Annotated in this window: 221 protein-coding genes and 7 tRNA genes (1 of these 228 cut by a window edge); 111 read left to right on the top strand and 117 right to left on the bottom strand. The window is 45.4% G+C overall.

Translation table 11 applies throughout. The features are described 5' to 3' along the window. The 3 genes from IDJ77_RS09515 to IDJ77_RS09505 all read right to left on the bottom strand — a co-directional run. Positions 1–2,111 carry the 5' portion of a ribonucleoside-diphosphate reductase subunit alpha gene (locus tag IDJ77_RS09515; RefSeq protein WP_191188708.1) on the bottom strand. 265 nt of this gene lie to the left of the window's left edge, so the window shows 2,111 of its 2,376 coding nt (coding positions 1–2,111); it begins with the start codon at positions 2,109–2,111; the stop codon falls past the left edge of the window. 137 nt (positions 2,112–2,248) lie between these two features. Then, positions 2,249–3,223: a ribonucleoside-diphosphate reductase small subunit gene (locus IDJ77_RS09510; RefSeq protein WP_191188707.1), complete on the bottom strand. Its 975-nt coding sequence runs from the start codon at positions 3,221–3,223 to the stop codon at positions 2,249–2,251. 654 nt (positions 3,224–3,877) lie between these two features. Next, complete coding sequence (locus IDJ77_RS09505) at positions 3,878–4,249, bottom strand: methionine-R-sulfoxide reductase (RefSeq protein WP_191188706.1); 372 nt, start codon at positions 4,247–4,249, stop codon at positions 3,878–3,880. Positions 4,250–4,464: 215 nt separating this feature from the next. Between IDJ77_RS09505 and IDJ77_RS09500 the strand changes: the two genes are divergently transcribed. Further along, complete coding sequence (locus IDJ77_RS09500; protein WP_191188705.1) at positions 4,465–4,941, top strand: hypothetical protein; 477 nt, start codon at positions 4,465–4,467, stop codon at positions 4,939–4,941. 187 nt (positions 4,942–5,128) lie between these two features. Here the strand turns inward: IDJ77_RS09500 and IDJ77_RS09495 are convergent, their stop codons facing one another. Then, positions 5,129–6,649 (bottom strand): serine hydrolase domain-containing protein, encoded by a 1,521-nt coding sequence (locus tag IDJ77_RS09495; protein WP_191188704.1) that lies wholly within the window; start codon positions 6,647–6,649, stop codon positions 5,129–5,131. A 237-nt stretch (positions 6,650–6,886) separates the two neighbouring features. Continuing rightward, positions 6,887–7,765 (bottom strand): succinate--CoA ligase subunit alpha, encoded by an 879-nt coding sequence (gene sucD, locus IDJ77_RS09490; RefSeq protein ID WP_191188703.1) that lies wholly within the window; start codon positions 7,763–7,765, stop codon positions 6,887–6,889. A 283-nt stretch (positions 7,766–8,048) separates the two neighbouring features. Between sucD and IDJ77_RS09485 the strand changes: the two genes are divergently transcribed. After that, positions 8,049–8,255, top strand: coding sequence for a hypothetical protein (locus tag IDJ77_RS09485; protein WP_191188702.1), 207 nt, complete (start codon positions 8,049–8,051; stop codon positions 8,253–8,255). A gap of 203 nt (positions 8,256–8,458) precedes the next feature. Beyond that, a complete protein-coding gene (locus IDJ77_RS09480) occupies positions 8,459–9,226 on the top strand; it encodes a peptidase associated/transthyretin-like domain-containing protein (RefSeq protein WP_191188701.1) in 768 nt (255 codons plus the stop codon). Between the two features lie 275 nt (positions 9,227–9,501). Here the strand turns inward: IDJ77_RS09480 and IDJ77_RS27625 are convergent, their stop codons facing one another. The 4 genes from IDJ77_RS27625 to IDJ77_RS09460 all read right to left on the bottom strand — a co-directional run bounded on the left by IDJ77_RS27625 (position 9,502) and on the right by IDJ77_RS09460 (position 13,724). Then, a complete protein-coding gene (locus tag IDJ77_RS27625; RefSeq protein ID WP_224751030.1) occupies positions 9,502–9,612 on the bottom strand; it encodes a cysteine peptidase family C39 domain-containing protein in 111 nt (36 codons plus the stop codon). Positions 9,613–9,616: 4 nt separating this feature from the next. Continuing rightward, entirely contained in the window at positions 9,617–11,173 is a 1,557-nt protein-coding gene (locus IDJ77_RS09470; RefSeq protein WP_191188700.1) for a TlpA disulfide reductase family protein, read from the bottom strand. 177 nt (positions 11,174–11,350) lie between these two features. Next, positions 11,351–12,586, bottom strand: coding sequence for a C4-dicarboxylate transporter DctA (dctA, locus tag IDJ77_RS09465; RefSeq protein ID WP_191188699.1), 1,236 nt, complete (start codon positions 12,584–12,586; stop codon positions 11,351–11,353). Positions 12,587–12,884: 298 nt separating this feature from the next. Next, the gene (locus IDJ77_RS09460; protein WP_191188698.1) at positions 12,885–13,724 is read right to left on the bottom strand and encodes a sulfite exporter TauE/SafE family protein; all 840 of its coding nucleotides are present in this window, start codon (positions 13,722–13,724) and stop codon (positions 12,885–12,887) included. 272 nt (positions 13,725–13,996) lie between these two features. Here IDJ77_RS09460 and IDJ77_RS09455 point away from each other — a divergent pair, with 272 nt between their 5' ends. The 3 genes from IDJ77_RS09455 (at position 13,997) to dapA (ending at position 17,513) form a co-directional block, all read left to right on the top strand. Continuing rightward, a complete protein-coding gene (locus IDJ77_RS09455) occupies positions 13,997–15,835 on the top strand; it encodes a UbiD family decarboxylase (RefSeq protein WP_191188697.1) in 1,839 nt (612 codons plus the stop codon). Positions 15,836–15,853: 18 nt separating this feature from the next. Next, complete coding sequence (locus tag IDJ77_RS09450; protein WP_191188696.1) at positions 15,854–16,387, top strand: GNAT family N-acetyltransferase; 534 nt, start codon at positions 15,854–15,856, stop codon at positions 16,385–16,387. 247 nt (positions 16,388–16,634) lie between these two features. Continuing rightward, positions 16,635–17,513: a 4-hydroxy-tetrahydrodipicolinate synthase gene (gene dapA, locus IDJ77_RS09445; protein ID WP_191188695.1), complete on the top strand. Its 879-nt coding sequence runs from the start codon at positions 16,635–16,637 to the stop codon at positions 17,511–17,513. Positions 17,514–17,608: 95 nt separating this feature from the next. On the opposite strand, the gene IDJ77_RS09440 is transcribed toward dapA, so the two are convergent. From IDJ77_RS09440 to mraZ, 16 genes are all read right to left on the bottom strand, one after another. After that, positions 17,609–17,785, bottom strand: a complete 177-nt coding sequence (locus IDJ77_RS09440) for a histone H1 (RefSeq protein ID WP_128531787.1) — start codon at positions 17,783–17,785, stop codon at positions 17,609–17,611. Between the two features lie 369 nt (positions 17,786–18,154). Then, positions 18,155–19,399: an aminotransferase class I/II-fold pyridoxal phosphate-dependent enzyme gene (locus tag IDJ77_RS09435; protein ID WP_191188694.1), complete on the bottom strand. Its 1,245-nt coding sequence runs from the start codon at positions 19,397–19,399 to the stop codon at positions 18,155–18,157. 286 nt (positions 19,400–19,685) lie between these two features. Further along, positions 19,686–21,302 carry a cell division protein FtsZ gene (ftsZ, locus tag IDJ77_RS09430; RefSeq protein ID WP_191188693.1) on the bottom strand — a complete coding sequence of 539 codons (1,617 nt, stop codon included), beginning with the start codon at positions 21,300–21,302 and terminating at the stop codon, positions 19,686–19,688. Positions 21,303–21,485: 183 nt separating this feature from the next. Continuing rightward, positions 21,486–22,832, bottom strand: coding sequence for a cell division protein FtsA (gene ftsA / locus IDJ77_RS09425; protein ID WP_191188692.1), 1,347 nt, complete (start codon positions 22,830–22,832; stop codon positions 21,486–21,488). Between the two features lie 4 nt (positions 22,833–22,836). Next, complete coding sequence (locus IDJ77_RS09420; protein ID WP_191188691.1) at positions 22,837–24,054, bottom strand: cell division protein FtsQ; 1,218 nt, start codon at positions 24,052–24,054, stop codon at positions 22,837–22,839. After that, entirely contained in the window at positions 24,047–25,402 is a 1,356-nt protein-coding gene (gene murC, locus IDJ77_RS09415) for a UDP-N-acetylmuramate--L-alanine ligase (RefSeq protein ID WP_191188690.1), read from the bottom strand. The genes IDJ77_RS09420 and murC overlap by 8 nt, the downstream gene beginning before the upstream one ends. A gap of 53 nt (positions 25,403–25,455) precedes the next feature. After that, on the bottom strand, positions 25,456–26,646 hold the full coding sequence (gene murG, locus IDJ77_RS09410; RefSeq protein ID WP_191188689.1) for an undecaprenyldiphospho-muramoylpentapeptide beta-N-acetylglucosaminyltransferase: 1,191 nt from the start codon (positions 26,644–26,646) through the stop codon (positions 25,456–25,458). Between the two features lie 47 nt (positions 26,647–26,693). Continuing rightward, positions 26,694–27,887 (bottom strand): FtsW/RodA/SpoVE family cell cycle protein, encoded by a 1,194-nt coding sequence (locus IDJ77_RS09405; protein ID WP_191188688.1) that lies wholly within the window; start codon positions 27,885–27,887, stop codon positions 26,694–26,696. Positions 27,888–27,967: 80 nt separating this feature from the next. Then, positions 27,968–29,326, bottom strand: coding sequence for a UDP-N-acetylmuramoyl-L-alanine--D-glutamate ligase (murD, locus tag IDJ77_RS09400; RefSeq protein ID WP_317174322.1), 1,359 nt, complete (start codon positions 29,324–29,326; stop codon positions 27,968–27,970). 48 nt (positions 29,327–29,374) lie between these two features. Then, positions 29,375–30,616 carry a phospho-N-acetylmuramoyl-pentapeptide-transferase gene (gene mraY / locus IDJ77_RS09395; protein ID WP_191188916.1) on the bottom strand — a complete coding sequence of 414 codons (1,242 nt, stop codon included), beginning with the start codon at positions 30,614–30,616 and terminating at the stop codon, positions 29,375–29,377. A 147-nt stretch (positions 30,617–30,763) separates the two neighbouring features. Further along, entirely contained in the window at positions 30,764–31,105 is a 342-nt protein-coding gene (locus IDJ77_RS09390) for a four helix bundle protein (RefSeq protein ID WP_191188687.1), read from the bottom strand. Positions 31,106–31,170: 65 nt separating this feature from the next. After that, entirely contained in the window at positions 31,171–32,631 is a 1,461-nt protein-coding gene (locus IDJ77_RS09385) for a UDP-N-acetylmuramoyl-L-alanyl-D-glutamate--2,6-diaminopimelate ligase (protein WP_191188686.1), read from the bottom strand. Continuing rightward, positions 32,628–34,730: a penicillin-binding protein gene (locus IDJ77_RS09380; protein WP_191188685.1), complete on the bottom strand. Its 2,103-nt coding sequence runs from the start codon at positions 34,728–34,730 to the stop codon at positions 32,628–32,630. The genes IDJ77_RS09385 and IDJ77_RS09380 overlap by 4 nt, the downstream gene beginning before the upstream one ends. Further along, positions 34,727–35,140, bottom strand: coding sequence for an FtsL-like putative cell division protein (locus IDJ77_RS09375; RefSeq protein WP_191188684.1), 414 nt, complete (start codon positions 35,138–35,140; stop codon positions 34,727–34,729). The genes IDJ77_RS09380 and IDJ77_RS09375 overlap by 4 nt, the downstream gene beginning before the upstream one ends. After that, positions 35,137–36,039: a 16S rRNA (cytosine(1402)-N(4))-methyltransferase RsmH gene (rsmH, locus tag IDJ77_RS09370; protein WP_191188683.1), complete on the bottom strand. Its 903-nt coding sequence runs from the start codon at positions 36,037–36,039 to the stop codon at positions 35,137–35,139. The genes IDJ77_RS09375 and rsmH overlap by 4 nt, the downstream gene beginning before the upstream one ends. Then, positions 36,032–36,493, bottom strand: coding sequence for a division/cell wall cluster transcriptional repressor MraZ (gene mraZ, locus IDJ77_RS09365; RefSeq protein WP_191188682.1), 462 nt, complete (start codon positions 36,491–36,493; stop codon positions 36,032–36,034). The genes rsmH and mraZ overlap by 8 nt, the downstream gene beginning before the upstream one ends. Before the next feature lie 134 nt (positions 36,494–36,627). On the opposite strand from mraZ, the gene IDJ77_RS09360 reads away from it, so the two are divergent. Then, entirely contained in the window at positions 36,628–37,059 is a 432-nt protein-coding gene (locus IDJ77_RS09360) for a hypothetical protein (protein ID WP_191188681.1), read from the top strand. Between the two features lie 513 nt (positions 37,060–37,572). Continuing rightward, complete coding sequence (purU, locus tag IDJ77_RS09355) at positions 37,573–38,397, top strand: formyltetrahydrofolate deformylase (RefSeq protein ID WP_191188680.1); 825 nt, start codon at positions 37,573–37,575, stop codon at positions 38,395–38,397. A gap of 9 nt (positions 38,398–38,406) precedes the next feature. Here purU and IDJ77_RS09350 read toward each other — a convergent pair whose 3' ends face one another. From IDJ77_RS09350 to IDJ77_RS09330, 5 genes are all read right to left on the bottom strand, one after another. After that, positions 38,407–38,841: a hypothetical protein gene (locus IDJ77_RS09350; protein WP_191188679.1), complete on the bottom strand. Its 435-nt coding sequence runs from the start codon at positions 38,839–38,841 to the stop codon at positions 38,407–38,409. A 60-nt stretch (positions 38,842–38,901) separates the two neighbouring features. After that, positions 38,902–39,327, bottom strand: a complete 426-nt coding sequence (locus tag IDJ77_RS09345; protein WP_191188678.1) for a hypothetical protein — start codon at positions 39,325–39,327, stop codon at positions 38,902–38,904. Between the two features lie 121 nt (positions 39,328–39,448). After that, a complete protein-coding gene (locus tag IDJ77_RS09340) occupies positions 39,449–39,886 on the bottom strand; it encodes a tail fiber domain-containing protein (RefSeq protein WP_191188677.1) in 438 nt (145 codons plus the stop codon). Positions 39,887–39,961: 75 nt separating this feature from the next. Beyond that, on the bottom strand, positions 39,962–40,288 hold the full coding sequence (locus tag IDJ77_RS09335) for a hypothetical protein (RefSeq protein WP_191188676.1): 327 nt from the start codon (positions 40,286–40,288) through the stop codon (positions 39,962–39,964). A 148-nt stretch (positions 40,289–40,436) separates the two neighbouring features. Continuing rightward, entirely contained in the window at positions 40,437–40,862 is a 426-nt protein-coding gene (locus IDJ77_RS09330; RefSeq protein ID WP_191188675.1) for a VOC family protein, read from the bottom strand. 58 nt (positions 40,863–40,920) lie between these two features. On the opposite strand from IDJ77_RS09330, the gene IDJ77_RS09325 reads away from it, so the two are divergent. Further along, the gene (locus IDJ77_RS09325; protein WP_191188674.1) at positions 40,921–41,286 is read left to right on the top strand and encodes a DUF1304 domain-containing protein; all 366 of its coding nucleotides are present in this window, start codon (positions 40,921–40,923) and stop codon (positions 41,284–41,286) included. 54 nt (positions 41,287–41,340) lie between these two features. Here IDJ77_RS09325 and IDJ77_RS09320 read toward each other — a convergent pair whose 3' ends face one another. The 10 genes from IDJ77_RS09320 to IDJ77_RS09275 form a co-directional block, all read right to left on the bottom strand. Next, the gene (locus IDJ77_RS09320; RefSeq protein ID WP_191188673.1) at positions 41,341–41,736 is read right to left on the bottom strand and encodes a hypothetical protein; all 396 of its coding nucleotides are present in this window, start codon (positions 41,734–41,736) and stop codon (positions 41,341–41,343) included. A gap of 287 nt (positions 41,737–42,023) precedes the next feature. Beyond that, positions 42,024–43,880, bottom strand: coding sequence for a CocE/NonD family hydrolase (locus IDJ77_RS09315; protein ID WP_191188672.1), 1,857 nt, complete (start codon positions 43,878–43,880; stop codon positions 42,024–42,026). 77 nt (positions 43,881–43,957) lie between these two features. Further along, positions 43,958–44,395, bottom strand: a complete 438-nt coding sequence (locus tag IDJ77_RS09310; RefSeq protein ID WP_191188671.1) for a GNAT family N-acetyltransferase — start codon at positions 44,393–44,395, stop codon at positions 43,958–43,960. Continuing rightward, positions 44,386–44,925 (bottom strand): DUF308 domain-containing protein, encoded by a 540-nt coding sequence (locus IDJ77_RS09305; RefSeq protein ID WP_191188670.1) that lies wholly within the window; start codon positions 44,923–44,925, stop codon positions 44,386–44,388. Before IDJ77_RS09305 ends, IDJ77_RS09310 begins: the two co-directional genes overlap by 10 nt. Positions 44,926–44,956: 31 nt before the next feature. After that, positions 44,957–45,430 (bottom strand): DUF2314 domain-containing protein, encoded by a 474-nt coding sequence (locus IDJ77_RS09300; RefSeq protein WP_191188669.1) that lies wholly within the window; start codon positions 45,428–45,430, stop codon positions 44,957–44,959. A 67-nt stretch (positions 45,431–45,497) separates the two neighbouring features. Beyond that, on the bottom strand, positions 45,498–46,688 hold the full coding sequence (locus IDJ77_RS09295; protein WP_191188668.1) for a phosphoglycerate kinase: 1,191 nt from the start codon (positions 46,686–46,688) through the stop codon (positions 45,498–45,500). Positions 46,689–46,786: 98 nt separating this feature from the next. Further along, positions 46,787–47,221, bottom strand: a complete 435-nt coding sequence (locus IDJ77_RS09290) for a GNAT family N-acetyltransferase (RefSeq protein ID WP_191188667.1) — start codon at positions 47,219–47,221, stop codon at positions 46,787–46,789. Further along, the gene (gene gap, locus IDJ77_RS09285) at positions 47,218–48,216 is read right to left on the bottom strand and encodes a type I glyceraldehyde-3-phosphate dehydrogenase (RefSeq protein WP_191188666.1); all 999 of its coding nucleotides are present in this window, start codon (positions 48,214–48,216) and stop codon (positions 47,218–47,220) included. Before gap ends, IDJ77_RS09290 begins: the two co-directional genes overlap by 4 nt. A 65-nt stretch (positions 48,217–48,281) precedes the next feature. Then, the gene (locus IDJ77_RS09280) at positions 48,282–49,382 is read right to left on the bottom strand and encodes an MraY family glycosyltransferase (protein WP_191188665.1); all 1,101 of its coding nucleotides are present in this window, start codon (positions 49,380–49,382) and stop codon (positions 48,282–48,284) included. Positions 49,383–49,448: 66 nt separating this feature from the next. Then, positions 49,449–50,195, bottom strand: coding sequence for a glycosyltransferase family 2 protein (locus IDJ77_RS09275; RefSeq protein ID WP_191188664.1), 747 nt, complete (start codon positions 50,193–50,195; stop codon positions 49,449–49,451). 159 nt (positions 50,196–50,354) lie between these two features. On the opposite strand from IDJ77_RS09275, the gene IDJ77_RS09270 reads away from it, so the two are divergent. The 43 genes from IDJ77_RS09270 (at position 50,355) to IDJ77_RS09060 (ending at position 91,028) form a co-directional block, all read left to right on the top strand. Further along, positions 50,355–51,071 (top strand): polysaccharide biosynthesis/export family protein, encoded by a 717-nt coding sequence (locus IDJ77_RS09270; protein WP_191188663.1) that lies wholly within the window; start codon positions 50,355–50,357, stop codon positions 51,069–51,071. Then, complete coding sequence (locus tag IDJ77_RS09265; RefSeq protein WP_191188662.1) at positions 51,072–53,498, top strand: polysaccharide biosynthesis tyrosine autokinase; 2,427 nt, start codon at positions 51,072–51,074, stop codon at positions 53,496–53,498. A gap of 14 nt (positions 53,499–53,512) precedes the next feature. Then, positions 53,513–54,028, top strand: coding sequence for a UpxY family transcription antiterminator (locus tag IDJ77_RS09260; RefSeq protein ID WP_191188661.1), 516 nt, complete (start codon positions 53,513–53,515; stop codon positions 54,026–54,028). A 122-nt stretch (positions 54,029–54,150) separates the two neighbouring features. Next, complete coding sequence (gene asnB, locus IDJ77_RS09255) at positions 54,151–55,935, top strand: asparagine synthase (glutamine-hydrolyzing) (protein ID WP_191188660.1); 1,785 nt, start codon at positions 54,151–54,153, stop codon at positions 55,933–55,935. After that, positions 55,928–57,046 (top strand): glycosyltransferase family 4 protein, encoded by a 1,119-nt coding sequence (locus IDJ77_RS09250; RefSeq protein ID WP_191188659.1) that lies wholly within the window; start codon positions 55,928–55,930, stop codon positions 57,044–57,046. The genes asnB and IDJ77_RS09250 overlap by 8 nt, the downstream gene beginning before the upstream one ends. A gap of 37 nt (positions 57,047–57,083) precedes the next feature. Beyond that, positions 57,084–58,361 carry an ABC transporter ATP-binding protein gene (locus tag IDJ77_RS09245; RefSeq protein WP_191188658.1) on the top strand — a complete coding sequence of 426 codons (1,278 nt, stop codon included), beginning with the start codon at positions 57,084–57,086 and terminating at the stop codon, positions 58,359–58,361. After that, positions 58,355–58,759, top strand: coding sequence for a sugar 3,4-ketoisomerase (locus IDJ77_RS09240; RefSeq protein ID WP_191188657.1), 405 nt, complete (start codon positions 58,355–58,357; stop codon positions 58,757–58,759). Before IDJ77_RS09245 ends, IDJ77_RS09240 begins: the two co-directional genes overlap by 7 nt. Further along, positions 58,728–59,171, top strand: a complete 444-nt coding sequence (locus IDJ77_RS09235) for a sugar 3,4-ketoisomerase (RefSeq protein WP_224751028.1) — start codon at positions 58,728–58,730, stop codon at positions 59,169–59,171. Before IDJ77_RS09240 ends, IDJ77_RS09235 begins: the two co-directional genes overlap by 32 nt. After that, positions 59,172–59,708: a GNAT family N-acetyltransferase gene (locus tag IDJ77_RS09230; protein ID WP_191188656.1), complete on the top strand. Its 537-nt coding sequence runs from the start codon at positions 59,172–59,174 to the stop codon at positions 59,706–59,708. Position 59,709: 1 nt separating this feature from the next. Continuing rightward, positions 59,710–59,946 (top strand): acyl carrier protein, encoded by a 237-nt coding sequence (locus IDJ77_RS09225; RefSeq protein WP_191188655.1) that lies wholly within the window; start codon positions 59,710–59,712, stop codon positions 59,944–59,946. A gap of 2 nt (positions 59,947–59,948) precedes the next feature. Further along, the gene (locus tag IDJ77_RS09220) at positions 59,949–61,007 is read left to right on the top strand and encodes a ketoacyl-ACP synthase III (protein ID WP_191188654.1); all 1,059 of its coding nucleotides are present in this window, start codon (positions 59,949–59,951) and stop codon (positions 61,005–61,007) included. After that, positions 61,000–61,746: an SDR family NAD(P)-dependent oxidoreductase gene (locus tag IDJ77_RS09215; RefSeq protein ID WP_191188653.1), complete on the top strand. Its 747-nt coding sequence runs from the start codon at positions 61,000–61,002 to the stop codon at positions 61,744–61,746. Before IDJ77_RS09220 ends, IDJ77_RS09215 begins: the two co-directional genes overlap by 8 nt. Further along, on the top strand, positions 61,746–62,750 hold the full coding sequence (locus IDJ77_RS09210; protein ID WP_191188652.1) for a ketoacyl-ACP synthase III: 1,005 nt from the start codon (positions 61,746–61,748) through the stop codon (positions 62,748–62,750). Before IDJ77_RS09215 ends, IDJ77_RS09210 begins: the two co-directional genes overlap by 1 nt. Continuing rightward, positions 62,751–63,866, top strand: coding sequence for a DegT/DnrJ/EryC1/StrS family aminotransferase (locus IDJ77_RS09205; protein WP_191188651.1), 1,116 nt, complete (start codon positions 62,751–62,753; stop codon positions 63,864–63,866). Further along, positions 63,859–64,410 (top strand): glycosyltransferase family protein, encoded by a 552-nt coding sequence (locus IDJ77_RS09200; protein WP_191188650.1) that lies wholly within the window; start codon positions 63,859–63,861, stop codon positions 64,408–64,410. The genes IDJ77_RS09205 and IDJ77_RS09200 overlap by 8 nt, the downstream gene beginning before the upstream one ends. Further along, positions 64,397–64,954 carry a hypothetical protein gene (locus tag IDJ77_RS09195; RefSeq protein ID WP_191188649.1) on the top strand — a complete coding sequence of 186 codons (558 nt, stop codon included), beginning with the start codon at positions 64,397–64,399 and terminating at the stop codon, positions 64,952–64,954. The genes IDJ77_RS09200 and IDJ77_RS09195 overlap by 14 nt, the downstream gene beginning before the upstream one ends. A 23-nt stretch (positions 64,955–64,977) precedes the next feature. After that, positions 64,978–65,970: a glycosyltransferase gene (locus IDJ77_RS09190; RefSeq protein ID WP_191188648.1), complete on the top strand. Its 993-nt coding sequence runs from the start codon at positions 64,978–64,980 to the stop codon at positions 65,968–65,970. After that, on the top strand, positions 65,963–67,051 hold the full coding sequence (locus tag IDJ77_RS09185; RefSeq protein WP_191188647.1) for a glycosyltransferase family protein: 1,089 nt from the start codon (positions 65,963–65,965) through the stop codon (positions 67,049–67,051). Before IDJ77_RS09190 ends, IDJ77_RS09185 begins: the two co-directional genes overlap by 8 nt. Before the next feature lie 3 nt (positions 67,052–67,054). Continuing rightward, positions 67,055–67,918: a hypothetical protein gene (locus IDJ77_RS09180; protein WP_191188646.1), complete on the top strand. Its 864-nt coding sequence runs from the start codon at positions 67,055–67,057 to the stop codon at positions 67,916–67,918. Positions 67,919–67,925: 7 nt separating this feature from the next. Continuing rightward, the gene (locus IDJ77_RS09175) at positions 67,926–68,855 is read left to right on the top strand and encodes a glycosyltransferase family 2 protein (protein ID WP_224751027.1); all 930 of its coding nucleotides are present in this window, start codon (positions 67,926–67,928) and stop codon (positions 68,853–68,855) included. 126 nt (positions 68,856–68,981) lie between these two features. Further along, positions 68,982–70,253 (top strand): MBOAT family O-acyltransferase, encoded by a 1,272-nt coding sequence (locus IDJ77_RS09170; protein ID WP_224751026.1) that lies wholly within the window; start codon positions 68,982–68,984, stop codon positions 70,251–70,253. Beyond that, positions 70,253–71,365, top strand: coding sequence for a hypothetical protein (locus tag IDJ77_RS09165; RefSeq protein WP_191188644.1), 1,113 nt, complete (start codon positions 70,253–70,255; stop codon positions 71,363–71,365). The genes IDJ77_RS09170 and IDJ77_RS09165 overlap by 1 nt, the downstream gene beginning before the upstream one ends. Further along, positions 71,362–72,234 carry a glycosyltransferase family 2 protein gene (locus IDJ77_RS09160; RefSeq protein ID WP_191188643.1) on the top strand — a complete coding sequence of 291 codons (873 nt, stop codon included), beginning with the start codon at positions 71,362–71,364 and terminating at the stop codon, positions 72,232–72,234. The genes IDJ77_RS09165 and IDJ77_RS09160 overlap by 4 nt, the downstream gene beginning before the upstream one ends. Further along, complete coding sequence (locus IDJ77_RS09155; protein WP_191188642.1) at positions 72,231–73,445, top strand: glycosyltransferase family 4 protein; 1,215 nt, start codon at positions 72,231–72,233, stop codon at positions 73,443–73,445. The genes IDJ77_RS09160 and IDJ77_RS09155 overlap by 4 nt, the downstream gene beginning before the upstream one ends. Further along, on the top strand, positions 73,439–74,362 hold the full coding sequence (locus tag IDJ77_RS09150) for a glycosyltransferase (RefSeq protein WP_191188641.1): 924 nt from the start codon (positions 73,439–73,441) through the stop codon (positions 74,360–74,362). Before IDJ77_RS09155 ends, IDJ77_RS09150 begins: the two co-directional genes overlap by 7 nt. Beyond that, positions 74,362–75,222 (top strand): hypothetical protein, encoded by an 861-nt coding sequence (locus IDJ77_RS09145; RefSeq protein ID WP_191188640.1) that lies wholly within the window; start codon positions 74,362–74,364, stop codon positions 75,220–75,222. The genes IDJ77_RS09150 and IDJ77_RS09145 overlap by 1 nt, the downstream gene beginning before the upstream one ends. Continuing rightward, positions 75,222–76,184, top strand: coding sequence for a glycosyl transferase (locus tag IDJ77_RS09140; RefSeq protein ID WP_191188639.1), 963 nt, complete (start codon positions 75,222–75,224; stop codon positions 76,182–76,184). Before IDJ77_RS09145 ends, IDJ77_RS09140 begins: the two co-directional genes overlap by 1 nt. Next, positions 76,181–77,107 carry a hypothetical protein gene (locus IDJ77_RS09135; RefSeq protein WP_191188638.1) on the top strand — a complete coding sequence of 309 codons (927 nt, stop codon included), beginning with the start codon at positions 76,181–76,183 and terminating at the stop codon, positions 77,105–77,107. The genes IDJ77_RS09140 and IDJ77_RS09135 overlap by 4 nt, the downstream gene beginning before the upstream one ends. Beyond that, entirely contained in the window at positions 77,089–78,048 is a 960-nt protein-coding gene (locus IDJ77_RS09130; RefSeq protein ID WP_191188637.1) for a glycosyltransferase family 2 protein, read from the top strand. The genes IDJ77_RS09135 and IDJ77_RS09130 overlap by 19 nt, the downstream gene beginning before the upstream one ends. Before the next feature lie 24 nt (positions 78,049–78,072). Continuing rightward, complete coding sequence (locus tag IDJ77_RS09125; RefSeq protein ID WP_191188636.1) at positions 78,073–78,777, top strand: FkbM family methyltransferase; 705 nt, start codon at positions 78,073–78,075, stop codon at positions 78,775–78,777. A gap of 28 nt (positions 78,778–78,805) precedes the next feature. Further along, positions 78,806–79,576, top strand: a complete 771-nt coding sequence (locus IDJ77_RS09120) for an FkbM family methyltransferase (RefSeq protein ID WP_191188635.1) — start codon at positions 78,806–78,808, stop codon at positions 79,574–79,576. Then, a complete protein-coding gene (locus IDJ77_RS09115) occupies positions 79,573–80,739 on the top strand; it encodes a glycosyltransferase family protein (protein ID WP_191188634.1) in 1,167 nt (388 codons plus the stop codon). Before IDJ77_RS09120 ends, IDJ77_RS09115 begins: the two co-directional genes overlap by 4 nt. A gap of 3 nt (positions 80,740–80,742) precedes the next feature. Then, positions 80,743–81,768 carry a glycosyltransferase family 4 protein gene (locus tag IDJ77_RS09110; RefSeq protein ID WP_191188633.1) on the top strand — a complete coding sequence of 342 codons (1,026 nt, stop codon included), beginning with the start codon at positions 80,743–80,745 and terminating at the stop codon, positions 81,766–81,768. After that, complete coding sequence (locus IDJ77_RS09105; protein ID WP_191188632.1) at positions 81,765–82,985, top strand: glycosyltransferase family protein; 1,221 nt, start codon at positions 81,765–81,767, stop codon at positions 82,983–82,985. Before IDJ77_RS09110 ends, IDJ77_RS09105 begins: the two co-directional genes overlap by 4 nt. Continuing rightward, positions 82,982–84,265, top strand: a complete 1,284-nt coding sequence (locus IDJ77_RS09100) for a glycosyltransferase (RefSeq protein WP_224751025.1) — start codon at positions 82,982–82,984, stop codon at positions 84,263–84,265. Before IDJ77_RS09105 ends, IDJ77_RS09100 begins: the two co-directional genes overlap by 4 nt. Positions 84,266–84,292: 27 nt before the next feature. Then, positions 84,293–85,444, top strand: coding sequence for a glycosyltransferase family 4 protein (locus tag IDJ77_RS09095; RefSeq protein ID WP_191188631.1), 1,152 nt, complete (start codon positions 84,293–84,295; stop codon positions 85,442–85,444). Between the two features lie 50 nt (positions 85,445–85,494). After that, positions 85,495–86,889: an exosortase Y-associated Wzy-like protein gene (locus IDJ77_RS09090; protein WP_394368030.1), complete on the top strand. Its 1,395-nt coding sequence runs from the start codon at positions 85,495–85,497 to the stop codon at positions 86,887–86,889. Then, positions 86,886–88,019 carry an XrtY-associated glycosyltransferase XYAG1 gene (locus IDJ77_RS09085; RefSeq protein ID WP_191188629.1) on the top strand — a complete coding sequence of 378 codons (1,134 nt, stop codon included), beginning with the start codon at positions 86,886–86,888 and terminating at the stop codon, positions 88,017–88,019. The genes IDJ77_RS09090 and IDJ77_RS09085 overlap by 4 nt, the downstream gene beginning before the upstream one ends. Next, positions 88,016–88,636 (top strand): class I SAM-dependent methyltransferase, encoded by a 621-nt coding sequence (locus tag IDJ77_RS09080; protein WP_191188628.1) that lies wholly within the window; start codon positions 88,016–88,018, stop codon positions 88,634–88,636. Before IDJ77_RS09085 ends, IDJ77_RS09080 begins: the two co-directional genes overlap by 4 nt. Further along, on the top strand, positions 88,633–89,502 hold the full coding sequence (locus tag IDJ77_RS09075) for a glycosyltransferase family 2 protein (protein ID WP_191188627.1): 870 nt from the start codon (positions 88,633–88,635) through the stop codon (positions 89,500–89,502). The genes IDJ77_RS09080 and IDJ77_RS09075 overlap by 4 nt, the downstream gene beginning before the upstream one ends. Then, positions 89,486–90,043 (top strand): exosortase Y, encoded by a 558-nt coding sequence (xrtY, locus tag IDJ77_RS09070; RefSeq protein WP_191188626.1) that lies wholly within the window; start codon positions 89,486–89,488, stop codon positions 90,041–90,043. The genes IDJ77_RS09075 and xrtY overlap by 17 nt, the downstream gene beginning before the upstream one ends. Then, a complete protein-coding gene (locus IDJ77_RS09065) occupies positions 90,030–90,581 on the top strand; it encodes a WcaF family extracellular polysaccharide biosynthesis acetyltransferase (RefSeq protein ID WP_191188625.1) in 552 nt (183 codons plus the stop codon). Before xrtY ends, IDJ77_RS09065 begins: the two co-directional genes overlap by 14 nt. Before the next feature lie 3 nt (positions 90,582–90,584). Next, positions 90,585–91,028: a hypothetical protein gene (locus IDJ77_RS09060; RefSeq protein ID WP_191188624.1), complete on the top strand. Its 444-nt coding sequence runs from the start codon at positions 90,585–90,587 to the stop codon at positions 91,026–91,028. Positions 91,029–91,033: 5 nt separating this feature from the next. On the opposite strand, the gene obgE is transcribed toward IDJ77_RS09060, so the two are convergent. The 3 genes from obgE to IDJ77_RS09045 form a co-directional block, all read right to left on the bottom strand. Beyond that, a complete protein-coding gene (gene obgE, locus IDJ77_RS09055; protein WP_191188623.1) occupies positions 91,034–92,032 on the bottom strand; it encodes a GTPase ObgE in 999 nt (332 codons plus the stop codon). A gap of 108 nt (positions 92,033–92,140) precedes the next feature. Next, positions 92,141–92,713 (bottom strand): adenylate kinase, encoded by a 573-nt coding sequence (locus IDJ77_RS09050; protein WP_191188622.1) that lies wholly within the window; start codon positions 92,711–92,713, stop codon positions 92,141–92,143. Between the two features lie 106 nt (positions 92,714–92,819). After that, positions 92,820–92,893, bottom strand: a tRNA-Arg gene (locus IDJ77_RS09045). Positions 92,894–93,102: 209 nt separating this feature from the next. On the opposite strand from IDJ77_RS09045, the gene IDJ77_RS09040 reads away from it, so the two are divergent. Further along, positions 93,103–94,203: an acyltransferase family protein gene (locus IDJ77_RS09040; RefSeq protein WP_191188621.1), complete on the top strand. Its 1,101-nt coding sequence runs from the start codon at positions 93,103–93,105 to the stop codon at positions 94,201–94,203. 46 nt (positions 94,204–94,249) lie between these two features. Here IDJ77_RS09040 and IDJ77_RS09035 read toward each other — a convergent pair whose 3' ends face one another. Continuing rightward, positions 94,250–94,711: a redoxin domain-containing protein gene (locus IDJ77_RS09035; RefSeq protein WP_191188620.1), complete on the bottom strand. Its 462-nt coding sequence runs from the start codon at positions 94,709–94,711 to the stop codon at positions 94,250–94,252. 153 nt (positions 94,712–94,864) lie between these two features. Between IDJ77_RS09035 and IDJ77_RS09030 the strand changes: the two genes are divergently transcribed. From IDJ77_RS09030 to IDJ77_RS09010, 5 genes are read left to right on the top strand one after another with little or no spacing between them, the layout of a single operon-like run. Then, a complete protein-coding gene (locus tag IDJ77_RS09030) occupies positions 94,865–95,704 on the top strand; it encodes an ABC transporter ATP-binding protein (RefSeq protein ID WP_191188619.1) in 840 nt (279 codons plus the stop codon). 11 nt (positions 95,705–95,715) lie between these two features. Further along, on the top strand, positions 95,716–96,513 hold the full coding sequence (locus tag IDJ77_RS09025) for a hypothetical protein (protein WP_191188618.1): 798 nt from the start codon (positions 95,716–95,718) through the stop codon (positions 96,511–96,513). A gap of 1 nt (position 96,514) precedes the next feature. Beyond that, positions 96,515–96,904, top strand: coding sequence for a GntR family transcriptional regulator (locus tag IDJ77_RS09020; protein WP_191188617.1), 390 nt, complete (start codon positions 96,515–96,517; stop codon positions 96,902–96,904). After that, positions 96,894–97,628 (top strand): hypothetical protein, encoded by a 735-nt coding sequence (locus tag IDJ77_RS09015; protein WP_191188616.1) that lies wholly within the window; start codon positions 96,894–96,896, stop codon positions 97,626–97,628. Before IDJ77_RS09020 ends, IDJ77_RS09015 begins: the two co-directional genes overlap by 11 nt. Before the next feature lie 4 nt (positions 97,629–97,632). Next, positions 97,633–98,670: an NAD(P)H-quinone oxidoreductase gene (locus IDJ77_RS09010; RefSeq protein ID WP_317174319.1), complete on the top strand. Its 1,038-nt coding sequence runs from the start codon at positions 97,633–97,635 to the stop codon at positions 98,668–98,670. 82 nt (positions 98,671–98,752) lie between these two features. Here IDJ77_RS09010 and IDJ77_RS09005 read toward each other — a convergent pair whose 3' ends face one another. Both IDJ77_RS09005 and IDJ77_RS09000 read right to left on the bottom strand, forming a co-directional pair. Next, a complete protein-coding gene (locus tag IDJ77_RS09005) occupies positions 98,753–100,081 on the bottom strand; it encodes an SGNH/GDSL hydrolase family protein (RefSeq protein ID WP_191188615.1) in 1,329 nt (442 codons plus the stop codon). An 18-nt stretch (positions 100,082–100,099) separates the two neighbouring features. Continuing rightward, entirely contained in the window at positions 100,100–101,320 is a 1,221-nt protein-coding gene (locus IDJ77_RS09000; RefSeq protein WP_191188614.1) for an OmpP1/FadL family transporter, read from the bottom strand. Positions 101,321–101,527: 207 nt separating this feature from the next. Here IDJ77_RS09000 and atpD point away from each other — a divergent pair, with 207 nt between their 5' ends. The 3 genes from atpD (at position 101,528) to IDJ77_RS08985 (ending at position 103,645) form a co-directional block, all read left to right on the top strand. After that, the gene (gene atpD / locus IDJ77_RS08995) at positions 101,528–103,033 is read left to right on the top strand and encodes a F0F1 ATP synthase subunit beta (RefSeq protein WP_191188613.1); all 1,506 of its coding nucleotides are present in this window, start codon (positions 101,528–101,530) and stop codon (positions 103,031–103,033) included. A gap of 79 nt (positions 103,034–103,112) precedes the next feature. Then, positions 103,113–103,361, top strand: a complete 249-nt coding sequence (gene atpC / locus IDJ77_RS08990) for an ATP synthase F1 subunit epsilon (protein ID WP_128531870.1) — start codon at positions 103,113–103,115, stop codon at positions 103,359–103,361. A gap of 113 nt (positions 103,362–103,474) precedes the next feature. Continuing rightward, a complete protein-coding gene (locus IDJ77_RS08985) occupies positions 103,475–103,645 on the top strand; it encodes a hypothetical protein (protein ID WP_191188612.1) in 171 nt (56 codons plus the stop codon). Between the two features lie 166 nt (positions 103,646–103,811). Here IDJ77_RS08985 and IDJ77_RS08980 read toward each other — a convergent pair whose 3' ends face one another. After that, entirely contained in the window at positions 103,812–104,735 is a 924-nt protein-coding gene (locus tag IDJ77_RS08980) for a DUF6263 family protein (RefSeq protein WP_191188611.1), read from the bottom strand. A 478-nt stretch (positions 104,736–105,213) separates the two neighbouring features. Between IDJ77_RS08980 and ilvD the strand changes: the two genes are divergently transcribed. From ilvD to ilvA, 12 genes are all read left to right on the top strand, one after another. Continuing rightward, positions 105,214–106,926, top strand: coding sequence for a dihydroxy-acid dehydratase (ilvD, locus tag IDJ77_RS08975; RefSeq protein ID WP_191188610.1), 1,713 nt, complete (start codon positions 105,214–105,216; stop codon positions 106,924–106,926). Between the two features lie 75 nt (positions 106,927–107,001). Further along, positions 107,002–108,756: a biosynthetic-type acetolactate synthase large subunit gene (ilvB, locus tag IDJ77_RS08970; protein WP_224751024.1), complete on the top strand. Its 1,755-nt coding sequence runs from the start codon at positions 107,002–107,004 to the stop codon at positions 108,754–108,756. Positions 108,757–108,805: 49 nt separating this feature from the next. Further along, positions 108,806–109,411, top strand: coding sequence for an acetolactate synthase small subunit (gene ilvN, locus IDJ77_RS08965; protein ID WP_191188609.1), 606 nt, complete (start codon positions 108,806–108,808; stop codon positions 109,409–109,411). Between the two features lie 157 nt (positions 109,412–109,568). After that, complete coding sequence (gene ilvC, locus IDJ77_RS08960) at positions 109,569–110,627, top strand: ketol-acid reductoisomerase (RefSeq protein WP_191188608.1); 1,059 nt, start codon at positions 109,569–109,571, stop codon at positions 110,625–110,627. Positions 110,628–110,841: 214 nt separating this feature from the next. Further along, positions 110,842–112,257 (top strand): 3-isopropylmalate dehydratase large subunit, encoded by a 1,416-nt coding sequence (gene leuC, locus IDJ77_RS08955; protein WP_191188607.1) that lies wholly within the window; start codon positions 110,842–110,844, stop codon positions 112,255–112,257. Beyond that, positions 112,254–112,844: a 3-isopropylmalate dehydratase small subunit gene (gene leuD, locus IDJ77_RS08950; protein ID WP_191188606.1), complete on the top strand. Its 591-nt coding sequence runs from the start codon at positions 112,254–112,256 to the stop codon at positions 112,842–112,844. The genes leuC and leuD overlap by 4 nt, the downstream gene beginning before the upstream one ends. A 215-nt stretch (positions 112,845–113,059) precedes the next feature. Beyond that, positions 113,060–113,857: a methyltransferase domain-containing protein gene (locus tag IDJ77_RS08945; RefSeq protein ID WP_191188605.1), complete on the top strand. Its 798-nt coding sequence runs from the start codon at positions 113,060–113,062 to the stop codon at positions 113,855–113,857. Between the two features lie 139 nt (positions 113,858–113,996). Continuing rightward, a complete protein-coding gene (leuB, locus tag IDJ77_RS08940; protein WP_191188910.1) occupies positions 113,997–115,070 on the top strand; it encodes a 3-isopropylmalate dehydrogenase in 1,074 nt (357 codons plus the stop codon). A gap of 10 nt (positions 115,071–115,080) precedes the next feature. Beyond that, a complete protein-coding gene (locus tag IDJ77_RS08935) occupies positions 115,081–115,455 on the top strand; it encodes a hypothetical protein (protein ID WP_191188604.1) in 375 nt (124 codons plus the stop codon). A 15-nt stretch (positions 115,456–115,470) separates the two neighbouring features. Then, positions 115,471–116,226, top strand: coding sequence for a class I SAM-dependent methyltransferase (locus IDJ77_RS08930; RefSeq protein ID WP_191188603.1), 756 nt, complete (start codon positions 115,471–115,473; stop codon positions 116,224–116,226). Between the two features lie 90 nt (positions 116,227–116,316). Beyond that, a complete protein-coding gene (locus tag IDJ77_RS08925) occupies positions 116,317–117,483 on the top strand; it encodes a 2-isopropylmalate synthase (protein ID WP_191188602.1) in 1,167 nt (388 codons plus the stop codon). Between the two features lie 5 nt (positions 117,484–117,488). Beyond that, positions 117,489–118,739 (top strand): threonine ammonia-lyase IlvA, encoded by a 1,251-nt coding sequence (ilvA, locus tag IDJ77_RS08920; protein WP_191188601.1) that lies wholly within the window; start codon positions 117,489–117,491, stop codon positions 118,737–118,739. 181 nt (positions 118,740–118,920) lie between these two features. Here the strand turns inward: ilvA and IDJ77_RS08915 are convergent, their stop codons facing one another. Then, positions 118,921–120,405 carry a phytoene desaturase family protein gene (locus tag IDJ77_RS08915; protein ID WP_191188600.1) on the bottom strand — a complete coding sequence of 495 codons (1,485 nt, stop codon included), beginning with the start codon at positions 120,403–120,405 and terminating at the stop codon, positions 118,921–118,923. A gap of 81 nt (positions 120,406–120,486) precedes the next feature. Here IDJ77_RS08915 and IDJ77_RS08910 point away from each other — a divergent pair, with 81 nt between their 5' ends. Genes IDJ77_RS08910 through IDJ77_RS08895 form a run of 4 tightly spaced genes read left to right on the top strand, consistent with a single transcriptional unit; the run spans position 120,487 to position 122,815 of the window. Beyond that, positions 120,487–121,320: a phytoene/squalene synthase family protein gene (locus tag IDJ77_RS08910; RefSeq protein WP_191188599.1), complete on the top strand. Its 834-nt coding sequence runs from the start codon at positions 120,487–120,489 to the stop codon at positions 121,318–121,320. 7 nt (positions 121,321–121,327) lie between these two features. After that, complete coding sequence (locus IDJ77_RS08905) at positions 121,328–121,900, top strand: hypothetical protein (protein ID WP_191188598.1); 573 nt, start codon at positions 121,328–121,330, stop codon at positions 121,898–121,900. A 1-nt stretch (position 121,901) separates the two neighbouring features. Continuing rightward, a complete protein-coding gene (locus tag IDJ77_RS27935; protein ID WP_191188597.1) occupies positions 121,902–122,579 on the top strand; it encodes a lycopene cyclase domain-containing protein in 678 nt (225 codons plus the stop codon). Continuing rightward, complete coding sequence (locus IDJ77_RS08895) at positions 122,576–122,815, top strand: cytochrome b5 domain-containing protein (RefSeq protein ID WP_191188596.1); 240 nt, start codon at positions 122,576–122,578, stop codon at positions 122,813–122,815. Before IDJ77_RS27935 ends, IDJ77_RS08895 begins: the two co-directional genes overlap by 4 nt. A 309-nt stretch (positions 122,816–123,124) precedes the next feature. Here the strand turns inward: IDJ77_RS08895 and IDJ77_RS08890 are convergent, their stop codons facing one another. The 3 genes from IDJ77_RS08890 to IDJ77_RS08880 all read right to left on the bottom strand — a co-directional run bounded on the left by IDJ77_RS08890 (position 123,125) and on the right by IDJ77_RS08880 (position 126,653). Continuing rightward, on the bottom strand, positions 123,125–123,661 hold the full coding sequence (locus tag IDJ77_RS08890; RefSeq protein ID WP_191188595.1) for an RNA polymerase sigma factor: 537 nt from the start codon (positions 123,659–123,661) through the stop codon (positions 123,125–123,127). A gap of 269 nt (positions 123,662–123,930) precedes the next feature. Beyond that, entirely contained in the window at positions 123,931–124,950 is a 1,020-nt protein-coding gene (murB, locus tag IDJ77_RS08885) for a UDP-N-acetylmuramate dehydrogenase (protein ID WP_191188594.1), read from the bottom strand. Between the two features lie 29 nt (positions 124,951–124,979). After that, the gene (locus tag IDJ77_RS08880) at positions 124,980–126,653 is read right to left on the bottom strand and encodes an ArnT family glycosyltransferase (RefSeq protein WP_191188593.1); all 1,674 of its coding nucleotides are present in this window, start codon (positions 126,651–126,653) and stop codon (positions 124,980–124,982) included. A 126-nt stretch (positions 126,654–126,779) separates the two neighbouring features. Here IDJ77_RS08880 and IDJ77_RS08875 point away from each other — a divergent pair, with 126 nt between their 5' ends. Further along, positions 126,780–127,367, top strand: a complete 588-nt coding sequence (locus tag IDJ77_RS08875) for a hypothetical protein (RefSeq protein WP_191188592.1) — start codon at positions 126,780–126,782, stop codon at positions 127,365–127,367. Continuing rightward, positions 127,367–128,137 carry a hypothetical protein gene (locus tag IDJ77_RS08870; RefSeq protein ID WP_191188591.1) on the top strand — a complete coding sequence of 257 codons (771 nt, stop codon included), beginning with the start codon at positions 127,367–127,369 and terminating at the stop codon, positions 128,135–128,137. The genes IDJ77_RS08875 and IDJ77_RS08870 overlap by 1 nt, the downstream gene beginning before the upstream one ends. A 5-nt stretch (positions 128,138–128,142) precedes the next feature. On the opposite strand, the gene IDJ77_RS08865 is transcribed toward IDJ77_RS08870, so the two are convergent. Further along, positions 128,143–129,123, bottom strand: a complete 981-nt coding sequence (locus IDJ77_RS08865) for a glycosyltransferase (protein ID WP_191188590.1) — start codon at positions 129,121–129,123, stop codon at positions 128,143–128,145. A 113-nt stretch (positions 129,124–129,236) separates the two neighbouring features. Between IDJ77_RS08865 and IDJ77_RS08860 the strand changes: the two genes are divergently transcribed. The 3 genes from IDJ77_RS08860 to IDJ77_RS08850 all read left to right on the top strand — a co-directional run bounded on the left by IDJ77_RS08860 (position 129,237) and on the right by IDJ77_RS08850 (position 132,089). Beyond that, a complete protein-coding gene (locus IDJ77_RS08860; protein WP_191188589.1) occupies positions 129,237–130,526 on the top strand; it encodes a sugar MFS transporter in 1,290 nt (429 codons plus the stop codon). Between the two features lie 18 nt (positions 130,527–130,544). After that, positions 130,545–131,183, top strand: a complete 639-nt coding sequence (locus IDJ77_RS08855; RefSeq protein ID WP_191188588.1) for a hypothetical protein — start codon at positions 130,545–130,547, stop codon at positions 131,181–131,183. A 132-nt stretch (positions 131,184–131,315) separates the two neighbouring features. Beyond that, complete coding sequence (locus IDJ77_RS08850; protein WP_191188587.1) at positions 131,316–132,089, top strand: DUF2310 family Zn-ribbon-containing protein; 774 nt, start codon at positions 131,316–131,318, stop codon at positions 132,087–132,089. Position 132,090: 1 nt separating this feature from the next. Here the strand turns inward: IDJ77_RS08850 and IDJ77_RS08845 are convergent, their stop codons facing one another. Both IDJ77_RS08845 and lpdA read right to left on the bottom strand, forming a co-directional pair. Continuing rightward, complete coding sequence (locus tag IDJ77_RS08845; RefSeq protein WP_224751022.1) at positions 132,091–132,516, bottom strand: sterol desaturase family protein; 426 nt, start codon at positions 132,514–132,516, stop codon at positions 132,091–132,093. Between the two features lie 110 nt (positions 132,517–132,626). After that, positions 132,627–134,030, bottom strand: coding sequence for a dihydrolipoyl dehydrogenase (gene lpdA, locus IDJ77_RS08840; RefSeq protein WP_191188909.1), 1,404 nt, complete (start codon positions 134,028–134,030; stop codon positions 132,627–132,629). A 1,124-nt stretch (positions 134,031–135,154) separates the two neighbouring features. Here lpdA and IDJ77_RS08835 point away from each other — a divergent pair. From IDJ77_RS08835 to IDJ77_RS08825, 3 genes are all read left to right on the top strand, one after another. Then, a complete protein-coding gene (locus IDJ77_RS08835) occupies positions 135,155–137,020 on the top strand; it encodes a CocE/NonD family hydrolase (RefSeq protein ID WP_191188585.1) in 1,866 nt (621 codons plus the stop codon). 186 nt (positions 137,021–137,206) lie between these two features. Further along, positions 137,207–138,859, top strand: a complete 1,653-nt coding sequence (locus IDJ77_RS08830; RefSeq protein ID WP_191188584.1) for a M1 family metallopeptidase — start codon at positions 137,207–137,209, stop codon at positions 138,857–138,859. A 246-nt stretch (positions 138,860–139,105) separates the two neighbouring features. Beyond that, a complete protein-coding gene (locus IDJ77_RS08825) occupies positions 139,106–139,810 on the top strand; it encodes a head GIN domain-containing protein (protein WP_191188583.1) in 705 nt (234 codons plus the stop codon). Positions 139,811–139,912: 102 nt separating this feature from the next. On the opposite strand, the gene trxA is transcribed toward IDJ77_RS08825, so the two are convergent. Continuing rightward, the gene (gene trxA / locus IDJ77_RS08820; RefSeq protein WP_191188582.1) at positions 139,913–140,233 is read right to left on the bottom strand and encodes a thioredoxin; all 321 of its coding nucleotides are present in this window, start codon (positions 140,231–140,233) and stop codon (positions 139,913–139,915) included. Positions 140,234–140,412: 179 nt separating this feature from the next. Here trxA and IDJ77_RS08815 point away from each other — a divergent pair, with 179 nt between their 5' ends. Further along, positions 140,413–140,766 (top strand): hypothetical protein, encoded by a 354-nt coding sequence (locus tag IDJ77_RS08815; protein WP_191188581.1) that lies wholly within the window; start codon positions 140,413–140,415, stop codon positions 140,764–140,766. Here IDJ77_RS08815 and IDJ77_RS08810 read toward each other — a convergent pair. Further along, a complete protein-coding gene (locus tag IDJ77_RS08810) occupies positions 140,761–141,516 on the bottom strand; it encodes an SDR family oxidoreductase (RefSeq protein ID WP_191188580.1) in 756 nt (251 codons plus the stop codon). The two genes, IDJ77_RS08815 and IDJ77_RS08810, sit on opposite strands and share 6 nt — an antisense overlap. A 130-nt stretch (positions 141,517–141,646) precedes the next feature. Here IDJ77_RS08810 and IDJ77_RS08805 point away from each other — a divergent pair, with 130 nt between their 5' ends. Continuing rightward, positions 141,647–142,039: a winged helix-turn-helix transcriptional regulator gene (locus IDJ77_RS08805; protein ID WP_191188579.1), complete on the top strand. Its 393-nt coding sequence runs from the start codon at positions 141,647–141,649 to the stop codon at positions 142,037–142,039. A gap of 1 nt (position 142,040) precedes the next feature. On the opposite strand, the gene IDJ77_RS28020 is transcribed toward IDJ77_RS08805, so the two are convergent. The 4 genes from IDJ77_RS28020 to dnaE form a co-directional block, all read right to left on the bottom strand. After that, positions 142,041–142,358, bottom strand: a complete 318-nt coding sequence (locus IDJ77_RS28020) for a type II toxin-antitoxin system RelE/ParE family toxin (protein WP_191188578.1) — start codon at positions 142,356–142,358, stop codon at positions 142,041–142,043. A gap of 6 nt (positions 142,359–142,364) precedes the next feature. Then, positions 142,365–142,586 carry an addiction module protein gene (locus IDJ77_RS08795; RefSeq protein WP_191188577.1) on the bottom strand — a complete coding sequence of 74 codons (222 nt, stop codon included), beginning with the start codon at positions 142,584–142,586 and terminating at the stop codon, positions 142,365–142,367. 87 nt (positions 142,587–142,673) lie between these two features. After that, on the bottom strand, positions 142,674–143,078 hold the full coding sequence (locus tag IDJ77_RS08790; RefSeq protein ID WP_191188576.1) for an EthD family reductase: 405 nt from the start codon (positions 143,076–143,078) through the stop codon (positions 142,674–142,676). Positions 143,079–143,161: 83 nt separating this feature from the next. After that, on the bottom strand, positions 143,162–146,752 hold the full coding sequence (gene dnaE / locus IDJ77_RS08785) for a DNA polymerase III subunit alpha (protein ID WP_191188575.1): 3,591 nt from the start codon (positions 146,750–146,752) through the stop codon (positions 143,162–143,164). 66 nt (positions 146,753–146,818) lie between these two features. Here dnaE and IDJ77_RS08780 point away from each other — a divergent pair, with 66 nt between their 5' ends. The 5 genes from IDJ77_RS08780 (at position 146,819) to IDJ77_RS08760 (ending at position 155,542) form a co-directional block, all read left to right on the top strand. Beyond that, positions 146,819–147,028 (top strand): hypothetical protein, encoded by a 210-nt coding sequence (locus IDJ77_RS08780; protein ID WP_191188574.1) that lies wholly within the window; start codon positions 146,819–146,821, stop codon positions 147,026–147,028. A 4-nt stretch (positions 147,029–147,032) separates the two neighbouring features. Next, a complete protein-coding gene (locus tag IDJ77_RS08775) occupies positions 147,033–147,479 on the top strand; it encodes a Zn-dependent protease (RefSeq protein WP_191188573.1) in 447 nt (148 codons plus the stop codon). 163 nt (positions 147,480–147,642) lie between these two features. Next, positions 147,643–152,766: a translocation/assembly module TamB domain-containing protein gene (locus IDJ77_RS08770; protein ID WP_191188572.1), complete on the top strand. Its 5,124-nt coding sequence runs from the start codon at positions 147,643–147,645 to the stop codon at positions 152,764–152,766. After that, positions 152,763–155,021, top strand: a complete 2,259-nt coding sequence (gene tamL / locus IDJ77_RS08765) for a translocation and assembly module lipoprotein TamL (RefSeq protein WP_191188571.1) — start codon at positions 152,763–152,765, stop codon at positions 155,019–155,021. Before IDJ77_RS08770 ends, tamL begins: the two co-directional genes overlap by 4 nt. 95 nt (positions 155,022–155,116) lie before the next feature. Next, complete coding sequence (locus IDJ77_RS08760) at positions 155,117–155,542, top strand: aspartyl protease family protein (protein WP_191188570.1); 426 nt, start codon at positions 155,117–155,119, stop codon at positions 155,540–155,542. 21 nt (positions 155,543–155,563) lie between these two features. Here the strand turns inward: IDJ77_RS08760 and IDJ77_RS08755 are convergent, their stop codons facing one another. Then, a complete protein-coding gene (locus IDJ77_RS08755; protein ID WP_191188569.1) occupies positions 155,564–156,316 on the bottom strand; it encodes a tetratricopeptide repeat protein in 753 nt (250 codons plus the stop codon). A gap of 402 nt (positions 156,317–156,718) precedes the next feature. Here IDJ77_RS08755 and map point away from each other — a divergent pair, with 402 nt between their 5' ends. After that, positions 156,719–157,483, top strand: coding sequence for a type I methionyl aminopeptidase (gene map / locus IDJ77_RS08750; RefSeq protein WP_191188568.1), 765 nt, complete (start codon positions 156,719–156,721; stop codon positions 157,481–157,483). 113 nt (positions 157,484–157,596) lie between these two features. Here map and gyrB read toward each other — a convergent pair whose 3' ends face one another. Then, positions 157,597–159,555 carry a DNA topoisomerase (ATP-hydrolyzing) subunit B gene (gene gyrB / locus IDJ77_RS08745; RefSeq protein ID WP_191188567.1) on the bottom strand — a complete coding sequence of 653 codons (1,959 nt, stop codon included), beginning with the start codon at positions 159,553–159,555 and terminating at the stop codon, positions 157,597–157,599. A gap of 187 nt (positions 159,556–159,742) precedes the next feature. Here gyrB and IDJ77_RS08740 point away from each other — a divergent pair, with 187 nt between their 5' ends. Together IDJ77_RS08740 and IDJ77_RS08735 are read left to right on the top strand one after the other, a co-directional pair. Further along, positions 159,743–160,342 (top strand): OmpH family outer membrane protein, encoded by a 600-nt coding sequence (locus IDJ77_RS08740; protein WP_191188566.1) that lies wholly within the window; start codon positions 159,743–159,745, stop codon positions 160,340–160,342. Positions 160,343–160,463: 121 nt separating this feature from the next. Beyond that, positions 160,464–160,934 carry a nucleoside deaminase gene (locus IDJ77_RS08735; protein WP_191188565.1) on the top strand — a complete coding sequence of 157 codons (471 nt, stop codon included), beginning with the start codon at positions 160,464–160,466 and terminating at the stop codon, positions 160,932–160,934. 85 nt (positions 160,935–161,019) lie between these two features. On the opposite strand, the gene kdsA is transcribed toward IDJ77_RS08735, so the two are convergent. From kdsA to IDJ77_RS08705, 6 genes are all read right to left on the bottom strand, one after another. Beyond that, positions 161,020–161,799 carry a 3-deoxy-8-phosphooctulonate synthase gene (gene kdsA, locus IDJ77_RS08730; protein WP_191188564.1) on the bottom strand — a complete coding sequence of 260 codons (780 nt, stop codon included), beginning with the start codon at positions 161,797–161,799 and terminating at the stop codon, positions 161,020–161,022. Continuing rightward, positions 161,786–162,526, bottom strand: a complete 741-nt coding sequence (gene kdsB, locus IDJ77_RS08725; protein ID WP_191188563.1) for a 3-deoxy-manno-octulosonate cytidylyltransferase — start codon at positions 162,524–162,526, stop codon at positions 161,786–161,788. The genes kdsA and kdsB overlap by 14 nt, the downstream gene beginning before the upstream one ends. A gap of 7 nt (positions 162,527–162,533) precedes the next feature. Continuing rightward, on the bottom strand, positions 162,534–163,469 hold the full coding sequence (locus IDJ77_RS08720) for a KpsF/GutQ family sugar-phosphate isomerase (protein ID WP_191188562.1): 936 nt from the start codon (positions 163,467–163,469) through the stop codon (positions 162,534–162,536). Positions 163,470–163,645: 176 nt separating this feature from the next. Then, positions 163,646–164,941, bottom strand: coding sequence for a nucleotide sugar dehydrogenase (locus IDJ77_RS08715; RefSeq protein ID WP_191188561.1), 1,296 nt, complete (start codon positions 164,939–164,941; stop codon positions 163,646–163,648). A gap of 502 nt (positions 164,942–165,443) precedes the next feature. Beyond that, a complete protein-coding gene (locus tag IDJ77_RS08710; protein WP_191188560.1) occupies positions 165,444–165,863 on the bottom strand; it encodes an RNA-binding S4 domain-containing protein in 420 nt (139 codons plus the stop codon). Positions 165,864–165,880: 17 nt separating this feature from the next. Beyond that, positions 165,881–166,240: a hypothetical protein gene (locus IDJ77_RS08705; RefSeq protein ID WP_191188559.1), complete on the bottom strand. Its 360-nt coding sequence runs from the start codon at positions 166,238–166,240 to the stop codon at positions 165,881–165,883. A gap of 265 nt (positions 166,241–166,505) precedes the next feature. Here IDJ77_RS08705 and IDJ77_RS08700 point away from each other — a divergent pair, with 265 nt between their 5' ends. The 6 genes from IDJ77_RS08700 to miaA all read left to right on the top strand — a co-directional run bounded on the left by IDJ77_RS08700 (position 166,506) and on the right by miaA (position 172,371). Continuing rightward, complete coding sequence (locus tag IDJ77_RS08700; protein WP_191188558.1) at positions 166,506–167,321, top strand: 2,3,4,5-tetrahydropyridine-2,6-dicarboxylate N-succinyltransferase; 816 nt, start codon at positions 166,506–166,508, stop codon at positions 167,319–167,321. Between the two features lie 144 nt (positions 167,322–167,465). Then, positions 167,466–168,593, top strand: coding sequence for a glycosyltransferase family 4 protein (locus IDJ77_RS08695; protein WP_191188557.1), 1,128 nt, complete (start codon positions 167,466–167,468; stop codon positions 168,591–168,593). Next, on the top strand, positions 168,586–169,152 hold the full coding sequence (locus tag IDJ77_RS08690) for an L-threonylcarbamoyladenylate synthase (RefSeq protein ID WP_191188556.1): 567 nt from the start codon (positions 168,586–168,588) through the stop codon (positions 169,150–169,152). The genes IDJ77_RS08695 and IDJ77_RS08690 overlap by 8 nt, the downstream gene beginning before the upstream one ends. A gap of 57 nt (positions 169,153–169,209) precedes the next feature. Continuing rightward, the gene (locus IDJ77_RS08685; protein ID WP_191188555.1) at positions 169,210–170,622 is read left to right on the top strand and encodes a CCA tRNA nucleotidyltransferase; all 1,413 of its coding nucleotides are present in this window, start codon (positions 169,210–169,212) and stop codon (positions 170,620–170,622) included. A gap of 37 nt (positions 170,623–170,659) precedes the next feature. Continuing rightward, entirely contained in the window at positions 170,660–171,307 is a 648-nt protein-coding gene (locus IDJ77_RS08680) for an IS1096 element passenger TnpR family protein (protein ID WP_191188554.1), read from the top strand. Positions 171,308–171,438: 131 nt separating this feature from the next. After that, positions 171,439–172,371 carry a tRNA (adenosine(37)-N6)-dimethylallyltransferase MiaA gene (miaA, locus tag IDJ77_RS08675; RefSeq protein ID WP_191188553.1) on the top strand — a complete coding sequence of 311 codons (933 nt, stop codon included), beginning with the start codon at positions 171,439–171,441 and terminating at the stop codon, positions 172,369–172,371. A 139-nt stretch (positions 172,372–172,510) separates the two neighbouring features. Here miaA and rfbA read toward each other — a convergent pair whose 3' ends face one another. The 23 genes from rfbA to IDJ77_RS08560 all read right to left on the bottom strand — a co-directional run bounded on the left by rfbA (position 172,511) and on the right by IDJ77_RS08560 (position 194,091). Then, on the bottom strand, positions 172,511–173,374 hold the full coding sequence (gene rfbA, locus IDJ77_RS08670; protein WP_191188552.1) for a glucose-1-phosphate thymidylyltransferase RfbA: 864 nt from the start codon (positions 173,372–173,374) through the stop codon (positions 172,511–172,513). A 13-nt stretch (positions 173,375–173,387) separates the two neighbouring features. Then, on the bottom strand, positions 173,388–174,251 hold the full coding sequence (gene rfbD / locus IDJ77_RS08665; protein ID WP_191188551.1) for a dTDP-4-dehydrorhamnose reductase: 864 nt from the start codon (positions 174,249–174,251) through the stop codon (positions 173,388–173,390). Positions 174,252–174,307: 56 nt separating this feature from the next. Beyond that, on the bottom strand, positions 174,308–175,243 hold the full coding sequence (locus IDJ77_RS08660) for a GDP-L-fucose synthase family protein (protein WP_191188550.1): 936 nt from the start codon (positions 175,241–175,243) through the stop codon (positions 174,308–174,310). A 79-nt stretch (positions 175,244–175,322) separates the two neighbouring features. After that, entirely contained in the window at positions 175,323–175,640 is a 318-nt protein-coding gene (locus IDJ77_RS08655; RefSeq protein ID WP_191188549.1) for a DUF3467 domain-containing protein, read from the bottom strand. A 66-nt stretch (positions 175,641–175,706) separates the two neighbouring features. Further along, positions 175,707–179,993 (bottom strand): DNA-directed RNA polymerase subunit beta', encoded by a 4,287-nt coding sequence (gene rpoC, locus IDJ77_RS08650; protein WP_191188548.1) that lies wholly within the window; start codon positions 179,991–179,993, stop codon positions 175,707–175,709. 92 nt (positions 179,994–180,085) lie between these two features. After that, entirely contained in the window at positions 180,086–183,889 is a 3,804-nt protein-coding gene (gene rpoB, locus IDJ77_RS08645; RefSeq protein ID WP_191188547.1) for a DNA-directed RNA polymerase subunit beta, read from the bottom strand. Between the two features lie 204 nt (positions 183,890–184,093). Continuing rightward, complete coding sequence (rplL, locus tag IDJ77_RS08640; protein ID WP_067190371.1) at positions 184,094–184,477, bottom strand: 50S ribosomal protein L7/L12; 384 nt, start codon at positions 184,475–184,477, stop codon at positions 184,094–184,096. A gap of 61 nt (positions 184,478–184,538) precedes the next feature. Beyond that, on the bottom strand, positions 184,539–185,057 hold the full coding sequence (gene rplJ / locus IDJ77_RS08635) for a 50S ribosomal protein L10 (RefSeq protein ID WP_191188546.1): 519 nt from the start codon (positions 185,055–185,057) through the stop codon (positions 184,539–184,541). Between the two features lie 2 nt (positions 185,058–185,059). Further along, a complete protein-coding gene (gene rplA / locus IDJ77_RS08630; protein WP_191188545.1) occupies positions 185,060–185,758 on the bottom strand; it encodes a 50S ribosomal protein L1 in 699 nt (232 codons plus the stop codon). A gap of 99 nt (positions 185,759–185,857) precedes the next feature. Then, complete coding sequence (gene rplK, locus IDJ77_RS08625; protein ID WP_191188544.1) at positions 185,858–186,298, bottom strand: 50S ribosomal protein L11; 441 nt, start codon at positions 186,296–186,298, stop codon at positions 185,858–185,860. A gap of 157 nt (positions 186,299–186,455) precedes the next feature. Continuing rightward, complete coding sequence (nusG, locus tag IDJ77_RS08620; RefSeq protein WP_191188543.1) at positions 186,456–186,998, bottom strand: transcription termination/antitermination protein NusG; 543 nt, start codon at positions 186,996–186,998, stop codon at positions 186,456–186,458. A gap of 13 nt (positions 186,999–187,011) precedes the next feature. Then, positions 187,012–187,206 carry a preprotein translocase subunit SecE gene (gene secE, locus IDJ77_RS08615; RefSeq protein ID WP_191188542.1) on the bottom strand — a complete coding sequence of 65 codons (195 nt, stop codon included), beginning with the start codon at positions 187,204–187,206 and terminating at the stop codon, positions 187,012–187,014. An 18-nt stretch (positions 187,207–187,224) separates the two neighbouring features. Beyond that, positions 187,225–187,295: transfer RNA gene (locus tag IDJ77_RS08610), tRNA-Trp, on the bottom strand. A gap of 124 nt (positions 187,296–187,419) precedes the next feature. After that, the gene (tuf, locus tag IDJ77_RS08605; protein ID WP_191188541.1) at positions 187,420–188,607 is read right to left on the bottom strand and encodes an elongation factor Tu; all 1,188 of its coding nucleotides are present in this window, start codon (positions 188,605–188,607) and stop codon (positions 187,420–187,422) included. A 66-nt stretch (positions 188,608–188,673) separates the two neighbouring features. Then, positions 188,674–188,745 (bottom strand) — tRNA-Thr (locus tag IDJ77_RS08600). 97 nt (positions 188,746–188,842) lie between these two features. Next, positions 188,843–188,915: transfer RNA gene (locus tag IDJ77_RS08595), tRNA-Gly, on the bottom strand. Between the two features lie 86 nt (positions 188,916–189,001). After that, a tRNA-Tyr gene (locus IDJ77_RS08590) sits at positions 189,002–189,082 on the bottom strand. 68 nt (positions 189,083–189,150) lie between these two features. Continuing rightward, positions 189,151–189,223 (bottom strand) — tRNA-Thr (locus tag IDJ77_RS08585). 456 nt (positions 189,224–189,679) lie between these two features. Continuing rightward, entirely contained in the window at positions 189,680–190,027 is a 348-nt protein-coding gene (gene hpf / locus IDJ77_RS08580) for a ribosome hibernation-promoting factor, HPF/YfiA family (protein ID WP_191188540.1), read from the bottom strand. Positions 190,028–190,039: 12 nt separating this feature from the next. Beyond that, on the bottom strand, positions 190,040–190,936 hold the full coding sequence (locus IDJ77_RS08575) for a tyrosine-type recombinase/integrase (RefSeq protein WP_191188539.1): 897 nt from the start codon (positions 190,934–190,936) through the stop codon (positions 190,040–190,042). Between the two features lie 90 nt (positions 190,937–191,026). After that, entirely contained in the window at positions 191,027–191,218 is a 192-nt protein-coding gene (gene rpsU, locus IDJ77_RS08570) for a 30S ribosomal protein S21 (protein ID WP_128531938.1), read from the bottom strand. 113 nt (positions 191,219–191,331) lie between these two features. Next, entirely contained in the window at positions 191,332–192,018 is a 687-nt protein-coding gene (locus tag IDJ77_RS08565) for a peptidase associated/transthyretin-like domain-containing protein (RefSeq protein WP_191188538.1), read from the bottom strand. Between the two features lie 108 nt (positions 192,019–192,126). After that, on the bottom strand, positions 192,127–194,091 hold the full coding sequence (locus IDJ77_RS08560; RefSeq protein ID WP_191188537.1) for a M1 family metallopeptidase: 1,965 nt from the start codon (positions 194,089–194,091) through the stop codon (positions 192,127–192,129). A gap of 313 nt (positions 194,092–194,404) precedes the next feature. Between IDJ77_RS08560 and IDJ77_RS08555 the strand changes: the two genes are divergently transcribed. After that, positions 194,405–194,950: an REP-associated tyrosine transposase gene (locus tag IDJ77_RS08555; RefSeq protein ID WP_191188536.1), complete on the top strand. Its 546-nt coding sequence runs from the start codon at positions 194,405–194,407 to the stop codon at positions 194,948–194,950. A 201-nt stretch (positions 194,951–195,151) separates the two neighbouring features. After that, on the top strand, positions 195,152–196,585 hold the full coding sequence (locus tag IDJ77_RS08550) for a protein kinase domain-containing protein (protein WP_191188535.1): 1,434 nt from the start codon (positions 195,152–195,154) through the stop codon (positions 196,583–196,585). 501 nt (positions 196,586–197,086) lie between these two features. On the opposite strand, the gene IDJ77_RS08545 is transcribed toward IDJ77_RS08550, so the two are convergent. After that, positions 197,087–197,977: a helix-turn-helix domain-containing protein gene (locus tag IDJ77_RS08545; protein WP_191188534.1), complete on the bottom strand. Its 891-nt coding sequence runs from the start codon at positions 197,975–197,977 to the stop codon at positions 197,087–197,089. Positions 197,978–198,242: 265 nt separating this feature from the next. Beyond that, entirely contained in the window at positions 198,243–199,061 is an 819-nt protein-coding gene (locus IDJ77_RS08540; RefSeq protein ID WP_191188533.1) for an oxidoreductase, read from the bottom strand. Positions 199,062–199,202: 141 nt separating this feature from the next. Between IDJ77_RS08540 and IDJ77_RS08535 the strand changes: the two genes are divergently transcribed. Then, a complete protein-coding gene (locus IDJ77_RS08535; RefSeq protein WP_191188532.1) occupies positions 199,203–199,589 on the top strand; it encodes a hypothetical protein in 387 nt (128 codons plus the stop codon). A gap of 62 nt (positions 199,590–199,651) precedes the next feature. Here IDJ77_RS08535 and IDJ77_RS08530 read toward each other — a convergent pair whose 3' ends face one another. From IDJ77_RS08530 to IDJ77_RS08520, 3 genes are read right to left on the bottom strand one after another with little or no spacing between them, the layout of a single operon-like run. Continuing rightward, positions 199,652–200,260 carry a dihydrofolate reductase family protein gene (locus IDJ77_RS08530; protein WP_191188531.1) on the bottom strand — a complete coding sequence of 203 codons (609 nt, stop codon included), beginning with the start codon at positions 200,258–200,260 and terminating at the stop codon, positions 199,652–199,654. 51 nt (positions 200,261–200,311) lie between these two features. Further along, positions 200,312–200,818, bottom strand: a complete 507-nt coding sequence (locus tag IDJ77_RS08525; RefSeq protein ID WP_191188530.1) for an SRPBCC family protein — start codon at positions 200,816–200,818, stop codon at positions 200,312–200,314. Then, on the bottom strand, positions 200,808–201,134 hold the full coding sequence (locus IDJ77_RS08520; RefSeq protein WP_191188529.1) for an ArsR/SmtB family transcription factor: 327 nt from the start codon (positions 201,132–201,134) through the stop codon (positions 200,808–200,810). Before IDJ77_RS08520 ends, IDJ77_RS08525 begins: the two co-directional genes overlap by 11 nt. Before the next feature lie 208 nt (positions 201,135–201,342). Here IDJ77_RS08520 and IDJ77_RS08515 point away from each other — a divergent pair, with 208 nt between their 5' ends. Beyond that, a complete protein-coding gene (locus IDJ77_RS08515; protein WP_191188528.1) occupies positions 201,343–202,374 on the top strand; it encodes a sugar phosphate isomerase/epimerase family protein in 1,032 nt (343 codons plus the stop codon). On the opposite strand, the gene IDJ77_RS08510 is transcribed toward IDJ77_RS08515, so the two are convergent. The 8 genes from IDJ77_RS08510 to IDJ77_RS08475 all read right to left on the bottom strand — a co-directional run bounded on the left by IDJ77_RS08510 (position 202,353) and on the right by IDJ77_RS08475 (position 211,419). Then, a complete protein-coding gene (locus tag IDJ77_RS08510; RefSeq protein WP_224751021.1) occupies positions 202,353–202,850 on the bottom strand; it encodes a CPCC family cysteine-rich protein in 498 nt (165 codons plus the stop codon). The two genes, IDJ77_RS08515 and IDJ77_RS08510, sit on opposite strands and share 22 nt — an antisense overlap. A 16-nt stretch (positions 202,851–202,866) precedes the next feature. After that, positions 202,867–203,211 carry a Spx/MgsR family RNA polymerase-binding regulatory protein gene (locus IDJ77_RS08505; protein ID WP_191188527.1) on the bottom strand — a complete coding sequence of 115 codons (345 nt, stop codon included), beginning with the start codon at positions 203,209–203,211 and terminating at the stop codon, positions 202,867–202,869. 175 nt (positions 203,212–203,386) lie between these two features. After that, complete coding sequence (locus IDJ77_RS08500) at positions 203,387–205,831, bottom strand: outer membrane beta-barrel family protein (RefSeq protein WP_191188526.1); 2,445 nt, start codon at positions 205,829–205,831, stop codon at positions 203,387–203,389. A gap of 422 nt (positions 205,832–206,253) precedes the next feature. Then, positions 206,254–208,644, bottom strand: a complete 2,391-nt coding sequence (locus tag IDJ77_RS08495) for an outer membrane beta-barrel family protein (protein ID WP_191188525.1) — start codon at positions 208,642–208,644, stop codon at positions 206,254–206,256. A gap of 236 nt (positions 208,645–208,880) precedes the next feature. Beyond that, positions 208,881–209,441 (bottom strand): aminoacyl-tRNA hydrolase, encoded by a 561-nt coding sequence (gene pth / locus IDJ77_RS08490; protein ID WP_191188524.1) that lies wholly within the window; start codon positions 209,439–209,441, stop codon positions 208,881–208,883. Between the two features lie 140 nt (positions 209,442–209,581). Continuing rightward, on the bottom strand, positions 209,582–210,166 hold the full coding sequence (locus IDJ77_RS08485) for a 50S ribosomal protein L25/general stress protein Ctc (RefSeq protein ID WP_191188523.1): 585 nt from the start codon (positions 210,164–210,166) through the stop codon (positions 209,582–209,584). A gap of 96 nt (positions 210,167–210,262) precedes the next feature. Continuing rightward, entirely contained in the window at positions 210,263–211,207 is a 945-nt protein-coding gene (locus IDJ77_RS08480) for a ribose-phosphate pyrophosphokinase (RefSeq protein WP_191188522.1), read from the bottom strand. A 141-nt stretch (positions 211,208–211,348) separates the two neighbouring features. Next, positions 211,349–211,419: transfer RNA gene (locus IDJ77_RS08475), tRNA-Gln, on the bottom strand. 214 nt (positions 211,420–211,633) lie between these two features. Between IDJ77_RS08475 and IDJ77_RS08470 the strand changes: the two genes are divergently transcribed. Both IDJ77_RS08470 and IDJ77_RS08465 read left to right on the top strand, forming a co-directional pair. Then, the gene (locus IDJ77_RS08470) at positions 211,634–214,771 is read left to right on the top strand and encodes a glycosyltransferase family 117 protein (protein ID WP_191188521.1); all 3,138 of its coding nucleotides are present in this window, start codon (positions 211,634–211,636) and stop codon (positions 214,769–214,771) included. 118 nt (positions 214,772–214,889) lie between these two features. Continuing rightward, positions 214,890–216,272: a serine hydrolase domain-containing protein gene (locus tag IDJ77_RS08465; protein ID WP_224751020.1), complete on the top strand. Its 1,383-nt coding sequence runs from the start codon at positions 214,890–214,892 to the stop codon at positions 216,270–216,272. Positions 216,273–216,534: 262 nt separating this feature from the next. Here the strand turns inward: IDJ77_RS08465 and IDJ77_RS08460 are convergent, their stop codons facing one another. Next, entirely contained in the window at positions 216,535–217,491 is a 957-nt protein-coding gene (locus tag IDJ77_RS08460; RefSeq protein ID WP_191188520.1) for an acetyl-CoA carboxylase carboxyltransferase subunit alpha, read from the bottom strand. Positions 217,492–217,536: 45 nt separating this feature from the next. After that, a complete protein-coding gene (locus IDJ77_RS08455; RefSeq protein ID WP_191188519.1) occupies positions 217,537–218,037 on the bottom strand; it encodes a hypothetical protein in 501 nt (166 codons plus the stop codon). 125 nt (positions 218,038–218,162) lie between these two features. Here IDJ77_RS08455 and IDJ77_RS08450 point away from each other — a divergent pair, with 125 nt between their 5' ends. Continuing rightward, a complete protein-coding gene (locus tag IDJ77_RS08450; protein WP_191188518.1) occupies positions 218,163–218,525 on the top strand; it encodes a hypothetical protein in 363 nt (120 codons plus the stop codon). A 49-nt stretch (positions 218,526–218,574) separates the two neighbouring features. Here the strand turns inward: IDJ77_RS08450 and IDJ77_RS08445 are convergent, their stop codons facing one another. From IDJ77_RS08445 to IDJ77_RS08420, 6 genes are all read right to left on the bottom strand, one after another. Further along, on the bottom strand, positions 218,575–220,332 hold the full coding sequence (locus IDJ77_RS08445) for a family 43 glycosylhydrolase (RefSeq protein ID WP_191188517.1): 1,758 nt from the start codon (positions 220,330–220,332) through the stop codon (positions 218,575–218,577). A 132-nt stretch (positions 220,333–220,464) separates the two neighbouring features. After that, positions 220,465–221,925, bottom strand: coding sequence for a glycoside hydrolase family 30 protein (locus IDJ77_RS08440; RefSeq protein ID WP_191188516.1), 1,461 nt, complete (start codon positions 221,923–221,925; stop codon positions 220,465–220,467). A gap of 225 nt (positions 221,926–222,150) precedes the next feature. After that, the gene (locus IDJ77_RS08435) at positions 222,151–222,999 is read right to left on the bottom strand and encodes a ThuA domain-containing protein (RefSeq protein WP_191188515.1); all 849 of its coding nucleotides are present in this window, start codon (positions 222,997–222,999) and stop codon (positions 222,151–222,153) included. A 45-nt stretch (positions 223,000–223,044) separates the two neighbouring features. Continuing rightward, positions 223,045–223,512 (bottom strand): lipocalin-like domain-containing protein, encoded by a 468-nt coding sequence (locus IDJ77_RS08430; protein ID WP_224751019.1) that lies wholly within the window; start codon positions 223,510–223,512, stop codon positions 223,045–223,047. A gap of 96 nt (positions 223,513–223,608) precedes the next feature. Continuing rightward, complete coding sequence (locus IDJ77_RS08425; RefSeq protein WP_191188514.1) at positions 223,609–223,992, bottom strand: DUF3037 domain-containing protein; 384 nt, start codon at positions 223,990–223,992, stop codon at positions 223,609–223,611. Then, positions 223,970–224,764 (bottom strand): HipA family kinase, encoded by a 795-nt coding sequence (locus tag IDJ77_RS08420; RefSeq protein WP_191188513.1) that lies wholly within the window; start codon positions 224,762–224,764, stop codon positions 223,970–223,972. The genes IDJ77_RS08425 and IDJ77_RS08420 overlap by 23 nt, the downstream gene beginning before the upstream one ends. A 153-nt stretch (positions 224,765–224,917) precedes the next feature. Here IDJ77_RS08420 and IDJ77_RS08415 point away from each other — a divergent pair, with 153 nt between their 5' ends. Then, positions 224,918–225,478: a YeeE/YedE family protein gene (locus tag IDJ77_RS08415; RefSeq protein ID WP_191188512.1), complete on the top strand. Its 561-nt coding sequence runs from the start codon at positions 224,918–224,920 to the stop codon at positions 225,476–225,478. Further along, positions 225,475–225,885 carry a DUF6691 family protein gene (locus IDJ77_RS08410; RefSeq protein ID WP_224751018.1) on the top strand — a complete coding sequence of 137 codons (411 nt, stop codon included), beginning with the start codon at positions 225,475–225,477 and terminating at the stop codon, positions 225,883–225,885. Before IDJ77_RS08415 ends, IDJ77_RS08410 begins: the two co-directional genes overlap by 4 nt. A gap of 156 nt (positions 225,886–226,041) precedes the next feature. Here IDJ77_RS08410 and IDJ77_RS08405 read toward each other — a convergent pair whose 3' ends face one another. Then, positions 226,042–226,755, bottom strand: a complete 714-nt coding sequence (locus IDJ77_RS08405) for a hypothetical protein (RefSeq protein WP_191188510.1) — start codon at positions 226,753–226,755, stop codon at positions 226,042–226,044. A gap of 238 nt (positions 226,756–226,993) precedes the next feature. Between IDJ77_RS08405 and IDJ77_RS08400 the strand changes: the two genes are divergently transcribed. Further along, a complete protein-coding gene (locus IDJ77_RS08400) occupies positions 226,994–227,176 on the top strand; it encodes a hypothetical protein (protein WP_191188509.1) in 183 nt (60 codons plus the stop codon). Here IDJ77_RS08400 and IDJ77_RS08395 read toward each other — a convergent pair. The 4 genes from IDJ77_RS08395 to IDJ77_RS08380 form a co-directional block, all read right to left on the bottom strand. After that, the gene (locus IDJ77_RS08395; RefSeq protein WP_191188508.1) at positions 227,173–227,928 is read right to left on the bottom strand and encodes a DUF72 domain-containing protein; all 756 of its coding nucleotides are present in this window, start codon (positions 227,926–227,928) and stop codon (positions 227,173–227,175) included. The two genes, IDJ77_RS08400 and IDJ77_RS08395, sit on opposite strands and share 4 nt — an antisense overlap. 176 nt (positions 227,929–228,104) lie before the next feature. After that, positions 228,105–228,614 carry a hypothetical protein gene (locus IDJ77_RS08390; protein WP_191188507.1) on the bottom strand — a complete coding sequence of 170 codons (510 nt, stop codon included), beginning with the start codon at positions 228,612–228,614 and terminating at the stop codon, positions 228,105–228,107. A 22-nt stretch (positions 228,615–228,636) separates the two neighbouring features. Next, positions 228,637–229,878, bottom strand: coding sequence for an RNA polymerase sigma factor (locus IDJ77_RS08385; RefSeq protein WP_191188506.1), 1,242 nt, complete (start codon positions 229,876–229,878; stop codon positions 228,637–228,639). A gap of 135 nt (positions 229,879–230,013) precedes the next feature. Beyond that, on the bottom strand, positions 230,014–230,367 hold the full coding sequence (locus IDJ77_RS08380; RefSeq protein WP_191188505.1) for a YciI family protein: 354 nt from the start codon (positions 230,365–230,367) through the stop codon (positions 230,014–230,016). Positions 230,368–230,686: the final 319 nt, after the last annotated feature.

Raw genomic sequence — 230,686 nt, 5'->3', positions numbered from 1 at the left:
TGCGACTGGCAGATGTACGCGCCCCTATCGGCAGCCATATCGATGATGTTACGCATTTTGATCTCCCAAACGGTTTTGTAAAGCTCCTTGATGTCGGCAGGAATTTCTGCAATGTTCTGGATAGAACCGTTTGCGGTGATGATCTTATCTTTAATGCTGTTGTTCCATAGGCCCAGGTTAACCAGATCGCGCAGCAGGTGTTTGTTTACAATAACAAACTCTCCGCTTAATACACGGCGGGTGTAAATGTTTGAGGTGTATGGTTCAAAGCACTCGTTGTTACCCAATATTTGTGATGTTGACGCAGTTGGCATCGGCGCTACTAACAGCGAGTTACGCACACCATGGTTCATTACATCCAAACGCAGGTTTTCCCAATCCCAACGGTTGCTTGCCGGTTTTTCGTTCCACAGGTCGAACTGGAATTTACCTTGTGATAGCGGTGAACCTTTAAAGGTTTCGTAAGCGCCATCCTGTATAGCCAGATCCTTAGAAGCCGTCATGGCTGCAAAGTAAATGGTTTCGAAGATCTCTTTGTTCAGCTGTTTTGCAGCTTCGCTTTCGAATGGTAAACGCAGCAGGATAAAGGCATCGGCCAAACCTTGTACGCCTAAGCCAATCGGGCGGTGGCGCAAGTTGCTGTAACGTGCTTCTTCTACCGGGTAATAGTTGTTATCGATGATCTTATTCAGGTTTAAAGTAGCCTGGTAAGTTACCTCGTACAATTTATTGTGGTCGAATTCGCCGTTGATCACGTAACGTGGCAATGCCAACGATGCCAGGTTACAAACCGCAACTTCTTTATCAGAAGTGTACTCGATGATCTCGGTACAAAGGTTAGAGCTTTTGATAGTACCCAGATTTTGCTGATTAGATTTCGCGTTGGCAGCATCCTTGTACAACAGGTATGGTGTACCGGTTTCTACCTGGCTATCCAAAACGGCAAACCAAAGTTCCTGTGCTTTAATGGTTTTGCGGGCACGGCCTTCACGCTCGTAACGGGTGTACAGTTCTTCAAATGCTTCGCTGTGGCAATCGGCTAATCCCGGTGCTTCATGCGGGCAGAAAAGGCTCCAGTCCTCGTTGGCCTCAACGCGTTTCATGAATAAGTCGCTTACCCAAAGAGCGTAGAACAGATCGCGGGCACGCATTTCTTCTTTACCGTGGTTTTTACGCAGATCCAAAAATTCGAAGATATCTGCATGCCAAGGCTCTAAATAAATAGCGAAAGCGCCTTTACGCTTGCCGCCGCCCTGATCTACATAACGGGCAGTATCGTTAAATACCTTTAGCATTGGGATAATGCCGTTGCTGGTACCGTTTGTACCGCTGATGTACGAGCCTGTAGCACGCACGTTGTGGATGCTTAAACCGATACCACCGGCGCTCTGCGAAATTTTCGCAGTTTGTTTTAATGTATCGTAGATCCCCTCGATGCTGTCATCCTTCATGGTTAACAAAAAGCATGATGACATCTGTGGTTTTGGTGTACCCGAGTTAAACAAGGTTGGCGTAGCGTGTGTAAACCAGCGCTCGCTCATCAGGTTGTAGGTTTTGATAGCGCTATCGATATCCTCTTTGTGGATCCCAACCGATACACGCATAAACAGGTGCTGCGGGCGCTCGGCTATTTTACCGTCGATCTTTAACAGGTACGATTTCTCCAAAGTTTTAAAACCAAAGTAATCGAAACCGAAGTCGCGATCGTAAATGATGCTGCTATCCAGTATCTCGGCGTTATCGCGGATGATCTCGTAAACATCGTCGGCTAATAAAGCGGCGTTTTTGCCTGTTTTTTTGTCAACGTACTCGTACATACGTTTCATGGTTTCCGAGAACGACTTGGTGGTATTTTTGTGCAGGTTACTTACCGCAATACGCGAAGCCAGCAAAGCATAATCTGGGTGCTTGGTAGTTAACGATGCCGCCGTTTCTGCTGCAAGGTTGTCCAATTCAGAGGTGGTAACCCCATCGAACAAACCCTCAATAACTTTTTTGGCCACATCAATTGGGTCCACCAGGTTAAATCCGTAACACAGTTTTTCAATCCGAGCTGTGATCTTGTCGAATTTCACTGATTCTTTTCTGCCGTCGCGTTTTAGTACAAACATATTGGTTAGTATTTAATAGTTAGTGTCAAAGTAAGGGAGTACTTTAAACCAACAGTATATATATAATTAATTAAGGGTCGTGTTGTTATTAATGCATTTCTAAAGCCCTCTCCTTTGGAGAGGGTTGGGTGAGGCATCTAAAAATCTTCGTCTAAAGAGAATGATTTGTTCTCCGGCGTACCATTAAGCACCCCGCTCTTTTGGTAATCGCCTACACGTTTCTCAAAGAAGTTGGTTTTACCCTGCAGGCTTATCATCTCCATAAAATCAAACGGGCACGATACATTGTAAACTTTAGGATAGCCCAATTCATCCAGCCACCTATCGGCAACAAATTCGATGTACTGGCTCATCATTTTGGCGTTCATGCCTATCAGACTTACCGGCAGCGCGTCGCTTACAAATTCTTTCTCTATCTCTACAGCATCGGTAATAATTTTGGTTGCAGCTTCGGTAGAAAGTTTAACATCCAGCATTTTGTACAGCAGGCAGGCAAACTCGCAGTGTGAACCTTCGTCGCGAGAGATCAGCTCATTGCTGAAAGTCAATCCCGGCATTAGGCCGCGTTTTTTCAGCCAAAAGATAGAGCAGAAACTGCCCGAGAAGAAAATGCCTTCCACAGCAGCAAAAGCTACCAAACGCTCGGCAAAGCTGCCATTGTTTATCCAACGCAGTGCCCACTCCGCTTTTTTGGTTACGCAAGGGATAGTATCTATCGCGTGAAACAAACGGTCTTTTTCGGCCGGATCCTTTATATAAGTATCAATTAATAAAGCATAGGTTTCCGAATGGATGTTCTCCATCATGATCTGGAAACCGTAGAAGCAGCGTGCCTCGGGCAGTTGCACCTCGCTCATGAAATTGATGGCCAGGTTCTCATTTACAATACCGTCGCTGGCGGCAAAAAAGGCCAGGATGTGCGATATAAAATGTTTTTCGCCCGGGTTAAGGTTCTCCCAGTGTTTCAGGTCGTCTGATAGATCTATCTCCTCGGCGGTCCAGAAACTGGCCTCTGCTTTTTTATACATTTCCCATATCGCGGGATACTTGATGGGGAGGATAACAAAGCGGTCCTTGTTCTCTCTCAGCAATAATTCGGTTTCCTCTGGCATCTCGTATTTGTATGTTTTAATTTCTAATTTTCAGTCCCTTTTTTCGCTCTTATAGCTATTTTGCGTACGGCAAGTTTGCAGACAGGTATGCCACACGAGTTTTAAAATGACAGACAAAAGCTGCCCTTAATTACTCGTCCCAAACACCCTCACTTATCTGCTATTAAACTTTTATTTAATACACATAGCCCATGAACTTAACATGGTTTTATTCCTGTTTTACCGACGGTAGAGAGCGGTAAACGGATAGCGTTGAAAGAACTTATAAGCCAAAGATAGGGTATCGTGCTGTTTGCTGTTAGTCTAAGTTTTTAACACCCCCTATAAGTTATAAACAACAGAAAATATTTTTTGATATTATTGCTGATCCCACTCAAATTTCAACCTGCTAAGCACCAATGTATTAGTGCGGCTACCTAAACCCAGTTTGCGCAAAAGTTGGTAACATTCGCATTACATTAACTTCATTTTTAGTTTACCTTAAACAGACAATTCGACGGTAAAAAAAAGTGCCAATCAGGCCAAATTAAGCGCTTTATGAACCAGGTAGAAATACGGTATTTTGCTCCCTCCTGTTCACATCATAAATTGTGGAAAACAAAAATTCCTGCCATTTTCTGTGGCAGGAATTTTATTAAAATTTTGCCACGCCAATTATTTTACATCATCCGCCGAAACGAATTTCATCGACAGGGAATTTACGCAGTGCCGGGTGTTTTTTGGTGTTAAATACTCCCCCTGGAAAACATGGCCCAGGTGAGCGCCGCAGTTGGCGCAAAGGATCTCGGTACGGCGGCCGTCGGCATCGGTTTCCCAGCGTACAGCGCCGGCTATCTCGTCGTCAAAGCTCGGCCAGCCGCAATGCGATTCGAATTTTGACTCGGAGGTGTACAGGGGCGCGTCGCAGCGCTTGCAAACGTACAGGCCCTGCGCCTTATTATTTAATAAGCCCCCGGTAAAGGGGCGCTCGGTTCCTTTATGTAGTATTACGTATTCTTCTTCGGGTGTTAGCTTGTTGTATTCCATTGATAATTTTGAATGAGTGAATTAGCGATTGAGTGAATAAAAAGCTTTCCGCTTTTACCTTTACCCTCTCTGCTTTCTACATAAATATACGACAATCAATGCGCATTAAATATTCTGAAAGCCGATGTTTACACTGGTTTGACGGACGCAGGATAGCCTTTTATTTCCACAACAATAGCGCTGCAAATCCGTTCAACAGGTATAAATTAAGGCTTATGAATTTTATACTGATACTGGCTTTTTTCTTTCCGATCCCTCAGCACACAACAACAGCTACCTTAATACAACAAAAGACCGATACAGCATCTATAGACACCTCCAGTTATGCTGTGTTGCCCTTCAATCCAAACCGCGACAGTTTCATCTTTAGTGAGCATTTTAAACCGGCAAACATTTCTGCAGACGATATTAAAAAGATAGAAAAGATCATTTCCGTAACCGTTGCCGAGCATAATAAGCAATCAAAAAGCATCATCAGCAAACCCGGAAAATACTACAAGCAGATCATCGCGGTTACCAATGCAAACGGACAAAAAGAAGTTTGGGTAAACTGCTTTTGCACCCCTTACGAAAAGCGGCACTGGCGCAAAGGGGTTGTATTGGTCTTAGACGGCGGCCCTTGCTTTTTCAACATCAAAATAAACCTGAGCACCACTACTGTAATGAGTTTGGCGGTGAATGGGGTGGCGTAGCGGCTTCTTTTAAAATCCCGTCATTGCGAGGCACGAAGACAACCGACCAAAGGGAGCTCATTGATGCCTTAAAGAAAAAATTAAAACGTCAATAATCTCTACGCAGGACAAGCCGCCTTGCAAATCCGACCTACTTATCGGGAGATTGCTTCGTACCTCGCAATGACGCTGAGGAGAGGACTGGCGGCTATGGCGTTACCACATCCAAATGATACTCCTGTATCAACGGCGGATTCTCGGGCGTAAGCGTAAAGCTTACGCGGATGTTGGCCTTCTCGCCTTTGATGATAAAATACCCGCGTAGCTGGTTCTCGGCAACAATTTCACCTATGCTTACGGTTTTACCCGCTTTGGCGAAGGCATCATCGGCAGCAACTTTCAGTTTATCGGGAAAGTAATCTAAAAAGAAGTTATCGGCAAATATGCCGCTGGCTTTGGCGGTGTTCCAATCAGCAATAACTTTTAGCAGTTCTGCTTTGCGTTTGTTGAGGATAGCGGATGGCGGCAGCGTACGCGGTTTGATACCCGAGAGCATCAGCAGAGTATCCAGCGCTGCATTGTTGATAGGCGCTGCACGTGCGTACGTTACGTTACCAAAGGAGACGATCCCTACACCATAATCGGGCATTACGTTCCACTGGCTGCCGAAACCGGGCAGGCCGCCGGTATGCCCCACGTAAATGCGGTTATCGCAATCCTTCATCCACCTTAATCCATAGGCGTATGCGGTAACATTGGGGCATGGCCTGCCGGTTGGGGTTTTAGCGTTGGCGGTTAAATAGTTTACATCCCATGGGTATTGCATCTCACGCACCGAACTGCGTTTAACCGGGCCGGTCTCCGCGTCATTTCTTGGCGGCCAGGCATCCAGGTGCAGGGCCATGTATTTGCTAAAATCTTCTATGCTGGTAATAAGCCCGCCCATGGCACCGTAGGCGCCATCGTGCAGCAGGGGTTGCTCTACCCATTGCCCATCCAGCCAGCGGTAACCGTGGGCCAGCTTATTTTTGGGTACCTTATCATACTCCCAATAGGTATGCAGCATACCCAGCGGCTTTAAAATATTATCGGTGATATAGGTTTGATACGTTTTGCTGCTCACCTTTTTGATGATGTAGCCCAGCGTAGCAAAACCCAAATTGCTGTACTCGTAACCTAAGCCGGGGTTGGTAGAAAACTGTACGCCTTTCTTATAAATAGCAATCAATTGGGCATCGCTAACGGCCAGTTGCCTGTCGCCCCAGGGGTTATCCTCAGGGTAGCCGGCGGTGTGCGTAAGCAGGTTTTTAATGGTGATGGGCGTAGCATCTTTGGTGAGGTATTTAGTACCCTTCATTTCGGGGATGTACAAATACGCCGGATCATCCAGCTTTAGCTTCCCTTCATCGCGCAGCTTTAATATGGCCATGGCGGTGAGGCTTTTGGTCATGCTGGCAATGCGGAACTCTGACGTAGCATCCACCGGGAGTTTTTTGGCGATATCGGTATAGCCTATGCCGCCGGTATGCACCAGCTTGCCATCCACCACAATGCCATAGGCCGTGCCGGGCCAATGGTTTTTCTCGGCATAGTCTTTATATAACTGATCGATAACCGGGTAGGTAGCTTCGATCTTTTTCAACCGGTCCGCATCGGTAAAGGCAGCCGGTTTGTATTGGGCTATGGCTAAAGTTGGGAGGAATAAAAGGAGGCAGAGGGATTTGCGCATGGTGATTATAGTCTGAATCAGAATTTACCGAATTTAAGAATTTTCAGAATATTGTCTGAACTCGAATTAAACGAATTTATAAAATTGGCAGAATACTAACCTGCTCAACAAATTCTGCTCATTCGACAAATTCGTTTAATTCGAGTTCAGACCACAAAAAAAGCCCCGGTTTCTCAACCAGGGCTTCAAATATATTAGTGAAGGTGCAGATCACCTTTCAGCTTTAACCTTTTACCTTTAAACTAACTTCGCCAGTTCCTCTGCCATGGCAGCGCCAATTTCGGCAGGAGATTCTACTACGCGGATACCGCACTCGCGCATGATAGCCATTTTCGCAGCTGCAGTATCATCGGCACCGCCAACAATTGCACCTGCGTGGCCCATACGGCGGCCCGGAGGCGCTGTTTGGCCGGCAATAAAGCCAACCACCGGTTTGGTACCGTTTTCTTTTATCCAGCGGGCAGCTTCGGCTTCCATGCCGCCACCTATCTCGCCTATCATAATAATACCGTGGGTATCAGGGTCGTTCATTAACAATTCAACTGCTTCTTTGGTTGGGGTACCAATAATTGGATCGCCACCGATACCGATAGCGGTGGTGATACCTAAACCGGCTTTAACTACCTGGTCAACCGCCTCGTAAGTAAGCGTACCCGATTTTGAAACTACACCCACATTACCTTTTTTAAAGATAAAGCCCGGCATAATGCCAATTTTGCTTTCGTCAGCAGTGATAACGCCCGGGCAGTTTGGCCCGATAAGGCGTGCATCTTTGTCTGATAAGTATTCTTTCACTTCGATCATATCCTTTGTAGGGATGCCTTCGGTGATACAAACAATAACCTTAATGCCCGCTTCCGCAGCTTCCATAATAGCATCGGCACCAAAAGCCGGTGGTACAAAAATGATAGAAACATCGGCACCGGTTGCAACAACCGCGTCTTTTACGGTATTAAAAACAGGCCTGTCTAAATGGGTTTGGCCACCTTTGCCGGGTGTAACACCACCTACCAACTGGGTACCATACTCAATCATCTGCTCTGCATGGTAAGTACCTTCTTTACCGGTAAAACCCTGCACTATTACTTTAGAATCTTTATTTACGAGAACGCTCATCGGCTTTTTGATTTTTGTATGGCAAAGCTAAGTTTATTGCCATTAAAGTCAAATTAAATTTTGCGCCCCACGTATTTTTTACATCCGTGTGAAAGGCGGCGCTTCCACGTCTTTTTCAAAGTACGTAACATATCTCCCGCCGGGCGGTTCAGTCCATAAAGCGGTGCCTTATTCAAAAATTCGACGAAGATTACAGGTGGATATGGACAAAGCACGCTTATCCCTAAACAGGCCTAACCAACAGGCTACGCGAAAAACAACTTAGCTAAAGGTAACTGAAGGCATGGTTAACCAACAATTAACAACAAGCCTGCTCAACAAAAACTATTGTATCGGGTCGCTGAGTTTAAGATACGCCAAGCGCCGTTCATTAGCTACTGCCGGCTTGCGGACAGCAACGGCTACCGGCTTATCATATAAATTAAACACCAGTAAAATAAGCAAGGGAACGATAAAAAGCATAAGCAAAACCAAACATATCACTACATAAATAATGCGGGATAGCTGGGGGTGAAAGCCGCGTTCATGGTTAGATGTTGTATTCATATTTGTAGGCTGATGTACTTAATTACACCGAACTGGTAACTAAATAACCATCAGTTAAATAAATTGTTTACACAAGGTTAAATATTTGTTGTTAAAGTGTGTTAAACTTTATTGCTCATACTATTTAGATGTTACTTTTATACGCAAATGAAACACCTGATGTTTGTGCCGCTGCTTTTTTTATTTAAGTATGCCGGCGCGCAGGTAGTCACCGGCAAACTGATTGATAAAGACACCCGCCTGCCAATAAAGTACATTTTTATCGCATCAAACTCGGGCAGCGCCTTTGCCGATGCTAACGGCGCATTTACGCTAAAGATATCTAATATTCTTGATACAATACGCATAAATTCTATGGGTTATAAACCTTTTAAATTAGCCGCCGCCAACTGGGGCAATTTCAGCCGCACCATTGAGTTGGAAGTAAAGTATACCCAGTTAGGCGAGGTAACTATTAAGGCGAAGAAAAACTACTATAAAGATTCGGTAAGCCTGCGGCAGGAATATGCCAAACAGTTCAATTTCAGAGGACCGCGCTTCAACGAGATCATACGGATGCCCTCAACGACCATGCCCTTTGCCGGCGTCAGCATTGATGTGGGCAACCTGTTTAGGGCCATCAACAAAAAACACACCCGCGATTATAAATTACAGCAGGTGCTATTACGTGATGAGCGCGAGGCTCACGTAAGCGCCCGTTTTACCAAAACGCTGGTAGCCGGCATCACCAAATTACAGGGCGATTCGCTGGAAACCTTTATGGGCAGCTACCGGCCAACGGCCTCGGCGCTGGATAAGCTGAGCGATTATGATTTGATACGGTATATCAAAAGTAATTTGGAACGGTTTAGGCTGAGTGGGGGAAAGAAGAATGTGCTGCCAAGGATGTTGAAGGATGGGGAATCGTTGGAGTAGTGGGTTTGGTATAGGTTATACTACCGTCATCGCAGGGTCTCTCGAAGAGGACCCTCCGGCCGAAGGACAGTATTGAACATGCATTAGCAATGCCTGGTTCGATATGCCATACGTGAATGCTCTGTTTCCGCAGGGTCCTTTTTCAAAAAGACCCTGCGGAAACAGAAACCACTATCATATACTTTCAATTAAAATAATAGCGACCTGAAGCCCACTTTTTCCGCCGCATCGCTGATGCCTAAAAGCGACCCCCCTTCGCGGTTGATCTCGCAAAGTTACCTTAAGGTTTGTAGCCTTATGTTGCGCCCAAAATGTTTGGCTACCATACGAAGGCAGGTGGGGCCGCAGTCCATTTGATCGGGTTGTTTGTAAAAGGGGAATGGCATGATATTACAAACCAACATTATTAAACAACGAGATCTTCGTTATCATTTCTTCCAGCATTTCCTGGTTCCTATCATTTATAAAAAAGTCAGAGAATATCACTCTGCCTTTACCATCAAAGAGATAGTTGGTAGGTGCACTAAATACCCGGGGAAGATTTCCCTTCATATTATTTGGTTCATCTCTCAATGGAATAAATGTATATCCCCCATTATTTCTTATTGGCAAAACATGGTTTTCTTCTATATTATTCAAATTAATGGCCAAATAAACCACCTGTTTTTTATCGAATTTCTGCAGAACTTTTTCAAATTTCGGAAACTCGGCCAAGCACGGAAAACAGCCTGGAAACCAGTAGGTAAGTAGCACCACTTTTCCTTTATAATCGGAGAGAGAGATCTGTTGATTGTCGATGTAGCTTCTAAGCGAAAAATTTGTAGGTTGCCACGCATTTTTTTCAAATTGCTGATAAATAAGTTTATCCAAAGCACAACTATCGATCTCTAATTTTTTCGCATAACGAAGCATTTCGCCATAAATTTTTTTTGAAGGCCGAACGGAGTATAATGCCATTAAGGTATCAATACCCTCACGGGTTTGGCCTGCAGCATCCATCACTTCCGCCTTTAACTTTGTCAGACCCTCCTCTGCGTCAATGGTAATTCCTAATATTTTACTATTACCTAATGAAGCTTTTTTTATAGTAGCAAGAGCCTCCTGCACAGCATTCTCGTTTAACAATTTCCGTGTTTCAATAAAGCTTCTGGCGACCTGTAGTCTTTTTTTCCATAAATCTCTGTTGGTGTTGATCTTTAAAGACATTTGTAAAGCGACGTTGAACGCTTCCTCTGGGTTTGAACCTAATAATTCTTCAAAGTAGGTTTGTAAAGCGACATTTACCCAAGGTAATTGAGCCTTTTGATCCATTTTTAATAACGCTTCAAAGTATGCACTTTTTACATTTTTATTGATCGGCTCCCCGGCCGCAAAATACAAAGCTTCAGCAGCCTTCTCCGAATTAGGAAACCTGGAAGCTAAGTCAATCAATAATGAATCATAGGTTATTTTATTCTCGTCTCTATATGATAAAGCATATAGAAATGCGTAATTCACATTTTTTGCTTCAAGCGATTTTGCCCTGGAGAGGTATTTTTGTGCAATTTTCTTGTTATTCAAGCCATACTGATAAAGAGATAGCTCGTACCAGGCTGGCGCAAGTGCTGTATCAATAGCCACAGCCTTTAACAAATAGCGTTCACAAGCACTATTGTTACTTCTTTGTAAAGCTTTACCTATAGCGAAAGCCGCTATGGCATTTTGAGGGTCTTTACTCAACCATCTATCGTACCGCTGCATCACAGGAGAATCGATAACGTTAAAAAAATTTAAAAACTTTTCGTGAGCCCCCAGATCATGCGGAGTTTTATTTACGAGTTTAATTAATTCATTTTCCCTCTGCTTATCGAATTTAGTAAGGGGCCTGCTTTTCTTCTGCGCGACGGCACTGTTAATAAAGCAAGAAAAGAGAAAAAATACACAAAGAATCAGCCTGTAGAATTTCATAACCTTAGGATGTAGAAATAAATAATAAACCGGGAGACTGGTCTCCCGGTTTGTGAATTGACCTTTAGAAAACTAAAGATATAAATAACTGATTTAGAGAGCGAAGATTATAAGTATTTGTTCCTCCCGGCTGCGCAATTTATATGGCAAACGATTCAAAAACTACGGTCGGTATTATCACCGCGCCGCCACCGGCTCTACAAACTCCTTCTCACTCTTCGCCACCACAATAGTAGCCACGCCATTGCCTATCACATTGGTAATGGCCCGCGCTTCGGACATAAACCTGTCAACCCCTAACAGTATCGCCACACCTTCTACCGGGATAACTTTAATGGCTGCCAGCGTTGAAGTAAGCACAATGAACCCGCTGCCGGTTACGCCTGCCGCGCCTTTGGAGGTGATCATGAGGATGCCGATAATCGTGAGTTGCTGGGCAAGCGACAGGTCGATCTTAAACACCTGCGCCAAAAATATAACCGACATGCTGAGGTAGATAGTGGTACCATCCAGGTTAAAAGAATACCCTGCCGGGATCACCAGCCCCACTACGGATTTGGAGCAGCCGAATTTTTCCAGTTTCTCCATCATCCCGGGCAGGGCCGATTCTGAAGAGGACGTGCCCAATACGATAAGGATCTCCTCTTTAATATGCTTGAGGTATTGCCACAGGCTGAATTTGTACAGGTAGCAAATAAAGTTGAGCACTACAAAAATGAACAGTGCCATAGTGATGTATACCGATGCCATTAGCAAAGCCAGCGGCTGCAGCGTTTTGATGCCATAGGTGCTGATGGTGTACGCCATCCCGCCGAAAGCGCCCAAAGGTGCCACCCGCATTACTATCTTCATGATATTGAAGAACACCTTGGAAAGTTTTTCGAAGGTATGGATAACCGATTGTCCCGCCTCTCCCATCCGGCTTAGTCCGAACCCGAAAAGGATGGCGAAGAATAGGATCTGCAGAATATCGCCTTTGGCAAAGGCCTCGAAAACGTTGCCGGGTACAATATGCGCCAGAAAATCTATCCACTTCATATCAGCTGCGGCTTTTTCATAAGCGGCCAGTTTGCTGGCATCAACCGGCGCATGGGTATTAATAAAACCTGCACCAGGTTTCACCAGGTTGGCTACTGTAACACCAATGATGAGCGCCAGGGTGGTTACCAGTTCGAAATAAAGCAATGCCTTGCCGCCTACCCTGCCCACTTTTTTCATATCGCTCATGCCGGCGATGCCCAGCACAATGGTGAAGAAAATAATGGGGGCGATAAGCATGGTAATTAAACTGATAAAAGTTTTGCTGATCACCTGCGCCGTGGGCGCGAAGCCCTTAAAATATAAACCCACCACTACGCCCAAAAAAATAGCGAATAAAACCTGGAAGGTAAGGTTGCCGAGGATACGTTTCATCAAAACAATAATACGATTATTTTGGGGGAGTGGTGAGTAGGGAATTGTGAGTGGTGAGGGAGTGGTTACGGGCCATTGCCGGCCTGAAAAAAGTGGTTTTCAGGCAGCGCCAAAAGGGAAGAAAAACATTCCTAAAAAATTGAAAAAAATGCAAAAACACGCAGATTTTCGGAAGTAAAAACACGATGTCGCAAATGGCCCGCGGCGGGGTGTTCAATGGTGTCCAGGTGCGTTCAGGGGTGTCCACTGCGTCCATATTTTAAAAATTGGACACTTAAACACCGTTGATTTGAGCATGTTATATTTTACCGGTAAAACCGTTGTAGATCATTTGCCCGGCCAAAAACGTAACCACAATGGCAAACACCCAACGCAGCCAGCCGGAAGATTTGGTATGCACCAGGATCTTAGAACCCGTGAGCGCCCCCAGCAATACGCCGATAACCACCGGCATGGAGATGCCCGGCTCGATGTACCCCCGTTGCAAATAAACCACCGCGCTGGCAGCAGCGGTAACGCCTATCATAAAATTACTGGTAGTGGTTGATACCTTGAAGGGGATCTTCATGATGGTATCCATGGCTATCACCTTCAGCGCGCCGGAGCCAATACCTAGCAAACCCGAGATCACCCCGGCAAACAGCATCATAAAAAAGCCCCCGCCTACATGGGTAACGCCGTACTGTATCATGTGCCCATCGCCATCAGGGTAGCTGCCTTTCAGCTTTAGTTTTTCGGCCAAATAACTGGGCTCCAGCACAATTTTCTCCTCCTTTTTACGCAGCGACATGATAGCCGAAAAGATAAGGATCACCCCAAAAAGTATAGCGATATAATGGGTAGGAATATAAATGGCCAGCATGGCCCCCGCCAGCGCGCCAAGCGTGGTAGCGATCTCTAAAAACATGCCCAGGCGGATATTGGTGATACCCTCTTTTACATACGCCGCCGCCGAACCGCTCGAGGTAGCAATAACTGATACCAGCGAAGCACCAATAGCGTAATGGATGTCGACGCCTAATAAAAGTGTAAGTAATGGAATAATAACCACCCCGCCGCCAAGCCCCGTAAGCGAGCCTAAAAGGCCTGCAACATAGGCACCAATAAGTATGATCAGCGTAAATAAAATTACCGACATAAGGCAGATAATGGTTTACACCGTAAAAGTAATATAAGTTTTTACAATGAATAAAAGAAGTAAACCTACCTGTTTACTTATCTTTTTTGCTAACCAGTCAATTCAAACAACTCAAAACTCTCTTTTACAAGATGTTATTTGAAAAATCACATTGCTTTTTTATAATAAATATCTTGATATTAAATCAATTTTTCCCGGTCTGCCGTAAGGCTGCGGTTCATTACTTAAACATGATCTAAAAATCAATTATTCTGTAATATCTTTGAAGCCTAATGGCATACAAAAGTTTACAGGACTGCATCACCGATCTGGAAAAGAACAAGCACCTTATCCGCATAAAAGAAGAGGTTGACCCCTACCTGCAAATGGCGGCGATACACCTGCGCGTATTTGAAAACGAGGGGCCGGCCATCCTATTCGAAAACGTAAAAGGCAGCAAATTCCCGGCGGTATCTAACCTGTTTGGCACGCTGGACAGGTCGCGGTTTATTTTCCGTGATACGCTGGAGAAGATCAAGACCCTGGTGGACATTAAAAACGACCCTATAAAAGCCATCAGGCATCCTTTTAAATACGCTAATACTGCATTAACCGCCCTGTCTGCCCTGCCAATGAAAGTTGGCAAAGGCGCTCCGATCAATTTCAGCCGTACCACCATTGGCGAACTGCCTCAAATAGTAAACTGGCCTAAAGATGGTGGCCCCTTTGTCACCATGCCCCAGGTTTATACAGAGGATATGGATCTGCCCGGCATCATGAACGCTAACCTGGGCATGTACCGTATCCAGCTTGGCGGCAACGATTATATACCTGATAAAGAGATTGGCCTGCATTACCAGCTTCACCGCGGCATAGGCGTGCACCAAACCAAAGCCAATGCCAAAGGGCAGCCTTTAAAGGTGAGCATATTTGTAGGCGGCCCGCCGGCGCACCCGGTTGCAGCTGTAATGCCACTGCCCGAGGGCTTATCAGAAATGACCTTCGCCGGGGCGTTGGGTAATCGCCGTTTCCGTTATTTTTATGATGCGGAAGGGTTTTGTATCTCTGCCGATGCTGATTTTGTGATAACCGGTACCGTGATGCCGATGGAAAATAAACCAGAAGGGCCCTTTGGCGACCACCTGGGTTATTATAGCCTGGCGCACCCCTTCCCGCTGTTAAAAGTGCATAACGTTTATCACCGTAAAGATGCGGTATGGTCGTTCACGGTGGTGGGCCGGCCGCCGCAGGAAGATACCAGCTTTGGCGCCCTCATCCACGAGATTACCGGCAGCGCCATCCCGAAAGAAATCCCCGGCCTGCACGCCGTAAACGCGGTTGACGCAGCCGGTGTACACCCTTTGTTATTTGCCATTGGCAGCGAGCGTTATACGCCGTACGTAAAAGAACGCCATCCGCAGGAGATCATCACCATTGCCAACCATATTTTGGGTAAAGGTCAGCTTAGCCTGGCCAAGTATCTCTTCATTGCAGCCAAAGAGGACGACCCGAATTTGAATGTGAACGACATAGGAGGCTTCCTGAAACACATCCTGCAGCGTATCGATCTTACCCGCGATCTGCACTTCCAAACCAAAACCTCTATAGATACGCTGGATTACAGCGGTGAAGGCCTCAATAGCGGCAGCAAAGTTGCTATTACAGTTGCCGGCGATATTAAACGCGAGCTCTGGAGCGAAATACCGTCTTCCTTTAGCCTGCCCCGCCCTTTTGTGAATTATAAAATGGTGATGCCGGGTATAATGGCAGTAGAGGTGCCCAAAAACATCCGGACCAGTGATATGCCTTTGATGCTGGAGATCCTACAAGAACATCTTGGTGAAACCGACCTGAGCGGACTACCGCTTATTGTACTGTGCGACGATGCCGCATTCACCGCTCAAACCATCAATAACTTTGTTTGGGTAACCTTTACCCGCAGCAATCCTTCGCACGATATTTATGGTATCAACAGCTTTACCGAGCATAAACACTGGGGCTGCCACGGCCCATTAATGATAGATGCCCGTATAAAACCGCACCATGCACCGGTTTTGGAGAGAGACCCGGTGGTAGAAAAATTGGTGGATAAAATGGGTGAAAAAGGCGGTGCGCTGCATGGAATAATTTAGGCCCATCTACATTGTGATATGGAAATTTTTGAACTTAGATCAACAAAATTAGAGAACGAACTAATAGCGCTGCAGTTAGTACAAGAGACGGATTTCGACAAATTATTTGAAGTAGCGGCCGACCCTTTGATATGGGAACTACACCCGGCCAAAGACAGGTATAAAAAAGAAGTTTTTCAGCTTTACTTTAACGATGCCCTTGCATCGGAAAGTTCGTTTTTAGTAATTGATAAAGCAACGGGTGACATTATAGGCTGCACCCGGTTATATGATATAAGGCCGGCACAATCCAGCGTAGCCATTGGGTATACTTTTTTGGCCAGGAAATATTGGGGCGGGGTTTACAATTCGGCTATGAAAGGTTTGCTAATGGAGCATGTATTTAAAGTGGTTAACAATGTGATGTTCCACATCGCAGCTACCAACATCCGGTCGCAAAAGGCTATTGGCAAATTGGGGGCGACCAAAGTAAGTGAGGTTGACTTCGATCACTACGGCACAAAATTGCTTCATTACGAATACAGGATAACTAAATACGATTATTATAAATAGCTACGCGATCTCGTAATTGCGCGGGAGTAGCGTTACCTGCGAATCGACACAAGCTATCGCGAGATTAGCGCAGCGCATCTCGTAATTGGCATGGTGCAAGCTTCCAGCTTGCGTCAGCTAAAAGCTGACACAATGCACACCACGAGTTAAAAATTCGCGGTAGCCTCTGAACCCTAATCTGCACATCTGAAATTTGCACATCCGTACATCTACTAATTTGCTATCTTAGCATCCTTTTATTAAAGCTATGAACAGATTTTACGGGACAGGGGTAGCAATGGTAACTCCTTTTCAGGCCGACGGGCAGGTAGATTACCCTGCACTCGAAAGGCTTATCAACCACCTTATTGAAGGTGGGGTGGAATATTTAGTGTCGTTAGGCACAACAGGCGAAAGCGCTACTTTGAATAAGGACGAGAAGAAGCAGGTTTTTGCCTTTACTGCCAAAACCGTAAATAAACGCGTGGCCCTGGTGGCCGGCATAGCAGGTAACAATACCTTAGAGGTTGTTGCCGAAATTAAAGCATTTGATATTACCGGTTACGACGCCATATTATCGGCAAGTCCGCATTACAATAAACCAACCCAGGAGGGCATTTACCAGCATTATAAAGCTATTGCGGAGGCATCGCCCTTGCCAATTATTTTATACAATGTACCCAGCCGTACCGGTAGCAGCGTAAGTGCGGAAACCACCGTTAGGTTGGCTAAGGATTTTGAAAACATTATTGGCATTAAAGAAGCATCGGGCAATTTTGAACTCATGAATCAACTGGTGCGCGATAAACCGGAAGGTTTCCTGCTGATATCAGGTGATGACCCAATTACGCTGCCTATGATAGCCATGGGTGCTGTTGGGGTAATATCGGTTACAGGTAACGCGCTGCCAAAACAAGTATCTGATAAAGTTAGGCTTTGCTTGCAGGGCGATTTTAAAGCCGCGCAAGCCGCCCATTATGGTTTAATTGAATTCACCCGTTTAATGTTCAGCGAAGGAAGCCCCGCCGGTGTAAAATCGGCTTTAAAGCACCTGGGCGTTTGTGGCGATACTTTACGCCTGCCCCTTGTGCCCGTAAGCGAAGAGACCGCGGAGAAGATTAAAGAACAGATAAAACTGATAGGTTAGACGTTACGATCAACATCTTTTTCAAGATCCAACAAAAAACCCGGCCTTTAAAACCGGGTTTTTTAATGAAGTAAACAATTTTTTCTCGGGGGAGATTACTCTTTGTTTTTAGCTTCCTGAACTTCCAGGCGGATAGCCTGAGCTAAGTTCTTAAGGTCCTGCATACCTTTACGAACACGAGTGCCCGCTGCGCTGTTGCCCTTGTTATAAAATTTGTCGGCATCAGCTTCAAGGGATGCAACCAGCTCTTTTACTTCAGTAAATTTTTTCATTGTGAACTTCTTTTAAATTTTGAGGTTTATTGTTTAAATTAAAGCTAATCTAAAGGATTTTTTTTAAATAAAAATTTAAAAAGGATAAAAATAGTGCCTTAAAAGTGGTTTTTTCCACATTTTTAGCCTGCAGGGATTGAAAGGGGGCATTAAAATCTCAGGCAAAAAAGTCACGCATTCACTTCCAATTAAAACATCGGGCCATAAATTAACTCAAATGAAATTAATTTAATCAAAAACACATCAACTTAGATTGTAACCTTTCCTTAGTCGCTTATTGTTTTACAAGCACCGCTATGCGCTATAAAAGAAAAACCCCGCAACTACGCGGGGTTTTCTAAATATATCATACAAACTTATAGCGATAAATTAAGCTATAGCCATTTTATTCTCTTTGTAATAACCTGCCTTCAACTTCTCCGCAACTTCGCTAAAGGCATCCAGCGTACGTTCTACATCCGCTAAAGTATGCATGGCGGTAGGTATCAACCGTAACTCAATTAAGCCCTTAGGGATTACCGGATAAACCACAATGGAACAAAAGATGCTATAGTTCTCGCGCAGATCCATGGTGAGGCTGGTCGCTTCGTTCAGTTCGCCTTTCAGGAAAACCGGGGTAACCATGGTATTGGTAATACCGATATCAAAGCCATGCTCCACCAGGCCATTTTGCAGGGCCTTGGCAATTACCCATAACTGTTCGCGCAGTGCGGGGTTGGTTTTAAGTAACTCAAAACGTTTTTTTAAGCCCAATACCATTGGCATAGGCAATGCTTTGGCAAAGGTTTGCGAGCGCATATTATAGCGCAGGTAGTTGATGATCTCGTTATCAGATGCTACAAAAGCGCCTATCCCCGCCATGGATTTTGCAAAGGTACCGAAGTAAACATCTACACCCTCAATACAGTCTTGCTCCTCGTGCGTGCCGGCACCGGTTGGGCCCATGGTACCAAAACCATGTGCGTCATCTATCAGCAAACGGAAATTATATTTTTCTTTTAGCGCGATGATCTCTTTAAGCTTACCCTGCGCTCCCGACATGCCGAAAACACCCTCGGTAATTAACAATATGCCGCCGCCGGTTTGTTCTGTCAGCTTCGTAGCGCGTTCCAGCTGCTTTTCGCAGCTTTCGATATCGTTGTGCTGGTACACAAAACGTTTACCCATGTGCAGGCGAACACCGTCTACAATACAAGCGTGCGACTCGGCATCGTAAACAACAACATCGTTACGGTCTACCAGTGCATCTATGATAGATACCATCCCCTGGTAGCCATAATTCAATAAAAAGGCTGCATCCTTACCCACAAATTCGGCCAAGTTATTCTCCAGCTCTTCGTGGTGTTTGGTATTTCCGCTCATCATTCTGGCACCCATCGGGTAGGCCATTCCGTAGTCGGCAGCGGCTTGGGCATCTGCTTCCCTTACTTCGGGATGGTTAGCCAAACCAAGGTAATTGTTGAGGCTCCAAACGAGGTGTTCTTTGCCATTGAACATCATGTGCGGATGTATCTCCCCCTCCAGGCGCGGGAACGAAAAATACCCGTGCGACCATTTCTGATGCTGCCCTATCGGGCCGCCCATGTTTTTATTTATTTTATCAAACAGATCCAAATTGCAAATCCTTTAATGGTAATTATATTTTATTGCAAATATACCCATAAAACGCCCCCTATCAAACGTTATTACTTTTTATGATAGTTTATAACTGAGGGGTTCATAGGTGATGGTTTATGGTTCATAGTAAGATTTTTGTTGGCGATGGTTTATAGTTCAAAGTAGTTAATTCAAAAGTAATAGTGGCATGGCGTTCCAAACCACTATCAACAAAAAAAGAGGCACGAATACGCACCTCTTTCTTTTTACTATGAACCATCAACTATGATCCATGAACCAAAAACTAATCTACGTTATCATGCAGAAAAGAATTGTTGTTCTTTATTTCTGTTTTACCATCGCTATCGGTCATTAAGGAGAACCTGGAGATCTGGCTTTCGTCCGACTGCGGGGTTTGCTGTAGCGCTACTTCCTTTCGTTTGTAGGCTGGTACATTCTCCATCTCCTGGATATTTCCGTTACGCAGTTTCATGCTCAGATCTTTTAAGCGCATGATACGCTCGCGCGATTTACGCAGCTGCTCTTCTATCGATTCGTCGGTTTTGTTTTCGTCCGCGTTTACAACAGGTTCCGGCTCCGGCTCAGGTTTCCTTTCCTCAACTACCGGCGGCGGGGTAAAGTCCATCACCGTTTCGGTTATCTTAAAGGTAAAGCCCGATTCATCCTGTGGTTCTTCGGCAACCTCTTCCGGCTCTTCTTCGGTTAAGTTAAAACGTACAACTTCGCGTTGCTCTGCTTTATCCTGCTCTTCTGCTTTCGCAAACAGATCGAACAAACCGGTTTGCTTAGGCGCATCCTTCATTTTCATGAAAGGCTGTGCAGCCATCTCCGCATCAGGTTTTACGGCATTGATAAACTCGTTAACCGGTTTTACCATCGGTGCAGGCTCGGGCATTAACATGCTCACCACCTTTTTATTGCTATGCTCTTTCTCGCGCTCGTCCTTAGTTTGGAAACCGGTTGCAATAATGGTAACCGATAAGGCTTCGCCCAAATTATCATCCTTACAATTACCCCATATCAGGTCTGCAGCCAAACCGGCTTCTTCTTGTATGTAATCGGTAATGATGGTCACCTCATCCATTGTCACTTCGTTTTCGCCCGAAGTGATATTCAGCAGGATATAGCGTGCACCTTCAATTTCGTTATCTTTTAATAATGGAGATGCCAATGCGCCTTCCACTGCTTTTAAAGCACGGTTCTCGCCATCGGCAGTACAGCTCCCCATGATAGATACACCGCTGTCTTTCATTACGGTGCGCACATCCTTAAAGTCAACGTTGATATAACCGGGCAGGGTGATGATCTCGGCAATGCCTTTTGCGGCAGTTGTTAAAATATCATCTGCCTGGCCGAATGCCGAGCTCATGGTTAAGTTACCAAAGATCTGGCGCAGCCTGTCGTTAGAGATCACCAGGAACGAATCCACGTACTTTTTCAGCTCTTCCATACCTTCCTCGGCCTGCATCCGGCGGCGTTTGCCTTCGAATGAGAACGGAGTGGTGATGATACCTACCGTTAAAATATCCAGTTCGCGTGCGGCTTTGGCAATGATAGGGCTTGCGCCTGTACCTGTACCACCGCCCATACCTGCTGTAATAAACAGCATTTTGGTATTTGAACCGAGCATCTGTTTGATATCGTCGATATTCTCGATTGCCGAGTTTTTGCCCACTTCGGGTATCGAGCCTGCGCCCATACCTTCGGTTAAGCTTGCGCCCAATTGTACCTTGTTGGGGATAGGGCTAAGCTCCAATGCCTGTGCATCGGTATTACATATAATGAAGTCGACACCCTTGATACCTTGCCTGTACATGTGGTTAACAGCGTTGCCGCCACCACCGCCAACACCAATTACCTTGATGATCGCCGATTTTTCCTTTAACATCTCAAACTGCATAATCCTTGTTTTTCAGTTGTTTGTGGATTGATGATTAGATAGAATTCCTTAATGTAATGATAGGGGTTTTTCCACAGGGTTTTTCCACAAATGTGTACTATGTGGAAAAGTTAATTAATGTGCATAAAAATTAACTCACCAAGCCTCACCCCAACCCCTCTCCAGAGGAGAGGGGCTTTTTTCCTATTTCAAAAAGTCCTCGTCCTTGATATCATCCTTAATAAATTTCTTACCCGACTCTAATATTTTGCCCAGCAGGCCAAATTTACGGTCGTCGGTATACTTTGCTTTTTCTATTTTGGCCGCTACCGGTTCTGCCTGTACTATTCCGTTGTACTCCATTTTCTGGATTCCTTTTATCAGAAGGCCTATACCGGTGGCGAATGTCGGGCTCTGCAGATCCTCATACACATTCTTAGGCAGGCTTTCATTTTTGGCCAGGTGTTCGTTAGGATAACCTATGCGGCAATCCAGCCCGGTTACAAACTCTATCAGCTGGGTTAAGTGCTTTAACTGGGCACCACCACCTGTTACTACGATACCACCAATCAGTTTCTTTTCGTACCCTGATGATTTTATCTCGTAGTAAACGTGCTCTATAATTTCCTCCATACGGGCCTGTATTACAAAGGCCAGGTTTTTAACCGAGATCTCTTTGGGTTCGCGGCCGCGTAAACCGGGTACACAAACTATCTCGTTCTCTTTATTCTCTTCTGCCAGTGCCGAACCAAACCTTACTTTTAGTTGCTCCGCGATGTTGCGCATAACCGAGCAACCCTCGCGGATATCTTCGGTAACGCTGTTACCACCAAAAGGGATAACTGCTGTATGGCGAATAATTCCTTCATGGAAGATGGCCACATCCGTTGTACCACCACCGATATCAACCAATACGATACCGGCTTCTTTTTCCTCATCGCTCAATACCGATTCAGAGGATGCAAGCGGCTCCAGTATCAGTTCCTGGCTCTCGAGTTGTGCCTTGGTAACGCATTTTACAATGTTTTTGATAGCCGTAACCTGGCCGGAGATAATGTGGAAATTAGCTTCCAAACGCACTCCTGCCATACCAATAGGGTCCTTGATGCCCGGTTCGCTGTCTACCGTAAATTCCTGCGGCAACACGTGGATGATCTCCTCGCCCGGGGGCATTACCAGGTTGTACATGTCCTCAACCAGTTTATCTATATCCTTACGGCCTATTTCGGTGTTCAGGTCCTTACGGGTTATCAGCCCGCGGTGCTGCAAGCTTTTTATATGCTGGCCGGCAATACCTACGTTCACTATTCTTATCTCCACGTTTGATTGCGCGCCGGCCACATCTACTGCCTGGGTAATACCCTGCACCGTTTTATCGATGTTTGATACCACGCCGCGCGTAACACCCGCCGATTCGGCTTTGCCGATACCCAGCACTTCAATTTTGCCGTTTTTGCTTCGGCGACCAACAATAGCACAAATTTTAGTAGTGCCAATATCCAGCCCCACTACAATTGGCGAACTTTTTTCTTGTGTTGAACTTTTGTCCATATTGTTATTTTTTAATAGATGTCTTTTTATCGGTTTTCTTCTCTGCGGCTTTCTTTACCACCGGCTTAGCCGCTGCCGGTTTATTCTCTGCCGGTTTATCAGCTTTTTTGGCTGCAGGCTTATGTGCCGGCTTTTTGCTTGCCACGTAACTGGCAATTACATCCTCTGCTGCCGGGGGCTTATGCGCCACCGGTTTGGGCACTATTGTTTTATGCACCACTGGCTTGGTTTCAACCGTTTTATGCTCTGCCGGCTTTATGGCAAGCGGTTTGTTTTCAACAGGTTTATTTTCAGCAGGCTTTTCGTCCGCAGGGTTATCCACTTCGTTAACTATGGGCTCGGCAACAACCGGCTCACTTTTCACCACATTAATCCTTACCGCACGGGCAGAATCTTCGGAGGCGCGCTTAGCCTTTTCTTTCGCCGCATTCAAGGAATCTACCAGGCTCTGGTTTTTAACCCCTATTACCTGGTTATTGTATTTGATATTGATCACCTTATAAGCATCCCAACCAACCATGGGCAGGGCCTTTTTGTAAAAGGCTTTTAGGTTACCAAACCGTAGTTCCAATGAATCCGCGGTTCCCAATAAGATCCTTTGGTTACCTACTCGGGGGATCAATTCTATCTCATGATCTTTGTTGATATAGATCTGTGCTATCTGCGCATCCCAAAGCGAATCGTTCCGGATAAAATCTGCCGTTTTGAAAAGATCTTTGGCCAATGCTGTATGTAATGAGTCTACCTTGTTAGCAAACAGCTCATCAATAAAACCATTGGCGGCAATTACCCTCGCGGTAAAGTTTTGCGATAGCGGCATCTTTAAGCCATGCTGATCAACATAAAAATCCTGGTCGAAACGGTTCATCACCCTTAATATCGGCTGGCGCTGGCTCACTTCTACCTGTATTACGCCATCCATATCGGCATAAACCTTGGCCGATTCTATAAAAGGATTACTCTTCAGCTTGGTTTCCAGGTCATGCAGGTCGATATTCTCAATCCGGCGGCCAATTAGTGTATGGCTGTCCATTTGCAAAATATGATCAACTTCCTGCCTGTCTATAAAATAATGGCTGCCCGGTATATAAACCTTAATGGCCGAACAAACCACCTCGCTTTTCTTTACGGATATGAAACTCATCAGCACCACCAAACCGGCCAGGCTGAATGTCCAGCCTAATCCAATTAAAAGTGGTTTCCAAATACGTTTCTTAAACATGTGCTAAAATCTCTTTTAAAGGGTTTACCAATGTATCTATATCGCCCGCGCCTACGGTTAACAGCAGCTCGGGCTTTTCATTTTTGATGATGTCGAGGCTTTCCTGTTTGCCAACAAGGCGCTTGTTTTCCAGCTTCATCAGGTTCAGTACCATGTTGCTATCTACACCCGGTATCGGCAATTCGCGGGCGGGGTAAATCTCCAGCATCAACAGTTCATCGGCCATATCCAGCACTTCGGCAAAGCCGTCCACAAAATCGCGGGTGCGGGTAAACAAATGCGGCTGAAACATCACTGTTAGTTTTTTATCCGGATAAAGCCTTTTTACCGACGTAATGGCCGCCCGCAATTCCTCCGGATGGTGCGCATAATCATCAATATAGATATGCGCCTCATTCCTTACGATGTACTCGAACCTGCGCTTTACGCCTTTAAACGAACCCAGGGCTTCGCGGATCGCATCGCCCGAGATCTCTAATCGTAAAGATGCTTCGATAGCCGCTACTGCGTTTTCGATATTGTGCAGGCCCGCAATCCCCATCCTGATATTTGGGATAGCAGTTGAGCCATTGTCAAAATCGAAATGGAAGTTACCATCCTCGATACGGATATTGCTACCCATTGCGCCGGCTTCGCCGTTTACCGTATAGGTAAAACCTTCGGCCAGCGGCAAGCCTTTTTTGTAGATGAGCATGCCGCCCGGTTTTATCTGCGAGGCAAACAGCCTGAACGATTCCTCGAGGTGCGAATGGTCGCCATAGATGTCCAAATGATCGGCATCCATGGAGGTGATGATGGCAATATCCGGACTCAGGGTTAAAAACGACCTGTCGTACTCGTCTGCCTCTACCACCACAATATCATTTTTGCCATACAGCACATTGGTATTATAGTTTGATGATATGCCGCCCAAAAACGCCGAGCAATCTTTGCCCGAATCCTTCAGGATATGCGCTATCATACAGGAGGTAGTGGTTTTACCATGGGTACCAGCCACGGCTATGGTGAACATGCCCCTGCTGATGATACCCAATACCTGCGAGCGTTTCTGCAGATCGAACCCTTTGGTTTTAAAATAGTTCAGTATTTCAGAATCCTTTGGGATGGCTGGTGTATAGATCACCAAGGTGCCATCGCAAGGTTGCTGAAAACTCATCGGGATCCAATCCAGCCGGTCCTCAAACACCACGCGGATGCCTTCGTTATGCAGGGCATCGGTTAAGGGTGTGCTGGTTTTATCGTATCCACATACAACACAACCCAAATGATGGAAGTAGCGCGCAAGGCCGCTCATGCCTATGCCGCCTATGCCTACCAGGTAAACCCGCTGTATGTTTTTTAGTTCCATTTTCTTTCGTTTAAAAAAAGGCTATCCCCGCGTTCTACGGGGATTAGCCAGATCTAATTGTTGTTTGTTATTTGGATAACCTCTTTCGCAATAACTTCATCGGCATTGGGCATGGCCAGCCTGCCAATGTTATCGCTTAATTTCTTTTGCAAATTTTTATCGTTCAATAGTTCCAATGCTTTATCAACCAGCTTTAACTCGGCATCGCGGTCGGCCACAAATGCAGCGGCATCTTCTGTTACCAGGGCCAATGCATTTTTGGTTTGATGATCCTCCGCCACGTTTGGCGAGGGCACCAGTATCACCGGTTTCTTTATCACACACAGCTCGGCAATAGTACCTGCACCGGCGCGCGAGATGATGACATCCGCAGCGGCAAAGGCGAGGTCCATCCGGTTTAAGAATTCCACCACGCAAATATTAGGGTGGATGTTATCGCCCAGTTGCTCTTTGATGCCTTTGTAATAAAACTTACCCGTTTGCCATATCACCTGTACATCGGCCTTAATAATTTTATCAAGGCCTGCCATGATGCTTTTATTTAAAGTGCCGGCACCAAGGCTGCCGCCCGTTACCAGTATCGTTTTTTTGCGCGATGAAAGTTTATACAACTCCAGCGCCTGCATTTGCTTGCCCGCAATATCTACCGATTCCTTACGGATTGGGTTACCTGTTTTAATGATCCTACCTGCAGGGAAGAATTTCTCCATACCATCAAAAGCAACACAGATCTTTTTGGCTTTTTTGCCCAGCCATTTATTAGTGATACCCGCGTAAGAGTTTTGCTCCTGTATCAAAGTAGGGATGCCCATCACACCTGCCGCGTACAACAGCGGGCCGCTTGCATAACCACCCACGCCAACACAAGCATCGGGTTTAAAATCTTTGATGATCTTAACGGCCTTGCGCACACTACCCAGCAGCTTTATCGGGAACATCAGGTTTTTAAGGATAGACTTGCGTTGCAATCCCTGAATATCCAAACCAATAATTTCGTAACCGGCAGCCGGAACTTTTTCCATTTCCATACGGCCACTGGCTCCCACAAATAAAATCTCGGTAGCAGGGTTGAGCTTTTTCAAGGCATTAGCAATAGCAATAGCCGGGAAGATATGCCCGCCTGTACCGCCGCCGCTAATGATGATACGGCGAGCCCTCCCCGCCCCCTGAAGGGGGAGCTTAGCCTCCCTAACTCCCTGAAGGGGGAGTTTTGGGTTGTTTGCTATGTCCTGGTTCCTGCTCATCGATATCTTATTTCTTAAACTTCTGTTCCCCCTTCAGGGGTTGGGGGTTACGCTTCCCTTATCTCCCCTACTACTACTTTCTTCGGTTCATCAATATCCCTGCTTACCGATAATATGATACCGAACGCTATACTGGTAAACAATATGGATGTACCACCCATGCTTACCAACGGTAACGATACACCTGTTACCGGGCCCAAACCCACCGCCACCGCCATATTGGCAAATGCCTGTATGGTTAAGCTAAAACTTAAGCCTGCCGCCAGCAGCGCGCCAAATGCCTTGGGTGCCTTTGTTACTATTTTTATACATCGATACAGCAGGAACAGGTAGATGCTGATCACCACAATACCGCCAAATAAACCGTACTCTTCTACAATAATGGCGAAGATCTCATCGGAGAATGCCTCCGGCAGGTAATTACGCTCGGTACTGCGGCCCGGGCCTTTGCCAAAGAAGCCGCCGGTTGCAATAGCAATTTTGGCATGGTTTCCCTGGAACAATTTATCCTGATCGGCCAGTTCGGGGTGAAAAAATGCTTTTACCCTGGATATGTGTGTAGCACGGCGCGAGCCCAAGAAGAGCATCGCCGTAAGCAGGAACATGCCTGCTACGCATACCACAGCTATCTGCTTTACGCTGATACGGCCCATAATGAGCAGCAAGATACTTACACCAAAAAGCATCAGGCCTGTCGACAAGTTAGCCGGACCGATCAGTGCAAATATGACGCATACCGAACCCATGATAGGGATAAACGATTGCTTAACATCTTTAATATTCTCCTGCTTGCGCGATAATATACGTGCCAGGTAGGTGATCAGCGCCAGCTTGGCCAGATCGGATGTTTGGAAGCTAAGCCCCGTACCCGGTATGGGTAGCCACCTGCTTGCATGGTTAATGTGCGACCCAAAGAACAACGTGAACAATAGCAAGGGTATGGTAATGATCATCAGGATCTTGGAGATACCGGCATAGTACCTATAATCCAGCCTGTGCGAAATATACATCAGGATGATCCCCGCAATGATCATGAACATGTGCTTCATCAAAATAGATTCCACCCCCACGCCCCTGGTATACGCCAGCGTACCAATTGAACTATACACCGCCAGCATAGAGATCATCGACAGCATGATGACGATAAGCCATATCCAGCGGTCTCCCTTTACATTGGCGAGCAGGCCCCCGACTCCCAGGAGAGAAGGTTTTTGATTTGCTGTGTTGTCTGGCGTTTCCATATTTATAATGATTTCACCGATTTAATTCGATTCCACCGATTTACTTATTCTTTCTTGATTCTTATGTCTTGCTTCTAAACCTACAGTTCCTTCACCGCATCTTTAAACTGCCTGCCCCTGTCCTCATAATTCTTAAACAGGTCGAAACTTGCACACGCCGGTGATAACAATACCGTATCGCCTTTTTCGGCTAAGTGATATGCTACCTGCGCGGCTTCTGATGCTGAACCAGTGTTTACAATGATCTCGGTATCATCTTCAAAAGCATCGTGGATGCGTTTGTTATCTTTACCTAAACATACTATCGCCTTTACCTTTTGCCTTACCAGCTCTTTCAGCATGCTGTAGTCGTTACCTTTATCTACACCTCCTAAAATCAAAACCACAGGGCTGCTCATGCTTTCCAGCGCGTACCAGGTAGAGTTTACATTGGTAGCCTTAGAATCGTTGATGAAAGCAATGCCCGAAATTTTGGCAACAAACTCCAAACGGTGTTCGATATTGCGGAAATTCCCCATGCTTTCGCGCATTGTTTCGTTGCGCAACTCCAGCACTTTTGCTACAATACCCGATGCCATTGAATTGTAAAGGTTGTGTTTACCCTGCAGGGCCAGTTCGGTGATCGACATTTGAAAATGTTGTTGGTGTATGTTTATGACAATATTGTCCTTATCGAGATATGCTCCCGTTTCAATCGTTTTTTCTATGGAGAAGGGCAGCTGCTGCGCGGCTATCGTTTTGCCTTCCATTACTTTCAGCGTTTCAGCATCATCGGCGCAGTAGATAAAATAATCTGCTGCGGTTTGATTCTGCGTTATCCTGAATTTGGATGCGGCATAATTCTCCAGTTTGTAATCGTACCTGTCCAGGTGGTCGGGTGTAATGTTTAACAGCACACTTATATCCGCCTTAAAGTGGTAAATGTTATCCAGCATAAAGCTGCTTATCTCCAGCACGTAGTACTCGTAACTTTCGGTAGCTACCTGGTAAGCAAAGCTTTTGCCTATGTTACCTGCCAGCCCAACATTCAACCCGCCATCCTTCAGGATGTGATAAGTAAGGCTTGCGGTAGTAGTTTTACCATTACTGCCCGTGATGCAGATCATCTTAGCATCGGTATACCTCCCTGCAAACTCTATCTCGGATATCACCGGGATATTGGCTTCTATCAGCTTCTTCACTATAGGTGCCTTATCCGGGATCCCCGGGCTTTTCACCACCTCAACGGCGCTGAGTATCTCCTCGTAAGTATGGCCGCCTTCTTCAAAGCGGATGTTCCAATCCTGCAGCTGCTTTTTGTAGTTATCCGCTATCGCCCCAAAATCAGAAACAAAAACATCATAACCCTTCTGCTGAGCCAGGTACGCCGCACCCACACCGCTTTCACCAGCGCCGAGAATGGCGAGCCTTTTTGCTGATATGTTGTTCTGTTCGCTCACGTTAATTTTTTGTCTTTATTCTTTTGTCTTGATTCTAACTTCTTATTTCTAACGAAGTTTAAGCGTTATCACTGTTATAATGGCCAGCATAATGCAGATGATGTAAAACCGCGTCACGATCTTCGATTCGTGGAAGCCTTTCTTTTGGTAATGGTGATGCAAGGGTGCCATTAAAAACACCCTGCGGCCTTCGCCAAAACGCTTTTTTGTCCATTTAAACCAGCCCACCTGTATAATAACCGACATGTTCTCCACCACAAAAACTCCGCATAAAACAGGTATCAGTAATTCCTTGCGGATAACGATGGCAAACACCGCGATGATGCCGCCGATGGCCAAACTGCCGGTATCACCCATAAACACCTGTGCCGGGTAAGCGTTGTACCATAAAAAGCCTACGCAGGCACCAACAAATGCACCGGCAAAAATTACCAGTTCACCCGAGTTGGGGATATACATAATGCTGAGGTAATCGGATATGATGATATTACCCGATACGTACGCCAGTATGGCCAGCGTTAACCCAATAATAGCCGAGGTACCCGTCGCCAACCCGTCGATACCGTCGGTGAGGTTGGCACCGTTGGATATGAACGTAATGATGATAATGGTAAAAAACATAAATACCATTAGTGCATAGTGCTCGTAACCGGGGCCTATAAACTTCAGTACCTTGCCGTAATCAAACTCGTTGTTCTTATAAAACGGCATGGTAGTTTTGGTAGATTTTATATCCTGGGTGTAAACCTGTTTATCACCACGCATATGAAAACCAACCGGAACATCATATTTTACCGGCAGCTTTACTTCCTGGCGCATGGTGATATTGCTGTTAAAGTACATGGTATAACCAATAAACAGCGCCAACCCAACCTGCCCGGTGATCTTAAATTTGCCTGCTAATCCTTCTTTGTTCTTTTTAAATACTTTAATATAATCATCTAAGAAACCAATACCACCCAACCAAACGGTGGTCACCAGCATCATAATGATGTAGATATTATCTAATTGGGCGAACAATAAAGTGGGCACCAGTATACCCAGCAAAATAATGATACCCCCCATGGTAGGCGTACCCGATTTTTGCATCTGCCCTTCTAAACCCAGGTTACGCACGGTTTCGCCAACTTGCTTAAAGCGCAAATAATCGATAAGCCTGCGGCCATAAACCGTAGTGATGAGCAACGATACAATTACCGCCATAGCCATCCTGAACGTGAGGTATTGAAATACCCCCGCACCCGGGATACTGTAATTTTTATTTAAATAGCTAAACAGGTAATATAGCATGCGCTTCGCTTTGATGTGCAGATGTGCAGATTTCAAATGTGCAAATTTTTAGATATGCAGATTTTAGATGTGCAGATATGCAGATTTATGTTTAATTGGTTATTTGTCTATTTAATATTCTTCTCTTTCTTGTTATTTGCACATCTGCTAATTGGTCGAGGAAATTATCTTTCCTAACACTTTAACTATCGATTCTATGTCATTTAACATTGCTGGCTCAAACGGATAACTGTCTGCTTTCTCGCATAATCTTAACCAGTATCTTGTTTCTTCCGCTTCCTTGTAAGCCACTTTGCATTTATGTTTAAAATCAACCTTACTCTGTGCGCCCTGTGCTTCGCAAACATTTGCACCTATCGATGTGCCGCTTCTAAATAACTGATTAGCCATGTTGAACTTCCTTTGTGCTTCCAGTTTTTCTGTGAACTCTATTATCTTAAGAGAAAAAGCAAAAGTCAGGTCAACAATTAGGTTAGGCTTCTCATTCATTGTTAATATCTAATCATTAGCTTCTTTTCTTCATCTGCACATTTGCACATCTGAAATCTGCACATCTACAACATTTCTTTAAACTGCCCCAGTAACTCTTCCATATCATCGAAGTGATTTTTCACGCCGTTAATATCCTGGTACTTCTCGTGGCCTTTTCCTGCCAGCAGGATGATGTCTCCCGGTTGTGCGAACATACACGCGGTTTTTATAGCTTCTCTTCTATCCGCAATGCTCACGGTATGCCTTTTAAATGCCGGATCGATACCCGCTTCCATATCTTTAATGATCTGGGCCGGATCTTCCGTACGCGGGTTGTCCGACGTCAGTATCACCTTGTCGCTCCATTCGCTTGCAACTTTTGCCATAATGGGGCGCTTGGTTTTATCCCTGTCGCCGCCACAGCCTATTACGGTTATTACCTTTTCTTTTCCCTTACGGATATCGTGTATGGTACTCAATACATTTTGCACAGCATCAGGCGTGTGGGCATAATCTACAATACCTATTACCTTGTTTGCTGCAACAATATATTCAAAGCGGCCTTCGGCTCCTGTTAGTTTGCTCAGGCTCACCAATACTTTGCTCCTGTCCTGCTCCAGCAATAAAGCCGCGGCGTAAACTGCCAGCAGGTTGTAAGCGTTAAAGGTGCCTACCAGCTTAAACCAAACTTCGTCGTTATCTATATTTAAAAGCAGGCCGCCAAACTGGTTCTCAATAATGCGTGCCCTATAATCGGCCATACTTTTTAAGCCGTATGTTTTTTTGTGTGCCGATGTATTCTGCAGCATCACGTTACCATTTTTATCGTCGCTGTTTGTTAACGCAAAAGCGCTTTTTGGCAGGTTATCAAAGAATGTCTTTTTCGCTTTCAGATAGCTATCAAAGGTTTTATGATAATCCAGATGATCGTGCGTTAAATTCGAAAATATCCCGCCCGAAAACTTCAATCCTTCTATCCTATACTGTGAAATAGCATGCGAACTTACTTCCATAAAGCAATAATCGCAGCCTTCCTCAACCATATCGCTCAGCAGCTTGTTCAATGCAACCGGGTCGGGCGTGGTGTGGGTAGACGGAATAACACGACCGTTCACCTGGTTCTCCACGGTAGAAAGCAAGCCGCATTTATAACCCATATCCCTAAACAGCTTATAAAGCAGCGTAGCAATGGTGGTTTTACCGTTGGTGCCGGTAACCCCAACCAATTTTAAGTTTGATGAAGGATTTTCGTAAAAGTTAGCGGCAAGCGTACCCAGGGCCTTAGCCGAATTGTTCACCATTAAAAAATCAACCTCGGTGGCGGTATGCGCCGGCAGATCTTCGCAGATCACCGCTACAGCACCATCCCTAACGGCCTGCTCAATATAATCGTGCCCGTCTACAACGGTACCTTTTAAGGCCACGAACAACGAACCCGGCACAACTTTGCGCGAATCGAACACTACTGCAGATATCTCCACATCGGCACTACCCTGTAATTCGGTAAATGCTACACCCTCCAACAAATCGCTCAAATATCTCATTGCAGTTCTATTGTTATTTTAGATCCTTTTGGTATCTGGCTGCCCCCGGTAACCGACTGGCTGTTAACCGAGCCGCTACCACGCACCGCAACCTTATAGCCCGCGTTACCCAAAACATATAGCGCATCGCTTAAGCCCATGCCGGTAACATTTGGCACCGTACCGGCTTTCACTTTATTTTCCTCAAAAGCAATGCCGCTACTGGTATCTATCCCGCTTGCAGCCGCATTTAATGATGCGTACAGCGGCTTAACGCCCAATTGCCCGTAAACCTGTTTCAGCGCCCTGGTGTTGCCCTGTTTGGTTTGCGGCAAAGTTGTATTGCCAACATAACGCACCGGCGGATGCGTTATCCCCAGGCTGCTGGCGTAAACCTTTTCGCAGATCTCTTTAAAGGCCGGCCCTGCTGTTGAAGCTGCGTAATAGCCGTTCTTCGGGTCGTTTATAACCACTATGAGCGAATACTTTGGATGCTCTGCCGGGAAGTACCCGCAAAACGACGACTGATACTGTTTTTTGCCTTTATAACCTTTACGCCCGTCGGCCACCTGCGCGGTACCTGTTTTACCGGCTATGGTGAACAAGCTGCTTTTTACATTGGTTTTAGCAGTACCTTCGCTCACCACCCCCTCCAGCATTTCCTGCATTTTCTTCAGGGTAACATCCGAGCACATTTTAGGGTTGATCGTTTTCGCTTCGAAACGCTCGATGGTGTTGCCTAAGCGCCTGATCTCCTTTACAAAAATTGGCGATATGTATTTACCGTTGTTAGCTATCGCGTTATAAAACGACAGCATCTTAAGCGGCGTTAACTGCATCTCGTAACCATAGGCCATTTGCGGCAGCGTCATATATTTATTCCAGCTGGCGTTTTTTGGGTTTTTTACCACAGGCTGCGCCTCGCCCGGTATCTGCAAACCAAACTTCTCATTCAGGTGCCATTTGTACAGGTGATTGGTAAACTTAGCCTGGTTGTTGGTATAATACCTGTTCACCAATGAAGCGACCGCCGCGTTTGACGACATCTCGAAAGCCTTTTTTACCGTAACCGTTCCAATACTACCGTGAGAATCTTTTATAATATGGCTATTGCCCGGGATCTTATAATTTTCGGTACTTACCAGGTTATTGGTATCTACCATTTTATCTTCCAGCAGGGCCATATACGATGCTACCTTGAATGTAGAACCCGGATCCTGGTTACCGGCAATGGCGTAATTAAATTGCTCTTTAAAAGTACCATCGGGCATTTTGGTGTAATTGGCTATCGCACGCACTTCGCCGGTAGCAACCTCCATTAAAATAACGGTACCGTGGTCGGCATCGCTTGTTACCAATTGCTTTTCCAGCGCGCTTTGCGCTATGTCCTGGAAATTGATATCGATGGTGGAAATAATATCAGCCCCTTCTTTCGGAGCAATATCATCCTCTTCATTAACCGGGATCCAAACACCACCCGCAAGGCGCTGCTCTAAACGCTTGCCGCTTTCGCCGTTGATATAATTCATATAGGCGCCTTCCAAACCAACGCCGTTCTTTACGTTCTCGTTTTTATAGCCGATAGTACGCTGAGCTAATGATTTAAATGGCAGGATGCGCTTATTTTGCGGCTCAACTATTAACCCGCCTTTGTATTTACCCAGGTTAAACACCGGGAACTTGCGGATATCTGCCAGTTCGCGATAGCTTACTCTACGCCTGATAAGCTGGTAGCGCGACCGCTCTTTCCTCGCTTCGCGGAAGATCCTCGAATATTCTTTGGCCGGCCTGTCTTTAAAATATTTGGACATCACCATGGATAATGAATCTATCTTTTCATCAAACACTTTATCATCGGCAATACCCGCCGCGGTCATATCCAGGTGCAGATCGTACTCCGGCACCGAAGTTGCCAGCAAGCTACCGTCCGAAGAGAATATATTACCCCTTGCAGCCTCTATGGTTTTATACCGCGTAGAGTTTTCCTGCGCCATCGCTTTCCATTTATCGCCCTGCACCAACTGCACGCGGCACAGCTGAAAAATCACCGCACCCGCAAACAGCAGTATCAACCCAAAAGCCAGGTAAACCCTTAGCAATATGTTAGTTCTTATACTCATTCCTGTTCACCCTCCTTTACTACAATTTTTTGCGGTGGCTGCTCCGGCTGGCGGATCCCTATCGAATCTGCCTCGGCGCGTTTTGCCACTTCGGTTAATGTACTTTTAAATGCCAGTTCGGCTTTAGTGCTTTTATACTCCCAGCTCAGCTCTTTTACCTGCTTGCCTACCTTATCAATATCGCGGATGTTATTATCAGATACGTGCCTTAACCCTATATACACCATGCACAAAAAAGCGATGTAAAAAACAAATGGCAGCGCACGTGTAACATCCTCCGAAGTAACCACCCCGTTTTTTAAGAATTGCGTTAAAAAGTTATCGGGGAGGCCCTTTGACGGTTTCTCCTCTACAATAAGCTCCTGTTCGGCTTCTTCTTCCTGAATTTCTGTACGGAAACGGTTACTCATTTTTTTACAGCTATTCTCAGTTTTGCACTGCGTGCCCTGTTATTCCCAACTATTTCTTCTGCTGATGCGGTGATGGCACCACGGCTTACCGCATCAAACGGTTTATTATCATTACCATAAAAATCCTTCTCCACCTCGCCGCTAAACTTGCCTTTGGCGATGAAATTCTTCACCAGCCTGTCCTCCAGCGAGTGGTAAGACATTACTACCAACCTGCCGCCAACCGCCAGCACCTCTGCCGATTGCACCAAAAAATCCTTTAGGGCTTCCAGCTCCTGGTTCACCTCTATCCTCAGCGCCTGGAAAACCTGCGCCAGGTATTTATTCTCCTTCCCTTTCGGGATGCGGTTGCTTATGGCGTTCTTCAGATCGGCCACGGTAACTATGGGGCCGTTAAGCCGGGCCGTTACAATAGTATTGGCCAGCGATTTGGCATTCTGTATTTCGCCGTACATGCCAAAAATGCGGTGCAGATCAGCCTCACTGTAGGTGTTTACCACTTCCTTTGCGCTCAGATCCGATTGCTGGTTCATGCGCATATCCAGCTCCGCATCAAAACGGATAGAAAAACCACGCTCAGCCTGGTCAAATTGGTATGATGATACACCCAGGTCAGCCAGGATCCCATCCACCGGGATAGCGCCATGCAGGCGGCTAAAATTCTTCAAATAGCGAAAATTCTGATCGATGAAAGTAAAGCGCTCATCATCAATCATATTTTGCTGCGCATCGGCATCCTGGTCAAAAGCAAGCAGTCGCCCGTCTTCGCCAAGGTGTTTCATGATCTCGCGCGAGTGACCACCACCGCCAAAAGTTACATCCACATAGGTACCGTTTGGCTTAATAGCTAAGCCTTCAATACACTCGTGCAGCATAACAGGGGTATGGTAATTACTCATTTACTCGTTTTTTGTTACCCATTACTTCTTCGGCCAGTTCGGCAAAATTCTCGGGCTCGTTGGCTATCATTTTCTTGTGCGCCACGCTATCCCAAACCTCAATTTTATTCAGCATACAGGTAAGCACTATATCGCTGCCAATTCCGGCATGCTCAAACAGGTTTTTCGGAAGATTAACCCTCCCCGCGCTATCCGGTATCATTACTGTGGCACCGGCAGTAAAATATCGCACAAACTGGATGGCTTTCCTGTCGAATTCGTTAAGTTTGCTTAGTTCATCCAATTTTTTGTCCCATTCTTTTTTGGTGTATATAACCAGGTAATTCTCGAGGCCACGATTGATCACAAGACCCTCAGAGTCAGCTTCGGGAAGCTGCTTTTTGAGGCCCGCGGGGATCATCATCCGCCCCTTGGCATCCAGTTTACATTCGTATTCACCTGTTAAATAGGACATTCGTATTGGTTAACATTTTTAGTAATGTAAAAGTATAGGTTTTCTCCACTTTTTAACACTTTTTCCCACCAAAAAGTTTTCAACATTTTTTGGCCTGTTTTTTGTATATTCGATTTCTGAAAACCTAACCTTAGATGAATAAGAAACTAATACTAAGCCTTTTAGCAATCCTGCTTCTTACCACCTGTAAAAAAGAAAAAACGGCTGAAATAGACGCGGTTGGCACGTATAGCCTGTACTCCTGGAGCGCCTTTTCTTCCGCTACTTACAGCATTGAAAACACGCCATGCCTCGCTGATAATATGCTAATCTTAAGAGCAGATAATACATCATGGGCCTTTTATAAAGGTTCATCGCCATGCCGCCCCAACTCAACTTTCACCGTTGGCAGTACAGATACCACCCGGACCGCATGGCACGTGGACAACGGAAGATTCTACTTCAACAGTAAACAAAAGGGCGAGATAACCACGGTAAACGGGAAACTACAGATCACCACCCGCGACACGATAACATCTGCAGGCGGGAGCAGCGGGATAATTATAGCTGTTTTTAAAAAGCAATAGTCGCAGCGGCCCGCCGTGAAAATGAAATTTGAATTTTCATTTTGAAAAAAGCAGGCTTAAGCAGTGCATTTGGTGGTAGGATGTGGGAAGAATTTGGCCAAAAATCGTTTTTGCGTAACAACACCCGAGCAATTGCAGCAAATTCACGCTACCTGCTTAGGGTCCGGGTATTTTACCTTGAATGTTCGAAACATGGCACAAATGTCCGCGTCGCGAGTTGACTTCCCCCTGCCTACCGGCAGGCAGGCCCCGCCCCCTTCTCTGCTGCGCAAAGAGGGGGAGAAATTGGGGCCATTTGCTTTTTATCCCTCTTTCCGCTTGCGGAGAGAGGGTCGACCAGCGATAGCGGAGTCGGGGTGAGTCAAATATGTGAGCGACAAGAAACGAATGCAAAGGTTTCGAACGCCCAGGGAAATTTTACCTACCGATATTTACCCAATTAATTCCAAAAAATTCGTTTAATTCGAGTTCAGAAAAATTAACAGTACCTAATTATTTAAACGATTTTTTCAGATGATCATAGTAATACAATGTACCGACCGTATTGGGCTGGTAGCGGGCATTTCGGGCCTGCTTTCGCAAAAGCAATTCAATATTATTTCGATGCAGGAGCATGTAGACAATGCCGAGCAGCTTTTTTTTATGCGCATTGAGGTGGATAAAACAAACGGAACCGCCCAACTGGAAAAGGATATGCTGCAGATACTACCCGAGGGCGCTATCGTTAAAATAAACCCTGATACCGAAAAGAAAGTTATTGTGCTGGTAACCAAAGAGTACCATTGCCTGGCTGATATACTGGTGCGCAATTATTTTAACACGCTGGGCGCTACGGTGCAATGCGTAATTGGCAACCATGCCACCCTGCAGGATATTTGCCGCCGGTTTAATATCCCTTTTTACCCTGTACTGTTTGAGGGCGATAACAGAGCTTTTGAAGATAATCTCCTGGAGATAATTGAGCAATACGAATACGACTATATTGTACTGGCCAAATTTATGCGGATCCTATCGGCAGATTTTGTGGGGCATTTCGGCAAAAGGATCATCAATATCCATCACTCGTTTTTACCTGCATTTGCGGGTGCCAGCCCTTACCGGCAGGCACACGAACGGGGCGTGAAACTCATTGGCGCAACGGCACATTATGTAACCGATCAGCTGGATGAAGGTCCCATCATCGCGCAGCAAATTATACCCGCAAACCACTCGCATACGGTGCAGGATATGGTGAAAGCGGGTAAAGAAATTGAAACCGCCGTATTGGCAAAGGCACTTAAGCTGGTGTTTGATGACCGGGTGTTTGTTTACAAGAACAAAACGGTGGTATTGGAATAGGCCGAACGGTTACTCGAACACGATATCATCCGCCCCCGATACTTTATTGACGTGGCAATTGCAACCGCCCGAAACCTTTAAAATAGCCGATACTGTTTTATTGGTAGCGGCATTGGTGGCAGTTATTTTCAGGTCGTCGCCCTCGGTAGAAAGTTGCTTTTTATTGGCATCGGTTACGAAAACGTAGCTACCCGCCTGGTTAACCATACTGCTCATCCCCTGTGCTAAAATAGCCGTGTTGTTGCGCAGGTTCAGCACTTTTACATTTTTTACGGTTACGGCTTTACCTGCCTTATCAACAAAGTTTACACTAAGCGTGGCAAATTGCATGGTACACATTTGTCCGGTAGGGCAACCTGAGCTGTTAATTTTCTTGCTGCAGGCGGCAAAACCGGTTATTACAACTAAACATGCTATTGTTTTTATGAAGAGGCTACGTATCATGGCTATCGGCTTTTAACGGGTAACGTAAAACACCGGCAATTGTTGGCAGGAAAATGCTACTTATTCAAACACTATCTTATCCGGGCCGGAAATTTTGCCGATATGGCAGTTGCAGATTCCACCCGATATTTTTAAAATAGCCGAAACTGTTTTATTGGTAGCAGTACTGGTTGCTGTAACCTTTACATCATCGCCATTGACGGAAAATTCATCTTTGTTGCTATCGGTAGCGATAAAATAGGTATAGGGTGCAAAGCCCGGGTCGAGCACGTTTTTGGCAACCAGGGGTATATTGGTACGCAAATTAACAACCGTTACATTTTTTACGGTAACATTATTGCCACCTTTATCTGTAAACGTTACTCCTAACGATCTAAATTCCTCGGTGCATACCTGAGCAGCATCACAGCCGGAATTTTTATTCTCTTTACATGCCGCAAAACCGGCAGCAACCAGGCAAAGCAGGAAGGTTATTTTCTTGATCATAATGTTAGTTTTAATCCTATACGTTTATTAAGCCATTAATGAAACAACGAAGTAAATTTTAATCTTTTATTAAAACAGGCAGCACCGTGGTGGTGCTGCCTGTTCAACACAAGTACTATTCCTACTTATTAGCTTTAAGCTGTTGCAGCTCTGCTTTGAGCCTGTTTATTTCGGCCTGCTGCTCTTGCACGGCTCCAACCAGCAAGGGCACCAGCTTTTCCAGGTCGGTTTGCAAGGTGGTTATGGCACGCTGGCTATTCTTGCCCTTAGCGTACCAATTACTTTGCTTGCTTACTGCGGCAGGTAGTATCTGCTTAACATCATCGGCGAGAAACCCTACGTATTTGCCCGATGGAAGGTTAAGCTGTTGATAAGCCTCCTGGTTGTATTCGTAACTAACAGGCTTTAACTGATTGATATAATTTAAAGAGTTGCTTATTGGCGTAACATTCTTTTTCAATTCGCTATCCTTAAGTTGTTGTGCTGCCGCAGGTTTGTGGAGTGCTAAAATTGATACGATACCTAAAATTGCAAATAATATTTGATGATTCTTGTTCATGGAAATGATTTAATTTAAAAAAACAGACGCTACCCGGGTTAACCACGGGCATTAATTAAGACTATTAAAATTAAATTAAACCCGGTTAGGCGGAGGGGTTGGCACCGGCGAGATCCAGCCCAAATGATGGGAGCTTCGTTCCTGGTGATAGGTTATTTGCCCACAATCATCCAGCAATGGCAGGCTGATCGATGAATGGGTTATTGCCCAATATTCTTTCAGATCAACTTCTTTTGTTTGGTTTGGCTCCGCGCCGTCATCGTCGCTATCCTGATGATGTTGCCAGGCGGCCTGGTGCTTGGGAACATCGATTATTAAGCCATTGGCAATACCTGTTCTTTCCAGTATGGAAAACAAACAGACAAACACCAATAAATACTTAAACGCCGAAATCTTCATCATCAATTATTACTATGCAAACATAGTAATTGACTCGAATTGTACAAATTCTTTATTTAAATATGATCTGCATCATACATTTTAGCTTTTTGTAAAATTTTTTACCTCTTGTTAAACAACTATTGAGTTATGGGATATTCCGGCAATCCATTTAGAGGAGCACCTGGTTAAATTCCAGCCGCTCGCCATCCGGCCCGGTGATGTTGAAGTACCTGCAGCCCCGCTCCCAAAATTGCAGAAATACCGGCTCCGGTTCAATAATATCAAAACCCGCCTGTTGTATGGTATTGTAAGCTACATCAATATCCGGCACATCAAAAGCAACATGGTCTATGTGCCCGTTCTTCCGCGTTCTTATTTCGGTGAGTTCTATCGCGGGAAGCTGGTAAAGTTCCATTATCATACTGCCCCGTTTCATCATTACACAAGTTCCGCGCTGGTCTTCGGCACCAAAACCGGCCTGCATTACATTGGCAAAGCCAAGGCGCTCGTAAAAGGCTTGTGAATTGATGATATTGGTAACCGGGATACCAATGTGCTGGATGGCGTTGAGTTGTAGATTAGTAGCTTTTGGCATAATGGTAGCTTAAAGGGTATGACGATTTTTTGTAATTTAGAAAAATAGACCCAAACGTATGAAACTTATTGCACTGATACTGATAGCCGTAGTAGCCCTTGAACATATTTATATCCTATGGATAGAAATGTTTGCCTGGACCACTAAAGGCAAGGCAACTTTTAAATCTTTGCCCGAACACCTGTTTGAACCTACCAAAACACTTGCTGCAAACCAGGGCCTGTACAATGGTTTCTTAGCAGCGGGGCTGATCTGGTCGCTGCTTATAAGCGACCCACTGTGGGCCAAAAACGTGGCGATGTTCTTTTTAGGCTGTGTTGTTGCGGCCGGGCTTTACGGCGGGCTTACCGCCAGCAAGGGTATTTTAATAAAGCAGCTTTTGCCTGCGGCGATAGCTTTAATGGCGGTGGTGGTGTGGATGTAGGAGAAAAGGCTTGTTTTTTACAAACCCCGATATTCAGGAAGTCACTTGCATAAATTAGTTAGCAAGTTCTAACATTAAATCCTTATAGTCCACAGTGATTTTTTCACCTCCTGCTTTTACGATGTATACTTTTTCTGACCCTTTTAGTTTAGATAAAGAATCCCCCAAATTCACCTTAATTGAGGTTGATTCTTGCAGAAAATATGTATGTCTATTTGTTAGCCGATAGGTTTTAATATTGTGATTGTCCTCGTCGTTGTAAATTGAATCAACTTTACCGTGTATGACAAGCAATGGAGAATCTTTAATTAGCATTTCATCACGGCTCAACCAAGGGTAACTTGCCCAAACTATAAAAGCAATCAATGGAATAATGATAGGGATCATAATTTTCAACATAATCCCGTGAATTTGTTCGTAATCTGGATTTGTTTCTTTATACCACCACATAAATTACTCAACTATTAGCGTCACCTATTTACAGGTAATTGGTAAGTTTATTAAACAACACTTAAGGTTGCAGCTTTAAGCTCATAAACATAATATAGCCAAAGTTGCGGGTAAAAAAGGTGTCTTTTATGTTAACTCTTAAAAAAATCAACAATCTGATTATCAACATATTAAAAGTTAACACTTTGAAATGTGTTAACTTTTGTAAACTTTTTTAGCCCAAATTGCGGGCGGGCTTGCCGTAAAAACGCGCGTTAAGCACACGAAACAAGCGCAGCCTTTTTACACTACATCACCCTCACCTTTAAAAAGCTTGGATGTGCCTTTGAGCTGTACACCCGATGGGTTTCCTTCTTAAAATCGGTATCCTTAGCCTTCATAATATCCTGAAACTGCTGGGTGTTCCTGTCAATCAGCGGGAACCAGGTGCTTTGGATCTGCACCATAATGCGGTGGCCCTTTTTAAAGGTGTGCAATACATCCTGCAGCTCAAAGTTTACGGGGGTTACCTTGCCGGGCACAAATGGCTCGGTTTTTTCAAAACTGTTACGGAACTTGCCGCGGATAGGCTCGCTGCGTACCATTTGCTCGTAACCCGCCATGTTTATCTCTTTAGCGGTGAATTGGTTGTTGGTGGCGGTATCCGGGTAAACATCGAGCACTTTTACCACAAGGTCGGCATCGGTACCTGTGGTGCTGAATTTCAGGTTTGCCCAAATGTTGCCGGCTATGGTTACGTCCTTATCCAGCACTTCTGTTTTATAGGTAAGCACATCGGCGCGTTTTTCGGCAAAGCGGTTATCGGCGGTCATATACTCGCGTTTCATGTCGAAATCTGTACCATCTATAAAGGGTACCGGGTTCATCGGGTCTGATACGTATTCTTTATAATCATCCGTAGCCGCGGTTGGCGCGCTGAAGGATAGTTTACCTCCGGGCAGCAGGTAAAGGTTTTTTTCTTCAGCCTCTTTTGGGGGCCAGGTGTTGTAGCTTTTCCATTGGTTTACGCCGGTTTGGAAAGTAGAAACCTTCGGCAGATCCAGCGGGGTGCCTTTTAAATAATGACTAAAGAAAGCAAACTCAATTTTATCGCGGTAATACGGCCCGGTTGGCCCGCCGAAGCTTACATCGCCCAAGTGGTCGCCATTACCGCGTGCCCAGCCGCCGTGCACCCAGGGGCCCATGGCAAAGTAAACCGGCGTGGCGGGGTTCTTTTGGGCTAAGGTTTTATAGGTATTGATAGCGCCATACAGGTCTTCGGCATCGTACCAGCCACCTGTTACCAATACCGCGGTTTTAATATCGTGCAGGTGGGGCAACACGTTACGGTCTTTCCAATGCTGGTCGTAATTAGGGTGATCCATCATTTCGTTCCACAGGCGTATGGTATCTTTAAAATACTTATCGTTGCTGTTTTTCATCGATCCCATTTCCAAAAAGAACTTGTACCCATCGTTAGTGCCCGGGTTAAAACGACCGCCGCGGCGCTGGGTGGGTTTATCATCCTGCCTGTTGGTAAAGCCCGGGTAGAAACCAAAGTTGGCCACTAAAAAGAATGCTCCATTATGGAAAGCATCATCGCGCCAAAGATCGGCAATTGGTGCCTGCGGCGAGGCCGCGACCAATGCAGGGTGACGGCTCAGCAAAGCCGTTGTGGTATAAAACCCGGGATAGGATATGCCCCACACCCCTACTTTGCCATTATTGTTCGGCAGGTTTTTCAGCAGCCAGTCTATGGTATCGTAGGTGTCGGTACCCTCATCTACATCGTTATTGGTTTTATGTACTTCCTTTTCGGGCGTCATTTCTTCATAAATACCCTCGCTCATCCAGCGGCCGCGCACATCCTGGTAAACAAATATGTAACCGTCTTTTAAAAACTGCGGCGAGGGGCCAAGGCTGCCCTTGTATTTATCTACCCCATAAGGCGCGACGCTATAAGGGGTGCGGTCCATCATGATGGGATACTTTTTTGTTTGATCTTTGGGTACGTACACCGATGTGAACAGTTTTTTACCATCGCGCATGGGCACTTCGTACTCAAACTTAGTGTAATTATCTTTTATATAAGCGGCATCGCCTTGTGCGAAGGAGGGGAAGGCTAAAAGGAAAAAGCTGAAAGCGATGAGAAGCGTTTTTTTCATGGGGCTATTCTATTATCGCTTTAAAAGTACATAATAAAATAAAAAGGCCCCTACAATTCGGGGCTGATACAAATATGTTACGTTGGGTTGGTTAACTCGAGGTAAGCCCCATTTGCATCCACTCCTTCGCCTTGCACTATCCAGCCTTGCGACAGATAAAACGCTATGGCGTTTTCGTTTCTTTCGAGGCATTTTAGCCGCAAGGGTGAGTCAAACAATTTAATAGCTACATTAAGCAAGGCTTTTCCAATCCCTTTATTAACAAAACCTGGGTGGATATATAAATGGTGTATAAAATTATCGGGCATCCAAATTGATAGAAAACCGGCAACCTCACCATTTAGCAATGCAACCAATATCTTCTCCTCTTTGGTATCCCTGTCAAAGTCCTCAAACCCGTACGCGGAGATATCCAGCCAGTAAAAGGTTTTAACACGGCTTTGCTGATAAATATGAGCAAGTACCGTGCGGTCCTCTGCCCGGTATTCTCTGATAAGTAAACGGTTTACTTCCACCGCCAGTCCAATTCTTTAGTCACTTCAATTTCGGGATTTTGAAATATGGCGAGCAGATCTTCTACAAACGAATTATTATTCACCTGCTGCTTTGGAATAACCAATGCATCACCCGTTTTTAGGCGAACGAAGTAGTGCGTGCCTATTTCGTTGATCTCTGATAATTCGCTGGTATTTATTTTGCTTTCGCCGGTTACATCCTTTGTTTCGATAATATCCTGTTCAAAATCAATTACGCACTCCTTACCTATCCGGTAGCTAAGTTTATCCAACAAAAATTTGCGATAGTGCCTTTTGTAAGCGTAGCGCTGATAAAAAGGATAAAAGATGAGGCTGATGACACCGGCAGCTAAAAAATACCAGGAAAAGAATCCATCGGCCTCCCGAAACAGGAACGCCGAAATGAAGAAGATCCCGGAAATGATTAACCACGACCTGCGCCGGTTAGCCTTGCTCCGCTTACTTTTCGATGCCGAATAAAGCATATGGGTTAAAAAATCGTCTTCCTGCAACACCACCTTTACTATCATTAACTTATTTATGTTGTTTAAAATGATGGGGCTACTCTTTTTCTTTCTTTTTGCTCCGCAGGTACTTATCAGAAAAATTACCCATATCCTTATTGTGAAGGTAATCGTATATGGCCCAATCCTCCACATCCGCTTGTTTAATGAGCACAGGGGCGCCGGGTTGTATATTCTTTAAATACAACGCCGAATCTGCAAATATCCCGGTAAATTTCCCATCGGCATATTTATAAACTACACTCCACATATGCTCGTGCTCCTTCCCATCCACAAAATCGGATTTTACCAGGAAACGATAATTACTATCCAGTGCGTGTGGTTTCAGGCTATCAATAAAGGTATTGATCCTGGCTTGCGCGGTATCTTTCAGCGCCAGGAATTGCTCGTCATCGGTTTTTAAATTTACCGACTGAACTGTTCCGGTTTTTTCTTTATCCGCATTATTGCAGGCACCGGCTGCTAAAAGCAGCAGCACAGGTACTATGAACCATTTTTTTGCCATCTCCATAAAATTTATGCGTTGAAACAAAAAAGGCAACCATTTATATGATTGCCTTTGTATATCGAAAATTTGTTTATTCGTTTATTGCCTTTACTCCCGGCAGTTCTTTACCCTCCATATACTCAAGCAAAGCGCCACCACCGGTAGATACGTAGCTAACATCGTCTACCATATCAAACTTGGCTACTGCAGCCGCGGAATCGCCACCGCCTATCAGCGAGAATGCGCCGTTATCTGTTGCTTTGGCAACCGATTCGGCAATGGCTTTGGTACCGATCAGGAATTTCTCCATCTCAAAAACACCCATCGGTCCGTTCCAAAGGATAGTTTTTGATTCTTCCACCACCTTACTGAATATCTTAACAGTTTCGGGGCCGATATCCAATCCCATCCAACCATCAGGAATTTCGCCGGTTTTGGCTACGCCTGTGTTTGCATCGTTAGAAAACGCATCGGCAGTAACATTATCTACAGGCAATAAAAGATTCACACCTTTTTCTTTAGCTTTTTTTACCAGGCTTAGCGCCAGATCCAGCTTGTCTGCTTCTACCAAAGAGGTACCAATACTGCCACCATCTGCCTTGGCAAAGGTGTAAGCCATACCACCGCCAATAATAAGGTTATCCACCTTATCCAGCAGTTTTTCTATCAGTTCTATTTTATCGGATACCTTGGAGCCGCCCATAATAGCGGTGAATGGTTTTGCAGCACCGTTCAATATTTTTTCGGCATTGGTTAACTCGGCTGCCATCAGGTAACCAAAATATTTTGCCTCGGGGAAAAACTGGGCTATTACAGCGGTAGATGCATGGGCACGATGCGCGGTACCAAATGCGTCGTTTACGTATATATCGCCTAATTTGGAAAGTTTCTCGGCAAATTCTACGTTTCCTTTTTCTTCTTCTTTGTAAAAACGAAGGTTCTCTAATAACAAAACTTCGCCTTTATCAAGGGCTTTTGCTTTTTCAACAGCTTCGGCACCAATGCAATCATCGGCAAACTGTACCTGCTGACCCAACAGATCTGAAAGATGCGGCACAATGTGCTTCAACGAAAATTCTTCGGTGGGGCCACTTTTGGGCCTGCCCAGGTGCGACATCAATATAACGGCACCGCCATCGGTTAAAATCTTTTTAATGGTTGGTAAAGCGGCGGTCATCCGGTTATCATCGGTAATGTTATAATCTTTATCCAGAGGGACGTTAAAATCTACACGGATAAGGGCTTTTTTACCGTTGAAAGTTATCTGATCTACTGTTTTCATATTGTTAAAGTATGATTGATGAATGGGGCGCAAATTGAGCAAATTTATTAGAAATGCCAACGCTAAAGTTAAAAAGGTGCTTGCTTTAGCTTAAAACTTCATTGTATCTTAACATACATTACATAATGCGGCCCTATGCCGGGCACATCAAACACCGGCGAAATTACCTCAAAACCAGTGCCCATATAAAAAGCGACGGCCACTTTGCGCGCGTTGCACCACATGTAATTAACCTTTTGCCCACGCAGGTAAGTAATGGCAAAATTAACCAGCCGGTTACCTATACCCTTGCCGCGGTGAGCGGCTGCGGTAGCCATCCCGCGCAACTGGTAAGCCTTACCTTCATAGCCCGTATAGTTTTGAGGGTGAAAGGATGCGATGCAGGCCAGCTCCTCGTCCACATAGTAACCCAAATGGAAAGCACCTTCGGCATCATCATTTGGAAAACGGCATTGGTTAAGTGTTAGCTTACCTTCGCGTAAAACCTCGTTACGCAGAGGCAGCACATCATCGGCGGTAATAAACTTTATCATTGGGGCAGCAGGTTTATTTTTTCTACCAGGTCTGCCAGGCGGCTGGAGTACCCCATCTCGTTATCGTACCAGCCAACCACCTTTACCAGCCCGCCTACTACCGATGTTAGCTGCGCATCAAAAATACAGCTGTGCGGGTTATCTAAAATATCTGTAGAAACTATAGGGTCCTCGGTATACTCCAATATGGTTTTCATAGGGCCATCTGCGGCAATTTTAAATGCCGCGTTTATTTCAACTACGGTAGGGATAGTTTTTAAGCTGCATGTAAAATCGGTTAACGAGCCATTCAGCACCGGCACGCGGATGCCGGCACCGCCAAGGCGCCCTTCCAGGTGGGGGAAAATATTGGTAATGGCTTTTGCAGCGCCTGTAGTTGTTGGGATGATAGATGCCGAGGCTGCTCTTGCCCTGCGGAGATCTTTATGCGGTGCATCGTGCAGGTTCTGGTCGCCCGTCATAGAGTGTACGGTGGTAATATAACCATCGGTTATACCCCAATTATCATCCAGTAGCTTCACCATAGCAGCCACATTGTTGGTGGTACAGGATGCATTAGAAAGTATTGATGAACGCAGGTCTACCTCGCCATCGTTTACGCCCAACACAACAGTTGGCACACTTTTATCAGCAGGCGGGGCAGAAATAATAACCTGCTTTGCGCCTGCCGTAAGGTGCTTGCCTGCGCCTTCGGCAGAGATGAATTTGCCCGTCGATTCTATCACCAGGTCGATATCCAGTTCCTGCCATGGTAAGTTTGCGGGGTCTTTTTCCTGGTAAACTTTTATGGTATTGCCGTTAACCACCAGGCTCTCGCCGTGTGATGTAACAGTACCTTTAAAACCCCGGTGAACCGAATCGTATTTAAAAAGATGGGCCAGTGTTTGGGTGTCTGCAAGATCGTTTATGGCAACAACCTCTATATTCTCTTTCAGGAGTATGGTGCGTAAAAAAACACGCCCAATACGCCCGAAACCGTTTATTGCGATCCTCATAATTACAGCATTAAGCGTGCAAAACTAAATAAAATTAAAATTGGAGAAATTTGCGCAGCGTCATTTTAAGCAAACAGGTTGCGGAAAGCGAAGCCTTCGCGCTCTTTATTACGCAGGCAAATGGTAATGCCCCAGTTAAACACCAGCGAGTTTAAGAAGATGAGTGCCATTAGGCCGAAGTTGCCTATATGGCTAAACAGAAGTACCATCACAATGGTAATAACGTTTAAGCCTACCAGTATCAGCGTTGTTTGCATATGGGTAAACCCCAACCTTAACACGCGATGGTGTATATGGTTACGATCTGCTGTGAACGGGGAGATCCCTTTTAAGATCCGCAGAATAAATACGCGCAGGGTATCAAATATAGGGCCTATGAGAATGGCGAAAGCCAAAGCCGGTGCCGAGAAGATCACCGGTGAGCTATTGCTGGTAAACTTATTTGCCTCGATGAATTTCACCGCCATAATAGCAGATATCAAGCCTATCAGCAACGAGCCGGTATCGCCCATAAATATTTTTGCAGGCGTAAGATTGTACCGTAAAAAACCAATTACCGCGCCCACTATAGCCAGCGAAATTGCGGCCAGTTCGTAATGCTTCATGTACGTAAACAGGATGGTAAATGTACCATTCACTACAATACAGGTAGCGCCGGCCAGCCCGTCTATACCATCTATCAGGTTAAACGCGTTTACAATAAGCATAATAAACAGTATTGATACGATGGTGCTTACCACATAACTAATTTCGTATACGCCAAAAATGCCGTACATGCTGGTAAAGCGAATATCACCCAATAAAACTAGGATAGCTGCTACAAAAAACTGTATTAAAAATTTTGTGCTTGAATTAACTCCCGAAAGATCATCTTTCAATCCCATTGCAAACAACACCATGCTTGATGTAAGTAAATAGCTTACCGGCAGGCTTTTATCAACCATGCTAAAAAGTAGCAGTGTTATGGTAAAACTCGCAAAAATAGCTACACCGCCCAATCTCGGGATGCCGTGATCATGCTGTTTACGAAAATGGCCAACATCATCATAAAGGTGACGGGTACGGGCAACATGTAAAATAGAGGGGATAGACAGCAATGTTATCAGAACTGAAAACAGTACGATAAGAATGTAATATATATAATATGTATTTAAATATGCTGGCATTTATATGTTGTGATGGGGGGACACTATATCTCTGCAACTATGCAAATATAAAATATTTTTTTATAATTAAAAAAATTGCTTTATCTTACTTAAACGCTTGTACAACAAGGCTATAGGGGGAAATTTTAGGCCATGCTTATACATCGCTTTCAAATCCAAAAATAATACTTTAATACGCCCCAAATAGCTATTGTTACTAACACCGCCTGTATTCATGTTAACAACTACCCTTTCGAGGTAAAAAACTGATGCTTTTTTTACATGAATAAACCTTAGCATCAATTCATAATCAGCTGCGGTTCCAAAATCGGGGCTGTAATTACCAAACAGCTCGTATAAGCTCCGTTTACAATAAAAAGTTGGGTGCGGTGGCATCCAGCCTTTATTAAATATCCCTTCTTTGTAATACCCCGATCTCCATTTACGAAAAATACTCCCGTTTTGTTTCAAATAATTAAGATCAGCATATAATATATCGTTATCTTTCTTTTCAAATGCCGCAGCAATAGCCCCCACCGCACCATTATCGGCAAAAACGTCATCGGCATTTAACATACCAACCACTTGCCCTGTGGCCATGGCAATACCTTTATTCATGGCATCGTATATCCCCCCGTCCGGTTCAGAAACCATCAGCTGAATGTGCCCTTTATACCTGTTAATAATATTAAATGTAGCATCCGAGGAGGCACCGTCTACAATAATGTATTCTATATTACTGTAGTATTGGTTAATAACCGACTGTATGCATCTTTCGATGGTACTTTCGGCATTATAACAAACCGTAATTATGGATATTTTTAATTCATGCACTTTGGAAAAATACAGTTATTTAAACGCAAATTATGTATTTTTGAAATCGCAGCCTAATTATTAACCATATCGGCAGCTAAATTTATGCGTGTTTTATACTTCATTTGTATAGTTTCAACGGCCATTTTTATAAGTTCATGCTCATACAAGCAAAACCACGTGCTTTTTCAAAATAAAAGCACGTCTGGCACCGTGAATGACAGTTTGCGCTTACAAAGCCTTATTGTAAAAAACGATTACCGCATACAACCACGAGACCAGTTACAGATAAGAAACCTGCAAAACATCAAATACATTGTTGATGAAGTACCGTCTGCGGGTTCGGGTTTAAGTGGTGGTGGGGCAAGTTCCCAGGGGCAAATTTTTGAAGTTGATGAAGATGGTACAGTAGCACTCCCGGCTTTGGGGCATGTTGCCATCAGCGGATTAACCCGTGTAGAGGCAACAAAAAAAATAGAAGGACTTTACCGCAAAGAATTACTGAAAGACCCTATTATTGAGCTAAAGATCGTTAATTTAAAAGTTAGCTTATTTGGGGAAGTGGCAGCGCAGGGTAATTTCCCGTTACTGAAAGACAATACTACGCTGGTAGAACTTATCGGGCAAGCCGGCGGGCTAACAGCCAACGCAAACGAAAAGAATATCAAAATAATCCGCGGCGAAGGGCAAATTAAAACAACAACAGAAATAGACCTTGGAGACGTACATTCGATATCAGACCCAAGAACGTTTTTGCAAAACGGAGACGTTATTTATGTTTCACAAAATAAACGCGCGGTGCGGAACGATAAATTCCTAACCTTATCAACTATCATCCAACCTGTAACACTATTGCTTAGTACTGTTTTAATTATCTTTACGCTTAGGCGGTTATAAATGGAAGAAACCGAAAATATACAGCAAAAATTACCTAACCAGGAAATTGATTATTTTAAGATCGGCAAAATACTGATAAGCCGGTGGTACTGGGTGGCGGGTTCTTTGGCTGTATTTTTAATTTGGTCTAACATTTATTTATGGTACACCCCAAAAATTTACGCTACCGGAGGCTACATGAAGCTGGAGGAAAAGAAATCGGAAATTGCCGATCTTTCTAATATCCTCAACAGTTCTGAACGTGGCCCGTCGAGGATACAAAGCGAAACATCGGTTATACAAAGCCAGCCGGTTATATTAAGCGCCATAAAAGACCTCAACTACCCCATTAGTTTTTATGTAGAAGGCAGGGTACGCACAAGTGAATTATACCCGCAAAAGCCCCTTAGTATTGAAAAATTGCAGTTTGACAGCCTGAATTTTTACCGGGACATTGTATCATTCAGGCCGGTAAACAACTCTACTTATAACCTCACCTATAAAATTAACGGTAAAGATGTATCAAAGAATTATTTGTATAACAACCCGGTTAACTTAGGGCCAACAACTATCATCATCAGGTACCCCGGCGATATCAATGAAAAAGCTGTTTTTCTGTTTAAATTTAATATTCCCGAAGATTTTGTAGGCAGGGTACGCGGAGGCTTGCGGGCAAGCGAAACCGTTAAAAACTCCAATATACTGGCACTGCAAATGACCGATGCCAACCCGCAGTTTGCCGCGGATGTACTTAATGCAGTGATGAAAGAGTATTTAATTTACGATCGTAACCGTAAAACGCAATCGGCCAGCCAAATGATCAACTTTATTGATGATCAGCTGAAATACCTCTCCAACGAAGTAAAGGGGTCAGAAAAATCTATAAAAAGTTTCAGGGAAAAAAACAGGTTGATGGAAGTTAGCACTGCTGCCGATGCCGCATTAGGTAAAGCAAAAGATATAGAGTCGCAGCAATCTATTCTGAAACTTCAACTTTTGGCAATAGATGATGTTAAACAAAAAATAAGCAAAGAGAAAAACAATGTAAATCTCAATTTCGATGCGGGAGGCAGCCAGATAGACCCCGGTTTGGCACCGCTGATAGCTAAATTAGATGGTTACCTAACACAACGTGCAGAACTCTTAAAAACCTACAATTACAGTTCGCAGCCCATACAGGATATTAACAAGTCCATTTTACAAATAAAAAACACAGCTTTAAGTATTTTAAATTCGGCCTACATAAACATTAAACGTAATTACGATTTCCTTTCGGCACAGCTTTCCCAGGTAAACCAGCAGATAGCGGTTTTACCGGGTGCAGAACGGGATATGATAAGCCTGAGGCGCGATTTTGAAATAAACGAAAAGGTGTATTCGTTTTTATCAGAAAAAAAATTAGAGGCACAGATAACGCGATCGGGAATTTTGCCGGGTGCAACTATCCTTGAGCAGGCACAGCCAAATTACTCGCCTGTTTCGCCAAACGAACACGACAATCGCCGGTCGGCAATAATATTTGGACTCGTTGTAGGCCTTGGGCTCATCATCCTGATCAGGATCCTAAACCCCTTTATTTACGATAAGGAAACCATTGAAAGCCTAACCACAATACCCATTATAGGCGTTATCAGGAAATTTCCGGAAGATATTGATGAGGACAACACCCAGGTACTGGCTATAAGCAAGCCAAAGTCCATTTTTGCCGAATCTGTGCGGTCGGTGCGTACCAACTTAAATTTTATAGCGTCAGAAAAAGCGAGCAAGGTAATTTGTATCACATCTGAGGTAGCTGGCGAGGGCAAATCTTTTGTGGCGGTAAACCTGTCCAGTACGCTATCATTAATTGATAAAAAGGTAATTTTAATTGCAGGCGACCTTCGCCGCTCTAAACTTCATAAAACTTTTAAAGTACCTAACGATAACGGCCTCAGCAATTATCTTTCTCATCAAACCTCTCTTAGCGATATCATTCTGCATTCCCAGCAGGAGAATCTCGATTTTATCGTATCGGGCCCGGTGCCGCCAAACCCTTCGGAATTGTTGCATACCGACAGGATGAAAGAGCTCATCCGCGACCTCAGCCTAAAATACGATGTGATCATGATAGATACGGCGCCAATAGGATTGGTATCAGATGCAATTCCGTTAATACGGATGAGCGATATCAATATATTTGTTATCCGGTCCGGCAAATCAAAATACTATTCGGCCACTATCCCACAACGCATAGCACAGGAATACCACCTGGACAATACGGTGATCGTATTAAATGCTTTTGCCGAAGACTTGTTACATTCAAGGTATTACACCACCAAATTTACAGGTGATTATAGCACAAGATACTATTACTATTCTGATTACAGCGGCGGATACGAAGCATCGGGCTATTATGTAGACGACGAAAAGAAAAAGTGGTGGAATTTAAAACGTTGGTTTAAGTTATAGTTTTTTTGACAGGAATGGTTTTAGATAAAGATACAGGGAAGCTACGATGGTACCCGGTATACACTCATCCGCGTGCAGAAAAAAAAGCTTATGACACTCTTATTAAGAAAGGAGTTGAGGCATATTTGCCCCTTCAAAAACGATTAAAACAATGGAGCGATAGGAAAAAATGGGTGGAAGAGCCACTTATTAAATCGTACCTTTTTGTGCGCATGGCAGAGCACAACCAGGCCGAAGTGCTGATGACCAAAGGCATAGCGCGCTTTATATATTTTTCGGGCAGGATAGCCTCGATGCCCGATAAACAGATAGAAGACCTGCAATTACTAATGGCAAGTTCCCTGGAGCTTGAAGTAACAGAGGAAAACCTACAACCAGGAGAAAAAATAAAAATAAAGGCCGGGCCATTAAAAGGCTTAACCGGCGAAATGATAGCATACCGTTCGCAAAAACAATTATTATTGCGGTTAGAAAGCCTTGGCTGTTCCATTATCGTAAATGTGGCAGCATCGTTTATTAACAGGCTTTGAGGCAATTGCCAACTTAATTCGGTAAAAATATTATTTTATTGAATTATAATTCTTCTTGATTATCAATAAGTTACAAACAAACAGCGTGACTTACCGGGCGAAGCTGTGCCCAATGGCTTAATATGTGCAGAATAGCAGGGATAGTTTCAGATACATTAGGTAGCGAACAAGTAAAGCGGCTTGTAACTACCATGTGTAATTCTATGGAGCATGGCGGGCCAGATGATGCCGGTTTTTTTGAAGATACCGCCGAAGGACTTGGCTTTGGCCACCGCCGGCTGGCTATAATCGATCTGAGCAAAAACGGGCATCAGCCAATGACAGCCGCCGGGCAAAAGGCCTGGATAACTTTTAACGGAGAAATATACAATTACCGGGAGTTAAAATACTGCCTGCAAAAATTAGGGGTAACCTTTACCTCAGAAACTGATACCGAGGTAATTTTACAGGCCTATTTGTATTGGGGCACCGCATCGTTTACCAAACTTAGGGGGATGTTTGCCTTTGCACTTTACGATGCGTTTAAAGCAGAAGTTTACCTGGTACGCGATTCGGGAGGTATAAAGCCGCTTTATTATTCAACGGTAAACGATCAGCTGGTTTTTGCATCAGAAATAAAAGCATTTAAAGCGGCAGGCATAGCAAACGATGCAGATGAGCGCTGGCCGGTATGGCTTTTAGCCTACGGGCATATCCCCGAACCGTACACCACCCTAAAAAATGTGCTTAGCCTGCCAAAAGGCCATTACCTGCGCTGGCAAAAAAACAAAAGCTATACAATAACCAAATATACCGAATCGGGCCCGAACGATATTATAAGCGATATAGCTATTGCCCGGGCCGGTATAAAAGATAGTTTGCAAAACGCTGTTAAACGGCAATTGGTATCAGATGCCCCTATTGGCGTGTTTTTAAGCGGAGGAATCGATTCCTCCATTATATCGTTGCTGGCCAACGCAAATAAAGAGCAGGAACTTAAAACCATTTCGATATACTTTGATGAAAAAGTATACGATGAACGTATCTATCAAAACGCCGTGTTGGGCAGCATAACCGGTGAAAATTTCAGGCACCTGGTTAAAGAAGAAGATTTTGAGGATCACCTGCCTCATATTATGAGCGCCATGGATATGCCAACTACCGATGGAATAAACTCCTGGTTTATCAGTAAATATGCACACGATGACGGGTTGAAAGCGGTATTATCCGGCATCGGTGCCGACGAGCTTTACGGCGGTTATCCTTCCTTCAGCAGAATTAATATTATTAAATACCTCAGAAAGGTCCCTAAAGCGCTATTATCTAAAGCCAGCTTACTGGCATTAAACAACTACAAACGAATAGCCTACCTGGCTTACAAGCACCCGGTAGCAGATTATTTGTTTCTTCGGGGGTTATTTTCCCCGGCTGATATTGCTAAAATTGTTGATATAAGCGAACGGCAATTAAACGATATCCTCTTTGGCGATACCACAATACCACAATTGGGTGCTTACGACGGGCTGCACGCATCATGGTTTGAAACTAACCTGTATATGCAAAACCAGCTTTTACGGGATACCGATGTAATGGGCATGAGCCACGGGCTGGAGGTAAGAGTGCCCTTTTTAGATGAAGACTTTGTGGCATTTACACAAGGGGTAGATCCGGCTTTGCGTTTCAACAATGGCAGGCCAAAACAGCTGTTAATAGATAGCTTTAAGAACGTGCTGCCTAATGCGGTTTGGGACCGGCCAAAAATGGGTTTTACTTTCCCGCTACAGCAATGGATGAAAAACAATAAAAGCATTGCCGACGAAAGCTTTTACCATGGTTCGTTTGCAAAAAAAACCATTCACAAATTTAAAGAGGATCAATTGCATTGGTCTAAAGCATACGCACTCTATCAAATACAAAAGCATGTCTAAAAAGGTGATTCTTTTAACACTGCAAACTTTTAGCGCAACGGGTGGCATACAAAAAATGGCCCGTACGCTGGCGCATTCGTTACAACACATCTGCCAAAAAAATAACTGGGCATTAAAACTGTTATCGTTATATGATTCAGATGATGATCTGCTTCCGCAGTACTTGCCAGCGCAAAATTTTAAAGGCTTTAATAAAAATAAAGCCAGCTTTATTTGGCGTACCCTCTTTTACACAAACAATAACGATACGCTGATTTTAAGCCATATTAACTTCGCGGTTATAGGCCTGCTGGCAAAATTATTAAAGCCCAAATGCAATGTTTGGCTTATAGCACACGGCATAGAGGTTTGGCGCCCGCTAAACTTTCAAAAAAAGCTGCTTTTAAAATATTGCGATAGAATAATTTGCGTAAGCCAATTCACAAAAGACAAGTTGGTTGTGCTCCACAACGCAAATGCGGATAAATGTGTAATATTAAACAACGTTATCGATCCGTTTATAAAGCACCCAAGCACATTTGCAAAGCCAAATAACCTGTTAAACAGGTACGGTTTAACGGAAGCAAACCCGGTTATCTTCACGCTGACGCGTTTGGCTTCGACAGAAAAGTATAAAGGGTACGAAAACGTGATAACCGCCGTAGGCGGGTTAAAACATCAGTTTCCGGGTATTAGGTACATTCTATCAGGTAAGTATGATAAGCAGGAGGGGCTGCGCGTTAAGGAACTCATCAGGAAATATGAGGTTAGCGATAACGTGCTTCTTACCGGCTTTATTGATGAGACAGAATTGGTAGATCATTTTTTGCTGGCAGATCTGTTTGTACTGCCAAGTAAAAAAGAAGGTTTTGGAATTGTTTTTATAGAGGCGTTAGCTTGCGGCCTGCCTGTATTATGCGGCAATGCCGATGGCAGTGTAGATGCAATACGCAACGGAGAATTGGGGAAAGCTATCGACCCGGATGACAACAAGGAACTTGAGCGCCAGGTAGCTGAATATTTAACACATCCGTTAACGGTAGAGCAGCGCCGCTACCTGCAAAAAAATTGCCTGCAATATTTTAGCGAAGAAAGTTATATCAATAACCTGCAACAACTGCTGGATAATTAAATGCCCGCCACATTAAATCTAACCGTACCTTTTAGCGATGCCTAAAGTAATCCAGGTTCAAAATTTATCAAAGGCTTATCAGCTGGGGTCTTTCGGCACAGGCACCATATCGCGCGATATAGAACGTTACTGGGCACGCATAAGAGGTAAAGAAGACCCGTTTTTAAAAATTGGTGAAATAAACGACCGCACAACCACCGGCACAAGTAATGTAGTTTGGAGTTTAAAAGACATCAACTTTGAGATTGAACAAGGCAGCGCTGTGGGTATTATTGGCCGCAACGGCGCCGGCAAAAGCACGTTGCTTAAAATATTAAGCAGAACCACCGCGCCTACTACCGGTACTGTAAAAATGAAGGGGCGTGTTGCAAGCCTGTTAGAAGTAGGTACCGGTTTTCATCCGGAACTCACCGGTACCGAAAACATATACCTTAACGGGGCCATATTGGGCATGCGAAAGGCCGAGATCAAAAAGAAATTTGACGAAATTGTTGAGTTCTCCGGCGTAGAAAGATATATCAACACGCCGGTGAAGCGCTACTCATCGGGCATGTATGTAAGGCTGGCATTTGCAGTAGCGGCCCACCTCGAATCAGAGATCCTGATTATTGATGAAGTGCTTGCCGTAGGCGATGCCGAATTTCAAAAGAAGTGCCTGGGTAAAATTGGCGAGGTGAGCAAAGGCGAAGGCCGTACAGTTTTATTTGTGAGCCACAATATGGCGGCTATAAAATCGCTTTGCACGCAGGGGATAGTGCTAACCAATGGCCAGTTAACATTTGCGGGCAAACAGCTCGAGGCTGTTAGCTTTTACCAGCTAAATAACGATCTCCCCTCCCACTTTGATCATAAAGGCAAGCAGGATACCGCCCCAGGCAACGACGCTATCCGTATAAAAAGCTTTAAAGTTGAGCCAATAACCGGCGACGTTATTTCCATATCAACCGGGGCTTATTTTACACTGTTGTTTTACAACCATAAAGCCGGTATAAATTTAGATGCTACCTTTGAATTAAAAAACGATGATGAAATTATCGTTTTTCACCAGGGAGTACTGATAAGTACGGAGAATGATGCCAGGCAGGGCATATATACGGTTAGGGGTATACTGCCCGCCAATTTGTTAAATGCGGGCCGGTACGCGTTCAAGATCATTTTTGGTGAGAACCAACGTTATGAGTTATTCTCGGCAAACGATTTTATACAGTTTGAAGTTTTAAATGAAAGCTCGGGCAGTAACAGCGCGCTAACACCGGGCGTAATACTGCCTAATATACAATACAAGGTTAATTTTGAGCAGGCTATCATATGTTAAACCCCGAAATAATACAGCTGCCGAAGATATTAGACGACCGGGGGAACCTCTCGTTTATAGAAGAAAGTAACCATATCCCGTTTAAGATCGAACGCACTTATTGGATATATGATGTACCCGGCGGCGAACGCAGGGGCGGCCATGCTTACAGCGATCTGCAGGAGTTTATTGTGGCATTAAGCGGTAGCTTTGATGTGGTATTGCACGATGGCACAAAAGAACTGCGGTTTCACCTCAACAGGTCATATTACGGTTTGTACATACCTAAAATGATGTGGCGCGAACTGGAGAATTTTTCCACCAATTCTCTTGCGTTGATCCTGGCAGATAAGAAATACTCGGAGGAGGCCTACATTCGTAATTTTGATGAATTTGTACAAAAACGAAATGCAGGGTAGCAAAACCACCGTTTTTGATTGTAATATAATGCAGCTACCCCGTATCCACAACCGGGCGGGTAACATTACACCGGTAGAAAATAACGTACACATCCCTTTCGCAGTAAAACGGATCTATTATTTATATGATATCCCGGGCGGAGAATCGAGGGCGGCGCATGGCCACAGGCAATTAGAACAGCTTATTGTTGCCGCCAGCGGTAGTTTTGACGTACATTTAGACGATGGAATAAATAAAAAAACCATCCAGCTAAACCGCCCGTACGTAGGGCTGCATATAAAGCCGGGCATCTGGCGCGATATATCTAATTTTTCATCGGGTGCTATTTGCCTGGTACTGGCCTCCGAACTTTATAACGAGCAGGATTATTTAAGAGATTACGACGGCTTTAAAAGCTTTAAATCGCGTTAAATGCAATTCCCATTTCATAAATATGGTTTAACTTTTAGGCTGGTTGAGGAAAGCGATGCGCAATTCATCTTATCGTTACGCACCAATAAAGAACGCGCACGATATTTGTCGGCAACGGATGATGATCTGCAAAAGCAAACAGAATGGATAAAAGCATATAAGCAGCGCGAAAATGAGCGAAAAGAATATTACGTATTATTTGAAGATGATAACCAACAGCCGCTTGGCGTTTTTAGGCTTTATGATATAACTGCCGAAAGTTTCACCAGCGGCAGTTGGCTCATTAAACCGGGATGCGATGAGTTTGTAGGTTTAAAATCCGATTTGTTTGTAGGTTTTTTAGCCAAAGAGGTTCTTAAGCTTGGCGATTGGTTTTTTGATGTCAGAAAAAACAACAAAAAGGTATTGCGTTACCATAAAATGTTTGCCAAAGTTATTAATGAAGATGAGCTCAACGTTTATTTTGCAATGGACAGGGCAGCCTACGAAAAAAAAAGTAGTTTTTTAACAAGTATTATACAACCAGATATATACTGATATGAATATCGAAAAATTTGTAAGAGAGTTTGCTGATCAGTACGATGATATCTCAACAGAAAATTTCACTGCCGAAACAAAATTCAAGGAGAACGACGAGTGGAGTTCGATGACGGCATTATCTGTAATAGCAATGGTTGATGAGAGCTATTCTGTTAGGTTAACAGGCGACGATGTTAGAAAATCTACCACGATACAGGATATCTATGATATTGTATCGTTGAAGGTAAACGGTTAACTATGGCTTTTTTACATATTAAAAATGTAAGTATAAAAGGGCTTTCGGCATGCGTACCTGCAACTGTTGAAGAAAATACTGCTTTAACAAATATTGCCACGGCTGATATGGAGAAGCTTATTAAAACAACTGGGATAGAGCGCAGGCATATCGCAACTCCGGCCACCTGCACATCCGACCTTTGTTTCGCCGCCGCTGAAAAATTGATTGCCGAACTAAACTGGGACAAAGCCGAAATTGAAGGCCTGGTGTTTGTTACCCAATCGGCCGATTATTTGTTGCCCGCCACCTCTCCTATTTTGCAGGATAGGTTAGGGCTTTCGCACAATTGCTTTACACTGGATATATCTTTAGGTTGCTCGGGCTACATCTATGGCTTAAGCACATTGGCAAGTTATATGCAAAACGGCATGATAAAAAAGGCATTGCTGTTAGTAGGCGATACTTTATCAATATCATGTTCAAAAGATGATAAAAGCACCTACCCGCTTTTTGGCGATTCGGGCACAGCAACGGCATTAGAATATTGCGAGGGCGATGAAGGATTTAAATTTGTATTATCAAGCGACGGAAGCGGTTACCAGTCTATTATAATCCCTGATGGTGGGTATCGCAGCCGGTTCGGCACGGCTTCTTTAGAACAAGTGCAAATAGAGGAAGGTATAGCCCGTAATAAATTGCAGTTATCCCTTGATGGCATGGATGTATTCTCTTTCGGTATATCAAAGGCGCCCGAAAGCGTAAACCAGCTCCTCGCAAAATTTGATATTGATAAAGAGAAAGTGGACTATTTCTTTTTTCACCAGGCAAACCTGATGATGAATGAACGGATAAGAAAAAAACTGCAGTTGCCGGAAAACAAGGTGCCATATTCTTTAAAAAACTTTGGTAACACAAGCAGTTCAAGCATCCCGCTTACAATGATAACAGAAACAGCCGAAGCTTTAAAAAGTGGCAGCAACCAGGTAATAGCCTGTGGTTTTGGTGTTGGATTATCATGGGGCAGCATGGCCTGTACCACCAAAGATCTAATAATTCCCGACCTTGTAATTTATGAATAATCCATTTTCGCTCAAAGGGAAAAACATATTGGTAACGGGTGCATCATCCGGCATTGGCAAAGCCATAGCTATAACAGCTGCCGCAATGGATGCGCAGTTACATATCACGGCCCGGAACGAGCAACGGCTAAACGAAACCTATAATTCACTCACCGGCCCCGGGCATACTACCCACATTGCCGATCTCAATATCGATGCAGAAACCGAGGCCCTGGTTACCTCTGTATCAAAACTCGATGGTGTTGTGCTTTCTTCGGGCATTATAAAAACGCTGCCGTTTAAATTCATTAATGAGGGCGAGCTTAATGCCATTATGCAAACCAATTTTACTTCGCCGGTATTACTGCTTAGTAAACTTATTAAATCAAAAAAACTAAACAGTGGCTGCTCCATTGTTTTCATTTCATCAATAGGTGGTAATTTTGTCGGCGCAAAAGGTAACGCTATGTACAGCGCGTCGAAGGGAGCTATAAACGCAATACAAAAAGTATTAACGCTGGAACTTGCACCACAAAAAATACGGGTTAACAACGTTGCTCCGGGAATGGTGAAAACCGAGATGTGGGAAAACTCAACAACCTTTAGCGCCGAACAAATTGAAGAGGATGCAAAACGTTACCCGCTGGGCTACGGCGAAACAAGCGATGTGGCTAATGCGGTAGTTTACCTTTTATCTGATGCAAGCAAATGGGTAACGGGTATCTCATTAGTATTAGATGGAGGCTTTTCTGTTCAATAATGCAAGCCTTTATCAAAGCGGTTTCGTATTACCTGCCTCAAAAGCAATTAAATAATGAGGAGTTAGCTGCTTTGTTCCCCGAATGGGGCATAGAAAAAATAGCCGCTAAGGTAGGCATAGATACCCGGCATATTGCTGCCGATGACGAGTTTGCATCTGATATGGCCATAGCGGCGGCAAACTCGCTGTTTACCGATCATGACATCAAACCATCCGAAATAGATTTTATACTCTACTGCACGCAAAGCCCCGACTACTTTTTGCCCACAACCGCCTGTATCATACAGGACAAGCTGAAAATACCGGTTAAGGCCGGCGCGATCGATTTTAATCTCGGTTGTTCTGGCTACGTATACGGGTTAGCTTTGGCCAAAGGGCTTATATCGGCAGGTATTGCGGGTAATATTTTGTTGCTTACAGCAGAAACGTATTCAAAATTCATACACAAAAACGACAAGGGTAACCGTACCATTTTTGGCGACGGGGCTGCGGCTACCCTGGTAAGTACCAGCGGCTATGCCAAAATAGGCGAATTTGTGCTGGGCACAAACGGTGCCGGTGCCGAAAATCTCATTGTTAAACAAGGCGGTATACGTTATCCGGCAAAAAAAACAAACCTGGTGAGCGACGAATACGGCAACGAATCGTCAGATTCAAATTTATACATGAACGGCCCGGAAATATTCTCTTTTACTTCCGAAGAGATCCCCCCCCTTATAGAAGAAACGCTTTTGAAAAATGAAGTGCTGAAAACAGAGATCAGCCAGTTTATTTTTCACCAGGCCAACCAATACATGCTTACGCACCTACGCAAAAAACTGGGTATCGCCCCCGAAAATTTTTACATCAATATGGGCCGGTTTGCCAATACGGTATCCTCAACCATACCCATTGCCATGGCCGAAGCTTTAAGGGAAAAAGAGACAGCAACGGGTACTAAATGGCTGCTCGCCGGTTTTGGCGTTGGCTACTCATGGGGCGCAACAGTAATTACATTTAATTAAATGCAGCAAAATAAAAGCGTACCATTTTTTTCGTTTGATGCCACAACGGAGCTGATAAAGGAAGAGATAAAACAAACGTTCGACGATTTCCTACAATCGCAATGGTACATATTGGGCAATAAGCTCAGCACGTTTGAAACCGATTATGCTAATTTTAACGGTACAAAGCACTGCATAGGCGTGGCCAATGGGCTCGATGCCTTACATATCGCGCTAAAAGCGCTTAATATTGGCCCGGGCGACGAAGTTATTGTCCCCACAAATACGTTTATTGCTACCTGGCTGGCGGTATCATACGCCGGGGCGACTGTTGTACCGGTAGAGCCGGATGAAGTGACCTATAATATACATTCTGATAAAATAGAAGCCGCAATTACCAGCAAAACCAAAGCCATTATTCCCGTGCATTTATACGGCCAGGCTTGCGAGATGGATGAAATAATGGCGATGGCCCGCAAACACAGTTTATTTGTAATTGAAGATAACGCCCAGGCACATGGAGCAACATACCAGGGTACACTTACCGGCAGTTTTGGTGATATCAATGCTACAAGCTTTTACCCTACAAAAAATTTCGGCGCCCTTGGCGATGGCGGTGCTTTAACAACCAATAGCGCCGAACTCGACACAAAAGCCCGCCTGCTGCGTAACTACGGTTCAGCGGAAAAGTACCACCACGAAATAGTGGGCCTTAATTCCCGTCTCGACGAGATACAAGCTGCATTTTTATCCGTTAAGTTGAAATACCTTGCAAGCTGGACCGCGGAAAGAAAACAAGTAGCTATACTATATGATGAGTTACTTGCAGGCATAAATGACCTGGTAATACCCGTTACGGCCGAAGGTGCAGAACACGTATATCATTTGTATGTGATACGCACCAACCGGCGCGATGAATTGCAGGCATATCTCAAAAACAAGGGCGTTGCAACTGCTATTCATTACCCAATTCCGGCGCACTTACAAAAAGCTTACGCCCACCTGGGGTACAAAAAAGGCAATTTCCCTATTGCCGAGCAGTTGGCTGCTACAAGCTTAAGCTTACCCATGAATCCGGGTTTGGCCGGGGAGGATGTGAGATACGTTTGCGATGCCCTGAGGTCCTTTTATGAATAAGATACTTATTGTAAGTAATTTGCTTCGCATCGGCGGCGCCGAAAAATTGCTTTACGAAGTGGTTTGCTTTGCAAGGGCAAATAACCTGGAGCCCGAGATATTGGTGCTCGACAATTATGACAGGGAGCATTACGATCCGATCTACGAGCAAATGAACGTAAAGGTGGTGCGCACGCGCATCAGCCTCATCAAAAATCTCAGGTCGCCGTTAAAAATGCTGGAGTCGGTCATATGGATCATCAAATTAAAATATTTCGCGGCTAAACTTTATAAAAGCATCCATGTGATGGGCTTATATAATCTCGACAAAGTGTATCATCACATCAATCATAAGCAACGCTTTTTTTGGAACGTAAATAATGCCGTTCAATTTGTCGACCGTAAATTCCCCTATTCCGCGGAGTTTTTAGGCGATGAAAACGACACCATAGTTTGCATAAACAAATACCAGGTTACCGAAATGCAAAGCCAATACAGCCCGGAGCTGCTAAAAGCTAAAATAACCGTGTTTAAACTTTTCCTGGGCGGCCATGATACAAATTAACCTTGTTGCCAGGATAGATGACGATAAAAACATTTTCCTCGACCTGGTGTATGTGGCCTACATGCTTAAGAAAGACGGAATTACGGATTTTAAGGTGTTGTTTATAGGTGGTGTGCACAAGCAGAGCATCTATCAAAACATTGTGCATTTGGCCAGTTTATTAAACGTGGAAAGCCACATTGGCTTTACTATGAAAGCCATTCCGCTTGCCCAACTGCCGGGAGACATTAAGCAGGGCTATTTTTTAAACTATACCGTAGGCGCTTTTGTTGGCTATTCCGCCATCGAAAGCATCGATTTGGGGCTGAGGGCCATATTTCTTAATGGCGATAAACAACTCGTGGATGATATGCCAAAAAGCGTGGGCATGTGCCCGGACCTTAATTCCCTGATAGCCTTGATAACAGCGCTAACGCAGGATAAAGATGCTATCGATATCAAAATTGACGAGAGCAATTCACAGCTCAAAAAGTCATATCTCCTTACTGCTGCCGACAGGTCTAATTTGTTATCGCTGCTGTTGCCCGGTAACCAATCTTTATAATCCTTACTATTCCAGCTCAAATTTTGCCTGCAGGTGTATCCGTATTAATATGTTGTTATAACAGTGCCGGGCGCTTACCTGCTACTTTAAAGCACCTGTCGGCCCAGCAGGTTCCGGCAGGCTTTAACTGGGAGATCATAGTTATTGACAACGCCTCCGATGATAACACAGCTACTTTTGCAAAACAGCTATGGAACGATCTCGGTAAAACAGATATCAATTTTACGGTGCTTACCGAACCAAAAGCAGGCAAAACCAATGCCTTACATACAGGAATAACAGCAGCAGCGTACCATTATATTTTGATCTGCGACGATGATAACTGGCTCGCCGACGATTACGTTACACGAGCATTCCACCGGATGCAGCGCGACCCGGCGATAGGTGCAGCGGGTGGCCGGGGCTTTGCTGTTACCGACGGGGAACTACCTGCCTGGTTTACACAATACCAGCATGGTTACGCTGTAGGTGAGCAAAATTCTGTTACCGGTGATATTTCCGGAAAGGGATATCTGTGGGGAGCAGGGATGATCTTCCGCAAACAACTTTATCACAAAACGTATTTAAACTTCCCCTCGTTTTTAACGGGCCCAAACGGCGATACCCTGGCGCGCGGCGAAGATGTAGAATTTTGCCTACGGATCCTGTTGGCGGGTTATACTTTATTTTATGATGAGGGATTGAGGTATAAACATTACATCCCTACCAACCGCCTTACCGTAGCCTACCGCGACAAGCTGTTTAAAGGTTACGATTACGAAAAAACGGTACTTGATCTGTACTCCCGCCAAATAAAGCTCAACGCCTTGTCCTGGTTTGGCAGGCAGCAATTGCTGTTCTCCAGCATTTCGCGCTATGTTTTAAGCGGTTTAAGCAGCAAATGGAAAAGCAGTTTTGAGGCAGACATGATATACCTTGCTGCTGGTTACCAGTTTTCAACGGTTTCTAAAGAAGTGAAACAGATAAGAGAGCTCAATTTGCAGTTAGCAGCAAAAACGCACCCTAAAAATGCCTGATATTTTTAAGCATTCACATTTCGAACCGGATGCTTTCGGCCACGGCGGAAACAAACGAACAGCGCAGATAGACGAAATTTTGAAGGATGCCGGGCTAACGTATAAAGAGCCGGATCTTTCCAATTCAGCCGTCATCACCAATAAACTGCCCGTTTATTTAAAAGGGCTGCAGTATGCCAAACATTTACCCATCGCCAACAAAAACAAATATGCGATAGGCCGGTACCTGAAAATGTTTGAGGCTTTTGTAAAAGAACAAAGACCGGGCCTTGTTATTTGGGAATCAACCGCTGGGTACAATTTGTTGCTTGCCGAAGTACTTTATAAGCACAATGTGCCTGTAGTTGCTTTGCCTCATAATATCGAATCGTTAGTTGCCGGTTCAAAAAGCGTGTTTTCCTCAAAAGAATCGCCCGATTGGCTGTTGGAGGAGATGAAATACCTGGGATATTGCAAAAAAACGTTTACCATTTCGAGAGAAGAGAACTGGCTCCTTTCCAACTCGGGGATAAACGCGGCCTACCTCCCCTACTATCCTGCAAAAAAAGCCGAAGCGTATTTATTAGCCGTCAGGGCACAAAAACAAATATCATACACCAATCCCAAAACAGCAAAGGAGGTTTTGCTGCTGGGCACGTTTTATAACAAGCCCACGCTTGATGGTTATGTAGAATTGCTTAACCACATCAGGCAAAAAACCGATCTTGTTATAAACGTTGCAGGCTTTGGCTCGGAGCAATTGAATAGCCTGTTCCCGGATAAAAACATCCGGATATGGGGCAGCGTTAGCGAAGAAAAACTGGGCGGCCTTATTGCTGCTTGCGATTACGGCATTGTTCACCAGGCACCATCCAGCGGCGCGCTTACCCGCATCCCCGAAATGCTGTTAGCCGGGCTGCCGTTGTTAGCAAACACGCATGCCGCCCGTAGCTGCTTTGGCACAGCCGGCCTTAGCGTTTACCAATCGTTTAAAGAATTGCGGGATATGCTTGACACCCAAAGCCCCGAAATTGCCCCCGCCCCGGCAAGGCCCACCGGGGAAAAATATTTTGTGGATTATCTTAAAACCCTTTTGCATTAATCCTTGAAACTCGAAAAGATAATTTCATTTGCCAACCGATCGAGCGAATTGCGCTTTAAGGCGATGGTGAGTTCGCTACGCGAAACCGGCTGCATGCTGCCCGTGTGGGTGATCCCTTACGACGATAACCTGTTCGACCTGCCCGATAATTGCACATGGTGGCAAATGGACGAAGTGGAAAGCCTGATCAATGCATCTGCGCTGCATCCCATGAAAAGGAAGTTCCAGTGCTTTTTAACGGGCAATTATCATTTTGTCGATGCCGATGTGATCTTCCTTCGCAACCCGGAGGAAGTACTGGCCGGAATAGATGGCTTCGTAAGCTCCTGCGGGCACTGGCACAACCCCGAACACACTTACGTACCATCTACGCTGCAATTATTTAAACAGGCCAGCACAACGTGGCAAAAAAGCGTTTTCAACTCGGGGCAGTTTGCCTGCGATAGGGCGCTGTATGATATTAATTCGCTTACAACCCATGTCCGCAACCCGCTGTATAAAGAGGCTCTGGACAGCCACGACCAGATCTCCATCAACTTGTTTGTTTTCCTCTCCGGGGTAACGGTTACCAATGTTACGTTACCGCCCTATAACCTCGAATCGAGCTGGGCGGGGGATTACCAGGATGATGACCATCAAAAATACTGGGCAGATGAAAAGGTGAAACCATACCTCATCCATTGGGCCGGATATAAAATTGCCGTAGATAAGCCTATCGACAAATTATTTACCAAATACCTTACCGAACAGGAGAAGCAGGTATTTATTACAGAGCTGGCCGATTTTGAAAAAAGTCGCGCTGTATCCCCTCTGCGTAAATTCTATTGGTTGCTGAGGAGTGTATTATTAGGCAAAAAGCAAAACTGATATCACATTGAACCTGCCCGACCTTTCAATATATCGTGATACGTTAAAAGCAAGGGGCGTAATAACGCCATTGTCTGCATTTGAGGTACCGTCCACAGGATTACTGGCTCAACTACCCGAACCGCCGACAGGCAAACAAGGCTGGCCATGGACCATACAGACCAACCCCAGCCTGTATGCCGGGAAAACAAGCTGGCCCAAAATCACCATAGTAACACCATCCTTTAATCAGGGGGAGTTTTTAGAACAAACTATCCGGTCGGTACTATTACAAAACTACCCCAACCTGGAGTATATTATTATGGACGGCGGAAGTGCCGACAATTCGACCGAGATCCTAAAAAAGTATTCGCCCTGGATAAGCTACTGGCAAAGCGAAAAAGATGGGGGCCAAAGTAACGCCATCAATTTAGGGTTCAGCCTTTCTTCGGGCGAATATCATGGCTGGATCAACAGCGACGATTATTACCTCGAAAACGTATTCTTTAAAGTTGCCGGCACATTTATTTCGTCGGGCGTGGATTTTGTATACGGTTACGGGCTGGACCATGTAATTGCTACGGGCGAAGTAAAGGAGACCAAAATTTTACCTTTTATAGATTATTTCATCAAAATACCCGGCCTGGTGCAACCATCTACCTTTTGGAGCGCGGCTATACACGAGCCGGTTTGGGAAGAGTTGCATTGCTCGCTGGATTACGAACTTTGGCTGCGCCTGGTGAAAGGGCATAGCCGTAAGCTGATAAAAGAGCCCTTATCGGTTGCTAATATTCATGAGGATGCCAAAAGCTCCGACCCAAAGATGAAGGCAAAATGGGAAGAAGATCATCAAAAAATATGGGCCGCTGATGCGCATGGCACCGCTTACGAATGGAAGCGGATAGTGTTCTTAAACCGCATCCGCCAAAAAATTTATAAATGTCTGCATCTTATATAAACCAGCGCTGTGCTGTTTAACTCGCTTCTTTTTCTTATCTACTTTGTAATAGTTACCGCTAACTATTATCTTCTGCCCCACAAATTCCGGTGGATATGGCTGCTGATAGCCAGCTGTTATTTTTACATGTATTTTAAGCCGGCCTACATCCTCATCATCTTCTTCACCATTATTGTAGATTACATTGCCGGGCTGCTTATAGAAAATGCAAAGGGAAAAGCCCGGAAATTATACCTCTGCTTAAGCATAGTAGCCAATGTTGGCGTGCTGGCCTTTTACAAATACTTCAATTTCCTGGCAGAGAATATCAACTTCTTATCCGCAGGTGTGCATGGGCCACAAATTCCACTGGTGGATTTTATTTTGCCTATCGGGCTCTCCTTCCACACCTTCCAGGCCATGAGTTACACCATCGAGGTTTACAGGGGCAACCAAAAAGCCGAACGCCATTTTGGCCTGTACTCGTTATACGTGCTTTTTTACCCGCAAATGGTTGCCGGCCCTATCGAAAGGCCCCAGCATATATTGCCGCAATTTCGTAAGGCTATTGTTTTTAACAGGGCGCAGTTTACAGCGGGTATATTTTTAATAGCGGTTGGGATGTTTAAAAAAGTGGTGATTGCCGATAGGCTCGCCCTGTTTGTAAACCCGGTGTTCGATCATCCGCATGGGCACACTTCGCTGGAATTGCTCATAGCTACCTACTTTTTCGCGTTTCAGATCTATTGCGATTTTAGCGGTTACTCTGATATCGCCATCGGCGCCGCGCTGGTGCTGGGCATCGAGCTGATGAAGAATTTTAATGCGCCTTACCTCGCACATAATATCGCTACCTTTTGGAAAAGGTGGCATATCTCGCTATCAACCTGGTTTCGCGATTATTTGTATATCCCCCTGGGCGGCAGCAGGGTAAGCTTTGCTTTAATGTGTACAAACCTGCTTATAGTATTTACGGTGAGCGGACTTTGGCATGGCGCCAGCTGGAAATACCTGGTGTGGGGGCTGATCCATGGCTGCCTCCTTATTTGTTATCATTTGCTAAAGAAAGCGAACGTCAGCATCAACGGATGGAAGTTTTTAAAATGGCTCATCACGTTTCACCTGGTGTGCCTGGCCTGGATCTTCTTCAGGGCTTACAATATTAATGATGCGTTTTATATCATCAGCCAGATATTCACGGGTAATAGCTTTAGTTACCAGGCAGCCCACATTATGCCCGTAACAGAGATGGCCTATGGGTTTTTGATAGTGGTATTGCTGCTGCTGGCAGAGCGTTACCTGCCTGCAGCCAAAGATTATTCAACAGGTAAAAAGTTAGCGCTTACCGTCTCCTTAATAATAGCCTGCTACTTTTTAGGGATCTTTAACGAGGCTCAATTTATCTATTTCCAATTTTGATGGGTAAAAAGCTACTCCCTTTATTGGCCCTTGTTATTGGCACCCTGGTGATGGTTACTGCTATGAACCAGTCGTTCATCAATAAAATAAAACAGGAAAAGTACTTCGCGCATCTCAACCCTTCAGAAAAAAAAGGAAACATCGTTTACAAAACCTTATTCCTTGAATCCGACAGGTGGCGGTACGGCGACCTTTACGGGCTTTGCTATCTGCCCGGCTATAAGTTCCCGCTCGAACCATTTAAGGCATACAAACACAAGGCCGACTGGAAGCCATCTAACCGGATCCTGTATATCATCGGCGATAGCTTTTTAGCAGATAAAACCCTATACGGCGCGTTCGACGGCTTCGATAACGTAGTTTTTCTCGATCGCCGGTTTCCCTTCGGCCCTGTTCAGCCGGATAGTACAAAAGAGAACTACATGCTGATGGAGTTTGCCGAGCGTAACCTGGTTGGTTATGATATCAGCCAAACGGATGAGGCGTTAGTCCCTGCAAAGGTCATGGAATCGGGCCTACCCATACATCAAAAAGCGGCAGGGGCGGCACAAGGGCTTCCAACTACTATTACGGCAAGGCTGAATAATATTATCTTTAACAAAGATCTTAACCGCAACCTGGAGATGGTGCTTTTTGATAACAAAACCATAACGCCATTTAAGCAGTTAAAAGCATCGCTTAATTACGCGTTATTTAAACGGCTGCCAAAAGAAGTTGCCGTGGCCAGCGATAACAGCAGATTATTTTTGAATATTACCGTTGATACCGCCAACTTGCAATCTGCCTTTAGGCCGGTATCGGATACAGAAGTTAAGGTGATAAGCCAAAACCTGGATAACGCCCGCAAATATTACCTTACGCTTGGTTTTAAAGATGTTTTTTTATCGGTGATACCAAACGCCGTGAGCATATACGATGAACAAAGGGGACCATATAATCACCTGCTGGAACGGGTTGAGCAAACAAGTGCACTAAAGAAAGTGTCGCTTTTAAGCGCTTTCAAAAACAGCAAAGCCAACGTGTTTTACCGTAGCGATGCCCACTGGAACCCGCTGGGAATGGATATGTGGGTGAACCAAACCAATGCGTTCCTGGCCGCTAACACACATTGAGCCCATTTTTTTCCATCATTATCCCATTGTATAACAGCGCCGAAACCTTATCGGCAACGCTTGATAGTATATCGGCGCAAGAGTTTACAGATCTGGAGCTGATTTGTATTGATGGCGCTTCCTCGGATGCTACGCTGAACATGATCGGGGCTTTTAAAATTACTCACCCGGCGCTGCTAACCAATGTATTGTCCGAACCGGATAAGGGTATATACGATGCCATGAATAAAGGCATTGCCCTAACAAAGGGCAGCTGGCTTTATTTTATGGGCGGGGATGATACCTTTCAATCGGGCCAGGTTTTGAGTAAAATATACGAAGCAATTAAAGGAAGCGATGCCGACCTGTTATATGGTAACGTAACAGGCGCCGTATCTCATAATGTTTACAACGACAATACCCTCGCAAAGGTACTATTCAGGGGCATCCACCACCAGGGCATCTTTTATAAAAAAAATGTATTCGAATCCGTCGGTGGATACGATCTGCGGTTTAAAATAGCGGCCGATTATCATCTTACACTCAAAGCATTCCTGAATAAGGCATTCAAAACCCAATACGCCGATATCAGCATCGCCTATTTCGGCGAAGCCGGTTTAAGCTCGCAGCAATACGACTGGCCATTTTACAGTTACCATTACAAGCTTTTGGCAACGCATCGCGCTATTGATACGCCCGGCAATGAACGCCTGAAGTGCCTCAACGATTCTATCTATTGCTGCTTTCAGCTCGCTAAGCAAAAACAAAGACTGCGCTTTGCCTGGGAAAATATGCTATTCTACATCTTTGGTAAAAACGGCTTGCCGTTAGGCACTAAAGCCCGCAATCTGCTGAGAATGGTTTACTGGACATTAAGGCCCAAGGCATGACGGTAGGCCTGGTAACCCCCTACTTCCCCGACGAGCATACTAAAGACAGTGGCATTGCCAACCATTGCCTTTTGCTGGCCAGGGGCATCGCCGCTACGGGTAATAAGGTAGTTGTATTGCACATCAGGCCACAATACAAAAATGAAAGGGACAATTACCAGGAATATAAAATAGGTGAGCTGATCACCGTTATTACCCACAAAGCAAAATTACCGCCGGCATTTACAAAACTCTTAAAAAGTAAGTGGGCGGTTATAGATTTTGCCCTCAAGGTATCCTGTATGCTGTTAACCGCAAAGGTGCTTAACGCCGCGATCAGGAAACATAGCATAGATGTCGTCGAAACATCCAGCTATTTTTCGCTTTGCTATTTCCAGTTATACAAACGCAACACTGTTCCCATCGCGGTTAGGGTAAGCACCACTTTTTCGCAGATCATGAACGACCATTACCCCTTTAAATCAAGAGGGATGGATCTCATCGCGCGGATGGAAATCGCCTTCATCAAAAAAAGCAAACACCTCATTACCCACGCTCAAAACCACGCGCTGGAACTGGAGCAATTATTTGGCATCAATCACTCGCGGTTTCAAATTATTCCGCATGGCGTAACTTTGCCTGCTTCAGCACCGGCTAAAACAGTAAAGGCCGGCCCGGTGCAGGTATTGTTTGTTGGCCGACTGGAGTACCGCAAAGGCATCGATGTTTTGCTGGCCGCCATACCCCTGGTGCTGAAAGCAAAACCGAATGTACAATTCAACATTATTGGTGCCGATACCGGCGACGAATACCAAAACCGCTTTATTGCTGATACCGACCTGACCATTTTGCAAAAAGTAACTTTCCGCGGGAAGGTAAGCGACGAGCATCTGCAACAGGCATACCGCGATTGCGATATTTTTGTGGCACCATCGCGCTACGAATCTTTTGGGCTGATATTTATAGAGGCCATGAGCTACGGCAAACCGGTAATCGGCTGCGATGCCGGCGGCATGCCCGAAATTATCACCAATAACTACAACGGTTTATTTGCCATTACCGGCGATGCGCAAAGCCTGGCCGACAAACTAATATTACTGATAGAGGACGCTGGCCTGAGAGATGAGTTAGGCGAAAATGCGCTTGAAACAGTAAGGGAAAAATTCACAGTAACGCAATTAGCTGCAAGTTCATTAAATTATTATCAAAAAATCATCAGCAATACTTGGTAAGCATTTCTGTAATTATTCCTACTTATAATCCCGATGCGGCAAGGCTTGGCCAAACTTTGGCTGCTTTAAAAAGCCAAAGTTTTCCCCTCAGCCAATGGGAACTAATCATTATCGACAATAATTCGTCCAACCATTTTGCAAAAAGCCTCGACCTAAGCTGGCACCCAGCAGCAAAAATTGTCACCGAAGAAAAGCAGGGGCTTACCTATGCGCGCATCAAGGGAATCAGTGTTGCCCGCGGCGGGATCATTATAATGGCGGATGATGATAATGTACTGGATAAAAATTACCTGCAAAACGTCGACGGGATCTTTAAGGACAATCCCGGTTTAGGGAGCATAGGAGGTAAATCTATCCCCCGGTTTGAATCGCCCTCACCGCAATGGCTGAGCCCGTTTTACGATTGCCTTGCTTTGAGAGACCTTGGCGATACCTGCATTATTAATACCTGGCGAAATGATTACCCTGCCGCAGCGCCCATTGGCGCAGGCATGGCCATCCGAAAGAATGCTTTGCAGGCTTACATTTCTGCTCACCATGTATCGACGAATATAGTAACCGACAGGACAGCAACTTCGCTTTCGTCGGGCGGCGATAACGAGATAAATTTGGCCATATTAAAATCGGGCTGGGCGGTTGGCTACTTCCCGGAACTTGTACTGGAACACATCATCCCCGCCGAACGCATGACCATCGCTTATATGGCAAGGTTGGTTTTCGGCATCAACCGTTCCTGGGCCATTTTGTTAACCAAACATAAGATAAGTCCCTGGGGAAGCATCAATAAAAACACGCTGCTGCTCAGAAAGCTCAAAAGCTACCTCAGCAACAAAGCCTGGCAGGGAGAAAGCAATTATTTAAGATGGAAAGCAGCCTGCGGGATATTCCAGGGGCTGGCGGAGGGGAGCGACGAATAATGAGTAAGCTCAAAAACTCGCTTGCGTACCGGTTGCCCCTGCTTTACAAGATGCTGTTGGGTTTTAAAAATATAAAGAAAGCAAGCGCGAAACCACAAGCCGATGTTACCGTCATCACCATGACAGGTAAGCGGTTGATCAACATGACGCGCCTGTCCATCCTTTCTATCGCGCGCAATTGGGACGCTTTGCCGCGGCTGATAGTGGTTACCGATGGCACCATTAGCCCTGACGCCGTTAAGCAAAAATTTACCTTTTGGCCCGGGGAACTGGCCGTATACGATTGGGAATTAACCGCCGCTTACCACCTCGAAAAAAAACGGGATAACCTTGTAAAGTATGCCGGGGAACATGTGTTGGGTAAAAAATTAGCGGTTATTCTACATTACGCCGAACTGTTGCCGGTTATTTGGCTGGATAGCGACATCCTGTTCTTTTCCGATTTTAGCACGCTTCTCCCGGTCCTCAGCAAAACCGCTTTTGTTTGCGGTGGCAGCGAGGATTATTCTGCAACGTATGACGAGCGCGTTATAAAACATTACAACAATAACCTTCATCAGCTTTATAAATTCAACTCGGGTGCCCTGTATGTTTATGGCGAAGATCTTTACGAACGCTTTGCCATTGAACCTCTTTTAGATCGTTTGAGTTCGTTTATTTATTTTTTTACCGAGCAAACCCTTTTCGCGCATATGGCCAGTAAGTCATTAGGGATACTGTGGGGACTGGACATCATTAAAAATTTTAACAGTGATAGCCAATCGCTAAGCGCAATGCCCGCGGATGACATTGTGGCCCGGCATTACACCACCAATGTGCGTCACCTGTTTTGGCGCGACGCTTTCTTCCATTTAAACTAATGCCCGGCAAAACAACGATAACATCGCTTTTGATCCGCTCCTTTCAGGCGATGGTGAATATTTTATACCGGCATCCGTTATCCAATCTCAAAAAATATAAAAGGTTTGGCGGGTACAGGGCCTACCGCCAAATGCTGAGCGGAAAGGCTATGATGGAAAAGCGGGCCATCGATCTTTCGCCCGTGTCTTCCACACCCGGTGGTTTGCCTGTTTATTTTTTAACGGGGAAAAACTACCTCTATCAAACCCTTTATTGTATCCAGTCGCTGGCAAAGGTTTCGGCTGCTGGTTTTCAGTTTATACTGGTTGACGACGGAACCTTTGATCAGGAGCTCATCTCCCGGATAAATACCCAACTGCCGGGTGCAACAATCGTTACCGCTGATGTTATAGCATCCAACCTGGCTAAGATGCTGCCTGCTGATGCTTATCCATATATCCATCAAAAACGCAAGGTTTACCCGCACCTTAAAAAATTGACGGATGTACACTCTTTGCCGGAGAATAGCTGGAAAGTTGTGCTGGATTCTGATATGCTGTTTTGGAGCAAACCCGTGGAACTGATCAACTGGCTGAACGCACCAACCCAACCGCTGCACATGATAGATTGTGTAGAGGCTTACGGTTATTCCAAACAATTAATGGAGCAGCTTTGCGGCTGCCCCGTTACCCCGCTGATAAACGTTGGGGCTATCGGCTTAAAAAGCGATGGTATTGGCTGGGCTAAACTGGAAGAATGGATCAAAGTGCTGGAAGAGCAGGAAGGTGCATCCTACTACCTGGAGCAGGCTTTAACGGCCATGCTTATCGGCGATACTGCTGCCACTGTTTTACCTGCTGCAACCTACATAGTAAACCCGGGTGAGGAGATCATCAAAGAAAAAAAAGGCATCCTGCATCACTATGTCGATCTTTCCAAAAAGCATTACTTTAAAACCGCCTGGCAGCAATTTGTTAAATGACGGGCAAGTTTATTTATAAATACTTTTTCAGGCCAACTTTACCCATCAGGTATCACTTAAAGCACTTTGGATTGATGGGTTGGATAAGCCTCGTACAAGGCGAAAAACAGATGAAGAAGGCGGCCTTAAACCTTGCACCGATAACTTTAGCCAATGATCACCAACTGGAGTGCAGCTATCTTACCGGCGAGAAATATTGGCACCAAACCATCTTCTGTGCCTACTCATTGGCAAAGGTAATGCAGGGCAGGGTGAGGATTAATATTTATTCGGATGGTAGCCTGTCGCCCCAAAAGATCAACCTTTTTAACAGCGTTTTAAACGGTGTTGCTATCATCTCTCCTGATGCGATGCTGAACGAACTTGATGGTAAATTGCCTATCAAAAAATATCCCTCGCTCAGGCATCTGCGGGAGAGCAGTCCGTTTTTCAGGAAACTGGTAGATATGCGCTTAAACAACCGGTATCTGGTGCAGTTGGATAGCGATATGCTGTTTTTTAACTACCCTACAGAACTGGTAGAAGCCTATATCAACGGGACCAGCTATTTTATGGAGGACAAAATAGAAGCCTCGTATTACGTATTGCCCGAAAAACAGATAGAGGAACAATTTGGCCTGCAAATGAAACGCAAAATAAATAGCGGCATCCTTGCTTATAATTCCACCGCTATCAACTGGGATTTTGTAGAAACCGTGTGCAAATACTTGTTGGATAAAGTCCCGGTGATCCATCCTCCGCTGCTGGAGCAAACCATCAATGCCATTATTGTATCGCGGTTAAATGCGGAGCCTTTAAACCAGCGCTATAATATTCTTTATAACAACAAACACAATATCCTGTCTGCAGATGATGTGGTAAGGCATTATATTTTTAAGGCGCGTGAGTTTTACCTAACAACCCAATGGAAGCAGGTACTGTAAACATGCCCTTAGTATCGGTTTGTATGCCCGCTTATAATGCTGCGCATTACATCGAAGAGGCTTTAGCGTCCCTATTCCGGCAATCCTATAAAAACATCGAAGTTATTGTGGTAAACGATGGCTCGACCGATGGCACAGGCGAAATTTTGAGTAATATTGATCACCCGGCGGTAAAAGTTTTCCATACCGCTAATAACGGGCAGTGCGCCGCGGCCAACGTGGCTTATTCTCACTCAACCGGTCGGCTTATTAAATTCATGGATGCCGATGACCTTATTTCGGACCAGTTCATAGAAGAACAGGTAAAGCGAATAGGCGGCCGCGAAGACGTAATTGCTTCTGCCGGGTGGGGCCGCTTTTACAACAACGACCCGGCCACTTTTACCTTGTATACAGACAGCGTTAAAGGTGATACAAAACCGATAGACTGGCTGGTTACTTCGTTGCAAACCAACAGCGCCATGATGCAATGCGCAAGGTGGCTAATCCCGCGGGCCATACTGGAGCGCTCCGGCGTATGGGACGAGCGGTTAAGCCTGATAAACGACCTGGAGTTTTTTATCCGCGTAATGCTGCATGCCAGCGAGATACGGTTTACCCATAACGCTGTATTGTATTACCGCAGCGGGCTGCCAAGTTCCCTGTCGTCTTTAAAATCGCGAAAAGGCGCCGAATCGGCATTCCACTCGATAGATGATGGGATGGCTTACATCCTGCAGCACGAAAACAGCGCGCGTACCCGGCTGGTAGCAGCCAACTGCTATCAAAATTATATTTTTACCTTTTACCCCTATCATTCGGATCTTTTGGCAACTTCGCAACAAAAAATAAAAGAGCTGGGTGGTTCAACATTAAAACTTCATGCCGGTGGATTAACCCTTTTCTTCCAAAAGCTAATCGGGTGGAAACTGACAAAATTAATTAAATTGCCGTTCAGCTGATCTATCGCCTGTATAACACCAAACATGAAACCCCTCCTGTTTATCAATAAGCTTTACAATAAGCTAAGCAAAACAAACATAAAGCTCTCGTTTTCGCAAAGCGGCGAAGACAGTATTATTTTATTCCTCATTCGTTCGCTAAAAATAACCCAAGTGCAGTACTTTGATATCGGCACCAACGACCCAAGGAATATGAACAATACATACATCCTTTACCTTAACGGCTTCAGGGGGATATGTGTTGAACCCGACCCATTTTTTCATAAACAAATAAAAAAATACAGGCCCGGGGATGTACTTATCCCAAAGGGTGTTGCCGTTGAGCAACAGGATAAAGCTACGTTTTATGTAATGGACGACCCGCTTTTAAACACCTTCTCGCCGCAGGAAGCTGAAAAACTGGTCAACACGCATCACCGGGAGATCAGGAAGGTGTTATCCGTTGAGCTGATCGCCATCAACACTATATTTGAACAATACTTTAAGGAAGATCATTGTTCTGTTTTATCATTGGATGTTGAAGGGCTTGACCTTGTTATTTTGCAGTCTATTGATTTTTCAAGGTTTAAACCTTCTATTATTTGTGTGGAGAACATCGAATATTCAGAAAACTTAACCGGTAAAAAAGACAGTTTTATTAATGAAGTTTTACTGGAACAAGGCTATATACTTTACGCGGATACTTATATTAACAGCATTTTTATCGACAGTAATTTCCTGAAAAAATAGAGCTGCTATTCCCCCGGGTTTTAATTTTATGAACTATTCTCTCTTATATCAGCCACTAAAACTCATCGAAAGGGCCGCACTTGCCATAAAGAGAAGGCGCAGGTTTAAAAAACTACAGCATACCCCGGCCGCTCAGCTTGGTTTGGGGCATATCGATTCTTTAGAATTACTGGAAATTATACGTGATGATGCAGGGCTTACTGCATCGCCCAATATCTATGATATCGGCAGCAATGTGGGCACCTGGACACTGCTTGCCAAAGCCATTTTCCCGAACGCGCGGGTAGATGCCTTTGAACCGCTGCCCGATCATAACAGCCAGTTTAACGATAGCTGTAAAAACTTAACCGACATTCATCTGCACGAATTTTGTTTGGGTAATGAGGATACTACGGGCCTTATCAATATATCCAGCTATTCCGATTCATCCAGTTTGCTGGTAGCTACGCCGCTGGAGTTTGAGCACTTTAACATCAAAAAAGAAAAAGAACTGCCGGTTAAGATCAAACGCCTCGACGGCCTTATAAAGGATAAAACCATCCCGGCGCCCGATATTATTAAGCTGGACATACAAGGCTTTGAGCTGGAAGCTTTAAAGGGATTGGACACTTACCTTAATGATGTAACATATATCATTTGCGAGGTTTCTTTTAAAGAATACTATTACGGGCAGCCCGGCTTCCTCGAAATTGCAAACTACCTTGCCTGTTTTAATATCCACCTGTTTGCCTTTGGCAATAACACCCCAATCGGTACCGAACTGAACCAGATAGACGTATTGTTTAAGCGCCGTAAATGAGGATCCTGCTCTCTTTTCTGCAGGACAAAACAGACCAGCCCCACCCGGTACCCGGTTACCGTTTTTGGGAGTTCTATATCAAAAACGGGATAAATGAGGCAGGCATGCAATACCTGGAAGTGCCGGATGCTGATTGGGCGGAAGGGCTTATTTATACCGAAGGTTCTGCCGAATTACAGCGCTGGAAGGATAAAACCTGGCAAGCCACCATCAATTACATTCAAAACAACCCGGGGAAGATTGACCTGTTCCTGTGCTACCTCTATCCAAAACAAATAGAGGAGCATGCTATCAGGCAGATCCAAAAATTGGGCATCCCCTGCGTTAATTTTTATTGTGATAACGTACGGGAGTTTAAAACCATTCCGCCTCAATTCAAAATTTTCGACCTGGTGTGGGTGCCCGAATATGAGGCGTTACCCACGTACAAAGCGGCCAAGATAAAGCACATCAACCTGCCGATGCCCATTTGGGTAGCGCCGAATTTTCGGGATGCCTTGCTCGCAAAAGAACTACCCGGGGCCACCTTCATCGGGTCGAAAGATGTTTTAAGGGAACAGTTATTAAGCGAAGTCATGCAAAAGGGGCTGAATGTGCGTATCGGCGGCAGCGGCTGGCTAAATACGGGCAATACCAACGCATCTGCAATACCGGCAAAAGCCTCCCTGCAGCAAACCTTATTAAACCAGTACCGCTTTGTGCAGCAGCACGGTCTTAAGGGCTGGGCTATAAGGCATACCAACAGGCTGCAAAAAGCACCGGTAACGGTCATCCCGGGCGACCATCTTTTTGAAAGCCCTGCTTTTGAAGAATATATCAGCATAACCCAAAACAGCACGGTAACACTGGGCATTAACCGCGTGCCCACCTATAAAAAGCCCAACAGCCACCCGCTTACTTATTCCCGTTTGCGGGATATTGAAGCCCCCATGCTGGGCGCATGTTATTTAACCGAGTATACCGACGGCTTGCCGCATTTATACGACCTCGATAAAGAGATCTGGAGTTATAAAAATGCCAATGAATTAGTTGAAAAGGCAAACGAGCTGCTAAAAAACAAAGAAAAACGAACGCTGTTAAGGCGTAACGGGCAGCAGAGGGCTTTAAACGACCACAGTATCCCCCGGTCGCTGACGTTGATCAGGAAAATCATTTTTGGATAAGCATTGAAAATAGCCATCATCGTAAATCCGCTCATCCCCGTACCGCCCGAGAAATATGGCGGCATTGAACGTATTGTTTACATGCTGATACAGGAATTGATTGCCAAAGGGCACGATGTTACCCTCTACGCAAACGAGCGCTCCAAACCCGGCTGCGCGCTTGTCGGGTATCACGAATCTGACCATTATGGCCTGCCGGATATGATCCGCATCAATGCCCTCACTTCAAAAATAGCCTTCAAAAAGTTTGATGTGATACACACTTTTGGCCGCATGAGCAATATTGCTTTGCTAATGCTGAGCAAGCTGCCAAAAGTTGTATCCTACCAGTTGCAACCAACTCTTTCGCAGGTAAAAAAGGTTATAAAATTTGCCCGTGAAGGTTCTGTCCATTTTACGGGTTGCAGCGATTATATCTCTAATCAGATAGTGCCTTACGCGCCGGTTACTACCATTTATAACGGAGTTGATACGGCTGAGTATACCTTTACGCCTGCGGTTGCCGACGATGCTCCCTTGGTTTTCCTGGGGAGGATCCAAAAAGAGAAAGGAACGGATATAGCCATCCAAACGGCCCTCGCTACCGGCCGAAAACTCGTTATTGCCGGCAACGTGCCCGATGAAACCATCCACCAGGCATACTTCGAAGAAAAAGTAAAGCCATTTATTGATGGCAAACAGGTAACTTATATTGGCCCGGTAAACAACAGCCAAAAAAACGAGTTGCTGGGAGCGGCGGCCGCATTCCTGATGCCCGTAACCTGGGATGAACCTTTTGGTATTGTAATGGCCGAAGCTTTGGCCTGCGGTACGCCGGTAATTGGCTTTAAGCGTGGCTCGGTACCGGAGGTTGTGCAACACGGCGTAAATGGCTTTTTATGCGATACCCGGGAAGAAATGGCCGCTTTCGCTAAAGATATCCCCAAAATTAACAGGGCGGATTGCCGCCGTATTGCCGAAGGAAAATTCAGCTCGGATACTATAGGCAACCAATACGAAGAACTTTATAAGCGCATGGTAGCCAAATGAGGAATATTACCCTTATTACTACCGGCCAGCCAGCCACCAACCCCCGCCTGGTAAAAGAGGCAGATTTTTTAAGCGGCCTTGGTTATAACGTAAAGGTGATCTACTGTTTTTACCAGCCCTGGGCACAACAATTAGATGAAAGCATCATCAACCAAAACCCGGGCATGTACATCTCCCAGGGCGGTGATCCTGTTAAATCGAAATTTACCTACTATAAAACAAGGCTTCGCCAAAAGCTTTGCCAAATATTTTTCAGCTATTTTAAAGGATGGGGTATTCCCGAGAACGCGATCAGCAGAACACATAGCGAAGCACTAAAAGCAGCAAAAAAAATTAAAACCGACCTCTACATCGCCCACAACCTCGGCGCCCTGCCCGCCGCCGTGCTGGCGGCTAAGTATATGGGGTGTAAAATAGGTTATGACGCGGAAGACATGCACTCCGCCCAGTTCAACGATGTTTCAATGATGTATCTGCTGAATAAATACATCGAAGTAAAATATTTTAACCGTACCGATTATTTTACAGCTGCCAGTCCGCTGATAGCGGCTAATTATCGCAAGGCTTATCCCAGCCTTCAACCGCAGGTGATCAATAACGTATTCCCGAAAATCAAATCACCGTTTAATACAAGTCGCAAGACTACGAATATTGTTAAGCTCTTCTGGTTCTCGCAAACCATTGGGGCCGACAGGGGATTAGAAAACATTGTAGCAGCCATGGGCGAAGCACCGGCAACCGAGTTGCACCTTTTGGGCAGCTGCACGGCCGGATACAAGGCAACATTGCTGGATATAGCCATTAAAACCAATGTGCAGCCAACCCGGATAATTTATCACCCGCCCATCCCGCCTGATGAACTGATGGCATTCGCAGCGCAATTTGATATCGGTATGGCCAGCGAAACAGGCAGCACCTTAAACAGGGAGATCTGCTTAACAAATAAGATCTTCACCTACCTGCAAAGCGGGCTGGCTATCATCGCAAGCGATACACAGGCGCAGAGCCTTTTCCTGTCGGAATACCCTGCTGCCGGCAAGCTCTACCAAAAAAACAGCACCAAAAGTCTTGCAAATTGTTTAAACGAATACCTGCAAAACCCGGAGGCTTTATATCAAACGCGCCTCGGCAATTACCAATTGGGGCAAACTGAATTGAACTGGGAAACCGAAAGCCATAAATTCGGCGACATCATAACCAACACCTTTCAAGCTTGAAGAAAGTACTGATCATATCGCCCTATTTCCCGCCCGTAAACGCGGCAGATATGCACCGGGTGCGCACAAGTCTGCCTTTTTTTGAGCAGCACGGATGGGCGGCAGAGGTGGTTACCGTTGACACTTTGTATACCGATATGGTGCAGGACGAACTACTATTACAAAGCGTGCCGCCGGCGATAAAAATTCACAAAGTGAAGGCTTTTGATAAACGCCGGTCCTCCAAACTTGGGCTTGGGAGTATCGCCCTTCGCTCGTTATGGTATTACCGCCAGTATGTAAACAAGCTTTTAAGCCAGCAGCAATTCGACCTTATTTATTTCTCTACTACGCAGTTTCCGGTTTGTGTATTGGGCGCTTATTGGAAAAAGAAATTTAAGATACCCTACGTAATTGATATGCAGGACCCCTGGCATTCTGAGTATTACCGGGACAAGCCCAAAAGCCAGCAACCGCCAAAGTACTGGTTCTCGTACCGCCTGAATAAATATATGGAGCCCGCCGCTATTAAAAATGCCAACGGGCTTATCGCCGTTTCCGGGCAGTATATTACCGATCTGCAAAACCGCTATCCCTCCATCAAAAACGTTCCCACGGCTACCATTACCTTTGGCATGTTTCCGCCGGATCTGGATATTGCAGTTGAGCACCAGCGAGAGTTTAAACAGCTATTGAACCCGGATGATATCAATATTGTTTATGTAGGCCGCGGTGGTACCGATATGCACAAGGCTATTAAGCCGGTGTTTGACGCACTGGCGCAGGGCCTAAAAACTGATCCGGCCTTTTTTTCGCGGCTTAAATTTTACTTTATTGGCACCAGTTATGCACCTGTAGGCCTCGGCAAGCCAAGCATTTTACCTCTTGCGGAAAGCTTAGGGTTAACCAACCAGGTAATTGAAGTAACCGACAGGATAAGTTACTACCATTCCCTGGCGGTATTAATGCAGGCCGATGCATTGTTCATCCCGGGATCTGACGACGCAAAATATACCGCCTCAAAAATATACCCCTACCTGCTAACACGGAAACCACTGCTGGCGGTATTTAATCCGCAAAGCCCGGCAATAGGGATACTTAAAGATTTTTGCATCGATACAGTGTATAACTATGACAACATAACCCCGCAAAACATAAACGATTTTTTACTTGCACTGGATAGTAAGTCAAATTTACCAATCAGTTTATCTGCCGAAGCGGTAAAAACCCACCTCGCACAAACCAAAACACAGCTTCAATGCGAGCTTTTTAATGTCGCTATAAAAAATGACCGGCCTTAAATTCCATCTAACTGGCGCCAAAGCACTATGCGAAAATTAGCTATTGTAACCACGCACCCAATTCAATACTACGCGCCGGTTTTTCAATTACTGGCGCAGCGGGGCAATATTGATATTAAAGTGTTTTATACCTGGAGCCAATCCTCGTTAAAAAAAACCGATCCCGGTTTTGGGCGCGATGTAAGCTGGGACATCCCGCTGCTAGATGGTTACCCGTACGAATTTGTTGAGAACACCGCCCCGGAACCCGGCTCACATCACTCAAAAGGCATCATCAATCCCAGGCTTATCCCGGCTATTACCAATTGGAAAGCTGATGCGGTTATGGTTATCGGCTGGGCATATAAAAGCCACCTCGGGGTTTTAAAATACTTTAAAAACAAGATCCCGGTATTGTTTCGCGGCGACTCTACTTTGCTTGATGAACAATGGGGGCTTAAAAACTTGCTGCGATTTTTATACCTGCGATGGGTTTACCGCCATATAGACTATGCCCTGTATCCCGGTACGGCAACCAAAGCCTATTTTGAAAAATATGGATTAAAAAAACCGCAGCTGGTTTTTGCTCCCCACGCGGTGGATAATACCCGTTTCGCAGCTAACCGCCAAAGTGAGGCCCAAGAACTAAGGACTGGTTTAGCTATCAGGGATGAGGATATCCTGATTTTATTCGCCGGAAAATTTGAAGATAAAAAAGACCCACTGATACTTATCGATGCCTTTTTAAGCCTTGCGCAAAGCAACGTTCATTTACTGATGGTTGGTAACGGCGTTTTAGAGGCACGGTTAAAGCAAAAAGCAAACGGCCATACCAATATCCATTTTATGGATTTTCAAAACCAGTCGGTAATGCCTGTTGTTTACCAGGCCTGCGATCTTTTTTGCCTGCCATCCCGGGGGCCGAATGAAACATGGGGGCTGGCTGTTAACGAGGCAATGGCCTGCAGCAAGGCTGTGCTGGTATCAAACAAAACGGGTTGTGCTGCAGATCTGGTTAAACCGGGCAAAAATGGCTCTGTTTTTATTGCTGAAGATAAAGAGAGCTTCTCTCTGAATTTGGCAACCCTCTGCATATCAAAAGAAAATCTCAGGTTATGGGGGACGGAATCGGCGAAGATAATAGCCGGTCGGAATTTTACGAAAATTGCCCAAGCCATCGAAACCACGGTAATAAATTGAAATGATTACTATTGCAACTGGTAATTTATTGGTGAGTAACAAAAAGCAAAATGGGTGGTAAAGGCATAGAAAGGTATATTGTGCTTTTTATGCCTTGGGTAATTGCCTACATGTTCAGGGGCGATCCGTATCTGTCTTACATCATAGCCTGGCTGGGTTCGTTCGTTATTTTCTTTTTAACACTATCCGGCTGGGTAAGGCCAATCCCCAACGACAGGCCCCTGGGCGAGCAGTTAATGCGCCCCTTATTTGTTATGCACATTATTTTTGCCGGGTATACCTGTACCACTTCCATATTCTATTTTTTTAGTGTACTGGGCTACGATGAATTTCATGCCGGGCCAACGTACTTTTTAATAGATAAAGAAAAATTAGAGCTCACGGCACAATGCCAGCGGTTATATTGCCTTGGGCATGCGGCCTTCATTTCGGGGATACTGATGTTTATGAAGTACCCCAAAAAAAAAGAGTACAAGATCGAATCGAGTACGTTAGCGGGCCTGCTGATGAAGATCGCTATCATCAGCTTTCCATTATCAACCATCCTCATCAAGCTGCCGGGATTGTCACAGTTTTCAGTCCAGTTTAGTGCGCTTAGCTTTATTGCAGGCACACTTGCACTTGCATTTGCTATCCCATTAAAAAAAGCCGTTAACACCTTAGTGTGTAGTGTTTTGTATGTTGTTAACTTCTATATTGCATTAACTTCGGGGTTTAAAGAACCTATTATTATAAGTGTGTTGGTTTTGGGTATTTTTTTATACCCAAGCTATAAAAAGGTTGTGCTTATCACTTTCATTCCCCTATTATTTTCGCTGTTCATTGTGTTACCAGCCTACGTTAACAGTTACCGGCAAGCTGCCTGGTCTGATGATGTAAACACCGACGAAGCCGCACAACAATCACTTGATGCAGCTTTAAACGATGAAAATACTTCAACCTGGACGTTCCTGGTATTAAGGTTAAGCGAGATAGACATGTTTACCACGTTTGTAAAAAGCACCCCGCAAACGGTGGATTATTACGGCACCGAACTTTTAAAACAATCGGCAATTGCCATTGTGCCGCGTATTTTTTGGCAGGGGAAACCTATTACCGAAGAATTGGTAATGGCGCGCGTGTATAAAGCCGGTGTGGTTAACAGCGGATCGAACGTATCGGCCAAACCGGCGTATATAGTAGATGGTTACTTGTCTGCCGGGCCTATCGGCGTTTTTTTATCGATGTTTTTGTACGGCGCAATTGCGCAATTAATTTCAATAAAGGCCGAGCGATTGTTTGGTGGTTATATTTTAGGCACGGCGCTTATATTTAGTGGCTTATTCCAGATCTTATGGCGTGGATTGAGTTTTGAATTTATTATCAACTCGGTATTTTGGAGCTATATGAGTATGCTGGGCATATTCCATATTTTAAGAAAAAGACATATCCTAAGAAAGGTGTGAAGATACTGCATATAACCGCCGCTTATAAGCCTGCCGTTATTTACGGGGGGCCAACTATGTCGGTAGCTATGCTGTGCGAGGAGTTATCCAAAGCCGGCGTTGCTATCAATGTATTTACTACTACCGCCAACGGCGCCCGGGAGCTGGCCGTTGATACAGCCGTGCCGATAAATGTAGATGGAGCGCTGGTAACTTATTTTAAGCGAATAACAAAAGACCATACCCATTTTTCGCCTGCCTTACTTAAGGCCTTGTGGAAACATGCTAAAGAGTTTGATGCCATACACATCCATGCGTGGTGGAATTTGGTATCTGTGCTATCTTGCGCAATAGCGTTAGCCCGCAAGGTGCCCGTTGTTATATCGCCCCGGGGCATGTTAAGCACCTATTCTTTCAACAACAAAAACATCGGCGCCAAAGGTCTTATTCATAAAATGATGGGGGGAAACCTTTTAAATAAAAGCCATATTCATACCACATCAAGCCACGAAAGCGAGGCTGTTGCCAAATTAGTTAGGCCATTAAGCATAACCGCGTTGCCCAATTTTGTGAAGCTAAGTAAACCTGGTGGTTTTGATCACATTACCCCGGGCGGTGTATTAAAATTGCTTTTCTTTTCGCGTATCGAAGAAAAAAAAGGGCTCGACATTCTACTAAACGCCCTTAAATTTATTGCGCTGCCTTACCATTTAACCATTGCCGGCGATGGCGACGAAAACTACATCAATTATTTAAAATCGCTGACAAATGGCATTGAAGATAAAATTACCTGGGCGGGTTTTTATGATGACGATAAGTTTGAACTGCTGCAACAACACCATCTGCTGATACTCCCCTCGCACGATGAAAATTTTGGCAACGTAGTGATAGAAAGCCTGGGTGTAGGTACCGCGGTATTAATAAGCGAAGCAGTTGGCCTTGCCGATTATGTAAAAGAGAACAATTTTGGCTGGATCTGCCAAACCAACGTAAAATCGGTGAGCGATACCATCAACAACATTGGCGCAAACGGCCTGACTACATTAAACAGCATCAGGCAAACCGCCCCGGCCATTGTGCGAAACGATTTTACAGGCGATGCTCTGGCACAGAAATACATCCGCTTTTACCAGCAAATAATTAAAGTATGAGCGATTACCGGGACTACCAATACCAGGACAACGCTATTATGCATAACCTGATCTATACACTGCGGCCATTGCTAAAAATGCTGGATAAGGACAAAAACCGGTGTATTTTAGATCTGGGTTGCGGTAACGGTTACCTGGTAAATCACCTGATATCGTTAGGCTATAACGCTTATGGTACGGATGCATCCGAACAAGGTATTGCCATTGCGGCTGAAGGTAACCCCGGGCGGTTTTTTGTGCAGGATCTGAGCAATAATGAACTTCCCCCCGAACTACAGGGGCTGCAATTTGATACTATCATTTCCACCGAAGTAATTGAACACCTTTACGACCCGGAGAAGTTTATAGATTTTTGCAAACAAGCCTTAATAGCGAATGGCGAATTGATCATCTCTACGCCTTATCACGGCTACCTAAAAAACCTGCTGCTTAGCATCACAAATAGGTGGGACGAGCACATGAGCCCTTTGTGGCTTGGCGGGCATATCAAAATGTGGTCGGCTAAAACGTTGGGGAGCCTCCTTAGCGGCAAAGGGTTTACAGTAACGCAATTTGAGGGTTGCGGGCGGATACCATATCTTTGGATGAGCATGATCATCAAAGCACGTTTAAATTGAACACCGAATACTCTTTCATCATTTTAACCTTTAATGAAGAAATTCATTTGCCCCGGCTGCTGCAGTCTATTGCAGGGCTTAATGCCGCCATATTTGTTTTAGATTCTTATAGTACCGATGATACCCTTGCTATTGCAGAAGCGGCTGGTGCCACCGTTTTACAACATCCCTTCGAAAATCATCCCCGCCAATGGGATTTTGCACTCAAAAACTTCCATGTTACAACTCCCTGGGTAATTTGCCTGGATGCGGACCAGGTGGTTACGCCCGAACTGCAGGTACAATTGCTTAATTTTAAGAACGAGGACTATCCAATCGTCAACGGTATTTACTTCAACCGGAAGAATTTTTTCAAAGGTAAATGGCTAAAATATGGCGGTTATTACCCTTTCTACCTGCTTAAAATGATCCGGTACGGCACCGGTTACTCCGATCTTAATGAGAATATGGACCACCGCTTAATTGTTCCGGGTAATACCATCATCTGGAAGAAGGGGCATATTTTAGAGGAGAACCTCAAGGAAAACAACATTCGCTTTTGGATAGATAAGCACAATAGATACAGCGACCTGCTTGCCCTGGAAGAAACCGAACGCATATTGGGCATCCGTAGCCAAACTATAAAACCACGTTTTTGGGGCTCGCCTGATGAACGCACCGCATGGCTTAAACAATTATGGTGGCGCTTACCGCGTTATGTAAGGCCGTTGTTATATTTTATGTACCGCATGGTATTTAAACTCGGTATATTAGATGGCCGCACCGGCATCATATTCCATTTTTTACAGGGCTTTTGGTTTAGGCTGGTAGTGGATATTAAGATAGAGGAAATAATCAAACAAAAACAGGATGCAGATAGGCATTAAAAACAACGTAGCGTTGTGGTTCGGCGTAAAGTTCGCCGCGCTTTTTTTGCTGTTCTACTATTCTAATATTTTGTTTTTTGGGCTTACGTCGCCTGGTAACAACTACAACGCTTTTTTAGACCATCATTTTAATTATATCAATTGGCTTAGGTATGCGCTGCTGCATATTTCCAGCACGCTGCTCAATTGGCTCGGCTTTACTTCCATAGTGGGTAACAACCAATTGTTGGTGGCCGGCCATGGCATTATCGAACTGATATACACCTGCCTCGGGCTTGGGGTAATGAGCTTTTTCGCGGCCTTTGTAATTGCATATCCAAAAAAAATAAAGCCCAAGCTGGTTTTTCTTGTGTGTGGCCTGGTCAGCATTCAAATACTCAATATTATCCGGCTAATGCTGCTGGCCCTATACTGGACCAAAAGCCGGAACCGTATTGTCGATCACCACCTAATTTTTGATGTGCTCATTTATATCATCATTATTGTTGCTTTATATAAATGGATAAACAACAAAGCTACTAACCCCAATGCAGCAAACTGATCTTTCGGTATACAATAACCACCCTTACCATCCGGGTGGTAATGCGCTTAAACGTTTGCTATGGTATTATGTAAACGCGGTTATTTTTAAAAACCGCTTGTTCCCCATTAATGGCTTAAAAACGGGTTTACTAAAGCTATTTGGCGCCAAAATAGGCAAGGGTGTGGTAATAAAGCCTGCCGTAAATATCAAATCGCCATGGCTATTAAGCATTGGCAACCACACCTGGATAGGCGAACAAGTTTGGATAGATAACCTGGTAATGGTAACTATTGGCAGTAATGTGTGCCTGTCGCAAGGCGCTATTTTGCAAACCGGCAGCCATAATTATAAAAAAACTACGTTCGATTTGATCACCGGCAGCATTACGTTAGAAGATGGCGCCTGGATAGGCTGCGCGGCTATCGTTAATCAGGGAATTAGCGTGGGCTCGCACGCAGTGCTCACAACCGGCTCGGTGGCTACAAAGAATTTAGAGCCCTATTTTATTTACCAGGGAAACCCCGCTGTAAAAGTGCGGGCAAGAGAGATCAGCTAAATTATGGCAATCAAAAAAATATTTTTATTTGGATGGACGCTCGCGGTGGCGGCATCTTTGGTGTTTGCAGGTTGTAAAAGCAACACAGCCTCCAAGCCCGACCCAAGAGAGGCCAACCGAGTGATAGATAGCGCCTCTGCCGCCTATGTTAAAGCTTTAGATAAAAAAAATAAAGGTGCGGTATTTGTATTAACGAAGGATTACCCCGAACTAAAGGGGTTGAACAATAAAGTGATCCTGATAAAACCGCTTAACCAGGATCTGAGCATCAACTTTGATGAATACCTCCATAAAGAATATATGGGGCCTATCCATATCCTGTTGCCCTCCTATTATGTAGGTATACGGGCATCTGTTATCCTCAAATGCTTCCCGGCGTATAAAGAGTTCACTTTTACAGAACTAAGCGATAATTACGTTTTGTATTACAGCGATAAAAAAAGGTAACCAGCTTACCGGTTTATCTCTTTCCACAGCAGGTCTTTCAGTTCGGTAATATTCCTCTGCGCTACCGACGAAATGAAAACATAAGGGATCCCTTCCGGCACTTCCTTCTCCATCTCCGCCTGCAATTCCTCATCCAGCATATCACTTTTTGTAATGGCCAGCACGCGTGGCTTGTGCATCAGTTCTTCGTTATACTCGCTGAGTTCTCTCAGCAGGATATTGTATTCTTCCTTAATAGTTCTTGCCGTATCGGCAGGCACCATAAATAAAAGCACCGAGTTACGCTCGATATGGCGCAGGAAACGGATGCCCAGGCCCTTACCCTGCGATGCGCCCTCTATAATGCCCGGTATATCGGCCATAACAAACGATTGGTTGCCACGGTACCCTACGATACCCAAATTAGGCACAAGCGTTGTAAAGGCGTAATCGGCTATCTCCGGCTTTGCTGCGGATACCACCGAAAGCAGTGTTGATTTGCCCGCATTAGGAAAACCCACCAAACCTACATCGGCTAATATTTTTAATTCGAGGATGTTCCAGTCTTCCTGGCCATCTTCGCCGGGTTGCGCAAAGCGCGGGGTTTGCTTGGTAGCGGTTTTAAAGTGCCAGTTGCCCAGCCCGCCACGGCCACCATTGGCCAATATTTTGGTTTCGCCGTCGTGGTTTATTTCGAAAAGGATCTCGCCGGTTTCTGCGTTTTTGGCTATGGTGCCAAGGGGTACCTCCAGGATCTCGTCGCGCCCGGTTTTACCGCTGCGTTGAGAACTGCCACCCGGATCGCCGTCGCCGGCAATAACGTGTTTGCGGAATTTTAAGTGCAGCAGTGTCCATAACTGGGCGTTGCCTTTTACTATAACGTGGCCTCCGCGGCCGCCATCGCCACCATCAGGGCCGCCCATCGAGGTTAAAATATCCCTGTGTAAATGCGAAGAACCCGCTCCTCCGTGGCCCGAACGGCAGCAGATCTTTACATAATCAACAAAATTTGAACCCTGCGACATAATTTTTTATTTGAGACGGAAAGTCCGAAAGTCAGTAAAGTCCGAAAGTTAAGAAATTTGCATCTCCTTCTTCCGGACTTTACCCGACTTATCCGACTTCCGGACTAATTAATAAGTATCGATCACGCTATTGATAGAAGTGAAGATATCTTCTACACTACCAATGCCATTTATACTTGTATATTTATTTTGACCCTGATAAAACCCTGCAACCGGTGCAGTTTTATCATTATATTCTTTTATACGTTTACGTATCACTTCCGGGTTAGCGTCATCCGGCCTGCCCGAGCTTTTACCTCTTAATAGCAATCGTTGCTCTAATTCAGCATCGGTAACTTCCAAAGCTATCATGCCTGATATAGATGATTGCTTAGACGAAAGCAAATTATCCAGGGCCTCGGCCTGAGCTACTGTACGCGGGAAACCATCAAAAATAAAGCCTTTAGCATCTTTATTTGCATCAAGTTTATTGCTGATCATCCCTATCACAACCGCATCGGGGACTAATTTCCCCTCGTCCATCAGTTTTTTTGCTTCCAAACCCAGTTCGGTGCCTTGTGCAATTTCGCCTCGTAGTAAATCACCAGTAGAAAGATGAATTAACCCGAACTTCTCGATAAGTTTTTGTGATTGGGTACCCTTCCCGGCTCCGGGGGGGCCAAACAGTACTAAATTGAGCATCCCTTATGTTTAAAAATTAAAAAAGCCTATGAACACTATACTCAAAGGCTTAATTTTTTGGGCACCTGGCGGATGTCGCAGTTCCGGAACAAGTGGTTGAAATATGTGCACTTGTAGGGATTCGAACCCCAAACCTTCTCATCCGTAGTGAGATGCTCTATCCAATTGAGCTACAAGTGCGTTTCCGGTAACCGGCGTTATCTAACAGAAATAGATATAAGCCCCTTTTTTAACGGACTGCAAAAATAGAATTTCTTTTTAATTACTGCAATAGTTTAGCAAAAACATTTTTCAAAAACACTTAAAGCATTAATTTACAATATTAAAAATTGCCTTTTTTTTATTAAATGATATTTTAGCGCCTGAATTTCACCCTTACAAAGCTATTGATGAAAATTAGAGGTTCGTCGCTGTTTACCGATATACGGGCAATACCCGCTGTGCTCGATCAAAAGCTTTATCCCTCGTTAAACGGTATCAGGGGTGTGGCTGTATTAATGGTTGTAATAGCCCACATGATCGTGTTGCAATACCGGGCGTTCAGCAATTTGATCTTTATAGGGTCCTTAGGCGTAAACATCTTTTTTGTGCTAAGCGGGTTTTTGATCACCACGCTATGTATCAAAGAGAAGATCGTAACCGGTACCCTATCGTTAAAAAAATTTTACATCCGGCGCGCGCTGCGCATACTACCCGTAGCCTATTTGTACATAGGCGTTATCATCGTGTTAAACTTAACAGTTAAATTAAACGTAAACGCGGTAAGTATTTTATCCTCGGCCCTGTTCGCAGCAGATTTTTCCTACTTTAAAAAAACAGCCTACCACTGGGACCTCGGGCATTATTGGTCGCTCGCGGTAGAGGAACAATTCTACCTCATCTTCCCGGTCTTTATCAAGAAAAGCTTTTACTTGTTTGTGGGGCTGGTAATGTTCATTTTATTTGTGCTGCCGGTTATTCTTTACCTGCAATCGGCAAACATCATTATCAACAGCGGGCCGTTTTACGCGTTAACACACTTCCTGGTTAAGTTCCAGGCTATTAGTTTGGGCTGCTTTTTTTCGGTACTATGCTTTAAGGGGTATTTAAACTTCGGCAAGCTGAAGTGGGTGATAACACTGGCATGTATAGCAGCCATCTTTTTTATTAAATACGACGATGTTTTTAGCATAAAGGCCGTTTTTGTAAACCTGTTTCTATCGGTTTTAACCGGGTTCATTATCGTCAACAGCATCTACACTACCAGCGATGTGATTTTTAAGTTTTTTAATTTTAAACCGCTGGCCACCATCGGTATACTATCGTACAGTATTTATATATGGCAACAACTTTTTGTATCAAACGATGAAAAATTCTGGCCGAGCCTTTACCCCTTCAATATCGCCTTCTTAATAGTGGTCCCCTGCATCTCCTACTACTTTTACGAAAGCTTTTTTTTAAGGCTGAAAACAAAATTCATGGCGCGGCAATCAACAAAAAAAGGTGGCTGATAAAAGCTTTGTTCATCAGCCACCTCAATGGTTATATGTGTTAATCTTACTTTACCTTTTCTGCAATGGCGTCAAAGTCGGGCAGGTCGCCGGCGTTTTCAAGCACCTCGGCGTAGATGATGTTTTGCTCCTCATCTATCACAAAAGCCGCACGTTTAGATACGCCTTTCATACCAAAAGCAAACGTTTCATATAAAGCGCCGTAGGCTTCAGATACTTCCTTATTAAAATCTGACAGTAAGGGGAACTGGTAGGCATTCTCTTCTTTAAATTTCCCTAAGGTAAATGGCGAATCAACCGATACGCCCAGGATCTGCGCGTTCAGTCCGTCGTAATAGCCAAAGCTATCGCGCATGGTGCAAAGCTGCGTGGTACAAACGCCTGTAAAAGCTAATGGAAAAAAGTGTAATACTACCTTTTTGCCTTTAAAATCGGCTAAGGAAACTTCTTTAAGTTCGGAGGAGGTTAGTTTAAACTGCGGGGCTGCTGAGCCTGTTTGTAATGACATAGTTTTTTGTTTTATGCAAATGAATAACATTTACCCGAAAGTTCAATACATACAAATTGAAAGCATGTTTTTTTTACAAAAAATAGTTTAAAAAAAACTTGGAGTTACCGAATATCTAATTACATTTGTAGTGTACTACTTAACTAATACACTATGATACAGTTTAACAACTTGTCTTTTGGTTATTCGCGCAAAAAGCTGCTATATAAAAACCTAACCCTTTCTATTGAAAATGGAAGCATCTACGGCCTGCTGGGCAAGAATGGTGCAGGCAAGTCCACCTTGCTTAAAAACATGGTGGGTACGCTCTTCCCGGTAGAAGGCACCGTGCTGGTAGATGGTGTACAACCCAAAAGCCGCAAACCATCGTTCTTGCAAACCATTTATTACATAGCCGAGGATGTTTACGTACCAGCGCTTACTATAAAGCAATATCACAATTTGTTTGCTCCCTTTTATCCGATGTTTGATAAGGATAGCTTTTATAAATACCTGCTGGAACTGGAAGTGAGCGTTGACGGCAAACTGAACAAATTATCCTTCGGCCAGCAAAAAAAGTTTGTGATAGCCTTTGCGCTTGCTTGCAACACTAAAGTACTGCTAATGGATGAGCCGACAAACGGGTTGGACATACCTTCCAAGGCCCAGTTCAGGAAGCTGATAGCCTCGGTAATGAATGAAGACCGCATCATCTTTATATCTACCCACCAAATACGCGATCTGGAAAACATGATAGATAAAGTGATGATTGTAGATAACGGCAACCTGCTACTGCATTCGTCCATTGCGGATATTGCCGAAAAGCTTTGTTTTAAAACGGTGAATGAAATACCAAAGGGCGCTAAAGTGCTTTATTCCGAAAAAATGTTGCGTGGCATCTCCGTAATTATGGAGAATACAGATGGCGAAGACTCGGCGCTTAACCTGGAGCACCTTTTTAACGGCATCACCGAAAACCCGGCAATGGCCAAACAACTATTCCCGATAAATTAAAACTAATTACCATGAATGATACTTTTAGCCTCAGCAGGTTTGGGCTGCTATTAAAAAAAACCATACTCGAGCGCTCCATGCAACTAATTGGCGCAGTTGTAGCTGTAATGGCGTTTACCCTTTTACTTTATACGCTTATACTTTATGCGTTAGATTGGGGGCCGGCGCAAAACCTATCCTTTATTTGGGGCTTTATTGGTGGCGGGGTGGTTTTATCTTCGGTGGTATTTAGCTACTTTACTACTAATGCGGGTGGGGCCGCCTATCTTACATTGCCTGCCTCTTCGCTGGAGAAATGGCTCTGCGGTATATTGATATCGGGCTTGTTATTTTGCATAGTCTTTTTAAGTTTTTTCCGGCTTATGGACTACACGTTTGTAACGGCCTACCACAGCGGATTAGACCGAACCAGCCCCCTGTACCGTGGCTTGTACGATCATGTGTACTTGTACGAATTTGAAGGTAATAATGTGTTTGTTAAGGCAACAATATTGTACACCAATTTTGTTGGAGCCATGATGGTAGGCACGTTATACTTCAATCGGGTTGCCCTTGTAAAGGTGGCGCTTGTGGTTTGCGGTGTGCTGGCTGCCATTTATTTTTTAAACCTGGCCATTGTTAGCCTATTATTTTCTAATGTTGATATTGCGTTCCCGTACTTTACGGTATTGATAAAAGTAGATTCTGAAGTTGGGAATATCGAGCTTCCGCATTACGCTTATGCTATCGCAAATAATTTTCTTCAATACATATTGCCGGGCACTTTGTGGATAACAGCTTATGTAAGGTTAAGGGAAAAAGAAATTTAGAATGGAGTTTAGAGAAAAACAAGCAATTTATTTACAAATAGCAGAATATGTTTGCGAGCAAATACTGCTTAAGCAATGGCCGCTGGAAACAAAAATATTAAGCATTCGCGACTTGGCCGTAGCAATGCAGGTGAACCCTAATACGGTTCAGCGCGCCTACGATTTTTTGCAGCAACGCGAAATTATTACCAATAAGCGCGGCGTGGGATATTTTGTAGAGAATGAAGCCATGCATAGAGTAGTTGCCTTTAGGAAAGAACAATTTTTAGAAAATGAATTGCCCCTATTTTTAAGAAGCATGTATTTGCTGGATATTCCGATGGAAGAAATTGAAATACGCTACGAGAAATTTATTGATGAAACTTTTAAAGAAAAAAAATATGAAGACTAAGATAAGCACGATCATACTGAGGACATTATTCGCCGTGATGTTGTTAGGTGTTGTAGTATCCGATCTGGCATTTAAAAACGTGTACAACAAAGTTGACAAAAGCGATACCTACTGGAACTATAACAAGATACTGGAACAGCCTTTTAAGCACTTAAAGCTGGACGGCGGCAACATCACCAAAATAGTTTTTCAACAAAGTAAACACGCATCGGTAAGGGTGCTCAACTATTGGGATGCCTATAGAAAAGATGTTACTTTTAAGGCCTATGTAAAAAACGATACCCTGCACTTAGTGTTCCCTAACAAATACAAAAACGAGGGCGAAAAAAACTGGATGCAAAACAGGGTGCTGGTACGGCTGTTTGCTCCCGAACTATTATCTGTTGAGGGTACCAACACTAACTTTGAGCTGCAAAAATTAAGGCAGGCAAACATAACCGTAAATTTAAAAGGGAAATCGCGATTGGAAGTAGAAAGTTATAATCAAAATTTCGACACACTTCGGATAACACAGGCAGATTCCAGCCAGGTTTTATTTGAAATGGCGCCAGAATTAAAGGGTTCTAAAAATATGCACTTTGGCTACGTAGCAGCAAATCTTAAAGATTATACCATATTAGATATTGGTCACGGCTTTGCTGAAAATGCCGATCTGGCTATTACTGATAGCTCCGCTGTAATTCTTTCGGGGAAATCATTGAAAGCAATGAAGATGAATAAATAGCACCATGCGTAAAACACGCAAGCAATTTACCGCGTTCAATCATTTAATGAAAGCCATCATCATTACCCATCCCGGCGGACCCGAAGTTTTACAGCTTGCAGAGCGCCCAACACCTGCTTACGCGACCAACGAGGTGCTGATAAAAGTAATGGCTGCAGGCATAAACCGCCCCGACGTGTTTCAGCGCAAAGGCAACTATCCACCACCGGAGGGTGCCCCAAAGGATATCCCCGGGCTGGAGCTTGCCGGCGTTGTTGCCGAAATTGGTGCCGGTGTTACCCGCTGGAAGGTTGGCGATAAAGTTTGCGCGCTGGTAATCGGCGGTGCCTATGCGGAATATTGTGTAGCACCCGAAGGGCAATGCCTGCCCGTGCCCGAGGGCTTAAGCTTTGCAGAAGCGGCGTCCCTCCCCGAAACCTTTTTTACTGTTTGGAGCAATGTGTTCGACCGCGCGCAATTGCAGCCTGGCGAAAGCCTGTTGGTACATGGCGGCAGCAGCGGTATTGGTGTTACGGCTATACAAATGGCAAAAGCTTTGGGAAGCACCGTTTTCGTTACTGCCGGCAGCGACGAGAAATGTAAATTCTGCGAAGAACTGGGTGCTGATAAAGCCATTAATTATAACACAGAAAATTTCGGCGAAGCCATTAGTAATCTTACCGACGGTAAGGGTGTTGATGTGATATTGGATATGATAGGCGGCGATTACACATCAATAAATATCAAAAGCTTGGCTAACGATGGCCGGCTGGTGATGATAAACGCTGTAAAAGGCAGCAAGGTAGAAATTAACTTATCCGAAGTGATGCGCAAGCGACTGATGATAACCGGCTCCACGCTGCGGGCAAGGGATGTGGCCTTCAAAAGCGCCATCGCCCAAAAACTGGAAGAACATATCTGGCCCCTATTAGCATCCGGGCAAATAAAACCTATCATTTATAAAACTTTCCCCGCCGGCGAAGCCGCCAAAGCTCATGAGCTGATGGAAAGCAGCGAACATATGGGGAAGATAGTATTAGAGTTCATTGGTGATAGTTCATAGTTCATAGTAAGAGCTACCATGAACTATGAACCATCACCCATGAACTCAGGGCTACCATCAACTATGAACCATCACCTATCAACTAAGGAAACTTCACCCCGTTATAAGCCGATACACTCGCCTTGGGGATATTTGATCCGTATTTGGCGTTGATGGCTTTTATAAATTCATTGGCTACAATAGCATAACCTCTTGGCGTTAGGTGGATCCCATCCAGCGAAAATACACCACCGCTGATGTAGTTAGAGCCCAGGCTTACACCATCTATCACCATGCCGTTAGCTTTTAAGTTATTCAGGAAGGTAAAGGCATCAAACAATGCCAAACCTTTGCTGTCGGCTGCTGCTTTAATGGTGGTATTGTAGGCGTTCACATAATCCTTGGTTAAAACAACTTCGTTGGCATCCAGCACATATTGGTTCTCAATAGGCGCGTAGGGCGTTAACCCATAAGGCACCATACCCGCCGGCGAACTTACCGGTTGGCCAATTTTACTGGTAGGGAAAGTAAGTACCACCAAATCGGCTGCGGTAGCTTTGCGGGCGGTATAGCCGGCTGAAACGTCAGCCGAATTCTTTGCGCTAATATACAAATCTGTAACCGTTGGAGCATTTTTTTGCACACCTGCCAGGATAGCGCCAACCGTAACCGTAGTAAAGTAAGGTACAGCGGTAACGTCTGGAATAGTTGCCACTGCCCCTTTTTGGCCAGCTGCAGTTAGTTTCGATATCGACAGGTTGTATAGAGCTGTAAATGTTGCCTTATCTGTAAGTACATCGCCTGCCCCACCTGTAGATGCATAAAGCAAAGCATCGTTAGTGCCCAGCCAGTTGGTAAAGAAGGTAAAAGGCTTGGCGGTGGCAAAATCTATATATGTAGTAGAATTTGTACCCGCATTGCCCGGCAGCATCCTTTCAAAATAGCCGTTCAGGTTACCGTAAGGGGCATAGGCTATTTGCTGTACTTTAACGCCCGGCACACCATAGTTGTTTATTTCGCCGGTGTATTTGGTGTATAAAACCACCGTGCCGAAGCCAGGTATAGCAGCTGTACCCCTAACGGCAAGGTTAGTAGTTACCGGTGCGGTTATAGGCGAACCTGTGGCAGTAAAGCCAGTTAGTTTGATATAACCCGAACCGTTGGACTGATCGGCGTTGAACAAGGGCTGCGTAAACGTACCGCCGCCAACAAGCGCCATTTGTTTGGCTATGATGCTTGGGTACGAGTTTAATTGCCCCTCCAGGTATAAACCACCATCGGCATAGCCTGCGGTTAATGAGTTACCCAGAGAGATGTACCGCGAAAAATCGGCAGTACCTTGGGTAGACTTTGGGGTTTCTATAGTAGGTTTACAGGATGCCAATAATAACAGCCCGGCAGATATGTATATGTAATTTTTTATCGATTTCATGTGTTTAAAAACTAAATATTACCAATGATAAGAAAGGGAAACGCCGGGGATATACACGTTGCTTTTAAACGTGCCCGCTAATTGCGATTCGATATTGGTTTGTGTGCGGGTGAACAGATGCTCAAACTCAAAGGATAAGTCGATATCCAGGCGTTTGGCCAGTTTATAACCTACGCCACCTGTAAAGTAATAACGATTGGCATCGGGCACCTCGGGGGTTACATAGCCATCCTTAACAGGCGTAGTAGCATAGCCGCCGCCGAAACGCAGGGCCAGTTTATCGTTGTATTTATATTCCGCCCCGGTACGCAGCGCAAACGCGTTCTCGTAGTTACGTGGCGAGTAAGTGTCGGCCAATGCAGAGGTATTGGTAGCGTAATCAAAGGCAAGGGCTTTAAAGCTGCTCCAGCCAACAAAGTTAGCGTCGAAGCCAACGGTCCATTTTTTGGTTGGATAAAAGCCAAGGCCCAATGAGAATGTTCCCGGCAACGGTATGCCCGAGCTAAAGGTATTTGGCTGCGGGAAGTTTGCCTGTACCGATGATGGCACGGTAAATATCGCATCGCCGTTTTTCAGTTTGGTGTTCACCTTCGATCGGTAATCCAGCCCAGCTGTAAAAGATTTGGTTTTCAGGAAGATCCCGGCATTCCAGCCATAGCCTTTGCCTGTACCTTCCAGTTTTGCCTGGCCGGGGTTTCCGTTTGCATCTGCCAAAGGTATAGCCCGCCTCAAATCTACGCTTGCATGGTTGTACACAAAACCTGCTCCAATGCTTAAGGCATTGGTTAATTTATAACTCACCGTTGGTTGAATAAAGATCGCTTTCAGATCCAGGCTCTGCACCGAATATTTACCAGCCCAGGTGGTGCCCCAGTCGGTAAGGCCGCCAAACGGCGTATAAACGCCCAGCCCAAGTTTCCAATTTGCCGATTTTGGCCCCCAAACGGCATAAGCCTGTATGGGCGTTGCTACGCGGTTTGCCGTAAAATATTTATCGTTGGTACCCGATGGGTTGAAGCCGGATTTAAACCACAACGGGCTTATCCCGGCAGAAACAGAATTTTCAGATAGCATAGCAACCGCGCCGGGGTTAAAGAAAATGGATGCGCCATCCTGCAGCAAGCCGGTACCGGTGTGGCCCATACCTATTTGCTTTTGGCCGCCAAGGTTAACCTGGAAACCCTGCGCCCAGGCAATAGCGGGCGCTAACCACAATAACAGTAGTAAAAGTTTTTTCATTAATTAGTAATTAAGTAACAGAAACAATTGGTTTATAATTGGGCGTCAAACTTAAGGAAATAGTATTAATAAAAACATCAAAAAAATCTTACCATAACTATTTAAATATTTGGCAATAAACCTTAACTTTGCGCCTCTGAAATAGTACCGTTGCTTTATGAAAGGTATCTGTTTCAATTAAAATTTTTTTAAAACACCAGGTAATATATGCCAAACATTGGAAAAATATCAAGGATCATCGGTCCGGTAGTTGACGTAAGTTTCGCTAATGACGCACATCTTCCTAAGATTTATGATGCGCTTGAGATCACTAAAGACAACGGACAGAAAATTATTTTAGAAGTTCAGCAACACTTAGGTGAAGACCGTGTGCGCGCAATCGCCATGGACTCTACCGACGGTTTACTGCGCGGAATGAATGTTTTAGATACCGAAGCCGCTATTAAAATGCCGGTTGGCGATGCTATTAAAGGCCGCGTATTTAACGTAGTTGGCGATGCTATCGATGGTATCCCTAATCTTGATAAAACCAATGGACGCCCTATCCACAACACGCCTCCGCGTTTTGAGGACCTATCTACCGAAACTGAGGCCCTGTTTACAGGTATCAAAGTTATCGACTTATTAGAGCCTTATGTAAAAGGTGGTAAGATCGGTTTGTTTGGTGGTGCCGGTGTAGGTAAAACCGTATTAATTCAGGAACTGATCAACAACATCGCGAAAGCTTATGCAGGTTTATCTGTATTTGCAGGTGTAGGCGAGCGTACCCGCGAAGGTAACGACTTACTGCGTGAGATGCTTGAATCGGGCATTATAAAATATGGCGATGCATTTATGCACTCCATGGAAGCAGGCGGATGGGATCTTACCAAGATCGACGCTGAAGCTTTAAAAGAATCAAAAGCTACCTTCGTTTTCGGCCAGATGAACGAGCCTCCCGGTGCACGTGCACGTGTGGCGCTATCAGGTCTTACCCTTGCAGAGTATTTCCGCGATGGTGATGAAGAAGGTAAAGGCCGCGATATCCTTTTCTTTATCGATAACATCTTCCGCTTTACCCAGGCAGGTTCTGAGGTATCGGCTTTGTTAGGCCGTATGCCATCTGCGGTAGGTTACCAGCCAACTTTGGCAACAGAGATGGGTACTATGCAGGAGCGTATCACGTCAACAAAACGTGGTTCAATTACATCTGTACAGGCCGTTTACGTACCTGCGGATGATTTAACTGACCCTGCACCGGCAACAACATTTGCCCACTTAGATGCTACAACCGTACTTTCGCGTAAAATTGCCGAGCTTGGTATTTACCCTGCGGTGGATCCACTGGATTCTACCTCACGTATCCTTAGCGCAGCTATCCTGGGCGATGAGCACTACAACACCGCTCAACGCGTTAAAGAAACTTTACAACGTTACAAAGAGCTTCAGGATATCATCGCCATCTTAGGTATGGATGAGCTTTCTGAAGAAGATAAATTAACTGTATCGCGTGCACGCCGTGTTCAGCGTTTCCTTTCTCAGCCATTCTTTGTGGCAGAGCAGTTCACCGGTTTAAAAGGTGTATTGGTTGATATTAAAGATACCATCAAAGGCTTTAACATGATCATGGATGGCGAAGTAGATGAATACCCTGAGGCAGCATTTAACCTTGTGGGCAGCATTGAAGACGCTATTGAAAAAGGCAAGAAATTATTAGCAGAAGCTAATAACTAACACTAAGATAGTGGCGAGTGGTGAATAGTGAGTGACTAAGCTTACTACTCATCATTCACCACTCACTATTCACAACAGCATGACATTAGAAATTCTTACTCCTGATAAAAAAGTTTTCGAAGGCGAGGCTACCTCGGTAACCCTGCCCGGTACTTTAGGGTTTTTAGAGATCCTGAACAACCACGCGCCCATTATCTCTACCCTGAATGATGGCAAGCTAACCGTAAGGGATGGCGGTAAAGAAGATATCTTTTTTATTAAAGGCGGTGTGGTAGAAGCTTTAAACAACAAAGTAACCGTACTGGCAGAAGGCATTACCCACAAGTAATCGTTTTTTTGTACTGATATTGAAAAGGCCCGGACTGACGTTCGGGCCTTTTTTTGTGGGATGACTTTTGTGCTATATTAAAAAAGGGTAGATTTTTTAAAGGGATAACAAGAATGACAACATTAACCATGCGGCAAAAACTAATGAGTTGTTTGGCTGGTGCGGAAGAAAACAAAGTAAAAGCCATCTTTATATTATTGGAAAGAGATATTGATGAGGGAGAAGCCTTTTTATTGTCTGACGAACAACTCGACATCTTAGGCAGGAGGAAGAGTTGCATTTAACTGGCAAAACCAAATCCTATACCCGGGACTAAGCTATTCAAATAATCAGAAGGCAACGAGATTTTTAAATGTGCTATTGATAATAAAGCAGATTCAAGAAGCATCACAAGCAAATACAAAAGAAGTCCGCACAAATGTTCGGACCTCTTTTGTATTACAAGATTTTTTATTTCCCCGTTGCCGTCATGTCGGCAATGATGCTCATTGGGTAGGTCATCCCTCCTGGTGTTTTTGGAGTATCTTTTATTTGCACGGTAGCTTTAAGGGCGCGGGTTTGTTTGTTCTCGCTGATCCAGCCGGTGGTTTTGTTGAGTTTTACTTTGGTGGTAAGTTCGCCGGATACGGCGGTCATACGCATCTGTATCCCGTTAGCTACCCTGTAGGCCGGCAGTGTCTTCTCAGATAATACTGTGCCGGTGCCTTCGATTAAATACGCGTCGTCGGTTATGGCTTTCAAACTATAGTTGATCTTTGTATTAGCAACTATGGCTGCTGCTTCCATTAAATTATTCGTTGTCCATAAACCGTTAACGCCGATCTCATCTTTTGGCAATATCACAAACGAATCCTGCAGGTTAGCCTTGATCGATTTTTCACCGAACGATTGCTGAAGCTGGGCCTTTAGCTGATTCTTTTGCTCCTCGGGTATCGGGGGTAAGTTATCAAACATGTGTACGTAAAGGCTGTCGGTACCCTTTACCGCTACAACTCTGCCGCGTGTACTCATCGTAATAGTAAACGGCCTGTTCAGCATCGACCCTAACAGCTTGGAAATAATGTCTTGTCTATCCAAGCTGCTGCTAAAATCAATCGTCTTATCCATCATATCCATATGCATGGCCATATTTACATAAGTGGTTTCCAGGGTATACAAAGTATCAGTTATCGCGGTTACCTTATGGGCCACCTTCGCGGTAATCACGGTGGTCATTACCTGGTGGGTGCCGCTAATGGTTTGGTCGATACTGATATTGGCGTTGGTGGTAAGATAGTACGTACTGTCTTTTTGAAGATTGAGCCGCAGCTTTACCTTTTGGGCGTAACTACTTATGCCGATAAACAGCAGGGATAAGGTTAGGTATTTTTTCATGTTGAATTTACGAGTGTTTAAATATGCCGATTTTTTTAGGGATAGCAAATTAAAAACCCAAACTTATGCGTTCAGTGCAGCGGGTAGCATCTTAAAAAAGTGGTACCCTGGAATTCTTGCTTTGTTCGGGCTTGTTCGGGCTGTTCGCGCTCCATCGCGAACGCGAACAAACGGCCAATTTTTTTCCCGCCGGGCACCATTTCAGGCAGAATTTCGGCAACTTGTTATGCATGCATAAAATACATACCAAATACCGTTTTAAACTTTGGTATAAGGTGTTAAAAATTATATTCTTTATTTTATATATTTAACAAATTTTAATTCCGTTAATTTTATTTATAAAGTACAATATACTTTTTTAAAATATTTTTTCAATCTGTTGTTATTCGCGATTGCTATATCTAACTTACAGAAACAGATTGCAACCTAATCATCTATCAACAAATTTAGCGTTTACGTTGATCGTAAAATATAAAAAATGAGTTCATCATCAGATACTACAGCGGCTATAGAATTAAACAAGTATAGCAAAACCTTTACGCAGGACCCAACACAGCCGGCCGCACAGGCCATGCTTTACGGGATCGGCTTAACCGACGATGATATGCGTAAAGCACAAGTTGGCGTGGCAAGTATGGGTTACGATGGCAATACCTGCAACATGCACCTGAACGATTTGGCCAAACTGGTTAAACAAGGCGTATGGAACGAGGATATGGTGGGTTTGATATTCCACACCATTGGCGTAAGCGATGGCATGAGCAACGGTACCGAAGGGATGCGCTACTCCTTAGTGAGCCGCGATATTATTGCCGATTCTATAGAGGCTGTTACCGGCGCACAATATTATGATGGCTTAATAACACTGCCAGGCTGCGATAAAAACATGCCGGGCTCTATTATGGCTATGGGCCGTTTAAACCGCCCATCTATTATGGTATACGGTGGTACCATCAAACCCGGCCACTGGAAGGGTGAGGACCTGAACATTGTATCGGCATTTGAGGCCCTCGGTAAAAAAATGGCCGGAACTATTACACCCGAGGATTTTTTGGGTGTGATAAAAAACGCCTGCCCGAGTGCTGGTGCCTGTGGCGGTGTGTACACGGCCAATACTATGGCTGCAGCCATCGAGGCATTGGGGATGAGTTTGCCTTACTCGTCATCAAACCCCGCCCTAAGCGAAGATAAAAAAGCCGAGTGCCTTGCAGCAGGCGCGGCCATCAAGATCTTATTAGAAAAGGACATCAAGCCATCAGACATCATGACCCGCGAAGCATTCGAGAATGCCATTGTGGTAATTATGGTATTAGGCGGCAGCACCAACGCGGTATTGCACCTGATTGCAATGGCCAAAAGCGTAGGCGTAAAAGTAACGCAGGATGATTTCCAAACCATAAGCGACCGCATCCCGGTACTGGCCGATATGAAGCCAAGCGGTAAATACATGATGGAAGACCTCCACAATGTTGGCGGTGTGCCTGCAGTAATGAAATATTGCTTGTCGCAAGGCTGGCTGCATGGCCATTGCCTTACCGTTACCGGCAAAACCATAGCTGAGAACTTAGAATCGGTACCTGAGATGAGCTTCGATACCCAAAAGATCATCTTCCCGGCAGAGAACCCGATAAAGGCTACCGGCCACTTACAGATATTATACGGAAACATTGCCGAAGGTGGCAGCGTAGCCAAGATCAGCGGTAAAGAAGGCACTCATTTTGAAGGCCCTGCCCGCGTGTTTGATGGTGAGTTTGAACTGATAGCAGGCATCCAAAGCGGTCGTGTACAAAAAGGCGATGTGGTGGTTATCCGCAATGTGGGCCCAAAAGGTGCACCGGGTATGCCCGAGATGCTGAAACCAACCTCGGCCATTTTTGGCGCAGGTTTGGGTAGTTCGGTAGCGTTAATTACCGATGGCCGCTTTAGCGGTGGTACACATGGTTTTGTAGTAGGCCACATCACACCTGAAGCTTTTGACGGTGGTGCAATCGGCCTCATTAAAGACGAAGACAAGATCATCATCGATGCTACGACCAATAAAATCAATGTGATCTTGTCGGACGAAGAAATGGCCGCCCGCAAGGCAGCCTGGCAACAACCGGCACTTAAGGTAACCAAAGGTTTACTATACCGCTATGCAAAAACAGTGACATCGGCAGCAGAGGGTTGCGTAACGGATGAAATGCCGTAAGAGATTAAAGACAAAAAGAGTAAAGACAAGAGAATAATAAAGCTGGTAAATAACACCGGTGTAATCAATATAACAATGGAAGTACAAACAATCACACAGGAAATCGGTGAAATCACAGCAGAATCGGTGAAATCACAAGCCGTAGAAGTTTCAGGGTCGGTAGCTTTATTAGAGGCTTTGATCGTGGAAGGTGTGGAAACCATTTTTGGTTACCCCGGCGGCGCTATCATGCCAATTTATGATGCCCTTTACGATTATAACGATAAGCTAAACCATATCCTGGTTCGCCACGAACAGGGCGGTATCCATGCCGGTCAGGGTTACGCACGTACATCAGGTAAGGTTGGTGTGGTATTCGCTACCAGCGGCCCCGGTGCCACCAACTTAGTTACAGGCCTGGCCGATGCCCAAATAGACAGCACACCATTGGTTTGTATCACCGGGCAGGTTTTTGCGCACCTTTTGGGTACCGATGCTTTCCAGGAAACAGATGTAATAAACATCACCACCCCGGTTACCAAATGGAACTACCAGGTAACCGACGCTACCGAGATCCCCGAAGTTATTGCCAAGGCATTTTACATTGCCAAAAGCGGCCGCCCGGGTCCGGTTTTAATAGATATCACCAAGAACGCGCAGATCCAAAAGTTCAGCTACGAAGGTTATGTAAAATGTAACCATATCCGCAGCTACAGGCCAAAACCTATCGTTCGCCACCAGTATATACAAGAGGCAGCCGAGCTGATCAACAGCGCCAAAAAGCCGTTCATCATTTGGGGGCAAGGTGTAATATTGGGTAGTGCCGAACAGGAATTTAAAGCTTTTGTAGAGAAAAGCGGTATCCCCGCAGCCTGGACGGTACTTGGCGCAGGCGCTATCCCAACAGACCATCCGCAAAACGTGGGTATGCTGGGTATGCACGGTAATTACGGGCCAAACGTATTAACCAACGATTGCGACGTACTTATTGCCATAGGTATGCGTTTCGATGACCGTGTAACTGGCCGTCTGGATAAATATGCTAAACAGGCGAAGGTTGTCCACCTGGATATCGACCCTGCGGAGATCGACAAGAACGTAAAATCAACCGTACCGGTATGGGGCGACTGTAAAGAAACCCTGCCCCTGCTTACCGCTTTAATTGAAGAAAAACAACATACCGATTGGTTGAACACCTTTAACGAATACACCGCCAAAGAAGTTGAAGCGGTAATTCATAAAGAATTAAACCCCGAAAGTGGCGAAATGACCATGGGCGAGGTGATCAAACAACTGAACGAGATTACCAAAGGCGATGCCGTTATTGTTACCGATGTAGGCCAGCACCAGATGGTAGCCTGCCGTTACGCCAAGCTGAACAAAACCCGCAGCAACGTTACCAGCGGTGGCTTGGGTACCATGGGCTTTGCCCTCCCGGCTGCTATAGGCGCTAAATTTGGCGCGCAGGAGCGTGATGTAGTCGCTATCATCGGCGATGGTGGTTTCCAGATGACCTTGCAGGAACTGGGTACCATTATGCAAAGCAAAGTTGATGTAAAGATCATCATCCTCAACAACCGCTTCCTGGGCATGGTGCGCCAGTGGCAGGAACTGTTCAACTCGCGCCGCTACTCTTTCGTAGATATCCAAAGCCCCGATTTTGTGATGGTGGCAAAAGGTTATGGCATCGATGGTAAATCAATATCGGAACGCGACGATTTAATCCCTGCGCTGAACGAAATGATGAGCCACAAAGGCGCATTCCTTTTAGAAGTAATGGTAACCAAAGAGAACAACGTGTTCCCGATGGTGCCGCAAGGATGCAGCGTTAGCGAGATCAGATTAAAATAAGAAAGAGCCCAGCCTCTCCAAAGGAGAGGACTTAAAAACAAGACACAACATGGAAACCATAGATAACGAAAAGCAGGAATTTAACATAACGGTTTACACGGAGAACCAGATAGGTTTATTAAACCGTATTGCCATTATATTTACCCGCCGTAAGATCAATATCGATAGCCTGAACACTTCTCCGTCGGAGATAGAAAGCATCCACCGTTTCAACATTGTGATTACCGAATCTGAAGATGTGGTGCGCAAGCTTACCCGTCAGATAGAGAAACAGGTAGAAGTGCTTAAAGTATACTACCATACCAACGAGGACGTGGTTTGGCAGGAAATGGCGCTTTATAAAATGAGCACCGATGTTATTGCCGAAAAAGTTAGCGTAGAGCGTTTGCTGCGCGAGAATGGTGCCCGCGCGGTTGTTATCCGTAAGGATTATACTGTGTTTGAAACAACCGGCCACCGCGAGGAAACCGATAACCTCATCAAAATTCTTCAGCCTTACGGTTTGATAGAGTTTGTACGCAGTGCACGCGTGGCCATCATCAAAAAAAGCGACGGCTTCAACAGCAAGCTCCGCGAATTTGAAAGGCTTGAACCAGGCGAAGACGTTATGGAAAACGAATATCTGAACAAGGGGCAGAAGGTTTTTACGATGTAAAGCCTCCCAGCCCCCTGAAGGGGGAGCAGGAGAACGAATCGGTGAAATCATCCTCAATCGGTGAAATCCAGAAAATAGTAATCAGTTATAAATCACAATAAAAAATCAATCGGTGTAATCATTAAACAACATCGGTGTAATCACAAACAATAAAACAATGGCAAAACTAAATTTCGGCGGTAGTGAAGAAAATGTAGTAACCCGCGAAGAGTTCCCTTTATCAAAAGCTCAGGACGTATTAAAAGACGAAGTTGTAGCAGTAATTGGCTACGGTGTTCAAGGTCCGGGCCAGGCGCTCAATCAAAAAGACAACGGCATCAACGTAATTGTTGGCCAGCGTAAAAATTCAAAAACATGGGATAAAGCTATCGCTGATGGCTTTGTACCCGGCGAAACCCTTTTTGAAATTGAAGAAGCCCTTGAAAGAGGAACCGTTATTTGCTATTTATTAAGCGATGCAGCACAGATAGCTTTATGGCCAACTGTTAAAAAACACTTAACCCCGGGCAAAGCATTATACTTTTCTCATGGTTTCGGTATCACTTTTAACGAGCAAACCGGCATCATCCCTCCTGCTGATGTGGATGTATTTTTAGTTGCTCCTAAAGGTTCGGGTACTTCATTACGCCGCATGTTCTTACAGGGCCGTGGCTTAAACTCAAGCTACGCTATCTTCCAGGATGCTACAGGCAGGGCTTTTGAGCGCGTTATCGCTTTAGGTATTGCTGTTGGTAGCGGTTACCTGTTCGAAACCGACTTCCGTAAAGAAGTATTCAGCGATTTAACCGGCGAGCGCGGTACGCTGATGGGCTGTATCCAGGGTATTTTTGCTGCGCAGTACGAAGTATTGCGTGCTAACGGCCACTCACCTTCAGAATCTTTCAACGAAACTGTAGAAGAGTTAACCCAATCGTTAATGCCATTAGTTGCAGAAAACGGTATGGACTGGATGTACGCCAATTGCTCAACCACTGCACAACGCGGCGCATTAGATTGGTGGAAGAAATTCCGTGATGCTACCAAACCGGTATTTGAAGATCTTTACAAAAGCGTTGCAACCGGTGTTGAATCACAAAAATCAATCGACAGCAACAGTAAAGACGATTACCGCGAAAAATTGGATGCCGAATTGGCAGAATTACGCGAAAGCGAATTATGGCAGGCAGGCAAAACTGTACGCAGTTTACGCCCCGAGAACCAGGCTGTAGAAGCATAATAAAAAGGCGAAAGCCGAAAGGTAAAAGGCGAAAGCTAAAAAATTACCACCTCGTCATTGCGAGGAACGAAGACAACCGACCGAAGGGAGCTCATTGATACCTTAAAACAAAAATTAACGTATCAATAATCTCTAAGCTATGCATAACCGATATGCAAATCGGGAGATTGCTTCGTTCCTCGCAATGACGTAGTTTATTAATATAAGAATCACAATGGGACAGACATTATTCGACAAGATTTGGGATGCGCACGTCGTCAGTAGCAACGAGGGTTTCCCGGATATTTTATACATCGATACACATTTCATACACGAGGTAACCAGTCCGCAGGCATTTGATGGTTTGCGCGCAAGAGGCTTACCGGTTTTCAGGCCAAAACAAACCGTTGCCACGGCCGACCACAACGTCCCCACCTGGGACCAGCACCTCCCCATTAAAGAAGAACTTTCCCGCTACCAGGTTGATATGCTCACCAAAAACTGTGCAGAGTTCGGCATCGAACTTTACGGTTTAGGGCATCCCTTCCAGGGTATCGTACATGTTATAGGTCCCGAACTGGGCATCACCCGTCCTGGTGGCACCTATGTTTGCGGCGACAGCCACACCTCTACGCACGGTGCATTTGGCGCTATTGCTTTCGGTATTGGCACCTCGCAGGTAGAGCAGGTTATGGCTACCCAGTGCTTGCTTCAGCAACGCCCAAAAAGGATGAAGATAGAAGTGAACGGCAAGCTGCAAAACGGCGTTGGCGCTAAAGATATCATCCTGTACATCATCGCACAAATTTCTGCGGCAGGCGGTACAGGCTACGCGGTAGAATATGCCGGCGATACCATCCGCAGTTTAAGCATGGAAGGCCGCATGACCATCTGCAACATGAGCATCGAAATGGGTGCCCGTTGCGGTTTGATTGCACCCGACGAAACCACCATTAATTATGTAAAAGGCCGCGAATTTGCCCCAAAAGGCGAAGCGTGGGACGAGGCTGTTGCTTACTGGCAAACTTTGTATTCTGATGAAGATGCAGATTTCGACAGTGTATTGAGCTTTAAAGCCGAAGATATTGAGCCGATGATCACCTACGGAACTAATCCGGGGATGGGCATTGGCGTTACACAGCACGTACCCGAAACTGCTTCGTTTGAGCAGAAACAACAGGGTTCGTACAAAAAAGCCCTTGATTACATGGGGCTGCACGATGATGAACAATTGTTAGGCAAACCTATCGATTACGTATTCATCGGCAGCTGCACCAACTCGCGCATAGAAGACCTGCGCCAGGTAGCCGAATTTGTAAAAGGCAAACACAAGGCCGATAACGTTACCGTATGGGTAGTGCCCGGCTCTAAACAAGTACAGGAACAAGCCATCCGCGAAGGCTTGGACAAAATATTTGATGCAGCAGGTTTCCCGCTGCGCGAACCGGGTTGCAGCGCGTGCCTGGGCATGAACGAGGACAAGATCCCCGCAGGTAAATACTGCGTATCTACCTCCAACCGCAACTTCGAAGGCAGGCAGGGGCCAAACTCCCGCACATTTTTGGCAAGCCCGTTGACGGCTGCGGCGAGTGCAATAACAGGTGTGGTGACGGATATCCGCTCATTCTTAAAAGAGGAGGAATTAGTATGAGTACCAAAATATTCAAACACATACAAACCAGCGTAGTGCCGCTGCCTATCGAGAACATTGATACGGACCAGATTATACCTGCAAGGTTTTTAAAGGCCACTACCCGCGAGGGATTTGGCAACAACCTGTTCCGCGATTGGCGCTACGATAACGAGGGCAACCCTAAAACGGATTTCGTATTAAATGAGCCCATCTACAGTGGCAAGATCCTTGTTGCTGGCAAAAACTTTGGTTGCGGCAGTAGTCGCGAGCATGCCGCCTGGGCCATTGCCGATTATGGCTTTGATGCCGTAGTAAGCAGCTTTTTTGCCGATATCTTTAAAGGTAATGCGCTAAATAATGGCTTATTGCCGGTACAGGTAAGCGATGATTTCCTGGCGAAATTATTTGCTGCCGTTTTTGCAGATCCGCACGCGGTAATCGAGATAGACCTGGTAGACCAGTTCATCAAAATAGTAGCTACAGGCGAGCAGGAGAGTTTTGAGGTAAATCCTTACAAAAAAGCCTGCATGACCAACGGTTACGATGATATCGACTACATCCTCAGCAAAAAAGAGTTAATAACGGAATTTGAGGAAGCAAGATAGTTAGTGGCAGTCCGCTCGGTGAGTTGACTCACCCCGACGGCCCGCATGCGCGGGCGTCGACCCTCTCTGCTCCGCAAAGAGGGTTTAAAAGAGGTTATCCGTACCCTCTTTATCGCAGATAGAGAGGGTCGAACAGCGAAGCGTATTCGGGGTGAGTAAAATAGCCCCGCGAAAGGTATCTGAGAGCACCAATGAACAAATGAACCAGTGAACTAATGAACCAACAAAAAGAGATAAAACGCGAAGGCAAAGGCACCGCTAAACTATTCGATGAGCGTAGTTTGGAAGTGGATTATGCTACCCTGCCTCCCCTGCTGCAACCGGGCTGGAAAGTGCTGGATGTAGGCTGCGGTACAGGCGCTATCTCTAAAGGCATTGCTTTGGCAGTTGGTTCAGCGGGCCATGTAACCGGCATTGACAACACGGCGTACTTTATCGAAAGCGGTAAAGAAACCTATGCCGAGATCGAAAACCTGGAGCTGATTCATACCAGTTTATTTGATTACGAACCGGCGGAAAAGTTCGACCTCGTAACATCGGCACGTACCCTACAATGGTTAAGTACGCCGCAGGAAGCTGTAGTAAAACTAAAGTCGGTGTTAAAACCGAGTGGCATTTTATCCATTTTGGATTATAACCACGAGGCATTGGAATGGCAACCCGAACCGCCCGCGAGTATGCGTAAGTTCTACGCTACCTTTTTACGGTGGCGGGGTGATGCAGGCATGAATAACCACATCGCAGAAGACCTGCCGGAATATTTTTCTGAAGCAGGTTTAATCGATGTAGAAGTGCTGGAAGCGAACGAAGTTTACAAAAAAGGCGATGCCAATTTTGCGCACAAGGTGGGTATTTGGTCGTCGGTAGCGCAGATGACACAGATGGTAGATGAAGGCTACATCAGCAATGAAGACCGGCTGCTGGCCATTGAAGAATACAATAGCTGGATTGAAACAGACGCGGAACTGATGGTGATGAAACTAAAAGAAGTACGCGGGGTAAATAAAATATAAAAAACGCGTCATTGCGAGCGAAGCGCGGCAACACTCGGCAAGTAGAGACCCTAAGCAAGTCCGACCTGCCTGCCGAGGATTGCTTCGTTCCTCGCAATGACGTGTAGAGATAAATGACGGATAGAAGATAGATATGAGCATCAAAAAACACATATTAGTAATACCCGGTGATGGCATCGGCCCTGAGGTTACCACCTGGGGAAAAGCTGTTTTAGAGAAAATTGCCGAGAAATTCGGTCATGAATTTACTTTCGACGAGGCCCTGATGGGCCACGCGGGTATTGAGGCTACCGGCAACCCGCTGCCCGATGAAACCCTGGAGAAAGCAAAGGCCAGCGATGCTATCCTGTTTGGCGCTATTGGCCATATCAAATACGATAACGATCCATCCGCAAAAGTACGTCCGGAGCAGGGTTTGTTAAAGATCCGCAAGGAATTAGGCCTTTATGCCAACCTGCGCCCTATCATGCTTTTTGATGAGCTGCTGGATGCATCGAGCCTGAAACCGGAGATCCTGAAAGGAACAGATATCCTTTTCTTCCGCGAGCTAACCGGCGACGTTTACTTCGGTGAGAAAAAACGCAGCGAAGACCGCAACACCGCGTCGGATCTGATGATCTACAGCCGTTATGAGGTAGAGCGTATCGCTATAAAAGCTTACGAAGCAGCTATGGTACGTGGTAAAAAACTTTGTTCGGTAGATAAGGCCAACGTTTTGGAAGCTTCACGCCTGTGGCGCGAAGTGGTACAGGATATTGCCAAACAATACCCTGAGGTAGAAACTGAGCACATGTTTATTGATAATGCAGCCATGCAACTGGTAAAAAACCCTAAAAAGTTTGATGTGGTATTAACCGCCAACCTGTTCGGCGATATCCTTACCGACGAGGCCTCGCAAATTGCGGGCTCTATGGGCATGCTGGCATCGGCTTCTATAGGTGATGGCACAGGCTTTTTCGAGCCTATCCACGGTTCGGCACATGATATTGCCGGGCAGGACAAAGCCAATCCGCTGGCCTCTATCCTATCGGTAGCACTGATGCTGGAGATCAGCTTCGGCCTGAAAGATGAAGCAAAAGCCGTTACCGACGCCATCGACAAAACATTAAAAGACGGTTACCGCACCGGCGACATTGCCGATGCCAATACCGACAAAAGCAAAATATTAGGCACAAAATTAATGGGACAAAAGGTGTTGGAATATATCAATTGATACCCATAGGATGACGCTGCTTAAGATCCTCATCCTTCTGCTGTTCCCTTTCTGCGTTGCAGGCGAGGGGCATTCAGGTGGATTTTTCGGGGTACTTGAAGGCGCATTGATATGGCAACTTGTTACACGTGGCAACGAGCAGGGTTTACTTATACTACTGATACTGATACCCCAGGTATTAGGTATCTTAGCTATTACAAAATCGCACAACCGGCTGATGATGGTAATAGCACTTTACTTTAGCCTGATAGTTACGATTGCAACATATATTTCCAGGGAAGCGGGTGTGTTTCTTGCAGGCAATCTGGCATTTTTAACAGTTGTTGGAATTTACATCGTAAAAAGCATACCAGACACCCGCACCAATGAACTAATGAACCATTGAACAAATGAACCAACAATGAAATGGAACGCTGAATTATACGACGATAAACACGCCTTCGTATTTCAATACGGAGAGAACGTGTTGGAATTATTGGGGATCCAACCTAATGAGCGCATACTCGACTTGGGCTGCGGTACCGGCTATTTGACCAGCCAGATCCAGCAAAAGGGCGCAAAAGTTACAGGTATAGATGCCTCGGCAGATATGATAGCCAAAGCAAAGGCCACCTACCCGGAAGTGGAGTTTTTTGTGAAGGACGGTACCGATTTTCATTTCGATGAGAAATTTGACGCGGTGTTCTCCAACGCTACGCTGCACTGGATAAAAAACGCCGATGCGGCCATTAAATGCGTTTACGATTCGCTTAAACCCGGCGGCCGCTTTGTGGCCGAAATGGGTGGCAAGGGTAATGTGCAGCAACTGATAGCGGCCACCCGCCAGGTATTGCGCAAGCATGGTTACACCCGCCAGGCCGAAACCGAAGTTTGGTATTTCCCATCATTGGGCGATTACACCAGTCGGTTAGAGGCACAAGGTTTCCGCGTAGCCTTCGCATCGCATTTCGACCGTAAAACACCACTACAGGATGGCGATGAAGGCGTAGCTAAATGGATCACCATGTTTGCCCCGCTCTATCTATTAGGCATCCCGCAGAGCGAAAAACAAGAATTGCTAAAAGAAATAACCGCGCTATTGGAGCCGCATTACAACGAAAACGGCCAATGGTATGCCGATTATAAAAGATTAAGATTTATAGCTATAAAAGAGTAGTTAGTATCAAGCAGCAAGACAAAAAACACAACGTCTTAATACTAACTACCTGATACTAAAGTCCCCAAAAGATTACTAAAACAAAGAACTATGTTACACGATCCCAACCGCGTTTATGTTTTTGATACCACGCTTCGCGATGGCGAGCAGGTACCGGGCTGCCAGCTTACAACCCCCGAGAAAATTGATATAGCCCGCGAACTGGAAATACTGGGCGTGGATATTATTGAAGCAGGTTTCCCGGTATCGAGCCCGGGCGATTTTATGAGCGTTGTAGAAATTTCTAAAGCTGTAAAAGAGCCAACCGTTTGCGCCCTTACACGTGCCAACAAAATGGATATTGATGTAGCGGTAGAATCGCTTAAATACGCCAAGCGACCGCGCATTCATACAGGTATTGGCTCTTCGGACATGCACATCAAGCATAAATTCAACAGCACCCGTGAGGAAATTTTGGAGCGTGCTGTAGAAGCCGTTAAATACGCCAAAAAATCTGTTGAGGATATTGAGTTCTATGCCGAGGATGCCGGCCGTGCCGATGTGGTATACCTTGCCCAAATGGTTGAGGCCGTTATTGCTGCCGGTGCTACCGTGGTGAACATCCCCGATACCAACGGCTATTGCCTGCCGGATCAATACGGTGCCAAGATCAAATACCTGAAGGAAAATGTTAAGAATATCGATAAGGCTATCATCTCGGTGCATTGCCATAACGATCTGGGTTTGGCCACAGCCAATTCCATCGCCGGTTTGCAGAACGGTGCCCGCCAGATAGAAGGTACCATTAACGGCATCGGCGAACGCGCGGGTAACACCGCTATAGAAGAAGTGGTGATGATCCTGAAAACGCATGCCACACTTGGTTTACATACCAATATCAACAGCCGCAATTTTTACGAAATGAGCCGCATGATCAGCAGTCAGATGCGCATGCCGGTACAGCCCAATAAGGCTATCGTTGGCGGCAACGCCTTCGCGCATAGCTCGGGCATTCACCAGGATGGCTTTTTAAAAATGCGCGAAAATTACGAGATCATTCGCCCCGAAGATGTGGGCTTCCCGAGCGCAAGTATTGTTTTAACAGCACGTAGTGGCCGCCACGCCCTTAAATTCCACCTGGAAAGGCTTGGCCATAAGCTGGATAAAGACGAGCTTTACGACGCATATAAACGCTTTTTAACGCTGGCAGATGTAAAGCTGGACATCAATGATGATGACCTGCAGCAACTGATGGCTTATAAGCTGGTAAAGAACTAAGAACAATGGACACAATAACGGAAAATCATTTGGATTTTGAAGCGGCATACGAGCGGTTAAAAGGTGTAGTAAGGCACACGCCTTTAGAACACAACGCCCGCCTGTCGGAAAAATACGAATGCGAGATATATTTAAAACGCGAAGACCTGCAGATCGTTCGCTCTTACAAATTAAGGGGCGCTTATAACATGATCAGCAGGCTGAATACCGAGCAGCTGAGCCGCGGCGTAGTTTGCGCCAGCGCCGGTAACCATGCGCAAGGTGTTGCTTTCTCCTGCAAAAAACTGGGCACCAAAGGCGTAATTTTTATGCCGGAGATCACCCCCAAGCAAAAAGTAAAACAGACAGAAATGTTTGGCAACGGCAACGTGGAGCTGGTTTTGGTAGGCGATACCTTCGACGATTGCCTGCGTGAGGCCCTGATATATACCGAGGCTCATGGCATGACGTTCATCCCACCTTTTGATAATGAACAAATTATTGAAGGCCAGGGAACTGTTGGTGTAGAGATCTTCGAAGACCTCCCCGAAGTTGACGCCGTAATTATGCCGGTTGGCGGTGGCGGCTTGGCAGCCGGCGCGGGTACTTACCTGAGGCAGCAAAACCCCGACATATTATTGATCGGTGTAGAGCCGGAAGGCGCCCCATCCATGTGGACGGCCATTGAAAAAGGCGAGCCCGTTACCTTAAAAACCATCGACCGCTTTGTAGACGGTGCCGCCGTAAAACGCGTTGGCGAAAAAACTTTCCTGCTTTGCCGGGATGTGCTGGATGATATGCTCACTGTACCCGAGGGTAAAGTTTGCACCACTATCCTCAAGTTGTATAACGAGGACGCCATCGTGGTAGAACCTGCCGGCGCTTTATCGGTAACCGCGCTGGATGCTGTTAAGGACCAGATAAAAGGCAAAACGGTAGTTTGCGTTATTAGTGGTGGTAATAACGACATTGAACGCATGCAGGAGATCAAAGAGAAATCGCTGCTGTACGAAGGTTTAAAACACTATTTCATTGTGCGTTTTCCGCAACGCCCGGGTGCTTTAAAGCTGTTTGTAACCAACGTATTGGGTCCCGGCGATGATATTACCCGCTTTGAGTTCATCAAGAAAAACTCCAAAGAGAACGGCCCTGCCCTGGTTGGTATCGAACTAAAAAATGCCGGCGATTACCCTTCGCTGCTGGCCCGTATGGACGAGCACCGATTTGAAGTGATCGAAATTAACAAGGATGCTACGCTGTTTGAGTATTTGGTGTAAGTATTTGGCGATAAGTTTTTTGTAGAGACGCGATACTTCGCGTCTTTTTTTGTGCCCCTAACGTCATGCCGAATTTATTTCGGCACCCCACACGGCAGGTAGTCAGCTTGCAAGGCGCCTTAGCATAGTGGTTACTTTTATGATGGGGTGCTGAAAAAATCTCAGCATGACGTGGTTAACCTTACTTCGCCTCCCCCATCATATTCATCGCCTCCTTCGCCGCTATCTGGCCGGATATCAATGCAGGCGGCACGCCAGGGCCGGGAACGGTTAGCTGCCCGGTGTACAGCATATTATTGATATGCTTTGCCCGCATAGCCGGTTTAAAAAATGCGGTTTGTGCTAAGGTATTGGCCAGCCCATATGCATTCCCTTTAAAGGAGTGGTAGTCGGTTTTGAAATCTTCCATCGCGTAGCTACGCTTTAAAACAATGGCATCGCGGAGGGGCTGGCCGGTTACCTGTTCAAACCTGTCCACCATTATATCGAAATACTGTTCGCGAAGCACTTCGCTGTCTTCCAACCCCGGTGCAAGGGGCATCAGGAAAAAGATATTTTCGCATCCGTCCGGAGCAGCATCGGGGTCGGTTTTGGAGGTACAGCAAACGTAAAATAATGGCTTGCTTGGCCATTGCGGGTCGGTGTAGATCTCTTTGGCGTGCTGTTCAAAGTCTTCGTCAAAAAAAAGGTTATGGTGCTGTATGCCGGGGATCTTTTTATTGGTACCGATGTAGAATAACAAACTGGATGGCGACATGGTACGGCTATCCCAGTACTTCTCTGTGTAGTTTCTATGGGGTTTTTCTAAAAGATGCTGGTCGGCGTGCTCGTAATCAGCACCGGTTATTACAAAATCGGCTTTGAAATCGCCTTGCGTAGTTTGGATATTGCTCACCTGTTTATCGGCAACCTCAATCTTGGTTACTTCCGTATTCAGCTTGATCTCCACACCATAGCTTTCGGCGATGTTGACCATTGCCTTTACAATTTCGTTCATGCCGCCCATGGGGTACCAGGTGCCGAGGGCAAGGTCGGCGTAGTTCATCATGCTGTACATGGCAGGGGTATCTTTTGGCCGCGCACCTAAAAACAATACCGGGAACTCCAGCAGTTTAATGAGTTTGGGATTTTTGAAATACTTGCGCACATGGCTGCTCATACTGGTAAGCAATTGCATACTGATACTTTTGCGGATGAGGTTAAAGTCGATAAACTCGGTAATGGAGTGCGAGGGGCGGAAAACATATTCGCCCATGCCTACTTTGTATTTGTAGGCAGCCTGTTCCATAAATAATTTAAGCCCCTTGCTGCTGCCGGGCTCGATGCTTTCGAAAAGTGCTTCCAACTCGCCCATATCCGCCGGGACATCCATTATATCATCCTTGCCATAATAAACCCGGTAACCGGGGTCGAGGCGTTTCAGGTCGTAAAAATCGTTCGGTTTTTTGTCGAAAAGGGCGAAGAGATTCTCGAAAACATCGGGCATCCAATACCAGCTTGGGCCCATATCAAACTTAAAACCATCCTTTTCCCAAATGCGGGCACGGCCGCCGGGCTGGTCGTTCTTTTCTAAAACGGTAACGCGGTAGCCTTCCTTCGCCAGCACGCATGCCGAGGCCAAACCCGCGAAACCTGCCCCTATGATAATAATTTGCTTGTTTTTCATCCGAAATCAAATGTAAACATTACTGCAACGCAAAAACAATACGGCGCCGGTTTTGTACATTTGGGGTAACAACAATTATAAATGAATTTGTTTGACGAAACGTGCTTTGAATGCAGTAAACTGATCACCGAAAAGTATAGCACCTCGTTTAGCCTGGGTATAAAAGCTTTCGAAAAACGTTTGCGCTATCCCGTTTACGCCATTTACGGCTTTGTGCGCTATGCCGATGAGATAGTAGACACCTTTTACGGGCACGACCAGCGTCAATTGATAACCGATTTCCGCGAGGAAACTTTTAAGGCCATCGAACGCGGTATCAGTACCAACCCGGTGCTGCAATCGTTTCAGCAGGTGGTAAACCAATACGGTATCGAACGGGAATTGATAGATGCCTTCCTCACTTCCATGAAAATGGACCTGGATAAAACCCAATACGATGAAGGCGGCTACAAAGTGTACATCTACGGCTCGGCGGAGGTAGTGGGCCTGATGTGCCTGCGCGTTTTTTGCGCCAACGACGGTATGCTGTATAATCAGCTTATTTCCAAAGCACGCAGCCTGGGCTCCGCCTTTCAAAAGATAAACTTCCTGCGGGATATCAAAGCCGACTATGAAGAACGCGGCCGTACTTATTTTCCGGGTGTTGATTTTGCAAACTTTACCGCGCACGATAAAAGCATTATAGAAACTGATATTAAAAAAGATTTCGACGATGCGCTGGCGGGTATAAAACTACTGCCACAAGCCGCACGTTTGGGTGTGTATGTGGCGTACGTATACTACCTGGAGCTGTTTAAGAAGATTCGCCGAACGCCTGCGGGTGTTATTATGCAGAAAAGGATCAGGGTATCCAATTCGCGCAAGCTGAGCCTGTATTTAAAGGCCCGCCTGCACCAGAAAATGAACGTGATATAATTTGCCGATGCTTACCGTACTAAAATATTCTGAATTCAAATACCTGCTTTTAACAATGCTGGCGGGTGTCATTATGTCTTTTACTTCGGTTGCCAAGGACGACGGCAGTGCGCCGGACCTCCGCGTGATCCGCAAGCAACTGCTCAGTGCTCTCGAAAGCAAAAAAACTACCGATTCGCTTTATAACAGCTTGGGCGCTATAAAAGATCGCCCGGCACTGATCAACGCTTACATGGGTACGCTAGAAGCCCTGAAGGCCAAGCACGCCTGGAACCCCTACTACAAGATCAAATACCTCAACGATTCGGAAAAGACCTTTAAAACCGCCGTGGCTACCGATCCCCATAATATAGAGATCCGCTTTATGCGCTTTTCTATCGAGCATAATGTGCCTAAGTTTTTGGGCTATACCAAAAACCTGGTGGCCGACCGCGAGGAAATAATCAAACAGGTAAATGCAAAATACTATACGTCGGCTGATAAAACCCTTGTGAAAACCATCATCAAATTCCTGCTCGATTCTAAACGCTGCACCGCCGCCGAGCAGAAAAGCCTCACCCAACACTTAGCCGCCTTATAGCGTGAAATACACCTACCTCATCATCAACCTGCTTACCGTGGTTTTCCCGGTAGCCCTGTCGTTTGATAAGCGGGTAGCCTTTGCCAAAAGCTGGAAGCACCTTTGGCCGGGTATGGCCATCACCGGACTGGTGTTTTTATTTTGGGACGTGCTGTTTACCGTTTACGGCGTATGGAGTTTTAACGCCCAATACATTACCGGCATCAAATTTATTGGCTTGCCACTGGAAGAGATCCTCTTCTTTTTAACCGTGCCGTTTTCCTGTGTATTTATCTACGCCTGCCTCAATTATTATATAAAATGGCAGCCGCCATTTGTGCTTACCCGCATAATATCCAACCTGCTCATCGGTGTATCGGTATCTTTACTGTTGTTTAATCACACCCGTTTGTATACTGTGGTTACCTTTGGCCTGCTGGTAGTTTTGCTGGTAGTGTTAGTTTATTTTTTGAAGGTAGAATGGCTCGGCAGGTTTTACCTGGCCTTTGTGGTGTCGCTTATTCCGTTTTATATTGTAAACGGAATTTTAACCGCATGGCCGGTGGTACTTTATAACGACGCACAAAATATGGGAATCCGCGTGGGCACCATCCCTTTTGAGGACCATTTTTACAGCATGGCCTTGCTACTTCTGAACGTTGCTTTTTTTGAATACTTTAAAACCCGCAAAACCGCATGAGCGAACTGCCAGTATACACCAAATCGCAGCTTGCGCTACGCAACGGGCAGGATAAGCCTCAGATCTGGGTAGCCCTTAAAGGCATTATTTACGATGTTACCGAAAGCCGGCTCTGGCGCAACGGCAAACACTATGAACACTGGGCCGGGCAGGACCTTACCGAAGAACTGGCCGATGCCCCGCATACGGAGGGTGTATTTGAGAAGTTTAAAGTGGTGGGGAAACTTCAGCTGTAGCCTCACCCTGCCCTCTCCAAAGGAGAGGGTTCTAAAAAACTTTTGAAATCCTCTCCTTTGGAGAGGATTTAGGTGAGGCTTCGTTAAGACAAAAAAACCGCCTCACCCCCAACGTCCTTGCGAGGAGCGGCGGGAAGGATAGAGCGGTGGGGCGACGTGGCAATCATCGGCAGGCAAGGCGGATTTGCAAAGTGGCTCTACCTGCCGAGGGTTGCCGCGCTTCGCTCGCAATAACGATGGGGTAAAAGGGCACAAAAAAACCCGCCATTAAGCGGGTTTCTTTCTTTATCTATATGTTGAGTTTATTGCTTAGTTTTCTGCGTAGATAGGTTTTGCAATACCGTTATCGTAAGCCTTAAGGTTTTTCTTAAGCAGCTTGCGGGCTACGTGGATGCGGGTTTTCACGGTGCCGATAGGGATAGTTAAATGATCGGCAATTTCGTGGTATTTGTGGCCTTCAAAATACATGGTGAAGGGTACATAATAATCTGCAGGCAAACGATCTAAAGCGCGTTTGATATCATCCATCACAAATTTAGCTTCGCCTTGGTTTTTTGTTGAACTGAATACCAGGTTTGGCGAAGAAATTTCATCGCTTTTGGTAACAAAAGTGCTCATTTTAACAAAACGGCGATAGTTGTTGATGAAGGTGTTTTTCATGATGGTGTATAACCATCCTTTCAAATTTGTACCTTCTTTAAACTTATTATAGTAAGTTATGGCTTTCAACATTGTATCCTGAACAAGGTCGTTAGCATCGTCTGCGTCGTGTGTGAAGTGTAAGGCGTATGACCTTAATGAACTTGCTTGACGTAATACCAGGGTGTTAAACTCAATCTTTGTCATTCTGTTAATGTTTTGTATTGAGTATTATTCAAACATGATACCACGAAATGAAAAGTGTATGAAATTTAAGAACGGTGCGGAAACAAAATTAATAAGGCAAAATAACGCCGCATCGTCACAAAATGCCGCAATTGGCTATAAATCAACCAAATAAACAAACCAATGGATTTAATGCCCTGCAGAAAACAATTAAAAAGAATTTAAAACAATTCAGATTTTAAATACTTAGGGCAGAGCGAGTTGAGAAAATATCTTTTTAATTAAACAAATTAACTAACAATATTCACCTCGCGTTGCAGGGTAACGCCAAATTTAGTGTACACACTGTCTATGATTTGCGACGAAAGGGCGTAAACTTCGTGCCCGGTAGCGCCGCCGTGGTTCACTAATACCAGCGCCTGGTTCTTCCAGGTACCGGTGTTGCCTACGGTTTTTCCCTTCCAGCCGCATTGCTCTATCAGCCAGCCGGCGGCCAGTTTTACAAAGCCATCACCCGCCGGATAATTAACAACATCGGGGAAGTTTTGTTTAACAGGCTCAAATTCTGCTGCGCTGATCACCGGATTTTTAAAGAAACTGCCTGCGTTACCAATAGTAGATGGGTCGGGTAGTTTAGATACCCGGATATGCGATACCACCTGCGATACATCTTTCAAGGTCGGCTCACTGATGCCGCGTGCAGCTAATTCCTGTTCTATCGCGCCATATTTTAAATTGAACTTAGGGGTAAGTGATAAATGGAACTTTACCGATACAATAATATACTGCCCCACCAATTCGCTTTTAAAAACGCTTTCGCGGTAGCCAAACTTGCAATCTTCTTTACTAAAGGTTTTGATGGTACCGGTAGCTATCTCAAAAGCCTGGCAGCTTTCAAAAACATCTTTCAGCTCTATGCCGTATGCGCCTATGTTTTGAATGGGCGATGCACCAACAGAACCGGGGATGAGGCTCAGGTTTTCCATACCGGCGTAGCCATGGTCAACACAGTAGTTTACCAGGTCGTTCCATACTTCACCCGCGCCCGCTTCTACAAAAACATCATCGTGACTAATGCGGTGTTCAATGCCCCGAATGTTAAGGCGGATAACCAGTCCATCAAAATCGGCCACCATCAGCATATTGCTGCCACCGCCTAAAACCAGTCGGGCCATATGCAGCCATTGCGGGTCGGCAAACAATTCGGCCAGTTCATCGGCATGGTTTATCTCCGCAAAGTAGCGGGCATTAGCATCTATACCAAAGGTGTTGAAATTTTTGAGCGAAACGTTTTCCTGTATTTGCAGCATGTGGCGAATTTCGGAAATTTTTGAGAGCGTTAATTCACCCTGATCAAATAAAAATGAATCAGTGCGCTTTTTCGCGTTGCCTGGTTAATAAAGCTGAGCTTCAAATTCTCGCCGAAGTAATTATCAAATACTTTAAGTACCTGTATGCGGCGCGGGCTGTTTTTCAACTGCTCCATAGCATCATCGTCTGCAAAAACCAGGTGAGTGTTTGTTTTTTTGTGCTGAATGATCTCCTCTGCTGTGGCATAGGCAACAGGTTCTTTCATATAAAAATCGAACCTATCGGCCATAGGTGCGGTGGAAACAACCTGCTGCCCGGGATAGTTGGTGTTTACATAACATGCCGCAACCTCATCGCCTTTGTAGCTTAACAGCACAGGGTAAAATACCAGCACGAAATAGGTGTTGATAATTATCATTACTACACAGCTCAACAAAAACACAGGCCGATATCCCTGCCCCTGCTGCCGGTAAATAAAAAATACGGCACCAGCCCCGGCTATAAAAAGGATAACCGGAAGGATGATCTTCCCCGGAGCAAACGCTATACCTAACGCTACAAAAACCGCAAGCAATAAGCCGCAGATGATATATTGGCTGATGTTAAAAAACCGGGCTTCGGCTCCCCCGGCTAATGAGCTGATAAAGCCCGCAGTGATCACTGCAAAGAATGGAAACAGGATATTGGTGTAAAACGGCAGCTGAAATTTGGAGATAGAAAAAATGAGCAGCATCACCAGCGCTGCAGAAAGGCAGATGTATTCGGGCTGTGGTTTACCTTTTATTATATCTCTTATCTTTTTACCGAGCGCGTAAAAAAACACGATGGCCCAGGGCGCAAAGGCCCAAAGCAAGGTATGCAGGAAAAAGAAGGGGTCGCCGTGCGAGTTTTTAATAAAGCCATCGTTATTAAAACGGCCAAACTGGCTGCCCCACAAAAACCATTGAATGCCCGATACACCGGTGCGGCCAAATACCATCTTTTCGGGATGCTGGTCGAACTGAACATATACGGTATAAACTTCGGGCAGTACAAACAGGCATACCAGCAGGAACGACAAGAGCCAGCGCCATTGTAACAAACCTTTAAAGTCTTTTTTAAACAGATAATCGCCAATAATGGCGCTGCCAATAGGGATGAGCAGGTAGATTCCCTTCGTCATGACCGCGCAGGCGGCAAACAGCGAGGCCAGCAGCAGATGGGCGATGCTAAACTTTTCTTTCAGTTTGTAAAAGTGATAGATACTACCTATCAGCAGCCCCATAATATAAGGTTCGGCACGCACGTCCGTATTCGACATGATGGTGTGCTGCGCGGTAAGCAGGATCAAAACCGCCAGCAGCGCGGTTTGCATATCGTAAAACTTACGGCCAAGCTTATAGGTGTAAAATACCGACATAAAATAAAAAAGCAAAGCCGGCAGTTTGTATGCGATGGTGTTTACGCCCAACATTTTAAAGCTAAGCGCCACCACCCAAAAAGGGAAATGGGGCTTATCCAGCCAGTCGCGACCGTGATAGTATAGGTCGGTAAAGTTGTTTGTTTGGGCCATATTGCGGGCAAGCATGGCATACAGGGCCGGGTCGTCCGAAAAAAAGGGAATACCGATGCCGGCTATGTTTACCAATATGGCGGCGGCCATTACATAATAATACACACTTTGAGACAATTGCCCGCGAGGAGAGGTTATTGCTTTTTCCACTAAACTTGTTTAGTTCCTACGAAACGCAGGGGTTAAATTCCCTTTATGCAAATTTAACCTGCCCGTATTGGCAGCCTGTTAAGCCATTATTATTATATTGCAACGTAAACCTTATCAAAATTTATTATGTCCCCACGTTCATTTTGGATAGTGCTGTTAAAGCTGGTCGGTGTTTGGATACTATTCCACGCTTTTGATGTAGTTCCGCAATTCTTCCTGTTGTTTTACCCCGCATCCCCCTCGCCGTTTAGGTATGAAAACTGGGAAGTAGTTCTTAGCTCACTGATCATTTTATTAGTGTATGTGGCTATCATTCGGTTATTGATATTCAGGCCCGATGTGATAATAGATAAACTAAAATTGGATGAGCGTTTCGACGAAGAGCAATTCAGCTTTAATATCCACCGCTCTACGGTGATAGCTATCGCCGTCATTATTGTAGGTTCGCTAATGATCATGAATAGTGTCCCGGTGTTTTTAAGGGGAGTGTATTTTTACTATCGATCGCAAACCATCGACAGAATGGGGCCCGGTGCAGACCCGACATCGACGTTTGTTGATCTCTGCAAAATTCTGATAGGGTATTTGCTTGTAGTAAATAACCGCGCGGTGGTTAATTTTATTGAGAAGACGAGGAGAATGCCCGTTGAAGTTGCATACCAGGAAGCGACAGAGCATGAAGAAATTGATAACGAAGTAAACCCAAAGCTATAATGAAAAAAATATTATTAGCCGCCCTATGCTTTTTGCTGGCGGCATGTGGTTCCGGTAAAAATGATAACGTGGCAGAAACTATCCCTGATACAACGGCCGTTCCCAAACAAATTTATGCAACCGAATTAGTTTCCCGTGGCCCTATTGCTATAGATAGCTCGGTTTATGTGATATACCCGTTGCCTCACGACCGCGCGCAGAACGACGACGACAGCGGTTCGTTCCTAAGCAGCGACGGCGGCAGAAGCATTACATTTTGGAACATCGTATTTTATAATACGGCCACAAAAAAGTATCATCTACTTGCTGAAAACAAAAAAATGATCATTAATTCATACAATACTTCCTATTCCGGTTCTGAGTACTCCTCGGACTCATCTGCACCTGTCCATTATTTTCCAGATACAAGCCAGGAGGGTAATTATATATTCTATTCTATAATTGCGGAAGACGTAAATAAAGATGGCAAGATCGACAGTAAGGACCCCACCTATTTGTTTAGTAGTGATAGAGAAGGCAATAATTTAAAACAGATATCACCCCGTGGTACCAATGTTAATAACTGGGAAGTGGTAAAAAAATCGGGCATGGTGCTTATAAATACGCAACGCGATAGTACCATAAATAATAAAAGCTACGAGGCGCCGGTTATATCCTATGCCTACGACCTGAAAAAAGCCAACGGCCCGGAACGTGTATTTAGCACCGAATTTAACATGGCAACTGATAAGCTTTATAAAGGCCTTTGGCCGGTTAAAAAAGACAAATAACAGTGTTAATCTAACCACGGCAAATACTTCGGCTGGTTTGGCTCCAGCAACACAGGCGCTACCGAGTTAAGCTTACCGCCGCTTAATACCACCTCGTACAGCTTGATATAATCCGCAGCCATTTTGGCGATATTAAAATTATCAACCGCATACTCGTGGCAAAGTTGGTTGCTGAAGCTATCCACATTTTTTAGTCCTTCCACTAAAATGCTTTTACTGTTGGATAGCAGCCCAACCTCTTTGGGCACCAGCTCGGGCAAGGAACCGTAGGGTGTGCCGAAAACCGGGCAGCCAAAGTAAAGGCTCTCGGTAATAGCCACGCCGAAAGGTTCGTTCCATAATACCGGGAAAAGCAGCGCTTTGGAGCCGTTGAGCACTTCGGATTTTTGGTCGTTATTTACCATGCCTTTAAAGCGCACATTCAAATTCGGTGTAAAGCGGAGGCCCATTTTTAAATTGAGGCGGGTGCCCCCCATCACAATTAGCTTGTTGCCGCTTTTGGTGGCGATGTCTATAGCGCCCTGCACGTTTTTAACACGCCAGGCCGCCTTGGCTAAAAAGTGGGTGTAGCCGCGTTTCTGGTTGAGGTTGGGTTTGCGGTAGTCGGCAATATCCAGTCCGTTATAAACATAGGTGGTAGAGCCATTGCGCGCGGCATGGTTGGCCGATACAAATACGGAGTTAAGATCCATCTCTCCCCTACCCGAGTTATTATGCACCGTGCACAAGTATGGCTTTTTTGTAAACCCCTGCACCTGGAACTGAAAATGCACCACGTCAACCTCATCGGGTACCTGCAGGTTGATGTCATTTGCAGCATCGTATACTAAAACTTTTGCAAAAGGGCATTCCGACCCGGCCGCAACCAAATAGGTTACAGCATGCCCCAGCCTCACCAACTCGCGGCCAAGCCACCATATCACACGTTCGGTGCCGCCATAAGTGGTAGCCGGTATTTTGGTATCGTTTACAAAAAGGATGTTCATTATGGGCAAAGGTAGCTTTCGGCACAAATAAAAATAGCGAAATTACAAAACATCAACTTTTTTAATTATTTTAGTAACTCGATTAACTTATTAACAAATTTTAAAATCATCACATGGCGACCATTACCAAATCCGCAATCCCGGCAGTTAAAAAACAAGGACTAAACCCCATCATTATTATTGGCTCTCTTTTTTTTATACTGGGTTTTGTGGCCTGGCTCAATTCGGTGCTGATACCTTATTTAAAAATAGCCTGTCAGTTAACCAACCTCGAATCGTACCTGGTGGCGAGCTCATTTTACATTGCTTGTTTACTGATGGCCAAACCATCGGCATGGCTGCTTAAGTTATTGGGGTTTAAAAACGGCATGGTTGCCGGCTTGGTTTTAATGGGGTTGGGTGCGTTAATTTTTATACCTGCCGCCCTCACCCGTACTTATACGGTATTTTTATTGGGGTTATTTGTGCAGGGAAGCGGTTCGGCGGTACTTCAATCGGCCTCTAACCCATACATCACCATTGTTGGCCCGCCAGAGAGCGCCGCCAAACGTATCAGTATTATGGGTATCTGCAATAAGTTTGCAGGTGTGCTGGCTCCGTTAGCGTTGGGTGCAGTTATTTTAAGTAACCTCGATGGCTTTGATGCCAAGCTCGCCTTAATGAGCGCCGCCGCCAGGGATCTGGCTCTTAACGAACTGGCCTCGCGCGTAATTGTCCCTTACATCCTAATCGTAATTGTGCTGGTTATCCTATCAGTACTCATCTATTTTTCGGGCCTGCCAGAAATTGATACCGACCACGAAGACGAAACCGTAGCCGCTGCCAACTCGGGTAAAACCAGCATTACGCAGTTCCCGCATTTGGTTTTGGGAGTGATTGCCTTATTTTTATATGTAGGTGCCGAAGTTATTGCGGGTGACTCCATCATAGGGTATGGCTCATCGCACCAGATTCCGCTTTCTACCGCCAAGTATTTTGCATCGGGGACCTTAACCTGTATGGTGATTGGCTATGTGATAGGCATCTTATTCATCCCTAAATATATCACACAACAAAAAGCACTGGTTTTGTGCGCCATCCTTGGCGTGGTTTTAACCGGCCTGGCACTCGTTACACCTAAATATGTATCCATCAGTTGTATTGCGCTTTTGGGTTTAGCTAACTCGCTGATGTGGCCGGCTATGTGGCCCCTGGCATTAGCGGGATTAGGCAGGTTCACCAAAATAGGTTCTTCATTATTGGTAATGGGCATCGCCGGCGCCGCGGTATTCCCGCCGATTTACGGTTTATTAGTTGATAAGATCTCCGCGCAAACGGCTTACGTTATCCTGATACCGATGTATTTGTTTATCCTTTATTACGCCGTTGCCGGTTATAAAGTTGGGAAGAAAATGGTAGCTTAGGTGTACTAAACTGCGCTAATGAAAGAAGGATACTGGCTTTTCGGCACCCTACTGCTTTTTCACTTGGGGAGGGTTATCTACGCATATTACTATAAATGGCAATACAAGCAGGCGGACGTAGAAATAGCCGATTTTAATTACGAGGCTTATTTAAACATACGGGAACAAACCTTTGCTGTAACTCCTACTGATTTGGGATTGGTATTTCCCGATGATACAGAAACGGCATTTGGAATAATTATGGAAACGCATACAGGAGACGCGATAGAATCAGTAGCAGCTTTTAGCACCGGCGAGGTTTGGTTATATAAAAGCAAAAACCCGCGTAAATACGTCTTGGGTGAAGAAAACGAAGGGCTAAAGACGGCGGCCCTGGCTGCAATTGCCGCAGCGCAATACCATTACGCAAGGATGCGGAGAAATAACAAAGATGAGTTTCTGCCGGGGCACATCAAATTTCATATTTTAACTAACCAGGATGTGTATTCGGCAGTTGACCCGATAAATGTAATTGTAAACTATTCATCAGAATGGGAGGAGCTATTTGAAATGGGCTTTGTTATAATTGACGAGTGGAATAAAGCAACTAAGGGCATTCCGGTTAAACGCGTATATCCCAAATTTAAAATAAAACGTACGCGGCCTGCTAATCTTTGAAATCTAACAATCCACCGATAGGAATAAATTCTTGGAATTGGTGAAATCCCTTTAGGGGCTACAGCGTGACCGCTTATACCTCATTAGTTATATCTTTGCGGCACTTTGACGATCTGAGCCAATTATCAACCCATGTATAAGTACAAGATATATATAGCTATAAGCAAGGCTAATGCCGATAAAGAGAAGCTATCAGACCAATTTATAATTCTGCTGGAAAGCCTTTGTAGCACCGGGCAAATTATGGGTGGTATCGAATCTCCTTATATCAGCGAAAATGAAATAATTTGCTACCAAACCACTTTGGAAAAGACTTCCCTCGATGCGAAATACAACGATGAATGGGTGAATAAAGGACTGAAAGAATTGGAGGAAGCATGCAATTCTAAATTGATAATCGAATTTGCCGGCCAACACGTTCCTTTTTATAAAGATGTATGCAGCTGTGCTCACCATGATTCATATGTGCTATTCACAACCTATTCAAATGAAAGTTCCCCTATAAATTGTGGCACTTGTGGCAGGCCGGTCCCTATTTATAAAATACAGGAATTAGCCGATAGCGACAGGTACGAAATGGAGTCGTGGGAGGGTGACTATATTTCGTGCGACAATCTTAACATGGGGTGTGCGGTCGGAGAGAAATGGGCAATAAATCAATTGTCGAATCCAACTTCGCAATTATCTCAGCTTGGCCGCCGCGTTTGCAATCAAATAACTGAAAAAACAAAAGTATCCACCTATTACTATCTGTTAAATTACCGCACCATTTCTTTGGCTAAGGACAAGTTGAGAAAATGCCCGTGTTGTAATGGCGAGTGGCTTTTGAACGAGAAATGGCTGAGGTTTTATGACTTTAAATGTGACAATTGCTTATTGGTAAGTACCTTATCCGAAAAAAGCTAAATCAGTTTCTCCTAAACCACTTCCTCCCCACCACCAGCAATCCAAACTCTTCCGAAGGATTTTTCTCCATGGATTTATGATGGCTCTTATGCGCGCGGCGAATGGCGGTTAAATAACGGTTATCACTTTTAAAAGCCTTGAAACGGTTGTGGATAAACCAATCGTGAACGATGAAATAGATGGTGCCATATGTGCTGATGCCGGTGCCTATCCAAAAGCGGTAATCTAAAGTAATATGGCCCAGCCACATCAGCCATAAAGCCAATGCCGCAAAGCCGATACTGAACAGATCATTAAGCTCAAACCAGCCGTGGCGCTGCTGGTGGTGTGTTTTATGAATAAACCACAGCGGCCCATGGAACAGGTATTTATGCATAGCCCAGGATGCAAGCTCCATACATGCGATCGTCGCTAATACAATTCCCATGTTTATTAATACCTGCATAACGTTCTAAATGTAAAAAAGCAGAATCAACCTAAATTGTTCTGCTTTAAAATAATCCTTTAAATCTGAAATCGAAAATCCGAAATCCGAAATTAAATATGTATCGCCCGGTTCTCCGTAGCGGCCAAACAAGCTTCCCTCATCGCTTCGGTATACGTGGGGTGGGCGTGGCTGGCACGGGTTACGTCCTCTGCTGAAGCGCGGAATTCCATAGCAATTACCGCTTCGGCAATCATATCTGCAGCGCGGGGGCCTATCATGTGTACGCCTAAAATTTCGTCGGTAGTTTTATCAGCCAGTACTTTTACAAAACCATCCAGGTCGCCGCTGGCACGGGCACGGCCGCTTGCCTTGAACGGGAACGAACCTACTTTGTAAGCGGTGCCTTTTTCCTTCAGTTGCTCCTCGGTAAAACCAACAGCAGCAACTTCCGGCCAGGTGTAAACTACACCAGGTATCAGGTTATAGTTAATGTGCGGTTTCTGGCCGGCAATCAGTTCCGCAACAAAGGTGCCTTCATCTTCGGCCTTGTGGGCCAACATAGCGCCTTTTATCACATCGCCAATAGCGTAAACGCCTTTAACACTGGTTTCCAGGTGCTCGTCAACCGTAATTTTGCGGCCGCGTTCTTCTACGGTAATGCCAATTTTATCAAGCCCTAAGCCATCGGTATAGGCTATGCGGCCAACGGCTACCATGCAGTAGTCGCCTTTTAATTCTACTTTTTCGCCTTTAGCGTTATCAGCAGTAACGGTTACTTCTTTGCCTTTTGCAGTCGCGCCGGTTACTTTGTGGCCCAGGTAAAACTCCATGCCTAGTTTCTTTAAAACCTTCTGCAGTTCGCGGCCGAGCCCTTTATCCATGGTTGGGATAATACCATCCATAAACTCAACAACCGATACTTTGGCACCCAAACGCGCGTACACCGAACCCAGTTCTAAACCAATAACACCACCACCTATCAATATCAGGTGCTTGGGCACTTCAGTTAAGGTTAAAGCCTCGGTAGAAGTAATAATGCGCTTTTTATCTATCTTCAGGAACGGCAGGCTCGACGGTTTTGAGCCGGTAGCAATGATCACCTTTTCGGTTGTGATCTCGGTAGTCGAACCATCAGCTTTCGTAACAACGATGGTGTTTTTATCTTTAAAAGAACCAACGCCCTGGTGAACGTCTATCTTATTCTTCTTCATTAAATAAGTGATGCCGCTGGTGTTGGCATCCACTACTTCCTGCTTACGTTTTATCATCTGCCCAAAATCTATCCCCAGGTTGTCCAATTTTATACCGTGGGCGGTAAAAGTGTGGGCAGCGTTATGGTAGTGTTCAGAAGAATCCAGCAGTGCTTTGGATGGGATACAGCCCACATTTAGGCAGGTACCGCCAAGCGTGTTGTATTTTTCAATAATGGCGGTTTTCATACCTAATTGCGCGCAACGGATAGCGGCAACGTATCCACCCGGACCAGAACCTATAACGATAACATCATATTGCATAGTAGTGTATTTTATGGCTGGCAAAGTTAAGGAATATTAAAGGGGGAATAAAATAGCGATTTGATTAAATGTGTTAGTATTGACACATTGTATTATACTAACTGCCCACCGAAAACTGCTAACCGATTTTGGGCGGTTCCTGCTGGTAGAAGCAGGTCGGGCTATCCACTCATACGCGCACGCGGCCTTAGGCGCAGGCAGGTATCCGTTTCTATCCCTACCGCGAGGTTATCCTTTGGAAAGCTCTTGTGCTAAATAAAAGCATTGGCTCGCTCATTCGCCGCGAGGGGCTTGTTACTTTTTGAAGCACCAAAAAGTAACCAAAACTTAGCGCAGCGATCTCATGAGCGATAGCGAATAACTGCTTTCAGCAGAGAGGCTTCTTTGCCGCACGGGCCTTTGCCCTGCAAACCGGTCAGAACTCACGGGCTGGGAAAATTTGCCCCTTGCTGCGCCGCTCAATCCCCACGCTTCAGCAAACATTCCCTATGCCCCTCCCGCCGCACCGTCCACCACGTTCTGCCCGCTTTCACCGGAAGCTTCCCTGCTGACGTTTGAAAAAAATTCCGGAAAAAAAAATGAGCGGAAAAAATTCATGGATCGCGTAGCGATTCGTCTGTTAAAAGGAGCGCGGGGGAATGTCAGAGCGGGCGGGCCGGGCGTATGGCGGGAATGCCGGTTTAGCTTTTTGCGACCGGTACGAGCGAAGCGACATACCAAGCAAAAAGCGTTAAGAACCGGCAGGGCGGGCGGGGCAGCATTCGCTCTGACTTGATTTTTGGTTACTTTTTATCAAGAAAAAGTAACAGCCCTCCCGCGGCGAATGAGCGGGCCGATTTCGTTAAAAAAAGTAATCGGCCTCTGCGGCCAAGAGCAGACGATGCTTTCATTTAATCATAAAGCACTCAAAAGCACCACAGCCCTGCGTTAGGGGTAGTAGCGGATACCCGCCAGTGGCTAAGGCCTGCGCAGTATAAGCGAATAACCCGGCCCGCTTCTATCAGCGGGAACGCCCCAAATCCTACCCTCATCCCCCCAATTCTTACCACCTTTTGTAACACTCCCGTCACGGTTAGTTTATTATTAATTTACTTACTAAATTAGCCTCTGCTAATACTGATATTATGAAAAAAATCTTCGCCTTTTTATTACTGCTAAGCACTACCTGCAGCGCAACCTTCGCGCAATCGTATGATGTTAAGGAGCATTACACCAAAAAAGATGTGTACATCACCATGCGCGACGGTGTAAAGCTGTTCACCTCCATCTACACACCAAAGGATGCGTCAAAGGACAATAAATACCCTATGATGATGCAGCGTACCTGCTACAGCGTGGCACCATACGGCGAAACCAAGTATCCCGGCCAACTGGGCCCCTCCAAATACATGATGCAGGAGGGCTATATTTTTGTTTACCAGGATGTGCGCGGCCGCTGGAAAAGCGAAGGCACCTGGACCAACATGACCCCGGTTATCGATAACAAAAAAGCAAAAACCGACGTGGACGAAGGTTCCGATACTTATGATACTATCGACTGGCTCCTAAAAAACGTAGCTTGCAATAACGGCCGCGTTGGGCAATGGGGCATCAGCTACCCCGGTTTCTATACAGCCGCCGGTATCCTGAGCAACCACCCTGCTTTAAAAGCATCCTCGCCGCAGGCGCCTATCTCCGATTTCTTTTTTGATGATTTCCACCACAACGGCGCGTTTTTAGAGAGCTACTTTTTCACCTACCCGGTTTTTGGTGTGCAGAAAAAAGACACCACCGCCAAAGCCTGGTACAACAACACCATGATAAACCCCGGCACTAAAGATGGTTACCAGTTTTTGCTGGATATGGGCCCGCTAAAAAATGCCGACAAGTACTATAAAGACAATTTTTACTGGCAGGAAACCATAAACCACCCCAGCTATGATGAATTTTGGCAAAAACGTGGCCTGCTAAAACATTACGGCAAAACAAAAACGGCTGTGATGACGGTTGGCGGCTGGTTTGATGCCGAAGACCTTGTAGGTCCGCTGGCTATTTACAAAACCATTGAGAAGAAAGATCCGAACGCCTATAATACGATTGTGATGGGTCCGTTTGGGCATGGCCGGTGGTCGCGCGAAACGGGGCACACCATGCACAGCAATATTTACTTTGGCGATAGCATTGCCACCTTCTACCAAAAAAATATAGAGCAGAAATTCTTTAACCACTTCCTGAAAGGCAATGGCGATAAAAACAGCGGCCTGCCCGAAGCCTATATGTTCAACACCGGTAAAAATGAGTGGAAAACATTCGATAAATGGCCATCACCAGCCGCGGTAAAAGAAAAATTATTCCTGAACAGCGATGGCAAACTGGCTGCCGCACAACCAGCCGCTGCCGGCTCAACCAGCTACGTAAGCGATCCGCTGAAACCGGTACCTTATACCGAGGACCTGCCAAGCACCATAGGCTTTACCCCGCACAATTACATGAGCGAGGACCAGCGTTTTGCCGGTCGCCGTACGGATGTATTGGTTTTCCAAACGGATGTATTAACAGATGATGTTACCCTGGGTGGCGAGATCATGGCGCACCTAAAAGTAGCCAGCACCGGTACCGATGCAGATTTCTTTGTGAAACTCATCGACGTTTACCCGGCTGATGAACCAAATAACCCATATATGCCAAACAAAAGCATCACGCTGAGCAATTACCAGCAAATGGTACGCAGCGAAGTGATGCCTGCCCGTTTCCGCAACAGTTTTGAGAAACCGGAGGCACTGGTAGCCAATCAGAAAACAGAGATCAACTTCAGGGTTCAGGATGTGCTGCACACCTTTAAAAAAGGCCACCGGATCATGATCCAGGTACAAAGCACCGCGTTCCCGCTGTTTGCCCGCAACCCGCAAAAATTTGTAGAGAACCCGTACAAAGCAGATGAAAGTGATTACATCAAAGCCACCGAAACCTTATTTAACGATAGTTATTTTGAAGTGGAGGTGTTGAAATAGGTTGGTGAATGGTGAGTAGGGCTTTGTCTCTACCCTGCCACAATCCTTATCCCTCGCGTCATTGCGAGGCACGAAGCAATCTCTGCACAGGACAAGCAACCTTGCAAAGTGGTTATGCTAATTCAGAGATTGCTTCGTGCCTCGCAATGACGCCGTTTTTATAATACGTTATAATAAATACATAAAATGAAATTACGCCTCCTGATTCTATTACTGCTAAGCGTCATTACCGCCCACGCCCAACTCGGCACCCAAAAAGAAGCCTTCACCCGTGCCGATACCCTGCGCGGATCGCTTACTACACCGCTGCGTACCTGCTACGATATCAACTATTACCATCTGGATATTAAGTTTGATATCGATAAAAAATATATCAGCGGTAATGTGCTGTTTAAATTCACCGCGGTTTCTGATTTCACTAAACTGCAGTTCGACCTGTGGAACAACCTGAAGATTGAGAAGGTAGTTTACAAAGGGCAGGAACTAAGCTACACCCGCGAGTTTAACGCCGTGTTCCTCACTTTCCCAAGAACGATCACTAAAGGCAGCAAAGATGAGTTTACCGTGTATTATGCTGGTAACCCCACCATTGCCAAGCGTGCGCCATGGGATGGCGGCGTGCAATACGCTACCGATTCGCTTGGCAAACCGCATGTGGCAACCGCCTGCCAGGGCATGGGTGCCAGCGTATGGTGGCCAACTAAAGATGTGCAGGACGATGAGGTAGATAGCGCCATGGTGAGCATCAGTGTACCCAACGGCTTAAAGGATGTATCCAACGGGCACTTACGCAAGGTTACGAAACTAAAGGACGGCTACACCCGGTTCGATTGGTTTGTATCGCAGCCCATCAACAATTATAATCTCGAAGCCAACATTGGCGATTACGCCCACTACACCGGCACCTACCAGGGCGAAAAAGGAAAGCTGGAGCTTGATTTCTGGCCCTTAAAATACAACCTGGACAAGGCCAAAAAACAATGGGGACTGGATGCTCCGCGCATGCTCAAAGCCTTCGAAAACTGGTTTGGCCCCTACCCTTTTTATGAGGACGGTTATAAACTGATTGAAACCCCGCACCTGGGTATGGAGCACCAAAGCGGCACCGCCTATGGCAATAAATACCGCAATGGCTACCTCGGTCGCGACCTATCTGGCACCGGCTGGGGCCTCAAATGGGATTTTATTGTGATACACGAAAGCGGGCACGAATGGTTTGGTAACAACATCACCAGTAAAGATTTGGCGGATATGTGGATTCACGAGAGCTTTACAAATTATAGTGAATCATTGTTTATCGAAACTTTCTACGGCAAACAGGCCGGGCAGGAATACGTGCACGGCACCCGCCTCGGCATCCTTAATGAGGCACCTATTGTAGGCACTTACGGGGTGAATAAAGAAGGTTCGGGGGATATGTATCCCAAGGGCGGAAACTTGCTCAACATGGCGCGCACTATTATAAACGATGATGAGAAATGGCGTAACATTCTGCGTGGGCTTAACAAAACCTTCTACCATAAAACGGTTACCTATGATGACATTGTGGGCTACATCAACGCCCAAAGCGGGATGAACCTGTCGCCCGTGTTCGAGCAATACCTCAAGCATGTTAAATTACCCGTGTTAGAGTTTATGACGATACAGGGTAAGCTAATGGCCCGCTGGGTTGCCGAAACTCCGGGTTTCAACATGCCTGTAAAAGTAAGGGCAAAAGGTGGCGAGTACAAATTCATCACGCCAACCAGCCGTTTTGCGCCGGTTAATATTGATGGTGCCACCAGGGATAATATTGAAGCCGATACCTTTAATTATTACATCGGTGTGTTGGTAGACTAAATTTTGGAGAGCCAAATTTAAAACACGAAAAAAGTAAAAAAACAGCTTCCAAAAGGCAGCAAAAACCACCTTAAAAACGAGACAAAAAAGCAAATTTTAGCAAATTTTGGAAGGTAATTTTGCCACTTTTTGTCCGAAATGATACAGTTGAAAATTATCTCGCACAGGCCGAATAATTATTTTTAAGATGGTGCAACTAATCAAAAATAATGAGCGTCTAATAGGTTGAACAAAAACAATAAAACTATGAGATCTCTAAAGAAATTTATACTGGCTGCGGTATTGGTAGCTATCAGCGCTGTTACATTCGCTAAAAACAGTACCGAAGACCGCCATTTAACCGGCTTTAGCGCGGTAAGCGTAGCAGGTTCGTTCGATGTTTACATTACCCAGGGCTCATCAGAATCAGTAAAGGTTGATGCCCCTGCCGATATCATTGGCCGTATTGTAACCGAAGTAGAAGGCGGTACCCTTAAAATTTATACCAAACGCGAAGAAAATGGCAACTGGAGCTGGCACGATAAAAAAGTAGTTATCTACGTGGCTATCAAAGATGTAAACGCCATCAGCCTTTCGGGCAGCGGCGACGTAATCTTTAAAGAAGGTGTAAAAGCTACTTCATTAAAATTAAAGCTAACCGGATCGGGTGATATCACCGGCAAACTCAACGTTAAAGACCTGGATAGCAGCATCGCGGGTTCTGGCGATATCACCATCAGCGGCAGCGCAAATACTTCAACCGTTAGCGTAGTAGGCTCGGGCGATTTCACGGGTCAGGGGCTGGTTACCGGCACCACCATCGTACGGGTAGCAGGCTCGGGCGATGCCAGGGTAAACGCTTCCAACAAAATTGATGCCTCGGTAATAGGTAGCGGCGATGTACATTACACCGGCTCACCAAAAAGCATCAATACCTCAAAAGCAGGCAGCGGCAGCGTAAGTAGGATGTAATTCTTTGGAGAAAAGATAAAGGACTTAGGGATTAAAGATAGTCCAACAAAAAAGGGTTCCGATACATATCGGAACCCTTTTTTGTTAATATATGATAGCTAACTATACTAATTGTTTAGCCAATTTTTCGGCCAGTACTGATTTTGGTACAGCGCCAATTTGTTTATCTACGATCTCGCCGTTTTTGAAGAACAATAAGGCAGGGATATTACGGATGCCGTACTTCATTGATATGCCGGGGTTGTTATCTACGTTTACTTTACCTACAATGGCTTTGCCATCGTATTCTTTAGCAATGTCTTCTACTACCGGGCCAACCATCCTACACGGACCGCACCACTCTGCCCAAAAATCAACAAGTACCGGTTTATCTGATTTAAGAACAAGTTCTTCGAAGTTTGCATCAGTTATTTCTAAAGCCATGATTTTTATTTTTTAAATTTTTAGTGTACAAATATATACTATTCAAATAGCTTGCCACAAGTGGGTACCTGCCAATGTGACAATTATATTAACAATGTGGATAATTATGACAGATGTGTAATAATCAGGCGGTTTAGGGTTACCTTTTTGTGGTTGAAGTATCAATATAAAAGCTACTTATGGAGCTCCTGCTACTCTTCGCGGCACCCGTTTTACAGATCATCCTTTCGTTATTTAGGCTCACGGGCAAAATACGAATACCGCTTGTCGTAATTTTTGTGTTATCGTTATTCAGCGGAATTGTTTGCTCGTTTATATGCATGAATATCGTTTTAAACGAACTTACAGCCACAAGTCCCGACCGTGGTGTTTGCGGCATGCCCGCTCTTGGCGCATTGGTGGTTGGCATTTTTATTACCGTGGTTTCTGGGTCCGTTATCGCTGTTATCAGCGCATTAGTTGACCTTTATATACAAAAAATGGCCAAAGCAAAAGCTCCGGCCATTATCCCAAACAATTCAACCATTTTATAAATTATACATCCCGCCGTCAGCTATCAGTTCAGATCCTAACAGGAAGGTAGAATCATCTGATGCAAAGAAGGTAACCACTTTGGCCAGTTCTTCGGCTGTGCCGAACCTGCCAACCGGGATCTGTTTCAAAATGCCTTCGCCCATTTGCTGTAACTGATCATTAGTGATACCCAATTTATCGGCGCTGTGCAATGGTGTACCAATAGGACCCGGGCTTACGCTATTTACACGTATTTTACGTGGCAATAATTCTACCGCCAAGTTTTTGGTTAATGATAGCAATGCTGATTTACTTGCTGCATATACGCTTGCCCCTGCCATACCAATATGTGCATTGATAGAAGTATTGAACACAATAGAGCCGCCATCATTCACCAGCGGCAACAATTGCTGCAGGGTAAAATAGGCGCCTTTAAAGTTGATGTCCATTATCTCATCAAACATTTCTTCGGTCATTTGATCAACCGAGTTGAACTTGCCTATGCCGGCATTCACGAAGATGATATCAATGTTAGGGCTTATGGCTTTCACCTGTTCGCCGAGGGTTTTTATCTGTGCCATGTTGCCGCTATCGGCAATCACACCTGATGCATTTTCGCCCAATAAGGCAATGGCCTCGTCTATCGATTTTTGGTTACGCCCGGTGATGATAACTTTTGCACCCTGGGCTATAAATTCTTTTGCTGTGGCCAGGCCTATACCGCTGTTGCCGCCTGTTATTACTGCTGTTTTGTTAGTTAACTTTTTCATTATCTTTGTTTTGATAGCTCAAAGGTACAGCGGGTTCAGGCCTGCGTCAAGAATGCACCATTTTGTACGGAGCGCACCATTTGGTAGGTTATGGGCGCATTGGGCTTAAAGCAATTCTCAGTTTTTAAAGATGACAAAACAACGACATCCCGAATACACCTGCAGCATGGAAGCCGCCCTCAGCGTAATAAGCGGCAAGTGGAAAGTGAAGATATTGAACGAATTAATGGCCGGCCCAAGGCGCTACAGCGAGATCCGCCGCAGCATAGAGGGCATGACTGAAAAGATGCTCTCGCAACAGCTGCGCGAACTGGAAGAGGATAAGATTGTAACCCGCAAAGTATACCCCGAAGTACCTCCGCGTGTAGAATATGCCTTTACCGACCTAGGTAAAGAACTGGCCTCGATATTTTATGCCTTAGAAAAATGGGGTGCGCATTTTTTAACCGTAAACAGCGATACCATAAAAGTTGCAGATGCGAGTTGTTATACGTTTAGGGAGCCGGTAGAAGTGGAAGCCTGAATTAATGAGGTTTTTTTCGTGTGTATTTAGGTGCCGGATGTCTGCTGCTATGAAATACCGAATATATATAAACTATGTTTTCTTTGGGATATATCATAAAGACCAACACATAAGGAAAAACAGTAACCGGGCACTCTCGGTATCCTCGTTTTTTGACGGCATAAATTTCGGGGGATTTTGATAAGTAGCTAAGTTGAACGGATATGCAATGGCGCAGTCGCTGTCGTAAACCTTCTCCACCTTTATCATACCAATCTAAAGCTTCAGCATACTCTTTCTCTGCTTCCGGATGAAAAATGATTTCGTACTGATGGTCCAATTGAAATCAATATTTAGCTTTTATTTCTTCCCAAGTTGAACCCCTTACTTTTCCACTTTCAAACTCAGCTTTACGACGGTCCAATTCTTCAAGAAAATCTTCGTCTTCCCAGCTACTAACTTTTTCTTCAAAATCAATTTCCATCATTGAATAGAGTACCTTGATTTTAGCATCGTCAGCTTCATTGATATAATCATGTAGCTTCTCTCTTATCGCTGTAGTTATCATATGCTTACCTCCTTAATCAAATTTAACATATAAATATTAAAGCATCAACTCAATTCAATTGGGCATTCGTTTCCGTTAATCAGTTTGTTATTCAACCACCTCACTTATCTGCACAACCGGTGTAATATTGCTATAGTTTGGGATGTCGTCTCTAATTTGCTTGCCGTAGGTTTTCATCCCATCCTGGAAAGCTGCAACGCTTTCAAAGTATAGCGAACCGATTGCTACATAAGGTGCCGGATCGCCGGGAGCCCTGCCCCCTACTCCTTTTTCGATGACAGTAGCTTTAATGGCACCTGCAAATAAACTTACAAGTAAGGGGATGTGCTTGGTTTTGTAGTAGTCCATATTAAAGGTTTTGCCTTCCCCTGCCGGGTAAAGTATGGTTACCTTTATCATTCCCTTTTTAACTGACTGCGCATAGCTTGCACCGGGCTGGCAAACCAAAACAAATGCAAGCACTACAAGGAGTAAACCAATTTTTTTGATCATAATATTTTAGGCTGAGCGGTTTATTGTAGTCATCATCAACTACTTGTCTTCCAAACTTAACAAAAAATATCAAATCATCAAATTCAATTCAGCACCGCGCTTGTGTTGGTCAAGCTCAAAATCTCGGCCATCAGGTCGTCGCTTGGGCTTACTTTATGGGTTTTGGATGAGAGGTTAACGTACATCGAATCTTCCCCATCATTTATCTTGAATTTCAGCGCGCAGCTTCGCGATGGATACTTCTCGTTATTGGAATTAACCATTTGTATCAGGTTGTCGATGATCTGATCGTTCAGCGTTCTGATATCAAGATTCACCGTAATGGATTTGGTAAGCTTATCGCGCATTTCTGAGAGCAGCGACATTACCGTTACCCTTAGATCCCAATTGTCCTTCTGCCTGAATTTTTCTTCTATATTGCCTTTAATGTGCAGGAAATAGCCATCCACCATCAGGTTGCGGAATTTTACATAATCCTCCCCAAAAAAAGCAAACTCGTACGATTCATCGTAATCCTCCAGCATAAATGTGCCGAATGGTTTGCCCATTTTGGTGGTTTTATGCTGTACGTTGCCAACCAGCCCGCCGATACAGATCTCGCCTCGTTTACGCAGCTCGGCAAACTTGTTCATTATCTCCTCGCCGCCTTCGCCGGAGCGGGCTTTTTGTACAACTTTTAGCTCGGCTATGGTGGTGTTGCAATATTTCTCCAGCTCCAGTTTGTAGTTATCAAGCGGGTGCCCGGTGAGGTAGATCCCGATAACATCCTTTTCGTACTTCAGTTTTTCTATCAGCGGCCATTCATCTGCCTCGGGCATTGCAGGTTCGGGAATGTAAGAAGCTACCGATCCGCCGAACAACGACGATTGCGAGCTGTTTTTGGTGTTCTGGTAGTCGTTTCCGTATTTGATGAGGCGCTCAACACCGGTTAAAAGTCCATTTTCTGTTTTGGCAAAGAATTGTGCGCGTTTTAAACCAAACTCATCAAAAGCGCCACCGTAAACCAGGTTCTCGTACGATTTTCGGTTTACTGACCGTGTGTTGGAGCGTTGCGCGAAATCATAAACACTCGTGTAAGGGCCGCGCTCGTTACGCTCTTCTATAATGCTTTCTACCGCTTTTTCGCCAACGCCTTTTACGCCCGCCATTCCGAAACGGATAACACCTTTTTTGCTTGCGGCAAAGGCCATAGCGCTTTCGTTGATATCGGGCCCCAAAACCTCTACCCCCATACGGCGGCATTCTTCCATAAAGAAGGTGATCTTCTCCATATTGTTTTGGTTATTTAAAACCGCCGCCATGTATTCTGCCGGGTAATGCGCCTTTAAATAAGCCGTTTGGTAGGCCACAAAAGCGTAACAGGTAGAGTGCGATTTGTTGAACGCATACTGGGCAAATGCTTTCCAGTCTGTCCATATTTTGGTTAGCTTATCTTTAGGGTGGCCTTTAGCTATGGCACCATCCATAAACTGGGCCTCCATTTTGTTAAGCACCTCTATCTGCTTTTTACCCATCGCTTTACGCAAAACGTCGGCATCGCCTTTACTAAAGCCCGCCAGTTTTTGCGACAAAAGCATCACCTGCTCCTGGTACACAGTAATACCGTAGGTTTCGCCCAGGTATTCCTCCATATCGGCCAAATCGAACACTATCGGTTCCTGCCCGTGCTTACGTTTAATAAAGTTGGGGATGTACTCTATCGGGCCCGGGCGGTACAGGGCGTTCATGGCAATTAAATCCTCAAATTTATCTGGCTTCAGATCGCGCAGGTACATTTGCATACCGTCACTTTCAAACTGGAAAGTACCATTGGTATCGCCGCGCTGGTAAAGCTCATAAGTTTTAACATCATCAAGCGGAATATAATCGATATCAATGTGGACGTCATGATTCAGCTTGATCATGCGCAGGGCATCTTTAATAATGGTAAGGGTTTTCAGGCCCAAAAAGTCCATCTTAATTACGCCCGCATCTTCAATTACACGGCCATCGTACTGGGTAACCAACAGGTCCGAGTCCTTAGCGGTGGCAACCGGTACAATATCAGTTAAATCGTAAGGGGCAATGATGATACCCGCCGCGTGTACACCTGTATTACGTACCGAACCTTCCAGTTTTTCTGCTTCACGAAGCACAATCCCTTTCAGATCGGTTGATTTGTAGATGGTTTGAAGTTCGGGCACCTGTTCAATAGCCGTTTTCAGGTTGATACCCAGGGTATCGGGCACCAGCTTCTTCAGCGCGTTCACATCGGCCAAAGGCATATCCAATACGCGCCCTACGTCCTGGATACTGGTACGGGCGGCCATGGAGCCGTAGGTGATGATTTGCGCCACCTGGTTCTTGCCATATTTATCAACTACGTAATCGATAACTTTTTGGCGACCGGCGTCATCAAAATCCGTATCAATATCCGGCATCGATTTACGATCCGGGTTGAGGAAACGCTCGAACAGGAGGTTGTATTTCAGCGGATCGATATTGGTGATCCCCGTACAATAAGCCACCACCGATCCAGCCGCCGAACCACGGCCGGGACCAATGAATACGCCCATATCGCGCCCGGCCCTGATGAAATCGGCAACGATAAGGAAGTACCCGGCAAAACCCATGGTGCGGATGGTGAACAACTCGAAGTTGATACGCTCCTCCGCCTCGGGGCTAATGTCAATATAACGCTCTTTGGCACCCATAAAAGTGAGGTGCTTTAGGTACTCCCACTGGTTCAGGGTATCCGCGTCGGGCGTCATATCACTGTGGATCTTAAACTCTGGCGGGATAACGTAATTAGGCAGCAGGATATCGCGCTTTAGTTTTAGCGTGTCAACCTTGTCAACAATTTCTTGCGTATTATCTAAGGACTCGGGGATATCATGGAACAACTTGCCCATCTCATCCTTCGTTTTAAAATAGAACTGGTCGTTAGTAAAACCGAAACGATAGCCCTTACCGCCTTCCTCATCGGTAGCTATAGGGGTGCTTTGCAAATCGCCGGTGTTTACGCAAAGCAAAATATCATGCGCGTTAGAGTCCTGCTGATCCACGTAGTGCGAATCGTTTGAGCAGATCACCTTCACGTTATACTTTTTGGCAAATTTGGCCAGCACCAGGTTCACCGTATTTTGTTCGGGGATATCATGGCGCTGCATTTCGATATAGAAATCTTCACCGAACAGGTCAAGCCACCATTTAAATTCAATCTCGGCAGCCGCCTCGCCATCCCGCAAAATAGCCTGCGGTACCGATGCACCCAGGCAACAGGTGGTGGCAATAATGCCCTTATGATATTTAAGGATAAGTTCTTTATCTATACGCGGCCATTTACTGTAAAGGCCTTCCATATAACCAAGGGAGCAAAGCTTGATAAGATTTTGATACCCTTCGGCATTTTTGGCCAGCATCAGCTGGTGATAACGCTTATCTTTTTTCTCTTTGGTAAACTGCTTTTTATGGCGATCGTCTACCACGTAAAACTCGCAGCCTACAATGGGTTTTACGCCATGCTTGCCGGCCTCGGCCACAAATTTAAACGCGCCAAACATGTTACCGTGGTCGGTAATGGCAAGGGCCTTCATACCATCAGCGGCAGCCTTTTTGTATAACTTGGTTATATCGGCGGCCCCGTCAAGCAGCGAAAACTGGGTATGAACGTGTAAGTGCGAAAATTCGGGCATAGTATCTTTCTCTCCGTATCGTGTAGATTACAAATTTATCAAAAATCGAAAGGCAAACAGCTTTTTGTGGAAAAATCATCACCTATCTTTAAAGCAAAAAAGCCCGATGCAAAAAACACCCTCGCCGCCAACCAGATCGGGATTTTGGTTATTCTTTGCTATCGCGATGTTATTCACAACATTCGGTTGCGAGCCAAATTTGCCGCCGGCACAGCGGGTGTTTGTGGTTCAGCCCTTTGCGGGGATGCAATCCGCAACCGTAAAGACAGTTTATGAAAGTTTGAAAAAAGTAAACCCAAAAGCGATATTAAGGAGCGCCATTCCCTTACCTGCAAAGGCTTACTATCCGCCGCGCGGCCGCTACCGGGCAGATTCGCTCATCAGCTATCTCGATAACTTTGGCAGCGCCGATACGGTTATTATTGGACTAACCGACCAGGATATAAGCACCCGAAATGTAAACATAACCGACTGGGGCGTTATGGGCCTCGGCTTTCAACCCGGTAATGCCTGCGTGGTATCAACTTACCGGCTCAATAAAGCAAAATTGGCGGCTCAGTTTTGCAAGCTGGCCTTGCACGAATTAGGACATACCCAGGGTTTGGCGCACTGCCCTGTTAAAGGTTGCTTTATGCGCGATGCAAAAGGTGGAAATCATTTAGACGAGGAAACAGCATTTTGCGCATCTTGCACTAAATTTTTAAAAAGCAAGGCTGGCACCTGCTAAACTGAAGTAATTTTTGCATTACATGCTTAAAATAAGCGATTTTCTTAGCTAAAAGTAGTCTTTTCAAAAAACAATTGCCCGTGTAAGAATGTTGGCAAGGTAGCGCAATGGCTCGAACGAATTTTCTTTATAATAGAAAAAATTAACTATAACATTTACAGATTTGGAACGATTTGGACGTATAGCCCTCAAAACAATTCTCTGGATAATTGCAAGTATCATCTTTTTGGTGTTGCTTGTGGTTATTTTAATACAGGTGCCCGCCGTGCAAAACTACGCTAAAGACAAAGCGGTTACCTTTTTGCAAAATAAAATTCACACCAAAGTAGAGATAGGCCACATCAGCCTCGGTTTGCCCAAATTGCTGGTGCTGGAGGATGTTTACTTTGAAGACCAGAAGAAAGATACCCTTATTGCAGGGGATAAGCTAAAGGTGGATATCACCCTGCTGAAATTACTGAAGAATAAGGTTGAAATAAACGAGATAAACCTGGAAGGCATCACCGCAAAAATAAGCCGGGGGCCGGATAGCCTGTTCAATTTCGATTATATTATTAAAGCTTTTGCCGGCGAGCAAAAAAAAGAGCCAAAGCCTACCGATACTACCTCCACCATGCAGTTCTCGGTAGATAAGATCATCTTAGACCGGATAAACGTCGCTTACAAAGATGTCACCACCGGCAACGATGTAAAATTCCTGCTCGGCCATTTTGATACCCGTATTAAGGATTTCGACCTGGATAAGATGAAATTCACTATCCCCAAGATAAACCTGAGCGGAGTGAATGCCAAAATTATCCAAACGCCGGCAGGTTCCTCCATTGCGCAGGCTGCTACGGTTGATACCGCCGTTACACCCCTAAATATGGACCTCGCCCTCGGCGAGATAAACGTGGATAAGGTAAAAGTTGATTATCGCAGCAACGAAATGGCCGCATCGGTAAACCTGGGTAAGTTTTTGGTGAACATGGATAAGATAGATCTGAAGAACCAGCACGTGGGCGTTAAGTCGATTGAATTAAGCAACACCGATGCAGGGCTGATATTTGAAAAACCAAAAACCATTATCAAGGCTGTTGATAAGGCAATTAAAAAGCTGGATACCCTGGTTTCAGTAAGGCAAACGGCAAAAGGCTGGACAGCCGACCTCGGTAAAATAACCCTGACTAACAACAACATTAAGTTTGATAATGATGCGCAGAAAGCCATACCCCGTGGCATCGATTTTGCACACATGAATATCAAAAACCTGAATGCTGATGTAGAGAAAATAGCCTATAACCCCGATAGCCTCTCCGGACGGGTTAACTCCTTCACTTTTAGCGAAAAGAGCGGATTGAAAATAGATAAGTTTCATACCACCTTCTTCTACGGGCCGAAGAATGCATATTTGAAGGATCTGCTGGTACAAACACCGAGATCAGTAATTCAAAAAGACCTGCAGGTGGGTTACCCATCCATCGAATCGCTTACCAATAACCTGGGCAAACTCAGCATCAACGCAAATTTAGATGGCAGCAAGTTAGGCTTACGCGATATACTCTTGCTGATGCCTACCATGGCATCTATGGAGCCATTTAAATCCTCTCCTAATACAGTTTTAAAGGTTAATGGTCGCGTTACCGGCACGGTAGGCAACCTCCGCATCCCGAATATAGAACTGAGCGGATTTGGCAATACCTATGTAAAAGCATCTGCCAACATGCGCGGTTTGCCTGATGTGGAGAAGGCCTACTTCGACCTTACCATTAATGATTTCCGTACCAGCAGCCGCGATATTGTGAGGCTGGCACCAAAAGGCACCATCCCGCCGAACGTGAGCATCCCCGAAAACATGAACCTCAGGGGCACCTTTAAAGGCACCATGAAAAACTTTAACACCAACATGAAACTCCGCAGCAGCTATGGCGCGGTAGACCTGGTGGCGGCGATGAAAAGCGGCAAACGCAAGGGTAGCGAAACCTATTCGGCCAACATCAAAGCCAATAACCTGAATATGGGCGCGCTTACCAAACAACCGCAAATGGTGGGCATGGTTACCATGAGCGCTAACATCAGCGGCGCCGGGCTCGACCCAAAAACTGCCAGTCTGAAGTTTAACGGTAATGTTGTAAGCGCTTACGTTAAAGGGTACACCTACAAAAACCTTATTGTAAAAGGTACCGCCCGCAACGGCGCTTACGTGGCAAATGCCCGCATGGTTGATCCTAACATCAACTTTAGCCTGGATGCAAAGGCTAATATGAACAAGAAATACCCATCGGTAAATGCAACGCTAATGGTAGATAGCATCGACCTGCAGAAACTCGGCTTTACCAAAACGGTGATGCGTTTTCATGGCAAGATAGTGGCCGATGTACCAACCGCCGACCCAGATTACCTCAACGCCAACATTTTGGCTACCAACCTGCTGGTAAACAATGCGGGGCAGCGCATAAATTTAGATACCGTAAGTCTTATCTCCACCGCTAATGCCGATAGCAGCAGCCTTCGTTTGAAGACCCCGGTATTTTATGCCCACATGGGTGGCAAGTACAAGCTTACCGAAGTTGGTCCCGCGGTGATGGATGTGATCAACAAATATTACAACACCAACCTGGTGAGCAAAACCCCGGTTGTTAAAACTAAATACTCCCCGCAGCAATTTACGTTTGATGCCCGGATGGTGAAAACGCCACTGGTAGAAAAGTTCGCGCCCGATCTGAAACAGCTCGACCCTGTGCTGATCAATGGCCGCTTCAACAGCAGCACCGGCGAATTGGTTGTAGACGGTTCGATACCAAAAGTTATCTATGGCACTAATACGGTTAATAATGCAAAACTCGCCATTAATACCGGCAACAATGCCCTGAATTACAGCTTAACCGCAGACGAGATAAAAGTGGGCTCCTCCTTAGATCTGTTGTACACCAGTGTAACCGGCGCAGCGCAGAACGACAAGCTTGGCATTAGCCTGCAGGTGCGCGATGCGGCGAAAAAAGAACGATATCGCGTAGCCGGCGTTTTCAGTGTGATACCTAATGAGTACCAGTTCAGCTTTTTGCAGGATGGCGTATTGCTGGATTACACCCCATGGGCGGTTAACCCAAACAACGCACTCGAATTTGGGAACAAAGGTATCCTGGCCCGCAATTTCAGCTTAACCAACAGCAACCAGGTGTTGAGCATTAACACACCATCGGGACAATACAATGCGCCTGTCAACGTAGATTTTAAGAACTTTAAAATAGAAACCCTCACCAAAATGGCCAAACAGGATTCGCTGCTGGTAGGCGGTACCATTAATGGTAACGCGGTGGTGAGCAACTTCCAGAAATCACCGGTATTTGAGGCAGCCATCAACGTAAGCGATTTTAACTTTAAAGGCGATACCGTTGGCAACATCGCCCTGAAGGTAAATAACCAAACCGCTAATGCCTACGCCGCGCAGATGAACATCACCGGCAAAGGCAACCAGGTAGACCTGAACGGCATGTACTACACCCTGCCCGAAAGCCGGTTCGACCTGAACCTGAACATCGTGAATTTGGGCATGAAGAGCATCGAAGGCTTTAGCTTCGGCAGCATTCGCAACTCCAGCGGTAATATTACCGGGCAGCTTAAAATAACGGGGACAATGGCGGCGCCCGCAGTAAGGGGGAACGTCAACTTTAATAAGGTCGGGTTCAATGTAGCTATGCTCAACTCCTACTTCACTATGCCGCAGGAAAGCATTACGTTTAACGATGAAGGCATCCGCTTTAATGATTTTACTTTGGTAGATTCTACCAACAACAAGGCCATTGTTACCGGCGCCATTTATACCAAAACCTATACCGACTTTAAATTCGGCATGGATATCCGGATGAATAACTTCCGGGTGATCAACTCCACCAAGGCGGATAATCAACTGTTCTACGGCAAATTGTTTATGGATGCCAACGTGAAGGTACGCGGCGATATGGCAAAGCCGATTGTTGACGCAAACTTAACCGTGAACGAAAAAACAGACATGGTTTTCGTACTCCCCACTACCGACCCCGGCGTGGAGGACAGAAAAGGCGTTGTTGAATTTATAGACCGAAGCGCCCCGGCGATGGATTCGATATTATTGGCGCGGCAGCTCGATTCGTTAAAACAATCTGAAATAACCGGGCTGGATGTGAACGCTACGGTTAACATAGACAAGAACGCCAACTTTACTATTGTAATAGATGAGCGCAACGGCGATGTGGTACAACTAAAAGGCGAAGCACATCTGAGCGGCGGAATAGACCCAAGCGGGAAAACAAGTTTAACCGGTACGTATGTGGTTAACCAAGGTTCGTATAACCTATCGTACGCTACCGTTAGCCGTAAGTTTAACTTTAAGCAAGGCAGCACCATCACCTGGACCGGCGACCCAACCATGGCTAATATAGATCTGACCGCGATCTACGTGGCCAACGTGCCGCCGATAGACCTGGTAGCAAACCAGTTAGGCGATGTAAACAACACCCAATACAAGCAAAAACTCCCTTTCAACGTAAACCTTAACTTGCGGAATGAACTGCTGAAACCCGATATCAGCTTTGATATTACCCTGCCCGATAGTAATTACAATGTATCGGGAGAGGTTACCACTACCGTTAATACCCGCCTGAACCAAATAAGACAGGACCCTAACGAACTGAATAAACAGGTACTTGGCGTATTGGTGCTCGGCCACTTTATAGGCGATAACCCGCTGCAAAGCCAGGGTGGCAGCGCGGGTATAGAAGGTGCTATCCGCAGTAGCGTAAGCAGCCTGCTGTCCGACCAGCTGAACAGCCTTGCAGGCGGTTTAATCTCCGGAGTGGACCTTAACTTTGGTTTAAGCTCCGGGCAGGATTATTCATCGGGTACGGCACAAAACCGAACGGATCTGAACATTGGCGTATCCAAACGATTCCTGAGCGACAGACTTACAGTCTCCGTAGGTAACAACTTTAACCTGGAAGGTGCACAGGCCGGACAAAAGACCTCCAACATTGCAGGCAATGTATCGGTTGCCTATAAGTTGAGCAAGGATGGCCGTTATACCCTGCGTGCTTACCGGAAGGATGAGTACGTGGTGATACAGGGCCAGATAGTGGAAACAGGCCTTGGTTTCTCCTTGACTGTTGACTATAACCGCTTCCGTGAGATCTTCCGCAAGCGTAGCGAAGAAGAGAAAGCTATGCGCAAACGCTATCAGGAGGAACAAAAAATAAAAGACGAGCAGGAGAAAGCCTCTCAGCAAAAAGATAAAGAAGACAGGACCAGGACCCAGACCACAACTATACAATGATAAAGCATATCAAATATTTATTATTTCTTTCGCTATTGGTAAGCGCTTGCAGCACTACTAAGTACATACCAGCAAACGAGAAGCTTTACACAGGCAGTTCGGTAAAGGTTGCGGATAAGGATATTAAGAGCAGCGATGCCAAGGCCATCAGTTCGGAATTGAACGCTACTGTTCGCCCCCAGCCCAACTCATCGTTACTGGGCCTGCGGATAAAGCTTTGGCTTTATTATAAAACCAAAGCACGCAAAGGCTTTATCCAAAAATTCTTTAGCAAGTATGGCGAGCCTCCTGTATTTATAAGCCAGGTAAACCTGGAGAAGAACAGCACTATTATGCAGAACCGCCTGCAAAACGAAAGCTATTTTCAATCGACCGTGAGAGGCGATACCATTGGTAAAAAACGAACCGCAAAGGCGGAGTTTACGGTAAATGCCGGGCCATCGTATACTATCCGCAGCGTGGAATTCCCTGTAGCTACCGATAATAGTTTGGATACTGCAGTAAGGGGCACCATGAAAGAAACCCTTTTAAAGGTGGGCGATAAATATAACCTCGATGTGATCAAATCCGAGCGGATCCGTATCGACAGCCGCCTGAAAGAGGAAGGTTTCTTTTTCTTTGCGCCCGAGCAGCTGATCATCAAAGTGGATAGTACCATCATCAATCACCAGGTTGATCTGATCGTAAGTATTAAACCTACCACGCCGGAGCGCGCGCGAGAGATCTACTCCATCCGCAATATTTATGTATACCCTAATTATTCCCTTCGGGATACTTCCCTAAGACTAAACCAGGCCCAGTTCTATCGTTGGTATAATTTGGTAGACCCGCGCAAAACTGCCAAACCTTTTCTGTTTGCCAATACTGTATTGCTGCATCCCAACGATACCTACAGCCGTACCAAACATAATAACTCGCTAAACAGGTTTATTAACCTGGGGCCCTATCAATATGTAAAAAACCGCTTTGAAGATGTTACGCCCGATTCGCCAAAACTGGATGTTTATTACTTTTTAACGCCATATAAACGCAAATCCTTACAACTGGAGCTGTTGGGCCGCACCACATCAGCAAGTTATACCGGCTCGCAAATAAATCTCAACTGGAAGAACAGGAACACCTTTAAGGGCGGAGAACTGCTGGCTGTTACCCTTTTTGCCAGTACCGATGTGCAGGTAGGCGGCAGTAATGGCGGGTTCAATGTATTCCAATACGGTATCCAGCCATCTATTTCCTGGCCGAGGATCATAGGCCCGTTCAACATCAAGGGCGATAATGCTTACATCCCGCGCACTACGCTTACACTTAATTATACCTCGGTAGTCCGCAGTAAATTGTATTCGCTTAATTCGTTCAGCGGCTCTTTTGGCTACTCTTTTAAAACTGATGTCCATAAGCTCAACGAGCTTAATTTATTGGAGATAACTTATGTAAAGCCGCGCAATGTCAGCAAGCTTTACACCGATAGTATCAACAACCCAAACAACCGCAACCCGGCGCTAAAGCACGTTATCGACCCACAGTTTACCTGGGGCCCAAGCTATGCCTATACGTTTGATAACACTACCGAAGATTACCGCACCAACAGCATCTTTTACCGCGGAAAGCTAAGTCTGTCCAACAATATTTACGGCTTGCTAACCGGCGCCGATACACTGGGCGGCAAGGCAAAAACCTTCCTGGGCTCTACATTTAACCAGTATGCTAAGGTGGAAACCGAGTTGCGGTATTTTCATAAAATGGGCACCGGCAGCAAAATTGCAGCAAGGCTACTGGTGGGCGTTGGTTTACCTTATGGCAACTCTACCATATTACCCTACAATCAGCAATTCTTTATTGGCGGGCCCAATAGTTTGAGGGGCTTCCGGGCACGATCTATCGGCCCCGGCACGGTGGATGCCAGTTCCTTAAACGGAGGTTTCATTGCCGATCAATCAGGCGATATCAAGCTCGAAGCCAACTTAGAGTACCGGGTTAAGCTTTTCAGCATTGTTTACGGGGCTTTGTTTACCGATGCCGGTAACGTTTGGAATGCAAAGCCACACCAGGCGGGCGGCACATTCGGGCCAAACTTTTTGAGCCAACTGGCGGTGGATGCCGGCTTTGGTTTAAGGTTTGACGCAACCGTGCTGGTACTGCGCACCGATCTGGGGTTCCCGCTGGTGACGCCCTACAGTACAAATGGCGCCAGCCGCAGCATTAGCCCAAGCTTTAAAAATGCTATACTGAATATCGCTATAGGGTATCCTTTTTAATGATTGAAGGAGTGAATTAGTGAAGGAGTGAATATTGATTGTAACTGTTCAGACTTCATGACGTCAAACCAATGAACTAATGAACCGCTGAACTAATGAACAAAATATCCGTTCCGCTGCAAATGATAGACCTGCACGAAGATGGCTTCCATCCCCTGCTGGATATCACCATTTTTAACAAACCCTTTAAAGTGGTGCTGGATACCGGCGCATCACGTACCGCGTTTGATCACGAGTTGCTTTTAGCTGCTAATGAGGACGCGCCCATTATTGCCAGCGAGCGGCTCTCTACCGGCTTGGGCACCAATACCATGCAATCAGCCACGGCAGTTATCAGTAATATCTGGATAGGCAACCTGCTGATCCCCGAAATTGAAGTAGCCGTGCTGGACCTATCTACCATCAACGTCGCCTACCGCGAACTGGGCCACCCCGAAGTATTAGGCGTTGTAGGTAGCGATATACTAATGAAATATAAAGCAGTGATTGATTTTGGGAAGAAGGTGCTGGTGTTGAAGTAGCAAGTGGTGAATGGTGAGTGATTAGCCATTGCCGAGCTGCCTCGAGTCTTCAATCCGCTTATATTTTTTTCTCCATATAAATATCGCTAAAAACACAGCGAGCAACACACCTAAGCCTATACAAATGTAAATTAAAGGGTTTTTCTTCTCAGAAATATTATTGGGCAGATATATGGTTTTATTGTTTTTGCTATAGCTGAGGGCTGTTTTGATACGCAGGTCAATCAGTTTACCATTGTAACCATATTGTTTCGCCAGGGCATAATCAGCAAGCGCAACCTTGTAACCGCTCCTTACAAAAGTGAGGTTGCCTAAATCAAACAGCAATTGCGCAACAATTTTATCCTTAGGTTTTACAAAAGAATTACGCTCGTTCAATTGGTAAAATAAGGCTTGGGATAAGGAATCCAATTTCTTTTTTGAAAGCGCGGTACGCGGGATACTATCGGTTCCGAAATCGGTATGTAGCAAAAATTGGGTATTGATCAGTTGCTTACCGCCAAGCTTTGCCTTAAGGATATTTACGTGTATCCATTCCGAATCGTAATGTGAATGCTGGTTTAGCTTTACTGCCTTTTCTATCCAAAATAAAGCTTGTTCGTTCTGTCCATCTAACTCATACGCAGTGCCTATGTTTGATGCCGTTGAATAACGGTTGGGTTTTATCTTTTCAATTTGCAGGTAAAGGGCAATAGCCTCTTTGTACTTCCCCATTACAATAAGTACAAGCCCTTTGTCCGACAGGTATCGGATATCATTTGTTTTTTTATACAAATTATCCAGCTCACGAGGAAATCTCTCAAAGTCTGCATTACCATTAAAACGATGTCCAGTTGGTGTAGACGTACTTTTGTCCCAGTACAGCAGCTCACCATTAGCTAACTCTTTTGTATCTCCATTTAAGCAAGCGAGGCTTCTGCCAACTAAACAAAGAGTAATTATAAGAACAAATACGGTTTTTTTCATGAGCGGGCGATAAGGTGCTTAAATATACCGTTCGAAGTTGTTATATACAACAAGAATTATAGCGTTGTGACCAAACGGAAGAAGAACACTCTGAAGGCCTCGCAGGCACCTCCTGATCATCAATTTGTTTAAAAGCGATTTCTCTGGGGAGCGGTAGGCTTAATATTATAAATTTATTATTTGTTAATTTGCTATAGATAAAACTCAAAAATGTCTATAACTACCGAAGAGCAAAGAGTTGGAATGCAAGAGGCAAGTGATGCTGTTGCCATCACCCTAAAAAAAATGCGCGAGTTTGCTAAACCGGGCATTTCAACAAAGGAACTTGATGATTACGGCGGCGATTTGCTGGCACAGATGGGCGCGCATTCTGCACCGTATTTAACCTACAATTTCCCCGGCTATACCTGCATTAGTGTTAATGAGGAAGTTGCGCATGGCATACCATCGTTGGATAAGATCCTTAAAGAAGGTGACCTAATAAATATCGACGTATCGGCAGAATTAAATGGTTATTGGGCCGACAATGGCGGCTCGTTTATATTAGGCGAAGATCTTCACGGCCTTGGCAAACTGGTAGAAGCATCTAAAGAGATCTTGAGAAAAGCCATCAGCAACATTAAGGGTGGTGTTAAAATATCAGAGATAGGCAGGTTGATAGAGACCGAAGCCAAAAAAGCGGGCTACACCGTAATCAAAAACCTGACCGGGCATGGTGTTGGCCGCAGCCTGCACGAAGAACCCCACGAGATAGCTAATTACTGCGACAGGTATAACACCACACGTTTCAAGAAGAATTCGGTGGTAGCTGTAGAAACATTCATTTCAACACGGTCGACAATTGCCGATACACAGGCCGATGGCTGGACCCTGCATGGTAATAAAGGTGGCTTTGTTGCCCAGCACGAGCATACCATCATGGTAACCGGCGGCCAACCGGTGATATTTACCGCCCAGAACGGAATTTGGGATTGATTATCATTATTGCCTGGCGGCAAAAACAAAAAAGCCCCGCTCTTCAAGCGGGGCCAAATATTAAAGTATCAAAAGCATCTGCACATCTCTAATTTGCATATGTGCATATCTAATTAGATATCTATACGCGCGTACTTCGCATTCTTCTCAATAAACTCGCGGCGCGGGGCAACTTCATCACCCATCAGCATACTAAAAGTATGGTCGCATTCGGCGGCGTTTTCTATGCTTACCTTTTTAAGGGTACGATTAGCCGGGTTCATGGTAGTATCCCATAATTGCTCGGCATTCATCTCACCCAAACCTTTATAACGCTGCACGTGTACGCTATCTTCCTTACCCTGCCCTTTAAGGCGTTGGATAGCTACGTCACGTTGTTCGTCGTTCCAGCAGTATTCAAACTCCTTACCTTTTTTAACCTGGTAAAGCGGTGGCGAAGCAATGTAAATGTATCCGTACTCGATCAGCTCCTTCATGTAACGGAAGAAGAAGGTTAATATCAGCGTGGTAATGTGCGATCCGTCGACGTCCGCATCCGTCATTACTACAATTTTATGGTAACGCAGTTTGGCAATATTAAGCGCTTTGGCATCCTCTGCGGTACCAATGCTTACACCCAAACCGGTAAACATATTTTTTATCTCCTCGTTCTCGTAGATCTTGTGCTCCATAGCCTTCTCTACGTTCAGGATCTTACCACGCAATGGTAATATCGCCTGGAACTCGCGGTTACGGCCCTGTTTGGCGGTACCACCCGCCGAGTCGCCCTCAACAAGATACAACTCGCATAAAGCAGGGTCGTTATTGGCGCAATCAGATAGCTTGCCCGGTAATCCCGAACCGCTCATCACACTCTTGCGCTGCACCATTTCGCGCGCCTTACGGGCAGCGGCACGGGCAGTAGCGGCAAGGATCACTTTTTGAACGATCATCTTGGCTTCCCTTGGGTTTTCTTCCAAATAGTTACCTAAAATTTCGCCCACTGCCACGTTAACGGCACCACTCACCTCGCTGTTACCCAGCTTGGTTTTGGTTTGGCCCTCAAACTGCGGCTCCTGCACTTTTACAGAAATAACGGCGGTTAACCCCTCGCGGAAGTCATCACCGGTTATTTCTATCTTCATATTTTTCAGCAAGCCCGATTTATCGGCGTACGATTTCAGCGTACGCGTAAGCCCCATCCGGAAACCGGCAACGTGGGTACCACCTTCTATCGTATTGATGTTGTTTACATAGGAGTGCACATTCTCGGTATACGTGTCGTTATACTGAAAAGCCAGCTCAACCGGGATGCCCTGCCTGATACCTTCCAGGTAAATAGGATCGGGGATGATAGCAACCCGCGTTCCATCAAGATATTTAACAAACTCCCTTAAGCCGCCTTCAGAGAAAAATTCCTCTTTTACAAAGGTTCCGTCGTCGTTGGTGTCGCGCTCGTCTGTAAGGCTTAAGCGGATGCCTTTATTTAAGAAAGCCAACTCGCGTAAACGGGTAGCTAAAGTATCAAACTTATACTCGGTGGTTAACGTAAAGATCTCCGCATCCGGCTGGAAAGTTTGGGAGGTGCCTGTTTTATCAGACACGCCAATTTCCTTTACCGGGAACAGCGGCTTGCCGCGTTCGTACTCCTGTGTAAATATCTTGCCTTCGCGCTGTACAACCGTTTTTACGTGTATAGATAATGCGTTAACGCAACTTACACCCACACCGTGCAAACCGCCGGATACCTTGTACGTATCCTTGTCAAATTTACCACCTGCGTGCAGCACGGTCATTACAATTTCGAGTGCCGATTTTTGCTCTTTGGTATTGATACCCGTTGGGATACCACGGCCATTATCAACAACTGTTATGGAATTGCCTTTGTGGATAGTAACATCAATGGTATCGCAATAGCCGGCAAGCGCCTCATCTATCGAGTTATCTACTACCTCGTAAACCAGGTGGTGCAAGCCTTTTACGCCGGTATCACCTATGTACATCGAAGGCCTTTTACGTACGGCCTCTAATCCTTCTAAAACCTGTATATTATCTGCTGAATAATTCGATCTGTCCTGATTTTCTTCGCTCATAATTTATCTAAAACAATAACATACTCCGGGGCGGAGTTTAACATACAAAAGTACGATTTTGCGCGCACATATACATCATTATTAGCACTAATGTGGATAAATATGACCCATAATAAACATCCTTTTTAGGGTTAGGAAACTTGATACGAAAGTTTATCTTTGTCAAAATTTTTTTTAGATAAACAGAATGAAAATCAAGGCGTCAATCGTTACAAAATCAGTTTTATTATTAGCCCTTGCCGCAAGCGTAGCTGCGTGCAACCAAAATAAAACTGCCGACAAACCTGCTGCTGCAGCAAGCACCCCAACAACAACTACAGCACACGAAATAGTGTTCATCAACCAGGATACGCTTGTGGCTAAATACGACTATTTCAACGATATGTCTAAACGCCTGGAAGACAAAGCCAAAGCAGCACAGGCCGATGTACAATCTCGCCAGCAGGCTATACAACGCCAATATGCCGAATACCAAAAAGAAGCTGCTACAATGCCTGCCGATAAACGCGCAGCAACAGAGCAACAACTGCAACGTAAAGGCCAGGAGTTTCAGCAATATCAGCAAAACGCCGGCGCGCAGGTTCAACAGGACCAGGCTACCGAGCAAAATAAATTCTACGAAAAATTGGCTGCTTTTACCAAAGCTTACGCTAAAGAAAAAGGCTACAAATTGGTGTTAACCTTCACCCGCGCCAGCACAGGTATGCTTTACGGCGACCCAAGCCTGGATGTTACTGCCGATGTGATTAAAAGGCTTAACGACGATTACGCGAAAGACAAGAAGTAAGATGTGCAAATTTCAGATGTGCAAATTTCAGATGTGCGAATGTGCAGATGGAAAATAAAATATTAAATAATGAAACCCCGGCTTTGAGTTGGGGTTTTTTAATTTATAACGAAAACGAATTATGAAACACGAGGATTTTATGCAGATGGCTATCGATCTGTCGGAATATAATGTTAAACAGGGATTAGGCGGGCCGTTTGGTGCTGTGATCGTTAAAGACGGCATGGTAATAGCACGCAGTGCCAATAGAGTAGTACCCACCAACGACCCAACAGCACATGCCGAGGTATCAGTTATACGCCTGGCCTGCCAGGAAATGGGCACTTTTAATTTAGAGGGCTGCGAGATCTACACCAGCTGCGAACCCTGCCCGATGTGCCTGGGTGCCATTTACTGGGCCCGCATCAGCAAAATATATTACGCCAATACCAAGGCCGATGCTGCCGCCATCGGTTTCTACGACCATTTTATTTACGATGAGCTGGAACTGCCGATGGAGAAGCGCAAACTCCCCTTTGAGCAGCTGATGCGCAACGAAGCCCAACCCGCTTTTAAGCTTTGGGAAGCGATAGAGGATAAAACGGATTATTAGATTTTGAATGGTTGCGGTAAGGACACCGCAACCGGGGTGATAAACAAAATGGCGGTGTCCCCACCGCCATTCGCAAAATAATAAATTAGCTAATCAGCGACTTGATCAACTCTTCCAGATCCTTTAAATATAGCATATTCGGGCCGTCGCTCAGGGCGTGGTCAGGATCGGGATGGGTTTCGATAAAATAGCCGCTCGCGCCGAAGGCACGTGCTGCATGAGCCATGTTGGGTACAAATTTGCGGTCGCCGCCGGTTTTGCCGCCTGCACCGCCGGGGCGCTGTACCGAGTGAGTACAATCCATACAAACCGGGTAACCAAATTCCTTCATATCAGCAATATTCCTAAAATCTACCGCCAGGTTATTATAACCGAACGAGTTGCCACGTTCGGTGAGGATGATCTGCTCGTTACCGGCTTCTTTTACCTTTTGCGCCGGGTAAAACATATCCTGCCCGGATAGGAACTGCGCTTTTTTCACATTCACCACCTTACCGGTTTGCGCGGCCGCTACCAGCAAATCTGTCTGCCTGCAAAGGAATGCCGGGATCTGCAAAATATCCACCACTTGCGCAGCTATTGCCGCCTGGAAGGGCTCATGAATATCAGTAGTAACCTCCAAGCCGAATTTCTCTTTTACGTTGTTCAGCATCTCCAAACCCTTTTCAATGCCGGGGCCGCGGTAAGCGCTTATGCTGGTACGGTTGGCCTTATCGAAAGAGGATTTAAACACCACGGTTATGGGATATTTCGCTTTTATCTCTGCAACCTTTTCGGCTACGGTGTAAAGCAATTCCTGGTTTTCCATAACGCAGGGGCCAACAATAAAAAAGGGCTTCTCGGTAATGTTTTTATATAGTGCCATTGTTTTCTATTTTTTTACGTGCATGCTCCAGGTCCTCCGGGGTATCTATCCCCTTTTGGAAACCTGCAACTTCTATCATTTTAATTTTATAACCATTTTCTATGGCGCGCAGCTGCTCCAACTTTTCAGACCGCTCTAAAAACGATACCGGCAATTGAATAAACTTCTTCAAAAACTCCGCGCGGTATGCATATACACCCATATGCTTTTTGTAGGCCGATGCATCCTCCAATATCACATCTCTGGAGTACGGTACCGGATAGCGCGAAAAGTAAATGGCATTGCCATTTACATCAACAACCAACTTAACTAAATTGGGGTTGTGGAGTTCGTCTATGGTTTCTACGGGCGCGCAAACGCTGGCCATAGCGGCATCGCTTTGCTGCAGGGCGGTTATTAGCCTGTCTACAATATCGGCATCAAAAAAAGGCTCGTCGCCCTGTACGTTGATCACGATATCGCAGGGGATCTTTGCGGCCACCTCGGCAATCCGGTCGGTACCGCTGGGGTGCTCTTCCCTGGTCATTAATACATTTGGCGTAAACTGTTTGCACAGGTTAAACACCACATCACTATCAGCGGCTATCCAAACTTCCTGGTGCAGTTTTGCCTGCATACAAGCCTCGTAAACGCGTTGGATAACGGGCTTGCCGCCCAAGTCCAGTAAAACCTTATCGGGTAACCTGGTGGATTTTAAACGGGCGGGTATTACTATGATCGCTTTCATCTGCCGCTTATGCCTGGTTAAATATCTGGTAAACGCCGGTTATCCGGCTATCGCTGTTTTGCACCAGCAGCGTAGTTATTTTTCGCTCCAGCATCAGGGCTTCGGCATCATAAACCAGCATATCATCGTTTACAATAATGGGGTTGCCATTCATCATCGTGGTAATGGGCATCTGTTGTACATCGGCATATTTTACCAGGCCGCGGCGCAGGTCGCCGTCGGTAATAACGCCGGCGACTTTCTCGGCTGTGCCTAATACTACCATCCCCAATTTCCCTTCGGACATGCGGATGATCAACTGCGTAAAATTGGCACCCGGCTCCAAAAAAGGCAAGTTATCAGTACGCATCAGATCCTTCACCCGCACTAAAAGCTTACGGCCCAAACGCCCGCCGGGATGGAACCGTGCAAAATCATCGGGACTAAAATCTCTCGCCGTCATCAATGCAACAGCCAGCGCATCACCCATTACCAATGTGGCAGTGGTAGATGATGTTGGGGCCAGCTCCAGCGGACAAGCCTCCTGCTTAATACCTACATTTAAGTGGTAAGTGGCATTTTTTGCCAGCGTAGAATTTGGGTTGCCGGTAATGGCTATGGACGGGTTTTTATGCCATTTTAAAAAGGGCACCAGTTTTAAAACTTCCTCGGTTTCGCCGGAATAGGACAGGATGAGAATGATATCGTTCTCCCCCACCATACCCAGGTCACCGTGGAAAGCTTCCGCGGGGTGCATAAAAAAACTTTGGGTGCCCGTGCTGGTAAGCGTTGCCGAGATCTTTTTACCAATATGCCCCGATTTCCCCATTCCGCAAACCACCAATTTACCTTTACTCTGCAGGATGGCTTCCACCGCTTGCGAAAACTGTTCGTCTATCATCGATGCCACATGCTGCAGCGATTCAATTTCGATATCAAATACTTTTTGGGCGATACTCTTCATTAGCTAAAAAGATCCGGTATATTTTTGGTTTGCAATAATACTCAAAAAAATCAAGCGCCGATTGCGCGTGTTCGCGTTCGTGATCGGGTGCGAACAGCCCGAACAAGCCCGAACAAAGCGATTGATGCGGGCGTTGGCATAAGAAATCATCATTTCTGTGCATTAAAAATGGCTAACTATAAACGTGCATCCACAATCCCCCGCGGCAAAACCGATTTGGTATCGTAAATAACGCCGGTATCGCCATTTATTATCGTTGCATAATCCAGCGCTAAAAACTCATTATGGGCCACGGCCAGAACAATCGCGTCGTACTTTTTATCAATGACTGCGGTTAGTGTTATCTGGTATTCCTGTTGTACTTTCTCCGCATCGGCCCATGGGTCGTATACATCCACATTCAGCCCAAAGGCTTTTAATTCGGTGTAAATATCAACTACCTTACTGTTGCGCACATCGGCGCAGTTCTCCTTAAAGGTGATGCCCAGCACCAGCGCGTTGGCGTGGCTGATATCGTGCCCTTTGGCAACCAGCAGTTTAATTACCTTACCGGCTACAAAGCTACCCATCTCATCGTTCACCCTGCGGCCGGAGAGGATCACCTGCGGCTGGTAGCCTAATGATTCGGCCTTGTGAGCTAAATAGTATGGGTCTACCCCTATGCAGTGCCCGCCAACCAGGCCGGGTTTATATTTTAAAAAATTCCATTTAGTGCCCGCGGCGTCCAGCACATCGTTGGTATCAATGCCCATTCGGTCGAAGATCAGCGCCAGTTCGTTCACAAAGGAGATGTTTACATCGCGCTGAGCGTTCTCGATAGCTTTTGATGCCTCGGCAACCTTGATGCTTGGCGCCATGTGGGTGCCGGCTTCAATGATGGAAGCATACAGATCATCCACCCGTTGGGCAATTTCCGGCGTAGAACCGCTGGTAACCTTTTTAATTTTGGTAAGCGTGTTTATTTTATCGCCGGGGTTGATCCGTTCAGGAGAGTATCCCGCAAAAAAGCCTTCGTTAAACTTAAGTCCCGATGCTTTTTCCAATACGGGGATGCAATCCTCCTCGGTACAGCCGGGATACACGGTAGATTCGTAGATCACCAAATCCCCGGGTTTTAGTACTTCGCCAAGCATTTCGGAGGCTTTTAACAATGGGCCTAAGTCAGGCGCTTTAAACTGATCTATTGGGGTGGGTACGGTTACGATGTAGGTGTTGCAATTGCGCAGCTCTTCGGTATCGGCAGAGAACTTTAAGCCTGTCTCAGCAGAATGCTTTAGTACCTGTTGCAGGTCGTCGATATTAGCTTCTTGTGTGCGGTCGGTGCCGAGGCTGAGTTCCAGGATGCGCTGTTCATCTATATCAAACCCTAAAACGTTATATTTTTTGGCGAATTCGATAGCAAGCGGCAAACCCACATAGCCTAAACCGATAATTGCAATTTTATGTTCTTCGCCCTGGTAGGTATCTTTCATGTAGATGAGTAAACGCAATTCTGCACCTTTTTGTGCGCATAGGTGGTTATAAAGGGCAAAAATAAGGATAAAATCCTTATCTTATTCGTAGCGCGACGGACGTCCGGGTAAACCTCTTTTAAAAATTCAATGTGGATTTTAAAAGCGATGTGTTCAAACCTTTAGTGTTCAAAACACAATGATCGTGTCCGCATCGCGAGTTGATTCACCCCCAACCCCTCTCTCCTTCGGAAAGAGGGGAGCTTTTTTTCTCTTTTCACCCTCTTTCCGCTTGCGGAGAGAGCGATGGATTAAAATCTTGCGTATTCAAAACACATGATCGTGTCCGCATCGCGAGTTGACTCACCCCCAACCCCTCTCTCCTTCGGAAAGAGGGGAGCTTTTTTTCTTTTTTTTAACCCTCTTTCCGCTTGCGGAGAGAGGGTCGGGCAGCGTTAGCGAACCCGGGGTGAGTCAAATATGCGAGCGGCTGTCCCACACCGGTTCAGCATGACAAAGGATATTAATGTTCTTCCGCTGGTTCCTCCGGCTTTTCAAAAAAGTTATCCTTCAGATCGTCGGTTTCGCGGCGGTCGCGTTTGGTGGGGCGGCCGGTGCCGCGGTCGCGTTTGAGCACCGGGGCGTGGAACATGGATTTAAAGGCCGTAGTTTGTTCTACGGGGGTAATGTCCTGGTAGTAATCCACCGCTTTTTTAGCATCCACGCGGCTCTCTAAAAGGCCGGCCACTAATATCACTTTACGTTCGGGTCCTTTAGAGATCTGGTAGCGCTCACCTATCTTTACCTCGTGCGATGCCTTGATGTTATTGCTCTCTAATTTTACACGGCCAGCCTTGCAGGCATCCGAGGCCAGCGTACGGGTTTTAAACATGCGGATAGCCCAGAGGTATTTATCTATTCTTAGTTTTTCTTTTTCAGGCATAATGTTTTGCTCAGGTACTACTCAGTAACGAATTCAGAAATGAGGAAATTATTGAATAATTGATTTTTAGTGGTATGTTCATTTAAGAACGCGCAGTATAGCGTTATCTTTTGGCCTTTCGAAACCTCTTTGTGTAATTGCGGCAATAAATTCCTCTGTATAGGCATCCATACTTGCCGTTGGCCAACTTTTATCAAAACAACCGAATCCACAAGTCGTGCCATCTGGTTAGGGTCTCTTTGATTAAGGGTTAAAACCCGCTGCATCGATTGTATTATTTCGGCATCAACCGGCTTTGTTTTGCCTAAAAATATTGCCTTAAAACGATAGCTCGCCAGCCTAACATAATAAGGTGCTATTTTCGGATTTTTTTCCACGCTCTCCCGCGTATTGCTGTTCAAGTTTCAGCATGGCCGGTATATCTTTTTCCGGATAGTTCTTATTCCAGGTTTTCCAAATCTCTTCATCACTCTGTGCCTGGGCACAATACGTTAGACAGGTAAAAATAATTAAAAGGTATATTTTCATATTTAACGGAAACTAAACGGCTGTTATTCTCACTTCTGCGCTTAGCATGTACAATTATCTCAAACAAATCTCCCTAAAAATCCTTTAATTTGACAAAATTTATTTCGTTACTAAATGATCGATCTTAAAAAAATGATTGAAGATGCCTGGGAGGACAGGAATCTTTTAAACTACAGCGAATATACCAACGCCATTGAAACCGTTATCGAACGCCTTGACAAAGGCGAGATACGCGTTGCCGAACTGATAGGCAGCCGCTGGCACACCAACGACTGGATAAAAAAAGCCGTTATCCTTTACTTCCCTACCCGCCAGATGGAAGAAATAAAAACGGGTCCTTTTGTGTTTTATGATAAAATGAAGCTAAAAACCAACTACAAGGAGCTTGGTGTACGCGTGGTACCGCATGGTATTGCCCGTTACGGCGCGTATTTGGCAAAAGGCGTTATCATGATGCCATCGTACGTAAACATTGGCGCTTATGTAGATGAAGGTACCATGGTTGATACCTGGGCAACCGTAGGCTCGTGTGCGCAAATAGGCAAGCATGTACACCTCAGCGGTGGCGTAGGTATTGGCGGCGTTTTAGAGCCGGTACAGGCCGCACCTGTGATCATTGAGGATAACTGTTTCCTTGGTTCGCGTGCTATTGTTGTAGAAGGTGTGCATGTAGAACGCGAAGCCGTTTTAGGCGCTAACGTAGTACTGACCGCATCTACCAAAATTATTGATGTTACCGGCAAAGAGCCGATTGAATACAAAGGCCGTGTGCCTGCCCGCTCGGTAGTTATCCCGGGTACTTACGCAAAAAAATTCCCTGCCGGCGAGTACCAGGTGCCTTGTGCACTGATCATCGGCACCCGTAAAGAATCTACCGATAAAAAGACATCATTGAATGATGCTTTGAGGGAGAATAACGTAGCAGTATAGTAGTCAATGGTGAGTTGTGAATAGTGAGTTATGAGCAGTAAGTGGTGAGTAGTAAGTGGTGGCATAATCGGCCTCAAACTCACTGCTCACCACCTATCAACCACTCACTACTCACTATTCACCACTCACCATTCACCACTCACTATGAAGATCGGATACGATGCCAAACGTGCTTTTTTAAACAACACCGGCCTGGGCAATTTTAGCCGCTGGCTGATAAAAACCACGGCATCGCACTATCCTGTAAACACCTACCTGCTGTACACGCCAAAACTTAAACCAAACAAGTGGCGTAATTTTTTCGAAAGCTTCCCGAATATCAAAACCATTACCCCTGCCAGTAAATACCTTACCGCATTGTGGCGCAGCAAGGGCGTGGTGACCAACCTCAAAAAGGACGGCATCGACGTTTATCACGGCTTGAGCTACGAGCTGCCTTTAGGCATCGGCAATACAGGCATCAGATCGGTAGTATCCATACACGATCTCATCTTCCTGCGTTTCCCGCAATATTATGGCTGGATAAACCGCCTTATTTACACCGCAAAAACAAAACGTGCCTGCAAAACCGCCGATAGGGTTATCGCTATCAGCGAACGCACCAAACAGGATCTGGTTGAACTGCTTGATATCGACCCACAAAAAATAGAAGTGGTATACCAGGGCTGCGCGCCGGAGTTCAGCATCAAGCAATCCCCGAAACAAACAGCAACCGTCAAACAAAAGTACAACCTGCCGGATAGCTTTATACTGAACGTGGGCACCATTGAAGAGCGCAAGAACCTGATGCTTTTGGCCAAAGCCCTGCCCTATCTCAAAACAAATATACCCGTGGTAGTGGTTGGTAAAGCGACGGCTTATTTAGATGAGGTGAAAGCTTACTTATCGGCCAATAACCTAAGCGACAGGATGCTTTTTCAGCATGAGGTAAGCTTTGACGATCTGCCTGCGGTTTATCAATCGGCAGCACTTTTTGTTTACCCGTCCCGCTATGAGGGTTTTGGCATCCCGGTTTTAGAGGCACTGGTATCGGGCGTTCCTGTTATTGCGGCAACAGGTTCCTGTTTGGAGGAAGCAGGGGGTGAACATAGCCGTTACGTAAACCCGGATGATGAAAAAGGCCTCGCGAAGCAAATAGATGAGGTATTAACTGACGACGCATTGCGGCAGCAAATGATTACCAAAGGCCTAGATTATGCACAACGATTTGAAGACCGTAACTTAGCGGCGCAATTGATGAACATATACCAACAAATAACCGCCCATGCTTAAGGACGAAGTAAACAAGGCATTAAAAGTACTACAGGATGGCGGCATCATCCTGTACCCTACCGATACCATTTGGGGTATAGGCTGTGATGCCACCAATACCGAAGCCGTGCAAAAGATCTTCGCACTGAAACAACGCGAAGAAAGCAAGAGTATGATCATTTTGGTTGATACCGATAACAAGCTGCAAAGCTATATTACCGAGGTGCCCGAAATTGCCTACCAATTGATAGAATTTGCCGAAAACCCGCTTACGCTGGTAATGCCCGGCGCGCGCAACCTCTCGCCCGCCCTGATTGCCGGGGATGGCAGCGTGGGCATAAGGGTAAGTAACCATCCTTTTTGCCAGCAACTGATCCAGCGTTTGCGCAAACCTATTGTATCCACATCCGCCAATATCAGCGGAGAGCCTTCTCCCGAATACTTCGGCAAGATAAGCCAGGATATTATTGATGGCGTTGATTACGTGGTGGATATAGACCAGCACAGCATGGAGAAAAAGGCCCCGTCTACCATCATGCGGCTGGACCCGAACGGCAGTTTTGAATTTATTCGCCGTTAATTTTAATATCATTAAATTTGCACCGTACTACATAAGCCGCTCTGCGGCTTTATTTTTATGAAACAACACCTGCAACACCCGGTATTTTCTGTTATTTCCAGCATTGCTGCCGGGCAAAATGTGCAGGCTTATGCCATTGGCGGGTACGTGCGGGATATTTTTCTCAATCGCCCATCAAAGGATATTGATATTGTTGTTTTAGGTAATGGGATAGAATTTGCCGAGGCGGTTGCCGCGAAGCTGAACGTAAAAGTATCGGTATTTAAAAATTTTGGTACCGCTATGCTGCGCTATCAGGATGTAGAGGTGGAGTTTGTAGGCGCCCGCAAGGAAAGTTACCGCTCCGAATCGCGTAAGCCTATTGTAGAGAACGGTACGCTGGATGATGACCAGAAACGCCGCGATTTCACCATCAACGCGCTGGCTATAACTTTAAACGCCCATAATTACGGCGAACTGGTAGACCCATTTGGAGGTATAGCCGATATCGAACAAAAGCTCATCCGCACGCCGCTAAACCCGGTAGAAACTTTTTCGGACGATCCTTTGCGAATGATGCGGGCAATACGTTTTGCATCGCAGTTGAATTTCCGGATAGATGATGAGGCCATCGCAGCCATCAAAAGCAACCTGCACCGCATCAAAATTGTATCGCAGGAGCGCATTACCGATGAGCTGAATAAGATCATCCTGTCGGCAAAGCCCTCTATCGGTTTTAATTATTTGTTTGATACGGGCTTGCTGCACATCATCTTTCCGCAGATGGTGGCGCTTTATGGGGTGGAGATCATCAACGGTAAAGGGCACAAGGATAATTTTTACCACACCCTGCAGGTGCTGGATAACATCTGCGAAACTACCGACGACCTTTGGCTGCGCTGGGCGGCTATTTTGCATGATATTGCCAAGCCCCCTACCAAACGCTTTGAACCGGGCCACGGGTGGACTTTCCACGGGCACGAGGATAAGGGCGCGCGCATGGTGCCCAAGATCTTCGCTCAGCTGAAATTACCGCTGAACGAGAAAATGAAATTCGTGCAGAAACTGGTGCAACTGCATTTAAGGCCGATAGTACTGTCGCAATCCATCGTAACCGATTCGGCCGTAAGGAGGCTGCTGTTTGAGGCTGGTGAGGACATAGAAGCGCTGATGCTGTTGTGTAAAGCAGACGTAACCACCAAAAACGAATACAAGGTTAAAAAGTATCGTAACAATTTTGAGCTGGTTCTACAGAAAATAAAGGATGTAGAAGAACGCGACAGCATTAGAAACTGGCAGCCACCGGTAACCGGGCTGGATATTATGCAGCTTTTTGGCATTGGAGAGGGCCGCGAAGTGGGAATTATTAAGAATAAGATCCGCGAGGCCATCCTGGAGGGCGAAATTCCTAATAATAGAGAGGCCGCGATAAACTTTACGATTGAAAAAGGACAAGAAATTGGCTTGAAAGTTGTTGCAAGCACAAATTGAATAAAAACATTATTATTTTTGACAAAATTTACTAAAAATGGCATTATACAGGTTCAGGGTTACTTTTGAGGATTACGATGATGTGAGCCGGGATATTGATGTAAAATCGAACCAAACGTTTGAGGATCTTCACCGCGCTATACACCAGTCTACCGGGTACAACCCTGAATATTCTTCATCTTTTTATATCAGCAACGATCAGTGGATGAAGGGCGAAGAAATTACTTACCTGCCCAATCAAAAACGGATCGACAGGAAGATCCCGCTGATGGAGAAGATAAAACTGAGCAGCTTTATCGACGATCCGCACCAAAAATTTTACTATACCTTTAATTTCGACAGGCCTTTTGATTTCCATGTGGAGTTAAGGCAGATCATCCTGAACGATACCCCGGGTGCAACTTACCCTTTGGTGGTACGCTCAGTAGGCGAAGCGCCGAAACAGTTTGGCAATGTGTTTAATCCAACTGTCGCGGCCGCTGCTACGCCGGATGAAGACCTGGATTTCCTGAACGAAATGTTGTACAACCCCGAGGAAACCGAGGATTTTTCTGAAGTGACCGATACCGGTATAGACGACCCCGAAGAAGAAAAGAAAGAGGACGAGGAAGAAGATGAATTTGGCTTTGGCGATGACGATGGTTTTGAGGATGACGAAAAACCCGGCCGCGGAGACGATTACTAATATTGTTTGAATATCGAATGATGAATTTTGAATATCGAATAATGAACTTCGAAGTATTTAAAATTCATCATTCTTAATCCCTTCGAAGTTCATTATTCGACATTCGGTGTTCGATATTTTTCTCACAAACTATGAGCACCACCACCCCCACCCTCATTGTAATTGCCGGCCCTACGGCTTCGGGTAAAACGGCGGCGGCTATTCAATTAGCCCAGCATTTTAATACAGCTGTGGTTTCTGCCGATTCGAGGCAATTTTTCAGGGAGATGAGCATCGGTACGGCTAAACCCACGGATGAAGAACTTGCTGCAGCGCCTCATTACCTTATCAACTCACATTCCATTACCGAAAGTTTTTCGGTTGGCGATTTTGAAAGGGAATGCCTTGTGTTGCTGGAAGAGCTTTTTCAAAAACATCAGGTTGTGATACTGGCCGGTGGCTCGGGCCTGTACATTAAAGCCATTTGCGAAGGTTTCGATGAATTACCTACCGCCGACCCGGCGATACGGGAACGCCTCAACGCCGAATTAGCCGAAAATGGCCTCCCCGCTTTGCAGGAACGCTTAAAACTGGTGGACCCGGTATACTATAACGAGGTTGATATTAACAACCCACAGCGCGTAATACGGGCCATCGAGGTTTACGAAAGCTCGGGGCAGCCCTTTTCCTCTTATCGCACCGCGAAAACCAATAAGCGCACTTTTAATATTGTCAAACTTGGGCTGAATATGCCGAGGGAGACGCTCTACAATCGCATTAATCAACGCGTGGATATGATGGTGGCTGATGGTTTGGTGGAGGAAGTGAAAGCACTGCTGCCCCATCGCCAGCTTAACGCCCTAAACACCGTTGGCTACAGTGAAATTTTCGGATACTTTGATGGCAATACTGATTTGCCAACGGCTATCGCCTTGATCAAACAAAACACCCGCCGCTTCGCCAAAAGGCAAATGACCTGGTTTAGGAAAGATGAGGGGATTGTTTGGGTAGATGCGTTGAGTGATGATTTACTGGACGAAATGCTAAAGGTTATTGGTGAGCATCCTGAATTTCAAAAGAAATAAAGGTTTTAGCTGCCGCAAGCGTCCTCGCTTGTAGCCCGCATGCAAGGTTGCCATTATGCAAACTATGCACATTGAAAAGCAATGCCGCTCTGCTAACTGGCCACAAGCGAGGACGCTTGCGGCAGCGGAGGATAAGCTTCTACTGATCTAACAAACTCTGCAGATACGCCCCGTAACCGCTCTTGATGTATTTCTGCACCAAAACCTTCAGCTGTTCATCGTCGATAAAGCCCATTACGTAGGCAACTTCCTCTATACATCCAATCTTGCGCGACTGGCGTTTTTCTATCACGCGTACAAATTCGGTAGCATCGCTCAGGGAATCGAACGTGCCGGTATCCAGCCATGCGGTGCCTCGATCCATTACACCAACTTTTAGGTTGCCTTGCTCCAGGTACACACGGTTCACGTCGGTAATTTCGTATTCGCCGCGCGGGGATGGTTGGATGTTTTTTGCTATCTCAACCACGCTGTTATCGTAAAAATACAATCCGGGTACGGCGTATTTTGATTTTGGGGCGGTTGGCTTTTCTTCGATAGATACTGCGCGGTATTCAGAGTCGAACTCCACAACGCCGTAGCGTTCCGGGTCGGCAACGGGGTAGGCGAATATGGCAGCACCATCCACATCATTAAAGCTTTGGATAAGCCTGCTAAAGCCCGATCCGTAGAAGATATTATCGCCTAACACCAGGGCAACCTTATCGGTACCAATAAAATCAGCGCCAATAACAAAGGCCTGGGCCAATCCGTTAGGTGTTTCCTGTATGGCGTACTGGAATTTGCAGCCAAGTTCTTCGCCGGTGCCCAACAGGCGCACAAAACCGGGGTTATCCTCGGCGGTGGTGATGATGAGGATCTCGTTGATACCGGCCAGCATCAAAACCGATAGCGGATAATAGATCATCGGCTTATCGTAAATAGGCATCAGCTGTTTACTTATGGCCTTGGTAATAGGATAAAGCCTTGTGCCCGATCCGCCTGCTAATATGATACCCTTCATTGTGATGATGTGTTTAGTTTTGTTGTTTTAATTCGCCGATACAAACCTGCAGGCTGTCTCTCCAATACGGAATTTCGATGCCGAATATTCTTTTTATTTTGGTTTTATCCATTACCGAATACGGTGGCCTGGTGGCCTTTGTTGGATACTCACTGGTTGGAATAGGGATCACTTTTACCTCCGTTCCCGAGATATCAAATATCGCCTTGGAAAAATCGTACCAGGAGGCTATCCCCTCGTTGCTGTAGTGGTAAGTACCATAAGCGGTGCTGCCCGAAGTGATAATGGTGATGATACAATTTGCCAGATCGATAGCGTATGTTGGCGTGCCTGCCTGATCAGCTATGATCTTCAACTCGGGGCGTTCGCTACCCAGCCTAAGCATGGTCTTCACGTAGTTGTTCGCAAATTCGGAATAAAGCCATGCGGTGCGCACGATAAAGTACTCCTTCACAAGCGCCGGGATAACCTTTTCGCCATCCAGCTTGGTTTGGCCGTAAACGCTGATGGGCTCTGTTACATCCTCCTCGTTCAAAGGCGAAGAAATATCACCCTTAAATACAAAGTCGGTTGATACCTGTATCAGTTTTGTCCCGTGTTCGCCGCACAGTTTGGCGATATTCTCTACGCCGGTTTTGTTGATCTTTTCGGCAAGGTCGGACTCGTCTTCTGCTTTATCAACCGCAGTGTAAGCAGCGCAGTTAACGGCGTAAGCCGGTTTGTATTTAGCGAAGAGTTTGCCCAAGCCTTCAACATCTAAAATATTGGCTTCGGTTTCATCCGGGAAAATAAAAAAGTCGAAGTTTTTATCTGCGGCCAGCTTTTTAAAACATTGCCCTAACTGGCCCGAAGCGCCGAAGATGATGGTTTTACTCATTTGTATCAATTTCTGTTAACGCTGTGCTAACACTTTTTAGAATAATATTGTTTGCCTTACCGCTCCACATGTTTTATTAAAAAATCCTCATAAGCCAGGCGGATACCGTCTTCTAATTGCGTGGAATATTTCCAGCCTTTTTCGGCCAGTTTGGTAACGTCCATCAGTTTGCGCGGTGTGCCATCGGGTTTGCTGGTATCAAAATCGATATTACCTTCATAGCCAACTACTTTTTTTATCAACAGGGCCAGGTCCTTAATGCTTATCTCCCTTCCGCTGCCAATATTAACCAGGCCGGGTTCATCGTAATTCTGCATCAGGTAATAACAAGCCTCTGCCAGGTCATCGGCAAACAAAAACTCGCGCAGCGGCGTACCGGTTCCCCAAATGGTAACCGTTGGTAGATTTTGCTCCTTTGCCTCATGAAACCTGCGGATCATGGCCGGCAGTACGTGCGAGTTTTGCGGATGATAGTTATCATTGTAGCCATACATATTGGTAGGCATTACCGATATAAAGTTGCAGCCATATTGTGCGCGGTAGGCATCGCACATTTTAATGCCCGCTATTTTGGCTATGGCATAAGGTTCGTTTGTAGGTTCTAAGGTACCGGTCAGCAGGTAATCTTCTTTCAGCGGCTGTGGTGCCAGCTTGGGGTAGATACAGCTCGAACCCAGGAACATCAGCTTTTTTACGCCATTTAAGTAAGAGTTATGGATAACGTTGTTCTGAATTTGCAGGTTTTCGTACAAAAAATCGGCACGGTAGGTATTATTGGCTACAATACCGCCAACTTTCGCGGCTGCCAAAAACACGTAATCAGGTTTAGTTTGAGCAAAAAAAGCAGCAACCTGCTGTTGATCGCGCAGGTCTACCTCTTCCGATCTCCGTAGGATAAAATTCGTGTAACCTTCTGCCTGCAGTTTACGATATATAGCAGAACCTACCATTCCACGATGCCCGGCGATATATATTTTGGAATCCTTGTTCATATTTTATGGTTGATAGTTAATGGTTCATAGTTCATGGCAGCTCCAGGCTATGAACTATAAACTATGATCCATGAACAAACTACGCTTGGCCGATGGGCCCGCCGAAGGTCATGGGGAAGGCTCCGCCTGTTGGGTCGTTCCCTATTTTGATGCGGCCATTTACGGCCTCATATTTCTCTATATTATCTTCCAACGCGGTTAACAGCCTTTTGGCGTGCTCGGGCGTTAGTATCACGCGCGATTTTACTTTTGCTTTTGGTACACCCGGCATTACACGGATAAAATCGAGCACAAACTCCGAACTGGAATGGGTTATGATGGCAAGATTAGCGTAAACGCCCTCTGCAACTTCTTCAGAAAGCTCAATGTTTATTTGTTGTTCGTTTTGTTCTTCCATGGTACTAAAATAGCAAAGCCTTCCATTTTCATAGAAGGCTTTGCAAAAGTATTTAAAAAAATCTGATTAAGCTTCCACTTCCTCAGTTTTTGAAGCCATCAGGCGATCAAATTCTTCCTGAGAACCTACGCGGATATTTTCGTATTCGCGTAAACCAGTTCCGGACGGAATTAAGTGACCAACAATAACGTTTTCTTTCAAGCCCAGCATGTTATCTTTTTTACCTGCTATGGCTGCCTCGTTCAGTACCTTGGTGGTTTCCTGGAACGATGCCGCTGAAATAAACGATTTGGTACCTAATGATGCCCTTGTGATACCTTGCAGCATCGGGCTCGAGGTTGCAGCGATTGCATCCCTTACCTCAACTAATCTCGCATCCTTACGTTTCAGGATAGAGTTTTCGTCGCGCAGTTTCCTTAAAGATACGATCTGACCTACTTTTAAGTTAGTTGAATCACCGGCTTCGGTAACCACTTTCTTATCAAACATCTCGTCGTTCTCTATCATAAAGTCCCAGCTATCAACAGCTTCCCTTTCCAGGAAACGGGTATCACCTGCATCTTCAATAGCAACTTTCTGCATCATCTGGTGAACGATAACCTCAAAGTGTTTATCGTTTATCTTCACACCCTGTAAGCGGTAAACCTCTTGTATACCGTTTACCAGGTATTCCTGCACGGCCGCAGGGCCTTTAATGGCAAGGATATCTGCCGGAGAGATAGAACCATCAGACAATGGCATACCTGCTTTAACAAAGTCGTTATCTTGTACCAGGATGTGTTTAGATAAAGGCACCAGGTATTTTTTAACCTGGCCATCTTTACTTTCGATGGTGATCTCGCGGTTACCACGTTTCACACCGCCTAAAGTTACCACACCGTCAATCTCGGTTACTACCGCAGGGTTAGATGGGTTACGTGCTTCAAATAACTCGGTTACACGTGGTAAACCACCTGTAATATCTCGCGTTTTACCGGTTGAACGAGGGATTTTAGCAATAACTTGTCCGGTTTGCAGTTTCTCACCTTCTTCAACAGAAATGTGGGCACCTACCGGGATGTTGTATCCTTTAATGATATTACCTTTTGAATCAGCTATCTGGATAACAGGGTTTTTTGTTTTATCCCTGGTATCGATAATAACTTTCTCACGGTGACCTGTTTGCTCATCGCTTTCCTCGCGGAAAGTGATGCCTTCCAATACCGCCTCAAAAGTGGTGATACCGGCAAACTCTGATATGATAACCGCATTGTACGGATCCCATGAACAGATACGATCGCCTTTGGCAATTTTAGCGCCATCTTTTACATACAGGTACGAACCGTATGGAATGTTATTGGTAACGATAACCTTGTTGGTACCCGGCTCGATGATGCGGAACTCGCCCGAACGGCCTAATACCACTTCAACGTTTTCTTCGTCGGTTTTGTACTCAACGGTACGTACGTTCTCAAATTCAATGATACCTTCAAACCTTGCGTTGATCTGTGATTCTGCCGCGATGTTTGATGCAGTACCACCCACGTGGAATGTACGAAGTGTTAACTGTGTACCCGGCTCACCAATCGACTGTGCTGCAATTACACCCACTGCCTCGCCTTTTTGCACGCGTTTACCGCTTGCAAGGTTACGGCCGTAGCATAATGTACATACACCTCTGCGGCTTTCGCAGGTTAATACCGAACGAATTTCGATACCTTCTAAAGGTGAGTTCTCTATTTTTTTACCAATTTCTTCGGTGATATCATGGCCTGCAGAAACGATCAGCTCGTTGGTGATAGGGTCATAAACATCATGAAGTGTGGTACGACCTAAAATACGATCGTATAATGGCTCAACAATATCCTCGTTATCTTTTAATGCAGTTGTGTAGATACCTCTTAAAGTACCGCAATCAACTGTACCAACGATCATGTCCTGCGCAACATCATGCAACCTACGGGTTAAGTAACCAGCATCCGCTGTTTTTAACGCCGTATCCGCCAAACCTTTACGCGCACCGTGAGTAGAGATAAAGTACTCTAATACCGACAATCCTTCTTTAAAGTTAGACAAGATCGGGTTTTCGATGATCTCACCACCCGAACCTGATTTTTGAGGTTTCGCCATCAAACCACGCATACCTGCAAGCTGACGGATCTGCTCTTTAGAACCACGTGCACCAGAGTCAAGCATCATATAAACAGAGTTGAAGCCCTGGTTATCGTTGCTTAGGATGTTCATCACATTCGCGGTTAAGCGGTTGTTGATACGTGTCCAAATATCAATGATCTGGTTGTAACGCTCGTTATTGGTAATGAAACCCATGTTATAGTTACCCATAACATCTTCCACTTCTTTAGAAGCCTGTGCTATCAAAGTAACCTTTTCTTCAGGGATGTTAATATCCTTCAGGTTAAATGATAAACCACCCTGGAATGCCATCTTAAAGCCTAATTCTTTGATATCATCTAAGAACTGTGCTGCACGAGCCATACCGGTCATCTTAACAACCTCGCCAATAATATCACGCAGTGATTTCTTGGTCAACAGTTCGTTAATGTAACCAACTTCTTCGGGCACGTGCTGGTTAAATAACACGCGGCCGACAGTAGTTTCAATTATTTTAGATACGATGATACCATCGCGTTCTTTAATTCTTCCTTTAACCTTAATAAAGGCATGCAGGTCAATTTTTCTTTCGTTGTAAGCGATAATTACCTCTTCGGCCGAATAGAAGGTTAAGCCCTGGCCTTTTACCACACGGGTTTCATCTGTTTTACGGCCTTTGGTTATGTAGTACAAACCAAGCACCATGTCTTGCGAAGGTACTGTAATTGGGGTACCGTTGGCAGGGTTTAAGATGTTGTGCGATGCAAGCATTAATACCTGGGCTTCCAAAATTGCTGCGTTACCAAGTGGTACGTGCACAGCCATCTGGTCACCGTCAAAATCCGCGTTGAAGGCGGTACAGGTTAAAGGGTGCAATTGTATAGCCTTACCTTCAACCAATTTTGGCTGGAAAGCCTGGATACCCAACCTGTGCAGCGTAGGCGCACGGTTTAGTAATACAGGGTGGCCTTTTAATACGTTTTCCAAAATATCCCAAACTAATGGGTCTTTACGGTCAACAATTTTCTTTGCAGATTTTACTGTTTTAACCACACCACGCTCAATCATCTTGCGGATGATAAATGGTTTGAATAATTCAGCAGCCATATCCTTTGGCAAACCACACTCGTGCAGTTTAAGGTTAGGCCCTACAACAATTACCGAACGTGCCGAGTAATCCACACGTTTACCCAATAAGTTCTGACGGAAACGGCCTTGCTTACCTTTCAGGATATCTGAAAGAGATTTCAATGCACGGTTACCTTCAGTTTTTACCGCGTTTACTTTACGTGAGTTATCAAATAACGAATCTACAGCTTCCTGCAGCATACGTTTTTCGTTACGTAAAATAACTTCCGGTGCTTTTATCTCGATCAAACGTTTTAAACGGTTGTTACGGATAATCACACGGCGGTAAAGGTCATTCAAATCGGAAGTAGCAAAACGGCCACCTTCCAATGGTACCAGCGGGCGCAACTCTGGCGGGATAACCGGAACGATCTTCACGATCATCCACTCCGGGTTATTCTCAATCCTTGTTTTTGCATCGCGGAAAGCTTCTACAACCTGTAAACGTTTCAAAGCTTCGTTTTTACGTTGCTGTGAAGTTTCGTTTGCAGCCTGGTGGCGCAGGTTGTATGATAACTGGTCAAGGTCAAGGCGTTTCAGAAGATCTTCCAAAGCCTCAGCACCCATCTTAGCTACAAATTTCTGTGGATCTTTATCATCCAGGTATTGGTTTTCCTTTGGCAAGGTATCCAATATATCCAGGTATTCTTCTTCGGTCAGGAAATCCATTTTAGAGATTCCGTCGCCTTCTTTAATACCCGGCTGTATAACTACATAACGTTCGTAGTAAATGATCAAATCAAGGCGTTTGGTTGGTAAGCCCAGCAGGTAGCCAATTTTGTTTGGCAACGAGCGGAAGTACCAGATGTGTGCAACAGGCACCACCAAATTGATGTGGCCCATACGCTCGCGACGTACCTTTTTCTCGGTTACTTCAACACCGCAACGGTCGCACACGATACCTTTGTAACGGATACGTTTGTATTTACCGCAATGGCACTCGTAATCCTTCACCGGACCGAATATACGCTCGCAGAACAAACCATCACGCTCAGGCTTGTAAGTCCTGTAGTTGATGGTTTCCGGTTTTAAAACTTCACCGCTCGAACGCTCCAGGATAGATTCCGGAGAAGCTAAACTGATAGTAATTGTGGTGAAATTACTTTTGATTTTATTATCCTTTTTGTAAGACATAGTCTCCTTTGTTTTTTGTGGTTAAAGGGTAAAGGTGAAAGGTAAAAGGTAAAAGCTTTGCGCCCTTAACCTTTTACCTTTATCCTTTTACCTTATTCTAATGTGATATCCAAACCTAAACCTCTTAATTCATGAACCAATACGTTGAATGATTCCGGAACTGATGGTGTTGGCAGGTTTTCACCTTTAACAATAGCTTCGTAGGTTTTGGCACGGCCGATAACATCATCCGATTTAACGGTTAATATTTCCTGCAGTATGTTTGATGCACCAAATGCTTCCAGTGCCCAAACCTCCATCTCACCAAAACGCTGACCACCAAACTGTGCTTTACCACCCAATGGCTGTTGTGTGATAAGAGAGTACGGCCCGATAGAACGTGCGTGCATCTTATCATCAACCATGTGGCCCAGTTTAAGCATGTAGATAATACCTACAGTGGTTTGCTGATCGAAACGGTCGCCGGTTAAACCATTGTACAGGTAAGTACGGCCCGATTCTGGTAAGTTTGCTTTCTTCACCCACTCTTCCACTTCGGTATGGCTTGCACCATCAAAAATTGGGGTAGCAAATTTAATGCCCAGCTCTTTACCGGCCCAGCCTAATACAGTTTCATAGATTTGGCCAAGGTTCATACGTGAAGGTACACCCAGTGGGTTCAACACAATATCAACCGGTGTGCCGTCCTCTAAGAAAGGCATATCCTCGTCACGTACAATACGTGCAACAATACCTTTGTTACCGTGGCGGCCCGCCATTTTATCACCCACTTTAAGCTTACGCTTTTTAGCGATGTAAACTTTTGCCATTTGTACGATACCTGATGGTAACTCATCGCCCACACTGATCGCGAATTTATCGCGGCGGTAAGCGCCAAGTTCTTCGTTCACTTTAATGTTATAGTTGTGAAGCAAAGTTTTTATCTGGTCGTTTTTATCGTCATCAGTTGTCCACTTGGTTGGGTTGATGTTCTCGTAATGCAGTTCAGTCAGGATCTTCTGAGTGAATTTAACACCTTTAGCTACATACAACTCCTTGTAAACATTGTAAACACCTTGTGATGTTTTACCGTTCACGATCTCAAATAACTTCTCGATAAGAGTGTTTTTAAGATCTTTTACAGCTTTATCATGTTTAACATCAAGCTTCTCAATCTGTGCTTTTTCTTCTGCCTTAGTGGTTTTCTTAGCACGGCTGAATAATTTGGTATCGATAACCACACCCGCAATAGACGGCGGAGTTTTTAACGATGCGTCTTTTACGTCGCCTGCTTTATCACCAAATATGGCGCGCAGTAATTTTTCTTCCGGTGATGGGTCCGATTCGCCTTTAGGGGTGATCTTACCGATCAGGATGTCGCCTTCTTTAACCTCAGCGCCAACACGGATGATACCGTCTTCGTCCAGGTCCTTAGTAGCTTCTTCCGAAACGTTAGGGATATCCGGTGTTAACTCTTCTTCACCACGTTTGGTATCACGTACTTCAAGCTCAAACTCTTCAACGTGCAATGATGTAAAGATATCCTGAGACACAACGCGCTCAGATATTACAATCGCATCCTCAAAGTTGTAACCCTGCCAAGGCATGAATGCCACTTTAAGGTTACGGCCCAATGCAAGCTCGCCGTTTTGTGTAGCGTAGCCTTCGCAAAGCACTTCACCTTTTGTAACACGCTGGCCTTTTTTAACAATCGGCTTTAAGTTAATGGTAGTGCTCTGGTTGGTTTTCTTGAACTTAGTTAACAGGTAACTGCGTGTATCGCCATCGAAAGAGATCAAACGATCCAATTCGTTACGGTCATATTTAATTTTGATCTCGTTAGCATCAACATACTCCACCACACCATCGCCTTCGGCGTTAATAAGGGTACGGCTGTCTTTTGCTACACGGCCTTCCAAACCTGTACCTACAATTGGCGCCTCAGGGCGTAACAATGGTACAGCCTGGCGTTGCATGTTCGAACCCATCAGGGCACGGTTAGCATCATCATGCTCCAAAAATGGAATTAACGATGCTGCGATAGACGTGATCTGGTTTGGCGCGATGTCCATCAGATCCAGTTTTTCCGGGTCGATAATAGGGAAGTCACCTTCGAAACGTGCTTTTACTTTTGGTAAAGCAAATACACCTTTATCATCATAATGCGCGTTGGCCTGGCCTATGGTTTTACCATCTTCATCTTCGGCAGATAAATAGATAACAGCCTCGTCAACCTGTACTTTACCATCAACCACACGTTTGTACGGGGTTTCGATAAAGCCTAAGTTATTGATCTTGGCGTGTACGCAAAGTGAGGAGATCAAACCAATGTTCGGGCCTTCCGGAGTTTCGATGGTACATAACCTACCGTAGTGGGTGTAGTGTACGTCACGAACCTCGAAACCGGCACGCTCACGTGACAGACCGCCGGGCCCAAGGGCTGACAGACGACGCTTGTGCGTGATCTCTGCCAGTGGGTTGGTTTGGTCCATAAACTGCGATAACTGGTTTGTTCCGAAGAACGAGTTAATTACCGATGAAAGTGTACGCGCGTTGATCAGGTCAGTCGGTGTGAACACCTCGTTATCACGAATGTTCATACGCTCGCGGATGGTACGTGCCATACGTGCTAAACCAACGCCAAATTGTGCGTAAAGCTGCTCGCCAACGGTACGAACACGACGGTTGCTCAAGTGATCAATATCATCCACCTCAGCTTTTGAGTTGATCAACTTGATCAGGTACTTAACAATCGCGATGATATCCTGCTTGGTTAAAACCTTGGTTTCATCAGAGGTGTTCAGCTTCAATTTACGGTTGATGCGGTAACGGCCCACATCGCCCAGGTCATATCTTTTATCAGAGAAGAATAAACGATCGATGATACCACGTGCAGTTTCCTCATCAGGTGGTTCGGCGTTACGCAACTGGCGATAGATGTGCTCCACCGCTTCTTTCTCCGAGTTCGAAGTATCTTTTTGTAAGGTATTGTATATAATAGTATAATCACCGCTGGTGGCAGCATCTTCCTTATTCAGGATGATGGTTTTAACACCTGCATCAATGATCATATCAATATGGTCGTCTTCCAAAACGGTTTCGCGCTCAAGGATGATCTCATTCCTGTCGATAGATACCACTTCACCGGTATCCTCATCCACGAAATCTTCTACCCATTTTTTAAGCACCCTTGCAGCAAGCTTACGGCCAATGAATTTCTTCAGGCCGCTTTTGCTAACTTTTACTTCATCAGCCAGCTCAAATAATTCTAATATATCTTTATCAGAATCGTAGCCAATTGCACGAAGCAAGGTTGTAACCGGGAATTTCTTTTTACGGTCGATGTAAGCATACATCACGTTATTAACGTCTGTAGCAAACTCAATCCACGATCCTTTGAAAGGGATAACACGGGCCGAGTATAATTTTGTACCGTTGGTGTGGCGGCTTTGGCCGAAGAACACACCTGGTGAACGGTGTAATTGCGATACAATTACACGCTCGGCACCATTAATAACAAATGTACCTTTAGGTGTCATATAAGGAATGGTACCCAAATAAACATCCTGTACAATGGTTTCAAAATCTTCGTGCTCGGCATCGTTACATGATAAGCGAAGTTTTGCTTTTAATGGCACACTGTAAGTTAAACCGCGCTCAATACACTCGCGTATATCGTAACGTGGCGGATCAATAAAGTAATCAAGAAACTCTAAAACGAAGATGTTCCTTGAATCTGATATTGGAAAGTTTTCGGCAAATACTTTAAACAACCCTTCTTTGTAGCGGTTGTCTGACGTGGTTTCCAATTGAAAAAATTCCTGGAAAGATTGTAACTGAACATCCAGAAAGTCGGGGTAATCAAGTACCTTTCTGCTGGTTGCAAAGTTTACTCTTTGGTTATTATTGTTTGCCAAGGTATTATAATTTTAGTTTATTAAACCTGTATTTTGATATGAGATACGTGGTAATAAGATTTAAGGCTGACGTGTAACTCGTGCATTTATAACAACGCAAGAATATCATATCTCATATCCCGCGCCCCAAATCTAAGGGATATAAACAGCAATAGACCCCGACCAAAAACGGTCGGAGTCTGATGCTATTTTGTGTGGGTTAAATTATTTAACCTCAACTACCGCTCCGGCTTCCTCTAATTGTTTTTTCAGAGATTCAGCTTCTTCTTTAGTTACGCCAGTTTTAACCTCTTTAGGTGCACCGTCAACTAAGTCTTTAGCTTCTTTCAAACCTAAGCCTGTAAGATCTTTTACTAATTTAACAACTGCTAATTTAGCGCCACCTGCTTCTTTCAGGATAACGTCAAATGCAGTTTGAACTGCCTCAGCAGCTGGAGCATCATCGCCACCAGCAGGAGCAGCAGCAACAGAAACAGCTGCAGCAGCTGGCTCGATACCGTACTCATCTTTTAATATCTGAGCTAATTCGTTTACTTCTTTTACTGTTAAGTTTACCAACTGTTCAGCAAACGCTTTTAAATCCGCCATTTTTATTTTAATTTTTACTTAATGCTTTTTTGTTTAAATCGAACTTTAAATGAGGTGTTCGTTAACCTCTTTCCTGTAATGTTTTTACAACACCTGCCAGTATATTTCCGCCTGATTGTAATGCAGAAATAACGTTTTTCGCAGGTGATTGCAGTAAGCCTACTATCTCGCCAATCAGTTGTTCTTTCGACTTTAATTTGGTCAAAGTATCCAACTGGTTGTCACCAATAAATATTGCTGAATCGATGTATGCTGCTTTAAGAACCGGTTTGTCACCTTTTTTCCTTAACGCTTTGATCAACTTTGCCGGGGCAGTTGCTGATTTTGAGAAAAGAATTGATGAAGAACCTTTTAAAACATCATATATCGGGCTAAAATCGCCGCCTGCAGCTTCCATAGCTTTTTTAATCAAGCTATTTTTTGCTACCTGCATGGTGATATCGGCCTCGAAGCATTGGCGACGGATATTGTTTACTTTTGCAACTGTAAGATCAGACGTATCAGTAATATAGAAATTACCATACTCTTTCATCTGCTCGGTTAGAGCAACGACAAGGTCGTATTTTTCTTCTTTATTCATGATTAAATTCCCGTTACTGATTTAGTTTCAATTGTAATACCCGGCGACATTGTTGAAGAGATATGTATACTCTTAAAATATGTACCTTTTGCTGCTGATGGTTTTAATTTAGAGATGGTTTGCAATACTTCTAATGCATTCTCGTAAATTTTATCGGCAGAGAAAGACGCTTTTCCTATTGAGGTATGGATGATACCGGTTTTATCAACCTTGAAATCGATCTTACCACCTTTTACCTCAGTTACAGCTTTACCAACTTCTGGCGTTACTGTACCTGATTTAGGGTTTGGCATAAGGTTACGCGGACCGAGAATACGACCCAAACGACCTACCTTAGCCATAACACTTGGCATAGTTATGATAATATCAACATCAGTCCAACCACCTTCAATCTTGGCAATATATTCGTCCAAACCTACGTAATCTGCACCTGCGTCTTTAGCTTCTTGTTCCTTATCAGGAGTACAAAGAACTAATACACGTACAGTTTTACCGGTTCCATGAGGTAAGGTTGCAATACCACGTACCATTTGATTGGCTTTACGCGGATCTACACCTAAACGCACATCAATATCAACAGATGAATCAAACTTGGTTAAGGTTAATTCCTTTACCAAAGCTGATGCTGCTTCTAATGAGTACGATTTGTTCGCCTCAATTTTGGATAGTGCCGCTTTTTGATTTTTTGTTAATCTAGCCACTGTCTTAAACTGATTTGTATTAATTAATAATTTTAATTTCGGAGTTGGGATTTTCGATTTCGGAGTTAACCTCGTCTGCTATCTTACTCACAAAATCATTTAGTTCCAGGGAGCCGTACCTGATACGGTGATTCCCATACTGCGGGCAGTACCTGCCACCATTTTCATGGCTGATTCTACTGTAAATGCATTCAAATCTACCATTTTATCTTTGGCGATAGTTTCAACCTGTTCCCAATTTACATTGGCAACTTTTTTACGGTTGGGCTCTGCCGAACCACTCTTTAAGCCTGTTGCTTCTAAAAGCTGTATAGCTACCGGAGGGGTTTTGATAATAAAATCGAAAGACTTGTCGACATAAACAGTAATAAGCACCGGTAACACTTTACCAGGTTTATCCTGGGTACGTGCGTTGAACTGCTTGCAAAACTCCATAATGTTCACACCTTTTGCACCCAATGCAGGGCCAATTGGTGGAGATGGGTTTGCAGCGCCGCCCTTTACCTGTAGCTTTACCATCGCACCGACTTCTTTTGCCATTTTACTTTGTTTTAATTATAACTCAATGTTAGTAAGTGGAAGCTAAGTAACATTTTGTGGTCTGGCTTTGGGTTGCCCCTCTTCCATTATCTTGATGTATCTTATTCTGTGTATCTATCAATTAATTTTGATACTTGATACTGAATGCCTGACACTATTATTCTTTCTCTACCTGCATGTAATTCAATTCAAGCGGCGTACGGCGCCCGAATATCTTTACCATTACCTTTAGTTTCTTTTTCTCTTCGTTCACCTCTTCGATAACGCCGCTAAAGCCATTGAACGGCCCATCCATTACTTTAACGTTTTCGCCAACGTAATATGGTACATTCATGGTTTCGCCCTGTGCGCTCATCTCATCAACCTTACCTAAAATACGGTTAACTTCGGCCTGGCGAAGTGGGATAGCGTTACCTTGCTTATCGCCAAGGAAACCAATTACGCTGTTAATGTTTTTAATGATGTGCTCCAGCTCGCCATCAAGCGCAGCTTCCATCAATACATAGCCCGGGAAATAGTTACGCTCTTTAGCGATCTTTTTCCCGTCGCGCATTTGGTAATATTTCTCTGTAGGGATCAATACCTGCGGTACAAGGTGAGTTATACCTAAACGGTTTACCTCGGCATCAATATATTGCTTTACCTTTTTTTCTTTACCGCTGATAGCCCTAACTACGTACCATTTAGTTTGATCGCTCATCTATAATATATAATTAGGCTAACGATGTGTAAAACTGTTTAAGTACATAACCGATGATCTGGTCCATACCAAAAATCACCATAGCTATGATCATAGCAGCTACCAATACCAATACTGCACTGTTTTGCAACTCTCTCCATGTTGGCCAGGTTACTTTCTCGGTCAACTCGATGTATGATTCTTTTATATACTCAGCTACGCCAGCCATATTTTATTAATACTTAAGCACGGGAACAAGGATTCGAACCCTGATCAAAGGTTTTGGAGACCTCTATTCTACCGTTGAACTATTCCCGTGTATTATTAAATCTCCCTGCGGAAATTTGTTGTGTTACTTATATTGTGAATAAAGTACCGAAGCGAAAGCTCCGGTACTTTACACAAAAATTAACCGTTTTGCTACCCATTTAAGGGTAAGAAATTATTTTAAAATTTCAGTTACCTGGCCGGCACCTACTGTTCTGCCACCTTCACGGATAGCGAAACGTAAGCCTTTTTCCATTGCGATAGCGTTGATCAACTTTACAGTGATGGTAACGTTATCACCAGGCATAACCATTTCAACACCTTCTGCCAGGCTGATTTCACCTGTAACGTCTGTTGTGCGGAAATAGAACTGAGGACGGTATTTGTTGAAGAACGGCGTGTGACGGCCACCTTCAGCTTTTGATAATACGTAAACCTCTGCTTTGAAATCTGTGTGTGGGTTAACCGAACCTGGTTTGCAAATAACCATACCCCTGCGGATATCAGTTTTCTCAATACCACGTAACAATAAACCTACGTTATCACCAGCTTCGCCACGGTCAAGGATCTTGCGGAACATTTCCACACCTGTAACTGTAGATTTTAAGTTTTCGGCACCCATACCAAGGATGTCTACTTGCTCGCCTGAGTTGATAACGCCACGCTCGATACGACCAGTTGCAACAGTGCCACGACCAGTGATCGAGAATACATCTTCAACAGGCATCAAGAATGGAAGATCAGTTAAACGTGGAGGGATAGGGATGTAGTTATCTACAGCATCCATCAACTCCATAATTTTGCCAACCCATTGTGGATCGCCGTTCAAACCACCTAAGGCCGAACCTTGAATAACCGGGATATCATCACCTGGGAAATCGTAGAACGATAATAGTTCGCGGATCTCCATTTCTACTAATTCTAATAATTCTGGATCATCAACCATATCCACTTTGTTCATGAATACAACCAATGAAGGTACACCTACCTGGCGAGCCAAAAGGATGTGCTCACGAGTTTGTGGCATCGGACCATCTGTAGCAGCAACAACAATAATTGCACCGTCCATCTGAGCCGCACCGGTAACCATGTTTTTCACGTAATCCGCGTGACCTGGACAGTCAACGTGAGCGTAGTGACGGTTTGCAGTTGAGTACTCAACGTGCGCTGTGTTGATAGTTATACCACGTTCTTTTTCTTCAGGAGCTGAGTCAATTGAATCGAATGAACGAGCTTCTGATAAACCTGCATCAGCTAATACTTTAGTGATAGCTGCAGTAAGGGTTGTTTTGCCGTGGTCAACGTGACCGATAGTACCGATGTTTAAGTGCGGTTTACTGCGGTCAAATTTTTCTTTTGCCATGATTTATATTTGTTTGTAGGTTAATTTATACTTTAAAATGTATTATACTCTGTTATTAATATAATGAGCCAACAATGGGATTTGAACCCATGACCTCTTCCTTACCAAGGAAGTGCTCTACCCCTGAGCTACGTCGGCTTGTATTTTGTTCATTGGTTCACTCGTTTATTAGTTCATTGGTCTTTTTCGGCTGCCACTAATGAACAAATGAACTAACCTACTAATGAACCAACCGAGCGGAAGACGAGGTTCGAACTCGCGACCTATAGCTTGGAAGGCTATCGCTCTACCAACTGAGCTACTTCCGCAATTTTTAAATCAGTTAGCAGTTCCCGGTTAACAGTTGGCAGATATAAACTGCTTACTGCAAACTGGCAACTGCCAACTGAAAAAGTGGGGGGAGAAGGATTCGAACCTTCGTAGCCGAAGCAGCGGATTTACAGTCCGCCCCATTTGACCGCTCTGGTATCCCCCCAATTGTTGATTCCGGGAATTAATAATGTTCAAAGTTGAAGCTAAACACTACACTCCCGAAATAAACAGAGCCTCCTATCGGGATCGAACCAATGACCTACTGATTACAAGTCAGTCGCTCTACCAGCTGAGCTAAGGAGGCTTAATTGTTACCAATTATTAGTACTCACCTGTAGCTTTCCCAAAATCGGCGGCAAATTAATATTGCGCTATTTTTTTTATTTTAAAGAACCGTTCCCTTTAGTTCGATTGGCTGCGTTAAAAGCCTCTCTGAAAGGGATTGCAAATCTACAAAAATTTAGAGCCCCGCAAAATTATTTTTCAAAAAAAATATAGAGGCTTAAAACACACCGAATTAATTAATTTTTGGCTTTGTAAACAGTATGAATAACCATCAGCAAAGCAACGCAAAAAGCAGTCAGCGGTAGAAGATGCGAGGCAGACAATCAAAAAAACACCGTTTTTCAGCATCGTTTGTTATATCCTTTTAATTACTGTACTCATTTTGGGCCCAATGTGCTCGCCCTTTTAATGGGCAAAAAAAATCGGCAGGTTTTTCAACCTGCCGATCCCGGGAACTTAAAATTCCTGTATATGCTTAAAAATCGTCTTCGGCCGGCAACAGTACTGCTTTTTTGGCAGCCTCGGCAGCAATTGATTTCTTGGTTTTATACTTCTCTATCTGCAGGCGCAGGCTTTCTACTACGGCATCTGTGGCTTCTTCAAAAGTTTTACACTTTTCCTTAGCAAAGATCTGGCTGCCCGGTATCAGTAATTTTATCTCGGCTATCTTGTTTGCTTCGTCTTTTACATTCTCCAGTTTTAAATAAACCTCGCCACTAATAATGTGGTCGTAAAATGTCTCCAGCTTGTCAACCTTTTTTTGGATGAAATTCAGCAATTTCTGGTCTGCTGTAAAGTGAATTGATTGCACTGTAATTTTCATTTTTCCTCCTTTTTAACCCTTTGGATGGGCTTGTTTGTAAATAGACTTTAAACGTTCAACTGAATTATGTGTATAAATTTGGGTTGCGCTTAGGTTAGCGTGCCCCAAAAGTTCTTTAATGGCGTTCAGATCGGCACCGTTGTTTAATAATGTTGTAGCAAAGGTGTGCCTCAGCACGTGAGGGCTCTTTTTGTTTTGGGTTGATATGTTAGAAAGGTATTTCTGCACTATTAAATAAATAAGCTTCGGATATACGTTGTCGCCTTTAGTTGTAACGATAAACGTTAAGGAATTGTTATGAAAATTTTCAATTCCTTTTGCCGCTATGTAGGCCTTCAGCAGGGTTACCAACTCGGTATTGAGGGGTATTATCCTCTGTTTGTTGCGTTTACCTAAAACTTTTATAGTGTTTTCGTAAAAATTTATATCTGCTTCTTTTACGCCTACAATCTCTGCCAGGCGCATGCCGGTTCCAAAAAGGAGCTCGATAACGGTTTTATCGCGGACGCCTTCAAAATCGCTGCCAAAAGTAAGGCCGCTATAATCATCCAGCATATTGGTGAGTTTGGCTCCATCAACTACGCTGGGCAAGTTCTTTGGGGCTTTAAGCGCGGTAAGGCGCGATGTTGGGTTTACCTTGATATCCCCTTCCTGCAGTAAAAATTTAAAGTACTTGCGCAGAGTGGCCAGCTTGCGGTTTACGCTGCGCGGGGCAAGTGTTTCATCGGCAACCATCCAGTTACGGATATCGTGATGGGTAATTTCTGAAGGGTGATTTACGGAGGGTTCTTCGCCCGGAGGGTTCAGAAAACGCATGAATTGCTCCAGATCCGACTGGTAGGCGGATACAGTATGCGGCGAGTACCGCTTTTCGTATTGTATATACTGTATGAACTTGCCTAAAAACATAAAAACTATTTATACACCCAAGAATTTGAATGTACAAATAGTTTTTTTATGTTGACAAGAAAATGTTTAAAATTCTTTCCGTAGAAAAAATTAAACAGTTTCTATATTCATATTCTGCTTGTAGATGGCATGCTTAATTTCGTGCCTGCGGGTAATAGATTTCTTTTCGAATGCCTGACGGCTACGAAGTTCTCTTAATACACCAGTTTTCTCGAATTTCTTTTTGAAGCGTTTTAATGCTTTATCTAATGATTCGCCGTCTTTTACGTTGATAATGATCATAATCCCAAATACCTCCTTTCAGGGACGTCAAAGGTAGCAAATTGTTTTAAAATCTGAAATACAATATTTTAAATTATTTTATCACTGATAGCATGCCCCCTAATAACGTTTTTTTACGGAGTAGTAAGCGGCTGAAGCGACCGTTTTTCGGGGGGCAGCGCCTGGAATTTCTTGTAGCTATCATTCACATACGCCACTAACGATTCTGCATTGTTGCTCCGCAGAAAAGCGTAGGTTGGGCGGTACAAGGTGATAAAGTTTTCCAGATCCTGGCCTTTTAACGGCACTAAACTGCCCACATAAGCTTTACTGAACACTTCATCCACATGCCGCTCCTGGGCTTCGCGCTGAAAGAATTTTTTTAGGCGGCGGGCATCCTTCCCCTCCTTGCTAAACCAGGTTGATGGCGAAAAGGCGTACACCTTACTTTTTTCGTAAACATCAGGGTATTCTTTCCTTGGGTCGAACGCCAGGCGGGTAGAGCGCACATTCACCTGGTTCAAGGCAATAAATTGCGGACTCAGCATTATCTTTTTAGGTCGCAGGTCTATCACGTACAGCGTATCCGGATTATAACCGGGCGACGTAAAGATGAGGATATGCCCGGTGGCCGCTTTGATACTGAAATCGCCGTTTTTATCGGTCAGCGTTATCTGCTTGTTGTTATTATCGCGGATAAATACATTATCAACTTTGGTGTTGGTACCGTTCTCATAAACCGTTCCCTTTAAAACGTCCTGGGCCTTGGCAAGGCCGGTAGCAAGCAATATAACGGTGATAACGGAAAATATTTTTCTCATGGCGGCGGGGTTTATAGGTATTTAACTTGCTTATGGCTGCAAAGGTTTGCATTTTTAATACTTAAGCCAACAAAAAACCCGGCAGTTAACCGGGTTTATGTAGTTTAATTACTTTTTCCAGACATTGTTATCCGGGTTGTAGTCCGGCATTACTTTATCAGGGTCGTAGGTTACAGATTCTATTTCTTCGGTAGAAGCATATTTCACTACAAAACTGTTGTTACGTTCCCATATTTCTACAGGTAGTTTTATACGCTCCACTTTACCGCTTTTGAATTTTATTTCCAGCGGGGTTGGCATCGCCATTTTTTCCATATTGGTTAGGGTGATGTAAGCACCTTTAGCCGGGTCGTTGCTGACGTATTTTACATCGGTTACGGCAACATCCAAACGCCAGTTGTTTACAAACCAACCTCTCCAGAACCACTGCAGGCTTTCGCCCGCTGCATTTTCCATCGTGCGGAAGAAATCATCAGGTGTTGGGTGTTTAAAGGCCCAGCGCGCCACGTAGGTGCGGAAAGCGAAATCGAAACGCTCGGGACCCAGGATCTGCTCGCGCAGCATGGTTAAGCCCATACCCGGTTTAAAGTATAGCAGGATGCCGTTGTTGGCTTCTTTCAAATTCTCCGGGTTGCTTAATACCGGCTCCATTGTAGGGTTAGTCACCGTTAAGCTTACACGCTGCATATCGGTTTTGCGCGGTGCGTATTCGCCTTTATTAAAATCTGCCGACGACAAGGTATTAATGAAAGTATTGAAACCTTCATCCATCCAGCCGTACAGGCGCTCGTTAGAGCCAACGATCATAGGGAACCAGGTGTGGCCGAACTCGTGATCGTTAACGCCCCAAAGCTGACCTTTTTTAGCACGGTAACCGCAGAATACGATACCGGGATACTCCATACCGCCTACATTACCGGCAACAGCCGTAGCGGCAGGATAAGGGTACTCGAACCATTTTTGCGAGTTATACTCAACAGATTTTTTTACATACTCGGTAGAGCGTCCCCAGGCATCATTACCATTGCTTTCTACCGGGTAGGCAGATATGGCGAGTGATTTTTTACCGCTTGGCAGGTTCATTTTGGATGCATCCACAATAAATGCTGCCGATGATGCCCATGATACATCACGCGCGTTTTTGATCTTGAATTTCCAGGTGAGTTCTTTTTTACCTGCCGGGCGCGATGCAGCATTGTTCACCTCATCCGCAGAGCGGATAATTACCGTGGTTTCGCTTTTTTCGGCTTCGGCCCAACGTTTTTGCTGCTCGGCGGTGTAAACCTCGGTTGGGTTTTGCAGCTCGCCCGATGCTACCACGATGTGGTTTGCCGGCGCGGTAATGCTCAGGTCGAAATCACCGTATTCCAGGTAGAACTCACTTGGGCCGGTGTATGGCAGGGCGTTCCAGCCCATTACATCATCGTACACATACATGCGCGGGTACCATTGGGCAATGGTATAGACCTTGCCGTTTTTGGTAGTCAGGATGCCGGTACGATCCGAACCGTACTCGGGCGCGATATACGAATACTCGATATTCAATTTCACCACACCGCCGTTTGGCTTTACCGATTCGGGCAAAAAGATCTGCATGCGGGTATCGTTGATGGCGTATTTTACATCAACACCGGCAACTTTTACCGACTTAATTTTATAACCGCCATCAGGCATCTGGCCGCGGCCGCCGTTACGGCTTCCGCTTGGGGGGATGATTGCTGTACCACGCGAATCTGCCTTGAACAGGTTCTGATCCAGCTGCATCCACAAAAAGCCAAGGCTTTGCGGGCTGTTGTTGGTATAGGTAAGTACCTCTGTACCGGTAATTTCGTTTGTTTGGTCGTTAAGGTGGGCGGCTAACTGGTAGTCGGCACGGTTTTGCCAGTATTTTGGACCGGGCTGGCCATCCGCCGCGCGGTATTCGCTGCCATTTTTGGTATAGAACAAAGGCGCAAAGGCATCGTGGTAATTGTAGTTAGATACCGGGGGGCTCGGCGGCGTTTGCTGTGCCTGCGCGGCGCTGCTAACTGCCATAATTGCCAGCGCGCAGCCGGCTATCAGGTTAATTCTCATAATAATAAAATCAGTATTTATAATATTATGCAAGTATAGTAATTATGAATTACCGATTAAATTTATTGCCTGGTTGTAATGAGGAAGTTACTGAATTGTTAAGGGGGTGGGTCCCATCCACCTACCGCCGCTGCCGCAAGCGTCCCCGGCTTGTGGCCCGCATGCAAATCCGGGATGCGCTTCATAGCATAATTTCGTATTTTAGAAGCTATGAGCCGTAATTACCCGTGCCATCCGCTGCCGCAAGCGTCCCCGGCTTATGGCCCATGCAAATCCACGATGCATTTAAAGTATAATTTGGTATTTTAGAACCATGAGCCGCAATTACAAATTCCATAATCCCGAAGGACTTTACTTCGTAAGTTTTGCTACCGTGTTTTGGATAGATGTATTTGTAAGGCGTATTTATTTTGATTTCATTGTCGAAAATTTAAACCATTGCGTTGCTACCAAAGGCATGGAAATTTATGCATGGTGCATTATGCCCAGCCATATGCATTTGGTTTTTAAATCGAACATTAAAAAGCCGGATGAACTGATAGCGGACTTCAAATCTTATACATCAAAAAAGATTATTCCACTGATTAACGGAAATCTTGAGGAAAGCCGGCGGGAATGGATGCTGAATGCTTTTAAAAAAGCAGGTGCGGCTAACGCCAACAATACGAATTACCAATTTTGGCAGCAGCATAATCACCCCATAGAATTATGGAGCCCTGCTGTGATTCAGCAAAAAATGGATTATACCCACAACAACCCGGTGGAAGCCGGATTTGTAGAAATGGACTATGAATATTTATATAGCAGCGCGAGGGACTATTGCGGGGTAAAAGGGTTGGTTAATGTTATAGTTGATTAGCCTTGTTGTTACTTTGCACTTGGGTACCTTGCACTTGGTTACCTTGCATGCAGGCCACAAGCCGGGGACGCTTGCGGCAGCGGCGGTCATAGTTGATTAGCCTTGCGGTTTACTTGCACGCGGTTACATGCGAGCCACAAGCCGGGGACGCTTGCGGCAGCGGGGACATGAAAGTCAGATATACTTTAAATAAAAATTTAAATGAGCGAAGACAATAAAATCACTGCCATCGTAAGACAAAAATGGCCCGACGCTGAATATATAGGATTTGGTGGCAATAGCTACGTTTACAAGGTTACAATGGATAAAGATGAAATTGCGATAAAGTTCTTTCGTTATTGGGGCAACAATAGCAGGTATCAAAGGTTTTCAAATGAAATGAACACCATTCAAAAGTTCAACAAAACTGATGGAATAGTCCCTGTATTGTTTGTTAGTAACGAGCATCCCAAACAAGTATTACAAAGGCAACAATTAAATAACATTTCAGACCTAGCGTACTACGGTATGCCTTTATTTCCGGGTAATCTATCTACAAAAATTGAGGAAATAGCGACCGATGATGCTACCTTAGCTGTTAAAACCTGTTTAGAAATTGCTTTAATAGTAAAGCGATTACACGATGAACATCACGCTCATCGTGATTTAAAACCGGAAAATACGCTCATAGATAAAGACGGAAAACTATATATTTCTGATTTTGGATTGTGTATAGACCTAAGTTTACTGCCCGATCCTGACCATCGACTTAGTACTGAGGGAGAAATGATTGGCTCTATAAGTTATCGAGCATCAGAGCTTTTGAGAGGGCGGCTGGATGCATCTGACCACAAGCCAAGCGATGTTTATGCTCTCGGACGGATATTATGGGCGTTAGTAGTGGGTAAGGAACCGCACGGATATACAGATTTAGAATTTAAGAATTATTTTATTGGAAATTGTGGTAGGCCAATCAAAAAAGCCCAATTATTGGATGACATCATAAAAGCAGCTACTGGTGTTGATCCCGTTTTTAGGTTAAAAATAGATGATTTCATTCAGTTTCTTGAACAATGGTTAAATAATGATATGCAGTATGACTCTAAAAGTATTGTTTCTTCGATTTTAAATTCAGAAGAAGGAATAAAAAGATTGCGGGCTAGTATGACCACAGCCGAAATATATGACTTTCATAATAATACGATGGAGTTCATTAAATCAGAGTGGGCTTCGAAGATGTCTGTTTGGCAAAGTGTGATTGATGTTTTGCGCACAAGAAATATTGGGAATATTTTAAGTATTGATCGTCGCGACAGTTTTATCTCTGATGTTACCCCGGAAATTTTAGGGTTCAAAGTCAATATGGACCGCCCTAATTTCATGGGCCTTGGTGCTCGATTAGGATTAGGACTTCCCGGATATCCATTTTTTGATTTGGGGTTCTACTACTTTTTAGATTTAGACAAGTATGAAAATCAATATTATTTTGTAGTCCCAGCCGTAACATACCCCGGCGAAACCAATGCAAAATTAGCAATGGGTGTTGTTGGACGAGAATTTGACTATAGATCACAAGATATTAGGCAACTTATGCTTACTGATTTATTTAATGCTTTTGATGCACTGGATAAGATATTTATGCAATATATAAAGTAACCCGCTGCCGCAAGCGTCCCCGGCTTGTGGCCCGCATGCAAAGTAGCCAGCTCTGCTACGGTGCATTTAGAAGCAGAATTCCGTATTTAGAAACTCTAAGCCGGTAAGCGTCCACGCTTACCAGAACTGATAACCAATGTTGATTGAATTTCAAAAGAATAAACTAACCGTGGACGCTTACAAATCATCTACCGCCAGGCGTTGACATCTGACCGGGCGGAGAGCTCGCGGGCAACATTAACCAATAAGAAAAAATACACCTAAATTTATGTAAACCCTGTTATATTTTAACATATTGATTATCAAATACTTAATTTTATTAAATTGAAATTGTGTAAACTTTTGTAAACCCTTTCGATTCATACAGGCGTACTGTTTTTAATCTAAGAGAAATTTCGGTTTAAGGCAGCAGCATGTTGATATTGCATGGTGGCGAAACCCCTCCCCGCCTTTACGCGCATCCCCGGCACACCCCCCCCGTGGGGAGGGAGTTGAGGATACCTAATTCAGCATCTGCTTTTTAAAGGTGTTGGGACTAATACCTGTCTCTTTTTTGAAGAGGCGGGAGAAGTAGGAAAGGTTCTCGAAACCCAGTTCGTAGGCTATTTCGGATACGGAGAGGTCCTCGCCCAGCAGGCGGTTCTTGGCTTCGGAGATGAGGTAGATGTGGATATGCTCCAGCGCGGTTTTACCGCTTTCCTGCTTCAGTACGTCGGTAAGGTAGCCGGGAGAGATGTTGAGCCTGTCGGCCATATCGTGTACAGAGGGCAGCCCTTTTTGCGCAAGCAGGCCGGCGCTCACGTATTTGCTGATCTCCTGGTTGAAGCGGGTAACGGTTTTGCCCGAGATCTCCGCGCGGTTGATGAACTGCCTTTTGTAGAACCGCTGGGCGTACTTCAGCATGGTATCTATATTGGCGAGGATTATTTCGCGGCTGTACTCGTCCTGGTTGTTGTTGTATTCGCCTTCTATAATCGAGAATAGTTCCCACACGGTTTTTTCTTCGCGGGGCGAGAGGTGCAGCGCCTCGTTTATCTCGTAGTCGAAGTAGTGGTATTTTCGAATATCGGCATGCAGGGGGTGCCCGTTGAGGTAGTCCTCGTGCAGAAAGATCATAAAGCCATCTTCCTCAAACTCCAGGTTCTTCATCTCAATAACCTGGCGGGGTTTAAAGAACATCATGGAGCCGGCCTCATGATCGTACCGGGTGCGGCCGTACAACACCACGCCTGATTTGATCTTCTTGAACCCGATCATATAAAAATCGCTGGTGAACTCGCGGTCGCCTATGCCGCAGGCGTGGGTGCACCTGTAAATGCTCAGCAGCGGGCTTTCCGGCGGCGGGAAACCATTCTCGCGGTGCAGTTCGGTGAGGTTTTTATAGTGCTTCATGGGGTGGGTGAATTAAACAAGCCACAAGTTACATACAGCATAGGCAGATTGTAACTTGCGGCTATTAAAATGATGTATTAGTGACTTTGCGCGTCGCGAGTTGACTCACCCCCCGCCCCCTCTCTCGTTCCGAAAGAGGGGGAGACATGGTTGTTATTTTTCCTTCTTTCTTTTCTAACCCTCTTTATCGCAGATAGAGAGGGTCGACGCACGAAGTGCCGTCGGGGTGAGTCAACTTGCCGAGCGATAAAAATCACTCTCAAAATTAGTGTCCGTGTGCTGCTACGGCAACATCTTTCCAGGCATCAAAATCGGCCTGGCGGGCGGCGTAAACACCGGCCACCATTGGGTAAGCCACCTTGCCCAGCAGGAAGTGCAATGGCGGGTTCGGGCTGTCTATCAGGGCCAGTACGGCATCCGGGGTAGTTTCGGGGTTACCCCAGGCATCCGGCGTGTTGCCTTCGGCAAAGGCCTGTCTTACGGGAGCGTAAACTTCAATGGCTTCGGTTTGGGCAGCGGAAGCGCCCGACCAATCGGTAGAGAAACCATTTGGTTCAATTAAGCTTACGTTGATGCCAAAGCCTTTTACTTCTGTTGCCAGGGTTTCGCTTAAACCATTCACTGCGAATTTTGATGCATTGTACAAGCCCAATACCGGTAAGGTCATTAAGCCTAATACACTGGATACCTGGATAATGTGCCCGCTTTTTTGCTCGCGCATTATCGGCACCACAGCCTGTGTTACCCAAAGCAACCCGAAAAAATTGGTTTCCATCTGCTGGCGGGCCTGCTCTTCGGTAGTTTCTTCTATGGCACCGAATAAGCCGTAACCGGCGTTATTGATCAGCACATCTATACGGCCGAAATGTTCCTTCACTTTATTTACGGCTGCAAAGCTGGCCGCCCTATCGGTAACGTCCAGTTGGATGGGGAGTACGGCGTCGCCAAATTCGGCTACAAGGTCGTTTAAGCTTTCGGTGTTGCGGGCAGTTGCTGCAACTTTATCGCCGCGTTTTAAAAGGGCCTTTGCCCAAAGTTTACCAAAGCCACGTGAGGCACCGGTAATTAAAATTATTTTTGACATGTTGTGTTTTGTTATTTGTTGATAACAAAGGTATGGCGGCTTAGCCGGCAGGATTTATACAAAACACGGGAGGTTTAGCACAGATGCAGGGAAGAGGAAAAATTGTAAATTAGAAGGGGACTAACAGCAACGCCCAAACCCATGAAAAAGACGATGCCCTACGATTTCCTGCTGGATTATTTGCCACGAAATGTGATCATCCTGCCCGCTATAGGGATGTTCAACGTCTACCTGGATAAAAAGATCGTATTGATCTTCCGGAAAACCGGGAAAAACCCGCAGCACAATGGTATTTGGATCTCCACAAAACGGGAGTTCCATGCCAGCCTTAAAGCGGAGATACCGGCCATAACCGACTTTGTGTTTAATGAAGGGGAGGTATATGATTCTGCCTGGCTGCTGCTCAGCGATACGCATGATGATTTTGAAAGCGCCGCAGAGTTGGTATGCGAACTTGTATCGAAAAGGGACGCGAGGATTGGCAAGGTAACACCAAAGAGCGCATCCATATCAGAACGAAATTTGTGAGTTTCGCGCTTGTTGGCATTGTCACCAACGGCGGCAACACCAAGCAAAAGCGACAATATCCCTTATTCCCCAATAGTACCTGTCTTAACTTCTCCGGCGCGTTTGTAATTAATAAAGATCACCCCGCTGGGCGTAACCAAACTTTCGGTTAACGTAAATGCTGCCGGGATAGGGTCGTTGCCGAATAGCTTTTTCCCTTCGCCAAGCGTTACGGGGTAAATTTTGAGCCAGAGCTCGTCTACCAGGTCGTGCTTCAACAGCAGTTGAACCAGTTCGCTGCTGCCCCAAACTTTGAGGTCGGCACCATCGGAATTTTTGAGGTTTTGGATCTCGGCTATATTTTGCAGAACTATGGAGTTGTTCCAGCCGGTAACTATCGGGTCCGTATCTTTTAGGGTGTTGGATAATACGTATTTGGTTACGTCATTAATACCCGGCCAATAGCTGGCATGCTTGGGCCAGTAGGTAGCAAAAATATCAAAGGTTTTTCTGCCGAGGAGCAGGTCCGAAGGTTTCATCTGTTCTTGCATGGCCTTACCGGACGCTTCATCTGAGTAAGGAGCAGACCATCCGCCATATTTAAAGCCGCCCGATGTATCTTCTTCGGGGCCACCGGGTGCCTGCATTACGCCATCTAACGTCAAAAATGTGGTCACAATTATTTTTCTCATCCCCGTATCGTCAGTGTTTATCGTGCTGACCCCGCACTTTTATGTTTTTGATTACTTATTCGTCAGAGTTAAAAGCAACTCGTCTAACTGTTGTAAGCCGATGCTAAAGCCTTCTTTAAAGCCCATGTTGATGGTTTGTTCCAGGTCGGCAAGGGTATCAAAGGTTAACAGCACATCAACCTCTACCTCACCCTCCTTTGGATGGAAGCTGCTTTGCCATAAATTTTGCGGGAAAGCGGGGTTCATTACGCCATCCTCGTCACAAAACCCGTCTTTAGCGGTATAGGATATTTCTTTGGTGATAGAAAGATAGTCGGCTCTGCTCCAATGCTTCTCGCCTTCAGGGCCTACCATGGCATAATGCCAATAGCCGCCTTCGCTAAAATCCATGGTTTTGGTTTCCACATGCCAGGGTTTGGGTCCCCACCATTGGTCAAGTAATTCGGCAGTGGTCCATGCTTTCCAAACCAGTTCAAGGTCGGCGTTAAATTCACGTTTTACGCTGATGGTATTGTTTTCCCTGTCCACGGAAAAATCAAATGAAAGGTTACTGTTCATTTTTCTGCTTTTTAATGGTTGATAATAATTCGTCGAGCTGGCCGAAACGGGTCTCCCAGATCTTGCGGAACTGCTCCAGCCATTTATCTATTTCTTTCATCTTGTCAATTTCGAGTTGATAGTAAATCTCTCGGCCTTTTTGCTCTTGTTTGATCAGTTCACACTCTGTTAAAATACGCAGGTGTTTAGAAACCGCCTGCCGGGTGGTGTCGAAATGTTCGGCAAGGGCGTTTGGGGTCATGGCCTGTAATGCAATTAAGGCTATGATCGCCCTCCTTGTAGGGTCTGCTATGGCCTGGAAAATATCTCTTCTCATTTATTGATGTTCATTTATGAAACTGATTGGTTGCAAATATATGCGCAACTAATTGGTTTCGCAAATTTTATTGTATTTTTTTGATGGCAATTACATTTGCCTAACCCTGGCTTTCTGTTTCTTCCGAATTCTGTTTACCTTTAAAAAGCAAATGCCCCCAAAGCGATGCTCCATCAACCAATTATAAGTTGTTACCAAGTACCTGTTTATGATAAACCCATATTCGCGCCGTAAATTTTTGCAAACATCATCGCTGCTGGTAGCAGGGACGGCGGTTGCTTCTGCGTTTACTTCAAAAAAAGACAAACCGCTGCTCAGCTTTTCTACCCTCGGCTGCCCCGACTGGACCTTTACCCAGATTGTAGATTTTGCCGCACTGCATGGCTACAGCGGCTTGGAACTGCGTGGCATCAAGCGCGAAATGGATCTGACCAAGGTTAAGGAACTGGCCACCCCGGAAGCGAGGAAAGACACCCTGAAACTGATGAAAGATAAAGGCCTGCGCTTTGTAGACCTTGGCTCATCTGCCACGCTGCACTTTGCCGAGGGTGCCGAACGGCAAAAGAGTATGGACGAAGGTAAGCGCTTTATCGACCTGGCCGTGCAACTCGATTGCCCTTTCATACGGGCGTTCCCCAACAACTTCCCAAAAGAGCGCGACAAGGCAGCTACAATGGACCTGATGGTAAAAGGCTTGCTGGAACTGGCCGACCACGCCAAAGGCAGCAAAGTAAGTGCGCTGATAGAATCGCACGGAGACCTGGTGCATAGCAACGATCTGGAGGCGGTGATGAAAGCCGCCACGCATCCCAACGCCGGCCTCATTTGGGATGTAGTGAACATGTGGAGCATTACCCGCGAGGCACCGGCGGATGCGTACAAAGTTTTGAAGCCCTACATCAGGCATACGCATATAAAAGATGCCAAAATACTGAAGGGTGATGACGTGAAAAAAGGAGAGAATTTGCAATATGTATTGCTCGGCCAGGGTGATACACCCATTTTAGAAGCCGTTGATATCCTGAAGAAAGGAGGCTACAAAGGCTATTACAGTTTTGAGTGGGAAAAACTCTGGCACCCTGAATTAGGTGACCCGGCAGAGGCGATTGCCAATTATGCTAAGGATGAAGGAGAGGTTGGGGTAGACATTCTCTCGAATTGCATGATGGTTACATTGTATGCGGGCCACAAGCCGGGGGCGCTTGCGGCAGCGACGAATTATATTGTTTTTTCAAATTGAAGCATTCTATCTGGATGAACAACTTTTTGAAATCGTTTTTCAACTACGCCGAATTCGCTAAAATTCTCTTTTGCCTGGCACAGGGTTAAATGATTGGGGCCGGAGACCTCTTCAATATCTTTACTTCCGTCGTCCTCCCAAAAACACACCGCACAAATGTCATACTCGCCTCTTTTATCTAACGTTTTATATCCGCAACAAAAACAAGGCAACAGCTTTGATGGTTTACCGATTATACATATCGGAATGGTAAGATAACCAGACAAAACCGCCGTTAAATATGATGTGCTGTAAGATTTGAATTGGTGTTCAATGTATTTTCTGATATGAAAATGTAACACCTCTAATGCAACATCATCATCCAGCGAACTTTCTGATTTTACATTTTTACTATAGGCGGCCATCTCCCCGGCAGAAAGGTTTAAAAGCCTGTAAAAGGATATTAGAGTTACGGCTTCTTTTCTAAGTAGTTTCATTTGTAAAAGCTCGGCATCACAGCAACCTTTCCCTATACACCCCCTCATCAAACCCAAAAAACAAAAACCCGTCTTTTTCTATCACAGGTCGTTTGATCATGCTGGTTTTTTGCTGAAGGATGGCCAGCGCGTCTTCTTTGGTTTTGATGCTTTCTTTTACTTCAGGTAGGAGCTGTTTATAGGTGGTGCCCTGCTTGTTCATGAATTTTTCGTATCCGGCTTTGGCTTCCCATTCCTGTAGCTTTTCGGCACTTACGCCAAGCTTTTTAAAATCGTGAAAATCGTAAGGTACTTTATTGGCTCTTAACCAGTCGAGTGCTTTTTTTACCGTGTTGCAGTTGGTGATGCCGTATACTTTCATGGGGCAAAGGTAGGGAAATAGTGGCTATTTGACTCACCCCCGACCCCTCTCTCCTTCAGAAAGAGGGGCGATTTTCTTTTTCATTTTCCTTTTCTTTCTTCACCCTCTTTGCGAAGCAGAGAGGGTCGAACAGCGTAGCGCATTCGGGGTGAGTCAATAGCGAGGTAGCTACGCCTTAATTCGACGGCGCACTCTTCCCTTGCGTATCATCATTATTAATACCACGCTGGTTCTTCTTGATGTTGGCGTTCAGCTTACCGAATTTATAGTTGATGCGGATGGCTAAACTGCGGTAACGGTTACTGAATAACGACGACTGCTCAAAATCGGGCGTGTTGGTGTACGATCTGAAGGTACGGAACTTGGCATAAGGGTTATTGGCTACTGCCGATATGGTGAGCGCCTTTTTGAAAAACTCCTTGCCCAGCACGTACGACGAGAATATGCCGCTGCCATTTTTCCCCTGCAGCAACACATTGCTGCTAAAGTAGCCGGCATCAATACCAAAACGGTAACCTTCGGCAAACTTGTAGCCCAGGTTGGTGAACACGTTGCCAGTAAAGCCGTCGTTCTTGTAAAACTGACCGTTGTAAGTACCCTTTAACCAAACGTGACTGATGCGCGCATTGAGGCTGAACGAGATCTTTTTGGTGAGTGCGTAATTGCTGTTGAGATTTAAGCCGAGGGTGCGGTTGCTGCCCAGGTTTTGGTAAGTGGTAGTAGTAACGGTATCCGGGTTGGTGGTGCCGGCGTTCTCTATATTGATGCTGGTAACATTCTGGATAGAGTTATTGGAGAACGCATAGCTTAAGCTGGCATTGATAGAGCCTTTGGAAAAGTTACTATAGGTAAACTCGAAGGTGTTGTTCAGTTCGGGTTTTAAATCGGGGTTACCTGTGTTGATGAATTTGGGGTTGCTCCTATCGATAAACGGGTTAAGCTGATAAATGCCCGGGCGCTGGATGCGCTGGGTAAAGCCAAGGCTTACACTGCTTTTACTGAAACTGCGCTGTACCGAAATGGATGGGATAAGGTTGCTGTAGCCTTTATCCAGCGGTGTGCCCGAGAAATCAGCGTTCACCTGCGTGCGTTCCAGCCTTGCCCCAAATTTGGCGGTGAACTTGGTGAACTTTAACTGATAGGAGTTGTAAAAGCTATACACGTCCTGGTGGTAGTTAAATATATTGGTTTGCGCCTCGTTTATCACATAAGCGCTGGTAAGGGGATCGAAATCCTCGCGGCGGAAATCGCTGAAGTTGTTACGCAGGATGGCCTTCGCACCGGCTTCTATGCTTACTTTTTTTACCGGGTAGGCATAATCCAGCTGAAAGGTGTGTTCGCGGTTACCGGCCTCGTTGTACTGGCGGTAGTTTGGCTGGAAAGTTTCCGGGTAATTAAAGCGGTTGCTGAACATGTTATCGGCCGTGTTTTTACCGGGGCCATAACTATACTTGTAGCTCAGGGTAAGCAGCTCATCTTTATGTTTTTTAAAACCAAGCTGGTAGTTCAGGCTCAGGTCCATCCCCTTGTCGTTGTTCACACCGGTGCTTAGCAGGTTGTACCCCTGGGTTAAAACGCCTGCCCCGTTGGTTTGAGCCGAGAGCTGGCTGCTGTTCTGGTCGAAATCGCCCTGGAACAACTGGTACGAGCCGGTGATGAGGTTAAGTGAATCTATCTCGTAACTCAGTTCGGCATTGGCATATTTAAAGTGCCCGCCAAAGGTATTATCGCCTATTTGACTGATGGTTGTGTTTTGGGCAAACTGCGTTTGCGTGGTGCTGAACGGGTTGGTATTATGCCCGTTGCTGCCGATGCCGCCAAAAAGCGAAAGGCCGAATTTTCCTTGTTTCATGGTACCATTAAGGTTTATAGCCGGGCCAAAAACGCTGTTGATACGCGAGTTTAAGCTACCATTATAACCCTGGTCGCCATTTTTTTTGGTGATAATATTGATGATACCAGCCAAACCCTCCGCATCGTACTTGGCGGGTGGGGTGGTAATTACTTCTATCTTTTCGATATTGGTGGCGGGCATAGCTTTCAAAACATCCGACGGGCTTTTGGCCATCAACGCAGATTCTTTGCCATTGATGAGGATCTTGTAGTTGCCGCTGCCCTTCAGCTGGATCTTATCATCAGCGTCTACCGAGAGCATGGGCACTTTGCGCATCATATCCAGTGCAGAGATGGCTTTGCTTTCCGGGTCGGCCAGTACATCGTAGCTGATGCGATCCACTTCCTGCTTCATCAGGGGGCGGGCGGCGGTTATGGCTACTTCTTTGAGTTGTTTGCTGCCGGGCGCTATTAATAATTTACCAAGGTCGGCATTTGCGTCTCCTTTTATATCGATGATTTTGGTACGGTATCCCATAGATATAAGGGACAGCTTATAAGCCTTTGCGGGAAGGCTGCTAAACGAGAATGTACCATCGTCTTTACTCAGCGTGCTTTTTACGGGTGCGTTGGTAACGGCATCGGTTAGGGCGATTGTGGTATACCCTAATGGTTTATTTGCAGCCGAATCGATAACAACACCTTGAACTGTTATGGTAGTTGTGCTTTGCCCGAAGGATAATTTGCAACATAAACAGGCGATAGCCGCGAGTAAAAATAGTCTCATTCTAATAGTTTTATTTCACAAGACGCAGGCGGGCGAGCTTGCGTTGCACCGGATGGTATTATTTAACTAAATTTTTAGGTAACAGATTTGATACAGAGCGCTGGGAGGCATTGGGGCAAGTTGACTCACCTGCCTACCGGCAGGCAGGCCCGGAATGCGCTACGCTGTTCCACCCTCTCTGCTGCGTAAAGAGGATTTGAGAATAGCTGCACAGCACTAACAAACCTAAACCCGATTGGCGGAAAAGCCGCTTCTATCAGCGGCTTGGACAGAAAGCGGGGCAGGACAGAACCTAAGACTACTGCCTTTGCTTTTCAAAAACGGTTACCCGGTTACTAAGCGTTGCATAGTGGCGAAACCCCTCCCTGCCTTTGCGCTTCTTTCCACCACGCCCCTCCCAGGGGAGGGAATAAAAAAACCTCCTAATTCCTGCTCCCTCCGCTCGTGTCGTCGTTATTAATTCCGCGCTTGTTCTTTTTAAGCTCGCTGTTCAGCTTACCAAATTTGTAGTTAAAGCCGATACCGAAAGTGCGGAAGATCTGATAATTATAGGATGAATTGACGAAATCCTGCGTACGGGTAGAAAAATCGAGCTTGATGAATTGCTTAAACGGCCCGTTGGTGTACACAAATATGCTTGCCTTTTTATTAAACAGCTCTTTTGATGCATTGGCACCGTAGCCCAGGTAATAGTTATCGGTACCCTGCAACAATACGTAACGGCTATCGAACCCTACGTTGAGGCCTATGCGGTAGCCGTTATCAAATTTATAGCTGCTGTTGGTAAATACGTGTCCCTGGTAGCCCTTGTTTTTAAACAATTGGTTGCTGTAAAACCCTTCCAGCCAAACACGAAGTAACTCGGCGTTGATGTTTACGTTAAACTTCTTGGTGATGGGATAGTTCATATTGAGGTCCAGCCCCAGTTGTTTGTTTTTTCCCACATTGGCGTAGGTGGTAGTTGTAACCGTGCCGTTTACGCTGGCCAATTGCTGAATGGTATTATTGGCAAAGGAGTAGCTGGTGCTGATGTTAACCGAACCTTTTGCAAAATTGCCGTAGCTGAGCTCAAAGTTATTATTAACGGCAGGGCGCAGGCCCGGGTTACCGGTAGTAATGTAGTTGGGGTTGCTCCTATCCACAAAGGGGTTCAGCTGGAAAATACCGGGGCGCTGGATGCGCTGGGTAAAACCAAAAGTAAGGCTGCTGCTTTTAAGGCTGCGCTGGATAGAAACCGAAGGCACCACATTGGTAAAGTTTTGATCGAGCGTGGTGGCGGTCGACGAAAAATTAGCATCGATATTGGTACGCTCGTAACGTACACCACTTTTAAAGGTCCATTTGGTGAACTTGAGCGTGTAGGAGTTATACAGGCTATACACATCCTGGCGGTAATCAAAAACATTATCCTGCGTAGCATCGGGCAGATATTCCTTAGATACTTCATCGTACAGGTTGGTACGGAAATTACTAAAGTTGTTCCGATCGATCAGTTTACCACCAGCCTCAATGGTAATTACTTTTAAAGGATGGATATAGTCCAGTTGGGTGGTATGCTCCTTAGCGCCCGAGTTGTTAAACTGGCGATAGTTGGTTGCATTACCCGGGCTAACCGTATTCACGGTACTGTTGCTATTATCGCTGAATTTGTAGGAAGCGGTGAGCAGGCGGTCCTTATTTCCTTTAAAACCAAGCTGGTAGTTCAAGCCAAAATCTTTGCCCTCAAAATTGCCGTTACCCATGTTGGTTGTGGTAAAATCGGTTTCAACGCCATTATCGCGCTGCTGCGTAAACTGGTTGCTGCCGGTTGTATTGGCGTTTTTGTAGTAATTGAATGAGCCCGTGAGCAAATTCAAACTATCGGCCTCAAAGCTCAGTTCGGTGCTTACGTAGTTGTTGGTACCGCCATTAAACCTGGTACCATTTTGCGTGATGGATGACGGCTGTTTTAAAAAATCCGTCTGGTTAAAAAAGGCGGTAGTACGTTCGGGGCGCTTGCCGGTACCGCTGAAACCGCTTAAGCCAAACTTACCCTGCTTTACGGTAAAATTAACGTTGCCGCGGATACCATAGGCTGTATTGTAGTTGCTGTTGATGCCCACGTTATAACCCTGGTCGGCATTTTTTTTGGTGATGATATTGATGATACCTGCCAAACCTTCGGCATCGTACTTGGCCGGCGGCGTGGTGATCACTTCTATCTTAACAATATTGGCACCCGGCATCGCTTTCAGGATATCCGAAGGATTACGTGCCATAATAGCCGATTCCTTACCATTCAGCAGGATCTTATAATTGCCGCTTCCGCGGAGTTTGATAGCATCGTTGGCATCTACCGAAAGCAGGGGCACCTTGCGAATCATATCCAGCGCGGTGAGGGTTTTGCTTTCCGGGTCGGCCAATACGTCGTAGCTCAGTCGGTCTACCTCCTGCTTCATCAGTGGCCTGTCGGCAGTTACCGATACTTCTTTTAACTGGCTGCTGGAAGTAGTTAACATCAGCCTGCCCAGGTTAACGGTTGCCGCGCTTTTAAGCTCGATTACTTTTGTTTTGTATCCTACTGATATTAAGGAAAGTTTATATGCTTTTGCCGGCAGGTTGAGGAATTCGAAAGAGCCGTCGTCTTTACTGAGGGAACTTTTTACGGGGGCATTGTTGGTAGGGTCTGTTAGCGCAACCGTTACATAACTCAATGGCTTATTTACAGCAGAATCGATAACGATCCCCTTTACCGTAATAGTTGGCGAATTGGTTTGCGCAAAAGACATAAGGCTTAGGAAACAGCCAATTGCTGCCAGTAAAATTCTTCTCATGTAATAGTTTTGGTTACAAGACGTGTAAAGATAGGCTTCTGTTGCAGAGGAAAGGATTTTTTTAACTAAAGAATTAGGTAACAGATTTGATACAGATGTATTCGACAATCGTCATGCTGAACTTGTTTCAGCACCCATAATATAGCTAACCACCAACCATGCCACCTCGCATGCTGGCTACTTGCCGTGTGGGGTCCCGAAATAAATTCGGGATGACGTTTTGGTTAAATCTGTTTTTACTTATTAAACTTCGTCATCGTCAGCTCCGTGCCGATGGTGCAAAAGCTTTTCACCATCTCTATCGACCTGTCGATCAATGCAGGAAGTTCGGGCAGTTCATCTTTATCGAAACCGCTTAACACATAATCTACCTGGCGGCCTTTAGGATAGTTATCGCCAACACCAAAACGCAGGCGGGCGTATTCGTTGTTACCAAGCGTAGCTTCGATATGTTTTAGGCCATTATGGCCGGCGGCGCTGCCTTTGGGTTTAAGGCGCAGGGTGCCTAATGGCAGGGCAATGTCATCAACAATCACCAGTACATTTTCTACCGGCACCTTCAGCTCCTTCATCCAATGGTTAAGGGCCTTGCCGCTCAGGTTCATGTAGGTAGTTGGTTTAATAAGGTGCAGCGTGCGCCCTTTGTACGGCACTTCGGCATAATAAGCATGGCGCATACTGTAAAACTTTTCCTTCTCTTGTTTTACCAGCTCATCCAGCACCATAAAGCCGATGTTATGCCGCGTATCGGCATACTCCGGCCCAATGTTTCCTAAACCAACTATTAAATATTTCATACCCCGAGCTCCCTCGAAGGGAGAATTTTTGAATTGCTTATTTACCGCGAAGATATTGCTTTTATACAAAAATAGCGATGGGTTTAAAACCCATCGCTATAGTTCGGTGTAATCACACCATAATCGGTGAAATCACCAAATTATTTTTTACCTGAAGCAGCTTCTTGTTCTGCCTGGCGCAATGCACGTGAAGTAGTTACCGATACAATGGTATCTTCCTGTGCGTTGGTGATAGTTAAGTTTGGCAAAGATATTTCGCTAACTTTTACTGATTTACCAACTTCCAAAGCGCTGATGCTCACTTCGATGTTATCTAAGTGGTCTTTAGGTAAAGCTTTAACACGCAGTTTGCGTAGTTTCTGTACCAATTTACCACCCACCTTTACACCCGGAGAAGTACCTGTTAATTTTACAGGGATCTCGATAGTAACCGGTTTTTTCTCGTCTAACAACAAGAAGTCGATGTGGATAAGTTGTTCCGTTAACGGGTGGAACTGTGTATCCTTAATAATAGCTTGTGATGTAACACCAGCAACAGTAATGTCGATGAAATGAACAACCGGAGTATAAATTACGGCTCTCAAATCAGCTGCGGACACAGAAAAGTGGGTTTGGGTTGGCCCACCGTAAAGCACTGCAGGTACCAAACCTTGGTAGCGCAGCTCTTTTGCGTCACGTTTCCCTACGTTCTCTCTTGGAGAACCGCTAATAGCAATTGATTTCATTATTTATTATTTATTTACTTAAGCCATGCCAACAGGGCATGATTATCTTTATTCTATTTATGCTATGAACCATGAACTATCCGCCATGAACCATAATTAATCTACCCTAAACAACTGGCTTATCGAGCCATGCTCATTTACATTGCTTATTGCTTTTGCAAACAGCTCGGCAGTGGTAAGCACCCTTATTTTAGGGCTGCTGTGTTTCAGCGGTATGGTATCGGTCACTATCAGCTCGGTTAATGCCGATGCTTCGATAGTTTCGTACGCCTTGCCCGATAATACCGGGTGGGTACAAACCGCGCGTACACTGCGTGCACCACGTTCCATAATTAAGCCGGCAGCTTTTGCAAGCGTACCTGCTGTATCGCAGATGTCGTCTATCAGTACAATATCCTGGTCGGTTACATCACCTATGATGGTCATGCTCTCAATTTCGTTGGCGCGTTTACGGCGTTTATCGCAAATTACCACCTCGGCATTAAAAAATTTGGCAAAACTGCGTGCCCTGTAACTGCCACCCATATCCGGCGAGGCGATAGTAAGGTTACCCAAACCAAGGCTTTTAATGTAAGGCACAAATATGATAGATGCATCCAGGTGATCTACAGGCACATCAAAAAACGCCTGGATCTGCGCTGCGTGCAGGTCCATCGTCATAATCCGGTTGATGCCTGCTGCTACCAGTAAGTTTGCTACCAGTTTTGAGCCAATGGCCACACGTGGCTTATCTTTCCTGTCCTGCCTGGCCAAACCGAAGTAAGGGATAACCGCAATGATATAATGGGCAGATGCACGGCGGGCGGCATCGATCATCATCAGCAGTTCCATCAGGTTATCGGTAGGCTGGTGCGTGCTTTGTATCAAAAACACATCGCAACCGCGGATAGATTCGTTAAAGTGTGGTTGAAATTCACCATCGCTGAAACGCGATAATACAACATCGCCAAGTTCCTGGCCATAAGATGCAGCAATGTGTTTGGACAGGTCTAAAGAACCTGAACCTGCAAATAGCTTAACTGTATTAAACTGTAAAGGCATCTTTTTTTGATTTGGGATTTCGAATGTCGGATTTAACCTATCCCTTCATTCTCTTCCGGCAACGTGTATAAAAAACTTCGGATTTCTAATTTCCAATACGGTTAATCCGAAATTGAAAATCCGAAATCCGAAATCTTAATGTTGCCCGACCAGGATTCGAACCTAGACAAACGGTACCAAAAACCGTCGTACTACCATTATACTATCAGGCAATCTCCTGCGTTGCGTTATCCGCTCCGAAAAGGAATGCAAATATAGAACGATTTTTTGGAACTCAAAAGCAAAATTCAAAAAAGTATTTTAAAGAGCTAAACGTGCCCCTATCAATCGTTAAAAAGTGTTAATCATTAGCTATTTCGCTTAAAAAGCCTAATTCTTTTACTACTTTCGACTCTTCAAAAACCTGATCTTACAGCACGTTAAGCTATGAACTATAACAAGTACAATAATATTTTTGGCTGGGCAACATTCTTTATAGCCGCCATAACCTACACTTTAACGCTTGAGCCGTCCACCAGTTTTTGGGATTGCGGCGAGTTTATCGCCTGTATTTACCGCCTGGAAGTGGCCCACCAGCCCGGCGCACCACTGTTTACCATGATAGGCAAGGTATTCTCCCTGCTCTCTATGGGCGACAGGAACAAAGTGGCCTATTTTACCAACCTTTCCTCGGCACTGGCCAGCGCAGCTACCATTATGTTCCTGTTTTGGACCATCACCGCCCTGGCAAAAAAAATGCTGGTAAAGGCGGGCGAAGAACTCAGCGTAACCAACCTCATCCTCATCATAGGCTCGGGCCTTGTTGGGGCTTTGGCTTATACTTTTTCAGATACCTTCTGGTTTTCGGCTGTCGAGTCGGAAGTTTATGCGCAGTCTTCCTTGTGTACCGCTATCGTTTTTTGGGCAATATTAAAATGGGAAGCACATGCAGATGAGCCGCATGCCGATAAATGGATCATCTTTATCGCCTATGTAATGGGCCTCTCCATCGGTATCCACTTATTAAACTTGCTGGTTATCCCGGCAATAGCGCTTATCATTTACTTTAAACGCGCAAAAGAAGTTACCACCGGCGGCACCGTCTGGACGTTCGTTTTAGGGGTGATCACCGTAGCGGTTATCCTTTGGGGCGTTATCCAGTTCACTGTTAAAGGCGCAGCCTTCTCCGATCTATTCTTTGTGAACACCCTTAATATGGGCTTCGGCAGCGGGGCTATCATGTTCTTCGCCTTAGTGGCCGTTACGCTTGCATCGGGTATATATTATACCATCAACCAAAAAAACAGCTTTATTATTATTGCCGCTGCGGCATTTGTTTTATTACTTACGCTTAGCGCCGGTATAGCAGGCTTTATTGGCGCGGCAGTTGTTTTAGCTGCCCTGGAATATGCTTTAAAAGTACGCGAAAAACCGGTTGCACTTAACCGCATTTTAATTTGCGCGGTATTTATTTTATTTGGTTACAGTTCCTTCGTGATGATCGTTATCCGTGCGAAGGCGGGTACTAACTTAAACAACAGCGATCCGCAGGATGCCTTCGCACTAAACAGCTACCTTAACCGCGACCAGTACGGCGATACGCCATTGATGTACGGAGAGTTCTTCGATTCGAAAGCCATCGACCAAACCGACGGTGCTACCCTGTACCGCCGCGGCGCTACCAAATACGAGGTAGCAGGTAAAAAACTCATTACCACTTACGATCGCAACACCATATTCCCGCGGATGTTTAGCCAAAAGCAAAACCACCCGGAGTTTTACCGCGACTGGATGAAATTAGGCCCGCAGGATCAGCCAACCATGGCTACTAACCTGGGCTTTTTTGCTACCTGGCAGGTGAGCCAGATGTACACCCGCTACTTCCTGTGGAACTTTGCAGGCCGCGCCAACGACCTGGATGGCCAAAACAACACTATCGACGGCAGCTGGCTAAGCGGACTGAACTTTAAAAAGGATCTGCCTGCCTCGGTTACCGAAAGCAATGCTTATAACAGGCTATATTTCCTGCCGCTTATCATCGGTATTTTGGGCTTGATATATCACTTTAAACGCAACCAGCGCGATGCGGGTGTGGTAGTGGTACTCTTTTTCTTCACCGGTTTGGCCATTGTGCTTTACCTTAACCAGGACCCTCTGCAGCCGCGCGAACGTGACTACGCCTACGCGGGATCGTTCTACGCCTTTGCCATTTGGATAGGTTTGGGTGTACTGATGATAGCCGAGCTGATCAGCAAAAAGCTGAATGCCAAAACCGGGGCCATCATCGCCAGTGTTGTGTGTTTATTGGCAGCACCTGTATTAATGGCCAGCCAGGAATGGGACGACCACGACCGCTCTACCAAGCTTACCCCGCACGATATGGCGTACAACTACCTTAACTCCTGCGCGCCAAACGCTATTTTGTTTTGCTTTGCCGATAATGATACCTACCCGCTTTGGTACATACAGGAGGTAGAAGGCGTTCGCCCTGATGTACGTATCGTAAACCTGAGCCTGCTGGGTACCGATTGGTACATCCGCCAGATGAAGCAGAAGATGAATGAGTCGGCACCGCTGCCTATCACCATGAGCAACGATAAATTTAAAACCGGCGTGCGCGATGTAATTTATTATAACGATGCCAAAATACCCGGCGCATTTGAGCTAAAGGAGTTGTTCGACTTTTTAACCTCCGAGGATCCGCAGGCCAAGGTGACTTACGAGAACGGTGAAAGCGCGAATTACCTGCCTACCAAAAACTTTAAAATGACCATTAATGCCGATGAGGTGATTAAAAACGGTGCTGTACCCGCCAACCAGCGCGACCGCATTGCTACCGAAATGGATTTCACCTATCCCGGCAAATACATAACCAAGGATAACCTAGCCATTATGGATATCCTGGCACACAACAACTGGAAACGCCCGGTATACTATACCGTAACCGCCGGAAACGAAAACATGCTTGGCCTGGATAAATACATGTACAACGAGGGCTTTTGCTACCGACTGATGCCGTTTAAACCGGATACCACGGTGCAGCCATTAGAGGCCAGCAACACTTTGGTGATGTACAACAACGTGGTAAACAAGTTTAAATACGGCCAAATGAAGACCGCCAAAAACCTGGATAACACCTCTACCACCCTGTTCTACCCCGTGATCACCCGTATGTTTGCCAGCCTTGCCGATGCCCTTGTAAAAGAAGGCCATACCGACCTCGCCAAAAACGCGCTGAAAAAATACCAGGATAACATGCCCGAGAAGATCTTATCTCCGGAGCTGGCTATCCGCAAATACTACCTGGCGCAAAGCGCTTATGAGGTTGGCGATGCCGCCCTTGGTAATAAACTGGTAAAACTGGTTGATGATTACGTGGTAGATCAACTGGCATTTAATTTTACCGTATACCAGCAGGACAGCAACAACGTTGATTCCCGCGCTGTACAGCTGGCGCTTTCGCTGCTTAATGGTATGGAAAACCTCACCAAAAGCTTCCACCAAACCCAGTGGGCCAATAAAACTGCCGCCCAGCTGAAAGATTACAGCGGTAAGTTTGGCGCGTTGGCACAGCCGGGGCAATAAAATAATTCGTCAGCAAATCTGATACATTTAACGCCCCGCTTTAAACGGGGCGTTTTTGTTGGCTACGCTTCGTAACAATCGCATCGTTTCGGGTGTCTTACCTTTACACTACCTACTGATGAAAAAATACGCCGCCGCATCCCTTATATTTTCCTTTCTGCTCCTTACTATTACCGTTTTCGGTCAGACCAAAGCCGTTACTATTGATACCATGATTCGCCGAACCAACCGGATGGGCCTGTTCAGCGGTAATATTTTGGTGATGGATGGTGGTAAAGTAGTTTACAAAAACGCCATCGGTTTTACCAATGTCTCAAAAAAAGAGCCACTTATAGAAGACTACCGCTTCCATATTGGGTCGATAGCCAAGGAGTTTAACGCCGTAGGCATTATGATGCTGCAGGAACAGGGCAAACTCAGCATTGATGACAAGGTATCAAAATTCTTCCCCGAGCTGCCTGCCTGGGCAAATAAGGTAAGCATCAAAAACCTGCTGCAATACACCAGCGGCATCCCCGATGTAAAATGGAAAACCGTAAAAGGTGATGCCGATAACATAGCCGACCTGATGAAACTGCAGCAGCTCGATTTTGAGCCCGGCACCAAATACGCCTACAATAACAACAACGTTTTTATGCAGCGCCGCATCATCGAAAAGATAACCGGCTTACCCTTCAATAAATTCGTAGAAGAAAAACTGCTGAAACCCGCAGGCATGAGCACCGCCGTGATAGACCCGGACGACAATACCCCGCTGATGGCAAAATCGTACACCAACGAGGGCAAACAGGGTCCGCTCATCTACCCTATCACCGGCTGGGTGGCGGTAACCCTGGATGATTTTTATAAATGGGAGCAAGCTTTGGAGAATTTTAAACTCATCAGCCCGGCATCCACCAAAATACTGGTTACGCCATTTGGCCCCGATAAGCAATGCGGCCTTGGCGGCGGCACCATGGATGGTAACAAACTGGTATTCCACAAGCACGATGGCAGCAGTGTTTATTACCAGGCATTAGTGGTGGGCAGTCCGCTAAAAGGCAGAACGGTGATCCTGATGACCAACAACAGGCAGAACAACATCTTTGACATCGACAATGCCATCCAAAACATCCTCGATGGCAAACCTTATAGTCAACCGAAACGCTCAATATTGGCCGATTTTCAGAAACAGCTGGACACGTTAAGCGGCGAACAGGTACTGGTTTTTTATAAAGACCTGAAAGCGAAACACCCAAACGAATATGGGTTTGATAGCGAATCAACCCTCAACGAGATCGGCTATTCCCTCATGAACGCCAAAAAACTGGATGACGCGATAGTAGTGTTGGAATACAATACAACCCTCTTCCCAACATCCGGTAATGTGTTCGATAGCCTCGGTGAAGCATATTACAATAAAGGCGATAAGGCTAAAGCTTTACTAAACTACAAACGCTCTCTCAAGCTTGACCCGACGAATGGTGCGGCTAAAGCTATAATTGCGGAGTTGGGGAAGTAGGAAAACGAACTCCCTCCCAACGGGAGGGGTGCGGGGGGCCTCGCGCGCAAAGGCGGGGAGGGGTTAGCCGCAAAGTCGGCTATTGCATAGCGCCGAAACCCCTCCCTCCCACTTCACAGCCCAGCACACCCCTCCCAAGGGAGGGAAAGAACGCATCGCTTATTATACTATCGTAAAACAGAAAAAGCGGCTCATCGCCGCTTTTTCTGTTTTATGTCTTTTTATGTCCTTTATCTTTTGTCTAAAAGTCTTTCGTCCAAAATTAATCCTCAACAACCACACCCATATTACAGAACTTCTCTATCCGCTCTGCAACCAGTTCGTCGATGTTGCGCTCGCCTAAGATTTTAAGATCTTTAAGAAGTTGTTTTTTTAGCGTGGCTGCCATGGCAACCGGGTCCTGGTGGGCACCGCCAAGTGGTTCTTTTATAACGCCGTCAATCAGCTTGTTTTTTAGCATTTCGGTAGAGGTAAGCTTCAGCATCTCTGCGGCACGCTCTTTATGCTCCCATGTTTTAAACAGGATGGTAGAGCAGTTCTCAGGCGAAATAACCGAATACCAGCTATTATCCAGCATCATCACTTTATCGCCGATACCAATGCCCAATGCACCACCCGATGCACCTTCGCCAATAACCACGCAGATCACCGGTACTTTCAGTATCGACATCTCTAACAGGTTACGGGCAATAGCTTCGCCTTGTCCGCGTTCTTCTGCTTCCAGGCCCGGGAATGCTCCCGGGGTATCTATCAGGGTAACTACCGGCTTGCCGAATTTTTCGGCCATTTTCATCAGCCTTAAAGCTTTGCGGTACCCTTCCGGGTTAGCCATACCGAAATTGCGGTACTGGCGCTCTTTGGTATTACGCCCCTTTTGGTGACCTATGAACATTACGGTTTGCCCGTTTAATGTACCAAAACCACCTATGATTGCCTTATCATCACCTACGGTACGGTCGCCATGCATTTCGATGAAATCATCGCACATCAGTTCGAGGTACTGTAAGGTATATGGGCGCTCGGGGTGGCGGGAGATCTGCACCTTTTGCCAGCCGGTAAGGTTGCCGTATATTTCTTTTTTGGCAGTTTCCAGTTTGGCTTCCAGTTCGGCAACAGTGGCGCTCATGTCCAGCTTATTCTTCTCTTCTACCTGCTGCACTTTTTCTATCTGCCCCTGAAGCTCTGCCAGTGGTTTTTCAAAATCAAATGTAATCTTCATACAATTTATTGAGGCGCTAAATTAAAAAAATCAAACGGCATATTGCTAATTATCATTTTTGAATGACTTCAATTTATTTATCTGCGCCGGCGCGAGCAATTTATAGGTATTGTAAGCCGCCATTAAAATGGCGTTCCTCAGCTCGCCATAGTACAATCCGCTGCGGTTGCCATAAAAAAGGATATCGCCCTCCGTCACCTTTTTCGATTGAAAAAGGCCATCGAGTTTGGTTTCATTGGTTACGATAGAGTTGCCCATCTCTATCTTTTTACGCTGCAATTCGGTGTTTATTTTGGTTAAAGCCGCCGTTTGGTTAGGGCTCAGGTCGAGCTCTTTCTTGTATTTCAGCGCCTTTTGTGCTGATGGGTAGCCGTTCAGATCGGCAACCAGGCTCATCTGGTATTGGTCCCGCCCCTTCATCAGCGCATCGTATTGGGTATTGCTGATGGTTTTTAGGGGTGAGGGTTTTAGCAGGCTATCAGGCGTTTGAGCGAGGGCTGCGGCGCTGAGGAATATGAATAGGATGAATGAATATAGTTTTTGCATAGCTATCATTGTTAAAAGAGCAATTTAAGATTGTTTTCTTCAACACCGGCAAATTGATTTAAGTTTCAACCAAATCAATCATAACTTAGGCCAGGATAAATGCCTTGACCTTATTATATTTGACTATGAAGTATTTATCTATTATTCCGGCTATTTTATTCATAGTGTCGTGTAGTTCGAGTCCATCGCCCAAAAGCTACGGGGCAATTACAAGTGATACAGCAGTATCGGCAAATATAGATACCACATGTGGTAATGTGCGGCCTATCACCAATTTTTGGAGACTATATACATTGACGAACAAATCAAAGGAGCATAAAGTCACTTTTACCTGCAAGGCCTTTGTGGAAGATTACAGTAAGACTTTTGAGCGTTCAGAAACGCACGTTTTAGCACCAAAGCAAGAAGTGCAATTAGAAATAGACAGTAGTTTTTATACCAATTTGGTCAAATATGAAATAGTTGACGCCAATATAACCTCAAACTAATAAGGATTAGTTCGGCGTACCATAAATAATCACTGGCGCATTTCTGCTATTACTCCACCTTTATCACCTTCGTCCTTTTACTTATCCCGTTCTCATTAAATGCCTCTATCTGGAAGTAGTAAGGCACACCCTTCTCCATCCCGTTAAAATAGTACTCATTTACATTGTACACCATAATGTTATTGTACAATTTATCGGGCGCTATGCCCATGTAAATGGTATAACCTACGGCCCCGTCGGTTTGGCGCCAGCGTAGCCAGGAGTTGCGGTTCTCTTCCTTGCCGCGCAGTACGATCAGGTTCCGCACGCTGTCGGGCGCGGCACCGGCGCCCTTCCCAAACACCCGGAAGCCGGATAAAGCGAACTTGCCCGTTGGCATGTGGTAGTTGGTTATTTTTAGATAGCGTGCTTTTACAGCAGATTTCAGTTCCACGTAATCGTGCGGTACATCGGTTTTGTTTTGGCGTTTATCAACTAATGGTTTCCAGGTTTTTCCATCGATGGAGGAGGTTATTAAATACTGATGGTATACCCCAAGTGATTTCCCCAGAAAGGTTGCATCCTGATCGGCATAGTTCAGCTGAATGGCCTTTACGGTGCTTACTTCGCCCAGGTCTGTTTGCATCCACTCGCCTTTGTTGGCGGTTTTGGCGCTCCAGTAGGTTTTAATATCCTCATCAACCGCCAAATTGGGCACATAGGCGCCAAGGGTTGATGATACCTGCACGGGTTTGTTATAGTTCAGCAGCATCCAGCCGGTAAAGTTGCTTTTAAGATGTTCTTCCTTCCCTGCCGATAAATAATGCGGGTAATCGCCATAGGCGGTATTGGTGTACATAACGCCGTCATCATCAAAACCTGCAGGCCAAAAGCCAATGCGGCGTTCAAAGTTATTCTTTACATCAACCACCATGGTACTAATGTGCCAGTAATTGCCGTACTTATCTGCCCAAGTGGCGCCGTGGCCTGCGCCTTTGGCAAAGCCACCCGGCTTGTAGCTGAACGGGTTATGGCTTTGGTATTTAAACGGACCAAGTGGTTTATCGCCCACGTAAACGCCATCGCCATAGCCGCGCCCTTCGGTACCGGGGGCTGCATATTGCAGATAGTATTTGCCCTTATGCTTGTTCATCCAGCCACCTTCCATAAAGCCGGTGAGGAAAACGTTATCATTATTCTCGCCGAAACGTTCCCAGCCGTGCTCTTTCCAATCCAGCTTGATCATTTCTTTTTTCGGGCCGATGGGTTCAAACGTCTTGCGATCTATCTCCTGCCCGTACATAGGGAAGGTGTTGCTGCTGCCGTGATAGATGTACACGCGGCCATCGTCATCGGCAAACATGCCCGGATCCCAGGCACCTACCTGGAAATAATCTTTTGCGGCTTTCCAGGTATCGTGTGTTGGGTCGGTACTCATCCACAGGGTAAAATCTTTATTATAGGTAGAGCCGATCACCAGCAGCGTATCGCCTAAAACCAGGGTGGCCGGCGCGCAAAGTTCGTCGCCTTTTACCTCGTTATAAGGGCGTACAAATTTGCGCGATACAAACTTCCAGCTCAGCATATCGGGGCTCCACCAATAACCAAACTGGTTGGTGCTAAAGAGGTAGTAATTGCCTTTAAAGAAGGTCATGGTGGGGTCGGCGGTAGCGCGGTGCTTACCCCAGGCGGCGAAAGTTTCAAATGGCGTATAACCATAATCAAGGTTCAGCGGGTTGCAATAGGTTAGCCTTTTTGTTTGTGCCGATGAGCCGAGCGATGTCAAACAAAACAGGGATGCTAACAATAAACGGGTTGCTGCTTTCATTTCAGGAAGAATAGTTGGTTGATGCCAAATATAGGTATTGTTGAGTATGTAGCATTTATCACTCCCACAAAATAAAAAAGGAGCGCCGGAAACCGGCACCCCTTTTAGAGAGATTTAGTTGATTATTATTATTTATTGTACGATAAGCGTTGCTATGGAATGCGGTTCGGCGGAGGTTTTGGCGGCTTTGCCTTTTATCCACAAACTGTATTCAATTTTTTCGTCGGTGCGGTTCATTACCACAACGGCCAATTTACCATCCCTGTTTACGTAAGCCGTGGTTAAAAGTTTATCCCTGCTGGCAGCGCTGGCAATTCTTTTTGCGCCGGGATGGATGAATTTGGAGAAATGCCCCATGTAATAGTACGAGTTGGTATAAATAAGCTCGCCCGTGCGGGTATCGGCATGCACCGGCGCAAAGCAGAAGTTACCCACATGGTTGGGCCCGCCTTTTTCGTCCAGCAGGATGTTCCAGTCGGTCCAGCCAACGGTGCCTGCGTTAAAATCGTTCATCATGGAGAGGCCGTAACGCTCGCCCAATGTCCAATCGCCAAGGCGGTTAAAATCGAATTTTTCTACACAGCCTTCAGTGAAGATCAAATTCTTACCCGGGAAGGCGGCATTCGTCAAACGTACGTTCTCAAAGTTTTGGCCAGCACCTGTCCAGGTCTCGTACCAGTGAAAGCCTATACCCCAGATGTATTTGGCGGCGGCAGGGTCTTCCAGGATGGTGCTTGCGCGCTGGTAAAGCAGGTCGCGGTTATGGTCCCAAACAATCAATTTTTTGGCCGCCATACCGCCTTTTGCCAGCGTTGGGCCTAAATAATTCTTTACGAAATCTCGCTCTTCCTCAGCAGTGTACTTGCAGCTTTCCCAGGTTTGGGTAGCCATCGGTTCGTTTTGTACCGAGAGCCCCCACACCGGGATTCCTTCCTTCTCGTAAGCTTTTATAAATTTGATATAAAAATTGGCCCAGCTTTGTGCGTATTCGGCTTTTAGCTTGCCGCCATGCAGCACATCGTTGTTATCCTTCATAAAAGCGGGCGGGCTCCATGGCGATACAAACATGGTAAGCTTGCCCCCGGCAGCTTTTGTAGCTTCCTTTATAAAGGGGATACGGTATTTTTTATCATGGCCGATATCGAAACCGCGCAGATCTTTATTGTTATCAGATACATAGCTATAGCTGCCACTGCTAAAATCGCAGCTTTGGATATTGGTGCGGGCCAGTGTATAGCCTATGCCGATGTTCTTATCGTAATAAGCAGCTAAAAATTCCTTTTGTTTTTCTTTCGGTAGCTTGTAAAAAGTTTCGGCTACAGCATCTGTCAAAGCGCCGCCAATGCCCAGCATGGTTTGGAATGTTTTTGTGGGATCTACAAATACCAGCGTTTCGGTTTCGGGTGGTTGCGGACTATCTGTAAAGGTTAAGGTGCCTGCAGGGGCAAGGCGTTTATCGGAACCCTTTTCGGTAACATATACTTTTACCGTTTTATTATTAGCCGAATAAAGCATTTTAGCCTTTGGCGACTGGCTAAAAGCACTTGCCGAAAAGCAAACGAATCCTGCTAATAAAAGTCCTTTCTTTATCATTTAGGTTGAACGTGGTTTATTTTGTTGGTTACAAAAACCAAATCTATCAAAGTTTCGTTTAAATACACAAAGAAATTTTTATAAATAACTGATTTTTAACTATTTGCAAACAAATTGATACGGTTTAATACCAAGCGCATCCATAAAGAAACACCTCTGAATCAATGATTTCTGCAATTGCTTTAAAAACAAGCCAAAATAGTAATGCGCTTCGCCCGCAAGCCTTTATTTGTTGCTGATCTTGTTCCCGGTGCCAAGCCACTCGATGGCGTCCAGTATCAACTTATCTTCAACGGGGTTACCGAATGTATGCGAAAGGTCCTTATTGGTTTTGCCTTCGTAGTCAATATCATTATGCCCCATATTAAAGTAGATCATTTTGTAATTCTTGTTGGTCCACACTACCGGGTAATAACCGCTGTGCCAGATCTCGTTTTGCTTTGGCCCGGTGCCTAAGGGGAAGCTACTGGAATCTATCGAGGCCAGTATTTTGATATCGGGGTTTTTGCGCAGATCCTTCTCCCAGCGGTACCATTCGTTTGGCGAAGCTTTAAAAGTCTCCGGCAGGTTTTTGGTAGCCGGGTGCGTTCTGTCCTCTACCCTTAAAATGGCCGATGTTGGCCGCCAGGTATTGCTGCCATATTGCCCCGAACCTAAGAAATCGTTGTGGTACCAATTCCAATCAGCATTAAAATCCGAAGGCGTAAGCGCGAAGGCCGAGAAATGGAAGCCCATCCAGCCGCCGCCGTTCTTCATGTATTTTTCGAAGGCAGCACGTTGGGCGGGGTCTTCGGGGCGGGTATCTAAAAAGATAACCACCTTGTATTTGGCCAGGTAAGCCTCGTTCAGGTTGCTCCAGTTGTTTGTAGAATCATACGCAAAGTTGTATTTCTCCGCCATCAGCGGGAACCATTTATTAGCCTCGTGCACAAAACTGATGTGCGCCTGGTCGTTTTTGGCGGTATAGAAAGCGATTACATTAAACCTTGGCTTTTTTTGCGCGTAGCTGCTGCCCGCCATGCAAAGGCACAGCAAAGCCAGTGCAAACGCACTTATCTTTTTTATTGATAACATAGTATTATGTTGGTTTAGTACGGTTAAAGGAACAGTGAACAGCAGCTATTTTTTTATCCTGATATAGGTTTCCACAATTTCCTGGTCTATTTTCAGGCTGTCGATCTTTTCAATGCCTTTTTGCTGCAGGGTATCGCCTTTAAAACTTACCTTAAAGTTGAAGGAATGACCTTCCCATTCGCGGTAGTTGCAGTACTGCAGGTTTTCGGTATAATTGTCGCCGGTTAATGAGTATGTACCCGCACCCGAATCGAAGATTGGTTTGCCGCCCTTTTTTAGATCGTGTTTAAAGAACGCGAAGTGGTCGCCGTTGATCACTTTGATCATTTCATCTTCCTGGCCTTTTTCAGGATAAGTAATAGCCGTATCGGCCTTAATAATTTTCACTGCCGATATCAGCTTCCAGGTACCCTGGAGAGGTGTAATCGGCACATCGACAATAGTTTTTTCGGCGGATGGTTGTTTACATGCCGCTAAAGCAACCAGCGGGATAAATAAGAACTTGATTTTCATTGTTTTGAGAGATTTATGATGTATTATTTGTGAGATACAAGTGCATTAGCCTCACCCAAACCCTCTCCATAGGATAGGGCTTTAGAAGCTTTACTATTATAATACGAGCTGTTTATATAACCTTTCTACCGTTTCATCCCCATCAATACAAAAGCCCGGATGTACTTTGGAGGTTTGCACCACCGTACTCCGCGTAGCCGTTAACCAGCGGAAACGCGACGGCGCGTCCAGCAGGCCTATCGGGCCGGCGTCTTTACCGCCTTCGCTAATACGCTGAAAAGAGATAAGGTTTTCTTCCACCCCTTCCAGGTCGATATCTTTAAAAAAAGCCTGCAGGCGCTCTTTATCTACCTGGTACATCATTTTGAGGTACTTGTGTTTGGCGCAGTACAATATCACCCCCACGTTCATAAACTCCTCGCGTTCTACCCTGGGCACCACGCGGATAACGGCATACTCAAATAAGTTGCGATCTTGCATGTTGTGCTTCCTTTAGAAAAATATCAGAGTTTGCTAAGCGTTTGTTTAAAAATTGTGCGTACACCTGCCGCTGGTCGCCTTCCGTTTCGAACGATCTATCCACCAGCCAGGCATCCGGGATGATGGATACGATAGCGTTAATTACCTCCGGCGTTAAGATAGCTTTAAATTCGGCATCCACCTGTTCCAGCTCTGAGGCTTTGCGCAGCAGTACATGGTCTTTTATCTGCACAAAGGGGCGCAGGGCCTGCTCCTCCCAGTTATCCATACTATGGTGGAAATACAAGGCGGCGCCATGGTCTATCAACCAGAGCTCTTTATGCCACATCAGCATATTGGTGTTGCGGGCGGTGCGGTCTACATTGGTGAGCAGGGCATCCAGCCATACAATTTGCGAAGCCAGTTTGGGCTCTACAACGGTAACCGTTGGGTCGAAGGTAATGGCGCCCTGCAGGTAATGTAATGCCAGGTTTAGGCCCACGCTGAATTTCAGCAGATCCTGGATTTCCTCATCAGCTTCGGTACGGCCAAAGGCTTCATCCAGGTTTACAAAAACCAGTTCGGGCATTTTAAAACCGAGTGTGCGGGCAATTTCGCCACCTATCAGTTCGGCAATAAGCGCCTTGGGCCCCTGCCCGGCTCCACGAAACTTGAGGACATACAAAAAACCGTCGTCTGCCTCGGCAATGGCGGGCAGCGAGCCCCCCTCGCGCAGAGGCGTAACATAGCGGGTAACGTTTACGGTGCGTAATTGCGGTGGAATGTAAGTCATAGGTAATTTAGAGGGACTAAGATAGGGGGAAAAAGTTTAAAGTCGGAAGTCCGTAAGTCGGAAAGTCTAATGACGAATCACTTTACGGTAATTTCCTCTTTCGGACTTGCGGACTTACTGACTTATGGACTCTGCCACCTATATTTGCTACCAATGGAATGGATAAAACAACCCTGGCCCTGGTACGTTGCGGGCCCTTTGATAGGCTTAATTGTGCCGGCCCTGCTGCTGCTTGGCAATAAGGCTTTCGGCATATCATCTTCCTTACGGCATATTTGTGCGGCTTGCCTGCCCGCTAATATCTCCTTTTTTAAGTACGACTGGCGTAAAGAAAGCTGGAACCTGTTTTTTGTTGCAGGCATTGCGCTGGGTGGTTTTATAGCCGTTCATTACTTGTCCAACCCTGCACCGGTTGCCATTAATCCCGCCACCACCGCCCTGCTTCAAAAACAAGGCGTGACAGATTTTAGCGGCTTGCTGCCACAGGATATCTTCAGCTTCGGCGCGTTGTTTACGCTTCGCGGATTGGTGTTTATGGTTATAGGCGGCTTTTTGGTAGGCTTTGGTACACGGTATGCAGGCGGCTGTACCTCGGGACATGCTATTATGGGTATCTCATCGCTGCAATGGCCATCGCTGGTGGCTACCTGCTGTTTTATGGCCGGCGGCTTTGTAATGGCATGGTTTATACTCCCTTACCTATTAGCCTTATGAAGAACCTAAAATTCCTTTTCCTCGGATTGCTCTTTGGTGTTATCCTCATCAAATCCGAAGTGGTATCTTGGTTTCGCGTCCAAGAGATGTTCCACTTGCAGGCATTCCATATGTACGGCATCATTGGCAGCGCCATTGTAGTTGCCATGGTTTCTATCGCCATCATCAAACGCTTCAACATCAAAACCATCAGCGGCGAGCTGGTTATCATCCCTCAAAAAACCTTCCATTGGGGAAATGTTTATGGTGGGTTGATATTTGGTCTCGGTTGGGCCATAACCGGAGCTTGTCCCGGCCCGCTGTTCGCGCAGATCGGTGGCGGTTTTGCGGTTGTGCTGGTTACTTTATTAAGCGCTATTGCAGGTACCTGGGTTTATGGTTTGCTGCGCGATAGATTGCCGCATTAAAAAAGCCCAATTAGCCTAACCTAATACTCTCCAAAGGAGAGGACTTTAAGAAACTCCCTCTCCCCTGGAGAGGGCCGGGGTGAGGCTAAAAAAAAGCGGACGACCATGATGATCGTCCGCCCTCTCTTAAAACTATGGATCGGCAAAAATATTTTCTTAACCTTCTTTTGGAGCGGCCATTACGTCTCTTTTACCTTTATGGCGCTCTTTCATTTGCGCTTTCAGTTCGCTGTAGGTCTTCTGCTGATCAGCGGTTAACACAGCCTGCAATTGTTTATCAGTATCTTGTTTCAGCGCTTTAAATGCTTCGCGGTTTGCTTTGCGGTCGCCGGGGTTTTTAGCTTTAAGGCTATCTACCTGTGCAGCGCGGGCTACAAATATCGCTTTCACTTTAGCCGACTGGTCGTCGCTCAGATTCAGTTTCTTTTGCAGCATACCTGTCATGCGCTCGGCACGTTGTGCAGGGTTTTTCATCCCACTTTTACGGTTGTGCGCCATCATCCTGTGCCCGCCTTTAAACCTGTCTTTCATCTTTGCTTTAAACTCGCTGTAGGTTTTGTTCTGATCGGCGGTAAACACTGCTGCAAGCTCGCTGTCGGTTTTTTGCAGCTGGGTTTTAAAGGCCTCACGGTTTGCTTTTTTATCGTCGCTTTTGTTGGCTTTCAGGCTTTCCATTTGGGTTGCCTGGGTTAACAATATCGCCTTCACTTTGGCAGATTGATCTGCACTTAAGCTTAGTTTTTTCTGCAGCATCCCGGTAACACGCTCTGCACGTTGCTCGGGGGTTTTATGTTGCCTTTCTTTGGTTTGCGCCTGGGCTAATACACTTAGACCCAACACCATGGTTATCATCAATAGTATCTTTTTCATGTTTTCTTTTTTTACTTTTTATATTGTTTGTAAGGATAGACGGTGATGGCGGGGGATGGTTTAATGTTCGGCTATATGTAAAAACGTTTATACTTAAAAGGCATAAAGATGTTACAAAAGACACGAATTGATTGAACACTAATTTCACGAATGAGGCGAATTTCAGGAGGCGGGTTTACTGTGTTGGTTATATTACAGCCTGTTTCATTATCTTTAGCCTTAAATCTAAATCAGCACAATGACCCTTATAATTGCCTTTATATTCTACAAAATTGGCAGGAAGCGGGTTATCGGCGGGTTTAATAGTTTTATGTACGGCCTTTTGTTGTGGCCGATAGGAATTTTCATCGTATTAAATTCCAGGCGGCTTGATGACGAGGAAGCAAACGCCACGTTACTGAAGGAGTTTAGCGGCAATTAACGCATTGCAGTCACATATTCATTCAGTGTTATTAAATTATTCAGCGCATCGCCCATGGTGTTGTTAAAATAGGTATAAACCGTTTTGTCTTCCTCAAGCCATTCAGCAATATATCCGGCGTATTCGGAGATGATCTCATCGCTATAACTACCCCGGTAACTTCCACCCGGCCCATGAAAACGGAGATATACGAAAGGAACATCCTGCTCCAGCATAGGCGGTGCCGATTTTGGCATATCGTGCAGTACAATGGCCATTTGATAGCCGCGCAGCAGGCTGTAAATATCATCGCGGTACCAGGTTTTGCTGCGGAATTCTATAGCTATATGCCAGCCATCGGTATTAGCGTTGTAAATATCCTGCAGCAGCATTTCCATCTGCGGGCGGTTGGCTATGGTAATACTCGCCGGGAATTGTACCAGCAGGCTGCCTTTTTTATCGCCGGCCTGTGCAATTACCTGCATAAAACGGGTGATATCTTCGGGGTTGTATATGAGGCCTTTATTGTGCGTAACGTTGCGCCAAAGCTTATAGGTAAAACAAAAGTTCTCCGGAACATCGGCCGCCCATTTTTGTACGGTGGCAGCCATGGGTACTTTATAAAAGGAGCTGTTTACCTCTATACTGTTCTGTAGCGAGGCATAATAGCAGAGGCGGCTTTTATCCTGATAATTGGGCGGATACGATAGCTTATTGGGTACGGGTAGCACCAGGCCGCTGGTGCCCGAATAGTATTTGCCCTCATTTTCCATTTAAGATTAATGGAGAAACGTCAGATTTTGTTTCAACGCATATTGTGCAAACACCAACGTCATGTTGAAATTGTTTCAACACCCCATCATAAGAGTAGCCAATTGCTTAACCGCTTTGCATGACCGCAAGCCTGCCGTGTGGGGTACCGAAACAAGTTCGGTATGACGGGAAAAGCTTATATCAGCTTTTTGCACTTAGCAACCATTTCGGTGCCATCGTAAATAAGCAGGTCGCCATTTTTATCTATTTGGTAATATTCGGATGGGCGTTCGATGCTGGTGTATTTATCACCGTCTTTTTTTAGTTCAGATGCGGATGGAGTGATGGGCGGCGTATCGTTCAGCTTTAGGTTATTACCTACAAAGGTAATGGCCTGTATATAGTGTTTCTCGCCCGAACTGATGAGTTCATATGCTATCGATTCGCCTTTTTCTGATTTAATGGCTTCATCGTGCCATGCGCCTATCAGGGTACCGGTTTGGCCTGTAGCAGCAGGTGCGGCTGCTGTGGCTTCCGTTGTTGCCGTGCTGTCGGTTTTAGTTTCAGCGGTTTTGGATGCGTTGTTACATGCCGAAAGAGCAATAAGAGCAGTTGTGGCTAATAATTTACCTGAGCGAACAAAGATGTGGTTCATGGGCGATGAGTTATGCGCCAAAAGTACAAAATAGCTTTTGAAGGTTTTCAAGCCTTATGTAATTATTGCCTGTTCAGTTCTTCGCCCCGGTTAAGTTATGTATGCCCGCCTGTATCACCAGCTTATCTGCCTGTGTTTTGGCGAGTGCTAAGGCCCGCTGTAAATTTTCCAGGGCTTTTTGCGGGTCGATATTTTTATAGAGCTCGCCCAGCAGGGTAAAGTAATATGGGTTATTGGTAAGCTGTAACTTCTCCGCTTCGATAATAGCTACATCGGTACCACGCACTTTTGCCAATGCATAGGTACGGTTGAGCGCCGCTACAGGCGAATATTCCAGCACCAGCAAATGGTTAAAAAGCTGCAGGATGTTTTCCCATTTTTCGGGTGTATCTTCTTTTATGGTATGCCAGTAGGCTATGCTGGCTTCTATGTGGTATTTACTCAATTTATCGCCGGTGGCCGCCGTATTGAGGTGCCAGATGCCTTTGGCAATGAGCTCCCGGTTCCAAAGTGCTTCATCCTGGTCATGATAAAGTACCATTTGCCCCTTATCGCCCCTGCGCGATTCAAAGCGCGAGGCATGAAAGCACATCAGCGCCAGCAACGCGTTTACATTGGGCAGGTTGGTAGGCGGGTATGCTATCAGCATTTGGGTAAGGCGCATAGCCTCCAGGCACAGATCGTTACGCAAAACCTCATCCCGACTTTCGGAATAATAGCCTTCATTAAACAACAGGTATAACGTAGTAAGCACGGGCTGCAACCGGCCGGCTATCTCGCTTTCAGGCGGGAACTCCATAGTAACCTTTTCGGCACGCAGCTTTTCTTTGGCGCGGTAAAGGCGCTTGTTAATGGTTTCCTTGTTGCTTAAAAAGGCTGTGGCAATTTCATCTATACCAAAACCGCAGAGGATGCGCAGCGCCAGCCCTATCTGCGCTTCGGGCGGGATGGCCGGATGGCAAATGGCAAACAGCATTTGCAGCTGACTATCGGCAATATTTTCGGGTGAAAGGTCGATATCCGGCTGCTGCCCTTCCGGCGTTTCCGCCTGTACAAAAGGCGTTATTTTATTGTGGAACACCTCGTTTCTCGCCAGCATATTCTTCGCCTTGTTTTTGGCAACGGTGTACAGCCAGGCGGTAGGGTTTTCGGGCAGCCCCTTATAGGGCCAGGTCTCCAACGCCGAGAGGAAGGTTTCGCTGGCAATATCCTCGGCAACATTCACATTCTCCATCCCGAAGCGTTTGCAAAGCACCGCCGTTATTTTGCGGAATTCGGTACGGAAAAGATGTGGGATGATCTCGGGTTGCTGCATGGGTAATTTACATATTTGTTATTTGACTCACCCCGACTACGCTACGCTGGTCGACCCTCTCTGTCTTCGGCAAAGAGGGTGAAGAAAAAAAGAGCCCTCTCCCTTGGAGAGGGCAGGGTGAGGCTCCTGGATTCTTTAATGCGTCCCGTCATTCTTTGCTATCCTTCGCACCTCCACAGTGTTGCCCTCGCCCTGCAGCACCGGGCAACCTTTAGCAAATTCAATAGCTTCCTCCAGCGATTCTGCCCGTACGGTGATCAAGCCCCCTATGGTTTCTTTGATGTCGCCAAAGGGACCGTTGGTTACCACACTGTTGTGGCCCACCACGCTTGCGCCATCAAACGGAAGCCCCGTGCCGCCAACAAATTTGTTTTGGGCCGCAATAGTGCCAATCCAATCCATGGTTTGCTTCATCCATACCTGCATTTGCTCGGGCGATGCAATTTTGCTCCCGTCCTCATGCCTCATAATTAATGCGTACTCGTTCATGATCTTTCAATTTAAATGTTATTTGAATATTTTGTTTATACCCCCATAACAAGTGAGCTTTTCATAATTGGACAGGTGGTGGTTGATTAGTTTGCGAATGGCATGACATGATAAACACGCGTCATTGCGAGGAACGAAGCAATCTCCCATTAAGCAGAGCCGACTTGCATAGCGGCTAGTCCTGTGCAGAGATTGCTTCGTTCCTCGCAATTGTAAGGGTTTAGTAATTCGATGACAGATTAGCGGTTTTAATTTTTGTTGTTTAGGGTGCACATTTCAATAGGTTTTTTACCATTAATACCTTGATGAGGCCTTTCCC

It is taken from the genome of Mucilaginibacter pankratovii (genome assembly GCF_014773265.1).
Taxonomy (GTDB): domain Bacteria; phylum Bacteroidota; class Bacteroidia; order Sphingobacteriales; family Sphingobacteriaceae; genus Mucilaginibacter; species Mucilaginibacter pankratovii.
Note: the sequence above shows the minus strand (reverse complement) of the source record. Positions and strands in the feature narration are given on the sequence as shown.

Excerpts from the sequence above, each read along its gene's own strand:
- IDJ77_RS09510 (WP_191188707.1), bottom strand. The coding sequence starts at position 3,223 with ATGCCAGAGGAAACCGAATTATTGCTGAGAGAGAACAAGGACCGCTTT.
- IDJ77_RS09505 (WP_191188706.1), bottom strand. The coding sequence starts at position 4,249 with ATGGAATACAACAAGCTAACACCCGAAGAAGAATACGTAATACTACAT.
- IDJ77_RS09500 (WP_191188705.1), top strand. The coding sequence starts at position 4,465 with ATGAATTTTATACTGATACTGGCTTTTTTCTTTCCGATCCCTCAGCAC.
- IDJ77_RS09495 (WP_191188704.1), bottom strand. The coding sequence starts at position 6,649 with ATGCGCAAATCCCTCTGCCTCCTTTTATTCCTCCCAACTTTAGCCATA.
- sucD (WP_191188703.1), bottom strand. The coding sequence starts at position 7,765 with ATGAGCGTTCTCGTAAATAAAGATTCTAAAGTAATAGTGCAGGGTTTT.
- IDJ77_RS09485 (WP_191188702.1), top strand. The coding sequence starts at position 8,049 with ATGGTTAACCAACAATTAACAACAAGCCTGCTCAACAAAAACTATTGT.
- IDJ77_RS09480 (WP_191188701.1), top strand. The coding sequence starts at position 8,459 with ATGAAACACCTGATGTTTGTGCCGCTGCTTTTTTTATTTAAGTATGCC.
- IDJ77_RS27625 (WP_224751030.1), bottom strand. The coding sequence starts at position 9,612 with ATGCCATTCCCCTTTTACAAACAACCCGATCAAATGGACTGCGGCCCC.
- IDJ77_RS09470 (WP_191188700.1), bottom strand. The coding sequence starts at position 11,173 with ATGAAATTCTACAGGCTGATTCTTTGTGTATTTTTTCTCTTTTCTTGC.
- dctA (WP_191188699.1), bottom strand. The coding sequence starts at position 12,586 with ATGAAACGTATCCTCGGCAACCTTACCTTCCAGGTTTTATTCGCTATT.
- IDJ77_RS09460 (WP_191188698.1), bottom strand. The coding sequence starts at position 13,724 with ATGTCGGTAATTTTATTTACGCTGATCATACTTATTGGTGCCTATGTT.
- IDJ77_RS09455 (WP_191188697.1), top strand. The coding sequence starts at position 13,997 with ATGGCATACAAAAGTTTACAGGACTGCATCACCGATCTGGAAAAGAAC.
- IDJ77_RS09450 (WP_191188696.1), top strand. The coding sequence starts at position 15,854 with ATGGAAATTTTTGAACTTAGATCAACAAAATTAGAGAACGAACTAATA.
- dapA (WP_191188695.1), top strand. The coding sequence starts at position 16,635 with ATGAACAGATTTTACGGGACAGGGGTAGCAATGGTAACTCCTTTTCAG.
- IDJ77_RS09440 (WP_128531787.1), bottom strand. The coding sequence starts at position 17,785 with ATGAAAAAATTTACTGAAGTAAAAGAGCTGGTTGCATCCCTTGAAGCT.
- ftsZ (WP_191188693.1), bottom strand. The coding sequence starts at position 21,302 with ATGCAGTTTGAGATGTTAAAGGAAAAATCGGCGATCATCAAGGTAATT.
- ftsA (WP_191188692.1), bottom strand. The coding sequence starts at position 22,832 with ATGGACAAAAGTTCAACACAAGAAAAAAGTTCGCCAATTGTAGTGGGG.
- IDJ77_RS09420 (WP_191188691.1), bottom strand. The coding sequence starts at position 24,054 with ATGTTTAAGAAACGTATTTGGAAACCACTTTTAATTGGATTAGGCTGG.
- murC (WP_191188690.1), bottom strand. The coding sequence starts at position 25,402 with ATGGAACTAAAAAACATACAGCGGGTTTACCTGGTAGGCATAGGCGGC.
- murG (WP_191188689.1), bottom strand. The coding sequence starts at position 26,646 with ATGAGCAGGAACCAGGACATAGCAAACAACCCAAAACTCCCCCTTCAG.
- IDJ77_RS09405 (WP_191188688.1), bottom strand. The coding sequence starts at position 27,887 with ATGGAAACGCCAGACAACACAGCAAATCAAAAACCTTCTCTCCTGGGA.
- mraY (WP_191188916.1), bottom strand. The coding sequence starts at position 30,616 with ATGCTATATTACCTGTTTAGCTATTTAAATAAAAATTACAGTATCCCG.
- IDJ77_RS09390 (WP_191188687.1), bottom strand. The coding sequence starts at position 31,105 with ATGAATGAGAAGCCTAACCTAATTGTTGACCTGACTTTTGCTTTTTCT.
- IDJ77_RS09385 (WP_191188686.1), bottom strand. The coding sequence starts at position 32,631 with ATGAGATATTTGAGCGATTTGTTGGAGGGTGTAGCATTTACCGAATTA.
- IDJ77_RS09380 (WP_191188685.1), bottom strand. The coding sequence starts at position 34,730 with ATGAGTATAAGAACTAACATATTGCTAAGGGTTTACCTGGCTTTTGGG.
- IDJ77_RS09375 (WP_191188684.1), bottom strand. The coding sequence starts at position 35,140 with ATGAGTAACCGTTTCCGTACAGAAATTCAGGAAGAAGAAGCCGAACAG.
- rsmH (WP_191188683.1), bottom strand. The coding sequence starts at position 36,039 with ATGAGTAATTACCATACCCCTGTTATGCTGCACGAGTGTATTGAAGGC.
- mraZ (WP_191188682.1), bottom strand. The coding sequence starts at position 36,493 with ATGTCCTATTTAACAGGTGAATACGAATGTAAACTGGATGCCAAGGGG.
- IDJ77_RS09360 (WP_191188681.1), top strand. The coding sequence starts at position 36,628 with ATGAATAAGAAACTAATACTAAGCCTTTTAGCAATCCTGCTTCTTACC.
- purU (WP_191188680.1), top strand. The coding sequence starts at position 37,573 with ATGATCATAGTAATACAATGTACCGACCGTATTGGGCTGGTAGCGGGC.
- IDJ77_RS09350 (WP_191188679.1), bottom strand. The coding sequence starts at position 38,841 with ATGATACGTAGCCTCTTCATAAAAACAATAGCATGTTTAGTTGTAATA.
- IDJ77_RS09345 (WP_191188678.1), bottom strand. The coding sequence starts at position 39,327 with ATGATCAAGAAAATAACCTTCCTGCTTTGCCTGGTTGCTGCCGGTTTT.
- IDJ77_RS09340 (WP_191188677.1), bottom strand. The coding sequence starts at position 39,886 with ATGAACAAGAATCATCAAATATTATTTGCAATTTTAGGTATCGTATCA.
- IDJ77_RS09335 (WP_191188676.1), bottom strand. The coding sequence starts at position 40,288 with ATGATGAAGATTTCGGCGTTTAAGTATTTATTGGTGTTTGTCTGTTTG.
- IDJ77_RS09330 (WP_191188675.1), bottom strand. The coding sequence starts at position 40,862 with ATGCCAAAAGCTACTAATCTACAACTCAACGCCATCCAGCACATTGGT.
- IDJ77_RS09325 (WP_191188674.1), top strand. The coding sequence starts at position 40,921 with ATGAAACTTATTGCACTGATACTGATAGCCGTAGTAGCCCTTGAACAT.
- IDJ77_RS09320 (WP_191188673.1), bottom strand. The coding sequence starts at position 41,736 with ATGTGGTGGTATAAAGAAACAAATCCAGATTACGAACAAATTCACGGG.
- IDJ77_RS09315 (WP_191188672.1), bottom strand. The coding sequence starts at position 43,880 with ATGAAAAAAACGCTTCTCATCGCTTTCAGCTTTTTCCTTTTAGCCTTC.
- IDJ77_RS09305 (WP_191188670.1), bottom strand. The coding sequence starts at position 44,925 with ATGATAGTAAAGGTGGTGTTGCAGGAAGACGATTTTTTAACCCATATG.
- IDJ77_RS09300 (WP_191188669.1), bottom strand. The coding sequence starts at position 45,430 with ATGGAGATGGCAAAAAAATGGTTCATAGTACCTGTGCTGCTGCTTTTA.
- IDJ77_RS09295 (WP_191188668.1), bottom strand. The coding sequence starts at position 46,688 with ATGAAAACAGTAGATCAGATAACTTTCAACGGTAAAAAAGCCCTTATC.
- IDJ77_RS09290 (WP_191188667.1), bottom strand. The coding sequence starts at position 47,221 with ATGATAAAGTTTATTACCGCCGATGATGTGCTGCCTCTGCGTAACGAG.
- gap (WP_191188666.1), bottom strand. The coding sequence starts at position 48,216 with ATGAGGATCGCAATAAACGGTTTCGGGCGTATTGGGCGTGTTTTTTTA.
- IDJ77_RS09280 (WP_191188665.1), bottom strand. The coding sequence starts at position 49,382 with ATGCCAGCATATTTAAATACATATTATATATATTACATTCTTATCGTA.
- IDJ77_RS09265 (WP_191188662.1), top strand. The coding sequence starts at position 51,072 with ATGGAAGAAACCGAAAATATACAGCAAAAATTACCTAACCAGGAAATT.
- IDJ77_RS09260 (WP_191188661.1), top strand. The coding sequence starts at position 53,513 with ATGGTTTTAGATAAAGATACAGGGAAGCTACGATGGTACCCGGTATAC.
- asnB (WP_191188660.1), top strand. The coding sequence starts at position 54,151 with ATGTGCAGAATAGCAGGGATAGTTTCAGATACATTAGGTAGCGAACAA.
- IDJ77_RS09250 (WP_191188659.1), top strand. The coding sequence starts at position 55,928 with ATGTCTAAAAAGGTGATTCTTTTAACACTGCAAACTTTTAGCGCAACG.
- IDJ77_RS09245 (WP_191188658.1), top strand. The coding sequence starts at position 57,084 with ATGCCTAAAGTAATCCAGGTTCAAAATTTATCAAAGGCTTATCAGCTG.
- IDJ77_RS09240 (WP_191188657.1), top strand. The coding sequence starts at position 58,355 with ATGTTAAACCCCGAAATAATACAGCTGCCGAAGATATTAGACGACCGG.
- IDJ77_RS09235 (WP_224751028.1), top strand. The coding sequence starts at position 58,728 with ATGAATTTGTACAAAAACGAAATGCAGGGTAGCAAAACCACCGTTTTT.
- IDJ77_RS09230 (WP_191188656.1), top strand. The coding sequence starts at position 59,172 with ATGCAATTCCCATTTCATAAATATGGTTTAACTTTTAGGCTGGTTGAG.
- IDJ77_RS09225 (WP_191188655.1), top strand. The coding sequence starts at position 59,710 with ATGAATATCGAAAAATTTGTAAGAGAGTTTGCTGATCAGTACGATGAT.
- IDJ77_RS09220 (WP_191188654.1), top strand. The coding sequence starts at position 59,949 with ATGGCTTTTTTACATATTAAAAATGTAAGTATAAAAGGGCTTTCGGCA.
- IDJ77_RS09215 (WP_191188653.1), top strand. The coding sequence starts at position 61,000 with ATGAATAATCCATTTTCGCTCAAAGGGAAAAACATATTGGTAACGGGT.
- IDJ77_RS09210 (WP_191188652.1), top strand. The coding sequence starts at position 61,746 with ATGCAAGCCTTTATCAAAGCGGTTTCGTATTACCTGCCTCAAAAGCAA.
- IDJ77_RS09205 (WP_191188651.1), top strand. The coding sequence starts at position 62,751 with ATGCAGCAAAATAAAAGCGTACCATTTTTTTCGTTTGATGCCACAACG.
- IDJ77_RS09200 (WP_191188650.1), top strand. The coding sequence starts at position 63,859 with ATGAATAAGATACTTATTGTAAGTAATTTGCTTCGCATCGGCGGCGCC.
- IDJ77_RS09195 (WP_191188649.1), top strand. The coding sequence starts at position 64,397 with ATGATACAAATTAACCTTGTTGCCAGGATAGATGACGATAAAAACATT.
- IDJ77_RS09185 (WP_191188647.1), top strand. The coding sequence starts at position 65,963 with ATGCCTGATATTTTTAAGCATTCACATTTCGAACCGGATGCTTTCGGC.
- IDJ77_RS09170 (WP_224751026.1), top strand. The coding sequence starts at position 68,982 with ATGTATTTTAAGCCGGCCTACATCCTCATCATCTTCTTCACCATTATT.
- IDJ77_RS09165 (WP_191188644.1), top strand. The coding sequence starts at position 70,253 with ATGGGTAAAAAGCTACTCCCTTTATTGGCCCTTGTTATTGGCACCCTG.
- IDJ77_RS09155 (WP_191188642.1), top strand. The coding sequence starts at position 72,231 with ATGACGGTAGGCCTGGTAACCCCCTACTTCCCCGACGAGCATACTAAA.
- IDJ77_RS09145 (WP_191188640.1), top strand. The coding sequence starts at position 74,362 with ATGAGTAAGCTCAAAAACTCGCTTGCGTACCGGTTGCCCCTGCTTTAC.
- IDJ77_RS09140 (WP_191188639.1), top strand. The coding sequence starts at position 75,222 with ATGCCCGGCAAAACAACGATAACATCGCTTTTGATCCGCTCCTTTCAG.
- IDJ77_RS09135 (WP_191188638.1), top strand. The coding sequence starts at position 76,181 with ATGACGGGCAAGTTTATTTATAAATACTTTTTCAGGCCAACTTTACCC.
- IDJ77_RS09130 (WP_191188637.1), top strand. The coding sequence starts at position 77,089 with ATGGAAGCAGGTACTGTAAACATGCCCTTAGTATCGGTTTGTATGCCC.
- IDJ77_RS09125 (WP_191188636.1), top strand. The coding sequence starts at position 78,073 with ATGAAACCCCTCCTGTTTATCAATAAGCTTTACAATAAGCTAAGCAAA.
- IDJ77_RS09120 (WP_191188635.1), top strand. The coding sequence starts at position 78,806 with ATGAACTATTCTCTCTTATATCAGCCACTAAAACTCATCGAAAGGGCC.
- IDJ77_RS09115 (WP_191188634.1), top strand. The coding sequence starts at position 79,573 with ATGAGGATCCTGCTCTCTTTTCTGCAGGACAAAACAGACCAGCCCCAC.
- IDJ77_RS09105 (WP_191188632.1), top strand. The coding sequence starts at position 81,765 with ATGAGGAATATTACCCTTATTACTACCGGCCAGCCAGCCACCAACCCC.
- IDJ77_RS09095 (WP_191188631.1), top strand. The coding sequence starts at position 84,293 with ATGCGAAAATTAGCTATTGTAACCACGCACCCAATTCAATACTACGCG.
- IDJ77_RS09090 (WP_394368030.1), top strand. The coding sequence starts at position 85,495 with ATGGGTGGTAAAGGCATAGAAAGGTATATTGTGCTTTTTATGCCTTGG.
- IDJ77_RS09080 (WP_191188628.1), top strand. The coding sequence starts at position 88,016 with ATGAGCGATTACCGGGACTACCAATACCAGGACAACGCTATTATGCAT.
- xrtY (WP_191188626.1), top strand. The coding sequence starts at position 89,486 with ATGCAGATAGGCATTAAAAACAACGTAGCGTTGTGGTTCGGCGTAAAG.
- IDJ77_RS09065 (WP_191188625.1), top strand. The coding sequence starts at position 90,030 with ATGCAGCAAACTGATCTTTCGGTATACAATAACCACCCTTACCATCCG.
- IDJ77_RS09060 (WP_191188624.1), top strand. The coding sequence starts at position 90,585 with ATGGCAATCAAAAAAATATTTTTATTTGGATGGACGCTCGCGGTGGCG.
- obgE (WP_191188623.1), bottom strand. The coding sequence starts at position 92,032 with ATGTCGCAGGGTTCAAATTTTGTTGATTATGTAAAGATCTGCTGCCGT.
- IDJ77_RS09050 (WP_191188622.1), bottom strand. The coding sequence starts at position 92,713 with ATGCTCAATTTAGTACTGTTTGGCCCCCCCGGAGCCGGGAAGGGTACC.
- IDJ77_RS09040 (WP_191188621.1), top strand. The coding sequence starts at position 93,103 with ATGAAAATTAGAGGTTCGTCGCTGTTTACCGATATACGGGCAATACCC.
- IDJ77_RS09035 (WP_191188620.1), bottom strand. The coding sequence starts at position 94,711 with ATGTCATTACAAACAGGCTCAGCAGCCCCGCAGTTTAAACTAACCTCC.
- IDJ77_RS09030 (WP_191188619.1), top strand. The coding sequence starts at position 94,865 with ATGATACAGTTTAACAACTTGTCTTTTGGTTATTCGCGCAAAAAGCTG.
- IDJ77_RS09025 (WP_191188618.1), top strand. The coding sequence starts at position 95,716 with ATGAATGATACTTTTAGCCTCAGCAGGTTTGGGCTGCTATTAAAAAAA.
- IDJ77_RS09020 (WP_191188617.1), top strand. The coding sequence starts at position 96,515 with ATGGAGTTTAGAGAAAAACAAGCAATTTATTTACAAATAGCAGAATAT.
- IDJ77_RS09015 (WP_191188616.1), top strand. The coding sequence starts at position 96,894 with ATGAAGACTAAGATAAGCACGATCATACTGAGGACATTATTCGCCGTG.
- IDJ77_RS09010 (WP_317174319.1), top strand. The coding sequence starts at position 97,633 with ATGCGTAAAACACGCAAGCAATTTACCGCGTTCAATCATTTAATGAAA.
- IDJ77_RS09005 (WP_191188615.1), bottom strand. The coding sequence starts at position 100,081 with ATGAAATCGATAAAAAATTACATATACATATCTGCCGGGCTGTTATTA.
- IDJ77_RS09000 (WP_191188614.1), bottom strand. The coding sequence starts at position 101,320 with ATGAAAAAACTTTTACTACTGTTATTGTGGTTAGCGCCCGCTATTGCC.
- atpD (WP_191188613.1), top strand. The coding sequence starts at position 101,528 with ATGCCAAACATTGGAAAAATATCAAGGATCATCGGTCCGGTAGTTGAC.
- atpC (WP_128531870.1), top strand. The coding sequence starts at position 103,113 with ATGACATTAGAAATTCTTACTCCTGATAAAAAAGTTTTCGAAGGCGAG.
- IDJ77_RS08985 (WP_191188612.1), top strand. The coding sequence starts at position 103,475 with ATGACAACATTAACCATGCGGCAAAAACTAATGAGTTGTTTGGCTGGT.
- IDJ77_RS08980 (WP_191188611.1), bottom strand. The coding sequence starts at position 104,735 with ATGAAAAAATACCTAACCTTATCCCTGCTGTTTATCGGCATAAGTAGT.
- ilvD (WP_191188610.1), top strand. The coding sequence starts at position 105,214 with ATGAGTTCATCATCAGATACTACAGCGGCTATAGAATTAAACAAGTAT.
- ilvB (WP_224751024.1), top strand. The coding sequence starts at position 107,002 with ATGGAAGTACAAACAATCACACAGGAAATCGGTGAAATCACAGCAGAA.
- ilvN (WP_191188609.1), top strand. The coding sequence starts at position 108,806 with ATGGAAACCATAGATAACGAAAAGCAGGAATTTAACATAACGGTTTAC.
- ilvC (WP_191188608.1), top strand. The coding sequence starts at position 109,569 with ATGGCAAAACTAAATTTCGGCGGTAGTGAAGAAAATGTAGTAACCCGC.
- leuC (WP_191188607.1), top strand. The coding sequence starts at position 110,842 with ATGGGACAGACATTATTCGACAAGATTTGGGATGCGCACGTCGTCAGT.
- leuD (WP_191188606.1), top strand. The coding sequence starts at position 112,254 with ATGAGTACCAAAATATTCAAACACATACAAACCAGCGTAGTGCCGCTG.
- IDJ77_RS08945 (WP_191188605.1), top strand. The coding sequence starts at position 113,060 with ATGAACCAACAAAAAGAGATAAAACGCGAAGGCAAAGGCACCGCTAAA.
- IDJ77_RS08935 (WP_191188604.1), top strand. The coding sequence starts at position 115,081 with ATGACGCTGCTTAAGATCCTCATCCTTCTGCTGTTCCCTTTCTGCGTT.
- IDJ77_RS08930 (WP_191188603.1), top strand. The coding sequence starts at position 115,471 with ATGAAATGGAACGCTGAATTATACGACGATAAACACGCCTTCGTATTT.
- IDJ77_RS08925 (WP_191188602.1), top strand. The coding sequence starts at position 116,317 with ATGTTACACGATCCCAACCGCGTTTATGTTTTTGATACCACGCTTCGC.
- ilvA (WP_191188601.1), top strand. The coding sequence starts at position 117,489 with ATGGACACAATAACGGAAAATCATTTGGATTTTGAAGCGGCATACGAG.
- IDJ77_RS08915 (WP_191188600.1), bottom strand. The coding sequence starts at position 120,405 with ATGAAAAACAAGCAAATTATTATCATAGGGGCAGGTTTCGCGGGTTTG.
- IDJ77_RS08910 (WP_191188599.1), top strand. The coding sequence starts at position 120,487 with ATGAATTTGTTTGACGAAACGTGCTTTGAATGCAGTAAACTGATCACC.
- IDJ77_RS08905 (WP_191188598.1), top strand. The coding sequence starts at position 121,328 with ATGCTTACCGTACTAAAATATTCTGAATTCAAATACCTGCTTTTAACA.
- IDJ77_RS08895 (WP_191188596.1), top strand. The coding sequence starts at position 122,576 with ATGAGCGAACTGCCAGTATACACCAAATCGCAGCTTGCGCTACGCAAC.
- IDJ77_RS08890 (WP_191188595.1), bottom strand. The coding sequence starts at position 123,661 with ATGACAAAGATTGAGTTTAACACCCTGGTATTACGTCAAGCAAGTTCA.
- murB (WP_191188594.1), bottom strand. The coding sequence starts at position 124,950 with ATGCTGCAAATACAGGAAAACGTTTCGCTCAAAAATTTCAACACCTTT.
- IDJ77_RS08875 (WP_191188592.1), top strand. The coding sequence starts at position 126,780 with ATGTCCCCACGTTCATTTTGGATAGTGCTGTTAAAGCTGGTCGGTGTT.
- IDJ77_RS08870 (WP_191188591.1), top strand. The coding sequence starts at position 127,367 with ATGAAAAAAATATTATTAGCCGCCCTATGCTTTTTGCTGGCGGCATGT.
- IDJ77_RS08865 (WP_191188590.1), bottom strand. The coding sequence starts at position 129,123 with ATGAACATCCTTTTTGTAAACGATACCAAAATACCGGCTACCACTTAT.
- IDJ77_RS08860 (WP_191188589.1), top strand. The coding sequence starts at position 129,237 with ATGGCGACCATTACCAAATCCGCAATCCCGGCAGTTAAAAAACAAGGA.
- IDJ77_RS08855 (WP_191188588.1), top strand. The coding sequence starts at position 130,545 with ATGAAAGAAGGATACTGGCTTTTCGGCACCCTACTGCTTTTTCACTTG.
- IDJ77_RS08850 (WP_191188587.1), top strand. The coding sequence starts at position 131,316 with ATGTATAAGTACAAGATATATATAGCTATAAGCAAGGCTAATGCCGAT.
- IDJ77_RS08845 (WP_224751022.1), bottom strand. The coding sequence starts at position 132,516 with ATGGGAATTGTATTAGCGACGATCGCATGTATGGAGCTTGCATCCTGG.
- lpdA (WP_191188909.1), bottom strand. The coding sequence starts at position 134,030 with ATGCAATATGATGTTATCGTTATAGGTTCTGGTCCGGGTGGATACGTT.
- IDJ77_RS08835 (WP_191188585.1), top strand. The coding sequence starts at position 135,155 with ATGAAAAAAATCTTCGCCTTTTTATTACTGCTAAGCACTACCTGCAGC.
- IDJ77_RS08830 (WP_191188584.1), top strand. The coding sequence starts at position 137,207 with ATGAAATTACGCCTCCTGATTCTATTACTGCTAAGCGTCATTACCGCC.
- IDJ77_RS08825 (WP_191188583.1), top strand. The coding sequence starts at position 139,106 with ATGAGATCTCTAAAGAAATTTATACTGGCTGCGGTATTGGTAGCTATC.
- trxA (WP_191188582.1), bottom strand. The coding sequence starts at position 140,233 with ATGGCTTTAGAAATAACTGATGCAAACTTCGAAGAACTTGTTCTTAAA.
- IDJ77_RS08815 (WP_191188581.1), top strand. The coding sequence starts at position 140,413 with ATGGAGCTCCTGCTACTCTTCGCGGCACCCGTTTTACAGATCATCCTT.
- IDJ77_RS08810 (WP_191188580.1), bottom strand. The coding sequence starts at position 141,516 with ATGAAAAAGTTAACTAACAAAACAGCAGTAATAACAGGCGGCAACAGC.
- IDJ77_RS08805 (WP_191188579.1), top strand. The coding sequence starts at position 141,647 with ATGACAAAACAACGACATCCCGAATACACCTGCAGCATGGAAGCCGCC.
- IDJ77_RS08795 (WP_191188577.1), bottom strand. The coding sequence starts at position 142,586 with ATGATAACTACAGCGATAAGAGAGAAGCTACATGATTATATCAATGAA.
- IDJ77_RS08790 (WP_191188576.1), bottom strand. The coding sequence starts at position 143,078 with ATGATCAAAAAAATTGGTTTACTCCTTGTAGTGCTTGCATTTGTTTTG.
- dnaE (WP_191188575.1), bottom strand. The coding sequence starts at position 146,752 with ATGCCCGAATTTTCGCACTTACACGTTCATACCCAGTTTTCGCTGCTT.
- tamL (WP_191188571.1), top strand. The coding sequence starts at position 152,763 with ATGATAAAGCATATCAAATATTTATTATTTCTTTCGCTATTGGTAAGC.
- IDJ77_RS08760 (WP_191188570.1), top strand. The coding sequence starts at position 155,117 with ATGAACAAAATATCCGTTCCGCTGCAAATGATAGACCTGCACGAAGAT.
- map (WP_191188568.1), top strand. The coding sequence starts at position 156,719 with ATGTCTATAACTACCGAAGAGCAAAGAGTTGGAATGCAAGAGGCAAGT.
- gyrB (WP_191188567.1), bottom strand. The coding sequence starts at position 159,555 with ATGAGCGAAGAAAATCAGGACAGATCGAATTATTCAGCAGATAATATA.
- IDJ77_RS08740 (WP_191188566.1), top strand. The coding sequence starts at position 159,743 with ATGAAAATCAAGGCGTCAATCGTTACAAAATCAGTTTTATTATTAGCC.
- IDJ77_RS08735 (WP_191188565.1), top strand. The coding sequence starts at position 160,464 with ATGAAACACGAGGATTTTATGCAGATGGCTATCGATCTGTCGGAATAT.
- kdsA (WP_191188564.1), bottom strand. The coding sequence starts at position 161,799 with ATGGCACTATATAAAAACATTACCGAGAAGCCCTTTTTTATTGTTGGC.
- kdsB (WP_191188563.1), bottom strand. The coding sequence starts at position 162,526 with ATGAAAGCGATCATAGTAATACCCGCCCGTTTAAAATCCACCAGGTTA.
- IDJ77_RS08720 (WP_191188562.1), bottom strand. The coding sequence starts at position 163,469 with ATGAAGAGTATCGCCCAAAAAGTATTTGATATCGAAATTGAATCGCTG.
- IDJ77_RS08715 (WP_191188561.1), bottom strand. The coding sequence starts at position 164,941 with ATGAAAGATACCTACCAGGGCGAAGAACATAAAATTGCAATTATCGGT.
- IDJ77_RS08710 (WP_191188560.1), bottom strand. The coding sequence starts at position 165,863 with ATGCCTGAAAAAGAAAAACTAAGAATAGATAAATACCTCTGGGCTATC.
- IDJ77_RS08700 (WP_191188558.1), top strand. The coding sequence starts at position 166,506 with ATGATCGATCTTAAAAAAATGATTGAAGATGCCTGGGAGGACAGGAAT.
- IDJ77_RS08695 (WP_191188557.1), top strand. The coding sequence starts at position 167,466 with ATGAAGATCGGATACGATGCCAAACGTGCTTTTTTAAACAACACCGGC.
- IDJ77_RS08690 (WP_191188556.1), top strand. The coding sequence starts at position 168,586 with ATGCTTAAGGACGAAGTAAACAAGGCATTAAAAGTACTACAGGATGGC.
- IDJ77_RS08685 (WP_191188555.1), top strand. The coding sequence starts at position 169,210 with ATGAAACAACACCTGCAACACCCGGTATTTTCTGTTATTTCCAGCATT.
- IDJ77_RS08680 (WP_191188554.1), top strand. The coding sequence starts at position 170,660 with ATGGCATTATACAGGTTCAGGGTTACTTTTGAGGATTACGATGATGTG.
- miaA (WP_191188553.1), top strand. The coding sequence starts at position 171,439 with ATGAGCACCACCACCCCCACCCTCATTGTAATTGCCGGCCCTACGGCT.
- rfbA (WP_191188552.1), bottom strand. The coding sequence starts at position 173,374 with ATGAAGGGTATCATATTAGCAGGCGGATCGGGCACAAGGCTTTATCCT.
- rfbD (WP_191188551.1), bottom strand. The coding sequence starts at position 174,251 with ATGAGTAAAACCATCATCTTCGGCGCTTCGGGCCAGTTAGGGCAATGT.
- IDJ77_RS08660 (WP_191188550.1), bottom strand. The coding sequence starts at position 175,243 with ATGAACAAGGATTCCAAAATATATATCGCCGGGCATCGTGGAATGGTA.
- IDJ77_RS08655 (WP_191188549.1), bottom strand. The coding sequence starts at position 175,640 with ATGGAAGAACAAAACGAACAACAAATAAACATTGAGCTTTCTGAAGAA.
- rpoC (WP_191188548.1), bottom strand. The coding sequence starts at position 179,993 with ATGTCTTACAAAAAGGATAATAAAATCAAAAGTAATTTCACCACAATT.
- rplL (WP_067190371.1), bottom strand. The coding sequence starts at position 184,477 with ATGGCGGATTTAAAAGCGTTTGCTGAACAGTTGGTAAACTTAACAGTA.
- rplJ (WP_191188546.1), bottom strand. The coding sequence starts at position 185,057 with ATGAATAAAGAAGAAAAATACGACCTTGTCGTTGCTCTAACCGAGCAG.
- rplK (WP_191188544.1), bottom strand. The coding sequence starts at position 186,298 with ATGGCAAAAGAAGTCGGTGCGATGGTAAAGCTACAGGTAAAGGGCGGC.
- nusG (WP_191188543.1), bottom strand. The coding sequence starts at position 186,998 with ATGAGCGATCAAACTAAATGGTACGTAGTTAGGGCTATCAGCGGTAAA.
- secE (WP_191188542.1), bottom strand. The coding sequence starts at position 187,206 with ATGGCTGGCGTAGCTGAGTATATAAAAGAATCATACATCGAGTTGACC.
- tuf (WP_191188541.1), bottom strand. The coding sequence starts at position 188,607 with ATGGCAAAAGAAAAATTTGACCGCAGTAAACCGCACTTAAACATCGGT.
- hpf (WP_191188540.1), bottom strand. The coding sequence starts at position 190,027 with ATGAAAATTACAGTGCAATCAATTCACTTTACAGCAGACCAGAAATTG.
- IDJ77_RS08575 (WP_191188539.1), bottom strand. The coding sequence starts at position 190,936 with ATGTTTTTAGGCAAGTTCATACAGTATATACAATACGAAAAGCGGTAC.
- rpsU (WP_128531938.1), bottom strand. The coding sequence starts at position 191,218 with ATGATCATTATCAACGTAAAAGACGGCGAATCATTAGATAAAGCATTA.
- IDJ77_RS08565 (WP_191188538.1), bottom strand. The coding sequence starts at position 192,018 with ATGAGAAAAATATTTTCCGTTATCACCGTTATATTGCTTGCTACCGGC.
- IDJ77_RS08560 (WP_191188537.1), bottom strand. The coding sequence starts at position 194,091 with ATGAGAATTAACCTGATAGCCGGCTGCGCGCTGGCAATTATGGCAGTT.
- IDJ77_RS08555 (WP_191188536.1), top strand. The coding sequence starts at position 194,405 with ATGAGCCGCAATTACAAATTCCATAATCCCGAAGGACTTTACTTCGTA.
- IDJ77_RS08550 (WP_191188535.1), top strand. The coding sequence starts at position 195,152 with ATGAGCGAAGACAATAAAATCACTGCCATCGTAAGACAAAAATGGCCC.
- IDJ77_RS08545 (WP_191188534.1), bottom strand. The coding sequence starts at position 197,977 with ATGAAGCACTATAAAAACCTCACCGAACTGCACCGCGAGAATGGTTTC.
- IDJ77_RS08540 (WP_191188533.1), bottom strand. The coding sequence starts at position 199,061 with ATGTCAAAAATAATTTTAATTACCGGTGCCTCACGTGGCTTTGGTAAA.
- IDJ77_RS08535 (WP_191188532.1), top strand. The coding sequence starts at position 199,203 with ATGAAAAAGACGATGCCCTACGATTTCCTGCTGGATTATTTGCCACGA.
- IDJ77_RS08530 (WP_191188531.1), bottom strand. The coding sequence starts at position 200,260 with ATGAGAAAAATAATTGTGACCACATTTTTGACGTTAGATGGCGTAATG.
- IDJ77_RS08525 (WP_191188530.1), bottom strand. The coding sequence starts at position 200,818 with ATGAACAGTAACCTTTCATTTGATTTTTCCGTGGACAGGGAAAACAAT.
- IDJ77_RS08520 (WP_191188529.1), bottom strand. The coding sequence starts at position 201,134 with ATGAGAAGAGATATTTTCCAGGCCATAGCAGACCCTACAAGGAGGGCG.
- IDJ77_RS08515 (WP_191188528.1), top strand. The coding sequence starts at position 201,343 with ATGATAAACCCATATTCGCGCCGTAAATTTTTGCAAACATCATCGCTG.
- IDJ77_RS08510 (WP_224751021.1), bottom strand. The coding sequence starts at position 202,850 with ATGAAACTACTTAGAAAAGAAGCCGTAACTCTAATATCCTTTTACAGG.
- IDJ77_RS08505 (WP_191188527.1), bottom strand. The coding sequence starts at position 203,211 with ATGAAAGTATACGGCATCACCAACTGCAACACGGTAAAAAAAGCACTC.
- IDJ77_RS08500 (WP_191188526.1), bottom strand. The coding sequence starts at position 205,831 with ATGAGACTATTTTTACTCGCGGCTATCGCCTGTTTATGTTGCAAATTA.
- IDJ77_RS08495 (WP_191188525.1), bottom strand. The coding sequence starts at position 208,644 with ATGAGAAGAATTTTACTGGCAGCAATTGGCTGTTTCCTAAGCCTTATG.
- pth (WP_191188524.1), bottom strand. The coding sequence starts at position 209,441 with ATGAAATATTTAATAGTTGGTTTAGGAAACATTGGGCCGGAGTATGCC.
- IDJ77_RS08485 (WP_191188523.1), bottom strand. The coding sequence starts at position 210,166 with ATGAAATCAATTGCTATTAGCGGTTCTCCAAGAGAGAACGTAGGGAAA.
- IDJ77_RS08480 (WP_191188522.1), bottom strand. The coding sequence starts at position 211,207 with ATGCCTTTACAGTTTAATACAGTTAAGCTATTTGCAGGTTCAGGTTCT.
- IDJ77_RS08470 (WP_191188521.1), top strand. The coding sequence starts at position 211,634 with ATGAACTATAACAAGTACAATAATATTTTTGGCTGGGCAACATTCTTT.
- IDJ77_RS08465 (WP_224751020.1), top strand. The coding sequence starts at position 214,890 with ATGAAAAAATACGCCGCCGCATCCCTTATATTTTCCTTTCTGCTCCTT.
- IDJ77_RS08460 (WP_191188520.1), bottom strand. The coding sequence starts at position 217,491 with ATGAAGATTACATTTGATTTTGAAAAACCACTGGCAGAGCTTCAGGGG.
- IDJ77_RS08455 (WP_191188519.1), bottom strand. The coding sequence starts at position 218,037 with ATGCAAAAACTATATTCATTCATCCTATTCATATTCCTCAGCGCCGCA.
- IDJ77_RS08450 (WP_191188518.1), top strand. The coding sequence starts at position 218,163 with ATGAAGTATTTATCTATTATTCCGGCTATTTTATTCATAGTGTCGTGT.
- IDJ77_RS08445 (WP_191188517.1), bottom strand. The coding sequence starts at position 220,332 with ATGAAAGCAGCAACCCGTTTATTGTTAGCATCCCTGTTTTGTTTGACA.
- IDJ77_RS08440 (WP_191188516.1), bottom strand. The coding sequence starts at position 221,925 with ATGATAAAGAAAGGACTTTTATTAGCAGGATTCGTTTGCTTTTCGGCA.
- IDJ77_RS08435 (WP_191188515.1), bottom strand. The coding sequence starts at position 222,999 with ATGTTATCAATAAAAAAGATAAGTGCGTTTGCACTGGCTTTGCTGTGC.
- IDJ77_RS08430 (WP_224751019.1), bottom strand. The coding sequence starts at position 223,512 with ATGAAAATCAAGTTCTTATTTATCCCGCTGGTTGCTTTAGCGGCATGT.
- IDJ77_RS08425 (WP_191188514.1), bottom strand. The coding sequence starts at position 223,992 with ATGCAAGATCGCAACTTATTTGAGTATGCCGTTATCCGCGTGGTGCCC.
- IDJ77_RS08420 (WP_191188513.1), bottom strand. The coding sequence starts at position 224,764 with ATGACTTACATTCCACCGCAATTACGCACCGTAAACGTTACCCGCTAT.
- IDJ77_RS08415 (WP_191188512.1), top strand. The coding sequence starts at position 224,918 with ATGGAATGGATAAAACAACCCTGGCCCTGGTACGTTGCGGGCCCTTTG.
- IDJ77_RS08410 (WP_224751018.1), top strand. The coding sequence starts at position 225,475 with ATGAAGAACCTAAAATTCCTTTTCCTCGGATTGCTCTTTGGTGTTATC.
- IDJ77_RS08405 (WP_191188510.1), bottom strand. The coding sequence starts at position 226,755 with ATGAAAAAGATACTATTGATGATAACCATGGTGTTGGGTCTAAGTGTA.
- IDJ77_RS08400 (WP_191188509.1), top strand. The coding sequence starts at position 226,994 with ATGACCCTTATAATTGCCTTTATATTCTACAAAATTGGCAGGAAGCGG.
- IDJ77_RS08395 (WP_191188508.1), bottom strand. The coding sequence starts at position 227,928 with ATGGAAAATGAGGGCAAATACTATTCGGGCACCAGCGGCCTGGTGCTA.
- IDJ77_RS08385 (WP_191188506.1), bottom strand. The coding sequence starts at position 229,878 with ATGCAGCAACCCGAGATCATCCCACATCTTTTCCGTACCGAATTCCGC.
- IDJ77_RS08380 (WP_191188505.1), bottom strand. The coding sequence starts at position 230,367 with ATGAACGAGTACGCATTAATTATGAGGCATGAGGACGGGAGCAAAATT.